The 230,686-nt window shown below is 41.8% G+C and carries 213 protein-coding genes, 1 tRNA gene and 1 other annotated feature (2 of these 215 running past the window's edge); of the genes, 53 read left to right on the plus strand and 161 right to left on the minus strand.

Annotation, left to right across the window (positions count from 1 at the left end):
- The 7 genes from gpmI to MHB67_RS15610 form a co-directional block, all read right to left on the minus strand.
- Positions 1-593: the start of a 2,3-bisphosphoglycerate-independent phosphoglycerate mutase gene (gene gpmI, locus MHB67_RS15580; RefSeq protein ID WP_024423499.1), read on the minus strand. It extends 943 nt beyond the left edge of the window; the window shows 593 of its 1,536 coding nt (coding positions 1-593); its start codon is at positions 591-593; its stop codon lies off the left edge, out of view.
- On the minus strand, positions 586-1,347 hold the full coding sequence (tpiA, locus tag MHB67_RS15585; RefSeq protein WP_017359213.1) for a triose-phosphate isomerase: 762 nt from the start codon (positions 1,345-1,347) through the stop codon (positions 586-588). Before tpiA ends, gpmI begins: the two co-directional genes overlap by 8 nt.
- A 30-nt stretch (positions 1,348-1,377) precedes the next feature.
- The gene (locus tag MHB67_RS15590; protein ID WP_024426073.1) at positions 1,378-2,562 is read right to left on the minus strand and encodes a phosphoglycerate kinase; all 1,185 of its coding nucleotides are present in this window, start codon (positions 2,560-2,562) and stop codon (positions 1,378-1,380) included.
- Between the two features lie 213 nt (positions 2,563-2,775).
- A complete protein-coding gene (gene gap, locus MHB67_RS15595; protein WP_024423501.1) occupies positions 2,776-3,783 on the minus strand; it encodes a type I glyceraldehyde-3-phosphate dehydrogenase in 1,008 nt (335 codons plus the stop codon).
- A 31-nt stretch (positions 3,784-3,814) separates the two neighbouring features.
- A complete protein-coding gene (locus tag MHB67_RS15600; RefSeq protein WP_024423502.1) occupies positions 3,815-4,852 on the minus strand; it encodes a sugar-binding transcriptional regulator in 1,038 nt (345 codons plus the stop codon).
- Positions 4,853-5,161: 309 nt separating this feature from the next.
- Entirely contained in the window at positions 5,162-6,535 is a 1,374-nt protein-coding gene (locus MHB67_RS15605; protein WP_056766848.1) for an amino acid permease, read from the minus strand.
- 139 nt (positions 6,536-6,674) lie between these two features.
- Entirely contained in the window at positions 6,675-7,868 is a 1,194-nt protein-coding gene (locus MHB67_RS15610; protein ID WP_034280960.1) for an ornithine--oxo-acid transaminase, read from the minus strand.
- A gap of 199 nt (positions 7,869-8,067) precedes the next feature.
- On the opposite strand from MHB67_RS15610, the gene MHB67_RS15615 reads away from it, so the two are divergent.
- Positions 8,068-9,504: a sigma 54-interacting transcriptional regulator gene (locus MHB67_RS15615; RefSeq protein ID WP_151039883.1), complete on the plus strand. Its 1,437-nt coding sequence runs from the start codon at positions 8,068-8,070 to the stop codon at positions 9,502-9,504.
- Between the two features lie 30 nt (positions 9,505-9,534).
- Here the strand turns inward: MHB67_RS15615 and MHB67_RS15620 are convergent, their stop codons facing one another.
- Positions 9,535-10,272 carry a FadR/GntR family transcriptional regulator gene (locus MHB67_RS15620; protein WP_144496387.1) on the minus strand — a complete coding sequence of 246 codons (738 nt, stop codon included), beginning with the start codon at positions 10,270-10,272 and terminating at the stop codon, positions 9,535-9,537.
- A 171-nt stretch (positions 10,273-10,443) separates the two neighbouring features.
- Complete coding sequence (gene rpoN / locus MHB67_RS15625) at positions 10,444-11,742, minus strand: RNA polymerase factor sigma-54 (protein ID WP_341082448.1); 1,299 nt, start codon at positions 11,740-11,742, stop codon at positions 10,444-10,446.
- A gap of 70 nt (positions 11,743-11,812) precedes the next feature.
- Between rpoN and yvfG the strand changes: the two genes are divergently transcribed.
- Complete coding sequence (yvfG, locus tag MHB67_RS15630) at positions 11,813-12,028, plus strand: protein YvfG (protein WP_024423509.1); 216 nt, start codon at positions 11,813-11,815, stop codon at positions 12,026-12,028.
- A gap of 21 nt (positions 12,029-12,049) precedes the next feature.
- Here yvfG and MHB67_RS15635 read toward each other — a convergent pair whose 3' ends face one another.
- The 19 genes from MHB67_RS15635 to MHB67_RS15725 form a co-directional block, all read right to left on the minus strand.
- Positions 12,050-13,375: an MATE family efflux transporter gene (locus MHB67_RS15635; protein ID WP_342492625.1), complete on the minus strand. Its 1,326-nt coding sequence runs from the start codon at positions 13,373-13,375 to the stop codon at positions 12,050-12,052.
- Between the two features lie 152 nt (positions 13,376-13,527).
- Entirely contained in the window at positions 13,528-14,343 is an 816-nt protein-coding gene (nikE, locus tag MHB67_RS15640; protein ID WP_103131635.1) for a nickel import ATP-binding protein NikE, read from the minus strand.
- A 13-nt stretch (positions 14,344-14,356) separates the two neighbouring features.
- Positions 14,357-15,172 carry an ABC transporter ATP-binding protein gene (locus tag MHB67_RS15645; protein WP_180992569.1) on the minus strand — a complete coding sequence of 272 codons (816 nt, stop codon included), beginning with the start codon at positions 15,170-15,172 and terminating at the stop codon, positions 14,357-14,359.
- A 4-nt stretch (positions 15,173-15,176) separates the two neighbouring features.
- Positions 15,177-16,010, minus strand: a complete 834-nt coding sequence (nikC, locus tag MHB67_RS15650; RefSeq protein ID WP_024423513.1) for a nickel ABC transporter permease subunit NikC — start codon at positions 16,008-16,010, stop codon at positions 15,177-15,179.
- On the minus strand, positions 16,007-16,951 hold the full coding sequence (gene nikB / locus MHB67_RS15655) for a nickel ABC transporter permease subunit NikB (RefSeq protein WP_024423514.1): 945 nt from the start codon (positions 16,949-16,951) through the stop codon (positions 16,007-16,009). Before nikB ends, nikC begins: the two co-directional genes overlap by 4 nt.
- Before the next feature lie 18 nt (positions 16,952-16,969).
- Positions 16,970-18,592 carry a nickel ABC transporter substrate-binding protein gene (gene nikA / locus MHB67_RS15660; RefSeq protein ID WP_103131636.1) on the minus strand — a complete coding sequence of 541 codons (1,623 nt, stop codon included), beginning with the start codon at positions 18,590-18,592 and terminating at the stop codon, positions 16,970-16,972.
- Between the two features lie 149 nt (positions 18,593-18,741).
- Entirely contained in the window at positions 18,742-19,920 is a 1,179-nt protein-coding gene (locus tag MHB67_RS15665; protein ID WP_342492626.1) for an aminotransferase class I/II-fold pyridoxal phosphate-dependent enzyme, read from the minus strand.
- A complete protein-coding gene (locus MHB67_RS15670) occupies positions 19,920-20,606 on the minus strand; it encodes an acetyltransferase (RefSeq protein WP_268479070.1) in 687 nt (228 codons plus the stop codon). The genes MHB67_RS15665 and MHB67_RS15670 overlap by 1 nt, the downstream gene beginning before the upstream one ends.
- Positions 20,569-21,162, minus strand: a complete 594-nt coding sequence (locus tag MHB67_RS15675; protein ID WP_029707401.1) for a sugar transferase — start codon at positions 21,160-21,162, stop codon at positions 20,569-20,571. The genes MHB67_RS15670 and MHB67_RS15675 overlap by 38 nt, the downstream gene beginning before the upstream one ends.
- A 20-nt stretch (positions 21,163-21,182) precedes the next feature.
- Positions 21,183-22,697, minus strand: coding sequence for an MATE family efflux transporter (locus tag MHB67_RS15680; RefSeq protein WP_342492627.1), 1,515 nt, complete (start codon positions 22,695-22,697; stop codon positions 21,183-21,185).
- A gap of 28 nt (positions 22,698-22,725) precedes the next feature.
- Entirely contained in the window at positions 22,726-23,748 is a 1,023-nt protein-coding gene (locus tag MHB67_RS15685; protein ID WP_342492933.1) for a polysaccharide pyruvyl transferase family protein, read from the minus strand.
- A gap of 11 nt (positions 23,749-23,759) precedes the next feature.
- Positions 23,760-24,782 (minus strand): glycosyltransferase, encoded by a 1,023-nt coding sequence (locus tag MHB67_RS15690; protein WP_342492628.1) that lies wholly within the window; start codon positions 24,780-24,782, stop codon positions 23,760-23,762.
- A gap of 27 nt (positions 24,783-24,809) precedes the next feature.
- Positions 24,810-25,913, minus strand: coding sequence for an EpsG family protein (locus MHB67_RS15695; RefSeq protein WP_172880883.1), 1,104 nt, complete (start codon positions 25,911-25,913; stop codon positions 24,810-24,812).
- Between the two features lie 14 nt (positions 25,914-25,927).
- A complete protein-coding gene (locus MHB67_RS15700; protein WP_342492629.1) occupies positions 25,928-27,058 on the minus strand; it encodes a glycosyltransferase family 1 protein in 1,131 nt (376 codons plus the stop codon).
- Positions 27,051-27,890, minus strand: coding sequence for a glycosyltransferase (locus tag MHB67_RS15705; protein ID WP_342492630.1), 840 nt, complete (start codon positions 27,888-27,890; stop codon positions 27,051-27,053). Before MHB67_RS15705 ends, MHB67_RS15700 begins: the two co-directional genes overlap by 8 nt.
- The gene (locus tag MHB67_RS15710) at positions 27,883-29,031 is read right to left on the minus strand and encodes a glycosyltransferase family 4 protein (protein WP_151039877.1); all 1,149 of its coding nucleotides are present in this window, start codon (positions 29,029-29,031) and stop codon (positions 27,883-27,885) included. The genes MHB67_RS15705 and MHB67_RS15710 overlap by 8 nt, the downstream gene beginning before the upstream one ends.
- A complete protein-coding gene (locus MHB67_RS15715; protein WP_149126268.1) occupies positions 28,997-30,871 on the minus strand; it encodes a nucleoside-diphosphate sugar epimerase/dehydratase in 1,875 nt (624 codons plus the stop codon). The genes MHB67_RS15710 and MHB67_RS15715 overlap by 35 nt, the downstream gene beginning before the upstream one ends.
- Positions 30,872-31,035: 164 nt before the next feature.
- A complete protein-coding gene (locus MHB67_RS15720) occupies positions 31,036-31,719 on the minus strand; it encodes a CpsD/CapB family tyrosine-protein kinase (RefSeq protein WP_024423527.1) in 684 nt (227 codons plus the stop codon).
- On the minus strand, positions 31,709-32,440 hold the full coding sequence (locus MHB67_RS15725; protein WP_024423528.1) for a Wzz/FepE/Etk N-terminal domain-containing protein: 732 nt from the start codon (positions 32,438-32,440) through the stop codon (positions 31,709-31,711). The genes MHB67_RS15720 and MHB67_RS15725 overlap by 11 nt, the downstream gene beginning before the upstream one ends.
- Positions 32,441-32,697: 257 nt before the next feature.
- Here MHB67_RS15725 and MHB67_RS15730 point away from each other — a divergent pair, with 257 nt between their 5' ends.
- A complete protein-coding gene (locus MHB67_RS15730; protein ID WP_024423529.1) occupies positions 32,698-33,168 on the plus strand; it encodes a helix-turn-helix domain-containing protein in 471 nt (156 codons plus the stop codon).
- Positions 33,169-33,461: 293 nt separating this feature from the next.
- Here MHB67_RS15730 and MHB67_RS15735 read toward each other — a convergent pair whose 3' ends face one another.
- The 4 genes from MHB67_RS15735 to MHB67_RS15750 all read right to left on the minus strand — a co-directional run bounded on the left by MHB67_RS15735 (position 33,462) and on the right by MHB67_RS15750 (position 36,774).
- Positions 33,462-33,686: a phage holin gene (locus MHB67_RS15735; protein ID WP_024423530.1), complete on the minus strand. Its 225-nt coding sequence runs from the start codon at positions 33,684-33,686 to the stop codon at positions 33,462-33,464.
- A gap of 144 nt (positions 33,687-33,830) precedes the next feature.
- Positions 33,831-34,727: an iron-hydroxamate ABC transporter substrate-binding protein gene (locus MHB67_RS15740; RefSeq protein ID WP_257802429.1), complete on the minus strand. Its 897-nt coding sequence runs from the start codon at positions 34,725-34,727 to the stop codon at positions 33,831-33,833.
- A gap of 20 nt (positions 34,728-34,747) precedes the next feature.
- A complete protein-coding gene (locus MHB67_RS15745) occupies positions 34,748-35,749 on the minus strand; it encodes an iron ABC transporter permease (protein WP_044333952.1) in 1,002 nt (333 codons plus the stop codon).
- On the minus strand, positions 35,746-36,774 hold the full coding sequence (locus MHB67_RS15750) for an iron ABC transporter permease (protein WP_342492631.1): 1,029 nt from the start codon (positions 36,772-36,774) through the stop codon (positions 35,746-35,748). Before MHB67_RS15750 ends, MHB67_RS15745 begins: the two co-directional genes overlap by 4 nt.
- A 322-nt stretch (positions 36,775-37,096) precedes the next feature.
- Here MHB67_RS15750 and MHB67_RS15755 point away from each other — a divergent pair, with 322 nt between their 5' ends.
- On the plus strand, positions 37,097-38,506 hold the full coding sequence (locus tag MHB67_RS15755; protein ID WP_034624494.1) for a polysaccharide deacetylase family protein: 1,410 nt from the start codon (positions 37,097-37,099) through the stop codon (positions 38,504-38,506).
- A 216-nt stretch (positions 38,507-38,722) separates the two neighbouring features.
- Here the strand turns inward: MHB67_RS15755 and abc-f are convergent, their stop codons facing one another.
- The 12 genes from abc-f to MHB67_RS15815 form a co-directional block, all read right to left on the minus strand.
- Positions 38,723-40,282 carry an ABC-F type ribosomal protection protein gene (abc-f, locus tag MHB67_RS15760; RefSeq protein ID WP_220396322.1) on the minus strand — a complete coding sequence of 520 codons (1,560 nt, stop codon included), beginning with the start codon at positions 40,280-40,282 and terminating at the stop codon, positions 38,723-38,725.
- A gap of 332 nt (positions 40,283-40,614) precedes the next feature.
- A complete protein-coding gene (locus MHB67_RS15765) occupies positions 40,615-41,385 on the minus strand; it encodes a dipeptide/oligopeptide/nickel ABC transporter ATP-binding protein (protein WP_342492632.1) in 771 nt (256 codons plus the stop codon).
- Positions 41,379-42,197 carry an ABC transporter ATP-binding protein gene (locus MHB67_RS15770; RefSeq protein WP_122631947.1) on the minus strand — a complete coding sequence of 273 codons (819 nt, stop codon included), beginning with the start codon at positions 42,195-42,197 and terminating at the stop codon, positions 41,379-41,381. Before MHB67_RS15770 ends, MHB67_RS15765 begins: the two co-directional genes overlap by 7 nt.
- Entirely contained in the window at positions 42,160-43,047 is an 888-nt protein-coding gene (opp1C, locus tag MHB67_RS15775) for a nickel/cobalt ABC transporter permease (RefSeq protein ID WP_024423538.1), read from the minus strand. Before opp1C ends, MHB67_RS15770 begins: the two co-directional genes overlap by 38 nt.
- A 5-nt stretch (positions 43,048-43,052) precedes the next feature.
- Positions 43,053-43,982, minus strand: coding sequence for a nickel/cobalt ABC transporter permease (gene opp1B / locus MHB67_RS15780; RefSeq protein ID WP_073207513.1), 930 nt, complete (start codon positions 43,980-43,982; stop codon positions 43,053-43,055).
- 15 nt (positions 43,983-43,997) lie between these two features.
- Positions 43,998-45,638, minus strand: coding sequence for a nickel ABC transporter substrate-binding protein (gene nikA / locus MHB67_RS15785; RefSeq protein ID WP_197172955.1), 1,641 nt, complete (start codon positions 45,636-45,638; stop codon positions 43,998-44,000).
- A 120-nt stretch (positions 45,639-45,758) separates the two neighbouring features.
- Positions 45,759-46,928: a macrolide family glycosyltransferase gene (locus tag MHB67_RS15790; RefSeq protein ID WP_342492633.1), complete on the minus strand. Its 1,170-nt coding sequence runs from the start codon at positions 46,926-46,928 to the stop codon at positions 45,759-45,761.
- Positions 46,929-47,702: 774 nt separating this feature from the next.
- Entirely contained in the window at positions 47,703-49,385 is a 1,683-nt protein-coding gene (locus MHB67_RS15795) for a DUF2326 domain-containing protein (protein ID WP_122631950.1), read from the minus strand.
- Between the two features lie 219 nt (positions 49,386-49,604).
- Positions 49,605-50,162 carry a hypothetical protein gene (locus tag MHB67_RS15800; protein WP_122631952.1) on the minus strand — a complete coding sequence of 186 codons (558 nt, stop codon included), beginning with the start codon at positions 50,160-50,162 and terminating at the stop codon, positions 49,605-49,607.
- The gene (locus MHB67_RS15805) at positions 50,162-50,398 is read right to left on the minus strand and encodes a hypothetical protein (protein WP_122631953.1); all 237 of its coding nucleotides are present in this window, start codon (positions 50,396-50,398) and stop codon (positions 50,162-50,164) included. The genes MHB67_RS15800 and MHB67_RS15805 overlap by 1 nt, the downstream gene beginning before the upstream one ends.
- A gap of 555 nt (positions 50,399-50,953) precedes the next feature.
- On the minus strand, positions 50,954-51,436 hold the full coding sequence (locus MHB67_RS15810) for a hypothetical protein (protein ID WP_122631955.1): 483 nt from the start codon (positions 51,434-51,436) through the stop codon (positions 50,954-50,956).
- A gap of 283 nt (positions 51,437-51,719) precedes the next feature.
- Positions 51,720-51,795: transfer RNA gene (locus MHB67_RS15815), tRNA-Arg, on the minus strand.
- Between the two features lie 253 nt (positions 51,796-52,048).
- On the opposite strand from MHB67_RS15815, the gene clpP reads away from it, so the two are divergent.
- Complete coding sequence (gene clpP, locus MHB67_RS15820) at positions 52,049-52,645, plus strand: ATP-dependent Clp endopeptidase proteolytic subunit ClpP (RefSeq protein WP_024427684.1); 597 nt, start codon at positions 52,049-52,051, stop codon at positions 52,643-52,645.
- A gap of 60 nt (positions 52,646-52,705) precedes the next feature.
- On the opposite strand, the gene MHB67_RS15825 is transcribed toward clpP, so the two are convergent.
- Positions 52,706-53,284 (minus strand): TIGR00730 family Rossman fold protein, encoded by a 579-nt coding sequence (locus tag MHB67_RS15825; RefSeq protein ID WP_257802425.1) that lies wholly within the window; start codon positions 53,282-53,284, stop codon positions 52,706-52,708.
- A gap of 137 nt (positions 53,285-53,421) precedes the next feature.
- Between MHB67_RS15825 and MHB67_RS15830 the strand changes: the two genes are divergently transcribed.
- Positions 53,422-53,763: a MazG-like family protein gene (locus tag MHB67_RS15830; protein WP_024427682.1), complete on the plus strand. Its 342-nt coding sequence runs from the start codon at positions 53,422-53,424 to the stop codon at positions 53,761-53,763.
- Between the two features lie 27 nt (positions 53,764-53,790).
- On the opposite strand, the gene MHB67_RS15835 is transcribed toward MHB67_RS15830, so the two are convergent.
- Complete coding sequence (locus MHB67_RS15835) at positions 53,791-55,413, minus strand: SulP family inorganic anion transporter (protein WP_216099894.1); 1,623 nt, start codon at positions 55,411-55,413, stop codon at positions 53,791-53,793.
- Between the two features lie 37 nt (positions 55,414-55,450).
- Positions 55,451-56,032 (minus strand): carbonic anhydrase, encoded by a 582-nt coding sequence (locus tag MHB67_RS15840; RefSeq protein ID WP_342492634.1) that lies wholly within the window; start codon positions 56,030-56,032, stop codon positions 55,451-55,453.
- A 553-nt stretch (positions 56,033-56,585) separates the two neighbouring features.
- Between MHB67_RS15840 and MHB67_RS15845 the strand changes: the two genes are divergently transcribed.
- Positions 56,586-57,563 (plus strand): D-glycerate dehydrogenase, encoded by a 978-nt coding sequence (locus MHB67_RS15845; protein WP_151862869.1) that lies wholly within the window; start codon positions 56,586-56,588, stop codon positions 57,561-57,563.
- Between the two features lie 177 nt (positions 57,564-57,740).
- Entirely contained in the window at positions 57,741-58,229 is a 489-nt protein-coding gene (locus MHB67_RS15850) for a ribonuclease (protein WP_281237556.1), read from the plus strand.
- Positions 58,230-58,282: 53 nt separating this feature from the next.
- Here MHB67_RS15850 and MHB67_RS15855 read toward each other — a convergent pair whose 3' ends face one another.
- From MHB67_RS15855 to MHB67_RS15935, 17 genes are all read right to left on the minus strand, one after another.
- A complete protein-coding gene (locus MHB67_RS15855; protein ID WP_281237555.1) occupies positions 58,283-59,026 on the minus strand; it encodes an arylamine N-acetyltransferase in 744 nt (247 codons plus the stop codon).
- A gap of 38 nt (positions 59,027-59,064) precedes the next feature.
- Positions 59,065-59,322 (minus strand): HPr family phosphocarrier protein, encoded by a 258-nt coding sequence (locus MHB67_RS15860; protein ID WP_024423549.1) that lies wholly within the window; start codon positions 59,320-59,322, stop codon positions 59,065-59,067.
- A gap of 26 nt (positions 59,323-59,348) precedes the next feature.
- Complete coding sequence (gene whiA, locus MHB67_RS15865) at positions 59,349-60,299, minus strand: DNA-binding protein WhiA (protein ID WP_024423550.1); 951 nt, start codon at positions 60,297-60,299, stop codon at positions 59,349-59,351.
- A 17-nt stretch (positions 60,300-60,316) separates the two neighbouring features.
- Positions 60,317-61,276 carry a YvcK family protein gene (locus MHB67_RS15870; RefSeq protein ID WP_024423551.1) on the minus strand — a complete coding sequence of 320 codons (960 nt, stop codon included), beginning with the start codon at positions 61,274-61,276 and terminating at the stop codon, positions 60,317-60,319.
- Positions 61,277-62,164 (minus strand): RNase adapter RapZ, encoded by an 888-nt coding sequence (gene rapZ, locus MHB67_RS15875; protein WP_024423552.1) that lies wholly within the window; start codon positions 62,162-62,164, stop codon positions 61,277-61,279.
- A gap of 39 nt (positions 62,165-62,203) precedes the next feature.
- Positions 62,204-62,668 (minus strand): 8-oxo-dGTP diphosphatase, encoded by a 465-nt coding sequence (locus MHB67_RS15880; protein WP_024423553.1) that lies wholly within the window; start codon positions 62,666-62,668, stop codon positions 62,204-62,206.
- Between the two features lie 357 nt (positions 62,669-63,025).
- Entirely contained in the window at positions 63,026-63,976 is a 951-nt protein-coding gene (trxB, locus tag MHB67_RS15885; protein ID WP_145925736.1) for a thioredoxin-disulfide reductase, read from the minus strand.
- 234 nt (positions 63,977-64,210) lie between these two features.
- A complete protein-coding gene (locus MHB67_RS15890) occupies positions 64,211-65,599 on the minus strand; it encodes a C40 family peptidase (RefSeq protein ID WP_024423554.1) in 1,389 nt (462 codons plus the stop codon).
- 364 nt (positions 65,600-65,963) lie between these two features.
- Positions 65,964-67,421, minus strand: a complete 1,458-nt coding sequence (locus MHB67_RS15895) for a tetratricopeptide repeat protein (RefSeq protein WP_342492635.1) — start codon at positions 67,419-67,421, stop codon at positions 65,964-65,966.
- Positions 67,422-67,552: 131 nt separating this feature from the next.
- Positions 67,553-68,182: a bifunctional phosphoribosyl-AMP cyclohydrolase/phosphoribosyl-ATP diphosphatase HisIE gene (gene hisIE, locus MHB67_RS15900; RefSeq protein ID WP_024423556.1), complete on the minus strand. Its 630-nt coding sequence runs from the start codon at positions 68,180-68,182 to the stop codon at positions 67,553-67,555.
- On the minus strand, positions 68,179-68,937 hold the full coding sequence (gene hisF, locus MHB67_RS15905) for an imidazole glycerol phosphate synthase subunit HisF (protein ID WP_122631963.1): 759 nt from the start codon (positions 68,935-68,937) through the stop codon (positions 68,179-68,181). The genes hisIE and hisF overlap by 4 nt, the downstream gene beginning before the upstream one ends.
- Positions 68,934-69,671: a 1-(5-phosphoribosyl)-5-[(5-phosphoribosylamino)methylideneamino]imidazole-4-carboxamide isomerase gene (hisA, locus tag MHB67_RS15910; protein WP_172880213.1), complete on the minus strand. Its 738-nt coding sequence runs from the start codon at positions 69,669-69,671 to the stop codon at positions 68,934-68,936. Before hisA ends, hisF begins: the two co-directional genes overlap by 4 nt.
- Complete coding sequence (gene hisH, locus MHB67_RS15915) at positions 69,668-70,306, minus strand: imidazole glycerol phosphate synthase subunit HisH (RefSeq protein WP_122631965.1); 639 nt, start codon at positions 70,304-70,306, stop codon at positions 69,668-69,670. The genes hisA and hisH overlap by 4 nt, the downstream gene beginning before the upstream one ends.
- Positions 70,306-70,890, minus strand: a complete 585-nt coding sequence (hisB, locus tag MHB67_RS15920; protein WP_088001131.1) for an imidazoleglycerol-phosphate dehydratase HisB — start codon at positions 70,888-70,890, stop codon at positions 70,306-70,308. The genes hisH and hisB overlap by 1 nt, the downstream gene beginning before the upstream one ends.
- On the minus strand, positions 70,890-72,176 hold the full coding sequence (gene hisD, locus MHB67_RS15925) for a histidinol dehydrogenase (RefSeq protein ID WP_198456579.1): 1,287 nt from the start codon (positions 72,174-72,176) through the stop codon (positions 70,890-70,892). Before hisD ends, hisB begins: the two co-directional genes overlap by 1 nt.
- On the minus strand, positions 72,173-72,817 hold the full coding sequence (gene hisG / locus MHB67_RS15930) for an ATP phosphoribosyltransferase (RefSeq protein ID WP_095409635.1): 645 nt from the start codon (positions 72,815-72,817) through the stop codon (positions 72,173-72,175). Before hisG ends, hisD begins: the two co-directional genes overlap by 4 nt.
- On the minus strand, positions 72,810-73,985 hold the full coding sequence (locus tag MHB67_RS15935; protein WP_268415729.1) for an ATP phosphoribosyltransferase regulatory subunit: 1,176 nt from the start codon (positions 73,983-73,985) through the stop codon (positions 72,810-72,812). Before MHB67_RS15935 ends, hisG begins: the two co-directional genes overlap by 8 nt.
- A gap of 234 nt (positions 73,986-74,219) precedes the next feature.
- Between MHB67_RS15935 and MHB67_RS15940 the strand changes: the two genes are divergently transcribed.
- The gene (locus tag MHB67_RS15940; protein ID WP_254965397.1) at positions 74,220-75,008 is read left to right on the plus strand and encodes a C39 family peptidase; all 789 of its coding nucleotides are present in this window, start codon (positions 74,220-74,222) and stop codon (positions 75,006-75,008) included.
- A gap of 40 nt (positions 75,009-75,048) precedes the next feature.
- Here the strand turns inward: MHB67_RS15940 and MHB67_RS15945 are convergent, their stop codons facing one another.
- From MHB67_RS15945 to hprK, 8 genes are all read right to left on the minus strand, one after another.
- Positions 75,049-75,681, minus strand: a complete 633-nt coding sequence (locus MHB67_RS15945) for a DsbA family protein (RefSeq protein WP_206534293.1) — start codon at positions 75,679-75,681, stop codon at positions 75,049-75,051.
- Positions 75,682-75,726: 45 nt separating this feature from the next.
- Entirely contained in the window at positions 75,727-76,368 is a 642-nt protein-coding gene (locus MHB67_RS15950) for an NAD(P)-dependent oxidoreductase (RefSeq protein WP_206534292.1), read from the minus strand.
- Positions 76,369-76,455: 87 nt separating this feature from the next.
- Positions 76,456-76,884, minus strand: a complete 429-nt coding sequence (locus MHB67_RS15955) for an Rrf2 family transcriptional regulator (RefSeq protein WP_024423567.1) — start codon at positions 76,882-76,884, stop codon at positions 76,456-76,458.
- Between the two features lie 69 nt (positions 76,885-76,953).
- Positions 76,954-77,472, minus strand: coding sequence for an acyltransferase (locus MHB67_RS15960; protein ID WP_024423568.1), 519 nt, complete (start codon positions 77,470-77,472; stop codon positions 76,954-76,956).
- 1 nt (position 77,473) lies between these two features.
- Complete coding sequence (gene ppaX / locus MHB67_RS15965) at positions 77,474-78,124, minus strand: pyrophosphatase PpaX (RefSeq protein WP_024423569.1); 651 nt, start codon at positions 78,122-78,124, stop codon at positions 77,474-77,476.
- A complete protein-coding gene (locus MHB67_RS15970) occupies positions 78,121-79,065 on the minus strand; it encodes a nucleoside recognition domain-containing protein (protein ID WP_024423570.1) in 945 nt (314 codons plus the stop codon). Before MHB67_RS15970 ends, ppaX begins: the two co-directional genes overlap by 4 nt.
- Positions 79,066-79,085: 20 nt before the next feature.
- Positions 79,086-79,910 (minus strand): prolipoprotein diacylglyceryl transferase, encoded by an 825-nt coding sequence (lgt, locus tag MHB67_RS15975; protein ID WP_103131662.1) that lies wholly within the window; start codon positions 79,908-79,910, stop codon positions 79,086-79,088.
- Between the two features lie 11 nt (positions 79,911-79,921).
- Positions 79,922-80,854 carry an HPr(Ser) kinase/phosphatase gene (hprK, locus tag MHB67_RS15980; RefSeq protein ID WP_024423572.1) on the minus strand — a complete coding sequence of 311 codons (933 nt, stop codon included), beginning with the start codon at positions 80,852-80,854 and terminating at the stop codon, positions 79,922-79,924.
- Between the two features lie 177 nt (positions 80,855-81,031).
- On the opposite strand from hprK, the gene nagA reads away from it, so the two are divergent.
- The 3 genes from nagA to MHB67_RS15995 are packed head-to-tail and all read left to right on the plus strand — an operon-like array spanning position 81,032 to position 83,691.
- On the plus strand, positions 81,032-82,222 hold the full coding sequence (nagA, locus tag MHB67_RS15985) for an N-acetylglucosamine-6-phosphate deacetylase (protein ID WP_025093993.1): 1,191 nt from the start codon (positions 81,032-81,034) through the stop codon (positions 82,220-82,222).
- Positions 82,222-82,947 carry a glucosamine-6-phosphate deaminase gene (gene nagB / locus MHB67_RS15990; RefSeq protein ID WP_024423574.1) on the plus strand — a complete coding sequence of 242 codons (726 nt, stop codon included), beginning with the start codon at positions 82,222-82,224 and terminating at the stop codon, positions 82,945-82,947. The genes nagA and nagB overlap by 1 nt, the downstream gene beginning before the upstream one ends.
- A gap of 18 nt (positions 82,948-82,965) precedes the next feature.
- Positions 82,966-83,691, plus strand: coding sequence for a GntR family transcriptional regulator (locus MHB67_RS15995; RefSeq protein WP_103131663.1), 726 nt, complete (start codon positions 82,966-82,968; stop codon positions 83,689-83,691).
- A gap of 30 nt (positions 83,692-83,721) precedes the next feature.
- On the opposite strand, the gene MHB67_RS16000 is transcribed toward MHB67_RS15995, so the two are convergent.
- The 5 genes from MHB67_RS16000 to MHB67_RS16020 form a co-directional block, all read right to left on the minus strand.
- Positions 83,722-87,576, minus strand: coding sequence for a metallophosphoesterase (locus MHB67_RS16000; protein WP_103131664.1), 3,855 nt, complete (start codon positions 87,574-87,576; stop codon positions 83,722-83,724).
- A gap of 94 nt (positions 87,577-87,670) precedes the next feature.
- Complete coding sequence (locus tag MHB67_RS16005; RefSeq protein ID WP_024423577.1) at positions 87,671-88,057, minus strand: phage holin family protein; 387 nt, start codon at positions 88,055-88,057, stop codon at positions 87,671-87,673.
- Positions 88,058-88,252 (minus strand): PspC domain-containing protein, encoded by a 195-nt coding sequence (locus MHB67_RS16010; RefSeq protein WP_024423578.1) that lies wholly within the window; start codon positions 88,250-88,252, stop codon positions 88,058-88,060.
- 6 nt (positions 88,253-88,258) lie between these two features.
- Positions 88,259-89,350: a DUF4097 domain-containing protein gene (locus MHB67_RS16015; RefSeq protein ID WP_024423579.1), complete on the minus strand. Its 1,092-nt coding sequence runs from the start codon at positions 89,348-89,350 to the stop codon at positions 88,259-88,261.
- Between the two features lie 11 nt (positions 89,351-89,361).
- Positions 89,362-89,697, minus strand: a complete 336-nt coding sequence (locus MHB67_RS16020; RefSeq protein WP_024423580.1) for a hypothetical protein — start codon at positions 89,695-89,697, stop codon at positions 89,362-89,364.
- 197 nt (positions 89,698-89,894) lie between these two features.
- On the opposite strand from MHB67_RS16020, the gene MHB67_RS16025 reads away from it, so the two are divergent.
- Complete coding sequence (locus MHB67_RS16025) at positions 89,895-90,125, plus strand: hypothetical protein (protein ID WP_024423581.1); 231 nt, start codon at positions 89,895-89,897, stop codon at positions 90,123-90,125.
- Between the two features lie 230 nt (positions 90,126-90,355).
- On the opposite strand, the gene uvrA is transcribed toward MHB67_RS16025, so the two are convergent.
- From uvrA to MHB67_RS16040, 3 genes are all read right to left on the minus strand, one after another.
- Entirely contained in the window at positions 90,356-93,232 is a 2,877-nt protein-coding gene (gene uvrA / locus MHB67_RS16030; RefSeq protein ID WP_025093988.1) for an excinuclease ABC subunit UvrA, read from the minus strand.
- 7 nt (positions 93,233-93,239) lie between these two features.
- Entirely contained in the window at positions 93,240-95,225 is a 1,986-nt protein-coding gene (uvrB, locus tag MHB67_RS16035) for an excinuclease ABC subunit UvrB (RefSeq protein ID WP_247721637.1), read from the minus strand.
- A gap of 293 nt (positions 95,226-95,518) precedes the next feature.
- The gene (locus MHB67_RS16040) at positions 95,519-95,764 is read right to left on the minus strand and encodes a CsbA family protein (RefSeq protein WP_024426229.1); all 246 of its coding nucleotides are present in this window, start codon (positions 95,762-95,764) and stop codon (positions 95,519-95,521) included.
- A gap of 278 nt (positions 95,765-96,042) precedes the next feature.
- Between MHB67_RS16040 and MHB67_RS16045 the strand changes: the two genes are divergently transcribed.
- The 8 genes from MHB67_RS16045 to MHB67_RS16080 all read left to right on the plus strand — a co-directional run bounded on the left by MHB67_RS16045 (position 96,043) and on the right by MHB67_RS16080 (position 107,308).
- Positions 96,043-98,574: a PEP/pyruvate-binding domain-containing protein gene (locus MHB67_RS16045; protein ID WP_247721638.1), complete on the plus strand. Its 2,532-nt coding sequence runs from the start codon at positions 96,043-96,045 to the stop codon at positions 98,572-98,574.
- 90 nt (positions 98,575-98,664) lie between these two features.
- A complete protein-coding gene (locus MHB67_RS16050; protein ID WP_151039854.1) occupies positions 98,665-99,237 on the plus strand; it encodes a TetR/AcrR family transcriptional regulator in 573 nt (190 codons plus the stop codon).
- A 40-nt stretch (positions 99,238-99,277) separates the two neighbouring features.
- On the plus strand, positions 99,278-100,612 hold the full coding sequence (locus tag MHB67_RS16055) for an MFS transporter (protein ID WP_151039853.1): 1,335 nt from the start codon (positions 99,278-99,280) through the stop codon (positions 100,610-100,612).
- Between the two features lie 272 nt (positions 100,613-100,884).
- Positions 100,885-101,868 (plus strand): YncE family protein, encoded by a 984-nt coding sequence (locus MHB67_RS16060; protein ID WP_247721639.1) that lies wholly within the window; start codon positions 100,885-100,887, stop codon positions 101,866-101,868.
- Entirely contained in the window at positions 101,865-102,551 is a 687-nt protein-coding gene (locus tag MHB67_RS16065) for a response regulator transcription factor (protein ID WP_247721640.1), read from the plus strand. Before MHB67_RS16060 ends, MHB67_RS16065 begins: the two co-directional genes overlap by 4 nt.
- The gene (locus MHB67_RS16070; protein WP_247721641.1) at positions 102,548-103,963 is read left to right on the plus strand and encodes a HAMP domain-containing sensor histidine kinase; all 1,416 of its coding nucleotides are present in this window, start codon (positions 102,548-102,550) and stop codon (positions 103,961-103,963) included. Before MHB67_RS16065 ends, MHB67_RS16070 begins: the two co-directional genes overlap by 4 nt.
- 206 nt (positions 103,964-104,169) lie before the next feature.
- Complete coding sequence (locus tag MHB67_RS16075; RefSeq protein WP_342492636.1) at positions 104,170-106,284, plus strand: glycosyltransferase family 39 protein; 2,115 nt, start codon at positions 104,170-104,172, stop codon at positions 106,282-106,284.
- A 31-nt stretch (positions 106,285-106,315) separates the two neighbouring features.
- Positions 106,316-107,308 (plus strand): glycosyltransferase family 2 protein, encoded by a 993-nt coding sequence (locus MHB67_RS16080; protein ID WP_197202578.1) that lies wholly within the window; start codon positions 106,316-106,318, stop codon positions 107,306-107,308.
- Between the two features lie 45 nt (positions 107,309-107,353).
- Here MHB67_RS16080 and MHB67_RS16085 read toward each other — a convergent pair whose 3' ends face one another.
- Positions 107,354-108,703: an amino acid permease gene (locus MHB67_RS16085; RefSeq protein ID WP_306654468.1), complete on the minus strand. Its 1,350-nt coding sequence runs from the start codon at positions 108,701-108,703 to the stop codon at positions 107,354-107,356.
- 75 nt (positions 108,704-108,778) lie between these two features.
- Positions 108,779-109,004 (minus strand) — a binding site (T-box leader).
- A gap of 89 nt (positions 109,005-109,093) precedes the next feature.
- On the minus strand, positions 109,094-109,768 hold the full coding sequence (locus tag MHB67_RS16090) for an NAD(P)H-dependent oxidoreductase (protein WP_197202576.1): 675 nt from the start codon (positions 109,766-109,768) through the stop codon (positions 109,094-109,096).
- Between the two features lie 227 nt (positions 109,769-109,995).
- On the opposite strand from MHB67_RS16090, the gene MHB67_RS16095 reads away from it, so the two are divergent.
- Entirely contained in the window at positions 109,996-110,361 is a 366-nt protein-coding gene (locus MHB67_RS16095) for a winged helix-turn-helix transcriptional regulator (protein ID WP_024426240.1), read from the plus strand.
- Between the two features lie 11 nt (positions 110,362-110,372).
- On the opposite strand, the gene MHB67_RS16100 is transcribed toward MHB67_RS16095, so the two are convergent.
- The 3 genes from MHB67_RS16100 to MHB67_RS16110 all read right to left on the minus strand — a co-directional run bounded on the left by MHB67_RS16100 (position 110,373) and on the right by MHB67_RS16110 (position 113,775).
- Positions 110,373-111,560 (minus strand): PDZ domain-containing protein, encoded by a 1,188-nt coding sequence (locus MHB67_RS16100; protein ID WP_034623768.1) that lies wholly within the window; start codon positions 111,558-111,560, stop codon positions 110,373-110,375.
- Positions 111,561-111,628: 68 nt separating this feature from the next.
- Entirely contained in the window at positions 111,629-111,982 is a 354-nt protein-coding gene (locus MHB67_RS16105) for a swarming motility protein SwrAA (protein ID WP_007500014.1), read from the minus strand.
- 344 nt (positions 111,983-112,326) lie between these two features.
- Complete coding sequence (locus MHB67_RS16110) at positions 112,327-113,775, minus strand: S41 family peptidase (protein WP_039181746.1); 1,449 nt, start codon at positions 113,773-113,775, stop codon at positions 112,327-112,329.
- Positions 113,776-113,928: 153 nt separating this feature from the next.
- Here MHB67_RS16110 and MHB67_RS16115 point away from each other — a divergent pair, with 153 nt between their 5' ends.
- The gene (locus tag MHB67_RS16115; RefSeq protein WP_024423598.1) at positions 113,929-114,669 is read left to right on the plus strand and encodes a sulfite exporter TauE/SafE family protein; all 741 of its coding nucleotides are present in this window, start codon (positions 113,929-113,931) and stop codon (positions 114,667-114,669) included.
- Between the two features lie 50 nt (positions 114,670-114,719).
- Here MHB67_RS16115 and MHB67_RS16120 read toward each other — a convergent pair whose 3' ends face one another.
- From MHB67_RS16120 to MHB67_RS16140, 5 genes are all read right to left on the minus strand, one after another.
- Positions 114,720-115,982: a M23 family metallopeptidase gene (locus MHB67_RS16120; RefSeq protein ID WP_197202575.1), complete on the minus strand. Its 1,263-nt coding sequence runs from the start codon at positions 115,980-115,982 to the stop codon at positions 114,720-114,722.
- A 111-nt stretch (positions 115,983-116,093) separates the two neighbouring features.
- Positions 116,094-116,984, minus strand: a complete 891-nt coding sequence (gene ftsX / locus MHB67_RS16125; protein ID WP_024423600.1) for a permease-like cell division protein FtsX — start codon at positions 116,982-116,984, stop codon at positions 116,094-116,096.
- Entirely contained in the window at positions 116,977-117,663 is a 687-nt protein-coding gene (ftsE, locus tag MHB67_RS16130; RefSeq protein WP_024423601.1) for a cell division ATP-binding protein FtsE, read from the minus strand. Before ftsE ends, ftsX begins: the two co-directional genes overlap by 8 nt.
- Positions 117,664-118,046: 383 nt before the next feature.
- A complete protein-coding gene (cccB, locus tag MHB67_RS16135; RefSeq protein WP_206534286.1) occupies positions 118,047-118,376 on the minus strand; it encodes a cytochrome c551 in 330 nt (109 codons plus the stop codon).
- Between the two features lie 48 nt (positions 118,377-118,424).
- Complete coding sequence (locus MHB67_RS16140) at positions 118,425-119,273, minus strand: YitT family protein (RefSeq protein ID WP_024426245.1); 849 nt, start codon at positions 119,271-119,273, stop codon at positions 118,425-118,427.
- Positions 119,274-119,462: 189 nt separating this feature from the next.
- Between MHB67_RS16140 and MHB67_RS16145 the strand changes: the two genes are divergently transcribed.
- Positions 119,463-120,197: an alpha/beta family hydrolase gene (locus MHB67_RS16145; RefSeq protein WP_206534285.1), complete on the plus strand. Its 735-nt coding sequence runs from the start codon at positions 119,463-119,465 to the stop codon at positions 120,195-120,197.
- Positions 120,198-120,410: 213 nt separating this feature from the next.
- Here MHB67_RS16145 and MHB67_RS16150 read toward each other — a convergent pair whose 3' ends face one another.
- The 24 genes from MHB67_RS16150 to MHB67_RS16265 all read right to left on the minus strand — a co-directional run bounded on the left by MHB67_RS16150 (position 120,411) and on the right by MHB67_RS16265 (position 142,510).
- Positions 120,411-122,204 carry a M3 family oligoendopeptidase gene (locus tag MHB67_RS16150; RefSeq protein ID WP_206534284.1) on the minus strand — a complete coding sequence of 598 codons (1,794 nt, stop codon included), beginning with the start codon at positions 122,202-122,204 and terminating at the stop codon, positions 120,411-120,413.
- Positions 122,205-122,328: 124 nt separating this feature from the next.
- A protein-coding gene (gene prfB / locus MHB67_RS16155) for a peptide chain release factor 2 (protein WP_098677688.1) occupies positions 122,329-123,430 on the minus strand; the annotation gives its coding sequence in 2 pieces (ribosomal slippage) (positions 122,329-123,357 and positions 123,359-123,430; 1,101 coding nt in all).
- A 67-nt stretch (positions 123,431-123,497) separates the two neighbouring features.
- Entirely contained in the window at positions 123,498-126,023 is a 2,526-nt protein-coding gene (secA, locus tag MHB67_RS16160) for a preprotein translocase subunit SecA (RefSeq protein WP_024423607.1), read from the minus strand.
- A 198-nt stretch (positions 126,024-126,221) separates the two neighbouring features.
- Positions 126,222-126,785 (minus strand): ribosome-associated translation inhibitor RaiA, encoded by a 564-nt coding sequence (raiA, locus tag MHB67_RS16165; protein WP_024423608.1) that lies wholly within the window; start codon positions 126,783-126,785, stop codon positions 126,222-126,224.
- 188 nt (positions 126,786-126,973) lie between these two features.
- Complete coding sequence (locus MHB67_RS16170) at positions 126,974-128,659, minus strand: methyl-accepting chemotaxis protein (protein WP_056765672.1); 1,686 nt, start codon at positions 128,657-128,659, stop codon at positions 126,974-126,976.
- A gap of 33 nt (positions 128,660-128,692) precedes the next feature.
- Positions 128,693-129,073 (minus strand): hypothetical protein, encoded by a 381-nt coding sequence (locus MHB67_RS16175; protein ID WP_024426250.1) that lies wholly within the window; start codon positions 129,071-129,073, stop codon positions 128,693-128,695.
- Positions 129,074-129,086: 13 nt separating this feature from the next.
- On the minus strand, positions 129,087-129,428 hold the full coding sequence (gene fliT / locus MHB67_RS16180) for a flagella biosynthesis regulatory protein FliT (protein WP_024423611.1): 342 nt from the start codon (positions 129,426-129,428) through the stop codon (positions 129,087-129,089).
- Positions 129,425-129,829, minus strand: coding sequence for a flagellar export chaperone FliS (fliS, locus tag MHB67_RS16185; protein ID WP_024423612.1), 405 nt, complete (start codon positions 129,827-129,829; stop codon positions 129,425-129,427). Before fliS ends, fliT begins: the two co-directional genes overlap by 4 nt.
- Before the next feature lie 17 nt (positions 129,830-129,846).
- Positions 129,847-131,376 (minus strand): flagellar hook-associated protein 2, encoded by a 1,530-nt coding sequence (locus tag MHB67_RS16190; RefSeq protein WP_024423613.1) that lies wholly within the window; start codon positions 131,374-131,376, stop codon positions 129,847-129,849.
- 20 nt (positions 131,377-131,396) lie between these two features.
- Complete coding sequence (flaG, locus tag MHB67_RS16195; protein ID WP_024423614.1) at positions 131,397-131,738, minus strand: flagellar protein FlaG; 342 nt, start codon at positions 131,736-131,738, stop codon at positions 131,397-131,399.
- A gap of 161 nt (positions 131,739-131,899) precedes the next feature.
- Positions 131,900-132,124 carry a carbon storage regulator CsrA gene (gene csrA, locus MHB67_RS16200; protein ID WP_008360181.1) on the minus strand — a complete coding sequence of 75 codons (225 nt, stop codon included), beginning with the start codon at positions 132,122-132,124 and terminating at the stop codon, positions 131,900-131,902.
- The gene (gene fliW / locus MHB67_RS16205) at positions 132,118-132,552 is read right to left on the minus strand and encodes a flagellar assembly protein FliW (RefSeq protein ID WP_024423615.1); all 435 of its coding nucleotides are present in this window, start codon (positions 132,550-132,552) and stop codon (positions 132,118-132,120) included. Before fliW ends, csrA begins: the two co-directional genes overlap by 7 nt.
- Before the next feature lie 28 nt (positions 132,553-132,580).
- Positions 132,581-133,159 carry a DUF6470 family protein gene (locus MHB67_RS16210; protein ID WP_024423616.1) on the minus strand — a complete coding sequence of 193 codons (579 nt, stop codon included), beginning with the start codon at positions 133,157-133,159 and terminating at the stop codon, positions 132,581-132,583.
- A 46-nt stretch (positions 133,160-133,205) separates the two neighbouring features.
- The gene (gene flgL / locus MHB67_RS16215; protein WP_024423617.1) at positions 133,206-134,114 is read right to left on the minus strand and encodes a flagellar hook-associated protein FlgL; all 909 of its coding nucleotides are present in this window, start codon (positions 134,112-134,114) and stop codon (positions 133,206-133,208) included.
- A gap of 9 nt (positions 134,115-134,123) precedes the next feature.
- Positions 134,124-135,644, minus strand: a complete 1,521-nt coding sequence (gene flgK / locus MHB67_RS16220) for a flagellar hook-associated protein FlgK (protein WP_024423618.1) — start codon at positions 135,642-135,644, stop codon at positions 134,124-134,126.
- Positions 135,645-135,659: 15 nt separating this feature from the next.
- Positions 135,660-136,142 (minus strand): flagellar protein FlgN, encoded by a 483-nt coding sequence (locus tag MHB67_RS16225; protein WP_024423619.1) that lies wholly within the window; start codon positions 136,140-136,142, stop codon positions 135,660-135,662.
- 18 nt (positions 136,143-136,160) lie between these two features.
- Positions 136,161-136,424, minus strand: a complete 264-nt coding sequence (gene flgM, locus MHB67_RS16230; protein WP_024423620.1) for a flagellar biosynthesis anti-sigma factor FlgM — start codon at positions 136,422-136,424, stop codon at positions 136,161-136,163.
- A gap of 79 nt (positions 136,425-136,503) precedes the next feature.
- Positions 136,504-136,923, minus strand: a complete 420-nt coding sequence (locus tag MHB67_RS16235; protein ID WP_024423621.1) for a TIGR03826 family flagellar region protein — start codon at positions 136,921-136,923, stop codon at positions 136,504-136,506.
- Positions 136,924-136,979: 56 nt separating this feature from the next.
- Complete coding sequence (locus tag MHB67_RS16240; protein ID WP_243837412.1) at positions 136,980-137,636, minus strand: ComF family protein; 657 nt, start codon at positions 137,634-137,636, stop codon at positions 136,980-136,982.
- A 26-nt stretch (positions 137,637-137,662) separates the two neighbouring features.
- A complete protein-coding gene (locus MHB67_RS16245) occupies positions 137,663-137,956 on the minus strand; it encodes a competence protein ComFB (protein ID WP_024423623.1) in 294 nt (97 codons plus the stop codon).
- Between the two features lie 48 nt (positions 137,957-138,004).
- Complete coding sequence (locus tag MHB67_RS16250) at positions 138,005-139,402, minus strand: DEAD/DEAH box helicase (protein WP_279586125.1); 1,398 nt, start codon at positions 139,400-139,402, stop codon at positions 138,005-138,007.
- Positions 139,403-139,522: 120 nt separating this feature from the next.
- Entirely contained in the window at positions 139,523-140,365 is an 843-nt protein-coding gene (locus tag MHB67_RS16255; protein ID WP_024423625.1) for a DegV family protein, read from the minus strand.
- A 215-nt stretch (positions 140,366-140,580) separates the two neighbouring features.
- Positions 140,581-141,270, minus strand: a complete 690-nt coding sequence (gene degU / locus MHB67_RS16260; protein WP_008348273.1) for a two-component system response regulator DegU — start codon at positions 141,268-141,270, stop codon at positions 140,581-140,583.
- A 64-nt stretch (positions 141,271-141,334) separates the two neighbouring features.
- Positions 141,335-142,510, minus strand: coding sequence for a sensor histidine kinase (locus MHB67_RS16265; protein ID WP_003213166.1), 1,176 nt, complete (start codon positions 142,508-142,510; stop codon positions 141,335-141,337).
- A 221-nt stretch (positions 142,511-142,731) separates the two neighbouring features.
- On the opposite strand from MHB67_RS16265, the gene MHB67_RS16270 reads away from it, so the two are divergent.
- Entirely contained in the window at positions 142,732-143,400 is a 669-nt protein-coding gene (locus tag MHB67_RS16270) for a YigZ family protein (RefSeq protein ID WP_012011434.1), read from the plus strand.
- Positions 143,385-144,476: an LCP family protein gene (locus MHB67_RS16275; RefSeq protein ID WP_151039834.1), complete on the plus strand. Its 1,092-nt coding sequence runs from the start codon at positions 143,385-143,387 to the stop codon at positions 144,474-144,476. The genes MHB67_RS16270 and MHB67_RS16275 overlap by 16 nt, the downstream gene beginning before the upstream one ends.
- Positions 144,477-144,511: 35 nt before the next feature.
- Here the strand turns inward: MHB67_RS16275 and MHB67_RS16280 are convergent, their stop codons facing one another.
- The 15 genes from MHB67_RS16280 to MHB67_RS16350 form a co-directional block, all read right to left on the minus strand.
- The gene (locus MHB67_RS16280) at positions 144,512-145,579 is read right to left on the minus strand and encodes an MraY family glycosyltransferase (RefSeq protein WP_024423627.1); all 1,068 of its coding nucleotides are present in this window, start codon (positions 145,577-145,579) and stop codon (positions 144,512-144,514) included.
- Between the two features lie 134 nt (positions 145,580-145,713).
- Positions 145,714-146,910, minus strand: a complete 1,197-nt coding sequence (locus tag MHB67_RS16285; protein WP_241258047.1) for a glycosyltransferase — start codon at positions 146,908-146,910, stop codon at positions 145,714-145,716.
- Between the two features lie 19 nt (positions 146,911-146,929).
- On the minus strand, positions 146,930-147,685 hold the full coding sequence (locus MHB67_RS16290; protein WP_044335403.1) for a glycosyltransferase family 2 protein: 756 nt from the start codon (positions 147,683-147,685) through the stop codon (positions 146,930-146,932).
- 24 nt (positions 147,686-147,709) lie between these two features.
- Positions 147,710-148,387, minus strand: coding sequence for a hypothetical protein (locus tag MHB67_RS16295; protein WP_024426261.1), 678 nt, complete (start codon positions 148,385-148,387; stop codon positions 147,710-147,712).
- A 61-nt stretch (positions 148,388-148,448) separates the two neighbouring features.
- Positions 148,449-149,909, minus strand: a complete 1,461-nt coding sequence (locus MHB67_RS16300) for an O-antigen ligase family protein (RefSeq protein WP_342492637.1) — start codon at positions 149,907-149,909, stop codon at positions 148,449-148,451.
- A 39-nt stretch (positions 149,910-149,948) separates the two neighbouring features.
- Complete coding sequence (locus MHB67_RS16305) at positions 149,949-150,878, minus strand: NAD-dependent epimerase/dehydratase family protein (RefSeq protein ID WP_044335398.1); 930 nt, start codon at positions 150,876-150,878, stop codon at positions 149,949-149,951.
- 14 nt (positions 150,879-150,892) lie between these two features.
- On the minus strand, positions 150,893-152,230 hold the full coding sequence (locus tag MHB67_RS16310; RefSeq protein WP_213404749.1) for a UDP-glucose/GDP-mannose dehydrogenase family protein: 1,338 nt from the start codon (positions 152,228-152,230) through the stop codon (positions 150,893-150,895).
- Positions 152,231-152,309: 79 nt separating this feature from the next.
- Complete coding sequence (locus MHB67_RS16315; protein WP_342492638.1) at positions 152,310-153,494, minus strand: glycosyltransferase family 4 protein; 1,185 nt, start codon at positions 153,492-153,494, stop codon at positions 152,310-152,312.
- Complete coding sequence (locus MHB67_RS16320; protein WP_342492639.1) at positions 153,491-154,942, minus strand: MOP flippase family protein; 1,452 nt, start codon at positions 154,940-154,942, stop codon at positions 153,491-153,493. The genes MHB67_RS16315 and MHB67_RS16320 overlap by 4 nt, the downstream gene beginning before the upstream one ends.
- 18 nt (positions 154,943-154,960) lie before the next feature.
- A complete protein-coding gene (locus MHB67_RS16325; RefSeq protein WP_024423636.1) occupies positions 154,961-155,620 on the minus strand; it encodes an exopolysaccharide biosynthesis polyprenyl glycosylphosphotransferase in 660 nt (219 codons plus the stop codon).
- Between the two features lie 199 nt (positions 155,621-155,819).
- Positions 155,820-156,416, minus strand: a complete 597-nt coding sequence (locus MHB67_RS16330) for a hypothetical protein (RefSeq protein ID WP_243837411.1) — start codon at positions 156,414-156,416, stop codon at positions 155,820-155,822.
- 129 nt (positions 156,417-156,545) lie between these two features.
- Positions 156,546-158,042 carry a cell wall-binding repeat-containing protein gene (locus tag MHB67_RS16335; RefSeq protein ID WP_133744502.1) on the minus strand — a complete coding sequence of 499 codons (1,497 nt, stop codon included), beginning with the start codon at positions 158,040-158,042 and terminating at the stop codon, positions 156,546-156,548.
- A gap of 127 nt (positions 158,043-158,169) precedes the next feature.
- Positions 158,170-159,660, minus strand: coding sequence for an N-acetylmuramoyl-L-alanine amidase (locus MHB67_RS16340; protein ID WP_065214836.1), 1,491 nt, complete (start codon positions 159,658-159,660; stop codon positions 158,170-158,172).
- Positions 159,661-159,683: 23 nt separating this feature from the next.
- Entirely contained in the window at positions 159,684-161,792 is a 2,109-nt protein-coding gene (locus MHB67_RS16345) for a SpoIID/LytB domain-containing protein (RefSeq protein WP_044335385.1), read from the minus strand.
- Between the two features lie 24 nt (positions 161,793-161,816).
- Positions 161,817-162,140: a hypothetical protein gene (locus MHB67_RS16350; protein WP_024423640.1), complete on the minus strand. Its 324-nt coding sequence runs from the start codon at positions 162,138-162,140 to the stop codon at positions 161,817-161,819.
- 182 nt (positions 162,141-162,322) lie between these two features.
- On the opposite strand from MHB67_RS16350, the gene MHB67_RS16355 reads away from it, so the two are divergent.
- Positions 162,323-163,243: a LytR family transcriptional regulator gene (locus tag MHB67_RS16355; RefSeq protein WP_041108045.1), complete on the plus strand. Its 921-nt coding sequence runs from the start codon at positions 162,323-162,325 to the stop codon at positions 163,241-163,243.
- 33 nt (positions 163,244-163,276) lie between these two features.
- On the opposite strand, the gene wecB is transcribed toward MHB67_RS16355, so the two are convergent.
- Entirely contained in the window at positions 163,277-164,416 is a 1,140-nt protein-coding gene (gene wecB, locus MHB67_RS16360) for a UDP-N-acetylglucosamine 2-epimerase (non-hydrolyzing) (protein WP_342492640.1), read from the minus strand.
- Between the two features lie 269 nt (positions 164,417-164,685).
- Between wecB and galU the strand changes: the two genes are divergently transcribed.
- Positions 164,686-165,567: a UTP--glucose-1-phosphate uridylyltransferase GalU gene (gene galU, locus MHB67_RS16365; RefSeq protein WP_008343198.1), complete on the plus strand. Its 882-nt coding sequence runs from the start codon at positions 164,686-164,688 to the stop codon at positions 165,565-165,567.
- A 27-nt stretch (positions 165,568-165,594) separates the two neighbouring features.
- On the opposite strand, the gene tagH is transcribed toward galU, so the two are convergent.
- The 6 genes from tagH to tagD form a co-directional block, all read right to left on the minus strand.
- Entirely contained in the window at positions 165,595-167,196 is a 1,602-nt protein-coding gene (gene tagH / locus MHB67_RS16370; RefSeq protein ID WP_342492641.1) for a teichoic acids export ABC transporter ATP-binding subunit TagH, read from the minus strand.
- A 19-nt stretch (positions 167,197-167,215) separates the two neighbouring features.
- Positions 167,216-168,043: an ABC transporter permease gene (locus tag MHB67_RS16375; protein ID WP_024423644.1), complete on the minus strand. Its 828-nt coding sequence runs from the start codon at positions 168,041-168,043 to the stop codon at positions 167,216-167,218.
- 171 nt (positions 168,044-168,214) lie between these two features.
- The gene (locus MHB67_RS16380; protein ID WP_133744499.1) at positions 168,215-170,581 is read right to left on the minus strand and encodes a CDP-glycerol glycerophosphotransferase family protein; all 2,367 of its coding nucleotides are present in this window, start codon (positions 170,579-170,581) and stop codon (positions 168,215-168,217) included.
- A gap of 183 nt (positions 170,582-170,764) precedes the next feature.
- The gene (locus tag MHB67_RS16385; RefSeq protein ID WP_073207615.1) at positions 170,765-173,035 is read right to left on the minus strand and encodes a CDP-glycerol glycerophosphotransferase family protein; all 2,271 of its coding nucleotides are present in this window, start codon (positions 173,033-173,035) and stop codon (positions 170,765-170,767) included.
- 48 nt (positions 173,036-173,083) lie between these two features.
- On the minus strand, positions 173,084-174,550 hold the full coding sequence (locus tag MHB67_RS16390; protein WP_342492642.1) for an alpha-glucosyltransferase N-terminal domain-containing protein: 1,467 nt from the start codon (positions 174,548-174,550) through the stop codon (positions 173,084-173,086).
- A 97-nt stretch (positions 174,551-174,647) separates the two neighbouring features.
- Positions 174,648-175,037 (minus strand): glycerol-3-phosphate cytidylyltransferase, encoded by a 390-nt coding sequence (tagD, locus tag MHB67_RS16395; RefSeq protein ID WP_008343212.1) that lies wholly within the window; start codon positions 175,035-175,037, stop codon positions 174,648-174,650.
- Between the two features lie 359 nt (positions 175,038-175,396).
- On the opposite strand from tagD, the gene MHB67_RS16400 reads away from it, so the two are divergent.
- Both MHB67_RS16400 and MHB67_RS16405 read left to right on the plus strand, forming a co-directional pair.
- A complete protein-coding gene (locus MHB67_RS16400; protein WP_024426277.1) occupies positions 175,397-176,167 on the plus strand; it encodes a WecB/TagA/CpsF family glycosyltransferase in 771 nt (256 codons plus the stop codon).
- Between the two features lie 11 nt (positions 176,168-176,178).
- On the plus strand, positions 176,179-177,369 hold the full coding sequence (locus MHB67_RS16405) for a CDP-glycerol glycerophosphotransferase family protein (RefSeq protein ID WP_308280965.1): 1,191 nt from the start codon (positions 176,179-176,181) through the stop codon (positions 177,367-177,369).
- A 17-nt stretch (positions 177,370-177,386) separates the two neighbouring features.
- On the opposite strand, the gene MHB67_RS16410 is transcribed toward MHB67_RS16405, so the two are convergent.
- From MHB67_RS16410 to MHB67_RS16465, 12 genes are all read right to left on the minus strand, one after another.
- Positions 177,387-180,017, minus strand: coding sequence for a glucosaminidase domain-containing protein (locus tag MHB67_RS16410; protein ID WP_342492643.1), 2,631 nt, complete (start codon positions 180,015-180,017; stop codon positions 177,387-177,389).
- Positions 180,018-180,141: 124 nt separating this feature from the next.
- A complete protein-coding gene (manA, locus tag MHB67_RS16415) occupies positions 180,142-181,092 on the minus strand; it encodes a mannose-6-phosphate isomerase, class I (protein WP_044333314.1) in 951 nt (316 codons plus the stop codon).
- Between the two features lie 147 nt (positions 181,093-181,239).
- The gene (locus MHB67_RS16420; protein WP_024426281.1) at positions 181,240-182,061 is read right to left on the minus strand and encodes a carbohydrate ABC transporter permease; all 822 of its coding nucleotides are present in this window, start codon (positions 182,059-182,061) and stop codon (positions 181,240-181,242) included.
- Complete coding sequence (locus MHB67_RS16425; RefSeq protein WP_133744493.1) at positions 182,058-183,029, minus strand: sugar ABC transporter permease; 972 nt, start codon at positions 183,027-183,029, stop codon at positions 182,058-182,060. The genes MHB67_RS16420 and MHB67_RS16425 overlap by 4 nt, the downstream gene beginning before the upstream one ends.
- A gap of 57 nt (positions 183,030-183,086) precedes the next feature.
- Positions 183,087-184,352, minus strand: coding sequence for an ABC transporter substrate-binding protein (locus tag MHB67_RS16430; protein ID WP_342492644.1), 1,266 nt, complete (start codon positions 184,350-184,352; stop codon positions 183,087-183,089).
- A gap of 102 nt (positions 184,353-184,454) precedes the next feature.
- A complete protein-coding gene (locus MHB67_RS16435) occupies positions 184,455-185,873 on the minus strand; it encodes a response regulator (RefSeq protein WP_198456608.1) in 1,419 nt (472 codons plus the stop codon).
- Positions 185,867-187,309 (minus strand): sensor histidine kinase, encoded by a 1,443-nt coding sequence (locus tag MHB67_RS16440; protein ID WP_342492645.1) that lies wholly within the window; start codon positions 187,307-187,309, stop codon positions 185,867-185,869. Before MHB67_RS16440 ends, MHB67_RS16435 begins: the two co-directional genes overlap by 7 nt.
- On the minus strand, positions 187,306-188,307 hold the full coding sequence (locus tag MHB67_RS16445; RefSeq protein WP_283859678.1) for a sugar-binding protein: 1,002 nt from the start codon (positions 188,305-188,307) through the stop codon (positions 187,306-187,308). Before MHB67_RS16445 ends, MHB67_RS16440 begins: the two co-directional genes overlap by 4 nt.
- 69 nt (positions 188,308-188,376) lie before the next feature.
- A complete protein-coding gene (locus tag MHB67_RS16450) occupies positions 188,377-188,832 on the minus strand; it encodes a GNAT family N-acetyltransferase (RefSeq protein ID WP_044333324.1) in 456 nt (151 codons plus the stop codon).
- Positions 188,833-188,951: 119 nt separating this feature from the next.
- On the minus strand, positions 188,952-189,551 hold the full coding sequence (locus MHB67_RS16455; protein ID WP_342492646.1) for a bifunctional 4-hydroxy-2-oxoglutarate aldolase/2-dehydro-3-deoxy-phosphogluconate aldolase: 600 nt from the start codon (positions 189,549-189,551) through the stop codon (positions 188,952-188,954).
- Complete coding sequence (locus MHB67_RS16460; RefSeq protein WP_341082496.1) at positions 189,523-190,539, minus strand: sugar kinase; 1,017 nt, start codon at positions 190,537-190,539, stop codon at positions 189,523-189,525. Before MHB67_RS16460 ends, MHB67_RS16455 begins: the two co-directional genes overlap by 29 nt.
- Before the next feature lie 86 nt (positions 190,540-190,625).
- The gene (locus MHB67_RS16465; protein ID WP_024423658.1) at positions 190,626-191,636 is read right to left on the minus strand and encodes a LacI family DNA-binding transcriptional regulator; all 1,011 of its coding nucleotides are present in this window, start codon (positions 191,634-191,636) and stop codon (positions 190,626-190,628) included.
- A 260-nt stretch (positions 191,637-191,896) separates the two neighbouring features.
- Between MHB67_RS16465 and kduI the strand changes: the two genes are divergently transcribed.
- The 5 genes from kduI (at position 191,897) to MHB67_RS16490 (ending at position 197,318) form a co-directional block, all read left to right on the plus strand.
- Positions 191,897-192,724 carry a 5-dehydro-4-deoxy-D-glucuronate isomerase gene (gene kduI, locus MHB67_RS16470; protein WP_024423659.1) on the plus strand — a complete coding sequence of 276 codons (828 nt, stop codon included), beginning with the start codon at positions 191,897-191,899 and terminating at the stop codon, positions 192,722-192,724.
- Between the two features lie 5 nt (positions 192,725-192,729).
- Positions 192,730-193,503, plus strand: a complete 774-nt coding sequence (gene kduD, locus MHB67_RS16475; protein ID WP_024426292.1) for a 2-dehydro-3-deoxy-D-gluconate 5-dehydrogenase KduD — start codon at positions 192,730-192,732, stop codon at positions 193,501-193,503.
- 102 nt (positions 193,504-193,605) lie between these two features.
- Positions 193,606-195,072 (plus strand): spore germination protein, encoded by a 1,467-nt coding sequence (locus MHB67_RS16480; RefSeq protein ID WP_133744486.1) that lies wholly within the window; start codon positions 193,606-193,608, stop codon positions 195,070-195,072.
- A gap of 3 nt (positions 195,073-195,075) precedes the next feature.
- On the plus strand, positions 195,076-196,176 hold the full coding sequence (locus MHB67_RS16485; RefSeq protein ID WP_024426294.1) for a GerAB/ArcD/ProY family transporter: 1,101 nt from the start codon (positions 195,076-195,078) through the stop codon (positions 196,174-196,176).
- Entirely contained in the window at positions 196,173-197,318 is a 1,146-nt protein-coding gene (locus tag MHB67_RS16490; RefSeq protein ID WP_341082497.1) for a Ger(x)C family spore germination protein, read from the plus strand. Before MHB67_RS16485 ends, MHB67_RS16490 begins: the two co-directional genes overlap by 4 nt.
- A gap of 13 nt (positions 197,319-197,331) precedes the next feature.
- Here MHB67_RS16490 and MHB67_RS16495 read toward each other — a convergent pair whose 3' ends face one another.
- Both MHB67_RS16495 and MHB67_RS16500 read right to left on the minus strand, forming a co-directional pair.
- Entirely contained in the window at positions 197,332-198,729 is a 1,398-nt protein-coding gene (locus tag MHB67_RS16495; protein ID WP_224426769.1) for a bifunctional glycosyltransferase family 2 protein/class I SAM-dependent methyltransferase, read from the minus strand.
- Between the two features lie 136 nt (positions 198,730-198,865).
- Positions 198,866-200,230, minus strand: a complete 1,365-nt coding sequence (locus MHB67_RS16500) for a sugar porter family MFS transporter (RefSeq protein ID WP_116344276.1) — start codon at positions 200,228-200,230, stop codon at positions 198,866-198,868.
- 258 nt (positions 200,231-200,488) lie between these two features.
- Between MHB67_RS16500 and MHB67_RS16505 the strand changes: the two genes are divergently transcribed.
- Together MHB67_RS16505 and MHB67_RS16510 are read left to right on the plus strand one after the other, a co-directional pair.
- Positions 200,489-201,454, plus strand: coding sequence for an LCP family protein (locus MHB67_RS16505; RefSeq protein ID WP_025093927.1), 966 nt, complete (start codon positions 200,489-200,491; stop codon positions 201,452-201,454).
- 163 nt (positions 201,455-201,617) lie between these two features.
- Positions 201,618-202,499 (plus strand): Cof-type HAD-IIB family hydrolase, encoded by an 882-nt coding sequence (locus MHB67_RS16510; RefSeq protein ID WP_181950615.1) that lies wholly within the window; start codon positions 201,618-201,620, stop codon positions 202,497-202,499.
- Between the two features lie 56 nt (positions 202,500-202,555).
- Here MHB67_RS16510 and MHB67_RS16515 read toward each other — a convergent pair whose 3' ends face one another.
- The 5 genes from MHB67_RS16515 to pgsB all read right to left on the minus strand — a co-directional run bounded on the left by MHB67_RS16515 (position 202,556) and on the right by pgsB (position 206,886).
- Complete coding sequence (locus tag MHB67_RS16515; RefSeq protein ID WP_122631657.1) at positions 202,556-203,779, minus strand: C40 family peptidase; 1,224 nt, start codon at positions 203,777-203,779, stop codon at positions 202,556-202,558.
- Between the two features lie 108 nt (positions 203,780-203,887).
- A complete protein-coding gene (locus tag MHB67_RS16520) occupies positions 203,888-204,058 on the minus strand; it encodes a hypothetical protein (RefSeq protein ID WP_087976066.1) in 171 nt (56 codons plus the stop codon).
- Positions 204,055-205,221: a CapA family protein gene (locus tag MHB67_RS16525; RefSeq protein WP_024423669.1), complete on the minus strand. Its 1,167-nt coding sequence runs from the start codon at positions 205,219-205,221 to the stop codon at positions 204,055-204,057. Before MHB67_RS16525 ends, MHB67_RS16520 begins: the two co-directional genes overlap by 4 nt.
- Before the next feature lie 18 nt (positions 205,222-205,239).
- Positions 205,240-205,689 (minus strand): poly-gamma-glutamate biosynthesis protein PgsC, encoded by a 450-nt coding sequence (gene pgsC / locus MHB67_RS16530; RefSeq protein ID WP_007497520.1) that lies wholly within the window; start codon positions 205,687-205,689, stop codon positions 205,240-205,242.
- Positions 205,690-205,704: 15 nt separating this feature from the next.
- Positions 205,705-206,886 (minus strand): poly-gamma-glutamate synthase PgsB, encoded by a 1,182-nt coding sequence (gene pgsB, locus MHB67_RS16535; RefSeq protein WP_024423670.1) that lies wholly within the window; start codon positions 206,884-206,886, stop codon positions 205,705-205,707.
- A gap of 746 nt (positions 206,887-207,632) precedes the next feature.
- Between pgsB and MHB67_RS16540 the strand changes: the two genes are divergently transcribed.
- The 9 genes from MHB67_RS16540 to rbsB all read left to right on the plus strand — a co-directional run bounded on the left by MHB67_RS16540 (position 207,633) and on the right by rbsB (position 217,084).
- Complete coding sequence (locus tag MHB67_RS16540) at positions 207,633-209,114, plus strand: spore germination protein (RefSeq protein WP_122631656.1); 1,482 nt, start codon at positions 207,633-207,635, stop codon at positions 209,112-209,114.
- Entirely contained in the window at positions 209,104-210,201 is a 1,098-nt protein-coding gene (locus MHB67_RS16545; RefSeq protein ID WP_342492647.1) for a GerAB/ArcD/ProY family transporter, read from the plus strand. The genes MHB67_RS16540 and MHB67_RS16545 overlap by 11 nt, the downstream gene beginning before the upstream one ends.
- Positions 210,191-211,333, plus strand: coding sequence for a Ger(x)C family spore germination protein (locus MHB67_RS16550; RefSeq protein WP_342492648.1), 1,143 nt, complete (start codon positions 210,191-210,193; stop codon positions 211,331-211,333). The genes MHB67_RS16545 and MHB67_RS16550 overlap by 11 nt, the downstream gene beginning before the upstream one ends.
- A gap of 117 nt (positions 211,334-211,450) precedes the next feature.
- Positions 211,451-212,437: a LacI family DNA-binding transcriptional regulator gene (locus tag MHB67_RS16555; protein WP_024423674.1), complete on the plus strand. Its 987-nt coding sequence runs from the start codon at positions 211,451-211,453 to the stop codon at positions 212,435-212,437.
- Positions 212,434-213,312, plus strand: a complete 879-nt coding sequence (gene rbsK / locus MHB67_RS16560; protein ID WP_056765606.1) for a ribokinase — start codon at positions 212,434-212,436, stop codon at positions 213,310-213,312. The genes MHB67_RS16555 and rbsK overlap by 4 nt, the downstream gene beginning before the upstream one ends.
- Positions 213,309-213,701, plus strand: a complete 393-nt coding sequence (gene rbsD, locus MHB67_RS16565; protein ID WP_025093920.1) for a D-ribose pyranase — start codon at positions 213,309-213,311, stop codon at positions 213,699-213,701. The genes rbsK and rbsD overlap by 4 nt, the downstream gene beginning before the upstream one ends.
- 15 nt (positions 213,702-213,716) lie before the next feature.
- Positions 213,717-215,198 carry a sugar ABC transporter ATP-binding protein gene (locus tag MHB67_RS16570; protein WP_342492649.1) on the plus strand — a complete coding sequence of 494 codons (1,482 nt, stop codon included), beginning with the start codon at positions 213,717-213,719 and terminating at the stop codon, positions 215,196-215,198.
- Between the two features lies 1 nt (position 215,199).
- The gene (gene rbsC, locus MHB67_RS16575; RefSeq protein WP_024423678.1) at positions 215,200-216,153 is read left to right on the plus strand and encodes a ribose ABC transporter permease RbsC; all 954 of its coding nucleotides are present in this window, start codon (positions 215,200-215,202) and stop codon (positions 216,151-216,153) included.
- 13 nt (positions 216,154-216,166) lie between these two features.
- Positions 216,167-217,084 (plus strand): ribose ABC transporter substrate-binding protein RbsB, encoded by a 918-nt coding sequence (gene rbsB, locus MHB67_RS16580; RefSeq protein ID WP_024423679.1) that lies wholly within the window; start codon positions 216,167-216,169, stop codon positions 217,082-217,084.
- A gap of 36 nt (positions 217,085-217,120) precedes the next feature.
- Here rbsB and MHB67_RS16585 read toward each other — a convergent pair whose 3' ends face one another.
- Together MHB67_RS16585 and alsR are read right to left on the minus strand one after the other, a co-directional pair.
- Positions 217,121-217,738 carry a flavin reductase family protein gene (locus tag MHB67_RS16585; RefSeq protein WP_024423680.1) on the minus strand — a complete coding sequence of 206 codons (618 nt, stop codon included), beginning with the start codon at positions 217,736-217,738 and terminating at the stop codon, positions 217,121-217,123.
- A gap of 59 nt (positions 217,739-217,797) precedes the next feature.
- Positions 217,798-218,685 (minus strand): acetoin biosynthesis transcriptional regulator AlsR, encoded by an 888-nt coding sequence (gene alsR, locus MHB67_RS16590; RefSeq protein ID WP_024423681.1) that lies wholly within the window; start codon positions 218,683-218,685, stop codon positions 217,798-217,800.
- A gap of 150 nt (positions 218,686-218,835) precedes the next feature.
- On the opposite strand from alsR, the gene alsS reads away from it, so the two are divergent.
- From alsS to MHB67_RS16615, 5 genes are all read left to right on the plus strand, one after another.
- Positions 218,836-220,536 (plus strand): acetolactate synthase AlsS, encoded by a 1,701-nt coding sequence (gene alsS / locus MHB67_RS16595; protein WP_342492650.1) that lies wholly within the window; start codon positions 218,836-218,838, stop codon positions 220,534-220,536.
- 35 nt (positions 220,537-220,571) lie between these two features.
- A complete protein-coding gene (budA, locus tag MHB67_RS16600; RefSeq protein WP_024423683.1) occupies positions 220,572-221,342 on the plus strand; it encodes an acetolactate decarboxylase in 771 nt (256 codons plus the stop codon).
- Positions 221,343-221,493: 151 nt separating this feature from the next.
- Positions 221,494-221,970 (plus strand): Lrp/AsnC family transcriptional regulator, encoded by a 477-nt coding sequence (locus MHB67_RS16605; protein WP_024423684.1) that lies wholly within the window; start codon positions 221,494-221,496, stop codon positions 221,968-221,970.
- Between the two features lie 16 nt (positions 221,971-221,986).
- Positions 221,987-222,568 (plus strand): chromate transporter, encoded by a 582-nt coding sequence (locus MHB67_RS16610; RefSeq protein WP_029706345.1) that lies wholly within the window; start codon positions 221,987-221,989, stop codon positions 222,566-222,568.
- Entirely contained in the window at positions 222,568-223,104 is a 537-nt protein-coding gene (locus MHB67_RS16615; protein ID WP_024423686.1) for a chromate transporter, read from the plus strand. The genes MHB67_RS16610 and MHB67_RS16615 overlap by 1 nt, the downstream gene beginning before the upstream one ends.
- A gap of 33 nt (positions 223,105-223,137) precedes the next feature.
- Here MHB67_RS16615 and MHB67_RS16620 read toward each other — a convergent pair whose 3' ends face one another.
- Together MHB67_RS16620 and MHB67_RS16625 are read right to left on the minus strand one after the other, a co-directional pair.
- A complete protein-coding gene (locus MHB67_RS16620; protein ID WP_342492651.1) occupies positions 223,138-224,457 on the minus strand; it encodes a UDP-glucose/GDP-mannose dehydrogenase family protein in 1,320 nt (439 codons plus the stop codon).
- Positions 224,458-224,573: 116 nt separating this feature from the next.
- Positions 224,574-224,717: a hypothetical protein gene (locus MHB67_RS16625; protein ID WP_003214884.1), complete on the minus strand. Its 144-nt coding sequence runs from the start codon at positions 224,715-224,717 to the stop codon at positions 224,574-224,576.
- A gap of 186 nt (positions 224,718-224,903) precedes the next feature.
- On the opposite strand from MHB67_RS16625, the gene MHB67_RS16630 reads away from it, so the two are divergent.
- Both MHB67_RS16630 and MHB67_RS16635 read left to right on the plus strand, forming a co-directional pair.
- A complete protein-coding gene (locus MHB67_RS16630) occupies positions 224,904-226,511 on the plus strand; it encodes an SWIM zinc finger family protein (protein ID WP_342492652.1) in 1,608 nt (535 codons plus the stop codon).
- Positions 226,498-229,275: a DEAD/DEAH box helicase gene (locus MHB67_RS16635; RefSeq protein WP_342492653.1), complete on the plus strand. Its 2,778-nt coding sequence runs from the start codon at positions 226,498-226,500 to the stop codon at positions 229,273-229,275. Before MHB67_RS16630 ends, MHB67_RS16635 begins: the two co-directional genes overlap by 14 nt.
- Before the next feature lie 70 nt (positions 229,276-229,345).
- Here the strand turns inward: MHB67_RS16635 and MHB67_RS16640 are convergent, their stop codons facing one another.
- Entirely contained in the window at positions 229,346-230,134 is a 789-nt protein-coding gene (locus MHB67_RS16640; protein ID WP_048237614.1) for an STAS domain-containing protein, read from the minus strand.
- 153 nt (positions 230,135-230,287) lie between these two features.
- Positions 230,288-230,686, minus strand: the 3' end of a protein-coding gene (locus tag MHB67_RS16645) for a Cof-type HAD-IIB family hydrolase (RefSeq protein WP_342492934.1). 462 nt of this gene lie beyond the right edge of the window; the window shows 399 of its 861 coding nt (coding positions 463-861); the start codon falls outside the window, past its right edge; its stop codon occupies positions 230,288-230,290.

Here is a 230,686-nt window from a genome sequence, read left to right on the forward strand (position 1 = left end):
ACACGATCCCAGCGTTTGTCACGGTCCATTGAGTAATAGCGTCCTGAAAGTGTTGCCACTTCACCGACACCGATTTCTTTGATTTGTTCTTCCAGCTGTTTTAAGTACACTTTGGCTGTCTTCTGACCAACATCACGTCCGTCCAAGAAACCATGAATGTATACCTTTGTTAAGCCTTCTTTTTTCGCCAGCTTCAGCAGGGCAAAAAGATGCTGGATGTGACTGTGCACACCACCGTCTGACAAGAGTCCAAATAAATGAAGCGCCTTGTCATTCTCTTTTGCATACGTCATTGCATCTAGGAACGTTTCGTTTTTCTCAAATTCCCCTTCACGAATGGCAACATTCACCCTTGTTAAGCTTTGATACACAATGCGTCCTGCACCGATGTTCAAATGCCCAACTTCAGAGTTCCCCATTTGACCTTCCGGTAGACCTACTGCCTCACCTGAAGCCGTTAAGGTTTGATGCGGAAATTCGTTCCAGTAGCGGTCAAAGTTCGGCTTTTTTGCTTGTGCGACAGCGTTACCGACTGTTTCGCCTCTTAAACCGAACCCGTCTAAGATGATTAATGCAGCTGGTTTCTTACTCATATTGACCTTCCTCCAATAATTGAACGAAAGACTGAGGTTCTAAGCTTGCGCCGCCTACCAAAGCACCGTCAATATCGGATTCTGCCATATATTCTTTAATATTTGCCGGCTTCACGCTTCCGCCATATTGAATGCGAAGGCTGTCTGCCGCTTCTTGACCAAATTCGCTTGCAACGGTTTGGCGGATGTGTGCGCAAACGTCGTTTGCATCTTTCGCTGTAGAAGATTTTCCTGTACCGATAGCCCAGATTGGCTCATATGCAATCACAGATTCAGCAACTTGCTGCTTCGTTAAACCAGCTAGTGCTTTCTTCACTTGATCAGCGACAAGTTCATTTGTTTTGCCAGCTTCACGCTCTTCAAGCGTTTCACCTACACAAATGATTGGAACGATGCCATGCTTGAATGCAGCATGTGCTTTTTTGTTCACTGTTTCATCTGTTTCAGCAAAGAATTCACGGCGCTCTGAATGCCCAATCACTGAATAGCCGATGCCTAAATCTTTTAAAGCAGCAGGGCTGATTTCACCAGTGAATGCACCATTTTCTTCAAAGTGCATGTTTTGTGCACCAATTTTAAGGTCTGTTCCGTTTGATAGGCTGTTTAGCTTTTCGAGGAAAAGAGCTGGCGCACAGACAATGGATTCCACTTTGTCAGGAGATGGAATAGATGACTTGACTTCTTCAACGAAGCTGACTGCTTCGCCAAGTGTTTTGTTCATTTTCCAGTTCCCAGCTATAATTGGTTTTCTCATGATTGACACTTCCTTATAGCAGTTTTGGTCTTATTTATCGTTTAATGCAGTAACACCAGGAAGTTCTTTGCCTTCCATAAATTCAAGTGAAGCGCCGCCGCCTGTAGAAATATGGCTCATCTGATCGGCAAGACCAAATTTCTCAACAGCTGCTGCTGAATCTCCACCACCAATGACAGAATATGTATCTTTTGCTTCTGCCAGTGCTTCTGCGATAGCTTTTGTTCCTTTAGCGAATGCATCGATTTCAAATACACCCATTGGTCCGTTCCAGACAACAAGTTTGCTGTTTTTAATAACGTCAGCATACTTTTCTCTTGTCTCTGTTCCAATATCAAGTGCTTCTAGATCACTTGGAATTTCAGAGATTGGCACAATGCTTGTATTCGCATCATTTGAAAAGTCGTCGGCTACCAGAACATCTGTTGGAATCAGGAAGTTCACGCCTTTTTCTTTTGCACGGTCCATAAAGGATTTCGCTAAATCGACTTTATCTTCTTCTAGTAGAGATTTCCCTACCTCGTGGCCAAGTGCTTTCACAAATGTGTAAGCAAGTCCGCCGCCGATGATGAGGTTGTCCACTTTATCAAGAAGACTTTCAATCACACCGATTTTATCCTTTACCTTTGCGCCGCCGATAATCGCTGTAAATGGGCGATCAGGATTTGAAATGGCTTTCCCTAAAACCTCAAGCTCTTTTTGCATGAGGAAGCCTGAAACAGCCGGAAGATAAGCTGCAATACCAGCTGTCGATGCATGTGCACGGTGTGCAGCACCGAACGCATCATTGACATACACATCGGCTAAATCAGCAAATGCTTTTGATAATTCAGGATCGTTCTTTTCTTCACCAGGATAGAAACGAACGTTTTCAAGCACTAGCACATCTCCTTCTTTTAAGTCAGAGATTTGCTTTTTCACGTTGTCGCCGTAAGCTTCATCTGCTTTTTTCACTTCTTTTCCAAGAAGCTCTTGCAGACGTTTTGCCACAGGTGTCAGACGCAGTTCTTCAGTAACTTGACCCTTCGGACGACCCAAATGACTAGCTAGCAGTACCTTTGCGCCTTGTCCTGTTAAATACTCAATTGTTGGTAATGCTGCGCGGATACGAGTATCATCCGTCACTTCTCCGTCCTTCATCGGAACGTTAAAATCTACGCGGCAGAACACAACTTTACCTTTTACGTCAATGTCTTTTACTGATTTCTTATTCATGCTCGTCAGGAGATCCTCCTTTATTCTGGTTTCCTTACGCATTGGACAAGACTCTCTTTATCCTTTTCCCATTTTGCCCTCATCAAAACGAGAAATCGTGCAGAACGGATAAAAACAGAGAAAAAGGGAAAGGGATGCTTCCCCTTCCCTTGTCCGTCTTCATTATATCGTGTCTCTAGGAAAGAACCAAGTGAGTTCCTTCAGTGTGAGAAATTAAAGACCTTGTTTTGCAATGTAAGCTGCAAGGTCAACAACGCGGTGAGAATATCCGCTCTCGTTATCGTACCAAGAGATTACTTTCACCATGCTGCCTTCCATTACCATTGTAGAAAGAGCATCGATTGTTGAAGAGTTTGGATTACCATTGTAGTCACCAGATACTAACGGCTCTTCGCTGTAGCCAAGGATTCCTTTTAGTTCTCCTTCAGCTGCTTCTTTAAGTGCTGCATTTACGTCTTCAGCTGTTACATCTTGGTTTAATTCAGCAACAAGGTCAACTAAAGAAACGTTAGGTGTTGGAACACGCATAGCGCCACCGTTTAATTTACCTTTAAGTTCAGGCAATACAAGTGAAACAGCTTTCGCAGCACCTGTAGAAGTTGGGATGATGTTTTCCGCAGCTGCACGAGCACGACGGTAGTCTTTGTGCGGAAGATCAAGAATTTGCTGGTCATTTGTGTATGAGTGAACAGTTGTCATCATACCGCGTTTGATACCAAATTTATCGTTAAGTACTTTTGCAAATGGAGCTAAGCAGTTTGTCGTACAAGATGCATTAGAGATGACATCGTGGCTAGCTGCATCGTATTTGTCTTCGTTTACACCCATAACGATTGTGATATCTTCTTCGTTAGCAGGAGCAGAGATGATGACTTTTTTAGCGCCAGCTTCTAAGTGTTTCGCAGCGTCTGCACGTTTTGTGAAGAATCCAGTAGATTCAACAACGATTTCTACGCCTTGTTTACCCCAGCTTAATTTCGCAGGGTCACGCTCAGCTGATACTTCGATTGTTTTACCGTTCACTACTAAGTTTGTACCGTCTACAGAAACCTCTGCATCTAGTTTTCCGTGAACAGAGTCATATTGTAAAAGGTGTGCAAGCATGTTAGCATCTGTTAGATCGTTAACCGCTACTACCTCAACTTCAGGATTATTTAATGCTGCACGAAATACGTTACGTCCAATACGTCCAAATCCGTTAATACCGACTTTTACTGCCATGATGTTTCCTCCTTTTATAGGTCACAATGTTTTATATTGAGGGATCAATTGACTCCCTTAATAACTCTTTTGCGGCTCCTTCGTCTGTGACGAGAACCGTTCGGCGCGGTTTTTTGAAATAAGCTTCAATCGCCCCCGCCTTTGATGATCCACCTGCAACAGCAATGATGTGTGGAATGCTTTCTAGATCATCTAGCTGCATGCCGACGGAGTGCACTTTGTGTACGACCTCACCATCACGATTAAAGTAATAGCCAAAGGCCTCTGTCACTGCGTCATGCTCATCAATCTTCTTTAAATCTTCAGCTGGTGTATTTCGTCTCATCGCCATTGTTTTTGCTTCACCAATACCATGAATAAGCATTGTGGACGATTTAATCGTTTGAAGCACTTCTTTGACGGACGGCTCTTCAATAATGGAAGAGTAAGCACCTTCTGACAGCTGCCCTGGAACAAACAGCAGTTTGTAAGTACCGGAAGCTTTTTCAGCCATGTGGGCACAAATGGTGTTTGCCTGATTTTTTACATTCTCCCCAAGACCGCCTCTCGCAGGGACAAACATCGTATCGCGGTTTTTGGCATCAGGGGTCATCATTTCGGCAACGGCTTCCATCGTCGTTCCGCCAGTGACGGCGACGATATTATTTCCAGTAAACCTTTTTTTCATGCATTGGACAGCAGCTCTTCCCATTTCTTGCTTCACCCACGGGGATTCGTCACTGTCTCCAGAAACGATCATGACTTCTTCCAGGCCTAACTTTCTCTTTAATGTATTTTCCAAAAAGGTTAAACCTAAAACGTCCTTCATCATTCCTTCAAGCATTTCAAGCAAAGCGTGACCCTCACTCGTCAGCATCATACCGCTCGTTTTCACATCCAGCAGATTTTGTTCTTTTAAAAACTGAACTTCAGCACGTAAGATGCGCTCACTGAGACCAAGACTTGTCGCAAGACTTCTGCGGCCAATCGGTTCAGCTAATCTGATGTACTGCAAAATGTCGTAGCGTTTTTGCATAACAATGAGAAGATCTGGCAATAATTTTTTTTGAGCTTCCAATAAACGATTCATGGCTAACGACCCTTCCTTTTCACGTTGGACTAAAAACGTCCCACTGTGACAAAAAACGTCCCGCCACAGCCAAAAAAAATCAATCCCTGCTTTCTTTAATTATTTTAACAGGATAATCTTGCATTTTCAACTCTTACAAACACATTTAGACAAAAAATAGACACATTTTCACCGATAGCCTGCTTGTCATCAAGGTTCTTGCGATGATATTTCTTTTCAAAATATTTATTTTCTTTTATATAGAATGTATTCACGATGGAAAATGTGCATGCTGGTGATATGAGCATGCACATTTTTTTCAGGACCTGCTTATGTTTTTGTGATGGTTCCAAACTGTTTTGCCTCTTCCTTCGGTTTGATTTTGAGATAATAAATAATGTAGCAGGCAGCCATGAACGGGATTCCGCAATAAAGGCCGATCCGCTGATCCTCGATAAAAAATAAGCTGATGAGGACGATGCCAAATGCGATAAAGCCTGCTAGTGGAACAAATGGATAGAGCGGTGTTCGAAAGACAAGATCCTTTACATCTCCGCCCGCCTTTATGAATTGTTTTCTAAAGAAATACTGAGACAAGCAAATAGACATCCATACCACAACAAGAACCATACCAGAAATAGAAATGAGCCACACATACACCGTTTTTGGTGCCACAACACTTGTCAGCAGAGATAGTGCGGATACGCCCATTGTCACCAATAGTGCATTGATCGGAATTTTACGCTTGGACAGCTTTTTCGTAAAGTCAGGTCCTTTCCCGTCTTTCGAAAGCGACCAAAGCATACGTGATGATGCATATAATCCAGAGTTTGCTACAGATAAGACGGCTGTGATGATGATAAAATTCATGATATCTGCCGCATATGGTATACCGACCTTGTCCAGCACGACGACAAACGGGCTGTCGACAGTGCCTGCTGTCTGCCACGGAAGAAGCGCGGCCAGAACCGCAATAGATAAAACGAAAAAGACCATCGTTCTCCAAATAATATTTCGTATAGAACGAGGCAATGTTTTTTCAGGGCTTTCACTCTCTCCTGCTGCAATCCCTACAAGTTCTGTTCCTTGAAAGGAGAAATTGACCGTGACCATGGTTAATAAAATAGCAAAAACGCCGTTAGGAAATAGTCCGCCATGATCCGTCAAATGACGAAATAGAGGGGCTGGTTCTCCATCTTTCAGATGAATCATTCCGAAAATTGCGCCAATTCCAATGATAATAAATAATAGGATGGCAGCGACCTTAATGGCTGAAAACCAAAACTCGGTTTCAGCAAAGCTGCGAGCTGAGATGGCATTCACGGCAAATAAAATCACGCTAAATGCAAGACACCAAAGCCAAACAGGGATATCTGGGAACCACCTTTGGAGCAAAATTCCTGCTGACGTAAACTCCAGTCCTATTGTACATGCCCAGCTAAACCAATAAAGCCAGCCGATCATAAAGCCTGTGGACGGACCTATATATTTGGTTGCATACTCCTGAAAGGAACCCGCTGTAGGCATCGCCACCGCTAATTCTCCAAGACAGAGCATCACCAAATACATTAACAATCCGCCAATGATAAAGGATAGAATGGCTCCCCCGGGTCCAGCCTGATGGATAATGAGTCCTGACCCAAGGAAAAGACCAGTACCAATGACGCCGCCTAAGGCAATCATAAAGAGATGCCTGCTTTTCATGGAACGTTCTAGTTCGTTATGCTGTTCTTGGTTCAAATCCGCTTCCCCACTTTCACTCTTCTATTCATCATCCTTTGACAAAATTCGCTGTTCGTTGAAAGAGAAAGGGAGAAAGTGAAGGTTTCTCCCCCTTTGACATTTATGCTTGAAATAATGCTTCAATATGACCAATCGCCCAGTCTAAATCTTCTTTAGATATCGTGAGAGGCGGTGCAAAGCGGATGACGGTCTCATGGGTTTCCTTACATAACAGCCCTGCTTGTTTCAGCTTCTCACAATAAGGTCTCGCTGCCTCTGTCAGCTCCATGCCGATAAATAATCCGCGGCCGCGCACTTCCTTGATGACAGGACTTTGAATGCGCGTGAGTTTGTCTTTTAAGTATTCGCCAAGCTCCATAGAACGCGCTGCAAGGTTTTCGTCGATTAAGACATCCAGTGCAGCCAGCGACACCGCACACGCAAGAGGATTTCCGCCGAAGGTAGAGCCGTGAGATCCAGGGTTAAACACACCTAATATATCGCGGTTTGCGACCACACACGAGATTGGGAATACACCGCCGCCTAAAGCTTTTCCAAGAATCAGCATATCTGGCTCAATGTCTTCCCAGTCACATGCAAACATCTTGCCTGTTCGCGCTAATCCGACCTGAATTTCATCCGCAATGAACAGCACATGTTCTTTTTCACAAAGCGCTTTCGCTTCCTTCAAGAAGCCTTCTGGCGGCATGACAATTCCCGCTTCTCCTTGAATAGGTTCGATCAGAAAAGCCGCTGTTTGTGGTGTGATGGCTTCACGTAACGCTTCAATATCTCCGTAAGGAATCAGTTTAATGCCTGGAAGCATTGGACCGAAACCTCTTTGATATTCTGCTTCAGAAGAAAGGGAAACAGCTGTCATCGTTCTGCCATGGAAGTTACCGACGCACGCAATGATTTCTGCGCGATTGTCTTCGATTCCCTTGACGTCATAGCCCCAGCGTCTTGCTGCTTTTACAGCTGTTTCTACAGCCTCAGCGCCAGTATTCATCGGGAGTGCCATCTCTTTATTCGTCAGTTGACAAATTTTCTCATACCAAGGGCCAAGCTGATCATTGTGAAAAGCTCTTGAAGTCAATGTCACACGGTCTGCCTGTTTTTTGAGCGCCTCAATAATGCGGGGATGGCGATGGCCTTGGTTCACCGCGGAATACGCACTCAGCATATCCATATATCGATTGCCTTCAGGGTCTGTCACCCAAACTCCTTCAGCCTCTGAAATCACAATTGGCAGCGGATGATAGTTTGCCGCACCGTATTGTTCGGTTTGTTGAATCAATTCATTTGTCTGTGTCATCGTCTATTCCTCCTTCTATAAGCTACCCTCTTTTATCTACACACATATGATATGCAAGGATCGTGCCAACTTTCTGCCCGCATTGTGGCGGTGATTGATCTGGTTCATTTATGCAAAATATCTTTGCACCTGCCAAATTTTTTAGAGGAAACCGCAAAATTTTTCATGTAAAATAGAGGTAACGTCTGGAGGTGCTTCAATGAAAGAAGATCAGTATACTGCAAAGCTGGAAAATGAGATTGATCTGTATAAACAAATGCTTGATTTAATAGATGTCGGGGTTCATGCAATTGACGAGAATGGCAATACTGTTGTTTATAATAAAAAAATGATGGAGATTGAGTCTTTGAAACGCTCTGATGTTCTCCATAAAAATGTATTAGACCTCTTCGTCTTCCAAGACGAAATGCACAGTACGCTTGTCCAAGCGCTGCGTACCGGGAAACAAACCGTTCATGCAAAGCAGACGTATCATAATTACAATGGAAAAGAAATCACAACGATTAATCATACATACCCGCTCGTTCGAGACGGCCTCATCCAAGGAGCGGTTGAAATTTCGAATGATGTGACCAAGCTGGAACGGCTGATTCATCACAATATGAAGAAAAAAGGAAGCACGCGCTTTACCTTTGATTCCATTATTGGACAAAGCCCTGCGTTTTTAGAGGTGATTGAGCATGCAAAACGAGCGACACGCACCTCTTCCTATGTGCTCATTGTTGGAGAAACAGGGACAGGAAAAGAACTATTTGCACAAAGTATTCATAACGGCAGCAGCCGGTCATCTGGACCATTTATTACCCAAAATTGCGCGGCACTGCCTGATAATCTCATTGAAAGTCTGCTCTTTGGTACACAAAAAGGGGCTTTTACAGGCGCAACTGATCAGCCCGGCTTATTTGAACAGGCGCAGGGAGGTACACTGCTGCTTGATGAGATCAACTCATTAAATCCTAGTCTTCAAGCAAAACTGCTGCGTGTATTACAGGAGAAACGTGTGAGAAGACTTGGCAGCACAAAAGAAATCGCTGTTGATGTAAGAGTCATTGCCAATATGAATGAGGATCCTGTAGATGCAATCGCAGGCGGACGCATGCGCAAGGATTTATTTTACCGGCTGGGTATTGTCACCTTATTTATTCCGCCGCTTTCTGAGCGAAAAGAAGACATTCCTACATTTGTCAGTCATTTTATTCAAAAATATAATGAGCTGTTTCAAATGAAGGTGAAGGCGGCTGACGAAGAGGTACTAGCCCTTTTTCAAGCGTATGATTGGCCGGGTAATGTACGAGAACTGGAGCATGTGATTGAAGCGGGGATGAATATGATGATGGATGAGGATTACTTATGCATGCATCACCTTCCATATCATTTTAGATTTAAACATAGGGAAGGCCGTCCTGCAGCGCAATTACAGACGAACCCTTTGCAGCATACCGCAGCTGACACGTTTATTTATACAAGCCCAGAACATACGACTGATTTTCAAACCCAAATGGAACGATTCGAAAAACAATACATCGTCCATTACTTAGAAAAAATGGACGATAATATTTCACAGACTGCAAAGTTATTGGGCATGAGCAGGCAAAGTCTGCAATATCGCATGAAAAAACTGCATATTTCTCGTTAATAATAGAGCTGTGCCCTCATTCGGCACAGCTTACTGTGGTTCTGACTGTCCTGCCGGTTCTTGACTCACATCACTCAGCAGTCTTTCTACATTTTTTAAATGCGTGAGCATCGCTCTTTCTGCTTCTTCTGGCTGTCTTGCCATGACGGCTTTGTAAATATGTTCATGTTCTTTGTAAAGCTGCCGAATGGAGGCTTTTCTTGAAAATAAGACGACTTTTCTCGTCTCCCGCATCGTTTCTACCAGCAAGGTGGAGACCTGATTCATTAACGCTTTTAATAAATCATTCTTTGAGGCTTTGGCTAAAGCGAGATGGAATGCGAGGTCTGCCTCTTCACCAGTTTCTTTATGTGCTTCTGCGAGTTTCATTTGTTCAAGTGCCTCACGCAGCTGATGAAGGTCATCGTCCGTTCGCATGAGCGCTGCCTTTTTGACAGCACCCGTCTCAATTATGGTTCTTAATTCAAGGAGCTGTGTGACATCATGCTGCTTCATCAAAAATGCAGGAGACAGGCTAAATGTGAGCTGCTCAGGATCAAACTGCTTCACATATGTGCCTTCCCCTTGCTTCATCTCTATTAATCCGATCGCTTTGAGAGCAGACAGTGCCTCTCTTACAGCGGAACGACTGACTTGAAAGCTTTCTGAAAGCGCTTGAACCGAATCTAATTTTTCCCCTGGAAGAAGCTCACCTGTACGAATGGATTCAATTAATGCATCCGCAATTTCTTCATATATTTTTTTCGTTTTAATTTGTTTATATTTCAATTGGTCTCACCTCATCACTGTTGTCTATCCCTATCGGCTCATGCCCTATCTTATACTTTACCCCAAAATTTCCGATCACACGTCTCCCCTCTTTAATTTTCAAGAAATCTTCGAGCTGCCTTGCTTTCAACAAAAAAGAAGCACGTGCCATGTTCTGGCAAGTACTTCTTTTTAATCGTATCGCTTCCGAAGCGTAGAGGACGGAAGATTCATTTGTTCGCGATATTTTGCAATGGTTCTGCGCGACGCGCGGATACCAAAGGTTTGCTGAAGCAGTGTCATGATTTGCTGATCTGAATACGGTTTTTTCTTATTTTCCGTTTGGATGAGCTCTGCAATGTGCGTTTTGACTGTGTAGCTGGACGCCTCTTCTAGCGAATGCCCTTCTAATTTGGCTTGGAAAAATTGTTTCATTTCCATAAGACCATAAGGGGTTTGCACCATTTTCCCTTTTACAGTCCGGCTGACTGTTGACTCATGGACTTGCAGTATATCTGCGATCCGCTTCATCGTAAGCGGTTTCATTTTATGTTTCCCTGTTAGAAAAAAATCGGTCTGATGTGAGATAATCTCACGAACGACATGAGTCATCGTTTGCTTTCTTTGCTTCAGCGCTTGGACAAGCCAATTGTACTGCTGCTCTTTTTCCTTTAAATACGCATATGCTTCATGCCGCTTTTGGTCTTGAATCATGGCGAAGTAGCCTTCATTCATTTCTACGTCTGGAAAAGCACGCTGATTCAGCTCAAAAGTGATGTGATCCTGCACCACAGTAATTGTTACATCAGGCTCTATATACACATGCTCTTCATCATATGAGAAATGAAAACCTGGTCTTGGTTCAAGCTGAGACACTTCATCTTGTACCGCCTGGAGTGTTTTCATTGAAACACCTGTTTTGGCCGCAATTTCCTTCCAAGCCTTTCTCGCAAAAAGAAAGAAATGCTCTTCGATGATCAGCTCGGCTTCATACCAGCGCTTCTTTTTCCTTCTCAGCTGAAGGAGGATGCATTCCTGCAATGATCTTGCGCCAATCCCGGCAGGCTCCAGCGATTGCAGCTGATGAAGGACAGCTTCTACTTCTTCAGCTGGCACCTCTAAGACAGCTGCCATTGCGTCAATCGGTTCATTTAGATAGCCATTGGAATCAATGGACTCAATCATAAAGTGAAAGATTCTTTGATTCTTTTCACTTAAATTCAAATCAATCGCCTGTCTTTTTAAAAACATTTGCAGGCTTTCTTTTTGATACGTTCGATACGGCTCTGTCATTCGATCTTGTGATTTTTTATGATAAACTGGTTGGTAGCTGTCCGTGTCTTTCCGCTCAATCAGAGGGTTCTCAAGCGCTAACTGGTCAAGATACTCGCCGAGCTCTGCGCAATTCAGCTGCAGCAACGTAATGGCCTGCCTAAGTTCTTGTGTGAGCACCTGCTTTAATACCTGTTCTTGTTGCAGTTTAAGGCTCATTGTCTCCCCTCCCTCTCATCATTTTACATGAAGATTGACGGACCGTATATACGAAATAGGAGTGATTTCTATGTCTGAACTTTTTTCCGTTCCATACTTTGTCGACAACTTGAAGCAGCACATCGCCATGAACCAAAATGAAGACAAGGTTCATGCCATGAATGCCTATTACCGCTCAGTAGTGTCAACGCTTGTTCAAGACCAGCTGACCAAAAATGCGGTTGTATTGAAGCGAATTCAGCATCTTGATGAAGCCTATCAAAAGGTGAAAAAAGAAAGCGAATGAACGAAAAAGAACACCCTTTTGTCAAGATGGCAAAGGGTGTTTATCATATGCAAAAAGCTTCTGATCCAGCCTCGATTTATACATCATTAAAAAGCCAGACCGCCCCACAGTATAGATGATAAAGGCAAACCATAGGCCATGATTGTGCCAAATGGGCGTGACTGCGGTTTGAACGACGATAAACAAAATCATCGCAAACAGCATCGAATTTCTAACAGGGGCAATTTCTGTCGCACCTGTAAATACGCCGTAAATGACCAAACCGAAGCAAGCCGCAAACGGATAAAGAACAAGCCAGTCTGCATAGCGTAATGTCACATCTAGCAGCTGAGGGAGATTTGTAAACAAGCTCAATATCGGCTCTTTTAATAGAAAATAAACCGCCGCAATGACACATGCCATGACAAGTGCCCACTGCCTCGAAAGGGTTAAGGTTCTTTCATAGAGGGTGCGATCATTTGCACCAACTGACCTGCCAACAAGGATGCTGGACGCATTGGCAAAACCATCGAACAAATAAGCCATGATGTAGTGAATTTGAAATAAGATGGCATTGGCTGCCAGCAGCTCTGTACCAAAAGAAGCACCTTTTGCCGTAAACATGTTGATGACCACTAGCAGACAGATCGTCCTGATAAACAAATCTTTATTCACATGAAACATTTTCTTCACTGCCTGAGTATCCATGATTTTCTTGATGGAAGGCATCTGGAATCCGTTTGACGAATGCTTCAGAATAATCCATGCCCCCAACACAAAAGCGGTTAGTTCAGATATCAATGTCGCCGCCGCAACTCCTTTGACCGCAAACGAAAACACATGAACAAGCAGAAATGCGAGCGCCATATTCATAACATTGATCAAGATTTGCAATGAAAGAGCTTCTTTCATTTTAGCCATCCCCATCAGCCAGCCCAATATAACATAATTCATTAAAGTAAATGGCGCTCCCCAAATGCGAATATGAAAATAGTCTGCGGCAAATTGACGGACATCAGCATCGGGAGAGATCACTAGAAAAGCAGATTGAATGATCGGCCATTGCATGGCAATAAAACAAAGTCCGACGATGATGGCGACGAAAAAAGGTCTTAGAAAAGCAAGAACGCCCTGTTCCTCATTCTGCGCACCGTTTGCCTGGGCGGCAAAAGCAGATGTACTTACCCGCAAAAAACCAAACAGCCAATATAATGTACTGAAAATGAGACTGCCGACCGCAACGCCTCCAATATAAGCGGGATTTGCGAGCTGACCGACAACCGCTGTATCAACAGCTCCCAGTAATGGAGTGGTCATCGTAGAAATTGTTAAAGGAATGGCCAAAGCTAAATACGCTCGATGGTTCACGATGCCACCTGCCTTTCATGAAAAATAGCCTCTTTTCTAAAAGAGGCGCAGATTGCCCGCAAAGGGACTAAACTGGGGCTTTATTTTCGCCCTATGCTTTTTACCGAATGCGACGCTTTGGCTGCACGCTGAGGCATTGATAAAATGAAGAATTACCGAACCGGTCTGCCAATCGTTCGTGACAAAGGATGGTCTGCGAGCATTGCATCTCTCATTTTCCGCACCGCTTCCTCTTCTGATGAAAAGAAGTCATCCTTTGATTGAAATTGGGCAGCAAGCTCTCCTTGATCAAGAATCGCCAATTGATCACATAAGTGATAGGCTGCTGTTATATCATGTGTAATAAATAAGTAAGCCACACCCAGCTCCTTCTTTAATTCTACTAATAAATCTAAAATGACAGCCTGCGTCACCATGTCTAAGCTGCTGACAGATTCATCAAGCACAATGAGCTTTGGCTGAAGCAATAAAGCTCTAGCGATGTTGATCCTTTGCAGCTGGCCGCCGCTGAATTGGTGCGGATATTTACACAAATCCTTTTCACCGAGCCCGACTCTTTCCAGCCAGTGAATCAGTACGTTTTTACGTTCCTTTCGGCTTATGGATTCATAGTTTTCAAGCGGCTCAGATAAAATTTGTTCGACTGTCCACCTTGGATTTACCGCGGAATAGGAATCCTGAAACACCGCTTGCACATGCCGGCGAAAATGCTTACGTGTTTGCTGATCTGCACGATAGACATCCTGACCTTCAAAAAGAACCTGTCCAGCTCTTGGCTTCTCTAGACCAAGTATGATGCGGCCAAGTGTACTTTTCCCTGCGCCGCTTTGCCCTAGCAGCCCAAGGCAGGTGCCTTCTTCAATAGTTAAATCGACGCTTTTCAGGACAGGGGCTGCTCCTTTTTTTCTCATTAGAAACGACCGGTTCGTGTATGCATGACTGACTGCTTTCACTTCTAATAAATGCAAGGGCCTTCTCACCTCAAATCGGGCAAACAGCTGGAATCGATGGACGAGCTGCTAATAGTTTTTTTGTATAATCATGTTTTGGTTGTTCAAAAATCTCAAGAACTCCTGCCTTTTCAACAATTTCTCCTTGTTTCATGACGACAACTTGATCTGCCATTTCAGCAATGACACCAAGATCGTGGGTAATCAGTAAAATGGCCGTTCCATAGTCATGACGAATTTGGTTCAGATGCTGAAGCACCCGTTTCTGATTGTGTACATCTAATGCGGTTGTCGGCTCATCTGCAATGATGAGGGGCGGGTGCATACAGGCAGCCATGGCGATCATGACACGCTGCAGCATCCCTCCGCTTAATTCAAAAGGATACTTATTGAACAGCTGGTCTGGCTGCGGCAGATTCATTTGCGCTAACGCATCTATTGCCTGTGATCGTGCGTGCCTTTTACTGACAGCCGTATGCCGGCGGATCGTTTCAACCAGCTGATGGCCGATTGTCCATACCGGCGTAAAGCTGTTCATTGGATTTTGCCTAATATACGAGATGTCTTTGCCCCGAATGGAACGCATATCCTTTTCACTTATACCGATCAATTCTCGTCCCTGTAATGTGATACTGCCAGTGACTTCCGTTGTTTTTCGATCAAGCATACGCAAGATCGACATACTTGTCACTGTTTTCCCGCAGCCGCTCTCACCAATTAATCCAAGGATTTGTCCGCGCCCTACTTCAAACGAGACTTCTTGAATAAGAGGGGTTGTCCCTTGAGGTGTTTTCGTCTGCACATGCAGGTTCTCTACTTGTAAAATGGACTCTTGCACATTGATCATTCCTTTACACACGGCGTTTGATGCCATATTTCTCTGAAAGGGCTTCTCCTAGTAAATTAAACAGAACCACCACAGCCATGATCACAAGACCTGGGTACAGCATTAACTGAGGATTCGTTTGAATGTAAGATTTCCCTTCATGAATCATCGCTCCCCATTCAGGCATAGGAGGCTGAACCCCTAATCCGAGGAAAGACATCGCAGAAATGTCCATAATCGCCCAGCCCATTTCAAGTGTTCCAATGACTGCTAATGGCGGCAGGACATTGGGAATCATATGCTTTCTCATAATGTTCCAATGCGAGGTCCCACTGATTTTTGCAGCTGCAATAAAGTTCTGTTCTTTTAAACTGAGCACCATTCCTCGGAAGACGCGGGCATAATATACCCATTGCACAAGCATCAAGGCAAGTACGACTTGAGGAAGTCCCGGACCGAAGATGCCGACTAATCCAAGGATCAGCACCAGGTTGGGGAATGCCATGACGCCGTCACAGATTCTCATCAAAACATGATCGATCCAGCCGCCTTTGTATCCTGAAAAGAGGCCGACAATTAAACCAATGAATAACGAAGAAAGAAAGATTAATAACGCACAGCCGAGCGAAACACGCGCACCATATAAAATACGAGATAAATTGCATCGTCCTAATTGATCCGTTCCAAGAGGATACTCCCATGAAGATCCCTTTAGCTTCATTGCTAGATTGACAGCAGCCGGATCATGCGGAGCGATCCATGGTGCACATATTGTGACAATGAGCAAGAGACCGAGCAGCAGGGCGCAGATCGAGATCATCTTTTGATGAACGAAGAGGTGTTTTACTTTTGTCATCATTGCTGGCGGCCTTCCTTTCTAGAAATACGGGGGTCTATGATCAGCTGAACTAAGTCAACGATCAAGCTGCTCAAGATAAAAATACAGGCCGACATGAGGACATAAAATTGAATCACTGGCAGATCTCTGTTAAAGATCGCTTCAATAAAAAAGCGGCCAAACCCTGGCCATGAGAAAACGGCCTCTACAATAATGGTTCCGGTTAACAGCTTGCCAAGGTTCACCCCTAGTCCGGTCAGCATCGGCGATATCGCAATTCTGAACACATGCTTGAACATGATCGATTGTTCCTTCAAACCTCTGATTCTCGCATATTGAACGAAAGGCTCTTGAAGCGCCTCACTCACACTTGACCGTAACAGCCTTGTATACGTAGCAATTAAAGGGACTGCAAGTGTGATCGAGGGCAGAATGAGATGCTCCCATGTTCCAATCCCTTCAACTGGTAAGAGGTCAAGTTTCACTGAAAAAAAGAAGATGAGCAAATACCCCAAGACAAACGTCGGGATAGATGCTCCTAAGAAAGAAATGAGCCGGCTCACATGATCAACGGCACCATTTTTCCTCATGCCGCTGAAAAAGCCGAGCGGAATGCTGACACAAATAGCGATCAGCAGACTGGTAAGCGCCAATTGAATTGTCGCCGGTATTCGATAAATCACCTCATCAACGACAGGCTGATTGGACATATACGACCGGCCGAAATCAAGGTGAATGACTTTTTCAATAGTATGAAGATACTGCATATAAAACGGCTCGTCTAAGCCGAATTCACTTCGTTTTTGCGCTAATATTTCATCTGTAGGCTGGATATGAGCCGCTGCTAAATATGCCTCAGCCGGGTCAACTGGCGAGAGGTGAATCATACCAGTTGTGAGCAGTGTGGCTAATAAAAATACAGGAATAATTGATAGCACTCGTTTGACGATATAGCGGCCCATTTCCTTACCTTCCTTCTGTTACTTCAGCTTAATGCCTGTGAAAGGATGTTCATCACGATTTGCAGGGAATTCAAAGTCCTTCACAGCTTTTTGATAAACGGCTGTCTTTTTAAAATAAGAGATTGACACAATTGCCCCTTGATCCTGTAAAGAGGATAAGACAGACGAATACAGTGCTTTGCGTTTCTTTTCATTTGTTGTGGATGGAATTTCCGTCATTTCTTTGATCAGCTTTTCCTTATTTGGATAGGCTGAAATGGCTTCTTTGAATCCAAAACCATCTGATGAAAGAACGTTCATAAATGTATGCGGATCATACGGCGCTCCGTAGTTGCTAAAGAAGTTCATATCAAACTTATTGGCTTTAAAGCGTTGAACCTGTGTGGCCAAATCCACACCCTCAAGCTTGACGCCGACACCAACGGCTGCCCATTCTGCTTGCAGCGTTTCCGCCATCGCTTTTTGAATCGATTCTGCTGAGTCATACATCATACTAAACTCAAGCTTTTTCCCATCTTTTTCACGAACGGATTTTCCTTTTGGAAGTGTCCAGCCCGCTTCATCCAGCAATGCTTTGGCTTTGTCCACATCATATTTGAAAGACTTCACTTGAATGTGTGACGTATACGGCATGTTAGTCGGCAGGATGTGATCTGCTTCATCCTCTAAACCTGAGGTGACTCCTTCTACCATTGATTTTTTATTGAAGGCATATTGAAGGGCATGACGCACTTTCTCATCTGACAGCTGATCCACTTTTGTGTTCATAACAAGCTGTCTCGTTGCAACAGGCTCTGACATTTTCGTTTCATACTTACCGCTTGCTTCCAGCTGTTTGTAGGAATCAAGGCTAATCGTTCCTTCTCCGTAAAGTAAATCCACATCACCTTTTTCAAATGCCATGACTCTCGTTTCCGCATCTGGGATGACCTTTACCTTGATTTCTTTTACCTTTGGTTTTTCTCCCCAATAATGATCGTTTCGTTCGAAAATGGCATAATCATCTTTCTTATATGTTTTTAAAACCCAAGGGCCTGTCCCCACTGGTTTTTCAATTCCTTTTGACGTATCTCCGTTTTTAGGGAAACCTGCTTCACCTAAGAAACGAACTGGACGAACAACGGCTAATTCTTGCACAGTTGGATAGTATGGTGCTGTTAATGTGAGTTTAAATGTCTTTTTATCAACGGCTTCTGTCTTTTTGATTTTCTTAATGACACCTAACCAGCTATGTAAATCTTTATTTTTTAAAATTGTATCGAAGTTCTTTTTGACAATGTCCGCATTAAATTCAGAGCCGTCTGAGAAAGTCACTCCGTCTCTTAAATGGAACGTATACACCTTGCCATCCTTTGAAACATCCCATGATTTCGCTAATTCAGGTTTCAGCTTACCATTCTTTTGATAGCTGACCAATGGCTCATAAATCATTGATTGCGCAAATAATTGTGATGGGTTGTATACGTGTGGATTCATTTCACCAATATCTCTTGGCCACGCCATTGTGATCATATCAGGATGATCCTTATTGCCTTCTGCTCCATTGTTTGTTTGAGAGCATCCTACTAGTAAAAAGAAAATAAGCAGGAATGGTAATACTGAATTTATTTTAATTTTCGGAAAATTTCTCCAAATAGACATAAGTTGCTCCTCCTAATTGATGCTGATAATCATTTTCATTTTAAGGAGGAAGGAAGCCGTTGTCAATATCATATTTGAAACGAAATGACAATACTTTTTCCGATTTATTCCATAAATTGAGGAATTTGATAGAAAGAGAGGCAGGCTGCTTACGAATGAGCAGCCTGTGAAGAGGTAAATGTTTTTTCTCGCAGCATGTCATGGAGTATATGGATGATACGTTCCTGATCTGCATCTGTCATGCTCGTTCCAGACGGAAGACAAAGCCCCCGCTCAAATAACAACTCAGATACAGGAGTGCCTTTTTCCGCAGTATAAAAAGGGCAATGGCGAAAGAGCGGCTGCTGGTGCAGCGGCTTCCATACATGCCTTGCTTCGATTTGTTCTTTTTCTAAAGCACCAATGATATCTGCTGGAGACAATTGTGTGTCACGATCAATGGTCAATGCCGTCAGCCAGCGGTTGGATTTCGTTTCTTGATATTCTGGCATCAAATGAACACCCTCTACTTCTGATAAAGCGTCCTGATAACGCTGGAAAATGCGGCGCTTTTGTTCAACACGCTCGTCCAGCACTTCCATTTGAGCAATCCCGACCCCTGCTAAGAGGTTGCTCATGCGATAGTTGTATCCCATCTCTTGATGCTCATAGTGCACCGCTTGTTCTCTAGCCTGTGAAGCAAGAAAGCGGCATCGTTCAATCGCAGCTTCATCATCACTCACAAGCATTCCGCCCCCTGATGTTGTAATGATTTTATTTCCATTAAAAGAATAGATACCGAACCTGCCCATAGAGCCGCTTTTTCTTCCTTTATAAAGCGCACCTAACGATTCAGCGGCATCCTCAATGACTGGTACATCATATGCTTCACACAGAGCCATGATCTCGTCCATTTTTGCACTTTGCCCATATAAATGGACAACGATGACCGCACGAGGTTTTTTCCCAAGACGTTTTGATTCAACTAAGGCTTTCTCTAAAGCAAGCGGGCACATATTCCATGTCTCCCTTTCAGAATCAATAAAAACGGGCTCTGCTTGTTCATATAAAATCGGATTTGCCGTTGCAACAAACGTGAGGGTGGAACAAAAGACAATGTCTCCTTTTTGCACATCTATCAGCTTTAAAGCAAGGTGAATCGCTGCTGTTCCTGAGGATAAAGCCGCTCCTGTCTTCACTCCTGCATAGTCCGCCACTGCCTGTTCAAATTCATTCACAAGCGGTCCAAGCGGCGCAATCCAGTTGCTCTTGAAGGCTTCCTCTATTTTGAAAGACTCTTTTCCGCTCATATGCGGAGGAGATAAGTAAATTCGCTTCCTTTCTTTCATCACTTCCCACCTTCTCTCCGATCTTTGATTTCTATTGCAGGAATTCCTACAGCGACCTTCTGATCATGTATATCTCTTGTCACTGCCGCTCCAGCGCCAATGACCGTCCAGCTTCCGATCGTTATACCCGGTGTCACCACGGCACCAGCCCCAATATGGGCACCTTCCCGCACGGATACACCGCCAGTCAGCACCGCGCCTGGTGACAGGTGCACAAACGATTCGAGTATACAGTCATGCTCGGCGATAGACCCTGTATTTATAATCGTATGCTCACCGATGGCTGCATCTGCTTGAACCACTGCCCTTGCCATCACAACAGTCCCCCTTCCAATGACAGATGACGGACTCATGACCGCCTCTGGGTGAATGAGTGTGGCATATGCTGTGTCTTCAAATGAGAGGCGTTCCTTCATGAGCTGTCTGATCTCATTTTGTCCGATCGCAATCAACCATTTCATATGAGGCATTGTCTCTCTCAGCTGCTCACTCATGGAGATCGGTCCATACAAAATCCCGCTTTGAGTGACCGCCTCTTCAAAATGATCATCTAATACCGCATATAATGAGAAATCGGCATGTGCAAAAATGAGATCTTGAATGACTTTGCTATGTCCTCCGGCCCCAATTAAACCAATGGTTTGCTTCTTACATATCGGTTCCTTTAAATTTTTCAGCTGTGGCATGATCCGGCTGCTGCACCCCCTCTGTTTTCATGACTTTCAGCAAGGTCATCCATAAAATTTTCATATCGAGCCAAAACGATTGATGCTCGACATACCAAAGGTCATAGGTGAATTTCTCCTCCCAGGAAAGCGTGTTCCGGCCGTTCACCTGTGCCCATCCTGTTATGCCGGGCTTCACAAGATGACGCCTTGCTTGTTCTTCTGTATACATAGGCAAATACTCCATTAAAAGCGGTCTTGGCCCGACAAGACTAAGCTCTCCTTTGAGTACATTGACTAGCTGCGGCAATTCATCAAGACTAAGCTTTCGAATCAAGGCACCGGTTTTTGTTAATCGCAAATGATCTGGCAGCAGCACCCCATGTTCATCGCGTTCATCTGTCATCGTCCGAAATTTATATAGCATAAAAGGCCGGCCATACAGACCAGGCCGCTTCTGCCGAAACACCACAGGCGTTCCAATTTTCCATCTAATCAGTCCATAGATGAGAAGAAAAAGAAGACTGCCTGCGATGAGCAGCGTCAATGCCACCATCACATCTATCATTCTTTTCATCATTGCATCTCCTTTTCATATTAGCGGGAGACCGCATGTTTTACCTTACGCATCAGCTGAATCCGCTCTCGTTTCGTTCCTGCAAACACATACAAGTAGCCCATATAGAGAATGAAACAAAGCCCTCCAATACAAAACAGCTCCCACCATGAAGTCACGTTATATACCGCCTGAATCCCCGCACAGATGCCCCAAATAAATAGCCCTCCAGCAAGTGGAACCAGTGTATGTTTATAAAAGATAGTGCGTTTCTGATTCGTGATCCTGGCCGTATAAAACGGCAGAAACACAATATTTTTAATCAATAAAACCATTGCCCCCGCTGATGCAATGCCATATAGACCAAGCTGCAGCAGATGAGTCAATCCATAGGCAAAAAGCACATTAGACACACCTAATATAAGGGTGACAACTGCAGGAACTTTCAATCGATTAAACACGGTTGGCACATATGTGAGCGGTAAAAACATCAAGGTCAAACATAAATAAGCCGCATGAATCATAAGAAGCCATTTCAGCTCCTCAAAGGCTGGCCCAAGCCATAAAAGCATGAGCGGACCAGCGAGACCTCCTAGAAGTGCGGCTGGGAACGCAACAAATAAGCCGCTCCACTTAATGGCGTTTGCAGCATATTGAATGAGTCCCTCTTTGTCCTGATTCGAATAAAATTTCGTGATCGTTGGTGCAAACACAACGGCCAATGTCCCTGCCAGTGTGCGTAATAATAATGGAAACTGTAAAATCGCCGCATACTGGCCCGTCGCTTCAGCTCCAATGAGTAAGTTGGTCATCAATAAATCAATTTGTAAAAACAACAATATCCCCATTTGCTCAAATGAATGCCAGACCCCTGATCGAACAAGAGTGAGACTAGACGATAATGAGACGTGCCTCCACTTAAACGAAAACCAAGGGATGAGTTTCTTAAAATAATAGATACCGATTCCCATAGCTGCTAAGCTTCCAATGACGGCCGCAAGCGGGATATGCCAAATGGCTGGTGTCGTCCATGTAAACAGGATGACAATCATCAGCGCCCTCAAAAACATTTGAATCGCCTGTCCAATACTTGATACATAGAGCTTATTCGCATAAAACGGTGCAGCCCCAATGCCAGACATGACGAAATTGAGCATAAATAAAAGACCCCCTAAAATAAAGGCGGTCTGTGTGTCTTTTGCGAGATGAACAGGTACATGAAGCCATTCAACCAGCTGATGAGACACGAAAAGACAAAGCAAAAAGAGACTAATAGATAGTAAAAACGAACTGACGAAATAGGAAGCGAGATAGCGCTGCGCCTTCTCCATCTCTCCTTTATGAGCCGCCACAGAAAAAAATCGCACAACAACCGCACTTAACGAAGCCGTAATGACCGATAAATAGTTGATCATATTTTGCGTCAGATGGATTAAGCCGAATGCTTCCACTCCAAGCGTATGAACAATATAAGGTGTTAAACAAACAGACATAAGCATCATTAGGACAAACGTGATTAAGTTCGCACTGGCATTATAAAGAAACGCTCGATTCATTGTGCTTTCACGCAGCGTTTAAGAGCCCTCATCCAGCTTCCTCTCCCTTTTGACCGCTTGTTTTCATCAGCTGATGAACGGCCTCTTTCACAGCGGCCTCATTTGGTTCTTTTAAAAGGGTCATAAACGGAAGATGAGCCACCCACTCAAAACCCTCCATCACCTTATGATCAAAAGATCTAAGGACAACACACGGTGTATGAGTGATCGCACAAAAGATCATACCATGCAGACGATCTGTCACGACGACTTGCGCTTGTTTCAACTCCGTCCACAAAGACGTTAACTCCTCTAAGCGAGTTGTTCGATCGACTCGTCTGCCAATTGTCGTTGTGATCAAACCGACTTGATCATATATCTCTTGGATATGCTGCTGCAGCTGCTGGCGCTCCTCCTTTGTGAGATATGCTTCTTGATCCTCACGCAGACAAAGCAGAACCCCTTCACGTGTTTCATCCTTTGATGATTCGTCTAATGACAGCACCATATCAGGCTGTTTCCACACATCTTGATCAGGAAAATGAAGCTTCATCCATTCATAGGTTGTTTGATCTCTTGCCATGAGGAGCAGTCTTGGATGCTGACTATACGTGTGAATGGCGCGGCGTTCCTCTCGTTTCCCTCTCTTTGTTTCTGTAAAATGTACAGTAGCAGGCAGCTGGATCATGGGATAGGACTTGAAGGTCTTGATGATAAATTGTCTCGTCCATTCTTCGTACCGGTATAAATCCCCCATATTGCCCCCACCGATCATACAGACGATGTCTTCTGGATGCCGGCTGCGCTTTAGCGGACGGGCAAGGCGATAGATCTCTTTCATGTCCACTTCTATGATGTCATAGGCTGGAAAGTGTTTCTTTAAAAAACAATAACTCGCATAGGCAATCGCATGATCCCCTAAATTATCATGGCCCGGCAGCAGCGTGAGAATGATTTTCTTCTGATGACTCAGCTCTGGCAGCCTTTGGCGGCTCAGTCTATACTCAAGCGGATATTTGACCTTTAAGAGCAGCCACTCTGCGGTTTTTGCCTTCAATTGCTGCACTGTCAATCCCATCACCCCTATTTCCTTGTCTGATATTCGATCCATTTTTGATAGCTAGAAGCCGCGGCAGAAAGCGGATAAACCAATCGGCACTTAGCAAGAAATAAAATCATTCGCTTTCGTACTGTGAGCTTCGATGGTTCCACTTGTTTGACGGCATGCTGAAAAGCATCATGTGTGACCATTTCACGCATGTGATCAAGCTTTTCCTGAAGAGAGAGATCATTTTGGCTCTTCCATTCGTTGAGCATACAATGAAGCGTATGATTGACGATAAAAAAGTCTAATGCTTTCTCATACAGAGAGATGTCATCATGCTCTTTTAAAAAAGAGCGCTGTGCATGATAAAAGGTCAGTCCATGATGAAAATACTGCTTCTGATATCGCTGTACAATAGATGACAGATGAACCCTGTAATAATAAAGAGGCTCATGAACAAAGGCGATGCTGCGTGCTAAAGAAAAACAGCGCAGCGTCACATATTGATCTTCAATGTTTTCAAGCTCACCCCGCAGCGGAAATCGAATGTGGTGTTTTTCCATAAAAGCACGCCGATACAGCTTATTCCATGAGAATCCAGTCAAGTCTCCGTGTAATAACGCTTTGATTACATCCGTTTTTTCGGCTGAGCGCTTGTCTAACAGCGTCGTTGGTATCGTTCGCTTTGACTGTTCAAATTGAATCCAATACTCGCTCACAACAAGATCTGCCCCGGTCATTTCGGCTTTTTCATACATAGCTTCACAGTAATGAGGAGCGAGAATATCATCTGAATCCACAAAGGCGAGATACGTCCCTTTCGCTTCCTCGATGCCCCGGTTTCTCACAGCGCCTAACCCTTGATTGGATTGATGGATTACCCGGAAACGCTCATCACGCTCAGCAAATGCTTCAAGCCATTCACCGCTGCGGTCGGTCGATCCATCATTGATAAGAATGACTTCTATATCGAAAAAACTTTGAGCTGCAATTGATTGAAGACATTGCTCCACATATTGACTCGTATTGTAAACTGCGACCAATAGACTGATAGCTGGCATTACAACATGCCCCACCTTTCTTCAAATCTACTTATTAAATATCGTTCTATACGGCAAAACCGAAGAATCGAACGGCATCAGCATGATGCTGTACAGAATATAGCAAACAGCAATCCCTACATACATAAACACATTAGACCGCTGATCAAAAATGCGTGTGAAATATGGCAGTAAAATGAGCTGATACAAGCCAAAATAAATATGAAATCTTGCATAAATGACATCCTTCGTTGCAAGGATGCCAAACAAGAAACCAAGCAAACAAAAATTCACAATGTAATCACTCTCAGGCGTCAGCTCACGAAGTCGTTTTCGATAAAAGAAAGCAAGCAGAAGCGGCAAAATCAAGACACCAATTTTTGTCACATTCATTCCATTCGTATTCGTTGTGAGCCATTCCTCGTAATGACCATATGAACTGCCTTGCAGCATCACGACAAACACCGAGACAAAACGGTCATAAAGAGCGGTTAAGCCTAAGAACACCAGGCATAAGACCAGCATCATCCAAGACCAAGCCTTTGTTCTCACAATAAAATACACAGGAATCATGATGAGGGCCGATGAATGAAACAATGAACATACAAGAACGAGCGGAAAATACAATTTCCACTGACCATTGATCACCAACTGGATGGCATAAAAAAGAATCGCTGCCACCATATACTGGCGCATGCCATTAAATGACGCATAATAATGAAAGGTCCCAAGAAAAAGCAGCATACTCAGCTCAAATGGACGGCCATATTGAATAAGCGTCTTGATGATAAAAAAATAAGTAATGGCTCCGACTGAGATATACATGATTTGCGGATCATGAGACAGTTGATTAAGCATCCATAAAATAAACGTAAACCCTGGATCCGTTGCGGCCTTCTCCACACCGAAGCCGAATATATGCCAAGGCTTTTCGTAGTTGATGGAGAACTCATACATCTGGCCATATGTGACAAAATCGGTTCCTACTTTATAGCGAATACCAGCTACGATACAAAGAAACAGAAACGGAAAAAACACCAGAAGCTTATTAGGCCGCCATCCGCTTTGAATGGTATCATCACGCCTGCCGTAAAATGCGGCAAAGCTCGACCATAAATAGACCATGATCATGTTCACCAAATAAACCGCCATCTGCCCTTCCTTCCTTACAGTCCATATAGATTCATCACACGTGTAATATTCTGTTTCACATCAAATCCTCTTTGTTCAAGCTGAGAGGTAATGGTCTCTTGAAGAGGAGGTTCTGCATGATATGCTTCAAGCACCGCCTTCATCCATTCATGCGCGGACTCTCGCAGGGACATCCTTTTCACAAGCCCGCAGCCTAAATCTACTTCCTCTGTAATATGATCTGAAATCACACAAGGCAGACCAGACGCCTGTGCTTCCACTAATACAAGCGGAAGACCTTCAAACAAGGAAGGCATCACAAATACATCAAATGCTTTCATATACTGTGGAACGTCTGATACGACGCCTGTAAAGACAATGTCCTCCATCAAGCCTGCCTTCTCTGCATACGATTCGACTACTTGCTTCAGCGGTCCATCTCCTACCAGGACAAGCTGAAATGAAACCCCTTGCTTCTTTAAGGTCTGTGCCAGCTCCATAAAAAAAACATGATTTTTTTGCTCATGGAACCGCCCAATATGACCGATGACCATGTTTTTTTCGCGAAGATGGAGCTGCTTTTTCATCTCTGCCTTTTCGTCTGGATCAGGCTGAAAAAAAAGGGATAAATCTATCCCATTTGGCAGCACCTCAACTTGCCCGTTCTGCATTTTTTTCTGTCCAAATAAAAAGACACCGGCATCCTCGCCGCATGCAACAAGCTGTGTAGAGAATGCAAAGATCAGCTGGCGAAATCCTTTGAGCATCATATGATCCAGCCAGTTTGGCGACTGCTTCCACGCTGTATTATGTGAATGGCAAATGCGCACCTTTACACCCGCTAGTTTGGCAGCAAGTGCGGAAAAACCCGTCTGAAAATCCGTATGTGCATGCACTGCCTGATAGGGCCCTGTTTGCCTAATTGTCTTGGTCAATGTTTTCACAAAAGCAACCGGAGAGGACGCCCCAATACTTGGGACGTAAAAGATGCGTCCCCCAAGCCGGCGAATTTCCTCATCATAATCACAGACGTCCTGCCGGTGGGTAATGAAATCAAATTGAAGGACATTTCTGTCGAGTGCACGATAGATGTTCATAATCATCGTTTCAGCTCCGCCGCGGTTCATCCCACCCACAATATGAAGCACGCGCTTTGGCTCACTCATCTTGAACCGCCCTCCTCTTCAGCATAGACGCCGCCAGCTTCCGGCGATGATAAAGCTTCATGATCTTCGGTGACAAGCAGGCACGGACCACTGGCTTTAGAGCAAATAAATAGTCAAGCGGCGACAGTTTTAATAGCCAGCATGCTTTCAAAACGAGCCAGGCATTATCCATCGAATATCGAAACTTCCGCCGCTGAAAGGCCGCTTCATCCTCTCTCACCAGATATAACGGCTCTTGTAAATTAAAACCTTTCCTCCCAGTAGCAAAAAAGCGGATCCAAAGATCGATATCTTCCATCCGCCTTGTTGTTTTTACAGAACGATAGCCTTGTAAAGCCTTGTAAGCAGAAGCCCTCATCATAATGGTCCCATGACAAAAAGGAGTCCCTCTTGCCAACACCTTCCGATCAGGCTCTGAAACAAGTGCCCGCACACCCTTTGTTCCCGTTTCATCAAAAACCGTCATTGCCGTACCGACCACATCATATTCAGGATATGTATCGAGGAAATGAACCTGTTTTTCTAAACGAACAGGCACTGATAGATCGTCGCCATCCTGCCTTGCAATCAACTCTCCCCTCGCTTCAGCCAGGCAGCGATTGAGACTGGCAGCGAGTCTTTGATTTTGTTGATTGCGGATCAGGCGAATTCTTTCAGGATGTCGTTTTGTATAAGACAGCACTTTCTCATAAGTGCCATCTGTTGATGCGTCATCACATATGATGAGCTCCCAGTTTTCATATGTTTGATGAAGAATAGATTCAATGCTTTCTTCTACTGTCTCTTGGCAATTGTAGACGCCCATGATCATAGACACCTTTGGTTTATGCATGCTGTATCACCTTCTCTGCTTGATCCATATAGATTGTATAAATTTCTTCCATTGCCCTGACCGTCTGCTCCTGTGCAAATGCATGAGCCATAGAGCGTCCCGCTTTTCCCATGAGGGGCAGCTGATCTTTTTTGTCGTAGAGCTGCTGCAAGTAATCAGCTAAACTATTCACATCTTGCGATTTAACTAAAAAACCATTGACGCCATGTTTGACAAGCTCACAATGTCCTCTATTCTCCGTTGCAACCACAGGTTTTTCTGCTGACATCGCTTCAAGCAGGTTCATGCCGAGCCCTTCTCTCAAGCTGGTGGAAACACATACATCGCTCATATGCATCCATTCCTCCATTTGTTTGCAAAACCCAGCAAAGTGGACATGATTTTCAAGATGGAGCTGGCGGGTAAGCTTTTCATAGTTTGGTCTCATTGTCCCTTCCCCGGCAAACACGATCGTTATATTTGGTATTTTCCTAGACAGCTGTGCACATGCTTTGATGAGCATCCCTTGATTTTTATTCGTATTTAATTCACCAGCACACAGCACGATAAAATCTTCCGAGGAAAAGCCATAGGCTGCGCGAAGGCTCTGCTTCTCTTTTTCATCGACAGGTGCGAACCGCTTCATATCCACACCCATACCGGGCACATAATAAACAGATGTCCGCTCTTTTGATAGACGGTCGGCTCTTTTAAAATCTTCTCCATTAATGGTGATCAGAGCGTCTGTATAGCGGGCGAGAAATCTCTCTATTGGATAATAGAGCAGCCAGTTTTGAAGCGGCGCCCCCTGCCAAAAGTGAAAGCCATGTGCCGTGTAAAGAACCTTCGTTCCTTTTTTGCGCGTACCTTTGGCTGCGAGCCTGCCAATGACACTTCCCATTGGTGTGTGGCAATGGATGAAATCATAGTGCTCTTTCGCTAACAGCTTCTTCAGTTCTACATACGCAAGCCGGTTGCGTACATGAAAAGGAGAGCGCTGAATCGGAATTGAGTGAGCTTGATTCACATAGGGCAGCTTCAGCTGGCCGTTTGCCGCTGTATGCACTTCCCATCCTTGTTCCTGAAACCACCGGAAATACGGAAGATGAAAGGCCTTAAAGTGATAATCAACCGTTGCGCAAAACAAGACTTTTTTCTTCATTGGCAAGCGCTTCCTCCTCTCGTGTCATCTGATCGGACAACATATCATGCGACTCAATGGCAGCAAATAATGCTTGTCTCATCTGCTCTTCACTCATCATGTCAAATTCATGGATAAAACGGTTCAGCACATATGGGTCACCATCCAGCGCATGGCCGATGTGAATTTTCGGGAAGATTTGCTCCTGTGCTTTTTCATGCTGGTTGAGTAATTCCTCGTACATTTTCTCTCCAGGACGAATGCCTGTGAAAGTGATTGGAATCTGGTCTGTGGTGTAGCCTGAGAGGTGAATGAGGTTTTCTGCGAGGTCCACGATTTTCACTGGCTCCCCCATATCTAAAACAAAAATCTGTCTTCCTTCTGCCAGTGCACCTGCCTGAATCACAAGCCTTGATGCTTCTGGGATGGTCATAAAATATCTTGTCATGGCTGGGTGTGTGACCGTCACCGGCCCGCCTTGCTCGATTTGTTTCTTAAAAATAGGGATGACGCTCCCTCTGCTTCCGAGCACATTTCCAAATCGTACAGCGACAAATTTTGTTTCGCTGCTTGCCCCCATTTGCATGATCAGCATTTCAGCAAACCGCTTTGTGGCTCCCATCACATTGGCAGGGTTGACCGCTTTGTCAGATGAGATGAGGACGAATGTTTCAATGCCGTGCTCGTGTGCGGCTTCTGCGACATTTTTTGTCCCGATAATATTGTTTTTCACAGCTTCTTTCGGACTGATCTCCATGAGCGGGACATGCTTATGTGCCGCAGCATGATAAATCATATCCGGCTGAAATTGACCAACGATTTCACTCATTTTCTGTTTATCTTGAATATCCGCAATTTGTGGATAGAGTCTGATGCTGCCTCCATATAATTCTTTCAGCTCTAGTAAAATAGAATGAATGCTAAATTCTCCATGTCCCACAAGTACAATCGCTTGAGGAGCAAACACACAAATTTGACGGCAGATTTCTGATCCAATTGATCCGCCTGCCCCTGTGACCATGATTGTTTTTCCCTTTAAATGAGCAGATAGACGGCTCGTATCTAATTGAATTGGTTCTCTCCCTAGTAAATCCTCTGGCTGTACATCCCGTAATTGATTCAGTGCATGGGTTCCTTTTAAAATCTGCTCCATTTCCGGCATGATCTGTGTTTTGACTCCGGTCGCGACACATTCCTTATACAGCCCTTTTAAGGTGTGGCTGCTTTTGGACGGAATGGCGATGATGATCTTCTGAATATCCATCATCACGACAGCTGTTTGAATTTGTTCTTTTCCTCCTATAACAGGCAGACCCATAATTTCAAGCCGATGTTTCGTCTTGTCATCATCGATGAAGGCGACTGGCTCAATATGTACATCACTCGATTGCTGAAGCTGACGAACGAGCATGGTTCCCGCTGATCCGGCACCAATAATTAATGCCCGCTCTTTTTCTGCCTGAAGCCGTTTGGCCCCGTCATGAAATAACCTAGAAGCCATACGAGAGGCACCGATGAATAAGATATGAAAAAGCCACACGATGAATAAAAACCGAAATGGCCATGTCTGCACGAAAAGGTACAGCATCGTCATCGAAAATAAAAAAGAACACACAAAGGTCTTCATTAAAGAAAATAACTCTCTTACTCCTGTATAAGCCCATACTTGCTTGTACACATGAAACATGCAGGCAAATATATGGTGCCCAATGAGCAGACTGAGTGAAGAAATGGCGAGCATTTCAAATGTATAAACGGTTAAAGCCGCCTCTTGGACAAATTGAAAACCAAAAAAGACGGAAACTAAGATGAGATATGAATCTAGTGCTACGATGATTGATAATCTTTGGGCGTAAGTCAACGCTCCTCCCCCTTTTTAAAGCATCACTATTCTTACGTAACATGGGCATCAAACCCGTCCTCACATCCCACTACTGATGACGAGCATCTAAGGCACGGTTATGCCCACAGCAGGATCGAGTGCCTCCATTGTTAAAGATTAGGAGACATCACCTATCAATCTTTTTAATACATATACAGCCTTCCCTTTTTCTCTTTCTTGCCATTTAGCATAGCTCCAAGCAGTTTACTTGTTGTTCCTTCTAATACTTCTTTTGATTTCTTCACAGCAGCAATCTTTGTTTTGCCGCTTAAGACAACGAGAATGCTCCCATCCGTCCGGTTCGCCAAGATCTTTGCATCTGCAACTGGCAGAAGCGGCGTGGAATCAACAATCACCATGTCATATTGCTGTTCAATCTCATAAAATAACTGCTTCATTACAGAAGAGGAGAGCAGCTCAGCTGGATTCGGCGGAATGGTTCCGCTCGGAAGCAGCTCTAAATGCTCAATCGGTGTCGGTAAAATGGCTTCTTCCAAGCTGCAATTATTTAATAGCACATTCGTCAAACCGGTATGATGACTCAAGTCAAAATATTCATGGACGGCCGGCTTTCGCAAATCAGCATCCATGAGCAGCACCCGCTTGTTCTGCTGTGCAAAAACAGCTGCTAAGTTTGCAGCCGTAAATGATTTCCCTTCCTTCGGTAAGGAGGAGGTCACTAATATCGATTTCAGCCTTGTTTGGATCGATGTGAATTCGATGTTTGTTCGGATCGTACGGAATTGTTCCGCAATGACAGAGTGAGGATTTAATACAGAAATACAGGATAAATCTCTCTTTTCTCTTTTCTTCCTCTTAAAGATCAATGTTCTGTCCTCCCGTTATGACGGACTGCTTGTCTTTTTTGGCCCTCCTGTCTGCCTGCATCTGATAGACACTGCCAAGCGACGGCAATCCGATCTCTTCTCTTATTTGATGTGTTCGTTTTACAGTATCATCGAGTAAATTCATTAAGAAAATGAGTGTCATGCCCCCTAATAAAGAGGCGCCTAGTGCCAGAACGATATGAACGAACTTCCTTGAATTCATCAGAATCGTGTTGGACAGCTTGGCTTCAGACAAAACATTAATGCGATCCATATTCATTGTTTTTTTGATTTCTTCTTGCAGCACCTCTGTTGCGGTATTCGCAATGGCGACTGCCTTCGCGCGATCCTCATCTTGTACAGAAATATTGATGACCTCAGACTCATTTTCTGTACTTGTGGCAATTTTGTGTTTTAGTCCTTCTGCTGATTCTGTGAGATGGAGTGTTTCTTTTACTTTTTCAATGACGATTGGGCTTTTTAATAAAACTTGAAAGGTACGTGTATATTGAAGGTTCATCTGAATATCGTTTAAATCTGCTTGTGCGTCATTGCTGCGTTTATGAACAAGAATTTGAGTGGTTGCCTGATATACAGGAGTCGAGACATAGAACTGATAATAGGCTGAAATGCCCGTTACGATCAGGACAATCAGGATCAGAAGGGCCATTTTCTCTTTAATGACAGAAAACAGCTGCTTAAAACCTATATTCTCATTCATAGATACCTCCCGATTTCATCATAAAAAGGTTATATATGGTTTCTTTTTGTTAATGATTGGATTATAAAAGATAATACCCGCAAAGAAAAATGTCATAATAGGTCTTATAGTTCTTTTTAAAGAACGAAATCGTTCGTTTTCTTTTGTTTACTTCCTGATTCTTACGTTTTTGAATTTTATAAAGAACAATTTATTTCTTATAATGAACGAAAAGGTCGCAGAACTATTCGCCGGTGAGAAGGGAGATCATTGATCGAATGATAGGCAAGGTGATACGCATTTACCGAAAGAGAAAAGGATACTCGATTCAGCAGCTGGCTGAGGATGCTCATGTCTCTAAGTCATATTTGAGCAAAATTGAGCGTGGTGTCCACAGAAATCCATCTGTCCAGTTCTTAAAAAAGGTATCTTCTTCACTAGAGATTGATTTACAAGAGCTGTTTGATGCAGAGACGATGATGTTTCATTACGCTGAGGGTGGTGAACACGAATGGCGGGAGCATATCGTAAGTGCCGTCCAATCAGGCATGCCTAAAGAAGAGCTCTATCAGCTGCTCCAAACGTACCGAAAGGAGCAGGAAGAGAAGTCGTTACATGTCACCCATAGAAAGCTGACCGATTCAAATATCACAGAGTGGAAGCGTCTAATGAGTGAAGCAAAGGCAATTGGCTTAAGCATTGAGGAAGTAAAAGCTTTCCTCAACAACATGGGAGAACGCCGGGCGTAAGCCTTTCAGGAAGAATGATTGCGGGGAGAGGCGTTTGACGCTTCGATGAAAAAGAGCCTTTGATTCATGAAAGGCTCTTTCAGATTGTTGACAAAGGGCTAAAATGATTTTTATTTTAGCCTTTTGTCTTCTTTTCAGCGTGATAGAAAACCTTTGCAGCCCTAGGAAGGGCGAGTACCGGAGCGGAGCGAATTGAAACATTCGTAAGCACCGGAGCGCAGACCTGCGGGCGAATGCGAGGGTTTGTCTGCACGCTGAAAGAGCCTTTGATTCATGAAAGGCTCTTTTTTCTGTTATTCTTCTTTTTTTGTTCGTGCTTTTTTCGTTATATCATTGTTTTTCCAATAGGCCCATAGTGATGTAATTCCCAGAAAGGCCAGTGTGATGAATTGTTGAACGCCTTCTTCATCAATAGGAATTGGGCTTTTTCCCGCAGCAGTTAGCGCACTATTAACAAGCGCCAGTAAAAGCAGCACAAGCCTTGCAATCGTACCTGCACTAATTTTTTGAACCTCCAACTGTAACCCCTCCCTTTCCTCTTCTCACGGGCGGTATTGCTCGTTCTCTCTCATATGTATGCATCAGCCGAATGAATAGAAGAACGAATCAAAAAAAGAGACATCATTCCTATATGCGGAATGATGCCTGATTTCATTTGCTATTTATTTAGAAAACATCTCTTTTGCTTCATCCAATGCCATTTTATTGCCTAGAGCTGAGTAATCGAGCCACGGCTGATCGGCAATCGGATAGACTTGGTTTTTCTTCACTGCTTTTAGACCTTTCCAAATCGGAGTCTTTTCTAATTGCTTGAATGCCTGCTGCGCTTTATCATCACGGTTGACAACGACAAAGATCGCATCAGCATCATAATCAGGAAGAACCTCTTGAGAAATCACTTCAAACGGGCGCTTGCTGTCCAGCTTTTTCACACCATCGACAGGTGTCAGGCCTAAATCCTCGTATAAAATAGGACCCATTGGGCGCTTCATGCTAAATACGCGAAGCTCCTTTGCTGTCACACGGATCGCCATGACTTTTCCGTTTCCAATCTTTTTCTTGATGAGCGATTTGACCTCTTTTGCTTCTTGATTGTAATTCTTAATATATTGATCCGCTTCTTTTTCTTTATTGACGTGTTTGGCGATTTTTTTCAAATGATCCCGCCATGTGCCATCATTTAAATTAAACACTTCTGTTTTGGCGATCTTCTTATATTTCGATAAGTCTTGTCCGGCTAATTCTTCATCAACATAAATGACATCTGGCTTTAACGCAAGCAGTGATTCCATATCTGGATCAGCTGCAATGCCGAGCTTTTTCGTCTGACTCAGCTGCTTTTTCGCATGTGGAAGGAAATCTTTTAAGTCTCCTCCTACAACAGAGCCCGCCGGTTTGATCCCGAGTGCTAACAAGTCATTTGTTAAATGAATAGACAAGGAAGCAATCTTTGGTGTGCCATTGGTCTTTTCATTTGTTGTATTCTTTGTTTCCTGTTGTCCACAAGCGGCAAGCAGCAAGAAACAGAGCGTTAATCCAAATACTAGTAGTTTTTTCATGATGAGTTCCTCTTTCATATTTATTTCGTTTTAGTTAATAAATAGAGAAAATACGGGGCACCGATAAAGGCCACGACCACACCCGCCGGTATGGCATTTGGAGCAAAGATGGAACGTCCGATTGTATCGGCACTGACTAAAATCAACAAGCCAAGCAGCGCACTAACTGGTAAAAAATACTGATGCAGTGAACCGACAAGCCTCCTGGCCAAATGCGGGGCGACGAGGCCAATAAAGCCAATACCGCCTGTCATTGAAACACTTGCACTAGCGAGGCCTACCGCTAAGGTCAAGAGGAGAAGACGTTTACGCTGGACACGTACACCTACACTTGAGGCGACAGCATCTCCTAATGTCAATGCATTGAGCGTGTTTGTCTGCATCAGCGTAAGCGGCACAAGGCATACAATCCAAGGCAGAAGCGCCAGCACATGAATCCAGTCTCTCCCCCATACATTGCCCACAAGCCACCTTGAAGCAAACGTGTATGTATCTTCATCCAGCTTCAATGACAAATATAAGGTGAGTGCACTAAATCCCGCAGCAACCGCAATGCCAACTAAGATCAGCCGGATAGGAACAAGCCCTTCATGCCGGTCATATGCAAGAAGCACGATGACAGCTGCCGCAAGCAGTCCGCCGCCAAACGTAAAGAGCGGAATAAGAAGAGACGGATTGCCTTCAAGTGCGTGAAAATATGTCACAAACACAATTAAGCCAAAGGCTGCCCCTGCATTCAATCCAATAATCCCAGGATCGGCCAGCGGGTTACGGGATAAGCTCTGCAAAATGCCGCCAGCAATGCCAAGACCAATACCAGCTAACATCGTCACCACAATTCGAGGCAGACGATAGTCAAACAGCACCGTTTCACTTTGGAAATCTCCAAAGCCAAATAACGTCTTGATGACCATGACAGGGCTTAGTTTCAGCGTACCGGTATTTAAACTATACAGCACAACAGCCGCACTCAGGCAAAGCAAAACGAGTGTCACGACAAGAGCACGCTGTTTCTCTCTCATGACAGGTTCCTCCCTTCTTTTCTGGCAATGTATAAGAAGAAAGGAACACCAACAAGTGCCACCATCACGCCAATGGCAAGTTCTCTTGGCGGATTGACTGTACGGCTGGCAAGGTCTGCAAAGACAAGCAGCATTGCGCCTAGTATCGCTGACATCGGAATGACGAAACGATAGTCTACACCAACAAGCTTTCGTGCAATATGAGGAATGACAAGACCGACAAACCCAATCGATCCGACTGCTGAAACAGAAACCCCTGCTAATAACACAGCAGCAGTCATTCCTAGTATTCGCACTTGCCGTGTTTTCACCCCTAAATTTGCCGCTGTATCTTCACCGAGCGATAGTAAGGAAAGTGACCGACCTAATAGCATTGCCCATACGATCACAATTAGAATAACCGGAGCGAGAATCGTCAGCTGCGGCCATTTCACACCAGCTACCCCGCCTGCATACCAAAAAGCCAGATCCTGACTCAGGTCAAAATAAATCGCAATCCCAGAGCTGAGCGCATGAAGCAATGCGGCTACAACCGCTCCTGCCACAGTGAGGCGCAGCGGTGTCAATACGCCGCCAGCCGCCCCAATCGCAAAGATCAGCAGCGTACTGAGCACAGCACCAATAAAGGAAAAAAACATCAATGCCGAATAAGGTATTCCTGGAAAAAAAGCAAAACAGAGAGCGACCACAAACATCGCACCTCCATTAATGCCCAAAATCCCCGCATCTGCCAGTGGATTTCTTGTGATGCCCTGCATAAGAGCACCCGCTACGGCAAACGCCGCTCCCACTAGAGCTGCCCCTAAAACACGAGGGAGTCTTAATTCATGGATGATCTGCTGCTCTGTAACATTTGACTGGTAGTCAAATACAGCTGTCCACACCGTTTGCAGAGACAATGTTTTTGCACCGTATGACACAGCAAAAAACATGGCAACCGCTAAACCAATAACGGCGAGAAAAAATATCAAAAAGAACAGAATATGTGATGATCGTTTTTGTTGAGATGTTCGCTTATCCTGCAAAATCGGTGTCATCCTTTTCTTCATTAAAAGTCAGTTTGAAAATGAGAATCATAATCAACAAAATTATAGCCGCCAGCCTCTAAAAAATCAATGTACACCCTATTTTTTAATTAATGAAGGTATGTGCGGAGCAGAGAAAGGAGATTTCTTTTTGCCGCTCAGAACGGCCTATCATTTTTTCTCATAGTTTAATAGGAAAATAGTTGACATTTCGCATGAATATCCCCTAAAATTACAAAAGTAAGTCAAATGTTATAAAAATATTACAAACAGATGTCAAACTAATAAAGAATGACCCGTCATGAGAGGAGATTTGAAAGTTGTGTCAGTAAAGGGAAAATGGAGTATCGTCCTATTTGCGCTTGCAGTCGTCATTGGAGCAGTTGCTTTCTTTCAAAATCAACAAGCAAGCGGTACAGAGAAGAAAAATGTAAAGCAGGATACGAACTATAAAAACGTAGAAATTGTCACTCTCGTAAATGACGGGAAATTTATGAGATATGCAGTCAACTATCCTCTTTTTCATCAAAAAGAGCTAGATGATAAGATTCAAAGCTATGCCAATTCGGCATTAGAGCATTTCAAAAAAACATTCAGTGAAGCAAAGGATATCGATGAACATAAACGCTATGAACTGAATATTGATTATGAAATGGTGCACTATGCAAAGCAGTCTGCTGCCATTCGTTTTACGACCTATACGTATACTGGCCAGCAAAATGGAACCACCAATCATCTCACGATTAACTTTGATTTTCAGAAAAAAACCTTTCTTGACACAAAAGATCTATTTCTGCCTAAAACCAATTATTTAAAGAAATTATCCTATATTACATATACAGAGCTTCGGAAGGACAAAACCTTATCTAAGGATCAGCCTCTTCTTCAGAAAGGAACAGCCCCTGATGCTCAAAACTTCAGTCAATTTGCCTTGAAAGACAAATATGTAGAATTTTATTTCCCTGCATCTCAAGTAGCCGCAGAGGATCTTGGTCCGCAAACACTCGCGATTAAAAAGACATTGCTGAAGGACATATTAAAGCCAGAATATATGGATAAACTGAAAAATAAAAATGAAATGAAAGAACCGAATCCAAAAAGAAAAGCCGTCAAACTGCCGCAAAAATCAAAGCTTGACCCGAATAAAAAAGCCATCGCACTCACATTTGATGATGGACCGAATCCAGCGACAACCTCAAAAATTTTAGATGCGCTGAAGGCAAATAAAGGACATGCCACCTTTTTCGTATTAGGCAGCAGGGTGCAATATTACCCTGGAATGCTTGCCGATATTTTAAAAGGCGGGAATGAGATCGGAAACCATTCCTACAATCACCCTTTATTAACAAGACTGCCTTTAGATGAAGCGGTGAAACAAGTGAAAGACACCCAGCAGCTGATTGAGAAAGCTAGCGGATATACACCTACGCACTTTAGACCGCCATATGGCGGTACAAATCAAGATATCAATCATGCAATTGGGATGAAGGTCACTTTGTGGGATGTTGATCCTGAGGATTGGAAAATCCGCAACAGCCAGCAAATCACAAACCGCGTTCTCTCACATGCAGCCGATGGCAGAACAGTGTTAATGCACGATATTTATGAAAGCTCAGCCCAAGCTGCCGTAAAGATCATCCATGAACTCACCAAACAAGGCTACCAGCTCGTCACAGTGAGTGAACTTGAACAATTAAAAAAAGAACGACATGAACAAACCCCTGTAGAGTAAACAGGGGTTTTAGATTGTTGACAAAGGGCTAAAATGATCTTTATTTTAGCTCTTTGTCTTCTTTTCAGCGTGATAGAAAACCTTTGAAGTCTAGGAAGGACGAGTACCGGAGCGGAGCGAATTGAGCATTCGTGAGCACCGGCACGCAGGACTGACACCGAATGCGAGGGTTTGTCTACACGCTGAAACCCCTGTAGAGTAAACAGGGGTTTTCTTTTATGACTCCAAAGACTTTTTTTGTTTCAATAATGCTTGAAATGTCTCTTCAAGCTCTTGCGACGGCTCAATACTTAAACGGCTGAGCACTTCAGACAGCTGCATATCAATTAACAGAAGCTCCTCTTCTCTATTTGTCACAGCTGGTTTTTCTTCCTTTTGTTTATAGGCTTCATATGTGCCTTCAAAAGCTTCAATACGTTCCTCGTGAATATGGAAAATACGAGTGGCAACCTCTTCAATCAGCCTGCGATCGTGGGAAACAAACACAACGGTACCTGGGTAATCCTTCAATAGACCTTCAAGTGCTTCAACTGCCGCTAGATCTAAAAAGTTCGTCGGTTCATCCAGCATGAGAACATTGGCATCACTGACGAGCAAGGACGCAAGCATCGTCTTCACCCGTTCTCCCCCGCTTAATACCTCAACAGGCTTGTGCACATCATCCCCTCTAAATCCTAGTCTCGCCAAAACCGTTCGAACCACTGTTTCATCTTGAACTGCCTCTTTCAGCGCATTTTGTAAAATCGATTCATCTACCTTCAATCCTGAAAGATCCTGACGAAAATAGGCTAGCTTGACAGCCTCTGAACGAGTAACTCCGGGATGTCCATTCACTAACATACGGAGAAATGTCGTTTTTCCGCTCCCGTTCTTTCCGATAATGGCAACCTTGTCTCCGCCCCTCACTTCCACATTCGCCTGCCTCCAAAGCACTTTATCGCCCGCCTTGCCATCTACATTTTCCACTCTCAAAATGGTACGGCTTGCAGTTTCCTTCATCGTATGCTGAGTCATGTGAATGGGCTGAATGTCCTTTACCTTCTCAACCTTTTCTAATTTCTCCATCCTTGTTTCAATGGATTTGGCTGTTTTTTGCAGCTTTTTTTGCTTATTTGCATAGTAGGGCTTTGCAATTTTAGGTCCTGAGGATTTCACCTTTTGGGAGGGCTTTGTCGCTTTGTCCGCCTTTTTCTTTTTCTTTTCCAGTGCATGCTCTAACTGTTTTTTCTTTTGTGTATAGGCTTCATACGCTTCCACCTGCTGACGATGTGCTAGCTCTTTTTGCTGTGCAAAATGTGTGTAATTGCCTTTGTAATGATGAAGCTTCCCATGATCCAGTTCCCAAATCTCCGTACATATTGCATCTAAAAAAGCACGATCATGTGAAACAACAATGAGAGCTCCTTGATAATGACGCAGCTTATCTTCCAGCCACTCAATATGCTCTGTATCCAAATGAGTGGTCGGTTCATCTGCTAATAAAAGGGCAGACGGCCGGCTTAATGCTCTTTCAATATAAGTTTGGGTCATTTCACCGCCACTCTGTCTGCCGTCTCCTTGTTTCAATTGAGGAAGCAGCGTACAGACCGCTGTGGCGGCAACCGTGCCGCTGTCTGGTGTTTCCTGTCCTGCCAGCACATGCAATAAAGTCGTTTTTCCGCTGCCATTTGTCCCTACAAGACCAATGCGATCACCTTGATGGATGGCTAGCTCCTCAATATCAAATAACAAGCGATCTTTTCGAAATACCTTTAACTGATTGGCTTTTAATAACATCCAATCCTCTCCTTTCATATCAGGAGACATAAAAAAGCCTCCCATTCTCAGAATAGGAGGCAAAATGGTGTACAAAAATAAGCGGATTGATCCAGTATGGTATGCCGTTCATATTTGAACACACACATCCCACGTATCAATCACTTCATTTTTTGATTCCCAAGCTGTACCATCCTATTCCGAAGCTAAAAAATGAAAACGCAGCAAACATGGCAAACTGATCGTTTGCTCACTGCCTTCGTTCGTTCATTTTGCTTACAGGTCATAGGATTAGTACTTCATTGCATTGGGTCACCCTTCCGTCGTTTGTTACGTATACGATAAAAGATTGGTTATTTTTTGTCAAGCTGAAATGGCATAAGTGAGTCGATTAATTGGAGTGTAAATGGATGGGACACTTCAAACAGTTCGTCCTTTTTGCATTCTTCCACTAGGCTTCCTTCATGTAAAAATAGAAGGCGGTCACATAGATACACCGCTGCTTCTACATCATGAGTAATGAGAAGCATGGTCATGTCTAGCTCTTGTTTTAATGTCTCAAGCAGCTCCAATATTTGTACTTGAACAGAGACATCCAGTGAGCTCAAGACTTCATCTAGTATAAGAATGGCTGGATGCGTTGATATGGCTCGTGCGATGCACACTCGCTGGAGCTGACCACCGCTTAGCTGATGAGCATATTGATTCAGCACAGACGAGGGCAGTCTGACTTGCTCAATTAATGACAAAACCTTCTGATCCATATTCTGATTCTGCTTTAACAAACGCATCGGTTCTGCTATGATCTCTTTCACCGTAAAGGAGGGATGAACAGAAGATAGATAATCTTGAAAGACAACACTCATTTTCCCCCGATTCACCCTCCGCCATTTGTCAGCTGTCATACCATCAATCTGTACCTCGCCTCCATCTATTTTTTCTAAACCGAGCAGGATACGTGCCAATGTACTTTTGCCACTGCCGCTCTCACCGACTAATCCGGCACATTGTCCTTTTTCGATTTGAAACGAAACATTTGATATGCGGTCTTTTGGTTTCTTTTGTTTTGAAAAAAGACCTTTCTTCTCACCGTGTTTGACTAGATCGAAAGCTGTGATCAACATGGAAACGCCTCCACTCTCTTCTGCTGTCGCAGTGTTTCAGTAGGGGCAGATAATCGAAGCCTCGTCTCAAGTAAATGCTTTGTTTGGGGATGCTCAGGTGATGTGAACACTTCCTTGGCTGACCCATGCTCAAGCATTACTCCTTGGTGCATAACCATCAATTCATCAGCGATTTCCTGAACGATGCCTAGATCATGCGTTATGACGATTAAGGTAACACCCGTTTCTTCCTTTAGGCTGTGTAATTGTCTGATGACTTCACGCCGATTAAAGGCATCAAGTGATGCAGTTGGCTCGTCTGCAATGATCATGTCTGGAGAAAGCATCATCGTGATGCCAATCATCACACGCTGAAGCATTCCGCCAGACAGTTCATACGGATATTTTTTCATCAAATCATATGGATTTTTTAAATGGACACGTGTAAGCCCAGCCATAGAATGTGCTTTCCCTTCTTTCCCTCGTAAGCCCAAATGCTGCTGAAATGTTTCCACCATTTGATGACCTATCGTTTCAATAGGGTTGAATGCATTCATGACATCCTGTGAGATGAAACCTATTCGTTTACCCCGCCATTGATGCGCTTCTTGATTTGTTAATGTTTTGCCGTCAAAAATGATCGTTCCTTCCACTTCTAGAGAAGGGGCGACAAGATCAATTAACGCTTTGGCGACAGTTGATTTTCCACTGCCACTTTCTCCAATGACGGCTAAACAGCGTTGTTGATGTAAAGAAAATGTGATATTCGTCACTATATTCTTTTGCTGCTGTGGATCATGTACGGACAGATTTTTTACGTCGATTAAAGGCAAATGGCCTCACCCCTTTCTTTCTGGTATGATGCATGGCAGGATTCGCGGCATGCTGAAGGCTGTCTCCTAAAAAGCTCAACGCCATGACCACAAACAAGATGGCAAGTCCAGGCGCAAGCATATGGGCTGGATGTGTCACCATGACATTCTTCGCCTCATTGAGCATCATGCCCCATTCTGGTGTAGGTGCACTCACCCCTAATCCAAGAAAAGACAGTGCTGATATATTTAAGATCACCCAGCCCGCATCAAGTGTCGCAAAAACAGCAATTTCTCCTGAGATGCGAGGAAATAGATGTCTCCTCAATATGTAAAAGGGTTTGCCGCCAGTCACCTTTGCAAATTGAACAGAAGGTTCATTCGCATATTGAAGGACAGACGAACGAATCATTCTTGTATACCAAGCCCATTTCGCTAGGACATTGGCCAAAATAATATTGAATAGTCCAGGTCCGAGTATTCCCACAACCGCAAGAATCATCACCTCTGCTGGAAAGGACAGCATGACATCACACAGCCTCATCAAAACCCCATCCACCTTTCCTCGAAAGAAGCCTGCCATGAGTCCAAGTGCGCTGCCAATGAGCATCGTGATACACATCGTCAGCATAGCTGCAAGCATTGTTGTCCGAATGCCATATAAAAGCCTCGATAATACACATCTCCCTAGATGATCCGTTCCGAGTGGGTAAGTAAGACTGATACCGGCATATTTTTGAAGAATGTTCGTATTTGTTGGGTCATGTGGTGCTAACATTGGAGCAAACAGTCCAGCTAATGCGACAAGCGCTAACAGCCAGATTGAAAGAATCGCCATACGGTCTTTTCTTAATTGATGCCACCCTATCATTGTTGTCATACCTCCTTTCGCAATTGCGGATTCATGGTCATTTGCAGCATATCAGCGATGAGATTGCACATAACAAACAGGAACCCCATCACAAACAAATAGGCTTGAATAATAGGGAAGTCAGCATGGAAAATAGCAGTTACACACAACCGGCCAACCCCTGGCCAAGCAAAAAGGTTCTCAATAATGACAGTTCCCGCAATGAGCTTTGGAATAGACATGCCAAGTGCTGTTACCGCTAATTGCAGGGCATGCCTCATGATTTTCAGTTGAACGGTTCGTTCTTTTAAACCACGTGCTCTTGCATAAAAAACAAAGGGCTCGTGCTGAAATTTTAGAATTTGATTACGTATGAGTCTCACATAAGTCGATAAGTAGCCAAATGATAATGTGACAGCTGGAAGAAGAATCGATTTGAATCCTTCCATTCCACTCGTATTAACCCAATTGAATTTGACAGAAAAAAGCCAAATCAACAAAATCCCCAGCCAAAAACTAGGCATTGAAGCGGCGATAAACACAAAGGCTCTCAATAAACGGTCCACCCAAGTGTGAGCAGCATATGCACAGATCACCCCGAACAATAAACTGAGCACTATGATAAAAAAGAGCGCTGCTCCTGCAAGCTGCAATGTCGCAGGCAGCGCCTCCATGATAAGATCAAAAACGGGCTCCTGAGTGACATAGCTCCTGCCAAAATCGCCTGTTAATCCATTTTTAAGCCATGTGACATAGCGGATGAAAAATGGCTGGTCTAAGCCTAACTCCTGCCGCATCGATTCAATCATTTCTTCTGTTGGAGTGACTTGATTCACCCGCAAAGCGACCTCTGCTGGATCACTTGCCCGCATCGTCAGCAGTACAAAAGCAAAGAAGGTGATGAAGATCATAAGCGGAAAAAGCATCAGTATTCGTTTTAAGAGATAGCGAGTCATGTCTCTGCCTCCGTTTTATGACGCAAAATACATACGGTCAAATGGGATTTCATACTGAGACACATGAAAACCTACGCCTTTCAGGCGCTTATTATAAACAGCCTTTGTCACAGAATAAGAGATTGGGAGGTAAACATTTTCATCATGGATATACGTCAATATTTCTTGATACATTTGTTTCCGCTTTTGCTCATCTGGTTCTACTAATACTTCCGTAATCGTCTCGTCCAGCCACTTTTTCTTTTTCAGTCCTAATTGAGCTTGATAATCAGCATGGGATGCTACACGGAATGAAGAGACATAAGTTTGTGGATCATAAGGAAGCCCCCAAGACAGCGAGTACATCAGATCGAACTTTCCTGTTTTTTGGCGATCTAAGAATGCCTGTTTTTCTTCTCCTCTAATATCCAGCTTGATCCCCACCTGCTTGAAATCTTGTTGAATCGATTCACTGATCGTTCTTTCCCCTGCATTATCGGAATTATAGTAAATAGCCACACTCAGCAGTTTGCCATTTTGATAGCGATACCCGTCTTCTTTCATCCTCCAGCCTGCCTCATCCAATATTGCCTCTGCTTTCTTCTTTTGATAAGTTTTCTTTTTCAGTGGAATATCTGCGTAAGGGACAGAAGGAGCAAGCAATGTGTGTGCCACCTTTTCCGTTCCATTTAAAATGCCTTCAGTGATCATGTCCTTTTGAATGGCGTATTGAAAAGCTTCTCTTATTTTCGGATCTTTTGTGATTGGCTGGTTTGAATTAATCACAATCGATCTTGAACCAACAGGAGGGCTAACGGTGACACCATATTGCCCTGCTTCTTTTAAAGCCTGGAATGAGTCTCCATCAATCATGTCACCATCTGCTCCAAATAAAAGATCAATCTCTCCTTTTTGAAGCGCAAGTAAGATGGTTTGGTGATCCGGCATGACTTTCCATTTCACAGTTGAAATTTTCGGCTTTTGCCCCCAATAGTGGTCATTCATTTCAAAAATGGCATATTGATTTTTCTTATGTTCCTTTAGCACATAAGGACCTGTACCTGCATAGCTTTTAACTCCTTTTGCAGTCGTTCCATCAATGAAGCTTTTTGGAGAAATAAAACGGAAGGGGCGTGTTAAGCCCAGCTCTTCTAACGTAGGATAATAAGGCTCTTTCAACGTGAGAACAAATGTATCGTCATCTACCGCCTTTGTGGATTTGATTTCAGATACGAGATTAAGCCAAGCGTTCTTTTCAATATTTTTGACGACAGCATCAATATTCAATTTCACTGCCTTTGCATTAAAAGGCTCACCATCTGAAAAAGTCACACCTTTTCGAAGATGAAAGGTATAGGTCCTTCCATCCTTTGATATGTCCCAGCTTTTCGCTAAGGCAGGCTGAACGCCCTTCTCTGTATTGACGACAAGCGATTCAAACACCATATTTTGAGCAGCCATCTCTCCACCGTATAGATGAGGATTGATGTCCCTGATATCTTTTGTACTTGCATACACGAGCTCATCTTCTTCTCTATCATTGCTGGAGGATGCTTTGTTTTCAGAGCATGAGGCCAATAAAAAACAAGCCATCACTGAAAACAGCATCAAGGTGTATGTCACGTAGGGATGCCTTTTCTCATATTTCTTCTTTATGTAAACAGGTTGATCACTCATATGTACTTCCCCCAATTCAACATTATCGTAATCATTACGATTATTAATCGAAATGATTACGAATTGAATATTAGCATACAGAAATGGGAAATACAACGTCTTTTCATAAAAAAAACAGACTCATGATTGAGTCTGTTTCACTTGTATAAATTGATCAATCACCTTTAATGCTTTTTCTGTTCCACCTGCTGCTTGGAAGCTTTCTTCAATTTTCTCAATCCCCGCACGGTACGTGTCACTGCCTAAAACCTTCTCAACAGTTTCTCTTAGCTGCTTTGGTGTCAGCTGATCTTTATCAAGTGTACAGGCAGCAGATAATTCGGTCAGTCTTTGTGCCACCATCGGCTGATCTTTGTCGACTGGAATGACGACCATCGGAACGTGGTAATGAATCCCTTCATTGACACTATTCATCCCGCCGTGCGTTATAAACACATCTGTCAGTTCGAGCACTTCAAGCTGCGGCACATAAGGCTCGATCAGAAAATGAGCAGGCGCCTCTTTTAAGAGAGAACGATCTACTTTTTCACCTGTTGCGATAATCACTTTTCCGTCAAAGTCTTCGAAAGCATCTATACACATATTAAAAAATGCTTCTGTATCCCCAAGAACGGTGCCCATGGAAATAAAAACGACTTTTTCTTGCTCAAGTGCTTCCAGCGGGAAATCATGCTGGTCGGCTCTTTTTAGAAAGCTCGGTCCAATGAAAACAAACGAATCGTTTAATGAATCAACAGACGGCTGGAAATATTCACTTGTATAGACGATATTCAGTTCTCCACGATTTTTCATAAATTGCATCAAACGCGTTGGCTGAACGCCAAAACGCTCTTGTATTTTTTCTAACAGATGATCGGCTTTCTCATCCTTTCTGTATAGCGGTGTATCAAAATGCGCCTCTTGCAGCACAAAAGATGGGTTGGACCCAATGCTCGGAATGTGCAAGTAATCTCGAACAAGCTCCCCTGCCCCAAACATATCAAAGTAAACCAAATCAAATGAATGCTTCTCGGAAAGTGTTTCCACCACCTCTAAAATATCATAGGATGTTTGCAGCATGGCATGAAAGAACGGCTGCATAGAATCTAAATCTCCTTCTTCCACATGTAATGTCCGAATATAGTCTGGATGTATATGTACGTGAGCGCCTAAGCGTTTAATCCGTTCCTCATAATGTACAGTTGTGACCGCATACACTTCATCGCCTCGATCCGCCCATGCTTTAATCATTCCTAACATAGGGTTCACATGTCCTTCAGCTGGAAACGTAATCAATAAAATCTTCGCCACAAGAAATTCCTCCTCATTGTCAATTCCCTTCCATGTTAATCATATACAGCAAGCCGGCTCAACAAATACGCCTGAAAAGGGAAGAAATGAGTCTTACGTCCAGTATTTCATGGAGGGACATGAACATAACGCCTTCTCACGAGCAAACATCCAATATAACCCTTTATTATTTATTTTTGTATAATTAGTCATAATATTATTTTCAGCTTCATATTGGAGGGGATATTTTGTGAAAGTCTTGGAGAAATACAGTTATTTAATTATCATTCTTTGTCTAGCGGCAATGATCGTGACAAACTTCACTGTGAATGACAATACAATAAAAAATACTGTATCCGTGATTGGATTTATTATTGTTCTTCTTACAATTATACCTGCGGCTATTTACAGGAAAGGCCAAAAAGGCAGGTAACCCCTTTATAGCAATAACCCCCATTCTTATGTTAAGAATGGGGGTTATTTTATTATATTCGGATAGATGTTGCTGGCTTACAACCAGATCATTTTTTCACTTCCCTCACCCTAGTGAACGATAAACCCGAATGAACACAAAAAACCTCTCTCCATTTGAAGAGGGGTTCATGAAAGACCTTTAACATCGTAAGCAAGGTCAGATACGCGCTCGGAGAACGTACAATTTATATCTATGGTTATTGTTGTAACAATATTTTAAGATGATTTGGTGCAAAATTTGTGCAAAGAATATTTCTGCGTTTGAGACAAAATGATGGATGTTAGTTGAATGCATGTTTCCTAAAAGTTTCTTTTTAAAGTTTAGATTCTAAAAGGTCTATTATTTTCAGAAAGTGTAACTGCAATATTTGTTTTTTGTAGATCATTATCTTGAATTTTCTCTTTTAGAACTGCAACAATGTATTGACATTCTATAGAGTTCACGATAGTGATAATGGCATTTAGAGCTACTTGGTCGATAGTTTCTATTACATCATGAACTATAAAATTGGGGACTTTTTTCTCCAAATCCTTAGCTAATTGTTGATAGGCTAAATCAAATGCAACAATAATGGATTTCCTCGTACCTGTACTTAATCCCCTTTTTACGTTATCAATACCAAAAGGGAAGCCTTTTTCTGTATTATATAGCATAAAGGGTTCTCCATTAGTCTTTTCACTGTATTGGGAAAAATATTTATTAAAGATAGACAAAGAATCTTCCTTAACAGCAGCTTCAGCTTCAGTTTCTTTTAATTGTTCAACAAGCTCCGCCACCCGACTCTCTAAAAGATTATAAATTGAACTAATGTTCTTATTGCTCCCCAGCTCTTCGTTATATTCCGCTAGCTTACTTTGCAATGAAGTATACTCATCAATTTTATTTTCTTCTATTAACATAATTACATTCTTATGTTTTTCAAACAGTCGATTCTTATCTTCTTCAAGAACAAAAATTTTTTCTTCTAATTTTTCTAACTGAAAATTAAAATACCTTATTTTATTGTGCATAAGTTCATCATTAAACTTTACTAAGTCTTCAAATTCCTTATGCAATTCACCCATTGCTTCCAGAGTTTCATTATATAAATTTCTTAGAACCTCTTTATCAATGGCATTTTTTATTTCCTGCTCAGCATCCTCAAGAATATCTATGATTCTCTTTCTTTTAAATAAAAGTTCATCAATCCGATCGCTATAATCAGCATACATAATTTTTATTTCAGATATTTTTTCTTCATTTTCTTTGAATTTCCTTGAATTCACTAATATGTTCATTTGATCATTTAATTCATCAATAGTCGACTTTAGTAGATTTATCTTTTGATTGACACTATCTATAGATTTAAAATTGTTTATAGACATAAAGTTTTTTATTTCTTTATTTTTCTCTGCAATTTCTTTTCTTAAATCTAAAATTTGGTTACTTATTTCCTGATCTTGCATCTCAAAAAGATACGAATAAATATTCTCATAGGTTGCATCATTAGTTCTTTCCAAAAATTTAAGGAACTTATTATTGTCTGCCCTTTGATCTATTCTAACAAACATATTAATTAACTGTCTAAATGTAGGAGAATTAGACCGATTAGAAAAGAAAATTTCATTAAGTTGTAGCCAGTAATCATTTTGATTCACTTCTATACCATTGATATATCTTTTACCTCGAGGATAAAGATCCACAGAAAGAATATGTACAGTTGAATCTTCCTCGTCGAAAGACTCAACAACCTTCAGTTCAACATTAATTTTGTTGTCATTAATATAGTTTTTTAGTGTCTCATTTGTTTGCTTTGTTTCATCATCAAAATAAATATATTTCCTGTGCTTTGCTCCCAAACATATATCTATCAACTTTAAAATAGTCGTTTTCCCAACACTATTTCCCTTTTCCTGATCTTTTCCAGCATCAACAATAAAATTCATTCCCTTAGCAAAACGAATTTCTCTAATGATTTTTTGAACAGGTTTTGTTTCTTTAATAATCAAACGCTTTATGAACAATTTATAAATCCCTCCTTACTAATTGAAATTTTATCAATAAGAAAAAGAAAATCCAATGAAAGCAAATAAACTGTGTATTCAAGAGAGTCATTGTATCGCTTCTTTAAAGTTTCGTATAAACCCTCAACGTTGTGCTTGTTTAGAGAAATAATTTCTAAAATACATGCTGAAATATAGTATACGGTATCTTTAGGATTTGAGTCTCTGTCAATTATCATATTATTCAACATCCTTAGGCACTGGCTTTAAAAGTTTACATTTAGTAAATGCATAAAACATAATCAGATAAATAGCTTCATCGACTTCTTCATCTATTAAGTCAGATTCATTGATTAGTGCATTATACCAAACTTCTTCTTTAATACGACGAAACACTTGGTTAATCACATAATCACCATCAAGCTTTTCATCTTCTCTTACCTTTTCAACTTCTAAATAAACTGTCCGAATTTTTTTGACCATTATTGACTTTTTTAAATAGCCGTGTAAAACCTTAGAAACTTCATCATAACCGTCTGAATAATTATCAAAAATCTCCACATAAGCTTTAACTTTATTGTGCTCAAACTTTTCCATCCAATCAGAATTGTTATGAATAGAATATTCATCATCATAGTCGATATCAAGCTCTGCTATTATTTTACAAACATCAAATATAACACTTCGCTTTAATATTTTAGGGGTTTGGCTGCCCAAATTAACAGTTGTAAGTTTATTCTCATTACCAACAATTGAAGTTCCATTATCTCCGCTTCTAGCACTATTACTGAACGCCATTATTTCCCTCCACGAATATTATTCCCGTTTCCTATTATGCTGTTCCCATTTTCACCCGAAATTGCCTTTTTACTAGACAATACATCTTTTTTCGATGAATCCAATGTAATATTTAATTCTTGGTTCAAATATTGTTCAATTTCTTTATTTTTAGCAGATACCTTTTTTGAGAAGACAATTGAACAAATAGATAGGATTGAAGCAATAATTCCTAACACGAGATTTATAGTTACCATTATTACACCCCATTACAATTTATTTACTATTTTATCACAATAGAGAAATTTATTTCATAAAGAACATCACAAATAAAACGAGATTTTTAATTAAACCTAACTCTTATTAAAGGGCTTGATTTTGTAACGTCAAAATCAAGCCCTTTAATAGATAAGAGGACGACAGTGGCGAAAGATAAAGACTGCCGGTTAAAGATAAGTCCACTTAGAACTTAATTTAACAACTGTGCCAAAAGGCTAGACAGAACGTTGCAATCCAACACGTACAAATTGTTCTTACTTCCCCAATAATTTAGCCGCTTTCTGCACAGGGATTTTCCCACTAATGCCGTTCGACTTATTTCATCAATATGATCTAAAGGATTCATCCCTAGAACTTCAAATATCTTAATTTTCCTATTTTGATTAGGTTCATTCCTACCTGATACATATTGACTTATTGAAGATTTCGCTATCCCCGTCAACTTTGACCATTCAGTCTGTGTGACTTATTTGTTTCTTACACAGCTTTTCTTAAAATTTCTGCAAAACTCAAACCCGCCTATCCCCTCTCTGTTATTTGGTTTTTATCCATTCTACGTCCTCTTTTGTCCATCCCTCTGGTAGACCATTCGGAAATGGATCATCTGCATACACTGGTTTCAAAAGAACCTCGTCATATTCTTTCGTTTCTGAATCCATATGGGTATACATATGAGCGTTTAGCTCTAGTTGCTGTTGCACATCCACCATAACGAGATTCACACCCATAGGCGGTGATTTCAGTTTCATGTCATACTTCCCAATGTAAGACCAAATAGGGCTATAAAACTTACGTCCCCCATTCACAAGATCATACGTGATTCTTTTGTCTTTTTTCTCGACCTGTTCATCATTAAAAAGGTGACCTGTGTGACGCTCAACGTTTATGCGCGGAAGCTCGTACGTAATGTCATACACTGATGTTTCACCCTTCATTTCAATGCTGTGCTTCGTTTCTTTTATTTCAACTAAAGAACGGTTTCCGTTTTTCTTGTATGTTAAATAACTATCGACCATATTCGTCGGAACTTCAAAATCAAATGCAGGCGCAATCTTTCCTCAGATGTCATTTTTATTTAGATATTATGATCATGTTATGAAGGAGTTTAGAGAAGAAGAGACTATGAGTACTTTTAGTACTCGAAAGTTACACAAGTGAAAAATTTGTGCAAAACCAACAGAATTAATAACGTTTAGTCACATATTTCAATTACATAAAAAACAAAGAAAAACCCTTTATTTAAAAGGGTTTTTCTCATCTTTCACAAATTATTAATCGAATCCTATCAGATACTAAGTACGCGCTCGGAGGGATTCGAACCCCCGGCAGACGTGGTACCGGAAACCACCGCTCTATCCAACTGAGCTACGAGCGCACGATATGTTTTTTGAACGTCAGCATATCAAATTATAAGGGAAATGCTGCAAGAAAGCAATGATTAATCATTCGTCTTGATGATGTATTTTCTTCTTTTGGATACATAGAATAATATGCTGGTTTGAAGTGGAATGATTTTGGGGAAAATAGATACGGGTATTTGAATTTAGGTCAGCGTTTTGTTTGACCTTTATTGACCAAAAATGTATCATTGAATTACATACTTACCTAAAAGGTGAAGGAGGAACATTATGAATTTAATACCTACAGTCATTGAGCAAACAAATCGTGGGGAAAGAGCTTACGACATTTATTCTCGTCTTTTAAAAGACCGTATTATCATGCTTGGTTCTGCGATCGATGACAATGTTGCCAACTCCATCGTGTCACAGCTGCTTTTCTTAGAAGCTGAAGATCCAGAAAAAGATATTTCTATCTACATTAACAGCCCTGGCGGTTCAATCACAGCTGGTATGGCCATTTACGATACGATGCAATTTATTAAACCAAAGGTATCAACTATTTGTATTGGTATGGCTGCATCTATGGGTGCGTTCCTGCTTGCTGCTGGTGAAAAAGGTAAGCGTTATGCTCTTCCAAACAGTGAAGTCATGATTCACCAACCACTCGGCGGTGCCCAAGGTCAAGCTACAGAAATTGAAATTGCGGCAAAACGAATCCTTTCTTTACGCGATAAACTGAACCAAGTACTTGCTGAACGTACTGGTCAGCCAATTGAAGTCATTGAGCGCGATACAGATCGTGACAACTTCAAAACAGCGGAAGAAGCACTTCAATACGGACTCATTGACAAAGTCTTGACCCGTAATACAGAAGACCAAAAATAATGATCACAACACAAACCGTCTGTTCCTTGAACAGACGGTTTTTTTTGATTGACATATACTTTAAGACAGCTCCGTCCATTTCTGCTGAAGAGACGGTGTTTGATAAGAAGCCATCTGCGTGATTAATTCCTCCGGTTCACCCGAAGCATGTAACAATTGAAGGTGTGATTCATTCGAAAAACCTTCCTGTACACTGAATTTCACCATGTCTATGAGCGGATTGAAGTAATCATTTACTTGATACAATCCAATCGGCTTTTGATGGATGCCGATTTGTGCCCAGCACAGCACCTCAAATAATTCTTCATATGTACCAAAGCCGCCTGGCATCGCAATAAACCCATCGGCCAGCTCGCTCATTTTTGCTTTTCGTTCATGCATGCCTGTTACCTCAATTAGCTCTGTCAGCTCTTGATGCACGACTTCTCCTCTAAAAAGCCCCTTAGGCATGACACCGATCACTTGCCCGCCATGTCTCATGACCTCATCGGCAATCGCGCCCATTAACCCAATACGCGACCCGCCATAAACAAGACGAATGCCCTGCTTCGCCATATAAGCACCCAGCTCTACAGCCTTTTGTTTGTAGACATCATTTACACCTGGATTCGAACCAGCAAACACACAAATCGTTTTCATCAAAACAGCCCCATCTCTCTCTATGATTTCTTCACCCACTCATTCTACTATAATGATTTGTAAAGAAACAGCCGTTTCTTCTATATATAGTGTAAAATCAAAAGAGTGAACACCATATAAGGAGCTGTATAGAGAGAATGCAAACAACTGAGATGGAGAAGTGGATCAAGGATTTTTATCAAACGAGAAACTGGACAGAATACGGACCGTTTATCCGGTTAGGCTTCTTAATGGAAGAAACGGGAGAACTCGCTCGCGCTGTTAGAGCAATAGAAATCGGACGAGACCGGCCTGATGAGCAGAGACAGGAATCATCTGAGCTGAAGAAAGAACTCATTGAAGAAATGGGAGATGTTTTAGCAAATCTCCTCATTTTAGCGGATCAATATGATGTCACAGTAGAAGAGATCTTCAGCGCTCATCAACAAAAACTCACAAAGCGTTTTTCTGGAGAAAAAGAGCCAGTAAAAAACACGTGACCAAGCTGTCACGTGTTTTTTTACGCCTTAAAGATGCTGTGGTGAGATGTCATCCGTTCGTTCAAAGAAATGCTGTTTTCCGATATGATGGAATAGACCTGTTCGATGCAAAAGCTCCTTAGGCTGTGATTGAAGTCCAACGATCATCAGCTTTCCATTATGATGCTTTAACCGATTGGAGATATTCATTAGAACCGCTTCTGCCGATGTGTCCATATAATTGACTTTATTCATAAGCAGAATGAGCGTTTTCGGTTTTGTTTGAACATGATCCAATATCGAATTTTCTAATGAATCTGTTGTTCCGAAAAAGAGCGGCCCTTCAATGGAATACATACTGATCCCTTTCTCCTCTGTCTGTTTTTCTAAAGCAGCTGCTGTTTCCATTTGAGGAACGGCGACATTTGTATGAATATTGGTCGTCTGGCTCATTTTTTTGATAAAGGCGATAAACGCTAAAATGAGACCAGCAGTGACGCCAATAATCAAATCACCGATCACTGTGAGCAGGAAGGTCACGACCAGTACAAGCGAATCAGCATTTTTCACTTTCAAAATATTGACAAACTCTTTTCTCTCACTCATATTCCAAGCAACAAACATTAAAATCGGTGCCATTGCAGCAAGTGGAATCATCGACGCATACGGCGCAAATACCATTAAGATCAGCAAGACGACAACGCCATGCACCACACCAGAAATCGGACTTGCCCCGCCATTTTTTATGTTCGTGGCCGTTCGGGCAATAGCTCCCGTCGCTGGAATTCCTCCGAAAAGCGGTGCCGCCATATTGGCAATTCCTTGCCCCACAAGCTCTTTATTGCTGTCATGCTTAGAGCCTTTCATATTATCAGCGACCATTGCGGATAAAATCGATTCCACGCCGCCTAAAAGCGCAATGACAATTGCTGGAGGCAGGAGGTATATCATTTTTTCAATCGTCAATTCAGGAAAAGCGAAGGTTGGCAGCTGACGAGGGATTTCACCATATGCAGAGCCAATCGTTTCAACTTGTCCTTGAAAAAAGAGAACGGCTAGAAACGTAGAAGCCAATAAACCTAATAGAGCACCAGGTATTTTGGGAATGTATTTTTGTGCCGCCAAAATCACGATGAGCCCGATGACGGCTGTGATAATGGCGAGACTGTTTGTGGTACCAAGATGGACCACAATTTCTCTCATATTGAGGAAAAAGCTTTCATGTTTTTCAACACCCTTTAATCCGAGGAAGTTGGCAATCTGTCCTGAAAAAATAATGACAGCAATGCCAGCAGTAAAACCGATGATAACCGGACGAGGAATAAATTTCATGAGCTTTCCTAGTTTGAATATTCCGAATAATACAAGCATACAGCCTGCCATAAAACCGGCAATGAGCAAGTTTTCAATACCGTACTGGCTGACGATCCCGAATAAAATTGGAACAAACGCCCCGGTCGGCCCGCCGATCTGATACTTTGAACCACCAAACAATGAAATCAAAATGCCGGCAACGATGACTGTGTATAATCCATATTCTGGTCCGACACCAGATGCAATGGCAAATGCCATGCCTAAAGGAATTGCCACAACGCCCACGACAAGCCCAGCGATTAAATCGCGTCTAAACTTTGATGAATTGTACCCTTCAAATCTTCCATAAAAACGCATGGTATGTGTTGGCCTCCTTCAAGTATGTGTAGATGATTTAGGTATACTGTGGGTCAATTTGTTTGTCTTTCACTACGACATCCAGCTTTCCTGTCGCTGGGTGAATCACCAGTCCATGAACTGCCACATCACTTGGCATCAGTGGATGCTCTTTCACTAATTTCACACTTTGGGCCACGCTTTCTTCAACTGAATCAAAGCCCGTCAGCCAGCCCTTTAAATCAACTCCTGAGTTTTTCACAATGCTTAAGCATTTCTCTTCGATTCCGCGTGCTTTCGCCTTTTCAAGTAAAGGGTCCGCCGCAAGACCTGCCATTCCGCATTCATGATGCCCTACAATGCATACTTCCTCTGCCTTTAGTTCATAGATAGCTAGCAGTATACTCCGCATCACACTGCCGAACGGATGTGTCACGATGGCGCCTGCATTCTTAATGATTTTTGCATCCCCATTGTGCAGACCCATAGATTGCGGCAATAATTCCAAAAGACGGGTATCCATGCACGTTAAAATAACCAGTTTTTTCTCAGGAAATTTTCCCGCTTTGTAAGCCTCATAATGTCTCTCATTCACAAACTCTGAATTGTGCTGAAGAATCTGTTCTAATTTTGACTCCATTTTGCCATCTCCCATCTTTTTTTAAGTAACGTAAGCTCGTGCCTGTCCTCCTTTTCTTTCTTGTGTTCTCAAGAATAGAGAAGAAAAATGATAGAAAAAAAAGAAAAAAATGAGAAAACGATGAGAAGAAATATCATCATTTTCTCTATTTTACGCTGCATCCCAACGGCTTCGCGGGTTTGTTTTCAATCTATTGTTCTCATCACACCAAAAGACAATAAAATGGTTTAGTAGAAAATGATCATCCCGTTTAATACATTTCAAATATAATAAATTTTCTATCAAAAAGTCTCGATCTATTTTCCAGTTTGTCAGATAATCTCTCGTAAATTTTTGCAATTTCACATGTCTCATCTACTATCAGCTTATTTTTATATAGATAAAAAATGCATCAGATGGCATAAGAATCTACTTTTTCACTAAGAAAATGTCTTTCTTTACCGTTATTTCAGTATATTAAATATTGAGCTGCTAACATTCAAACGTGTTCTGCCGAAATCGTTGCTTTATAATAAAAGGAGTAAGATGACCAAGTGAAAGGAGCGAATTGACTGTGACACCACACATTTTTGTCGCCAAACCCTTGCCTGCCTCTTTTGAGGAAATGCTAAAGGAACATTGTACATACGAGGTTTGGCAATCCAAAGACCCTATTCCAAGAGACATGTTGTTTGAGAAGCTGCAGCACGCTGATGGTCTTTTAACGTCTGGAACAAAAATCGATCAAGAGCTGTTAGATCACGCACCAAAACTCAAGGTGGTGAGCAATAACTCTGTCGGCTATGACAATTTTGATATAGAAGCGATGAGGCAAAGAGGCGTGATTGGTACGCATACTCCTTATACGCTCGATCATACCGTGGCTGACCTTGCCTTTTCGCTCATTCTCTCCTCTGCACGAAGAATCGCCGAGCTTGACCGTTTTATCCGTGAAGGAAAATGGACGAAATTCGTACAGGAAGAAGAGATCTTTGGCATCGACGTCCATCACCAAACGCTCGGTATTATTGGCATGGGACGTATCGGAGAACAAGTGGCCAAACGGGCAGCACATGGTTTTGATATGAACGTTCTTTATCATAACCGAAGCCGGAATGAAAAGGCTGAATCGGCGTATGGCGCTGTCTATTGTGCACTTGATGATCTTTTAAAACAAGCTGATATCATCGTGTTGATTACACCGCTGACCGAGGAAACATATCATATGATTGGGGAACGAGAATTGAAGTTAATGAAGCAAACGGCTTTATTTGTAAACATTTCCCGCGGGAAAACAGTGGATGAAAAAAGCCTCATTCAAGCACTTCAGGAGGGATGGATCAAAGGTGCTGGTCTTGATGTGTATGAGCAGGAACCGCTTCAAGAGGATCATCCTTTCAAAGAGATGAACAATGTCACCCTAGCTCCTCACATCGGTTCCGCTACTGAAACAACAAGGGATCTCATGCTGAAACGAGCCATTCATAATGTGATTCATGGAATAGATGGGAAGGCGCCTGTTGATGTTGTGAAGGAGCTTGCTTCATCTTGAACTGAAAAGACGCAGAAACTGCGTCTTTTTATTTATTTCTTCAGTAGACATCAGGAGAAAAGACTCATTTTAGCAAAGATCCTGATTCTTTACATTTCCTTCATGTTCGGGTGCTATAATATGAGCTAGACAAGCATCAAGAGGACGGCATCCGATTTCCTTAATAGGAGGATGAAGATGAAAAGATTGAGTTCTGTTTTTACTATGTTCGCTCTGATCGCTGCTATTCTGTTTTCTGGATTTGTCCCGCAGCAAGCTCATGCAGAAACACCTCTTATACCAACAGCCACAACTGAAACTGCTTCTACTCAGCTCACGCCAGATGTGCGTACCCTTGCCGTCATTAATACGTTTGATGGTGTAGCAGATTATTTAATTCGCTACAAACGACTGCCTGATAACTACATTACGAAATCACAAGCAAGTGCTCTTGGATGGGTGGCATCTAAGGGAAATCTAGCCGAGGTGGCGCCAGGTAAAAGCATTGGTGGAGATATTTTCTCAAACCGGGAGGGACGTCTTCCTTCAGCAAGCGGCCGAACATGGCGTGAGGCAGACATCAACTACGTTTCAGGCTTCCGCAATGCAGACCGTCTTGTGTATTCAAGCGACTGGCTCATTTACAAAACAACAGACCATTATGCGACTTTCACACGTATTCGATAATCAATAAAAAAGACAGCCCTATTTGATTTGGGGCTGTCTTTTCGTATGGTGGTTTACGGTATAAGCTTTTTTACGTAATCCTCAAAAGGAATCGGCAGCGGCTTTTTCGACACTTCTTCGTGTTCATGTGTGGTGACATGATCCTCAGTAACGATCACACGTCCTGTTGGCGTGAGCTTTGACGCAAGCGGTCTTTTGTTAAATGGAGAGGATTCATTTTCATAAATCTCGTGTCTCATTTGGGCTAATACAGACTCGTCCACCTCGTTCAATGTGAAAGCATAGCCTGTTTCAGCGCCATCTCCCTTATCTAATTGGAGCAGATGTGTCCCTTTTTCGGTTTCCTCAGCTTTGACGCGAAACCGCATTGACGCTCCTTTCACCCAATCTCCTGTAAAAGGCACAGGCTGAAGAGGTAAATTCACACCAAATCCCGCATCAATGAGGAAGCGTTCGTTGTGATGCTTCAACATGATGGCTACGTGCGTGCCATCAATTGCCCACGTATCCGCTTCTTTGTTATACACTGTGCCTTGAAGAAGCTGTACAGAGAGCCCTGCCTCTTTTAACACATAGTATAAGAGAGGATTGAGATCGTAACAAAGACCTCCTCTGTTTTCTTCAAGAAGATGCTGCTTCAATCCTTCTTGATTCAAAGCGTAGGATTGTTTGTTCAAAACAGATCTATTTTCGAATGGAAAGGTATAGGCCATTTTTTTTAATAATACAGACAAGTCTTTAAAGTTGATGGACCGGCCTTCATATCCGACCTTCTGTAAAAAGGCTGATTGAATCATGACATTCCCTCCTAAAAAAACTGAGCCTTTGAAGAGACTCAGTTTTCTTGATTGATAAAATCTGTTAACGCCTCAATGGCTTCTTGTTCATCTGCACCATCTGCAATCAGTGTGACAGTAACCCCAGAGCTGATCGCAAGACTCATGAGACCCATAATGCTTTTCGCATTGACTTTTTTCCCATCTTTCTCTAGAAAAATATCAGCACCAAAGCGATTGGCTTCTTGTACGAACAAAGCAGCTGGACGTGCCTGCAAGCCTGTTTTCAGCTGGATGGTGACCGTTTTTTCCACCATATGATCTGCCTCCCTTTTTCATTCTCCTATTTGAGTGTAACAGCTTGTCCGTTTCGTAATTGTTCTGCGATTTGATCTAGCTTTCTTAAACGGTGGTTAATCCCTGACTTGCTGATCTTGCCGCTTTCCACCATTTCTCCAAGTTCCTTCAGCGTGACCTCTTGATAGTCGACTCGCAGTTTGGCAATTTCACGAAGCTTTTCCGGCAGGGCATCAAGCCCAATTTTTTCATCAATGAATTGAATGTTCTCGACCTGACGCAGTGATGCACCAATCGTTTTATTCAAGTTTGCTGTTTCACAATTGACGAGCCGGTTGACGGAGTTCCTCATATCTCGGACGATCCGCACATCTTCAAAGCGGAGCAGTGAGTTATGAGCACCCACAACGCTTAAGAATTCCGTGATTTTTTCTGCTTCCTTCATGTACGTAATGTACCCTTTTTTGCGCTCAAGTGTTTTACTATTGAGATGAAATTGATTCATCAGCTCACAAAGGGCATCATTATGTTCTTTATATAGTGAAAAAATCTCAAGGTGATAGGAGGACGTTTCTGGGTTATTCACAGAACCGCCTGCTAAAAAAGCACCTCTCATATAGGAGCGCTTGCAGCATCTTTTCTTCACAAGTTCTTCTGAAATATTGCGCTCAAATACAAATTGCTCACCTAATATTTTCAAATCCTCTAAAATGGTTTTCGCTCGTTCTACCAGTCTGACAATATACACGTTATTCTTTTTCAATCTCATTTTTTTACGGACGAGCAGTTCGACTGTCACATCGTATTTCTTTTTGAGCAGCGTATAAATCCGTCTTGCAATGGCTGCGTTCTCTGTCTGTATATCTAAAATCAATTTTCGATTAGAGAAAGATAATGAACCGTTCATACGGATGAGGGCAGAAAGCTCTGCTTTTGTGCAGCAGTCCTTCACGTCCAGATTAGTCAGCTCTTTTTTTGTTTCGGATGCAAATGACATCCTTGCCACCCCCATTCCTATTTTTTCTGTTGCAGCAGATCGACAAGCAGCGAGGCTACTTTCAGCGTGTCATGACGAATGACATGCTGGTCATATGTAATGATTTCTCCTGGAATCACTTCTAGTCCCATTGCTTTCAGTGCATCTGTGTCGAATTGGACAGGCTGTGCCTGTTCTTCTGCATATTTTGCTTTGATTTCTTCTGGAATTTCTTTATTGTTCACAAAAATCGTATCGATAAATGGACGATCCATATGATCATTTAATGCCTGAACATGATCAGCTGCACTGTAGGAAAGCGTTTCCCCCGGCTGCGTCATGACATTGCATATATACACTTTTTTCGCCTTAGAGCGAATCACTTCTTCTCCAATATGCGGGACAAGCAAGTTTGGCAAAATACTCGTATACAGGCTGCCAGGCCCAATGACGATTAAATCCGCCTCACGAATGACTTGAATGGATTCTGGCAGCGGTTCAATCGTATCGGGTGTGAGGAACACTCGTTTAATTCGCTCACCATAGGTAGGAATTTTCGATTCTCCTGTCACCATTTGCCCATTTTCTAATTCCGCATGAAGAACAACACTTGAGTTCGCTGCTGGCAATACTTTTCCTCTCACATTTAAAACCTTGCTCATTTCAGTGACGGCATGAAAAAAATCACCGGTTATATTTGTCATGGCCGCAAGAATGAGGTTGCCAAGTGAGTGGCCTGTTAAGTCATTCCCTTTGTTAAAACGGTGCTGAAATAAATCTTCTACAAGCGGTTCAACATCAGAGAGAGCCGCAAGGACATTTCGAATATCACCTGGAGGGGGAATATTCAAATCATGCCGCAGTCTGCCTGAGCTGCCTCCGTCGTCAGCAACCGTTACTATAGCGGTAATGTCCACCGGCTTCGTTTTAAGCCCTCTGAGCAAAACAGATAAGCCAGTGCCGCCGCCAAGAATGACCACCTTTGGTAGTGTCGTCATCTATTTTCTGCTTCTCTTTTCAATGTCCCGGTGAGTGACATGTGTATAGTAATCGTTTTTAAAATACTCCGATAAATAGTTGGCCAGTGTCACAGATCGATGCTGTCCGCCTGTACAGCCGATGGCAATCACAAGCTGGCTTTTTCCTTCTCGTTTATAGGACGGAAGCATAAAGCTGAGGAGATCAATTAATTTCTCTGTGAATTTTTGTGTTTCAGTCCATTTCATCACATAGGAGCGCACTTCTTCATCGTTTCCAGTCTGTGGACGCATGCTCTCAATATAGTAAGGATTCGGCAGGAATCTCACGTCAAAGACAAGATCAGCATCAATCGGCAGACCGTATTTAAAGCCAAAGGACATCACGTTTACTGTAAACACCTGCCCCTGATTCGTGGCAAAGTGCGTGACAATTTTTTCTCGCAGCTGTTTTGGTTTTAAATCCGATGTATCAAAAATCATTTGAGACCGGCCTTTTAACTCCTCTAACAGCTCGCGCTCCATTGCAATTCCTTCAAGCGGCAAACCTGTTGTCGCAAGGGGATGCGAACGTCTCGTTTCTTTGTATCTTGAGACAAGAACCTTATCATTTGCATCTAAAAATAGAATCCTTGGCGTGATCCAGTCAAGATCACTCATTTCATCTAACGCGGCAATTAAGCTGTCAAAAAATTCGCGTCCGCGTAAATCCATCACAAGAGCGACCTTGCTCATCTTGGAATTCGATTCCTTCATGAGCTCTAAGAACTTCGGTAAAAGTGATGGCGGCAGGTTATCAACACAAAAGTAGCCTAAATCTTCAAAGCTTTGAATGGCGACGGTTTTCCCCGCACCTGACATTCCTGTAATAATCACAAGCTGAATATCTTCTTGTTTGTGTGTATTCATGCCTGCTTCCTCTCCTTCTTTATGAAAACGGTTCATGTATTATTCTCCCTGAGGATCTAACCGATAAGCAATCAGCTCAAAATCGGGTGTATACGTAAAAGTGCCGTGCAGAAGTCCTTTTCCTTTAAGCATGAAATCAAGAATATGGGAATCTCCTGGGGCCATCGGCAAATGAGGCACATCCTTTACGTCATGCCACTTTAAAATGCCTTCCTCTGACTCTGTTACGTTTTTTCCGGTAAATGAATCTGCCATAAAGGTGAACATCATCCACTCTTGAACGATTTGATCGCCTTCTTTTATGATAAAGGTAAAAACACCTTTTAGCTGCGGATTTAAAATATAAATACCTGTTTCTTCTCTATATTCTCGAACGACTGAATCCTTGACCGATTCTCCGCTTTCCATCTTGCCGCCCGGCGCTACCCACCAGCCCCGTCTTGGCTTTTGCAGCAAGAGAACTTGATCTTCGTGATGCAGCACACAATTGGTTACTCGTTGCATCAGCTGTCACCTACTCTTTTATGTCTTTAACTTATTATACAGGTTCAACCTGACTCCCACAATGAACATGCCCGTTGTTCCCCGAAAACAGACCGGTTTTCGTTTGAATCGTGTAATGGGCCATTTCTCTACTCTTTATTTTACAGCATCTAACGGTTCTCCATGCGTCATTTGTGAACATCTCGTGAATTTCTGATTTTAGGCAAAAAAAAGGACACGGATTCACATCCGTGCCAAACATGTATTCCTTATAAAAGGGGGTCAATTACTAGCTTTATCATAACGGAAAATTATTTCACCCGTGTTACATTCCAGTTAAAAGCCCATGACGCTATATTAAGGATTTACGACAGCCTTTTATTTCGTTGCTTTGAGTTTCTCAGCAAGCTCTTCTACATAATGCTGTGCGCTTTGTGCTGCAATACTTCCGTCACCTGTTGCTGTCACAATTTGACGAAGTGTTTTTTCTCGAATGTCACCAGCGGCGAAAATACCTTCCACTCTTGTTTCCATTCTTTCGTTTGTCTCGATGTAGCCTTCTTTATTTGTAATGCCGAGATTTTCAAATGGTTTAGACAGTGGCAGCATGCCGATATAGATAAAGGCGCCGTCTGTTTTAAAGACTTCTTCTTCACCAGTCACCGTATCAACCAATGTCACACTGCCGACTTTCCCGTTTTCTTCATTGATCTGTTTAACGGTTTTGTTCCACTTGAAGTCAATTTTTTCATTATCAAAGGCGCGTGCTTGTAAAATGCTTTGTGCACGAAGTTTATCGCGTCTATGGATAATCGTTACTTTAGAAGCGAAGCGTGTGAGATACACACCCTCTTCTACCGCAGAATCACCGCCGCCGATGACGACAAGCTCTTTGTTTTTAAAGAAAGCCCCGTCACATACTGCACAATATGATACGCCGCGGCCGCCAAGTTCTTTTTCACCTGGTGCACCGATTTTTTTGTATTCAGCCCCTGCCGCGATAATGACAGAGCGTCCTTTGTATTCTTTTGAGCCGGCTTTGACGATTTTATATTCTTCACCGTTCACGATTTCTTTAATATCGCCATATGCATACTCTGCACCGAATTTCTTCGCATGCTCAAACATTTTATTTGAAAGTTCCGGCCCTAAAATACTTTCAAAGCCAGGATAGTTCTCGACATCTTCCGTATTCGCCATTTGTCCGCCTGGAATTCCTCTTTCAATCATTAATGTTGAAAGATTTCCCCGTGATGTATAAACAGCGGCTGTCATTCCGGCAGGACCCGCTCCAATGATGATCGTATCGTAGATTTTTTCTTCTGACACAACTGTCACTCCCTCTTCAATTGCTGCTCGCATTTCTTATTAGAATGCCCTTGGGTGATGCTTCCATTCATGACAGAGAGCATCATTTCCACTCTTAGCTTTTATTCCTTACCCATATCCTATTAAATCTGCGGGGAATAAGCGAATCATTTGCTCATATCTTCAAAAAAAGAAAAAGCTTCCTTAAACTGCTGTTTAAGGAAGCCTGTTTACGGTTATATACAAAGTAATGATTTATTCAACGACTCTTCTTACAACGCCATTGAAAGCTTTTTTCCAGTATACGTTGTTCATTGAGTCAACTGAAACACCGCGAGAGCTGTTATCGTTCAAGAAGGAACCGTTTCCTAAGTAAATACCAACGTGTCCATTTACTTTATACGTATCAAAGAACACAAGGTCTCCGCGTTTCATGTCAGATGCACTTACAGCTCTTCCTTTACCTACAAGCGTATCTGTTGTTGTACCGCCAACTGGTCCAAGGTTGATGCCTGCTGATGCAAATGCCCAGCGAACGAATGAAGAACAGTCAAAACGACGTGCGTCAATATCGGCTTGTGATCTGCCGCCGCCCCATTTATATGGAGATTGTCCAACAATCGTAGAACCTGTGCTGATCGCACCTTCAATTCCGCCTACGTTACTGCTGACAGGTGATCCACCGCCAGAAGATGGCTTCTTGCTTGGTGCACTGCTGTTGCTGTTATTGTTGTCATTAGAAGATGATCCACTGTTACTTGAAGACGGGCTGCTATCGTTATTTGAGCTGTTGTCTTCCGCTTGGACACTAGCTTGACGCTGCTGCTGTTGTCTTTGCGCTTTTTCTTCTTTTGCTTTTTGAGCTGCTTCCCTTGCTTCTTTTTCAGCTTGTTTTTGTGCAGCGATTGTTGCGTCTTTTTCAGATGCAATGCTGTTAGCCTCACTGTTTAACTCGCTGATTTCAGAAAAAGCACTTCCTTTTTGCTTTTTCACTTGCTTGAATAGCTTGTCTTTTTCATCAAGCTGTTTATTCAAGTCTGATTGAAGCGTTTCAAGCTTTGCAAGTGTGTTTTGCACATTTTCAAGCTTTGTGTTTAATTCGTTTTCAGACTTTTGAAGTTCTGCTTTGTCTTTTTCCTGCTCTTTAATGATTTCACTGTCTGCGTTGATCAGTGTAGATACTGCACCTGCACGGCTGATGAAATCGCTAAAGCTTTTTGCTCCTAGTAATACATCTATGTATTTCGTAGAACCGCCGCTCTCTTGAAGGGCACGTACACGCTTTTTCAAGAACTCGTTTCTTTCTTCAATACGTTTTTCTGTATCAGCAATTTCTTTTTTCAGTGCTTTGATTTCTTTTTTTGTTTTTTCATTTTCTTTTTGTTTTTCTTCGATTTGATCACTTGTTTTTAAAGCTTTCTCATCAATATCTTTAAGCTTTTGTGCAAGTGCCTCTTGTTTTGCTTCAAGCTTTGAAAGCTCTTCTTTTTTCTTTTGAAGGTTCTTGTTTACCTCAGATTGCTTGCTGTCTAGTTCTTGTTTCTTTTGTTCAAAGTTCTGTGCGTTTGCTTCATGCGTAAATGGAATAAATAAACCGCTCGCTCCGATCACCGAAGCTAAACCAAAAGTAATAAACTTTTTCACGAATAGTTCCTCCTTTGACAATTTCCCAAGCGACATTAGAAAGCAGCAAATTCTCTGCGATCAATCTGTGCTCTCTATGTCTTTTTTCCTGATTGTTCAGTCAGATGTTGACCAGATTGTTTCTATCACTAGCTGTTTCATTATGTATAGTAAAATATTTAAATATCTATCTTTGTTTTAATCCACGAGTTTCATTATACATGAGACATCGACAAAATGAGCTAATATTTTTATTACATTTATGTTTCAAAAACATGTCGTGATTGTCATACTTCGCCAATTCCTTGCAAATCCCACCTTTTTATCCAAGAAAAAAGCATGACCTTTTCGGCCATGCTGGGATGTTCTGAATCTATTTACCTATTTAATCGATTAACGTACAGATCTCTCGTTCGTATTTAGACAGTGTTTGAACACTGATCTGAAACGCGGACGCAACATCTTTTTTGCTGACAGCTGCTTCTTGTTCATTCATCCATAGATAATAAGATGCTGCTGCCCAGGCAGGTGCATTTTTCTTATCAATACCAGAAGCACGTGCCTGCTGAATAATATGGAATAACCAAAAATAAGGCATATGGCTGTCAGGCTGAACCGCTTCCTCCAGACTGGATGCCGCCTGTTTTGCAAAAACTGCATCTTCTGAAAAAGACTTTTCTTTCATTTCATCTTCATATAAAAGCAGTTCTATGAATTGCTGTTCAAAGGCCGTTTTCGCTGCGCGTGCATCAAGGACAGACTGCAGAACGTCACGTTCCCCTTTTTGTTTACTGACATAGTACGCAGTCAGCCGTTCCTCAATCGAGACCATTGGCTCAGTCACCTCAGGTTTATCCTGCCACGGCTTGATTTCATCTGCATCGATATCTTCTTCGACCATCTTATCCCAAACCGTTTGGGCGAGCGTCTTGTGGCCTGTATGATAGGCTGCGCTTGCAAGCCAGTATAAAAATGTACTATCTCCTTGAAAACCTGTTTTGTATAAAGAATAAAGCCATTTAAAGGCCCATTCAAATTCTCCCACAAGGGCAAATGTTGCACCAAGCTTATAACGCTGTTCACTTAGTATTGGATACACGTGCGTTAATTGCTTTGCTAACACGTTGACCTTTTCTTCTTCTTTTTCATAATGGTAGAAGACTAGCTGATTGCAAAGGGCATGCAGATTACCGGGATTTTCATGAAGGACCCGGTTCAACATTTCTTTCGCCTGATGGATTCGGTCAGAATAAAAATAGGCCAAAGCGAGATTATTATACGCCGACCAAAATTCTGGATACTCAACAATCATCTGTTCCAGCATCTCAATGGCTTCATCGAGTCTGCCGCTTTCTAGCAAATGGTTTGCTTGATCCTGCTTCACAATCAGGTCATCCTGATCATAAGGAAAATCTTCGTCCTCTTCGTCGCTCATATCGAGCAGGTCAAGAAGGTCGTCATTTTCATCCGCAAATTCCCCGTTCTCTTCCAGCGCGGCATAAGCAGTAGCTGATTTATATGCCTCTTGAAACAGTCCGAGATTCGCATAATTATTGGCTTTAAAATAGTGGCACTCAGACATGTTTTCATCGATGTGTTCAAGAATAAAATCAAGCAGTTCGTTTGATTGCTGGTAATGACCCATTTCAGTATAAATAATGGCAAGCTGTGACAGCATTTCTACATTTTCAGGCTCAAGTACAATGGCCCGCTGTATCAGCTTACTTGCCCTAGACAGATTTCTTTCTCTATATGCTTTAAGACCTTTATGAAAAAAGTAATGCCCATCTTGAAATAGCTGGACGACTTGTGTGTGATTATTTTGAGAAGTGTATTTACTCACCGATACCCTCCATTTCGAACAGTGTACCGTGTGTAGTATAACATACTTCACCAGTCGTCACATAGAACAAAAGGAAAGGAAGGATTTGTTTTTCATTTAAAAATAAAAAGCCTGGGATATCCCCCGGCTTTTCATTCACCTTGATGACGTTTTTTTAATACCTTTAATACATCATCAAGCGGCAATTGCTGTTCACGTAATAATACAAGAAGATGATAGAGAAGGTCAGCAGTTTCCCATTTCAATTCTTCTTGATCCCGATTTTTCGCTGCAATGATCACCTCGGACGCCTCTTCCCCTACCTTTTTCAGGATTTTATCGACCCCTTTTTCAAATAGATAGGTTGTATAAGCCCCTTCTGGCATTTCCGCCTGACGCTTTGCAATGACCTGTTCAAGTTCATTTAATATCGCAAAACGTTCCTGCTCTTCGCTCAGGCGTTTTACGCCTTCTTCCGAAAAACAGCTATAGCTGCCAGTATGGCAGGCTGGGCCGCTTGGCGCGACAAGGACAAGCAGAGCGTCCTTGTCACAGTCATATCGAATAGAAATCACTTGCTGGGTATGTCCAGAGGTGGCGCCTTTATGCCAAAGCTCGTTTCTCGACCGGCTATAAAACCATGTTTCACCTGTCTCCAGCGTTTTTTCATAGGATTCTTGATTCATATATGCAAGCGTCAATACTTCCTTACTTTGAGCATCCTGTACAATCGCAGGAATCAGGCCTGCTTCATTAAAGGTTAATTCATTTGCCTGTTTCATCTGACCTTCACCCCGTGTTCTCTCAAATATGTCTTCACCTCATGAATGGAGGTTTCTTTATAATGGAAAATGGAGGCTGCTAATGCTGCATCAGCTTCTCCTTTTGTAAAGGCCTCGAGCATATGCTGAGCATTGCCAGCGCCGCCAGAAGCGATCACTGGCACATTGACCGCCTCTGATACAAGCTTTGTCAATCGATGATCAAAGCCTGTCTTTTCACCATCAGCATCCATACTTGTCAGCAAAATCTCTCCTGCCCCTCTTTGCACAGCTTCCTTCGCCCAGTCGCTGACCTCTAAATCAGTTTGACGGCGTCCTCCGTGTGTATAGACCATGTATGCTTTTTTCTCTTCATCGTATTTTGCATCAATTGCGACAACGATACACTGTGAGCCAAAAAAGTCAGCACCTTCTGAAATCAGTTCCGGTCTTAACACAGCTGCTGTGTTAACAGATACTTTGTCTGCACCCGCTCTTAATATACGCTTCATGTCATCAAGGTGGTTAACCCCGCCTCCCACCGTAAATGGTATCGCAAGCGTAGACGCGACTTGTTTGACCACATCCACCATCGTTTTCCGGCCTTCATGAGAAGCAGAAATATCAAGAAAGACGAGTTCATCCGCCCCTTCCTCATCATAGATCTGCGCCAATTCAACCGGATCACCAGCATCTTTTAAGCCAAGGAATTGCACCCCTTTGACAACACGCCCTTCCTTCACATCAAGACATGGGATAATTCGTTTTGTCATCATATGCGGTCAAGCCCTTCAAATGCTTCTGCTAAAGTAAACTGCTTTGTGTAAAGTGCCTTTCCAACGATCGCACCAGACACACCAGACTGTTTTTGCGCTGACAGCTTTTGAAGATCAGCTACTGCGCTGACACCACCTGAAGCAATCACTTGTTTGCCGGTTGCTTTCGCTAAGCGAACCGTGCTTTCTACATTGGGACCAGACAGCATGCCATCCATTTGAATATCGGTGAAAATAAAGACCTCAGCGCCTTCCTTTGCCAATTCCTTGCCGAGTTCCTCTGCCTTTACTTTAGATGTTTCAAGCCATCCTTCAGTCGATACAAAGCCATTTCGCGCATCAATCCCAATTGCGATTTTCTCTCCATATTGCGCCAGCATTTTTTTCACAAAGGCTGGGTTCGAAACAGCTGAGCTGCCGAGAATCACTCTATCTACGCCGCTCTTTAAATAAAAGGCAACGTCTTCTTCCGTCCGAATACCACCGCCGATTTGTACCTTCACATCTAAGGAAGAAGCAATCGCCAGCACATGCTCATGATTGACACGTTTCCCTGCTTTTGCACCATCTAAATCCACAAGATGAATCCATGCTGCTCCATCCTTCGCAAATTGCGCAGCCATGTCGAGCGGTGAATCTCCATAAATGGTTTCTTGATCATAATCTCCTTGCACAAGACGTACACATTTGCCATTTCTCATATCAATCGCCGGATATAATGTAAACTCACTCATTTGCTCACCCTCTGTTCGTTTGCTAATTGAATAAATTGTTTGAGCAGCGCCATTCCCGTTGTACTGCTTTTTTCAGGGTGAAACTGTGCTCCAAGCACATTCCCCTTGCCAACAACAGCTGGTACTTGAACACCATAGTCCGCGCTTGCTAATTGCTCATGTGGATTCATATCGCTCACATAATACGAGTGAACAAAGTACGCAAATCCTTCTGGTACACCGTCAAATAATGGGGAGGGCTGATGAAATGTGAGCTCATTCCAGCCCATATGAGGTACCTTCAGCCTTTGCCCGTCCTGATCACGATCCTTTAAAAGAACAACACGCCCTTTTAACAGCCCCAATCCTTTTGTGCGGCCTGCCTCTTCACTTTCTTCAAATAACAGCTGCATGCCAAGGCAAATGCCGAATAACAGCTTTCCTTCCTGCACAACTTGGTGAATAAACGCCTCAAGTCCTGTCTGTTTTAACAGCTGCATTGCATCACGAAACGAACCGACCCCGGGCAAAATATAAGCATCTGCTTTTTTCAGCTCCTCCACATCAGAGGAGACGATATAGCGGGCACCTGCTCGTTCCAGTGCTTTTGATACGCTGAACAAATTTCCCATTCCGTAATCAATGACTCCGATCATTAGAGCATCCCCTTTGTTGAAGGAATTCCTTTCACACGTGGATCAATGGTTGTTGCTTCATCTAAGGCACGTGCCATCGCTTTAAAAATGGCTTCAATCATATGGTGTGTATTGGTTCCGTAGTGAACAATGACATGAAGGTTGATCCGGGCTTCAAGTGCAAATTTCCACAGAAACTCATGTACTAGCTCTGTATCAAAGGTACCAACCTTTTGACTTGGAAAAGCCGCTCTCATTTCCAAATGAGGACGGTTGCTTAAATCGACCACGACCTGGGCAAGTGTTTCATCCATCGGAACAAAGCTGGAACCATACCGCTTAATCCCTTTTTTATCGCCTAACGCTTCCTTAAACATTTGCCCAAGTACAATGCCGATATCTTCTGTTGTGTGGTGATCATCAACATCCGTATCTCCTTTCGCATCGACGGTCAAATTAAAGTGTCCATGCTTCGTAAATAAATCAAGCATGTGCGTCATGAAAGGGACATCTGTTTGAATATCCGCTTTTCCTTCTCCATCAATTTCTAGCGCTAATGAAATGTTCGTTTCATTTGTTTTTCTCGCTGTTTCCGCCTGTCTCATTACGATTCCTCCCGCTTTCTCGCTTCAATTGACCTTGCATGTGCTTCAAGCCCTTCTAATCTGGCAAATGCCGCAATGCTTTCCCGGTGTGTTTCAAAGGCTTCTTGACTATATGAAATAATGCTCGTTTTCTTTTGAAAATCAGTCACACCAAGCGGGCTGGAGAATCGAGCTGTTCCGTTTGTTGGCAGCACGTGATTCGGCCCTGCAAAATAATCGCCCACCGGCTCTGGACTATAGCGTCCCAAGAAAATTGCGCCAGCATGCTTGATTTGACCAAGAAGTGATTCTGGGTATGCTGTCAGCACCTCTAAGTGCTCTGGTGCTAATTGATTGATGACGTCTACTGCACGATCGATTGATTCTGTCACGTAAATACGGCCATGATCTTGTATAGATTGTGCTGCGATTGATTTTCTCGGCAAAGTATCCAGCTGCTTTCGAACTTCAGCCTGCACACTTTCAGCAAGTGTCTTAGACGGTGTTACCAAAATACTAGATGCCAGCGCATCATGCTCTGCCTGTGAAAGTAAATCCGCCGCTACCTCATGCGCGACTGCTGTTTCGTCTGCTAGAACTGCAATTTCACTTGGACCTGCAATCATATCAATATCTACCTGACCAAATACTTCCCGCTTTGCCAGCGCGACATAAATGTTGCCTGGACCTGTGATTTTATCAACAGGCTTGATGCTTTCCGTCCCATAGGCAAGTGCAGCAACCGCCTGTGCTCCGCCCATTTTATACATTTCTGAAATACCAAGCTCCTTCGCCGCTGCCAAGACTGCGTCAGAGAGACGGCCATCTTTCCCAGGGGGTGTCACAAGTACAATTCGTTCAACGCCAGCGACTAGCGCAGGGATCACATTCATTAATACAGATGATGGATAGGCAGCTGTTCCACCGGGGACATACACACCTACTGCATCAAGCGGTGTTACCTTTTGTCCAAGCATTGAGCCGTCCTTTTGGTGATAAAACCAAGAGGACGTCAGCTGGCGCTCGTGGTATGTGCGAATATGCTTGATAGCCGTTTGAATAATTTGAACCATCTCTTTGTCCAAGCGGTCGCAGGCTTTTGCCATTTCATCCTCTGTGACAAGTGAATCTTCAATCAACACCCCGTCAAATTGCTTTGTAAAAGACCGTACAGCATCATCACCATTTGTTCTTACTTCTTGTATAATGCGCTGAATAGCCTGACGCTGCTCCTCTGTTCCTGTATCTAAGGACCGTTTGAGTGAGAGAGTATCTGTCTCACCTTCTTGTAGATAGGTGATGTTCATGATGATTCCTCCCCTTCTCCAATGATTTTTGCAAGACGCTGCGCCATTTCATCGATCACCGTATCCTTCATCCTATAGCTCACAGGATTAACAATAAAGCGTGACGTGATATCACAAATATGCTCCGTTTCCACAAGTCCATTTTCTTTTAATGTTTGACCTGTAGAGACAATGTCTACAATGCGATCGGCAAGCCCAATAAGCGGTGCTAATTCTATGGAACCATTCAGCTTAATGATCTCCACCTGCTCCCCTTGCTCTCTAAAATAGGATGATGCGACATTGGGGTACTTTGTTGCCACACGCGGTGCGACACCACCCCAGCTCGCTCCTGGCAAGCCAGCAACAGCTAAATGACATTTACTGATGTTTAAATCGAGCACTTCGTACACATCACGAGCTTCTTCGAGCATGACGTCCTTCCCTGCAATGCCAACATCCGCCACGCCGTGCTCTACGTAGGTGGTCACATCCATTGGCTTGGCTAAAATAAAGCGGAGGTTTTCTTCTGGTACATCAATGATTAATTTTCTTGAATCCTCGAATTCCTCTGGCAGCTGGTACCCCGCCTGTCTTAACAGCCCTGCTGCTTCTTCAAATATCCGGCCCTTTGGCATCGCCATCGTCAACACTTTACCCATTCCGCTCTTCCTTTCTAGCGCCGATAAAATAAGTCACCTGTTGAAATGCCTTGGTCATCGCGTCAATATTTTCAATCCCCGCTAAGTCTTGCAGGACGATCTTTTTCCCTTTTGACCGCTCCTTTTCTGCAAAAGCAAAGGCTTCCAGTCTTTGTTCTTTACTAAAAATCACAGCCTCCTGCGGCTCAATGATTTCTTTTGCATCGAGCGCTTCAAGAAGACGGTCTAGTCGAAGTCCGAACCCTGTAGCTGGTGCAGGTGCATCAAAGTGAGCAAGCAATTGATCATATCTCCCGCCGCTTCCGATGACCGACCCAACATGATCTGCAAATACTTCAAACAAAATACCCGTATAATAGCTCATATGACTCACCATGCTTAAATCTAAACGGATATATTCTGTACAACCGTAATCTTCAAGTGTCTCCCAAAGCGACTTTAACTGTGCGAGCACCTCTTTTCCTTCTTGTGAAACGACGATTTCCTCTGCCCGCTCTATAACCTCTTGGCCGCCTCTTAACTCTAAAAGCTGTAACAGCCTCGTTTTATCGATGGAGGAAAGCGGTAATTGTTTCACATGCTGACGGTATCCCACATAATTCTTTTCATATAAGAAGCGGCGAAGGACGTTTGCACGCTCTGTATTTCCGAGTACATCGACAAATAACGTCTCTGCTAAAGCGACATGCCCGATCGCGATTTTGAAGGACCTTAGCCCGGCATTTTTTAATGCAAATACGGCAAGCGCGATGACTTCAGCATCTGCGCTAATCGAGCCATCACCAATCAATTCAATTCCGACCTGCTCAAACTCTGACGGCCTTCCACCTTCTCTTTCCTGGGCACGGAACACATTGGCTGCATACCCAACACGAAGCGGATACGCCTGTTCATGAAGCTTGGAAGCCGCCACTCTTGCAATCGGACCTGTCATATCAGGTCTCAGCACTAGAGTTTGCCCGTTTTGATCAAGAAGCTTAAAAAGCTGTGTATCAGTAATCGCCGATTGAACACCGACTGTATCGTAAAATTCAAGCGTTGGTGTCTCCATCAAACGGAAACCCCAACCAGTCATGACCTCTGTTAAGGAATGCCTCACTTTTTTTTTCGTCTCATACAATCCAGGTAATGAATCCCGCATACCATATGGTTTCTCAAACATAAACATGTTTCTTCCGCACCTCCAACACATTAGAACAAAAAATTCCGAATCCTTTAGTTCGCTAATATGATAATATGCTAACAAAATAAAGTGATTAAATCAATCATTTTTATTTCTACCTATTTTCATCAACATATTCTGGAATTATTACATTCAAGTGACACCTGTGCCTTTTCTGTATGTTCGATGAAGGAACATGCTATAATACTTAAAAATATTGAATAACACAGGAGATTAACAGTGAAGTTCATCCAGACATTCATCTTAACTTTGTTGTGCGCATGTCTTGTTTATTTCGGCTTTATATACGTTTCACAAATCGATCAAGTCAAGAAAACAGCTTCGCCGCAAAAAGCAGCAAAAGAAAACGATACCGCACTTGCGGCTGAAGAAACTCGTTCAACGAAAAAAACAGAAACCACACATCATTCATTAAAAGGAAGCAAAAAAGCCATGGACGTCATTCTCTACAATCAAATGGATGCGCCAAGGCTTTATAACGGATGCGAAGTCACGAGCTTAGCGATGCTGCTTCATTACAGCGGCTATGAGCAAGTAACGAAAAACACATTGGCAAATGAAATCAAACGCGTTCCGCTCAATTATGAAAATGGCTTAAAAGGAGACCCTCATGACGGGTTTGTAGGCGATATGGAGAATGGACCGGGTCTTGGGGTTTACCACGAACCGATTTATCAGCTTGCGAAAAAATACGCGGGCGATCAAGTAGTCGACTTAACCGGAAAGCCTGTTAAAAAGGCCATCTATCAATCCCTTGAAAAAGGCTATCCTGTCTGGGTGATTACGACATCCACCTTTGACAAAACAGATAACATCGAAACATGGAATACACCAAATGGCAAAATCGATGTAAGCTTTAATATGCATAGCGTGGTCATCACAGGCTATGACAAGGAGCATGTCTACTTGAATAACCCCTATGGAGAAAAGAATCAAAAAGTCGACCGTGATCAATTTGAAGATTCTTGGGAACAGATGGGCAGTCAAGCGATTATCATTAAAGCGTAAAAAAACAACCTCTATTCACGTAGAGGTTGTTTTTATTGCTTCATTTTCCTAGTAATTCCTTCAGACGGTCTTCAAGCTTTTCAGCTGTCATCGCACCTCCGCCCAGGCTGAAGGATTCATCCCCTCTTTTTAATAAAAGTGTAGGATAGCCGTTCACATGAAGTTGATGAACCTTGGCAAAGTCGGCATACGCATCATTCATCGCTTCTTTTGTTTTCATGCGTTCTATGACTGCGTCAGGATCAAGATGATGTGCCAAAGCGATCTCCCGATACGTTTCTTCATCACTCAGGCTTTTTCCGTCTTGATAAAAAGCCTTTTGCATCGATGAAGCCAAGTACAATGCGCGCTCAGGTGCGATGGATCTTAATGCAGAAAAACCAATGGCCGCAGCCTCAGAGTCTAAAAGAAACATTCCGTTTGCTAACAGCTTCTGATAACGTTCACCAAACTCGACCCCAGTCAGCTGACTATTACGCTGATTTGCTTCTGGAATGTGTGGATAATCCTTTATTGGAAGACTTCTTTCTCCTACAAATAAACCACCCGACACAAGTGTTAATGATATCTCCGGATGATTTTCATGCAAAGTGCGGATACTGTTTGAAAATCCATAACACCAGCCACAATACGCATCCCATACATAGATGAAAGACAATTCTTGCTCATTCATACGTTAGACTCCCTATTTATCATTTTTAGGCGGCCATGAAACTGCTTATTCTGCTTCAGATACGACGGTAAAACGTTCTCCAACATGGGCTGCCTGCTCCACTTCATCAACAAGTGCAATGGCGTAGTCAGCATAGCTCACATAGCTGTCACCTTTAGAATTGACAATCAGATGGTCTTTCCCTTTCACGTAAGAACCTGTACGTTTGCCAGCTGGATTAAAGAATGCAGCTGGGCTGAGGAAGGTCCATTTTAATCCCTCTGTCTGTTGAAGATCTTTTAGGTTTTCTCCTTGCTGTGAAGCCGTAGCAGCATATTCTTTAGGAAACTCTGGTGTGTCCACTAGTCTTGTTGTTTTCGCCTCATCTACAAATAGACTTCCTGCTCCGCCCACAACGATCAAACGAGTCTCAGGTGCCTCTTTTAAAATATCGATCAGCTTTTTCCCAGCTTCTACGTGAAGATGCTCTTTTCCAGCAGGTGCGCCAAATGCATTTACAATCACATCAAAGCCTTTGATGTCTTCTGCTTGCAAGTGAAACACATCCTTCTCAAGAACAGATAGAGATGAATCTGTCACCTTTTGTGCATCACGGACGATTGCCGTTACTTCATGTCCTCTTGATCGAGCCTCTTTCACAATTTCTTGTCCTGCTTTACCTGTTGCGCCAATAATTCCAATTTTCATGTTAACTCCTCCTGCAATATGATTTTATGTTGATAAAGAAAGGTGTAACTAATACGGTTACAACAGAGGTAAAAAAAATTGAATTGATCATCCAATTTTTTTGATTAGCACATGCGTTAGTTCACTTAATTTGATCTCAGCAAGCACTTGCTCCATCGCACTTTGAGCGCGGCATAAAATTAATTCAAGCACCGCTTGAATATTTGCACCGATCGGACAGTCAGGATTTGGGCTTTCATGAATTTGAAACAATTCTCCCTCATCCACGACTTCAACCGCTTTATACACATCGAGCAGTGTGATGTCGTCTTCACTGCGGTTCAGCTGAGAACCACCTTTGCCAAGACTCGTTGAGATTAGACCTGCTTTTTTTAATTTACTCATAATGCGGCGGATGACCACTGGGTTTGTATTCACACTTCCCGCGATATCCTCCGATGTCTGTAATGATCCTTTTTCAAGTGATAGCAAGGCCAGAATATGGACAGCGACAGTAAATCTGCTGCTGATTTTCATGTTTTCTCACCTCTGTTGTAATCATTATAGTTACACCATGTCACATTGTCAACAAAAAAGTCTGCCGAGCTACTCAGCAGACGTAGATTGACGTGCTTCCATTTCTTCTTTCGTATAAATCATGCGCATTGGATTACCTCCAACAAATGAGCCTGCTGGGACATCCTTATGAACAAGTGTACCAGCCGATACGATCGCTCCATCCCCAATGGTCACACCAGGTAAAATAGTTGAATTAGCTCCAATTAAGACTTCATCACCAATATAGACTTCCCCAAGTCGGTACTCTTTAATCAAATACTCATGGGACAAGATGGTTGTGTTATAGCCGATCACACTATTTCGACCGACAGTGATTTTCTCAGGAAACATCAGATCAACCATCACCATTAAGGCGAACGCCGTATCCTCGCCGACCTTCATACGAAGAAAGGTTCGGTAAATCCAATTTTTCATTCCCATAAAAGGCGTGTACCTTGCCATTTGAATAAAAATGAAATTTTTCACCACTTTGAAAAAGGGAACTGTCCGATAGACTTGCCGCAGCGAATTGACCCCTTTTACAGGATAACGATCTGTTTTTCTCAACTTAATCAGCTCCAACAATCGCCAGGAGATCACTCATTTTCTTCAGCATGAAATCAGGGCGATGCTTTAAAAGGGCCTCTTCTCCCTTAATCGACCAAGCAACACCTGCCGTCTTTGTCCCTGCCGCTTGACCAGACAAAATGTCGTGATAATTATCACCGACCATCACCGCTTCATGCGGATCACTGCCGAGCTTTGATAATGCCAGCTGAACAGGCTCCGGATGCGGCTTCTCATTTTGGACATCATCGAGCGTCACAATGACCTCAAAGAACGGCTCTAAACCGGTCAGCTTCAATCCCATTAAAACCGTATCCCGTATCTTCGTTGTGACAATACCGAGCTTAAATCCTCGATCCTGCAGGACTTTCAATGTGTCGATAACGGTCTCATATTCAGTCACAAGCAGATCATGCTGCTTATGATTAAACGTGCGGTACATCTGAATCATGTCATCTGTCAAATCAGGGTCCATCGCAGAAAATGTATCAAACAAGGACGGACCAATGAAATGAAGAATATCCTCACGGCTGTACTGACCAGGATAATAATGGTCCAGCGTATGCTGAAATGAAGCAATAATTAATTCATTTGTATTGATTAATGTGCCATCTAAATCAAATAGCACTGTGTTGATCGTTGATTCGTTCATATGGCTTCCTTTCTAACAGCTGCATGTTCCCGCTTCCGCCAAATATAGCTAATGGCAGCTGTCAATAAAATTGCAGAAATCAGGCGGATCACAAGAAGCGGCCATACCGGAATACCAAGTGGAATAAAAACCAGCGTATCTTCGACCACCGCATGGCAGGCAACAAGGAAAATAAAAGCAAGGGTTAAGTCCTTTTTACTCACACCGTCCTCTTCCACTGCCTTCATCATCACACCGGCTCCATAAGCGAGACCAATCGTTAATCCAGCCACCATCGTCATAGACGTATTTTCTTTCATTCCAAGCATTCTAGTAAAAGGTGACAGCCACTTAGACAGTGTATGGAGCCACCCTAAATCTCTCATGAATTGAATGATGATCATGAGCGGGATAACGATACAGGCAAGCTGCAGCACACCGAGTACTGCTTTTTGTAAAGCAAGAAGGACGATCATGTACCAGCTGGAAGGCACATCAGCCGCCTGAGCTGCACTCAAAAGTCCATATTGCGCCGGCTCCTCGCCTCCCTGCCAAACGAGATGAATGACAATAGCAGAAATAACAGCAAGACTGATTCTGACCAGCAAAATCACAGATACTCTCAGTCCAACCTTTGCTGCCACTGTTGATTCGATGATCAAGTTATGGCAAAAGGACAGCATCACTGCCAAAATAAACACTTCCTTCACAGGAAGCTCTAATGTCAAAATGGCAGCAATCCCCGCATACAAATTCAGCATATTTCCTAATACAAGCGGAATAGCCGCTTCCCCCGAAAGACCAAACAGTCCCATAAATGGCTGAATGAATCGGATGATCCAATCCATGACAGGCGTATGCTGCAAGATACTGACGAGAATGGTCACTGGAAAGATGACTTTACCAAGTGTCCAAGTTGTCGACAGCCCTGCTTTCAAGCCGTTTTTCCATGTCTCTCCCATCTTCTTCTGATCCCCCCTGCTTAATTCGATGAGTTGTTCTCTTTATACGGAATCGATGCGTATCCTTTCATTCTTCTAAAGAAAATCAGTAGAACAGCCACTGCGAATATCGCAATCGAAATCATCTGTGCGATTCGAAGATGCTCTGTCAGCATTAAGCTGTCTGTTCTCATCCCTTCAATGAAGAAACGGCCGATTGAATACCAAATTAAATAAGACAAGAAGATTTCGCCTCTGCGCAGCGAAGTTCTGCGTAATAAAATCAAGATGACAACACCAACAAGATTCCATAATGATTCGTATAAGAACGTCGGGTGATAATAGGTACCATCAATATACATTTGATTAATGATAAACTCAGGCAGATGCAAATTTTCTAAAAAGGTTCTTGAAACCGCCTCACCGTGTGCTTCTTGGTTAATAAAGTTCCCCCAGCGTCCAATTGCCTGCCCTAGTAAAATACTAGGTGCTGCGACGTCAGCTATTTTCCAAAAGGATACCTTTCTCACTTTTGTAAAAATGATGGCTGTCAGCACGGCACCGATCAGCCCGCCGTGAATCGCAATTCCACCATTCCAAATCTTAATGATTTCGTTTGGGTGCTGCTGATAGTAATCCCATTCGAAGGATACATAATAAATTCGGGCACAAATAATCGCTATTGGAATGGCAAATAAGATTAAGTCAATAAACAGATCTTTATTGATTCCTCTTTTTTCACATTCTCTCAAGGCGAGCCAAAGTCCAAGCAAGGCCCCGACCCCAATAATCACACCATACCAATGAACCGAAATAGGTCCGAGGTGAAAAGCAATCGGATCAATTGGCTGAATTGCTTCGTTCATATAGTCAACTCCTATTCATCCTGGCCATTGTCTTCAATGACATCAGCAAGTTTACTTGTAAATTGTTCTGCTGCATTATGTCCCATACGTTTCAGCCTGAAGTTCATCGCAGCCACCTCAATGATGACCGCTAAGTTTCGTCCTGGCCGCACAGGGATCGTCAGCTTCGGCACATCTGTATCGATGATGCGCATTTTCTCTTCTTCAAGTCCTAAACGATCATACTGTTTGCCTTGTTCCCAAAGCTCAAGGTTCATTACAATCGTAATTCTCTTATAGCTTCTGACAGCGCCTGCTCCAAATAAGGTCATCACATTAATAATGCCTAACCCGCGGATTTCTAAAAGATGTTCAATCAGCTCAGGTGCGCTCCCGACTAACGTATCCTGATCCTCTTGACGGATTTCCACGCAATCGTCTGCAACCAGCCGATGTCCCCTCTTCACTAATTCTAATGCTGTTTCACTTTTCCCTACTCCGCTTTTCCCAATTAATAATACACCTACACCATATACATCTACGAGCACCCCATGAATGGCAGTCGTTGGTGCAAGCTTACTTTCTAAAAAGTTGGTCAATCGACTCGAAAGTCTTGTCGTTTTTAGGCTAGATCGTAAAACAGGCACGCCATTTTCATTTGATGCTTCGATTAATTCCTTCGGGACATCACGATCTCGTGACAAAATAATGGCAGGGGTAATATCTGTACAAAGAGACATCATTCTCTGCTTTCGTTCGCGTTCTGGGAGCTGTTCAAAAAAAGAAAGCTCTGTTTTCCCTAAAAGTTGAACTCTTTCTTTTGGATAATATGTAAAATAACCAGCCATTTCAATACCTGGCCTGGAAAGATCACTGATTGTAATGGGACGATTAATCCCTTCTTCCCCACTTACCAGTTCAAGATGAAATTGTTCCATTATGTCCTTCGTACGAACTTTCGGCACGCTTCTTCCTCCTTTTATCACAGGCGATTCAGAAATACAGCTCTATTTTATCACTTTCAATGATGAACCCAAAACAGTATTTTATCCTGTTCCTGTTTCACCGCCCTAACTGGTATAGACAACTATACTTAAAAAGAGTAAACTTAAATGAAAGATAACGAATAAGGGGGCTCAAACATGAGCGGTTCTTTATTGCTCTCCAACATTCATATTGTGACAAAGACAAAGGTCATTGAAAACGGTTTTGTCGGTTTACGCGATGGCAAGATTGACTATATTTCAACATCACCACCGACAGGAAATTATGAAAAAGTATATATTTCCCGGGAAAACTTTTATTTACTCCCTGGAATGATTGATATTCACATCCATGGCGGATATGGTGCAGACATGATGGATGCGACGGCAGAAGCGATGAATACACTCGCTGACAACCTACCGTCAGAAGGAACGACAAGTTTTTTAGCGACAACCATCACACAAAACCATCATGAAATTGAGCATGCACTTAAAAATGTCGCTCAGTGGAAACAAAGTAATGAAGCACAAGCAGGAAATCAGGCACAATGTATAGGAATCCACCTCGAAGGTCCATTTATTTCTAAAGATAAGGCAGGAGCACAGCCTGTTCAATGGATTAAACAGCCTGATATTCCGCTTTTTAAAAAATGGCTGGATGCTTCTGATCAGCTCATTCGAATTGTCACGTTTGCACCTGAGGAAGACACAGATTTTGCATTTCTTTCTCTATTACAGGAAAAGAACATTATCCCTTCTATTGGACATACGAATGCCCATCATGACATGATCAATTTAGCAGCTAAGCATGGTGCACGCCATGTAACGCATCTTTATAACGCAATAAGTTCGTTTCAGCACCGTGAACCGAACGCTGTAGGTGCTGCTCTTACGAACGAGAATCTTCATACTGAGCTGATCACAGATGGGATTCACTCCCATCCTCTTTCCATCAAGCTTGCGTATTTGGCAAAAGGAAGTGATCGTTTAATCATGATCACAGACTCGATGCGTGCAAAAGGGCTTGGGAATGGAACGTATGAATTTGGCGGTCAGACGGTCACAGTCAGCGGCGAAAAAGCATTGCTGGACGATGGTACACTTGCAGGATCGATTTTGCGAATGAAAGATGGCGTCAAACGGATGAAACAACTCACTGATTGTGATTGGACAGAGATTGCGAAGATGACCTCAACCAATGCGGCCGCTCAGCTGGGACTTGATCAACAGCTCGGTTCCATCGAAGTTGGAAAACTAGCAGATCTGGTGATTTGGGATGAATCTGGTGAACTGATGATGACGATCTGCCGTGGACAAATCGTCTTTGAAAAAAAGGAGGCCAACCACTAATGAACATCATCGAATTTGAAAGCAAAGATCAATTAGGAAAAGAAGCAGCTGCCATTATTGCAAGGACAATAGCTGCTAAACCCGATGCCGTACTCGGCCTAGCAACAGGCGGTACACCTATTGAAACTTACAAAGAGTTAATTCAACTTCATCAAGCGCGTCAATTGTCTTTCAAGCAAACAAAAACAATCAATTTAGATGAATATGCAGGACTCAATCCAGAACACGAAAATAGTTATATGACCTACATGAAACGTCATTTATTTGACCATATTGATCTCCCTCAGGATCAGTATTTTCTTCCAAATGGCAATGCAGCTCATTTAGAAAAGGAATGCTTAAGATATGACCAGCTCATTGAGGCTGTAGGCGGCATCGATCTTCAGCTCCTTGGAATCGGTCAAAATGGGCATATCGGTTTTAATGAACCAGGTACCCCTTTCAACTCAAAAACTCATGTTGTGCAGTTAGATGAAAACACGAGACAGGCTAACGCAAGATACTTTTCTTCTATTGATGAGGTACCTACACATGCCATCACAATGGGAATTGCGAGCATTCTTTCAAGTAAAAAGATTCTCCTTCTTGCTTCGGGAAAATCAAAAGCGAAAGTGATACAATATTTAGAACAGGCAGAGATTCATCCGGACTTCCCAGCGTCTGCACTGAAACTTCATGAAGATGTAACGGTCTTGATTGATCGAGATGCTGGATCACTACGCTAAAAACGAGAGGATTTTCACATGTTTATTGATAAGCAGTCACCTATTCCGATGTACCATCAGATTATGGAGAACCTGAAAAAACAGATTGAGGATGGAACATTAGCACCTGATACACTCATTCCTTCTGAAAGAGAATATGCCGAACGCTTTGGTATTAGTCGAATGACTGTCAGACAAGCCTTATCGAATCTTGTGAACGAAGGATATTTGTATCGACAAAAAGGAAAAGGCACCTTTGTTAGCCGGAAAAAATTTGAACAGCCGCTTCAAGGCTTAACAAGCTTTTCAGAGGATATGCGCCAGCGTGGACTCAAAGCATCAAGCCAGCTGATTGACTTCAAAAAAACTGCATGTCCAGAGCACTTGCTGCCAGTCTTACAGCTGTCTAATAGTGATGCTGTATTTGAGCTCAAACGGATACGCCTTGCAAATGATGAACCAATGGCGATTGAAACGAGCTATATACCTGAAAGATTTGCCGGAGATTTAACAAAGAAACATTTAACTGGCTCTTTATATGAATATATAGAAACTCACACTGGACATGTCATTGCTCATGCCAAACAGGAACTTGAAGCCAATGTTGCCTCAAAGGAAGAAGCAAACTTGCTGTCTATTTCAGCAGGAGACCCTGTGCTGTCCATAACAAGAACGACTTTTTTTCAACAAGACATTCCATTTGAGTATGTTGTTTCCGTTTATAGAGGGGATCGTTACAAGCTCATTCATACAATGGAAAGATAAACAGTGCCCCTGACACGGAGCACTGTTTTTTTATTTCCTAAGAAATTTTGTTTCGTCATCATCTTTTGTATGAATTTTCCATATTGGTGAAATGGCTTTTCCTTGAAAACGATCTTTTGCTACAGTGTACCAATAATAATCTTCATTTGGCTTTAAGCCCTTCCACTCAAAGCTTGCTTTTTTGCCGCTTTTTACGCCGCGCGCTTCTCCTAGAAGAACATTCGTATACACATTGAGTTCAAAATAATTGGTTTTGACAGATTTCATTTTCGGTGTCAAATCTACATCGATTGAAAATTCATCCTGATCTCCATACGTTTTAGGATCATAAAAATGCTCTTGATTCAAGTAAGGAGAGTATGTCGTAAAATGAAGTTGATTTTTTTCTTGATCGGCTGTTATGACCCTCATAAACCCTTGACCACCTTCAGGTCCTGACTGATAATCGGCGAGTATTTGATATACTTTCCTGTCGACTTTTCCATCATGGTCATCATCAAGCTCATCTACTTTCCTGCTTGCTCCATGGTAATGGCCGCTAAATACGGCCACAATATTAGGATGGCGTTTCACCACTTGGTGGAAGATGAGGTCGCCAATCGGGCTTCGGTTGCCGCTCACTAACAAATATTCATGGAAATTTAAAATGACGATACGATCTGGATGCTCAGAAATTACACGGTTTAACCAATCAATTTCATCTTGCTTAATCCCCCAGCCCATGTACACCATCATATAATCATTGCCGCCGGCAGAGATGAGATCATAATGACCTTTATTGTTTCGATAGGATTCACCATAGTAAGGCTTATCGGCAAAGCGCTTTTCCCCGAAATATTTCCCGTATTCCGCATATAAACCGTCCTTGTGTCTAACATCATGATTTCCTGCTAAAACCCCATAGGGAATGTGATTCTGATCCAATACACGCATAAATGTATCAGCACGGTGCCATTGCTTATCCTTTGAATCATCCACAATATCGCCTGTGTGGAACACATATTGAATGTTTAATTTTTCTCTTTGATCTCTGATCCATTCAACCATTTGTTTAAAGATATGAGGATAGCTCTTTGCATAATATTGAGTGTCAGACATCCATACCATCTTATATGGCTTTTGCGATTTGCTGATTTCATCCTGTACTAGCAAATCAAACGTTTGATTCTTCATGTACTGTCTCACTGACAGTAGCCCTTTCAGATAAAATTCCTTTTGATCCTTGGCAAAGTGATGAGTGATTTTATCCCACTTTTCCTGCTGGTGATTCCACGCGTACATTGTCACCTTTCTCCCTGACAATGAACTCCCTTTCCATACAGCTTCGACGACATCCTTTTCACGTACACTATGATGAACCTTAATTTGAAAACGATGATAAGGAAAACGCTGTAAATCCTTCGTTTCAACTGACTTTCCATCAACAAATGCAATGCGGTTCCTTTCTTGATCAGAAAAAATCATTTCTCCTTTTTGGAGATAACTCTTAGGCGGTTCTGTCTCTGCTGCATACTTAAAAATCTTCATTGAAGGATGCAGCGATGTATATTGATAGGCACGATAAAAAGAGTAATCTAACTTATCATTCGTTGGATCCTTGGTTAGCACAGTTTGTTTTGATGATTTCATATTCGTCTTATCTGCCACCCGCTCTGGTGTTTCTGGATGCTCATGTACCGTCTTGAACTCTTTTTTTAACGTCGACATGTTACCAGCTGCGTCTTTTGCTTTGATCGTAAACGTGTGCTTCCCAGGCTTTAATTCACTAGAGGACGTCTGATATGGCAAAGAAACTGGTTTGCCATCCACATATGCCTTCAACTCCTCTATGTCACTCCAGCGATCCGTAACTTTTGCTTTTAATGTAAAGGCGCCTTTATATTGATCCTTTACTTGTACGTTGGTCTTAATTCTCGGCCCAGTGTTATCAACTTTCACACGTACTGAAGCGTGCTCGTCTGAGGTTTTGGCCTCAATCAGGTGCGGCCCTTCTTTCAGCCTTTTTGTGTCCCACTTTATATAGGTTGAAACATACGCCTCTTTTGGAATCTCAAATTGAAACGTTCTCACCTTTTTTGCGTTCCCGCTGTCTCCCATTCTCCATTCTTTTAGCGGCTTCGCATTGATTGGCGGAATTTGTGTTCCATTTGATAAGATCATCCTGACGTTTTTCAATTCAAAATCATCATGATTCTCTCCAGGCAGCCGGTCCACCGGAGAAGACTTTGTGCCAGCGTGAAAAGAGATCGTTTGGAGACCTGCCTTTTTTATCTCTTCTTCGGGTATTGGCATTGTATAGGTACGGTACACTTTTGTCGAATCATCAAAAATAGAAAGTAAACGCCTACCTATAGACACACCATTTTTAAAATATAAATTTGTTCCTTTGACATCAAATGCGATATATGGATCTGCTTCAAGGGCAGAGGATACTTGCTGATTCCGTTTTCCATCTATCCGCAATTCGATGCTTTTTTTCTGATCAGACGTTGCCTTTAATGAAAATAAACCTGATACCGTATCTCCCTCTTCCACATTGAATCGTAGACCGTGGGCTTTGCTGACCTGCTCCACATCAATCGTTTTTTTCAACGTCTTGGCTTCATTTTCGCCGTCTGACGCTTCAAGCTGATATTCCAATTGTTCTTTCCCAATCAACTCAGGTGAATAAATAATATGATGAAATAACCGGTCATTATGGTCTTTTTGCAGCAGTATTTCCTTAAACGGATCTTTTCGATTCGTTCGATAGCGCAGCTTGACGGTTTTCACGGCCTGATCATCTTGGACATCTGCTTTAATCTCTACACTTTCAGTTGGTTTCACCGGCTTCCTTACCGTCATATCTTCAATCACAGGTTTATGGATATCTTGAGAAATTTCCTTTTTTTCAGATGGAATTTGTGCTTTTAGTACTTTACCTGGAGTGGGTTCTTCCTCAATTTTCGAAATCAGCTTCGTCTGCGTCGTACCATCCATTGGATACTTGAACAGCAAGGATTTATGCTCGCTAAACCATGATGGCTTCAAACGAAAAGCGGCAGAAGAAATTTCTTCACCTATATTTGTTGTGATCGAAACAAGACGAGATTTAGAGTTGGACAGCCCTTTGCTCTCAATAATGGACAAATGCTCGCCCTCTTTTAATTGGCTTTTATACATGGCATTAAAGTCCGCTGCCGTTAAATGCTCCTGCCCTTTTTTTCTCAGCCAGAATACATAAGGTTTTCCAGGTGAAATGGTGACTGGATTTGTGTGAAAGGAATATACATCATCCATTTCAATGCCCTGTGCAGGATTGCGGTAGCGGAGCTGATAATGTTTAAGAGAGATAGGCGCATGTGTCGTGTTATACACTTCGATAAACTCAAAAGCATCTTTGCCTTTTCGGTTTTTTGAATTGACGACAATTTCTGTGATGAATAAATCCGGAATATGTGAAAGATCTTCTTCAAATCCATTTAAATGAACCGATTTCTCTGCCGTTTTGATTACTGATTTTTGCGTAAGGAACTCTGTATAGTAACGAACGGTTGGATTCCATAATTGATCTGGCGGAATTTTCGCGGTAAATTCTGGCTTCATCCCTGGCAGCCTTTCCATTGGAATCAAGCGGTACCCCAGTTCATCACTTTGTTTATAATACAAGTTCGCAGACAAAATCTGTTCTTGGTCACTAATGGACGCACGAAACTGTAGATCATGGCTTTTTCCTAGAACCGGGCGGACGTCCACATGAAATTGGTCAAAGATAAAAGGCGAAAAAGGCTTGTCCGGTACATTCACTTCTGTTTGAAGAAAAGGTCCTGCTGAAGCAGGCTGACTGAAACAAAAAAGAATGATAAAAAAACATAAAAGCATGATTTGTCTGCTCACGTTCACCATCTTGCACCGCCTCCCTTCGGATATTGTGTCTCCTGAAGGTCGTTTTTATGTCAGATGGAACAGAGAAACGATGCAAATTTGCACAAAAAAACCGTTAGCTTTTTTTCGCTAACGGCTCTACAATTCCTTTTTGTATCAACAGATGGAAAATGGATAAAATGACAGCCATCCAAATGGCCGTTCCGAATCCATCAATGTTAAAGCTATCTCCCATAAAGCTCGATGTCATCATGAGTGTAATCGCATTGATGACAAATAAAAACAATCCTAGTGAAAGAACGGTCACTGGAAGCGTTAAAATGATCAAAAACGGCTTCACTAAAATATTGAGTAAGGACAAAATGATACTTGCCACAATGGCTGCACCAAAACCTTCAATATACACGCTCCCGAGCCCAGGCAGAATGCCCGAATCAAAATATCCAGCAATGACGATTAAAAGTAATGCATTTACTAAAATACTGACAATCCATCTAAGCATTTATTTAGTGCCTTCTTCCGGAACAACAAAATACCAGATGAAGTAGATCAGGAAGATCGGCATAAATGCTGTCAAAAATCCGATGATGACGGTTAAAATGCGAAGCAGCGATGCATCAACACTTAAATATTCCGCAAGTCCACCAACAACACCCGCTATTTTTTTATCTGTTGCTGAACGATAAAGCTTCTTCATGTAGAATCACTCCTTGTCTGATTGGTGCTTTACTTGTATTGAGCCTGTTTTTGTTTCTGCAAAAATGGATATACTGTGCACCGCTTGTTGATTGGCTTTGATCATTTTCTCTTTTTGTAATGTTTCATTTTTTTCTTTAATCATCTCTGCATCAAGTAAATCGTGAGAGATAGACCCAAGATTGCTTTTCAGCTCAGCGGTCACTGCACATGCACGCGGAATCTGAACGTCCACACTGCCTGTTGTCGTTTTCGCATAGATGGAACGGCACTTTTCATCTGACAGCTGAACAGCAATATTTCCATTAAAGCTTTGAGCATCAATTGATTCACTTTTCCCGCGCAGGTCTATGAGCCCATTGATGGTTTCTACTTCAATCATACCACACTCGTGATCTGCCAGTTTGATTTGTCCGTTTGCTGTTTCTATTCCGACTTTTTCTGCTTGTAACGAAGCAAAAGAGACAACACCATTTGTCGTTTTCGCGGCAAGTTCTTTTGTCTTTAGCTTTTCCCCGCGAATCGGTCCATTAAACAGCTTGACCTTGATCTTATCGTATTGGATACGCGGTACGTATAATGTAACATTGACTTTCATCGTCTTCTTTTCGGTTCGAATAAAAAATTTATCTCCTTCAAGCCCGCAGTCCAATTGATTGAGAAATTGCTGTCTTGCCTGCTCTCCATCCTCTGCACGGTAAATTTTTGCATGACACTCTGCTCGAATATCTCGATCGTCCCAAGGCATCACGTTGAGGCTGCCGTTCGCCAATTGAATATCTAAATGAGAAAGCGATGCGTCCTTGAACTGAAAAATGTGCTCAACATCAACGGACTGTCCAAAGTTCAAATCAAGATCCACGTCTTTTACCTTTTTCACCGCAGAGTCTAACCAGCCAAACAGCTTTGCCCCAAGATTTTCGGTGCCGTTTCCTTTGCTCTCTGCTCCAGCTTTTTCTTCATGAAAGGTGTGATCAGCCGTAGACTTTTCTAATGAAACTGACTGACCTTCTTCTAGTTTTTCCAGCAGCGTAATTGCTTCTTTTGCTGATAATACTCCGTCTTCTACTAATTTTAAAATTCGTTCTTTTTCATTCATACAAAGCCCTCCTAAGATTTGATGGATTGAAGTACTTTAATACCTTGAATGATATTCCAAATGACAGAGATCAAAAAGCCAATGACTACTAAAAAAGACAAGATGAACACCATCATGACTGGAATGAGCGAGTCACCTGCCTGTGTCGTCAATAAAAATGGGATAGACCCAAAAATCAACAGAATGCACGCTGCGACCGGCAAAAGATGTGACCATAATGCCCGCAATGCGTGCCGCTTCGTTTCCTTTTGATCTACTACAAAAAACGCCACGATCGGTACGATAAACGGCATAAATAATACACTAAAATAACAAATAGAAGCAATAATCGACTGATCTCTATTCATATATATTCGCTCCTTCATAACGAAAATTCCTTTCTAACTCATACGTTTATTGCGTATAAAAAGTTTCAAAATCATTCGATTTACATATGACCTTAGACACAAATTATTTCTTTTTGCACCTAAGAGTAGATTCTTCACAGATTACCCTTTAAAATATGTTGAAAAGATGGTGATTATCAATATAGGGGGTAATTATTTTGACAGATCATCATAATACAAAACAAACGGCTCAAACGCTTTTAGACCTTATACAAAAACAGAAAAGCATGAACAGCGATATGATCAAGGAGCTTGAGACCATTCATCCGTCTCATCCAAAGTATGGTGATATCCGTTATTTAAAGGTACTGCTCGACAGCAGCAGCACCCATATTTTAAAGGATTTAACGCACCTCAGTAATTTAATGCCGAAGGAAGATGTGCAATAAAAGAAAAACCCCTCTTATTGAGGGGTTTCAGACTGTTGACAAAGGGCTAAAATGATCTTGATTTTAGCCCTTTGTCTTCTTTTCAGCGTGATAGAAAACCTTTGCAGCCCTAGGAAGGACGAGTACCGGAGCGGAGCGAATTGAAACATTCGTGAGCACCGGAGCGCAGAACTGACAAAGAATGCGAGGGTTTGTCTACACGCTGACCCCCTCTTATCGAGGGGTTTTCTTTATGAAGAAGTCACACTTTCCGTTTCTTTAACCAACTGTTTCATGCGTTTACGGTCACGCTCTAAAATAGGCTTCAAGTATTTTCCTGTGTAAGATGCTTCTTCTTTTGCAATGTGCTCAGGAGTGCCAGAGGCAATGATCGTTCCGCCGCCTGCACCACCTTCTGGTCCGAGATCAACGAGATAATCAGCAGCCTTGATAATATCAAGGTTGTGCTCAATGACCAACACCGTATCTCCGTTTTCAACCAAACGCTGAAGCACTTTTAATAAACGGGCAATATCATCCACATGCAGTCCTGTTGTCGGCTCGTCCAAAATATAAAGGGACCTTCCGTTTGAACGGCGGTGAAGCTCAGATGCCAATTTCACGCGCTGCGCCTCTCCTCCGGACAATGTCGTTGCAGGCTGTCCAAGTGTAATGTATCCTAGCCCCACATCATAAATCGTTTGAAGCTTCCGCTTTATTTTCGGGATATTCTCGAAAAATTGGAGTGCGTCCTCCACAGTCATTTCAAGCACGTCAGCAATGTTTTTCCCTTTATATGTGACCTCGAGTGTTTCGCGGTTATAACGTTTCCCGTGACACACTTCACAAGGCACATACACATCTGGCAAAAAGTGCATTTCAATTTTAATGATGCCATCCCCGCGGCACGCCTCACAGCGGCCGCCTTTGACGTTAAAGCTGAATCTGCCTTTTTTATAGCCTCGTACCTTTGCTTCGTTTGTTTGTGCAAACACATCCCGCACATCATCAAAGACACCTGTATACGTGGCAGGGTTGGATCTTGGTGTACGGCCAATTGGAGATTGATCAATATCAATGACCTTATCCAAATGATCCATTCCTTTGATTTCTTTGTGCTGCCCTGGCTTCGCCTTCGCTCTGTGCAATTTTTGTGAAAGTGATTTTAATAGAATTTCATTCACAAGCGTACTTTTTCCTGAGCCGGATACTCCGGTCACAGCTGTAAAGACGCCCAGAGGGAACTTCGCATTCACGTTTTTCAGGTTGTTTTCTTTTGCACCTTTTATCTCAATATAGCGGCCGTCAGGCTTTCTTCTCTCAATTGGCAGCGGAATAAATTTCTCACCTGATAAATATTGGCCTGTTAAGGATTTCGGATCCTTCATGACTTCTTCTGGCGTTCCAGCTGAAATCACTTCTCCTCCATGAACTCCTGCTCCAGGTCCAATATCTATTAAATAGTCAGCGGCTAGCATGGTATCTTCATCATGCTCCACAACAATCAGTGTGTTCCCGATGTCGCGCATGTTTTTCAATGTCCCGATCAATCGGTCATTATCACGCTGATGCAGACCAATGGATGGTTCATCTAATATATAAAGAACACCTGTCAGCCTTGACCCGATTTGAGTTGCCAGGCGAATCCGCTGCGCCTCTCCGCCTGATAGTGTGCCAGCGGACCGGCTCAAATTCAGATAATCTAAGCCCACATTATTTAAGAAGGACAAACGCTCTTTGATTTCACGTAAAATGAGCTGGGCAATCTGCAAATCTTTCTCAGACAACTCGATTTTTTCATAGAAATCAAGGGCATCAGAGACAGACAAATCGGTGATTTCTCCGATATGCTTGCCATTGATGAGAACCGCCAGCGTTTCTTTTTTCAGACGATATCCTTTACATGTCGGACATGGCTGATTGGCCATATATTTTTCCATTTGCTCACGAATATAATCTGAGCTTGTTTCCTTATAACGTCGTTCAATATTACGAAGAACGCCTTCAAACTCAATTTCATTTTCACGTACCTGACCAAAATCATTTTCATATTTAAAATAAATCCGTTCAGATCCGCTTCCATATAAAATTTTATCAAATAAATGCGATGGGATATCTTTTACTGGAATGTCCATGTCGATGCCATAATGTGTACAAACAGCCTCAAGAAGCTGTGGATAGTATTGCGAGCTTTGCGGCTCCCATGGTGCAATGGCATGCTGCCGTAAAGTCAGATCCTTATTAGGAATGACAAGCTCAGGGTCGACTTCCAGTTTTGAACCGAGCCCATCACAGCTCGGGCAGGCACCAAAAGGACTATTAAATGAAAACATTCTCGGCTCAAGTTCACCAATAGAGAACCCGCAATGCGGACAAGCATGATGTTCGCTGAATAACAGCTCTTCTTGTCCAATCACATCAATCATCACTCGGCCTTCGCCTAGCCGCAGCGCCGTTTCAAGGGAGTCAGACAGCCGAGCAGCAACGCCTTCCTTCACGACAATTCGATCAATGACTACTTCAATGGAATGCTTCTTGTTCTTTTCAAGCTCGATATCTTCTGAAAGATCCTCCATCTCTCCATCGACTCTCACTCGTACATAGCCCTGCTTCCGAATTTGATCAAGCACTTTCACATGTGTTCCTTTGCGGCCGGATACAACTGGCGCAAGCACTTGCAATTTCGTTCTTTCAGGATACTCTAAAATACGATCTGTCATCTGCTCAATCGTTTGTGACGTAATTTCAATTCCATGTATAGGACAAATCGGTTTTCCGACTCGAGCATACAAGAGACGCAAGTAATCATAAATTTCAGTGACAGTACCAACTGTTGATCTAGGGTTTCGGCTCGTCGTTTTCTGGTCAATACTAATCGCCGGAGAAAGACCTTCAATGGCATCTACATCCGGTTTATCCATCTGCCCAAGAAATTGGCGTGCATACGCTGAAAGAGATTCAACGTACCTGCGCTGACCTTCTGCATAAATCGTATCAAAGGCAAGCGACGATTTTCCTGAACCAGATAATCCCGTAATGACCACTAGCTGGTCACGCGGGATATTGACATCAATATTTTTAAGGTTGTGGGCTCTAGCACCTTTCACCTCTATTCGTTCCATAGCCATCAGGCAATCATCCTTCCGCTTTTAGCTCTAGCAATAGATCTCTTAATTCTGCTGCTTTTTCAAAATCAAGCGCTTTTGCTGCATCTTTCATTTCCATCTCGACTTTTTCGATCACTTTTTCTCGTTCTTTTTTGCTCATTTTCGAAAGTTTTGGTGCTGCTTTTGTTTCGTATTCTTCTGAATCCTCATGTATCTTTGTTGCCTTAATGACATCTCGAATTTTCTTATGGATCGTTTGCGGTGTAATACCGAATTTCTCGTTGTATGCTTCTTGTTGTTCTCGTCTTCGCTTCGTTTCTTGAATCGCAATGTCCATCGATTTCGTCATATTGTCTGCATACATAATGACCCGGCCTTCTGCATTTCTCGCTGCACGGCCTATCGTCTGGATGAGGGATCTTTCAGAGCGCAAAAAGCCTTCTTTATCCGCATCTAAAATGGCCACGAGCGACACTTCTGGAATATCCAGTCCTTCACGAAGAAGGTTGATTCCAACAAGCACATCATATTTACCGAGACGCAGATCACGGATAATTTCAATCCGCTCAAGGGTCTTAATCTCTGAATGCAGGTAATTCACCTTGATACCGATTTCTTTTAAGTAATCTGTGAGATCCTCAGACATTTTCTTCGTCAGTGTGGTCACGAGCACACGCTCATTTTTCTCAACTCGTGCATGAATTTCTCCAATTAAGTCATCAATTTGTCCTTCAATCGGACGGACTTCAATGATTGGATCAAGTAATCCCGTTGGACGGATAATTTGTTCCACAACCTCTGGTGTTTTCTCAAGCTCATACGGACCAGGCGTTGCTGATACATGCACAATATGATTGATATGCTTTTCAAACTCATCAAAGGTGAGCGGTCTGTTATCAAGTGCTGATGGCAGGCGGAATCCGTGATCAACCAACACTTGCTTTCTTGCTTGGTCCCCGTTGTACATGGCGCGGATTTGCGGAATCGTCACATGCGACTCATCGACAACAATCATAAAATCATCTGGGAAATAATCAAGCAGTGTGTAAGGTGTTGAACCAGGCGGACGCAAGGTTAGATGTCTTGAATAGTTCTCAATTCCTGAACAAAAGCCCATCTCTCTCATCATCTCAAGGTCATATCTTGTCCGCTGCTCAAGGCGCTGCGCTTCAAGCAATTTTCCATTTTCACGAAGCTTTGCAAGCTGTTCTTCTAGCTCTTGTTCAATATTGATAATGGCTTTTTCCATTTTTTCTTCTCTTGTGACGAAGTGAGATGCTGGGAAAATCGCCACATGATCACGATCACCAAGTATTTCTCCAGTCAACGCATCCACTTCACGAATACGTTCAATTTCATCACCGAAAAACTCCACTCTGATACAATGCTCATCTCGTGAAGCGGGAAAAATCTCAACAACGTCTCCTCTGACTCGGAAGGTTCCGCGCTGAAAATCTATATCATTACGAGAATACTGAATATCCACCAGCTTACGAAGAAGCTGATTGCGTTCAATCTCCATTTCAGTACGCAAAGACAGCACAAGCTCTCTATATTCCTCTGGCGAACCTAAGCCATAAATACAGGACACACTGGCAATGATGATGACATCTCTTCTCTCAAATAACGAGGACGTAGCCGAGTGTCTCAGCTTATCAATCTCATCATTGATGCTGGCATCCTTCTCAATAAATGTATCGGTCTGAGGTACATATGCCTCTGGCTGATAATAATCATAGTAACTCACAAAATATTCAACAGCGTTATTCGGAAAAAATTCCTTAAATTCGCTGTATAACTGACCGGCAAGTGTCTTATTATGCGCAATGACAAGTGTCGGTTTGTTCACTTTTTTGATCAGGTTGGAGACAGTAAAGGTCTTTCCCGTACCTGTAGCACCTAACAGCGTTTGATGCTGTTTCCCCTGATGGATCCCCTCAACAAGCTTTTCAATCGCCTTTGGCTGATCTCCTTGGGGCTGATAGTTAGAAACTAATTCAAAGCGGTCACTCACATCAAAGCCTCCGTTTCGTATACGAAATCTATCTAATGAATATATTATCATAAAAGAACACAAAAATACGAACTAAAGTTCGGCTCTTACTTGATTTTTATTTCCAATACAGTCATACCCTCTCTCCCATGGCAAATAACCCTCTTAAGAAAACCTTCCTTTCAGTATGGAACATTTTGGAGTGAGATATTCTATGAGCAGAAAAAGAAAGCTGCGCTTACTAGAATTCGTAAGCACAGCTCTTGTTTAAAACATGTCAATTTTCAGCCATCATGCTCTTGATGGCGATGACATCATTGATTTTCTTCAGCTTTCTCTCTTTTTTCGATTTCTTTCTTAGCCATAAACAAAGCCCCAGCTACTAAAGAAATAATATCTAATCCCACAATAAAGTAGGTTTCTGTATAGCCTTTCATGTACGAAGCAAATAAAAGCGCTGCTGTTAACGCAATGCCCACATAATGATTATAAGTAACCTTTGAAAATAAAATAACGAGCAAGAAAGGAAAAACTAGTGCAAATATGGCTTTTGTAATCACAAAAACCCTCCCTCTTCATGGTCTACTTCCTTGATTATAGTAAAGATTGGCATATTGAACAATTCACAGTTTTCAATTTCGCCTTTTTTCTCCATGTTCGGAGACTTTTGTTTTAGAAATAGCAGGAAATTAGTGAGATTGTCCCCTTTGTAAAGATAGGTCTTTCCGTCTTTGACAATAACATCCAATCAATCCTATGATTAAAATGATAGTGCGCACTATCATTTTAAAAATAGAGACATACAAACCATTGGCTATTTGGATAAGGGGGCATTCCCATGTATTCAGTTTTATTTCATGCGGCTGAAGAATCCGCATCACTCGCAGGGGCAAAAGGCCTGAATTTAATCAAATTAAACAATCACGGCCTGCCAGTCCCAGATGGATTTATTATCAAAACCAACAGCTTTGCAAGCTTTCTTTCATATCACAATCTGCAGCCAGCAGAACAAAACCTTTCTCAAAAAATCAAAGAAGCATCGTTTCCTTTACAAATGGAAGCAGAGCTGCTTTCGTCCTTTCAATCCTTGCGGAAGACTTACCCCTCAGTTGCAGTCAGGTCCTCTTCTGTTGCTGAAGATCTCGAAGGCGCCTCATTTGCAGGACAGTACGAGACTTATTTAAATATCAAAACAAATGAAGAGTTTTTACAGGCAGTCAAAGAATGCTGGTCTTCTTATTTTGCAGCGAGAGTCACAGAATATAAGGAAGAGATGAATGAAAATGAGGAAGAGATGCCGCTCATGGCCGTTGTCGTTCAAGGATTGATCCATTCTGACGTCTCCGGTGTCATCTTTAGTGAGAATCCCGTATCGGGGAAAACAAATGAAATGATGCTGACCGCAAGCTACGGATTGGGAGAAGCAATTGTCTCCGGCCTTGTGACACCAGACACGTTTATTGTAGATAAAGAGAACTTTTCGATTGAAAAAACACTTGGGGCGAAAGAGCTACAAATTGTTCCTTTGCAAGAGGGTGTCATCGAGGAGCCAGTATCGGAGGAAATGGCTGGTCAGTTTTGCCTGAACGATGATCAATTGAAGGAAATCACACAAATCACGAAACAAGTAGAAGAACTTTACGGACATGGAGTCGATATCGAATTTGGAATTGCAGATGGGTCGTTTTATCTACTTCAAGCAAGGCCGATTACTACAGCTCTTCCAAAAGCAGTAAATGAAACAGCAGGTGCTTCTTTTCAAATGAAGCCAGAAGAGCTGCAGGATTTCTGGATTTCAATGGATGATCATATGCCTGGTCCAACGAGCCCTCTTTTCTCAAGCCTGATCATACCAGCCTTAAAAAGCGGGATGAAGAAAAATGGAGAAAAGTATCAAGTACCTGATATGAACATCAAAGATATTAAGCTTTACAGAGGCCACCTATACTCAGCACCGGATCTGCCAGAAGCGCAAGAAGGAGCTGCACCCGTTTTTGATGAAAGCATATTTGAGTTATTTCCTCATTTAAGTGAACGGATGTATGAGATTCTAGAGAAAAATTTCTTTCCATTTTACGAAAAACTCGATCGCCAAATGAATGAACCTATAACCATTGAAAAAGCCATCATTGGTTTTGAAGAATTAAAGAATTTTTATATCCAAGCATATGATGATCATTTTGATATCGTCATACCACAAGTCATTCTATCAGCCATCATTGAAGACATGCTTGTAACGTATACTGGTGATCAAACCCAAGTCGTCTTGCTGCACGAAATGATGATAGGCGTGATGAACAAATCTCTTGAAACAGACAAGGTGCTATCTGATATCGCAAAGGATGTCCTTCAAGATCCAGAACTTCATCAAGCATTTATTCAACATGAAAAGAACTCGGAGCTGTTACATGCACTCAATCACTCGGAAAAAGGAAGGCATTTCATTTCGAAATTGGAGGATTTTCTCCAAGTTTACGGCTGGCGATCTGTTAAAAGTCATGACCTTACAGATGAGACTTGGGCAGAAAACCCGGAGTTTATATTAGATATCATCAGAAATAACATCCAGTCTCAATGTGATTTTGATGAAGAATTTGCAAAGGCAGTGATCAAAAGACAAGAGACATATAAACATTTTATGAGTCAAGTGAAGGATGAATCGTTTAAAACGAAATTTGAGACGCTGTATCAATTTGCCCTTCAAGCAGCGAATATCCGAGATGACCACCACTTCTATATTGATGCCATGTTAGATGCAAAAGCCCGGATATATCTATTAAAAATTGGTGAACTTCTAGTACAAAAAGGATCTATTCCTCATCAGGAAGATCTTTGGTATCTCTACGATGAAGAGGTACAAAAAGCGCTCACAACGTCTATCTCATTTGATTCGGTTATCCAGCAAAGAAAGATAGAAATGAAGGAAAATGAAGATATTCAACCACCGGCTTACATTGGTACACCAACTGAAGCGGAACTGCAGCAAGTAGAAAGAATGCTTGGTTCATTAAGAGAAAATGAAAACAACACACACGATGTGATCCATGGAATTGGCGCATCCAGCGGTATTGTTTCTGGAAGAGTAAAAGTCATTACATGTGCTGACGAATTCTCACAATTTCAAAAGGATGATATTTTAGTTTGTAAAACGACCACACCTTTATGGACGAGCTTATTTAGAGATGCGAAAGCAGTCATCACCGATGCTGGAGGCATTTTATCTCATTCAGCTATTATCGCAAGAGAGTATATGATGCCAGCTGTCTTAGGTACTAGAATAGCAACTGAAACACTTCAATCCGGTGACCTTGTGACAGTAGATGGTAGCAATGGACGCATTCAGATTTTAAAGCAGCATTCGCGTGCATAAACTTATCATTTTGGATGATATTGGCGGTCATAGGTTTTATCGGTATACTTACTTTGTTGCAAACACATTCATAACCTGAGGTGAGTATGCTTGTTAAAATCTACAAATCAACGAATCATTCGCGCAACAATGGATTTATTAACTGAAAAAGGCTATCAAAAAACAACAACCAAAGAAATAGCGACAAAAGCGAATGTGAGTGAAGCAACTATTTTTCGCAACTTTAAAAACAAACGCGGCGTGATTGCTGCCATTATGAAAATGAAATCAACACCGACAAAAACCCTAGAAGCAGAATTCAAAGGCGATTTATACACCGATTTGAAGTTTCTCGGTACCTATTTCCTTGAAGATTTGACTTCCAAAAAAGAATTTATTTATATCAGTATGCGAGAACCGGCTATGTATAAGGATTTAACCAGTCACGAAAAGATTTATCCTCAAGAATTGAGAGAAATGCTCATACAATATTTCAAAAAGATGGGTGCCCAGCATCATGTATTAAAAGGAAATGAAGACATTTATGCAGACATTTTCATTAGTACGTATTTCGGATTTTTCATTCAGCAGCTAGAGCAAGATTTTCAACTCGTTCTCACACAAAAAGAAGATTTTATTGAAACATGCACACACATTTTCATGAGAGGAATTTCTCCCGCTTAAAGGGTGGAATTCTTCTTTTTTACAAAAGGTGGTATACACATTGAGGTTAAAAAAAGAGAGTTTCGTCATCTATTCTTTGTTACTTGGAGCTATACTAGTTCCAGTCAATTCAACGATGATCGCTGTCGCTCTATCATCCATATCAATTTATTATGATCAATCCCTTGCAAACATCACTTGGGTTGTCACAATTTATCTTATTGTCATGGCAGTCACTCAGCCTATCGCTGGTAAGTTAGGAGATATATACGGACACAGGCGAATGTATTTAATTGGGGTCATGCTCTTTTTAATTGGCTCAATTGGATGTGCTTTAGCTCCTAATCTAGCTTTTCTCATCACTTTTCGTTCCATTCAAGCAGCTGGCGGTGCTATTTTAACACCGAATAGCATTGCATTAATTCGTGCAACAGTATCCCCCGAAAAACTGTCTAAAACAATGGGGTATTTTGGGTTTGGAGCCGGTATTGGTGCCGCACTTGGACCTTTTATTGGTTCGATTCTTATTCAGAGTTTTGATTGGCATTCTATATTCTTTGTCAATATCCCATTCTTGTTCCTTACACTTGTTACCGGCGTATTACTCATTCCAAAAACAAAGCATACACGCTTACAAGCAAATGTAGACATCACTGGTTCACTATACTTAACCATCGGGATTGCCACACTCATTCTATGCACTAAAAGCCAATTGCTAAATGAATACTTGATCTATGGAATTCTAGCATTGATCGTCATTCCTTTATTCTTTAAACATGTACGAAAAGTAAAGAATCCGATTATCGATTTGTCGCTTTTTAAAAACAGTTCATTTACAAACGCAAACCTGTCGATCATGCTAAGTAATTTTGTGATGTATGCCATTCTTCTAATTATGCCGCTGTTTATGGAACAACAACTTGCACTTTCTCATACACAAAGCGGTATTATTCTATCAGTATTTTCTCTTTGCATGTCTATTAGCGGCTTGTTAGGGGCAAGACTCCATCCGAAAAAAGGCGCGAAAAAAATGATTGGCTTTTCATTTCTCTGTCTCACTTTATCAGGCATCATGTTAATCACACTCAGTCAGTTCCCTACCTTACCACTGCTTATCGTGACACTTGTCGCAGGCGGAATTTCATCAGGTATTGGAATGACCAGTATGCAGATGGCTTCTTTAACGTCTGTTGATCAAAGCTTATCTGGTTCAGCATCTGGTATTTTCTCTACCTTTCGATATTTTGGCAGTATCATTTCGTCTACATTGATTGGGATCATGAGTGGTTTTCAATCTTTATTTATTGTATTAATGGGTGCAGGCATTCTTGGTTTCCTTTTATCTCAACGTGTAAAAACCAAATCAACCTCCCCATCATCTGAACATTCCGCCTAATGACTCCCTTGCTCTATGTTTAGTTAGAGCGGGGAGTTTTCATCATTTGTATCACTGTAAACTATAGCGAGTGCATCCATCAAATCCTGAAAATCATCTTTTAAAGAAGAAAAAATGGCATATGTCCAGACAAATAAGGAACTTCAGGTACAAATGGTCTCCCTCACTTACCTAAAAGCTTCTTTCCATTCTTTCAGCATGGATAACTTCAATTTTTTTTCACAATTTTTGTGGTATGATTTTGAAAATAGAGAACGCAAAGGAGCGGAAGAATGGAACGTGTGAAATATGTTTTGATCTGTTTATCAGCTCTACTTTTATTCCTGACAGGCTGTGGAAAAGAACAGCAATTTACGCCGCCAGGCAGCTCTCAATCCATCGCTGTCATCTCTCAATTAAAAAAAGCCTCCTTTTCAATAGTTGATATACAAAAAAATAAAATGCTCTCTTCTGTGGATTTAAAACACCCACTCACTGATCTTATTCAAATCAATAAAGACGTCATCATCGCTACAAGTAAAGAGGGAGAATCCCTTATCGAAATTAATCTAAAACAAGGTACAGCGACAGATTATATGAATGTGGATAAAGGACTGACTTCCCTTACATATGATGCAGCTTCTCATACATTAATCGCTGCCAACTCACAGAAAAATGTCGTTTATTTTATTGATACGGAGCGCAAAAAAATAAAATCGACTGTGAAAACTGGAACATTACCTTCTTCTATGACTCTTTCTTCATCAGGTATTTTATTTGTTTTAAATGCAGAAAGTCATACTGTCTCCGTCATAGATATTGAAAAGGAAAAAAATATACGTACGTTTTCTGTACTTGAACGGCCTTCTGGGATTCATTTTGATGGACAGTCTATTTGGATCGGCGGCCACGGTAAACCAGGCACCTTAAATAAGAGTATTTTTGCTTATGACCCTAAAACTGGAAAAAAACAGCGAGAAATAAAGCTAGGCGTTATGCCTGTTGCATTTTTTCCAGAGAAAAATTCTTCTACTTTATATGTACTATGTCATGGAGATCATACGCTATACAAAGTAGATACCAAAACAAATAAACAGCTTGCTTCTGTTGAAACTGGTCAAAATCCGAATTATATCACCGCTGATACGACATCAATTTATGTGAGTAACTTGGATGACAACTCAGTATCCATCATCGATAAACACTCACTTATCATGAAAAATCAACTGAATGTCCCATCAGGACCTTATGCTATCGTGTTGGAGGAAAAGAAATGAAGGAACAAATGCGTATTTTAATCGTAGATGATGAGCTTGATATGCTTGAGTTAATCGGGTCTTTTTTAAAGAGACATGGCTTTCACATTATCACTGCGAATAATGGAAAAGATGCCTTGCATCAGCTTGAAAAGGAATCTGTTGATCTTGTTGTATTAGATATCATGATGCCTGACATGGATGGATTTGAAGTCTGTCAGCGTATTCGACAAACATCTCAAATACCGATTTTATTTTTAACAGCGAGGAGTTATGAAGAGGACCGAATTAGAGGACTTGAAATTGGAGCGGATGACTACATCATGAAGCCTTTCAGTCTGCGTGAGCTTGCAGCAAGAATCGAAACCACTCTGAGACGAATTAGAGGTCTTTCGCTAAAGCGCAGCCGAATACAGATTGGTGACATGGAGATTGATCAAGATGGCAGACAAGTTTACCTCCATCAACAGCCCGTTAATTTAACAAGAAGAGAATTTGATTTACTCATATTTCTTTTGCTCAACCAAGGACAAGTGTTTTCACGAGAACACCTTTATCAAAAATTGTGGGAATCACATTCAACGAGCGGCTCTTTAAGAACTGTCGATACACATATTAAAACGCTGCGACTGAAATTAAAGGAAGCAGAACGATATATTAAAACCGTTTGGGGTGTCGGCTATAAGTTTGAGGAGGAAGAATGAAGCCATTATCGATTAAAAAGAAAGTACTCTTCTTAATCCTTGCAGTGATCGGAATCGTTGCAGCCTCAGCGCTTGCCCTTACCTTTTACTTATACCAGCATTTATATATTGATAAACAGATCGATTCCTTAAGTTTGCAAGGTAAGAAGCTGGCAGAAATCTATCACACACATGGGAAAGACAAGTATTTTACCGACAGAATGAAATGGGCAAATGACTCAAGTCAGGCAAACATTATTTTTACAGATGATCCAATGGAGCTTTCAAGTGGACTTCCTTTTGATATGGACACAAATGATAATCTCATTACGTTCAAGGAACGCCAAAAGCTCCTTCAAGGTGAAACCGTCGTGTTAATTAGAGAACACCCAAAGTTTCACCAAGATATTCTTGGCATCGCCATCCCTGTTTTCTCAAGCAATGATGATCTATCGGGAACTATTTTCCTCTCCATGCCCTTATCAGATGTATATGAACCCTTTGTCCAAATTAGATTGACGCTTGGCATATCCATCTTAATGATTCTGCTCCTGATATTCGTGATCGGATATAAGAGCTCCAATAAAGTAGTGCAGACAATTAATAAAATGAAAGAAATTGCAATGGAAATGGAATCTGGTGATTTCTCAAAACGAATGGCCGTAACCAAAAAAGGAGATGAGTTAAACCAGCTTAGCCGCTCCTTTAATAAACTGTCTTCAACCCTCGAAAAAGTTGAACAGCACCGCAAGGAATTTCTTGCGAATGTCTCTCACGAACTTAGAACGCCTTTAAGTTATATGAAAGGCTATGCAGAAGGAATTGAAGAAGGGATCATTGATCAAAAAAAAGGAATGCAAATCATTCAAGATGAGGCCACACGTTTAAGCCGGCTAGTGCACGATCTTTTAGATCTTGCACAGTTAGAAGGTGACTCTTATCCACTTACGATGGAGCCAATCGTTTTTGCACAGCTGATCCACGATGTTCTTGATCAAATGGCATTCATCGCTGACAAAAAAAGCATTACTTTCAAACGAACGCTTGAAGAGGATTGTATTGTTTATGGTGATAGCGACCGTCTCCAACAAGTGATACGTAATTTACTGGACAATGCCATTCATTACACACCATCTGGAAAATCAATATCGATTGATTTACAAGTTCACCAAGGTGTTGCTGAATTGAAAGTGACCGACGAAGGCAGCGGTATTCCAAAAGAAGATCTCCCACATGTTTCTGAGCGATTTTATCGTGTAAATAAAGCACGAACAAGAAAGGATGGCGGCTCTGGCCTTGGGCTAGCCATTGTCTATCAAATCATCAAAAAACATCATGGAACATTCGACATTCAATCTGAGCCTGGCTTTGGTACAACAGCCATCATTCAACTTCCCAATGCTTCGTTCAATGAGAGCTCACCTACTCTATAACTACTCACATATTTTAAAATATCATTTGGAATTACTATTTTATCAATAAATTCAGCATCCATAGGATTTTCTACAACTTGAACAGCTCTTTTCACCAAGAGCTGTTTTTATTTCTAAAAAATAAAAAAAAGGTCTTTTTTTATTAACATTTTATTCATATTTGCTTGTTACACTTTTTTCAAGTGAAAAAAAGGAGTGACTTGCTTTTGATCAGACGTTTTCAGAAATTTGATATTTATTTATTTTTCATATTGATCTTATCTGCCATTTTAAACATTTATAATATTTGGGAAGATGACACGGTGAATGCGTATTATACTGCGGCTGTCACAAGTATGATGCAAAGCTGGCATAATTTCTTCTTTGCTTCATTTGATCCAGCAGGATATGTCACGGTGGATAAACCTCCGCTCACCTTCTGGCTGCAAACGATCAGTGCCAAAATTTTTGGTCTCCATGGATGGAGCGTCATCTTGCCTCAAGCTTTAGCAGGCATTGGATCTGTTTATCTAATCTACCGTCTTGTCAAACCAACTTTTGGTCAAGCAGCGGCGAGATTAGCGGCACTTATCATGGCGTGTACACCTATTGCGGTGGCTGTATCCCGCACAAATAATATTGACAGCTTACTTGTCTTTATACTTTTACTAGCAACAGGAATGATGTTCAAGGCTGTAAAACAGCAAAAGGTGCTTTGGGCGATTGCTTCGTTTGCAATGATTGGCGTCGGCTTTAATACAAAAATGCTGCAAGCCTATATGATCGTACCAGCACTCATTCTTTTTTACATCATTGCCTACCGAACGACATGGAAGAAAAAATTGTTATCACTGATGATTTCAATGATTGTTCTTTTAGGTGTATCTGTTTCTTGGTCTATAGCGGTTGATCTCACTTCCAAAGACAATCGTCCTTATATGGGATCTAGTCAATCGAACTCAGCACTAGAATTAGCCTTTGGTTACAACGGTCTTCAGCGGTTGACTGGTCAACAGTCTGGCGGGGGAGGCGGCACAAATCAGGGTGAGGGACAGCCGCCTTCACAGCAGGGTGATCAGCAAAATGACAATGATTCATCCACCATGCCTCAGCCGCCATCTCATGGAAATCAAAACAACTCAGACAATTCAAACCAATCATCCAGTCAGGAACAGCCTTCAATGCAAGGACCACCAAGCAATGCAAACGGCACAACACCACCTGATATGCCTTCAGGCGGTAATGGTGATGGACCGCCAAATGGCGGGGGCGGAAAAATGGGAAATGGCTCCGGCATGTTTGGTACAGGAACCAAGGGACCGTTACGTCTGTTCCAATCTGAACTGTCCGATCAAATCAGCTGGCTGCTTCCATTTGCGATCTTCGGTGCGATTGGTATCTTCTTCTCGACTGCCTTTGAAAGAAGACGTCTCAATACAAAACAAAAAGAAACACTATTTTGGTTAGCTTGGCTTATACCTGTTGCTGCATTTTTCAGTGTAGCAGGATTTTTCCATCATTATTATTTGATCATGCTGGCACCGCCAATTGCTGTATTAGCAGGAGCCGGATGGGTTTCTATGACACAATTGTTCCAAACAGGAACTGGGTTTAAAAAATGGCTGCTTCCAATTGCGATATTCGTCACAACAGCATTTGAAATCTTTATCCTATCTACTTTTACAAGCACGATCGGTCTTGGACTAAGCATTGCAGTCGGTATCATTGGTGTTGGAACAATCCTTTCTCTGCTTTTGATAAAAGGAAAAGAAAAACTAAAACAATTCGTGTCTCTCATCGCCATCCTTGGCATGCTGATTGCACCACTTTACTGGGCAAGCACACCTCTTCTTTATGGGGGAAACAGTATGCTTCCAGAGGCTGGTCCTCAGCTTGCAACTTCAAGTGGCAGCATGAGTTCACAAGTCAATGAAAAGTTGATCAGCTATCTTGAGAAAAACAATACGGGAGAAGAATTCCTATTCGGAACAACAGATGCAACCACTGCTTCACCTTACATTATTAAAACAGGAAAAGCTGTTATGGCATTAGGTGGATTTAGTGGATCTGATAACATTCTCACGCTTAGTGAATTCAAACAGCTCGTCAAAGACGGCAAAATCAAGTACTTCTATCTTTCTGGTATGAGAGGCGGCAGCTCTGACATTCTCACTTGGATTCAAAAAAATGGCAAAGAAGTATCTGCTTCTAAATGGCAGAACAGCTCTACATCCAAAACGAACCAGCAAACAGACAGCCAACAATCAGAACAAAATGATCGGTCAAATGGAAGAATGGGCGGAATGGAGAGCGGCACTCTTTATGAACTATCCGTTGATTAATTCATCTATTAAAAGGGAGGAAGGATGACTGATGGAAAACAACATACGATATTCTATTGTAGTCCCAGTCTATAATGAAGAACTTGTGATCCATGAATCCTATCAGCGACTGAAAACAGTCATGGATTCGACGGGAGAAGCATACGAGCTTCTCTTCGTCAATGACGGTAGTATGGATCGAACAGCTGAACTAATTAAAGGGTATTCCCAAAACGATCCGAAGGTAAGACTCATTGATTTCTCACGTAACTTCGGACACCAAATTGCCATTACAGCTGGGATGGATTATGCAAAGGGAGAAGCGGTCATCGTGATAGATGCAGACCTGCAAGATCCGCCTGAATTGATATTAGAGATGATCGCAAAATGGAAAGAAGGCTATGAAGTCGTATACGCCGTGCGCACCAAACGAAAAGGCGAAACTTTTTTCAAAAAGCAAACCGCTTCCCTTTTCTATCGCGTTTTACGTCAAATCACCGAAGTAGATATCCCAATCGACACCGGTGACTTCAGGTTAATGGATCGTAGAGTGTGCCATGAAATGAGAAAAATACGAGAAAAAAATCCATTTGTTCGCGGCCTAGTCAGCTGGGTAGGTTTCAAACAAATTGCAGTAGAGTACGTTCGAGATGAACGTCTAGCAGGAGAAACAAAATACCCGCTCAAAAAGATGCTCAAGCTCTCGATGGATGGAATCACTTCCTTTTCCTATAAACCTTTGAAGCTAGCGAGTATAGCAGGAATTGCCCTTTCCGCTATCGGATTCATTTCAATGTTTCTTGTACTTTACTTAAAGCTTTTTACAAACAGCACCATTACAGGATGGAGTTCATTAATTGTCATACAGCTGTTCTTTAGCGGCATCATCCTCTTTATGCTAGGAATGATTGGGGAATACATCGGCCGAATCTACGACGAGGCAAAAGATCGACCACTTTACATCGTAAGAGAGAGTTACGGGCTTCAGTCAAAGCCACATCCTGTTCAACCCCCAGTTCATTTCAAGCAATACAAACAGCATTAAAAAAAGCGTGTGAGACCTCTTTAAAGGTCCCGCACGCTTTTTGTATTAAGCGGCTGTGTCAAACCGCTTTTTGTTGATGAAGAAAGAAAGAGTAATCATCAGATAAATGCCCATTGTGACCATCGTTTGGACAATTGGAGTTGTTGACACAACGCCGATGAAAATGGCCATGATCGCAATCACAGAAAACCATGTTGTGAAAGGATACAGCTTCACGCGATATCCTCCTGGTTCTGCTACACTTCGAGATTTTAAATGACCGACAGCAATAATAAACCAGATGAATAAGACCGTATAGCTTAAAGATCCCATTAAATAATTAAATGTTTGACTTCCTACAAAAAGAGAAATCAATACAGCGGCATACAATGTAGATGTACACACTAGGATCGCTCTAACAGGCACCTGCTGTTTTGATAGCTTTGAGAAGCCCTTCCATACACGCCCATCCATCGCTTGCGTATAAAGTACCCTTGAGGATGCGTACAGCCCAGAGTTCATAGAAGACAAGATCGCTAGTAAAATGATACCGTTCATGATGTCACTTGCATATGGCACGCCTATCGTTGCAAACACGGTGACGAATGGACTCACTTGCTCATTGTTTACTTGATTCCAAGGAATCAAGCTGACGATGATGAAGAACGGCAGTACATAGAAGCCGATGATTCGTACAAATGTACTTTGAATGGCCTTTGGGATGACTTTTTCAGGGTTTTTTGTTTCTGCTAATGTGACCCCGATCATTTCAGTCCCGCCATATGAATACACCACAACAAGCATGGCCGCAATTAAGCCGCCTGTTCCATTCGGGAAAAATCCTCCGTGGTCGGTTAAGTTGGATAATCCCGGTGCTGCATGCTGACCAAATGAGACAAACAACATGGTTAACCCAATGATAATAAATAAAAGAATGACAGCAATTTTAATAGAAGCTAACCAGTACTCTGTCTCAGCAAACATTTTAACAGAACAAACATTGATCAATGTCACAACAAGTGAAATGATTAACACTAGTATCCAAATCGGCACTTGTGGGAACCAGTACTGAATAAAGATCGCAGATACGATTGCTTCTGCTGCAATGTTCAGCACCCACATTTTCCAGTATATCCAGTCTAAGAAATAAGCCGGATATTTGCCTAACACCGGTTCAATTAAATCACGGAATGTTCTTGCGCCAGGTCGTGCAACCGTCATTTCGGCAAGTCCTTGCATAATAAATAATAAAATAAGACCACCAATCATATATGCCAAAATGACAGCAGGACCTGCGATATCAATAGCAGAGCTGCTTCCTTTAAACAGACCAGCACCAATTGCTCCGCCAAGTGCGAGCATCATAATATGCCTTGACGTCATTGTTCGTTTTAACTGCACATGTTCCTTTTCCATTTTCTATAGCTCCTTTAAATTTGAATCTTCAGACAAATATAGGATAAAAGCATATAAAAAGGCCAGTCATCTCCTTGAAGAGACGACTGACCTTGCAACCGCGTTACCACTCTAATTGATTCAGCCATAGCTAAATCCAACTTAAAACCCGTTAACGGAGGTCACACGTAAAGACTTACTATTCATTCAGTCTTACCGCTCTTTGAGCGAGTTCAATGATTCGTTTTACTGCGTTGCACCAACCCGCAGCTCTCTAAAAAAAACGGATGTTCATCTACTATTCTCAAGTCAAAGCGTTTATAGTCCATTTGTATATTCATCAAAGATTTTATTTTTTAAATATACTGACTAACCACGCAATTGTCAACATCCTTTTTCAGACATTCTCTTTTAACGAATCCAAACAGCGACTTCATCCATCGGACGGCGCGTTTTGCCGCGCTTCGGCTCAGTCACACGATAACCAAAGGCTGCCATGACAGAAATATCATACTGACCATCCTCAAGCAGCCCTTCTTCATCTAGAATGCGATGAATCTCATCGTAGCTGAATCCTTCAACTGGGCATGAATCAATGCCAATTTGTGCAGCGGCTGTCATCATGTTTCCAAGGGCAATATACGTTTGTTTTGAAGCCCAATCAAAGAGCGTGCGTTCATTATCTAACAAATGAAGATCATTCTCTTGGAATTCTTGATAGCGTCCCTTCACCATCTCGAACGTTTCGTCTGACATTCCTTTGATTTGCTTGTTGATATATTCTGCATATGCTGAATCATAACGGGCGTCTGTTCTTGCCAAGATGATCACAAAATGGCTGGCAGTAGGAAGCTGCTTTTGCGCTCCCCATGTATACTCTTTTAATTTTTCTCTAAATGCTTCATTTTGAACAACGAGGAACTTCCAAGGCTCAAACCCTACAGAGCTTGGGGAAAGTCTTCCTGTTTCTAAAATAAATGCAAAATCATCCTCTGGTATTTTTTTCGTTGGATCAAACTCTTTTGTCGCATGGCGGAACTCATACGCCTCAATGATTTCTTTTTTTAATTGCTCTTTGTCTCGCATTGTCTTCATCCTTTCTATTAACCAATTAGGGCGTTAGTTTCATCAATCCAATTTCTTTCCATTCCCATATAGAAATTGTTATGATAAAAAAACAACAGCCCGAATGTGTGATGTGATATCTCTATGGTATAAGAAAAGCTTCGAGTGATTCAAGTACGCACATTTTTGTTCGTTAGTTACCATCTTGTTCGTGTATCACCAAATTTATCTTAGAAAGGCGTGTTAAGATGAGTGCACCATCCAACCCAGTCAGTATTGTCAATCATGGCTGTCCCGTTTCAGTGACGACAAGTGTCATCGGAGGGAAATGGAAAGGAGTGATCCTTTATCATTTGACTTGCGGACCAAAACGCTACAATGAATTGCGCCGGCTGCTGCCAAGAATTTCTCAGCGTGTCCTCACACTGCAATTGCGTGAGCTTGAACAAGACGGCGTTGTCCATAGAGAAGTCTATGAGGAGGTCCCCCCTCGTGTCGAATATTCCCTCACTTCTCTCGGAAATACATTAAAGCCTATCATCTTCGCCATGCGTGATTGGGGCGAATCCTACGGGAAAGAAGCGCGCCCAAAAGAAAAAAGCTGCCATCTCTAGCAGCTTTTTTTTTAAGATGAAATTGCCGTTGGTTCTTGCTGTGGATCATCCTTCACAAACAGGATGCCAAGCTGATGATGCTCCCCTTCGTAAGAAGCACGTTTCTCAAATCTTGTCTGACCATTTAAGCCAATAATCTCGAGCTTTGTTAGAGCACGATTGGTTTGAAGGGCTTCATAAAATTCCGAAACGGTTTTGACTTCAATTCCATTCACTTTTGTGATGACTTCTCCGATCTCAAGCTTTAAATCAGCCGCTGGTGTATTCGGAATAATCCCCAGCACCATCAGCCCTTGATTACGCTTAGAGAAGTAGAACGGGGCAGCATTGTCATTAACCCTCTGCTTCCATGAGAGAAAGACTCTTCCTATCACCGCAATCAATACAGCTCCCCAAGCAATCGGTTCAAACCAAATACTTGCAGCACCTAATAAGGCGACAGCGAGTCCGAGCATAAGAATACGCCGCGCTGTAATTTGAATACTAACAATTGGCAGTGAGCCTTGAATTCTCTGACCGAATCCGATGATATATGGAATCAAAATAAATGAAAAGCTTTGATCATGCACTTGAAGCACCGGCCACCATGGCAGAGAAGAAGTGAATTCACCTGCCGGCATCAGCAAAACAAGCGGTAAAAGCCACAGACGGTTTGCCCGCTGCTGACCAATTAAAAGTCCTCTCGCACTCATCACCATAGCAGGCGATGTACGTAAATGCGCCGTTCGATAGGCTAGAATTCCCTCGGTCATTAATAGAAGTCCTAGCAGAATGACAACGGCTGATGCATTCATCATTGAGAGCTGCGGCAGCCAAGAATGACTCACTTGGAAATGCATCAGTCCAAGTGCCGCAATAAAACTGAAACCGAGTGTGTATGCAGACGAAAGCGCACTCGCCTTAAAGAATAAAGAGAAAACGATGGTCATCGCTGCAATCAGCACGATGAATCCAGGGGGGAGGGCAATCCCTAAGCCTACTGAAATAACGGATAGGCAAATCCCTAGAATCCAACCCTTTGAATATGTAAATTTAAGTTCATCGTATACATCTTCTATTCTTGTTTGAAACGCTTTTCTCTCCCGCTTTACGCGGATGTAGCCATGCAATAGGCTGATTAATATCATGAAATAAAAAAGAGGATGGATTAAAAACAGACCGACCGCTTTTAATCCGGCTCCCATCCACTCCGAGCTCATTATCGTTCACCGCCCAAGTCAAGCATTTTCTCTTATTCTATCAAATAAATCGATGCTTGACATCAGGTTTATTTCTCCTGATTCATCCAAAGTGTGACATTCGACAGTGAAAAATCTTTTAAGTAGTGATTGACATCTACATCTAGTATGCCGCCGAGCAGCTGCATCGACCTCTTGATGTCGGTTAAGTTTATACCAAGTCTCTTATGATTATCCATTAAATAATTGAAGTATATCTCAGCACAGTCTTCATCGATTTCGTCGACTGATTCTACCGTTGTGTAATTGACCAAGTACCTGCTTAACAGCATGAGCAGACTTAATGCCTTTGTAGCGGAAAACGTCACATCTTTCGTACGACTCTTAAGTTCCTCTACCAACTCGTAATATTTTTTCTCTCTCACAATACTTGCCCTTTTCAATTGTGTACCCCCATTTACTAGTTCTTTTAAGAAAAGCGCAAACCTCGGTACAGCTTAATGCTCAAGCTGAATATCCGCAAAAAATAAAATATTTAAAATGAGTGCTACTTTTTATTGTAAGAATTATTTATGTAACATACAACTTTCAAAAGTTTCATTTTCATGACATGTTTAAATCAACAGAAAGTCTCTTATATACTTATGTTATCGGGTAAAATTGAAGGAATGTTATGTTTTTTGTAAAATAAATGAATATATTTCTCGATATAATTTATTTTTAATCATAAATTATTACATGTTCATGACACTTATGAACCAAAAAAAAGAGGCTATTATTCGCCTCTTTATTTTTTAAGATATAGTGCTTTTAGTGCAGTCTGTAATTGAAGGTCATTTTTTTCGTAAGATTTCACTTCATCCACCATTTTGTTCATCATTTCTGCTGTTTTTAAATCAATGACACCTGATTTATCGAGATTGTATGTGCTTTGGAAGGCAAGTACGGCCTTTTTCGTTTCTTCATCAAAGTATCCATCTACTCTGCCAGGGTCAAATGACAATCCCTTTAACAGCGTCTGCGCTTGTCTTACTTCTTCATTGTTCATATCAAGCTGAAGTGGTTCTTTCAGCTGAAGCGGACCTGCGGTAAAGTAATCCGGCTGATGAATCGCAATTGTCGGTACGACGCCTTTTTTGTGAATCCAATTGCCTTTTGGCGTGAGCCATTTATACAGCGTTAATTTAATATTACTTCCATCTCCCATCGGAACCGCCTGCTGCACAGTTCCTTTTCCAAAGGAGACATCACCGACAACTTCATACTTTCCAGCTTCTTTCATGGCTCCAGCAAGTATTTCCGAAGCGGAAGCACTGCCTTTATCAATTAAGACGTTGACTGGGTAAGGCTTTTGTTCTTTCAGTTTTGAAAAATATCGTTTCCGATCGCCATTCCGTTCTGCGATTTGAATATAGGGCTGATCCTTCGTAATAAAATGTTTCAAAATATCTTCCACACTTTGCAGATAGCCGCCAGGGTTTCCTCTCACATCCAGTACAAGGCCTTCTATGCCCTTTTTCTCGAGCTGTTTCAGGCTTGACGTGAAATCCTTCGCCGTATCTTCAGAGAAGCTGGAGATCGCAATATAGCCTGTTTTATGACCATTGACCTCTTTTACAGAGGAAGTCACTGTTTCAAGCGGGATTTCTTCTCGTTTGATATGGAACGTCAGCTCTTTTTCAATCCCGTTTCGTTTGATTGTTAAGGCGACAGACGTACCTTTTTTTCCTCTTATTTTCAGTACAGCATCGTTTAAGCTTTTTTCTTTCATCGGCTCACCGTCAATGCTGATGACCTCATCTTTTGGCTTTAGACCTGCTTTTGCCGCAGGGGATTTTTTAAAGGCGGAGACGATAATGATCTTTCCTTCATCCATCCCCACTTCTGCCCCAATTCCCTCAAAGGAAGAATCAAGCGAATCAGAAAATTGCTTTGCGGTCTGCTTGTCCATGTATACTGAATACGGATCGTTTAACGTCGAAAGCATTCCTTGGATCGCGCCTTCAAGCAGCTTTTGCCGATCCACTTCCTCTACATATTCATTTGAAATAAGGTCATAGGCTTTCTCGATCTTTTCCATCCCATTCTCTTTCGCCTTATCACTTGATTGAGCTTGTCCAGCCATTGCAGCGGCTGCTTGCGGTGACTCCGCATGAGTTCCCTCTTTATGCGTCATCACACCTGCACTTATTAAGAGAACGACACTTGCCATAATAGATGCGATTTGTTTTTTCATATTTGGCCTCCTTCTTCAACTCTTCCTGATGACCTGAGTTATTATATGCCAGAAGAAGGGATTTCATGTAAAGACATTCTCCCGTGAAGGCTTGACGAATCATTTTATTAGGTGTAATTTTTATTTTGTTATGATTGAGAAGGAGTCTTCGCTATGTATATTATCTTGACGATGCTTTTATTAGGAATTTTATTAGGTTTTGTAGGAGCAGGCGGGGCGGGATTTGTCATCGCATTGCTTACATTAATTTTTGATATCCCTATCCATACCGCACTCGGGACGTCATTAGCCGCTATGGCATTTACGACACTATCAGGTGCATACAGCCACTACCGGGAAGGGAACATTCAGCTGAAATCTGGTTTGATTGTCGGGGCTCTTGCTTGTATCGCTTCTTTTGCTGGGGCTAAGGTTGCTCCTTTTATTCCAGAAGAGAGTCTGCACTATTTAACAGCAGGAATGCTTTTTTTATCGGCTGTTTTTATGATGATCAAACTATTTGTTCTTAATGAAGAGGCTGAACAGCAGCCGCTTTCTTCACGTCAGCTGATGACAAGAGGCATTATTTTAGGCCTTGTGTCTGGTATGCTGTCAGGCATGTTTGGTATCGGGTCTGCACCATTTATTCAAGTAGGGCTTTTGATTTTACTGAAGCTGTCGATTAGGCAAGCCGTTGGCACGACCATGCTTGTCATTATTCCGATTTCCATCGGCGGTGGAATTGGGTATATTTCAGAGGGCTATGTTGATTTCATCTTGCTGATCCAAATATTAATTGGAACCGTATTAGGCGCATTTATCGGCGCGAAATTTACACGCCTTGCACCGAAGCTCTTATTGAAATCAGCTGTTCTGTTAACACCTATTATTGCCGGATTACTGTTGCTGTTTTAATTCTATCTAGACCAAAAAAAGCCGATAACATCATGTTATCGGCTTTTTGATTAGCGGATATATTGCGCTGGATTGACTGCATTTGATTTTGCGCCATTCCATAATCCTTTATGAATTTCAAAATGAAGGTGCTGACCATGCGATTGGCCGGTATTTCCCATATAGCCAAGGAATTGTCCTTGTTCGACTCTCTGTCCTGTTGACACACTTCTTGTAGACAGATGGGCATATACAGTTTGATACGTCTGTCCATTGATATTGTGCGTAATGAACACAACATTTCCATAGCTCGATGAGTAGCTTGAGTTTGTGACGGTTCCAGATGCTGCTGCATAGACAGGAACTGTGCCCTTTGCTGCAATATCTAATCCGAAGTGGTTTCCGCCAGAACGTCCGCCAAAACCAGATGAGAAACGCCCTGCAGCTGGTTTAATAAAGCCTGAGCTGCTTGCTGGTTTATCAGATACTTGATCTGAGCCGCCGCTGTGAGGTGCAGGTGCATTTTTTTCAGCTGCTTGTTTTGCTTTCTCCGCTTCTTCCTTTTGTCGGTGTGCTTCCTCAGATTTCACTGCCGCTTTTTGATTCGCAAGGATTTCTTGTTCATTCTCAAGCTTGCCTAGTTCATCATGTGCATGATTTTTTTTATCTGTCACATCACCTAAAATGTGTTCTTTTTCTTTGTGCTTCTTAGATAAATCTTTTTTCAGTGCTTCTAGCTCTTTCAGAGATGTTTCAAGTCCGCTTAGCTGATTATTTAGCTCTGCTTCTTTTTGCTCCACCAGCTTTAAATCATTTTCATGTTCTGTAATCATGTCTTTGTCTGCTTCGACAATCGTTGTGACAGCCCCAACACGACCGACAAAATCACTAAAGCTGCGAGCACCTAGCAGCACATCTAAATAGTTGATCGTACCGCCGCTTTTTTGCATTGAACGAATTCGGTCTTTGAAAATGGCTTTTCTTTTTTCAATTCGCTCATTGATGACTTGAATGTCTTTTTTTAGCTTCTTGATCTCTTGCTTCGTTTTTTTAACTTCTTTCTCTTTTTCAGCGACTTTTTCAGTTGCAGTACTTACCTTTTGGTCAATTTGTTCAATTTCTTTCTTGAGCTTTGATTCTTTCTTTTCAAGCTTTGCCAGCTCTGACTTCTTCTTCTTCAAGCTTGATTCAGTCTTCGATGTTTTCTCTTCGATTTGTTGACGTTTTTGATCTAGGTCTTCGTATGCGAATGCACGATTCTCGTTCCCTGGAATGTATAGCCACGTTGTTCCAATAAACGCTGCCATTCCAGCCATCATCAGCTTTCTTTTCAAAACGATATTCCCCTCCCATGACAACTTGTCGACATGAAGAGCCGACCGGATGAATCAGATCAACCGGTCACATCTTCTATAGAAATCTCGAATGCTGCCATCAAAATATATTTATACTTTTAAGAATTTACGGATAGACGTTAAGCTTCCCCATACCCCAATGATTGCACCGATCACTAGCAGGATCAGTGATACTTGATAGACAAACGGGTTGTATGGAAGCATTGAAATAAATGAGCCTTGTACTCTCGGTGCGACCCAGCCCACTGCATATTGATACGTGCCAAGCAATAGAGCAATAGGTATAATGGAGCCAAATACACCAAGTAATAATCCTTCAATGAAGAATGGCCAGCGGATAAACCAGTTCGTTGCACCTACCAGCTTCATAATCTCAATTTCTTTACGTCTAGCAAAAATCGTAATTTTGATCGTATTGGAGATTAAGAACATAGCTGTAAATAACAGCCCAATAATGAGCACAATACCGACATTACGCGCCACTCCGACTACATTAAAGAGTCGGCTGACCTCTTCTTTTCCATAGGTTACTTTATATGTACCCTTTAGTTTTTCTAATTTCTTCGCTACTTTTGGTGTATCGTGAGGATCTGTTGTTTTCACAATAAACGCATCGTTTAATGGATTTTCTTGATCAACAAGCCCCATGGATTGTCCATTTTCTCCAAAGCTTTTAATCAGTGCTTTCAGTTCGTCATCCTTAGATGAGTACTTCACATCACTGATTTCAGGAATCTTTTCAATTTCTGCTTTTAATTCATCCTGCTGCTTTTGATTCGCCGTTAATTCGATTAATACTTTTACTTCTACTTCTTTTTCAGCGTTCGATGCCATGTTATTCAAGTTGAGCATAATCACAAGGAAAACCCCAACTAAAATCAATGTGACAGTCACCGCACTAATTGATGCAAATGTCATCCACGTGTTTCTTCCAAGTGAACGGAAGCTCTCACGTAAATGTCGCGAGAGAGTTTTAATCATAAATTCCGTACTCCCCTCTTGCTTCGTCACGCACAATCATTCCATCTTCGATTGCGATGACGCGTTTCTTCATGGTGTTTACAATTTCTTTGTTGTGTGTCGCCATAACCACTGTTGTTCCGCGGTTATTAATCTCTTCGAGCGTCTTCATGATTTCCCAAGAAGTGTCTGGATCAAGGTTTCCTGTCGGCTCATCTGCAATGACGACCTCAGGGCTATTGACAATCGAGCGGGCAATAGACACACGCTGCTGTTCACCGCCGGACAGCTGGTCAGGAAATTGACGCGCTCTGTGCTTTAGCTGAACCAGATCGAGAACATCAAGCACTTTTTTCTTAATGATATGAGGCTGTTCACCAATCACTTCAAGAGCAAATGCTACGTTCTCAAACACAGTAAGAGTTGGAAGCAGCTTGAAATCTTGGAATACTACGCCAATTTCTCTTCTTACGTAAGGAATTTCTTTTTCCTTCATTGATCCTAAATCTTTGTTATTAATTAAGATTTGCCCTTTGGTTGGCTTCTCTTCACGATACATCATTTTGATGAAAGTGGATTTACCAGCACCACTGGGACCAACAACATACACAAACTCTCCTGGATGGATAGAGACATTGATTCCATTGATCGCCTTTACGCCATTAGGATAGATCTTGTAGACTTCCTTCATTTGAATCATGTAATCACCTAATCTTTTCTTATTCGCTGACTAACAGCTTATCATGATGTTTTGACACTTCTCGTCAAAAAACGTTATGTATGGTCACGCACATACCCTTCGATACTTACTAACAATTTATGTCCTTTTCATCCAAAAAGATGAAAAAATTGAATCGTCTCATTTTCAACAACTCCAATTATACGTCATGAATCGACGCAATGGTATTACATTTATATTTCAAAACTTATAAATAAAAGGTAAATAGAATAATCAAAACCGAAAAACGTGCCTTTATACCCTTATTTTTTAAATAAAATTTAATATAATGCGTTTTCATACTATCTAAAAGTCTTTTTCTACATATAAAAAAACAAAAAAACCTTGTCGATTAGACAAAGGTTTTATTTTTTCTCTGCAAGCCATTTTGCTACTTCTTTTGCTTGCTTCTCATCTACCATACCGCTTGGCATAGAGCCTTTACCGTTTTGCGCAATATCTGCGATTTGGCTTTCATTATATTTCTTCCCTACTTCTTTCAGGCTTGGTCCGCCTCCGCCAGATAGGTCTTTCCCATGACAGCCAATACAGTTTTGCTGATAGATCTCCTCACCACTGCTCACAGATGAAGCACTTTTGCTGCCTTCTTTATCACTGTTGCTTGAATTTCCTCCACAAGCCGCGAGAACAAGAAGCATCGCTGCAAACAGCATCGTTAATCCGCTTTTTTTCATCTATTTCCCTCCCTTACAATCATTTGGTCAACGCTATTATATCCTTGTTTATGCCCTTTTAAAACCCTCACCAAGCACCTCTTTTGCATCCATCACGATGACAAATGCTGATGCATCGATTGCTTTCACCACTTGTTTCAACTTTGTGAATTGTGACTGCCCAACGACACACATCAAAATTGGGCGGTCATGATCGGTATATCCTCCGACTGCTGAGATCTTCGTCACACCACGGTCAATTTGATCAAAAACCGCCTGTCTGACCTCATCTTCATGCCCTGTAATGATCATTGCCATTTTTGAATGACTGAAGCCAGCCTGTACCACATCAATCGTTTTACTAGAAATAAACACACCAATGACAGCGTATAGCCCCTCTTCAATTCCAAAGACCGTCATCGCAGCCAGAACAATCAAGCCATCCATCATCGCTAAACAGGTGCCTAGCGTGAGTCCTGTGTACTTATTGATGATTTTGGCAGCGAGTGCCGTTCCACCCGTTGATCCATTCCCAAGGAACACGAGCCCTATTCCGATCCCAATGACCACACCGCCAAAAATAGCCGCCAGCAGTGCTTCATGTGTGACAGGTGCAATATGTCTTGTGACAAACACCATGAAAGGTAAAAAAATCGAGCCAACGAGTGTTTTCACTCCAAATGTACCGCCTAATAAATAAAAGCCAGCGATAAACAGTGGAATATTGAGCCCCCATTGCACATAAGCCGCTTCAAAGCCGAATGACTGCATAATGGTACTAATGCCGCTCACACCGCCTGCTGCGATCTGATTCGGTAATAATAACGTATTAAATCCAATCGCCACGATGGCTGATCCGATTAAAATGAACAAATAATTTTTCACTTCGATCCAAAATTGTGAATGTCCCTGCTTCATGTCTTTCTTCCTCCGTTACTTCTGAATGCACACCTATTTTAAGCCCTCTTAAAACGATTGTAAATAACAGCCAAATGCAGTGCTAATGGATTAATACTTTATCACACAGACGGATCAGCGCACTTGCCGGTTGGCATAGGAGTAAATGATGGTATATTTAATATGTACATGAGAAAGAAGGGGCATGCGATGAAGAAAATACTGAAGATAACAGGTATGACATTACTTGCACTGATCATCTTAGCTTTTGGTGCTTTCTATACATGGAGCCGCTTTACATATGGACCATCAGAAGCATTAAAAAAACAGGTCAACATTGAGCAAGTGGAACATAAAAACAATGTTTATACATTTGAAGCACCAAAAAGTGATACTGGCATCATTCTCTATCCTGGGGCAAAGGTGGAACCACTTGCGTATGCCTATATCGGGGATACGCTGATGAAAAAAGGCTACTCTGTCTTTATCCCTGACATGCCATTTTCCTTTGCGATTTTCAATCCAAACAAAGCGCAGGACATTATCAAAGATCACCAAACAATCAAACACTGGTATATTGGCGGACATTCACTTGGCGGGGCAGCTGCCGCTATGTTTGCAGAAAAAAATCAGAGCAAGCTCGATGGACTCTTTTTCCTAGCATCTTATCCAGCATCAGACGACCTAAAACAATCGTCACTAAAAGTCCTCTCTATTTCAGGTGAAAAGGATGGGCTGGCAACACAAGAGAAAATCAAGAAATCGAAAGCAAATCTGCCGTCTCAAACCGTTTATCATGAAATAAAAGGCGGGAATCATGCGCAATTTGGCATGTATGGCAAACAAAAAGGGGATCAGCCAGCGGACATTCCAGCCCTGTCGCAGCAAAATGATCTCATTCAGACAATGCTTGACTGGCTGAAGCCAGCAAAAAAGCTCCCGTAATGGGAGCTTCAGCGTGTAGACAAACCCTCGCATTCTTTGTCAGTCCTGCGCGTTGGTGCTCACGAATGTTCAATTCGCTCCGCGCCAATGCTCGTCCTTCCTAGACTTCAAAGGTTTTCTATCACGCTGAAAAGAAGACAAAGAGCTAAAATAAAGATCATTTTAGCCCTTTGTCAACAGTCTGAAAGCTCCCGTAATGGGAGCTTTTCATTATTATTTTTTTGTCACTTCTAAAAATTCTTCAGCATCTGCTACAGCCAAACGAATGGCTTCTTCCCAAAATGCTTTTTGGGTAAGGTCAACGCCTAGATGCTTTTTGGCTAAATCTTCTACTGTCATTGAAGCAGTATCCTTTAATAATGCAATGTATTTCTCTTCAAACGATGTACCAGCCTGCAATGCTTTTGCATAAATTCCTAACGAGAACATGTATCCAAAGGTGTATGGGAAATTATAAAATGGAACATTCGTGATATGGAAATGCAGCTTAGACGCCCAGAAATGCGGATGGTATTCATCTAATGAGTCACCGAACGCTTCCTTCTGCGCTTCGACCATCAATTCATTCAACCGATCAGCCGGCACTTCTCCTTTTTTACGCTCTTCATAAAAGCGCTGTTCAAATAAGAAACGAGATTGAATGTTCATGAAGAATGCTACACTGCGCTGCAGCTTATCCTCTAACAGGCTGAGACGCTCCTCTTCATTTGCCGCTTCTTTTAATGAAGCATCAGCTACAATCATTTCTGCAAAGGTCGACGCTGTTTCAGCTACATTCATTGCGTATTTGCGATTCAGAATGCGAACATCCTGCATCACTTCCTGATGGAACGAATGACCAAGTTCATGCGCTAGTGTCGCCACATTGGATGGACTTCCTGAGAAAGTCATAAAAATACGTGATTCTCCGCTGTCAGGGAAATTTGTACAAAAGCCGCCTACCCGTTTGTTTGGACGGTCCTCAGCTTCTACCCAGCGTTCATTAAAGGCTTTTTCTGTAAAAGCAGCGAGCTCTTCTCCAAATCCAGCGAAATGTTTCACAATAAAAGCAGCTGCTTCTTGATAAGGATAGATTTTGGTCTCACTGCCGATAGGAGCCCCAACATCGAACCAGCTCAGCTTATCCACTCCAAGCATGTCAGCTTTTCGGTGTAAATAATCAATGAATGGCTGCTTATGTTCATCAATCACAGACCACATGGCATCAAGGGTTTCTTGTTTCATACGGCAAATTTCAAGCGGCTCTTTTAAAATGTGCTCCCAGCCTCTTGCTTCATACACTTGCAAACGAAAACCAGCAAGGTGATTGAGCGTACTAGCAAATAAATGTTCATCCTGCGTCCATGCATGCTCTAGGTTGTGGTAAACGGCCTTTCTGACTTCACGATCTGAATCATCCATCGCATTTTCTGCTTGGCCTACAGAGATCATCTGTGTTTCTCCATGCTGTTCAAACGGAATTGTAATTTTATTCACTAAGCTGGAATAAAGCTCATCCCACGCATGGTACCCATCTACAGCCAGCTTTTGAATCAGCGTTTCTTGTTCAACAGGTAATTGATCCTTCACACGGTCTCTCCGCTCATTTAATATGTAGCGGACATCTGAAAAGGCTGTTGAATTCATCAGTTCTTCCCACTTGTTTGCTGGGATAGCAGCAAGCGCTTGATCAAACAGTGCAAGGATTGTTCCTAAATCAGCTTCCAGCTTGGCAATCGTACCTCGAAGGCTGCCTGCTTTCATATCCTTCGTATTTTGGGCTTGGAGGCAGGTTACAAATGAACCTGCTTGAGATAATTTTTTATATGTAGTTTCATACGTGTCAAGGACAGACGTTAATTTGCTTTCAATGTGTGTATCTTCTTTTGAAAAGGCATTCACCTTTTGTCGTAATTCAGCTAATAGCTGCTGAATATGTTGCAGGTATGTCTTAAATTCTGGTGAAGAACTGCCTCCTTTAAAAAAGGTATCTAAATCCCACGTTTCTTGCAATGGTGTTAATCCCAAAATATTTCCCCCTTTATTTGCTAATTTCATCATACAAAGGATATAGAATCAGTATGTCGTATGTATTCCTTTATATTCATTATATTTTCTCACAATTAAAAAAACCCGGCAAGAAGCCGAGTTTTTATGATAATTTCGAACGCAGGTACGCATCGATAAATGAATCTAAATCTCCATCCATCACCGCTTGAACATTTCCCATCTCCGTATTGGTTCGATGGTCTTTCACAAGAGAATAAGGGTGGAATACATAAGAGCGGATTTGGCTTCCCCAGCCAATTTCTTTCTGCTCTCCTCTGATTTCATCCAATTCTGCCTGCTGTTCTTCGATCCGTTTTTGATAAAGTTTCGATTTCAGCATTTTCATCGCACGTTCTCTGTTTTTAATTTGTGATCTTTCTGTTTGGCACGTCACGACGACATTCGTTGGAATATGTGTGATACGAACGGCAGAGTCCGTCGTATTCACGTGCTGCCCACCTGCTCCGCTTGCACGATACGTATCTACCTTGATATCCTCTGTCCGAATATCAATATCAATTTCTTCATTGAATTCCGGCATGACATCACAGGAAACGAAGGATGTATGTCTGCGGCCAGAAGAATCAAAAGGAGAAATACGAACCAAACGATGGACACCTTTTTCAGCTTTTAAGTAACCGTACGCGTTATGCCCTTTGATGAGCAAAGTCACAGACTTAATTCCTGCCTCATCACCTGGAAGGTAATCAAGCGTTTCGACCTTAAAGCCTCTGCGCTCTGCCCAGCGAGTGTACATTCGCAGAAGCATAGAACCCCAGTCCTGTGATTCAGTACCGCCTGCACCTGGGTGAAGCTCCAGAATGGCATTGTTTTTATCATAAGGTTCGCTTAAAAGAAGCTGCAGCTCAAATTCGTTAAACTGCTTCGTTAAGTTCTTCAGCTCTTTTTCAAGCTCTGCATGAAGCTCCTCGTCATAATCTTCCTTTAATAAGTCATGCGTCATTTGCAGCTCTTCATGTGATTCACTGAGCTCATGGTAGGAATTCACAGAATCCTTCAGTGCATTGGCTTCATTAATAACGCCTTGAGCCTTTTGCTGATCATTCCAAAAATCAGCCTCTGACATCGTCGCTTCAAGCTCTGCGATTTTGGCCTCTTTTGTTTCTAAGTCAAAGAGACCCCCTAAAATCAGCTAGCCTGCTAGCCATATTTTCAAGCTCTTGTCTAATTTCTACTAATTCCATATCCTTCACCTCATAGATGTATGGGGGCTGACATGAATAGAAAGAGGTTTTCACCTCTTTCCATTACTTATTCTGTCTTCCCATGACAATTTTTATATTTCTTGCCGCTTCCGCAGTGACATGGGGAGTTTCGTCCAATGTCTACGACTTTACGTACCGGCTTCTTCTTCACTGTCTTCTCCTCATCGCCCTCTTGCGGCTGATGAGCCGTTGTTTGACCTTGAACCACTTCTTCACGTTCTAGGTTGTTTTGGATTTCTGATTTCAAGACATACTTGGCCACGTCATCTTCAATTGAAGCAACCATATGCTCAAACATCGCAAATCCTTCCATTTGGTATTCACGAAGCGGATTCGTTTGTGCGTACGCACGTAAATGAATACCTTGACGCAGCTGATCCATTGCATCGATATGGTCCATCCACTTCGAATCCACCGCACGAAGAACGATGACTTTTTCAAATTCACGCATTTGTTCTTCGCCAAATGTTTCTTCTTTTGCATCGTATTTTTCTTTAATACGATCCATGATGAAGCTTGTGATTTCATCTGCTTCTTTACCGAAGATATCTTTGACCGTAATGGCACCTTCGTCTAAATAGTTCGTGTTGATTAATTCAACAAGACCATCTAGTTTCCATTCTTCAGGCAGCTCTTCTTTTGGTGTATAAGATCCCACAGCACGCTCAATTGAAGATTGGATCATATTGATGACAATTGATTTTAAGTTGTCAGAATCGATGACTTCAAAACGCTGTTTGTAGATTACTTCACGCTGTTGACGAAGCACATCGTCGTATTGCAGAAGCTGCTTACGGGAATCAAAGTTGTTCCCCTCTACACGTTTTTGAGATGATTCAACGGCTTTAGACACCATTTTACTTTGGATTGGTGTAGAGTCATCCATGCCAAAGCGGTCAAGCATCGCCATCGTCCGCTCTGCACCAAATCGGCGCATCAATTCATCTTCCATGGAGAGATAGAATTGGGTAATCCCTGGGTCTCCTTGACGTCCAGAACGTCCGCGAAGCTGGTTATCAATACGACGGGATTCATGACGCTCTGTCCCGATAACAGCCAGACCACCAAGTTCTTTTACACCTTCGCCAAGCTTGATGTCTGTACCACGTCCTGCCATGTTTGTTGCAATGGTCACAGCACCTTTTTGACCAGCCTCTTCAATAATTTGTGCTTCACGCTCATGGTTTTTTGCGTTTAACACTTGATGAGGAATGCCTTTATTTTTAAGCAGCTTAGAAATAAGCTCAGATGTCTCAACTGCTACTGTTCCGACAAGAACTGGCTGCCCTGTCATATAGCGCTGCGCAACATCCTCAGCCACTGCTTTAAATTTACCATCCATTGTGCGGTAAATTAAATCAGGTCTGTCATCACGAACCACTGGTTGGTTGGTCGGGATTGACACAACCTGCATGTTGTAAATGTTACGGAATTCTTCTTCTTCTGTTTTTGCTGTACCAGTCATACCAGATAATTTTTCATACATACGGAAGTAGTTCTGGAACGTAATTGTTGCTAGTGTCATGCTTTCGTTCTGCACTTCAAGACCTTCTTTTGCCTCGATGGCTTGATGCAGACCTTCACTATAACGGCGTCCTTTCATTAAACGTCCTGTGAAGGAGTCAACGATGACTACTTGGCCTTCTTCTACCACATAATCCACGTCTTTTTGCATCGCAACATGTGCCTTCAGCGCCTGAGCGATGTGATGGTTCAGCGCGACATGTTTGACATCAAACAGGTTTTCAATGCCGAATGCTTTTTCCGCCTTCGTCATTCCGCTTTCAGTCAGCTGCACACTTTTTGTTTTAATATCATACGTGAAATCATCTTCGATTTTTAATGTGCGGACAAATGCATTGGCTTGAACATAAAGCTTTGTTGATTTCGCAGCTTGTCCTGAAATAATAAGAGGTGTTCTCGCTTCATCAATTAAAATGGAGTCAACCTCATCGATCACGGCATAATGAAGCGGTCTCTGAACCATTTGCTCTTTGTAAAGCACCATGTTATCTCGTAAATAGTCAAAGCCGAGTTCATTGTTTGTTGAATACGTGATATCAGCGGCGTACGCTTCTCTTTTTTCATCTTTGTCTAAGCTGTTTAAGTTTAAGCCGACTGTTAAACCAAGAAACTCAAAAATTTTGCCCATTTCCTGCGCATCACGGCTTGCCAAATATTCGTTGACTGTCACGATGTGGACGCCTTTTCCAGAAAGAGCATTTAAATAAACAGGCATTGTTGATGTCAATGTTTTACCTTCACCTGTTTTCATTTCAGCGATGTTACCTTCGTGAAGCGCGATGCCCCCCATGAGCTGCACCTTAAACGGGAACATTCCTGTTACGCGGCGGGATGCCTCGCGAACCGTTGCAAATGCTTCAACCAGCAGGTCATCCACGGATTGTCCTTTTTCAAGTTTTTCTTTAAATTCAATCGTTTTATTTCGTAAAGCCTCGTCAGATAATTTTTCAAAATCTTGAGCGAGAGCTTCGATTTCATTTGCCTTTTTTTCATATCGGCTGATCGTACGTTTCGTAGGATCAAACACTTTGTTTAAGATTCCAAGCATATAATAACGCTCCTCTATTTCATGCAATTTTTCGGCATGTCCAAAAGTTTGACAGGTCCATATTTACCTGCATTTATCATACCATACCTTCTTTCATTTCCAAAGAATTTGCCATAATTTCGCACAAAAAACCCGCCCCTAATGAAGGGAACGGGTTTACTTTATTTAGGTTGTTTTTAAATCAGCATCAACTGATATTTAAGCGTTTGGCTCAATGAGTCCATATTTACCGTCATTTCGGCGATAAACCACATTGGTCAAATTTGTCTCAGCATTTGTGAAAACGAAGAAACTATGACCTAACATGTTCATTTGGAGAATGGCCTCTTCACTATCCATCGGCTTTAAGTTGAAACGTTTTTGTCTGACGATTTCTGTTTCATCAATCTCTTCGTCATCTTGAACTGCTACTTCAGCCGTACCATTTCCTCCAGCAAATAAGTGTTTTTTGGCACCTTGCTCGCGGAATTTACGGTTTACTTTTGTTTTGTGCTTTCTAATTTGACGTTCTAATTTACTGGCTGCTAGGTCTACTGCATTGTACATATCCTCATTATGCACCTCAGCTCGAAGTGCTAGATCAGTCATTGGAATGGTAACCTCAACTTTAGATTCTTGATCGTTGTAAAACTTCAAGTTCACGTTGACTGAAGCATCTACATCTGTCTCAAAATAACGCTCCAGCTTTCCAATTTTTTTCTCGACATGATCTCTTAGTGCAGGTGTTACGTCGATGTTTTCTCCTCTGACATTGTAATTCATGTAAAGAACGCCTCCTTTAAAATTAAGGATATGTAAACCTATTTCTACTTTTCCCTCCTTTTCTCCTGCTCAAACGTAAAAAAAATGTGAATATTTATTGAAATTTGTCGAATTTTGCGGTGCTTCAACTGTTGCTTGATAGGTGATGAATATATATTCGGCTGATTCTTGAAAAAGACCAGCGCACATTAAATGGTAAAAGATGAAATCGATGTTTTCAGCGATTGAGATAAGGATTTTAAATCCTCCGCAGCGGCTTTCATCTCTTCATTGGCCGCTAATGATTCTTCAACAGCAGCAGACATGTACTCTGTTTCTTCTGAGTTTCGTTTCGCACCTTCTTCAATGACACCAACTGTTTGAGAAATTTCCTCTGTACTAGCAGAAATTTGTTCTGCAGTGGCTGACAGCTCTTCTGCTTTCATTGAAATATCACGAATAGATTCCAAGATTTCATGGAAGCTCTGTTCAGATAATTGTGATACTTTTACACCCTCTGCTACATCTCGCTCGACCTTCGTCATCGATTGTGATGACTTTTCTGTATCTTTGTTCACGTTTTCGAGTAATTGACTAATTTGATCTGTCAGCTGACTAGATTCTTCTGCCAGTTTCCTCACTTCATCTGCTACAACTGCAAAGCCTCTTCCATGCTCTCCCGCTCTTGCTGCTTCTATAGCTGCGTTTAAAGCAAGCAAATTCGTCTGGTCAGCAATGGCATGGATATGACCTAACAGATCTTGAATGCCTGTAAACTGCGCTTGCACATGGGTCATTGTAGAATGGTGTTCATTCACAGACTCTTTAATAGAACTCATTTGTTTCACAAACTGTTGAATAAGGGCGGCACCCTCTTCAGCCTTTTCAGTCACTGAAATTGAGTGACCCGAAACATCGGATGTGTGTACAGCTGCATTTTGCATGCCAGTCGACACTTCCTGAATGGCGGATGCTACTTTTCCGACCGCATCTGATTGTTCACGTGAAGCTTCACTGACCTGTTCAATCGAGCTAGATGTCTGCTCACTAGCCGATATCGTTTGACTGATGGTTTCCTCAAATTGAGCAGCAGAATCAGCAAGCTGTCTTGATCCGCTTTGCACCTGCAAAATAAGCTGACGCAAATGAGCCGTCATTTGATTAAAGGCTGTGCCGAGTTGACCAATCTCATTTTTAGAGGTCACTTCAATCTCTTCAAGGGTAAGATCACCATCTGCCATCCTTTTTGCGGCATTTGTGACAGAAACAATTGGTTTTGTCATGCGATGAACAAATCTGATCCCAATCACCAAAAGGCCAACAATAATCGCTGCACTGACCAAAATGAGTGTAAGCAATAATTGATTACTATCTTGATTGAGCTGATTGATTTTTTGATCACGTTGTTTTAGCTGATTTTGAGCGAACTCTTTTGTAAAGGTATGTATTTCTTGTTCGATAGGTTGTAATTCTTGACTGAGGCGGGTGTTGAATTCTTTTTGATTTTGCATATTTAATGAATTAAATAATCGATTTGTTGAGGTGTAGTAGAGATAATTTTTTTCTGAGATTTGATCTAATAGATTTTTTGCTTGTTTGACCGTACTCATTTTCGAAGCTTCTGCTGTTTTCTTATTAATATCTTCATATGTTTGCTCAATTTTCTGCAAATTTTCAGCATCTTGCACGACGACATATGTTTTAATCTGTGCTTCCTGCTTTTGAAGAAGCGCTTCTAATTCCAGCGAGGTCTGATAAAGCTTCACTTCCTTGCTTAATAGCGCTTTATAGGATTGATCTGTTTTGTAATAGAGAAAGCTTGAGAATCCTAACATACTGACAAACAATACACATATGACAATAAGCCCAAATAAAAATTGATTTTTTAGTCTCATAAATTCCTCCGAATGGTCTGAATTGGACAAAAATTAATGAATGACATACGGCCTCATACAGGCATGTATTTCATCCATCCACTTTCTATATTCAGGTATAAAGTATGTTTTCAGGAATGATTGGAAGTGATTTGAAGGGAATGTATAGAAAGCTAGTATATCAAAACTTAAAAATATTTGATCAAACGAACGAATCGTTTTGGCAAAGTGTTCATTTTCAATAATTGAAAGCAGAAGAGGATGTGTTGTGTCTAAATGAAAGAAGGCATGGATCAGATCATTAAAGATCCGATCCCCTTCTGTTTTGTCAAAATCCTTCTCAATTTCATCTAAATAGTTTAGACTCTCTTCTATCGTGTATAGAAGTTCATAATATGTGGTTAATAAAATATAGTCATTTGAACGATACGCCACAGGTCTCACCTATTTATTTCCGTTTATCGTAGTATACGCCGTCACTCGTTATGGGCTGGTATGGATTTTGATAATTCAGCTGTTTTGTTTTCTTTTTTTGAATGGCTTGAATATCTGCTTTTATCCCATTTTGGATAACCGTTAATTGTTGCGCCATCTGTTGATCTGTTTGAATGATTTCTCGGATTTTCTCTTTTTCTTGATCCGTCAATTCATGCTGTATATCTCTCATTAATTCGTCTCTCTCAATTAAAAAGGCATCAAAGTCTTCAACAAGTGTCTCACTTTGCGGATTTTCCGCTATTTCGGCTGCCATTTTTAATGTTTGATCATGCAGCTGGTCCACAATACTCATAGAGAACCCCCGATAGAGTGGTGACGGCCTTTACGATCGGTTTGAATGACTTCCTTCCACGCATCACGGAAATCAGTTACGTACTCTTCTACTTCATTCAATATCTCTTCGTCATTTTGAAGATTGGCTTCTATCAGTCTGCGATAAATGTAATCATACATACTTGCCATACTCTTTGATACGTCATAGGAACGATTTAAGGTGACATTTAATTCTTGAATGATGTTTTGAGCCTTTTTTAGGTTCAAGTTTCTCGTTTCTGCATCCTCTTTTTGAATGGCATGCTTCGCTATTCTGATGAACTTTAAGCAGCCTTCATAAAGCATAAGCGTCAACTCGGCAGGTGTTGCGGTCTCAATAGAATTTTTCTGATAGGCGGCATAAGGGTTCTGTATTGCCATATGTTATAAACCTCCAATTATTGTCCAAGCAGTTGAGAAAGGTAGCCAGATTGGTTGTTTAGCTTTTGAATTGCACTATCCATGGCGTTAAACTTCGTATAGTAACGGGCTTCAACCATCTTCAAACGGTCTTGGAACGTACTCATTCGTTTGGTCAAAGAGTCAAGGTCCTTACCAAGTCCGTATTCCTTTAATTCCATAGTTGTGCTGCCAGCCTTTTTTTGAATGCTCTTCGAAAAGTCTGATAAGGAATTTTTGACACGATAGATAATTCCTTGTTCTTGATATTGCTGCTGCGCTTTGTCTTTATCCTTTGAATCCACATTTAAACTACCCGATATAAACATTTGTCTGACCTTCTCCGGGTCTTCTTCAATGGCTTTCTTTAATTTCTCTACTCCATTACTATCCTTACTAAATTCAAGCTTCCCGCCATCTTTATAGCTGGATGATGTCGAAATACCGATTTGTGTGAGTTGAATTTTATTCCCATCACTTGTCGTAATATTAGCATACAAATCACTTCTTATTTTAGAGGCACCAGATCGTAAAATGGAATCACTTCTCAGCAAGCCAGACTTCGCAGTCGTTTCCCATAGCTCTATTTCTTTTTCAGACATCGCTTTTTTCTCTTCAGCCGTTAATGGATGATAGTCTCTGTTTTTCTTTTCATTGACTTTACCATTAATCTGCTCAACGAGCTCATTGTATTTATCAACAAATTGCTTAATTTTATCATAGATTGCATCCACATCTGTTGAAACGTTTAAGCTGACGGGCTGATCCGTGGTTGCTTTAAGCTCGTACGTAATATCAGCCTGTGTGAATGTATTGTTGTTATTTTCCATTTTCAGACCATTAATCTCGTATTGCGCCTTCTGTCCTTGAGTAGTCGCAACTAATTTGTTATCTCCATCTACTTGGAAGCCTAATTGCGTTAAAAACGAAGCCGAATTGCCATCAGCTGCTTTAATACTGACGCCTTCACCCGTTGTCCGAGAAGTAAGAGCGATGGTATCCACGTAGTTAGTGCCATCAGAGATTTGGCCTTTGTAAGCCGTCACACCTAATTGAGCGTTGTTTAGCTTTTTCACGATGTCATCGATTGTATCGGAATCAGAGGTATTGATCGTCACCATTTTCGGTTTTGTTGAATCTGGTGTCGTCACTTCAAACGTAAACGTGCCATTTGCTGGTGTAAATCCAGATGTACCAGAGGATTTGAAGACAGAAGCTGTCGCTAGTTGAGTGACATGAATAGAGCCAGAGGTCGCATTTGTTGATCCAGTTGCTGTGACAGCAGATTCATTAGAGCTTGTCACCTTTTTGGCGCCATATGTACTTGGACGCGTTAAGTTTAAACTGTTGATCAAATCATCTAATTCTTTAATTTTCGAGTTAACCTCGCGATAGCTGTCTCTTTGCCATTCAAGTGTTTGTTTCTGACGCGTCATTGTATCAAGTGGTGCTTGCTCCGTTTTCATCAGCTTTGATACGATTTCATCAATATCGAACACATTTGAAAATCCAGTAATACGATTGACCATTATTTATGTTCTCCCTTCATTTACATTCTTTTATCTACAAATAGACCGACAATTTCTGTCATTGCTGCATAGAAATCAAGCCATTCCTTAGACGGAATTTCTCTTATGACTTCTTCTGTTTGGTTATCTACGACTTTGACATAATATTCATTGAGTTTTTCATGTAATTCGAATTGAAGATGAAATTGAGTAGGCTCAATGAGCTGGTTTGCCCCTTGAAGCGTTTTTTCAATTTCTTCTTTTGAAACAACCTTGCCATTTGCTTGTGAGTCAGAGTACACATTGTCATTTTGGTTATTAGAAACACGGGTTTGAAATGCATCGATAATTGGCTCTAGCGATGTCAACTTACCAACAGACATAGTTATTCAGCTCCTGTGCTTTAATCTATCTTTTATATCGGCTTTGAATTTGCAAATTAAATATAGATGGACCGATTTGTTAAAGTTTCCTATAGATCATGCACCTCCGTATCGAAACGCTTTTACACGGAGAAGGATAACTGAATGCGATAAAAAAATCCTCACTTTTTTTGTGAGGATAATTGAGAGAGGAGATCTAAGGATAAACTCGCAGCACGATTGTTCTCTTCTTGAATAGACAGGTACACTTCTTTCCTGTGAATATCGATGTGCTTAGGAGCCTCAATCCCGACTTTCACTTGATCGCCTTCGATTGAAATAATCTTGACTTCAATATCATCGCCTATTTGAATCGACTGGTTTAATTTACGAGACAGCACTAACATGAGGATGCCACCTCTAACAAATGTTTTGTATGATAGGCTGAATCATGCAAAATCACCTGCTTGGCTTTCATGTTTTTCCGGTTCACAATAATAGGCGCTCTTAAATTGGCTGTCGTTTTTTCAATAGATGATTCCATTGTTAAAATAACCATTACTTCCACATCATTGGCATCTTCTACTTCCAGAATGTCTACAACCGTTTCGTCTAAATCAAATTCGTATTGATTGAAGAATAAAAACGGGCTGCTGACGATAAAACCTAATGCCGAGTTATTTAATGATTGAAGAACTAAAAATGGAGACTCTTCTGATAAAGGCAAAATGACAAACTGTTTTTGATCCAGAAATCCTGGTATCCCGTTAGAGAAGTGAATGATTTGCTCCTCTTTGATTGTCACTTCACCATGGTATTTTGTTTGAATGATCATAATTCACGACCTTTTTCGTTTTTCTTAACTATACCTTATCACCATTTTGGCCCGTTTCGTCAACTTCTATCTTTAATTCTGGATATTGTAACATATCAATATTGACCTTACCTGGCTGGTAGTTAACGATTGGTTTATGAGGTGTGGCCTCTATGATAGCTTTTTGCGGCTCCACATCAATTTGAAGCTCAGAAGGCTGATAGTGAATTTTCACACTAAAGAATGAAGGTATCACACCAATGGTGAATTGTTTTGCTGGGGGACTGCCATTGATTTTGGCAAACTCAGCAATCGCATTCCCACCATTCTCGATCTTGATGAGTTCACTTCCTTCTTCCGCTCTGCGACCCATTCCTTCTCCAACAGCACGCTTCCCCTCAGCTGCCCATTCCTCAGAACGTCTAAAAATCGACTTAATGTCCATATCGGCAAATGCCTCGGTTTGATCAATGGTTAATTTCGACGGTGTCCTTTTGATATTCATGACAGCTCGTGGCTGCTGAATCTCAAGGTCCGCTCGTGGCTGCTCTACTTCTTGCCGAGAAGGAGTTGTCGACATTTGAAGTTTTGCATAGGTTTGCTGCATTAACAATCTAGGGATTTGCATATGTTCACCTCCATGATGCAAAAAAGCACCCATCGGATGCTTTTTATTATCTTAAGAAATCTACAAGAGATGGCTGAATGACTTTAGCTGTTGTCGCTAAAGCAGCTCTATTCACTGTCTCTTGTTGAAGAAGATCAAGAATTGCCTTTTCACTTTCAACATCTTCATTATCTGATTTAGCATTTTTCAGTACTTGGTATTGTGAAGTCAAACGACTTCCTACTAAGTCAACACGATTCGAACGCGCTCCTAGGTCGGATCGCTCAGCACTCATCACTTCTTTGAACTGATCGATACTTCCTAGTGCATCATCAGAATTCGCAAACGTTCCATTTTTCAATGAGTTTTCTAAATCAGTCAACATTTCAATGACATTTTGACCGTTAGCCTGTCCGCCAAACGCTGAGATTGGATTTGAGTTTACATTTAAAGTGATACCATCAGAAATATTCGCTTGAACAGCATTCGCATCTGTATAATTTTCGAAGTTAAATGTATACGTTCCGTCTGCATTCTCAACAACTGGTTTAACATTTGTATTTGTCCCATTAAATACGAACTTACCTAGCATTTGAGTGTTCATTGCATCAATGATTTGATTCTTCATCTGACCAATTTCCACTCCGATAGCTGCTAAATCTTCGGGCTGCTTTGTTCCATTTGCCGCATCAAGCACTTTATCTCGTATATTTGACATAATATCAATGATTTCAGTGACACTTGTTTCAGATGTATCAATCCAGTTTTGTGCTTCATTTAAGTTATTTTTATATTGTTCATTTCGAAACAAGGCAGTACTATATTGAAGACTTTTTACGGCTGCAACAGGATCATCAGACGTTTTTGTAAAACGTTTGCCTGTTTGTGCCTGCTCATTAATTTTAGAAAGTTTTTCATAACTTTTACTAATATTTCGAAGTGAGTTTTGAGAAATCATACCTTGTGTGACTCGCATCCGTTATCCCTACCTTCCTACGACACCCATGCCGTTTATGACCTTATCCAATACTTCATCTTGTAATGTCATAATTCTTGCAGCCGCATTATATGCATGCTGGAATTGGATCATATTCGTCATTTCTTCATCAATGGAGACAGCGCTAGTCGACATTCTACGTTCATTGGCTGAATTGACAAGAGCAGCTGAACTGCTTTCAAGCGTCATGTTCTTTTTCCCTTGTACCCCCATCTCAGCAATAACATTTTGGTAATAATCCTGGATTGTCGTTGTATTGCCGCCGATTGGTAACTTTAAGTCTTGTATATTAGCTAATTTCGTAGCATTCGATCCGTCACCTTGTGTTTGATTGAGAGATGCAGCAATATTATCTGTTGATGCTAAAATGACATCGCTCACTTTAATACGAGCTGCCAAACCTTTATTCAACTCATTGTTATTTTCGATATCAAAAAAGTCTTGTCCACTTGCACCATTTAACGTGTACCCCTGCTTATGTACATCGTTAAATGTATCCATGAATACTTTTGCTACTTCATCCAGCTCTGCAAGCATATCTGGATACATGCCTTTTTCAGCACCGTTTGACATGTAGCCATAAGCCTCAACAAGTGCTTTTACTTTACCATTCACTTGTAATTGATCCGCTGCAATGGTTGTTGTTCCGAATTGAAGTGAGTTAACAAGTCCCGTTGTATTATCATAAGAGATTTGCAGTTCAGACTTTTCGTTCGTAATACCATTCAAAATGTTTCCAGCAGATTGTCCATTTGCACCGATAATGTCGATGTTGACAGTTCCTTCAGCAATTTTGAGTGCATTACCGCCAGGTGGATTGTAGCTGACCTTAATATCAACAAGTGAGGATAATTGATCGACCAAAGTATCACGTGTATCATAAAGATCATTTGGAAGATATCCATTTGGCTCAACTGCTGCAATCTGTTTGTTCACTTCATCTATTTGAGATAAAAGAGTGTTTACATCTTTGGCTGTTGAATCGAGTTCCGTTTTTAAATTCTTTTGTATCGTTGTTAAAGAGGAATTGAGCAGACGGAATTGGTCTACTAAAGCCTGTGCACTTGTTTTAACAACTGTACGTGCAGAAGCTGTATCAGCATTTTTTGATTCCGATAAGACCTGTAATGATTTCCATAGATTATCAAAAGCTCTGTTCAAGCCTTCATCCGTCAAATCATTCATAACCCCTTCCATCTGTGAAAGGGCATCTGACTTCGTTGAGTAGTAAGATAAGTTATTATTATGATCTCTGTATTGTAGATCTAAAAAGCTGTCTCGAATTCTTTCAACCGTTCCAACTTGTACGCCAGTCCCCATTTGGCCATACGTCTTGCCGTCATAAACCGAAATGACTGGATAAGGATTTTCTGCTTTAAAGGTCACTCTTTGTCTTGAGTAGCCCTCCGTATTTGCATTGGAGACGTTGTTTGATGTGACATAAAGCCCTGCACGCTGGGCTGTGATTCCTCTTTTTGCCGTTTCTAGTCCCATGAATGTAGAACCCATTGGTATCCTCCTTGTTTACGCCTTTGAATCAAACAAAGCCCTTTGCTGTTTAGGCTTTGAACTCTCAAGACCATTTTGTCCGTAATTCATATTTTCTTTATTAGGGTTAACGAGATCGAATGTCAGTGAAATAAATTGAAGTGACTGCTGAATAAGCTGCTTGTTCAGTTCATTTACATCTTTTAGTTCCACCATGATGTCATTTAGTTTCTCATATAATGAAATGAGCTCTTCTTGATCTGTACCTTCAGCCTTTTCGATACATGCAGTGATGGTTGGTGATTGATCACTTTGTAAAAATTGAACGGTCGCTTCAATTCGTTTTTCTTCTAATTGAGAAATGGCCTGAATATACTTTTGCTCTAAATTCAGGACCTCTGAAAGTGCATCAATCTCATTGCTTTTCAGCATTTCTGTTTTATCCTTAGACAACTTTAAAAGCTGTTCATGCAATCCATAGAGACGATGCAGTTCTTCAATAATTATTTTAACTGACATTCACGCTGCTCCCTTTTGTTATTGTTGTTTATAGAAATTCAGCATTTTATCTGCAATGCCTTTTGTATCTACTTGATATGTTCCGGCTTCAATGCTTTTTTTAATTTGGTCAATTTTATCTTGGCGTTCTCTCATAATATTCGGCACCTTTTGCATTTCGATTGCCTTTTTAGAAATTTCGACTTTATCAGTTGATTTAGCTTGATTCGATTGCAACGTTTGTTTCTCATATGTTTTCTTGTAAGGATTTACTGGTTGTGTTCCATATCGATTAATTTTCACGGGATTCCTCTCGCTTTCCGTTACAGTCTGTCTTGATTCTATCCATTTTATCGACCAAACTGCAACTTAGTTTAGGGAATCAGTCGTTTTTAGGATTAATGGCATAATAGGTGTCTTTTTTCCTAGATTCAATCTCCCTTTTACGCTCCTCTTCTTGGTTCATTTGGCTGATTTGCGAATGAATATCCTGTTCACATTGGCTGCATAGCTTGTTTTTCCTGATCGCTTTGCCACATCTTTCACAAGGATAATTAATATTTGGAAATTGACTAATTTGCAGTCTTTTCAAACGAATAAATTTCAAGATTAATTCTTCATCAACTTCTGTTGCTTCTACTATTTCAGCGATGGTTGATTGTCTATTACTTTGTTTTCTCAAGAATTTATATACGATATCAAAAGAACGTTCTTCTTCTTCAAAGCATTTGTTACAAACCGTTTGGATGGTGGTTTTTAAAAATAGCTGATTACATTGTGGACAGTTTGCCAATTGATTCATAACCAAAACCCCTTACGTTATTTTCTTTTCTTATTATCGGTTAATTATCATGATTTTTAACTACGTATCAACGTAAAAGAAGAAACACTTTTAGCACCTGCGTCTTTCAAAATTCTTGCCGCATCATAGATGGTTGCTCCCGTTGTATAGATATCATCAACTAATATAATATCCCTTTGAACAATCGCATCTGTTTGCTTTATTTGAAACAATCCTTTTTGATCTAGGCGTTCATTTTTCTTTTTTTTAGACTGCTTACTTTGATGTATTTTCACGAGTGGCTGCAATATTGGCTTATCTAGCAAAGAAGCGATTATCACGGACTGATTAAATCCTCTTTCTTTTAGTCTTTCATGACTTAAAGGAATCGGTATCAGCAATGGGTCTTTTATGCAGAAGGAATGTTTAAATGCTGCTTGTACATCTTTTTTAAACAGCTCAGCTAAAGCCGTATCACCCCGAAATTTAAAGCGGGCAAGGACATCTTTCATCAACTCGTTGTAAGTATAAACTGACCTATTTTTCACAAGGATTTTAATAGAATCAGAGCGTTCATTCCATCTGTTACAGTCCTGGCACAATTGGTCATTTGACTGCTCCCTTCCGCATGTTGGACAAATAGGACGCTCAATCTTTACTAAGTGATTCTTACATGCTACACAAAGGCGATCATCATTTAATAGTAGGAATGATTTCCATGTAAAAGCAGGCACAAAATGTCCCTCGCAAATTTGGCAAATCAATTGGTTTCCTTGTTCAGCAGCAGACGATTTTCACATCTTGGAAATGCAGAGACCTTGGAAGCTGCTTCTGTCAGAATGACCAGCATCGCAGTATTCTTCTGTTTATCCACCATCTCAGATTTACTGTAAGATATTTTATCGATATCTGTTATATATTGTGGTTTCACTTGATTCAGTGAAATCGCTAATACATCTTCCATACACTTTTCACAATGACAAATCATGTTTAATTGGTTGAGATATTGATTGAGAATTTCCTTGAGTAGTATTTCTTTTGCATTGAGTAGCATATTTGTCTCTCCTGCCATTTGTGTATTGTGAATATAATGTACCATGATTTAGTTGAACCCACACTGTTTTTCAGAAAACTCTTTTGCAGCCGTATCATTCATTTTTGCGATATGCTTCTTTGCTTGTTTCATACTTCTCGTTAAACCAAAATGAAAAAGGAAAACATCTCCTGTACAATAATCCGGGTGTCTGCCTACCCGCCCAGAAATCTGAACAAGTGCACTCTCTGTAAAAATAGTAGATTCCGAACCTAGTACCCCCACTTGAACATTCGGAATCGTTACGCCTCTTTCTAGAATAGTGGTTGTAACTAGTACATCGTATACGTAATCTCTAAAGTGCTGAACCTTTTGTTTTCTATCCGGATCATCGGCAGATACCCCCTCCACGTTCAAGGATTGTTCTCGAAGAATCTTCGTTACCTTCTTCATGGTAGCAATTGAAGGAACAAAAAGTAATATTCTTCTCTTATTTGCAATATGTCTCTGCATCCAATTCATCACTTTAGGGGGCAGCTGGTTCTTTTTTAATTTCTTTTTCCAATGACCGATCCAATGAAAGGTCGGTACGGGTAATGGTTGCTCGTGAAAACGCAAAGGAATTTTTATCGCTTCCAGTTTTCCACGAGAAACCTCTCTCGTCATTTTTTTAGAGGGTGTCGCACTTAAATAAATCCTGACCCCTCTGTTCTTTCTCATCGCCTTTAGAACAGCAAATTGGAGACGCTCATCCATTGAATAAGGGAAGGCATCGACTTCATCTACAATGAGCACATCAAAAGCATTTTTGTATCTCATCAGCTGGTGGGTTGTGGTGATCACAAGCGGTGTTATTTGAAACCTTTGAGAACTACCTCCGTAAAGTACGGTAATTGTCACCCCTTGAAATGCTTTTCTAAGCCGTGGTTCGAGTTCAAGCACTACATCTGTTCTAGGTGTCGCAATACAGACATTCATTCCTTGATTTAACGCATATTCGATTCCGTGAAAAAGTACTTCCGTTTTCCCTGCTCCGCAAACCGCCCAAACAAGTAGATCAAATTTGTTTTTAATAGCTTCAATCATTCTTTCTGACGCTCTTTTTTGTCCTTTAGACAGCTCTCCCTGCCATGTTAATTCGGCTCGACATGTTTCTACCATTTGTGGACCTGTCCATTCATAAAGAAACCCACATTCTGCTACTTTTCCCATCATGATGCATGATCTACAGTACACACAATCCTTTTGACACACTTCACATGGAGAATGAGCGAAATACCGCTTGTGTGATACACCGCACCGGCAGCATGTAAAACCATTTACTTTCCTCTCAATGGCTGGAGACCGATTGACTAAGCCCTTCTCCTCCAGCCAATCTAAATTGGACTGTGGGCACTTTGTTTCAACGGTGAGCAGATGGCGTGAATGCAGCTGCCGCATTAGTTCCATTGCTTTGTCCATATTCAACATTACCAAACACCTTTCAATTGATGTTTGGCTATTATGCGCAAAGACATGACATTTCGTCCAACAGGTAAAATAGAAAAACAAAACCCCTTTTCCATAAGAAAAGAGGTTTTTTAGGAATTATCTAATCACCCAGCCAAGGGCTAAAGAGCCTTCACCTAGATGGGTGCCGATTACGGCACCAAAGTAGCTTTTATAAAATTCAACATGAGGATATTTTTCTGATAAGTGCGCAATTAATTCTTCTGCTTCTTCTTCTCTATTACCATGTATCAGTGTTGCTCTCATCGGAACACCACGTGATGCATCTTCATCAAATAATTCAAAAATACGTGAAATGGCTTTTTTACGTGTGCGGATCTTCTCAAAAGGAACAATTAGCTTGTTGTCAAAATGCAAAATAGGCTTTACCTTTAAGAGGCTTCCAATAAAAGCCTGAGCACCATTTAATCTGCCGCCTCTTTGCAAATGAGTTAAATCGTCTACCATAAAATACGCCCGCTGACTTTCTTTCAGGTAATTTAGATGTGCTAACACTTCTTCTAAAGAAGCACCTTCTTGGATTTTTTCAGCAGCTTCTAACACATAAAAACCTTGTGCCATACAGCTTGTTTCTGTATCAAACGGGTAAATATCAATCCCGTCAACTAGATCATTCGCTGAGACCGCACTATTATACGTTCCACTAATTCCACTTGAAAGGTGGATACTAATCACGGCGTCGTATGTTTCACTTAGTTTTTCATATAAGGCTATTAATTCACCGAAAGCAGGCTGAGAGGTTGTTGGAAGATCTTTGTGTTTTTTGATTTCTTCATAATATGTCTTCCAGTCCATTTCTATTTCTTCACGGTATGATTCACTGCCAAAGATGACGTTAAGGGGGATCATATGAATATTATGTTTATCACGCAGCTCTTGTGGTAGATAAGCAGTACTGTCTGTTACAACGGCTATTTTCATTCTTAAATACCTTCCTTATTCGTTAAGTTACTCTTTTTTATTTTAAAAGAATGATCATTTTTTCATTAGATTTATAATAGTAATCAAAAAAGCCTGCCTAATCAATAGGCAAGCCCGCTATATCCGAAAAAGACTCCTTACCCTGTCTATCATTTCCCTCCACCTAAAATGTGAGAGAATAAAAACAGGCGAAAAAGGAGTACTTGTCCGGAACATTATCTCATTTCTACCCAGCCGTTTTTAATAGCTACAACAACAGCTTGTGTACGATCGTTTACATTCATTTTTTGCAAAATGTTACTCACGTGGTTTTTAACTGTTTTCTCACTAATAAAGAGCGATTCACCGATTCCTCTGTTGCTCTTTCCGTCAGCTAACATTTGAAGAACTTCACATTCACGTCTAGTTAAGATATGAAGTGGTCTGCGAATTTCAGGATATACCTCATGCTGTGGATGTGCTGAAACGCCGCTAGTTGCCAAGCGTCGGAATTCATTTACTAAATTATGAGTGACTTTCGGATGTAAATAAGAGCCTCCGTCAGCTACAACTTTCACTGCTTCGATGAGTGTGTCTGCATCCATTTCTTTTAGCAGGTAGCCTCTCGCCCCTGTTTTCAATGCATGTGTTACATAGTTTTCATCGTCATGAATAGATAGAATAATGACTTTTGATTCGGGATAAAGCTCAACAAGCTGCTTTGTAGCCTCAACACCATTTACATTCGGCATATTAATGTCCATAATGACAACATCCGGATGATAGTGTTCTACGATACGTGCAGCTTCGTCACCGTCGTCTCCTTCTGCAACTACTTCAAAAGTAGGTTCAAAATCTAAAATCCGTTTGACACCTTCACGGAATAATTGGTGGTCATCAATAATTACAATATTTACTTTAGTCACAAGCTACGCCTCCCCATGTTTATTGTTCTACACCTGAACTTTATGGTCAATATGTCTTTTGACTCTATTTTACAATTTTATTTTGCAATGTTAGTGGCACGCGAATCATGATGAATGTCCCTAGACCTATTTTTGAGTCTATGGTCATTTTACCTTCCAGTAAGTCTACGCGTTCTTTCATGCCAAGTAAACCGAAGGATTTGTTTTTGTTTGTTTTCACATCTTTCATATCAAAGCCTTTTCCATCGTCTTTAATAATTAAGGTCACAAAGTCTTTCGTTACTTCTACTTTGACAGAGATTTCTTCAGCTTCAGAATGTTTTAATGAATTTGTGACAGCTTCTTGGGCTAGTCTAAACAGTGCTACTTCAAATTGAGAAGCAATTCTTTCGCTTTCTGTATCACCTAGGCATTGGAACGTAATTTTGGTTTTCCCATCATATTCTTCAATTGTGTTTAAGTATTTTCTCAGTGTCGGAATCAGACCCAAATCATCTAAAGCCATCGGTCTTAAATCATAAATGATTCTTCTCACTTCGTACAGTGCATTTCGCACATTCTGTCTGAGACTTCTAATTTCTTTAAAACCTTCTTCTGTACCGCGGTCTCTAAAAATCCGTTCAATTAATTCGGAACGCATCATCACGTTTGCCAGCATTTGAGCAGGGCCGTCATGAATTTCCCGAGACACTCTTTTGCGTTCTTCTTCTTGGGCTTCAATAATTCTCAGCCCAAAATCTTGTTTTGCCTGAGCATCTTCAAGTAAAACGCCAACCTGGCGTAAATCCTGGTTGAGATAGTTGAGAACAACTGTAATCTGACTCACAAGCGTTTCAGAACGTTCAATGACGTCTTGTAAGCTTAATAATCTTCTTTCCAGATCGTCTCTTCTTTCTCTCAGCTGCTTCTCGCGCTGCTGAATCATGGTGAGTTCCACTTGCAAGTTATGTGCTTTTTCGTAGGCCTCACGTATTTCTTCTTCGCTGAATTTGTTGAAGTTTCTGCTGACCTCAGATAAGCGGTTTCTAGCATGTCTTGTATGGACTTCCAGCTTATCCCCAAAATCAATTACTTCGTTTACTTGCTGTTTGATTTGCTTCAGCTCTTCTACTAGGCTTTCATATTGTTGACGGGACTGTTCGCCTATTCTAAATACTTCGTCCTTGCTGCCATCAACTGTACTTAGCATTTTCATGATGATTGAATCCAATAATTTCGGATCCATTTTGGGTGTTGTCATGGCTTTTCCCTCCCGTAACAGTGATGTCATCTTTTTTTATTATAAATGTCATTGATCTGCATTTTATGTCGAATTATAATGAAAGAATGCGTATAATCATGAAGTTTTTTATGACGACCCTTTTTCCGCTCCTATCATCATAACAAAATACGCTGTAAAATTCTAAAACCAATGCAAATTTTCACTAGTCTTACAATTTGCTTGTCAGGAGGGTATGTCTTTTGCTGAATCGCTATCTTACAGTAAAAAGTCGTGGCGAGCATGAGATCGTCATTGAAAAATCACGTTTTATTTGTCATATACAGCGTGCTGTCTCAGAAGAAGAAGCACAAGCATTTATACAATCCATTAAAAAACAACATTGGAATGCCACACATAATTGTTCAGCCTATCTCATTGGTGAACATGACCTGATTCAAAAAGCGAATGATGATGGTGAACCAAGCGGTACAGCAGGTGTGCCAATGCTTGAAGTGCTAAAAAAACGGAAGCTGAAAGATACAGTCGTTGTGGTCACTCGTTATTTCGGCGGTATCAAGCTAGGTGCCGGTGGGTTGATTCGTGCCTACGGAAAATCTGTATCAGAAGCTATTAACCATGTTGGAATGGTAGAGCGCTGTTTAATGCGTACAATGCACACAACAATAGATTATACATGGCTTGGAAAGGTAGAGAATGAGCTTAGAGCCTCATCTTTTCAGCTAAAAGAAATCCACTATGCAGAAGATGTTATTTTTGAGACATATGTCGAAGAAACACAAACAGAGCAGTTCATTGAGTGGATGACTGAGCTGACAAATGGAAAGAGTGTTACAAAAGAAGGCGAACTGATTTATTTAGAAAAGGACATTGGTCCGATAAAGGAGACAGATGAATGGCACAACGAGTAAAAGTGCGTGTACGAAAGAAAAAGAGTAAGAAGAAGAGAATTATCAAACGTATTCTGGTCTTATTTTTGCTTCTTATCATCTGCATGGGCGGATTTGCAGTATATAAAATCGTCAATACTCTTCAAGCTGCTGACAAAACATATGATGAACTAAACCGTGGAGAGAAATCGAATCTTCGTGATGCTGTCATTGATATTAAGAAAAAACCTTTCTCTGTATTATTTGTCGGAATTGAGGATTATGCCACAAAGGGTGATCATGGCCGTTCAGATTCACTCATTGTCGCAACGATTAACCCTCAAGACAAAACGATGAAAATGGTTAGTATTCCTCGTGACACACGCGTACAGCTTGCAAGTGATACAACAGGAAGTAAAGAAAAGATCAATGCAGCATTTGCTAAAGGTGGTAAAGATGAAACGATTGAAACTGTCGAACAATTCTTGCATATTCCGATTGATAAGTATGCAACCGTTGATTTTGACGGATTCAAGGATGTCATTGATGAAGTCGGCGGAATTGATATCGATGTTCCATTTGACTTCAATGAAAAAAGTGATGTTAAAAAATCGAAAAAGATTTACTTCAAAAAAGGAAATATGCATTTAAACGGGGAAGAAGCACTTGCATACGCACGGATGAGAAAACAAGATCCACGCGGTGATTTCGGACGTAACGATCGTCAGAAACAAATTTTACGTGCAATGATTGATCAAATGGCGAAGCCAAATAACATTGCGAACGTCGATAACATTGCTAAAGAAGTCAGTGATCACATTACGACCAATTTCCGTATCACAGAAGGTCTTGCGCTTCAGCAAATCTACAGCGGATTTAAAGGAGACGACACAGAAACTCTTTCTATTAAGGGATCAGACCTTTATTTAGGGCCAAATCGCACGTATTACTTTGAGCCAGACCCGACCAATTTAGCTAACGTACAAAATGAATTACGGACGCATTTAAAGCTTCCTACTGAATCTTCAACTGAAACAGATTCACAAACCAGTCCGTCCTCTGGTGAAACAGGGTCAACTGATACAACTAACTCATCGACCAGCACACCTGGACAATAATAAAAACAGCCCAGTTCCTAGGAACGGGCTGTTTTTTATTGTCTTTTGACCATTCGTTTATAAAATTTCGTAAATGGTTTAAACTCTTCATTCACCAAGCCTGTGACTTCTGCAATCACTTGCATGAACATGACCAGTAAAAAGATAATAATCAGTGATAACCAAATGGTGGCACTTGTCAGCAAAATTGCACTTAAGCTAAAGACTAAGCCAATCATATAAATCACGATGACAGCCATGCGATGAGACAAGCCAAAGGCCATCAGTCTATGATGAATATGGGACTTGTCAGGTGCTGAGATCGGCTGTTTGTTTAATATTCGTCTAATGATGGCAAAGGTGGTATCGAAAATTGGGACACCTAAGATGATCACTGGGACAACAACACTAAACAAAGTGACACTTTTGTACAGCCCTAATAGTGACAACACCGAAATCATATAGCCTAAAAAAAGCGAACCGGTGTCACCCATAAAAATCTTCGCTGGATGAAAGTTGTAAAAGAGAAAGCCGATGGTACTGCCAATGACAACAAGTGATAATGAAAGAATCAAAATTTTATCAGCTGAAAATGCCATCACGGCAATGGTTGATAAACCGATGACAGAAATACCGGCAGCCAGTCCATCAAGGCCGTCAATTAAATTAATGGCATTTGTGATTCCGACAATCCATAACACGGTTAGGGGATATGCCATCCAGCCTAACTCAATTCGATCTGTTAAGAAAGGAACAGAGAAAAAGTCCATTTTTAAGCCCGTGCTTACAATCAGGCAAGCAACAAGAACTTGGACGAGAAATTTAAATCTTGCACTTAAATTATATTTATCATCAAATATACCTAGAATGACGATAAGTACGGCACCAACTGAAATTGCTGTAATTTTATTATGTAGAAACAGCCCGCCTGCTAATGCTCCAGCCGCTACCCCAATAAAAATTGCCAAACCGCCCATTCGAGGCATTACTTTATCATGAACTTTTCGTTTATTCGGCTGGTCCACTGCACCAATCTTAATTGCAAACTTTTTGACGATTGGTGTCACAATTAAAACTGTAGCCAGAGAGACAAAAAACGCTAATAAGGCGCGTTCGTAATCCATAGGTCAGTCTCCTTCTAAATTGAAATCTGTATTTTGTATATTGGCCGCTCTTTCCATTATACAATTGAATAGAGGATGATCACAAGCTCCCCCTGTGAAGAAGAAACAAATAAAAACGCACAATCCCTGATGAATTATGCGTTTTCTTTAATATTCGTTAGTTCCACCATATTTGTGAACAGCGCGTGCCAATCTTTTTTCTTCGCTCGGCTTTGTCTTAGATGTCTATAGGTCATGTCGTCTTTTTTGCTGATCACTTTTTGGCAGGCTTCTACGAAGAGCGCAGGATCCTCGCCTTCTAAATATTCATACACATCATTCTCTTTTAGCCTTTCCGTTGACGGAAGATTTAAACCAACAACCGGTATTCCTGCGGCTAAAAATTCATATAGCTTGAGCGGAAACACGGCTTGATTGTAAGGAGATTGTTTGTATGGCATCATGCCTACATCAATCAGCTTCATATACGCAGGCACTTCTTCTGGTGCAACAGCACCTGTCCAAATCACATTCGGCAGTTTAAGTGCATGCTGAAAAGATGGATCACCATTTGTTCCATCCGGACCGACAAATAAAAATGTCCAATCAGGCTGCATACGGGCAGCTTCTGCTATCATGTCAAAATCCAGCTTCGGCTTGATGCCTCCAATAAAACCAAGAACAGTTCCTTCTCTACCTTGCAGCACATCCTCCTTACATGGAAGATTGCTTTTTGCAAACACATCGTACTCAACGCCATTTTCCACTGTAAACACATCTTTTGGTTCGCCCATAAGACGCTTTTTGATTTGATCGTGTAAGTATTGAGAAGAGCATGTAATGCTGTGTGCGTATTTGATGATTCGATTTTCTGCTTTCACAATGACACGCTGCCTCATATAAGAAAGCAAATTATTTTTGCCGCTTATCGGCTCTCCCCACAGGTCACTGCAGTCATAAACAATATGTTTCCATTCAAATAAAGAAGATAAGAGCGGAAAGCCCGGAAACGTATACCATAAGCAAACAGCGATTCCCTTCTTTTCTTCCTGCCGCAAATGCTCAAGAAGAGGGGTCAATTTATGAATATAGAACATGTCTTGATATCGGCCAAAGCGGAAAAATTTGCTCTTGAGCACATCAGGAATGGTCAATTGCTTCATTCGATCGGTTATGGGCTGAAAGGGAGCTGTATGACGGGATGCAGATGGGCATACCCAGATGACCTCTTTCGTTTCTGGATCAGATGCTAGAAATTCCGCCAGTCGATGCCGTCTGTACCTCAAGCCGTCCTGTCCCCATTCTCCCGTCGCTACGATAACATGTATGATCGAGTCTGCTTTCACCTTTATCACCTTTTTTCCCTTCTGTTTATAAGCGCTTCTTCACAGCATTTGTCGCATAGTGCATAAAACACCAAGATGCTTTGACAAAATGAAGCTGCTCAATTTCTCTGTAGACGAACCACGTTTTTTTCGCTGCTTTCCACTTGTTACTAGAGATCGAGTTTCCAACGATGCGGTATTCACTGAGCGGTTCACTCATTCCATAGGCTGTAAATCCTCTTTTTAATATGGACAGCCACGTAGCTAAATCCTGTCTTGTGCGGATGTTCGGCATTTCTACATGTCCTATCTTCTCTACATCAAGCATCACCGTTAAACAGCCGATAATGGTATTTTTCAAAGCTTCATCATAAGTTAATCTTGCTGGTGCAGTGACAGTTTTTTCCAAAGGTTCTCCATTTTCTGCAATGATGTCATACGCCGTGAATGTAAAGGCATAATCGTTTGTCAGCATAAAGTCTACCTGCTGTTCAAGCTTCGTCTCTTTCCACTTATCATCGCTATCTAAAAAAGCAATAAAGCGGCCTTTTGCCTGTTTGATGGCTGCGTTTCTAGCGATGGCGGCTCCCCCATTTTGCTCTAAATAAATGACGTTGATTCTGTCGTCTGCTTCACTTAAGTCCCCAAGCAGCTTCCTTGTTCCATCTGTTGAACAATCATCTGCGATGATCAGTTCCCAATTAGAATAGGTTTGGGCAAGGACGGAATGAACTGTATCCGTTAAATAACGTTCCGCATTATAGGCCGGTGTAATGATTGATACTAACGGTTGATTGTTCACCTAAGACTCATCTCCAGTTCATCATTAAGATTCTTTGAACACTTCGGGTAAGACCACAAACATGAGCGAGATACTAAAGCCAATGACAAGTCCAAGCAGTGCCCGCTTTTTCGCTGACATGCCTTTATTGCCTTCATCAAGAACTTGAGCAGGATCAACAATCTTCGCCTGCTTCATTCCAAGCTTTGTAGACTCCAATTCATATAAAAATCGCTCTTTATCTACTTTGGAATCGTTGCTGACAGATTCGTCTTCTAGAGCAGATAATCTACTTTCAATCACCTGCTGCCTTTTTGTAAATAATGCTTTGTCTTGCTTCAGAAATGTATCCGACACCTGCTTCACGACAGCTAAAGCATGATCCTTATCAGCATCTGTGAAGGACAGCTGTAATTGTGTATCTGATTGATTGGTGAGGATGAGGCGGCTTTTCACATCCTGCCTTTCTTCTTCTTTCACATCACTGAGTGCTTCATTTAAAAATGCATCGCTTTTTAATAGAGATGTCACTTCTGCGATATTGTTATACACTCCGTCATCATATTTACCAAGTGTAAGCGTAACGGCAGCTGTGTAACTAGACTGCTGCACTGTTCCTTTGGCAAAAAAGAATCCAAAAGCGCCTAATACGACAGGCAGCAGCACAAGCCATACAATATACTTTTTGATTCGCTTCCCTATTCTAGATATGAAACCAGACATGTTCATTCTCCCAACATTGACGTATTTGCTTTTTCATTAGTGTAGCCATACCAGCGCCGCATCACACACGGTTTACCAAGCGCTGTTTGTTTTTCAACATATTCACCGCTGTGATCACGAGTCCTAAAAAGACCCAGTGGAAATATAAATTCGAGACAGAACTAGGACTGATACTTGAAACGAGAAAGCTCAGCATGGCAGCAAACAAACCTTCAATGATCATTTTTGCTGATCTTGTGTCAGCCCATTGGTATTGTTTATACAGCGTGAACATGAGATAAGCGTAGACGGAGATATAGCCCAGCATGACCGCAAATCCAAAGTTCGTCATCACTTCCAGCAGCCAATTGTGCACTTCAACGACTTGATCTGTATCAAAGATCGAAAAGTGGGCTAAGTAGTAAGATACATTCCCCGCTCCGACACCAAACCCGTATGAATCCGTAAAGAAATGCCATGCATTTTTGATCAAATTCGCTCTCGCAATGTTGGATGGGAGTGGTTCACTAAAAGAATGCGCGACCTGAGAAGCGAGAAACAAGTCATAAAAGACTGAATAAATCTTGGCTGAAAAAACAGCGATACAGATGACACCAAGTCCGCCGGCTGTGATGAGTGACCACTTTTTGAGAAAGCGCGGCATGAGAAGCCACACATAGATGGCCGCTCCTGCAAAGATGCCAAGTAGGCTGGCGCGGGATTCTGTTAACAAAATGAGATACAGTGCTGCGATGGCGCCAAATAATCCAAATGCTTTGATATAACCATTTTTCATTTGCCGCATACACGCTAAATACAAGAAAAAGCTAATCGATAAAAACGTCGCAAAGTCATTTTGGTTAAAAAAGACAGCTGTAGGATAGTGCTGTTTATACGCCGGCCCAAGATACAATGAAGTATTTGGTAAATGGGTCAAAGTAAAGTGATTATAAAACCCTATCCCCATGACAAATACAGTCATGATGAGCCAAATGCTATAAAAGGTGACCACTTGATCGATTCGCTGAATGTACATGACCACAAGAAAGACAAAACCCATCCCCATAGCAAGCAGGGACATATATTTAAGACCATCTGTCACCGAATGAGCCCACAGCAGTGAGATGAGCCCGTAAAGAAACCATGCAGCGAAAAAACCAAGAATGCCTTTTACACGAATCTGCTGCCACTGCGATATGTACGTCCCCTTATCTCTCATCCGCCAGATGAATAAAGCAAAGGCGGCAATGAGCATGATACGGTAGAGAAAAAGACTAAAGAATCCGGCACTAATTGAAAAGAAAGCGTTGTTGAGAAAGGTCAATGCAATTAAAAGATATATGGCTGACATGAACACTTGCTCACCGTTCATGTATAGCTTCATTAACAAGAGAAAAGCCGTCAGGACTAAAAGCAGGACCGGAATGGCGACGATCTTTTTTAACCCGGCGGGCTGCGCAGACGCCAATTGTACAAGTCCTAGCCCTGCTGCAAATAATATACAACCGATCATGATTTGCCATGCTGTTTGTTTCACACTCATACCCATTTTCCTCCTAAGCAACCCATCCGATTTGAGGGATTAAGCCTTGACTTCCTGTTTATAGTAGGAAATGGTACGAGCCAAACCTTCCTGTAAACTCACAACAGGCTCCCATGCTAAGACTTGTTTCGTTTCCTCATTTGCCAATGTACTATGCACGATATCTCCTGCACGCTGCGGCTTGTAAATCGGTTCAAGCTGTGATCTCGTTACCCGTTTCATCGTTTGAAACAGTTCATTCACAGTGATGGAATCACCACACGAAATATTTAAACAAACGTTTGATTGGGCTGTTAAAGCCGCAACATTTGCTGCCGCTAGATCACCCACATAGATAAAGTCTCTTGTTTGTTCCCCATCTCCAAAGATAAAAGGGGCCTCATCCTTTGCAAACTTATCAGAGAAAATAGAGACAACACCGCCTTCTCCAAGTGCATCTTGGCGCGGACCATATACATTGCTGTACCTGAGAATACAATAGTCCACATCATAGAGTGATTTTGCCATTTCTAAATACCGCTCTACTGTCAGTTTTGCTAAGCCATATGGTGAACCAGGTTTCAGCCGGTGAGCGGTGTCTACTGGCAGATACACCGGGTCTCCATAGACAGCTGCTGATGAGGCAAAGATGACTTTTTCCACTCCTGCTTCAGCCGCAGCTTTCATGACGTGCAGAGATCCTTTGATATTGACCTCTTCGTCATATACGAAATCCTGAACGGAAACGGCTACACTTACTTGTGCTGCAAGATGAATGATATAATCCGGTGCGATTTGTTTGATCAAATCAATCGTCGCTGGCTGTGTGACATCTGCCTCCATACATTGCACGGAAAGATGAGCAATATTTTCTCGTGATCCAGTTGAAAAGTTATCAAGGACGATGGGCTCATAGCCTTTTTCTAGTAAAGCCTCTACCGTATGTGATCCAATAAATCCGCTTCCCCCAGTAACCAATACTTTCTTCATCCAAGCTCCCCCTGTTATTGTGCCTTCGATACCAATTCTGCTTCCCATACACTTGGGCGGCCGATCGACTGGTAAATAAATCCTCTCTCTTTCATTTCTGCTGGATCAAACAAATTCCTTCCATCAATTACAATCGGCGAGCGAAGCAGCTGCTTGAGCTGGTCTTTATCCATCTTCTGTACGTCTTCCCATTCTGTTAGGATGAGACAAGCATCTGTATCTTTTACTGTTTCGTACAGGTCGTTGCTGAAAACCGCCTGCGGGCCAAGCTCACGTTCAGCTTCTACATAAGCAATCGGATCATAGGCTTTCACAAAAGCCCCCAGCTCTCTCAGCATTGGGATAATATCTAGTGCAGGCGCTGAACGCATATCATTCGTATTCGGTTTAAAGGCGAGGCCTAAGACAGAAATGGTTTTTCCTTTAATATCACCGAACACACTCATCAATTTGCTGACCAGGTGGGCTCTTTGGTTGTTGTTCGTTTCAATGACAGATTCGATCAGCTTGAACCGGTACCCAGATGTTTCGGCAATTTTGAGAAGAGCCATCGTGTCTTTCGGGAAACAAGAACCTCCAAATCCAATGCCTGCTTTTAAAAATTTATGCCCGATTCGGCTGTCTAACCCAACTCCTTCACTGACTTTTTCAACGTCAGCGCCTACCCTTTCGCAAATATTTGCAATGTCATTAATAAATGAGATTTTTGTGGCAAGCATGGCATTTGCAGCATACTTAATCATTTCTGCACTTTCTAAGTTGGTCTCTACAACCTCTGTTTGAAACGGATCATGCAGCCTTTTGATGATGGTGGAAGCATGAGTGCTTGTTGAACCAATGACCGCCCGCTCCATATTCATCGTGTCTTGAATTGCAGAGCCTTCTCGGAGAAACTCTGGATTGGATACGACGTCAAAGGGATATTTGCTGCGCGATGCCTTTTCCACAATGGCTTGAACGAGACGGCCTGTTCCAACGGGCACTGTGCTTTTATTGACGATGATTTTATAGCCATTCAGGTGTTCACCGATCGTTTGAGCGACGGCTTTCACATACGTTAAATCTGCTTCCCCTTGTGGTGTCATCGGTGTCCCTACAGCAATATAGATAATCTCTGATTCCCTAATAGCGGCAGGAATATTCGTTGTAAAAAACAGTCTTCCTTCTTCTGTATTCTTTTCAATCAATTCCTTTAAACCTGGTTCATAAATGGGAACGACACCACTTTTTAAGCTGTTGATTTTTGATTCATCGATGTCACAGCAGATGACACGATTTCCGATATCAGCAAAACAAGTACCCGATACTAACCCGACATACCCTGTTCCAATCACAGCAATTTTCTTCAACATTTTTCATCCTCTCAGTAAAAGCATATTGTCCGTTCCAAGCTGTTTATCTATCTATCATTCTTTGCACATTTCATCTTGTTTAAACGATGGATGTTGATTGATTGAGCACCTTCTCATATTGCTGAATGAGGTGCTTCGCATTATGTTCTGATGAATATTCTGTATGAACCATTTCATGAAGATCGCTTTTCACTTGCTCATTCCATCTGTTTTCATAAAGGCAGGCGTGAATCGCCTCTTTCAACTGACTCGCCGAACGTGGTTCAACGAGCAGGTGTTGATAGGTTGAAAATAAGGATGGGAGACCGCCAACCCGTGTTGCAATGACAGGTACTTTTAAAGCGAGCGCTTCTAGTACGACGGTTGGCATTCCTTCACTGTAGGACGGGAGTGCAAACAGATCAGCTGCCATTAAGTAGTCTCTCACCTGCTCATTCGGCACCTGCCCTGGGAGTATAATAGATGCTCCCGCCCGTTCCGTGAGCTCCTTTGCAAGGGGGCCTTTTCCGACAAAGACTGCTTTCACACCCTCCATGCTGCTGACAGCATCAGCTAATTCAAGCAAGCCCTTCTCTTTCACTAAACGCCCGACGAAAACAACGAGCTTATCTTGAAGCGGTAAACCTAAGTGCTTTCTGATGCCTTTTTGATCTTCATCCGTTCTGGAAAATGATTGGAGCGGAATACCAAGCGGAAGACATTTAGCTTCTACCTTCGTCATCTCATTTGTCTTTTTAGCCAGCTCCTCACTCACTGTCAGAACTACAGACGCCTGCTTCACCGCCGTTTCAAAGGCTGCCTGTGCCCCTTTGCTATAGCTCGGATATACGTTCACATCACTGCCGTGTAAGGTCAGAAGATAAGGGATTTGCGTTTCTTTCTGAATGACAGCCGCCGCTCCGCCAGACGGCATGGCAAAGTGCGCATGGATGAAATCTGGTGACAGCTGATGATGCTGCATTGCCCGGAGAACGGAAGCCGCTATTCGTTTACTCGGCTGTGCCCATTTCAGCTGTCCAGGGAGCGCTCGATAAGGCGGTCTGTAAACTGTCACTCCGTTCCGCACTTCCTGTTCAGGCAGCTCTTTTTTCTGCCGATAGGATGACTTGAGCATCCGTAAGACCGGCGGATTCACTGGATTAGGACAAATGACAGTCACTTCTATTCCTTGTTTGAGCAGCTCCTGCACTTGCGTTTCATGAAATACGCCCTCACTCGGATGTTTTTCACTAGGATATACACTTGTCAGCCATAGTACCTTCATGACGAACGACCTCTTCTCAATAATTTGCCTGCAGCCTGAGGATACATTTTGATGAGCAGCAAGCCATACAATGCAGCACTGACACAAACAGTCAGTAGTAATTGAAGTGAAATATCTGCTGATGTCAGCTTCATCCCTTGATGTAAAACTACCGCACAGACCGCCATGAGCAGCGTCATGACAGCAGGCCTTCCAAGTGATTTTAAATACACCTTCATATCAAGCTGAATGACATATGCCATAAGCCATCTGCCGACAATAAAGTTGAGCAGACTGACACCTGAGTAGATCCAAGCTACTGTGAGCAGACTGCCTGTAGTGACACCTGCATATAATGCGCAGCCATACACGATAAGCATCCCCGTATCCCAATAAAAGGCTAAGTCCGCTCTCCCTTTTGCAAGAAGGATTGAACCGTTTGGATTCATCAGCACACGCAGAAGGCCAACAATGCACAATATATTTAAAACCGGGACCGCTACTAGCCATTTCTCTCCAAACACGACTTCTATAAAGCTATCTGATACGGCAGCAAGGCCGATTAATAATGGAAAACTAACCAATGCGAGCATATTCGTCATACTTAGGAAGCCCTCTCGCAGCATGGAGTGATCCCGCTGACTTTTTGCGAAAACCGGGAAAGCCACTCTCGTCACAATCGGATTTATCTTCAGCACGGGTATTGTTACAATTTGATACGCCAAGCTGTAAATACCTAACGCTTCCGCTCCAAGAAACCGGCCGATTAAAATCATGTCGATGTTTGATCCTGCTCGGTTGACCAGTCTGGATGCGAGCTGGAATGCACCGAATGAGAAAAATTCCTTCACCTCTCCTAATGCAAAAACAGGTGCTGGACGCCACTTCTTCCAATAAGCCGCTGCATACATGAGACCTTTTCCTGATTGCAGCAGCACTTGAGAAATGACATAGGCGACAATCGGATTCATGAAGAAGGCGAAAACGAGTAAAACGAGCAGCGATATGATGGTCGCAATGGCTTCAATGGTGCTTAATGTTTTAAAGGCTAAGTCTTTTTGCATCATATACTGGTACTGCTGGCCAATCGGTGCGATCAGAAACATGATCGATAATAGCTTGAGCAGACCCTCTAGCTCTGGCCGGTTATAAAAAGCGGCTATCATTGGGCTTAGCAGGATGAGCAGACAAAACAAGATAATCCCTGTGAGCAGGTTGATCCAATATAATGTAGATAATTGACGTTCTGTCGTTTGTTCCTTTTGAATGATTGCTGCCCCAATTCCTAGATCTAGTAAAATCTGCGTAAATATTGTGACAGTTGTGATCATGCCAACGAGTCCAAACTCCTTGAGTGACATCACGTTCCCTAAAAAGGCGAACTGTGCAATTTGGATGATGGTGATGATCAATGCGGACAAGCTTGTCCATTTTGCCCCGCCTAGCATGCTTTTTTTCATACTTGCCATTTCTCTTCCCTACTTTACTTATCTGGCTCCGTCACCAGTCATGATGACTTTTAACGTTTTTACCATAATCTTCGTGTCGAGAGAAAATGTCAAGTTTTGAATATACTGTAAGTCATGTGTTAATTTTTCACTTGGACTCATTTCATATCCGCCATTTACTTGAGCAAGACCTGTCAGCCCCGGCTTTACCGCCAACCTTTTTGTGAAGCCTGGAATCGTCCGATTAAATTCTGCGGTAAACATCGGTCTTTCTGGACGAGGACCTACGATACTCATTTCTCCTTTTAACACGTTGATAAATTGCGGAAGTTCATCAATTCTTGTTTTACGGATGAATGCCCCCACTTTGGTGATACGCGGGTCATTTTTTTGCGCCCATTTCGCTCCTCCGCTTTCTGCGTCAATTCTCATCGATCTGAGCTTCCATAATTTAAAGTAAACACCGTCTTTCCCGACCCTTTCCTGCATATAAAAGGCTGGCCCTGGTGTTTCCAGCTTAATCAAAAGAGCAAACAGCAAAATGATTGGCGTACTCAACATCAATCCGATGAACGAGAACATTAAATCTATGAAACGTTTTGCAAATAAATAACGAACCATATGTTCTGTTAAGGCAAAAGAGTGATTTCGTCTCACTTCATATTCTCTGTAAAGATTCATCGCTTTCTCTGCACTCACTGACCTGCACCTCACCATTCAAAGTAGTTGTTGTGTAAAGAGATGTTCTATGAAAGTCAGTTTAGCAGAGCAACATTAAGCAAATGTAAATGCGCTGTTAAGTCTTGTAAAACTGTGTTAAGAATGTGCACTTATATCAAGTTATGCCCTTTTGAACGTAAAAAAGACCCGCAATTCTGCGGGTCTCCGGGTCTTTTCTTTATTTTGCTTTTACAGATTCGATCGTTTTTAATCGAAGTGTTCCGTTTGCATCTTTTGTATAGGTTACTTTTACTTTTGATTCTTCTTTTAAGCTGTTCACTTGTTTAGAAAATGTATTTCCGAATTGAATAGCTACTTCTTTTCCATCAATGTTGACAGCAATTGTATGTCCATCAGCCAAACCGACATATGTGCCTTCTTTGGTGACTTCATTTTTCTTATTAGTCGTTGATTCTTTCTTTGTTTTAGAGTCACCTTTAGAGTCAGCTTTTGATTGGTCTTTAGCAGGTTCTTCTTTTGTAATTTCTTTGCTTGAGCTGTCTTTTGCCTCTTCATCAGATTGACTTGCTGGCTCTTCTGTTTGAGCAGCTGTTTCTTTACTTTGATCATCTGATTTTTCATTTTTTGATGATTGATCTTCTGATTTTTTGTCCGCAGCCTTATCTTTGTTTTGATCGGCTGCTTCGGTTGTTTCTTTTTTGCTGTCATCCTTTTTGTTATCGCTTGATTGATTTGTTGTGCCGCACGCTGTGAGCAATACACCTAGAAGCAATACTAGAAACGGCATTGTGATTAATTTTTTCAAAATCGTCACCTCTTCATGATTTGTCGGTTTGCTGTCGTTTGAAGATTTATGTGTAAACCATTCACCTTCTATGTTTCAATTATAACAAACATAACCAAAAATGAAATGTATTTTTAACTTGACACTTCTTTTATCGGTTCATTTTGCGTCAAAGTAATTGGACACACCAGTTGTAATTCCAGAAGCCAGCCGATCCTTTGCAGTGGTAGATTTTAAAATACTCGCATCGATTGGACTTGTTACAAAGCCGGTTTCTAGCAAAATACTCGGCATTCTAGAATATTTGATGACGTAGAACCCTGCTGTTTTCACTCCGCGATCTTTTGTTCCAAGGGCACTGACCATTCGAGGCTGAACCTGTTGTGCCAGCTTGACACTATGAGCAGCCGCATATGTCGTATCATAATACGTCTCTGTTCCATTTGCACCGCTGTTATCATTTGCGTTGGCGTGGATACTGATGAAAATATCAGCATTGGCCTGCGCTCCTTTACTGACACGTGTCTGCAAGGAGTCAAATGTATCAGAAGTTCTCGACATGACAATAAGGGCACCTGCTTGGTGAAGCCTTGACCGCAGCTTTAATGCTACTTCTAAATTGATGTTCTTTTCAAGCAGCCCATTCCCTATCGCTCCCGCATCCTGCGCACCATGACCTGGATCAATAAAAATTGTTTCGCCTAACACCGCATTTTTCAACTGCGTGATGACATTCGTTTGAACGGTTGATGTTCCGCCTACCACAGAAAAAGCTGACATCTGTTTGGCTCCGATGACTTTTCTGATAGCATCCGGCACCGTTTGAGCGTCTGTAGGAAGAAGGGTTTGGCCCTGTTTCGCTGCTATACTTGCCGCAGCGGCTGCATCTGCATAGGCATACCCATAACTCATAAATGTTTGGCTTGTCTTCATTGGATACGTTTTAGCAATTTGGGCAGCCACCTCATACCGATTGGCTCCGCTTATTCTGACTGGTGATGGAAGCTTTTGAAAAGCCGTTTTATTGACACTTGCTTCTCCGCCGATCACAATGGTCCGCTTGACTGCTTTGTTTTTTAATAGATTGGCTGTTTCCTCTCGCAGTCCTTTCGCATCTGTTAATAAAATGGGATAGCCTTGTTTGGCAGCGTATGGAGCAATCGCGACAGCATCAGCATAAGCAGAACCATTCACGACGACTGCCGCACTAGCACTCTTCATGTGCTTCGCCACATTTGCTGCCAATTCATAGCGGTTCTTTCCTTGAATACGGGATACGGATAGATTCATCGCTTTTAACTGCTTCACGACTTTTTCAGAAATACTCGCAGTCCCGCCAAGTATCGTTACCCGCTTCGTTTTCAGCTGCTGCAACCCTGTCTTTACAGCACCTGAAAGACTGTCAGCATTCGTTAACAGGACTGGGGCCCCTTGCTGGTATGCATAAGGCACAGCACTCAGGGCATCTGCATAAGCATCACCGCCCACAAGAACAACGGCAGGCGCTTCCTGCCAGCCCCTTTTCGCGGCATTTACCGCCACCTCATACCGATTGCTTCCTTCTATCCTCGATACAGTGTGCTGGGCAAAAACGGATGGTGTATATAAACATAGTGAAATAGCAATCAGTAACATACATTTGTTATCAACACGCATGAAGTCAACCTCCTTGGTTTGAACCCTTCACCAAAGATGCTTCATGGACTTTTGAAAAAAGGCTGCCGAGTACGTTCTCGAGCAGCCTAAGAGGAGTATCTGAGGCACCCCTCAGGTTTGTGTTTTCTTATCTAAAATAACCTGACACACCGCTTGAAATGCCTGACGCTAATCGATCTTTATACGTAGCAGATTTCAAGATGTTTGAATCTACTGGACTGGAAACAAAACCAGTTTCCAAAAGAACGCTCGGCATCTTAGAATATTTAATGACGTAGAAGCCAGCTGTTTTCACACCACGGTCTCTTGTGCCTAGTGCACTGACCATTTTAGGCTGGATGTTTTGCGCCAGCTTCAGGCTGTTTGCAGCCGCATAGGTTTTGTCATAATACGTTTCTGTTCCATTTGCACTGCTGTTATCGTTTGAGTTTGCATGGACACTGATAAAGATATCTGCATTTGCTGACGCACCTTTGCTCACTCGTGTTTGAAGACTATCAAATGTGTCTGATGTTCTTGACATGGTCACAAGTGCACCAGCGTTGTTTAATTTCGTATTTAAACGCTTTGCTACATCTAAATTCAAATTCTTTTCATATAATCCGTATCCTACAGCTCCTGAATCATGCGCACCATGACCTGGATCAATGAATACTTTTTTCCCAACAGCCGGGTTTTTCAGCTGGTTCACAACAGTTGGTGTCACTGTATTGGTACTGCCTACGACAGTAAATTTGGTGATTTTCTTACTGCTCACTGTTGCTCTTGTTACTTTTGGCAGTGTCTTTTCATTCGTTAGAAGCAATGCTTTGTTTTGCTTCGCTGCAATGCCTGCAGCAGAAGATGAAGTGGCATAACCAAATCCTCTTCCTACATAGGTATTATTGACACTCATATTGTACTTTTTCACAATATTGGCCGCGACATCATAACGAGTCGAGCCTTTGATCCGTGTTGGTGATTTCAATTGGTTATAAGCTGCTTTTGTGACGTAATTCTCTCCGCCGACTACAATGGTTTGTTTCACATTGCTTGCTTTTGCAACAGAAGCGATTTCAGAACGAAGTCCCTTTTTATCTGTATATAGAATTGGGAATCCTTTTTGAGCTGCTACAGGTGCAATCGCAATCCCATGTGCATAGAAAGAACCCTCAACGACAACGACGCCTGCTGGCTTTTTCATTTTTTTCGCGATATTGGCAGATAGCTCATATCGGTTTTTTCCTGAAATACGCTGTGTGGAGATGCCCATTTTCTTCACTTGGTTGACCACGTTGTTTGACACACTTGATGTGCTGCCTAAAACGATCACCGTCTTTGTTTTTAATGAAGTTAAGGCTTTCTTTGTATCACCAGAAAGGCTTTTACTGTTAGTGTAAAGAACTGGTCCATTTTTTTGGTGTGCAAGTGGAATTCCTGCTGTTGCATCTGCATACGCAGTTTTCCCTACTAAAACGACTGTACTTGCAGTTCCCCATCCTTTTTTCGCTACGTTTGCCGCTACAGCATATCTGCTCCCGCCATCAATTCGTGAGACTGAATTGTCTGCCAAAGCTGTTGGAACGATAACGAAAATAGCGATGAGGCTGAGGATGGCTGTTTTCATCAATGAGCGCATCTTCTATGTCCTCCTTTTACCCTTTAATAGTTTGTTAGTTTTGTTCCTGGATAGTAGAACGAGAGTATGGAAGAATATGAGTTTCCAGATTCGGCTCTCGCTTTGGCTCCGTATTGGCTCATACCAATGCCGTGGCCATACCCTTTTCCTGAAATCGTGAAATCATTTGTATTGTTTTTGACTGACGCAAACGTGCTTTTCACCTTTGTTGCGCCCATAACTGATCGAAACTCGGTCATCTTCATACTTGCCGTTGTGCTTTTGTTTACCGAATATGTGCCTGTTTTGTTTTTCAGATGGTATGTCAGTTTGATCGATACCGTCTTCGCACGCTGGCCTTTTGTTTTCCCTGAGAACGTCAGGCTTGAGATCGATGCGATTTTCATATCAGATGCAGCAGTTTCTTTGTTTTTGAGCAGCCATGATTTCAGGCCGGCAAGGTCAGCTGCATTTGTCTCTTTTGCTTTAGACCATTGAGAAGCTGCTGTGCTAGCAGTCCATGTCGTGCCTAGTTGTTTTTTAGAGAGTTTCAGTGTCCATGGATTGACTGGATCTTTTGGATCCTTTTTGGCCACTAAGTATGGCAGTGCATTTCCCCATACTTCTTCACTTGCCTCTGTATAACCGCCATTGCTAGAGTAATAGGTTGCTGAAATGAGCTGATTGTTGTATTTCAGAACCTTTCCTTTTGTGGCATCGACCGCTTTTGTCGAATTTGTATACCAGTTATATCCTCCATATACTTGGAAGGCTGTTGTATCAGGGACGACTTTTCCAATACTTTTCACCGAATACGTTCTAGCAGCAACCGCCTGTGCTTTTAACGCTTCAACATTCCAGCTTGCAGGCATTTCATTTGGCACTACACCTTTTAAATAGTCTTCAAATGGAATATTTTCGAGAGTCGGCCTGATATACCCTGATTCAATTGCAAAGTTTACGCTGCCTAAATACGGCTTTCCTGCAATTTGAAGGACATTTTTTGTTGAATATTTCTCAGGAACAACTCTTACTGTGTTATACGTCTTTATGCCTTTTAATGAAATTTTTCCGTTAGAAATATTCAATTGGTAGTTTTGATTTTTTTTCAGATAGACTTGTTTGGCTAATGAGTTTTTCAAGCTATCTTTAATTGCACTTGTGCTGCCAGCAAGATGATAAGCATATGTACCTTTTTCCTTCAGCAGTGCTTTTAAAGACGCTGTGACAGAATCGGGCTTTACATACACAACCGTACTGTTAGATTTTGCAGCCAATTGAGACAGCGGCATCGCATAAATATAGCTAGAGGCTTTTGCCAAATAAACTTTATCTGCATTAATATTTAATTTCTTTATAATATTCACAGATAATTCATAGCGATTGGCACCGCTGATTCTTGTCACCTGTGAGGTTTTTTTGATTTGATTTTCAACTTTTTGTCCAGTACTTTTCGTACTGCCGATGATGATCACTTTACTTGGCATTCTATAAGACGGAATGGAATCTTTTTTTGTTAACAGGATAGGGTATCCCTTTCTCGATGCGTAGGATGCAATGGCAATCCCATTCATAAATGAGTTCCCGCCGACAACGACAGCTTGCTTATAGTTACCCATTTCTTTAGCGATTTTTTGGGAGATTTCAAACTTATCTTTTCCACTAATACGTCTGACTTTGCCATACTTTTTAATAGACTTCTCAGCAGCTGTTGAAATGCTTTTCGTATTTCCGACAATCAGAATATTATCCGGCTTCATTTTCTTGAGCTGGTTTTCTGTTGTTTTCGTCAGTTTTTCAATATTCGTATACAAAATAGGTGCGCCCAGTTTGTATGCTAACGGTGATACAGAAATTGCATGATCAAATGCATCACGACTGACAATGACAACAGTTGATGGGTTTTTCCAGCCAGCAGATGCGATGCTGTTGGCTACTTCGTATCTATTTTTGCCGTCATATCTTTTTGTCACAGCAACATTTGATCCTGATAGCTTGTATTCCCCAGTTGTTGAGATATCCATGCTTGTTTTGTTTCCGATATAATTAGACAATTTCACTGAAATTGCCGAGCTTGCCATGGCAGACTGAAAGGGTGCAACTAGTAGAGTCAGTATCATGAGAACGATTAGTGTAACGCCTGTTTTCTTCAATTTTGTTCATCCCGCCCATCTTTTTTACTTCTGTTTTTCAATCTTCTGGATTTCCTTTTGACCACTGTCATTAATAAAGTAAGAGATTTCTACTGTGTCTCCTGGTTTAAATTCATTTAACACATCTTTAAAATTATCCGTAAATTCATAGCTTAGGGTCGTATTCACTTTTTTCACTTCGACTGTATGTGCATCAGCCATTCCAATAAATTCAGCTTTCTCTTCCAGTACCTGAGGAGTTGAACTGCTTGTCTTGTTTTCTCCTGAGGACTGCTCAGCCGTTCCACATGCTGTGAGCACGATACCTAGTAGCAGTATTAAGAACGGTAAAACGACGATTTTCTTCATTTTTTTCACCTCATGTCTTTGTATCGTCTTATAAGTTATTATTTTAAGGTAAATTTAAGGTTTTTTGAAACCTTTTTTTTGTTACAACGTCTATATCTAGGTTCAGAGTAAAAAAATAACTTGTTTATCAAGATTCGTAAACCTATAATCATGGAAGAATCATAGAAAAGGTGAGGGACATTATGAGAGCTGAAAGAAAAAGAAAGAAGAAAAAGGTTCTTTGGATTGTTTTATCGATTATTGGCTTATTCGTATTAGCAACTGGCGGATACGCATATCATCTTTGGAACACAGCAGCATCGACCGTCGCAGGCATTCAGGAGAATTTAAAGAAGTCAGATAAGCGTGACAAAGATGTCGATTTAAGTAAGAAAGACCCGATTTCTATTTTAGTCATGGGTGTCGATGAACGAAAAAATGACCGAGGCCGTGCAGATACATTAATATACATGACAGTAAATCCAAAAACGAAAACGACCGAGATGGTGAGCATCCCGCGTGATACGTATACGAAGATTGTCGGAAAAGGCACAATGGATAAAATCAACCACTCCTATGCATTCGGCGGTACACAAATGGCAGCAGATACTGTAGAGGAACTGCTTGATGTACCTGTTGATTACTTTGTCAAAGTGAACATGGAAAGCTTCAAAGATATTGTTGATACACTTGGCGGTATTACAGTAAATAGCACGTTTGCATTTAGTTATGACGGCCATTCATTTGGTACAGGAGAAATTAACCTGAATGGGGATCAAGCCCTTGCCTATACGAGAATGAGAAAGCAAGATCCAAAAGGTGACTTCGGACGTCAGCAAAGACAGCGTCAGGTCATTGAAGGCATCATTGCAAAAGGTGCCAACATTTCATCTATTACGAAATTCGGCGATATGTTCAAAGTCGTGGAAAATAATATGAAGACAAACATGTCATTTGACGATATGTGGACGATGATGAATGATTATCGTGATGCAAGACAGCATGTGGAGCAGCACGAGTTGAAAGGATCAGGCACACGTATCAATAACATTTATTACTACCAGCTTGATGACAGCAGTCTTGCGAATGTGAAGAAGGAATTGAAGGAAAGTTTGGAGCAGTAAAAAAGAAGACTACAGAAATGTAGTCTTCTTTTTTTATGATTGAAATGGAATTGGTTTTTCTTCACTTAATCCAAAACGATGAAGAAGCTCTTCGACAATTCGTTTTGACGCTTGTCCATCACCATATGGATTAGACGCCTTCGACATGTTGTCGTACTCTTTCTGATCGACTAACAGCTGTTTTGCCATGTTGTAAATGGTCTCTTCATCTGTACCCGCGAGCTTCAGCGTGCCAGCTTTCACACCTTCAGGGCGTTCTGTTGTATCTCGCAGAACTAATACTGGCTTCCCAAGAGAAGGCGCCTCCTCTTGGACACCGCCAGAATCCGTTAATATAAAGTGTGAGGCAGCAGCGAAGTTATGGAAATCAACGACTTCAAGCGGCTCAATTAAGTGCACACGATCAAGATCACTGAATTCTGTTTGAGCCGCATCACGAACAGCAGGGTTTAAATGTACAGGATATACAACCTGAACATCTTCAAACTCTTCTACAATACGTCTAATCGCTCTAAACATGTTTTTCATCGGTTGGCCGAGATTCTCCCTGCGATGAGCCGTTAACAAAATCATTTTATCTGTGCCTATTTTCTCTAAAATAGGGTGTTGATACTGCTCTGTAACCGTTGTTTGTAACGCATCAATCGCAGTATTCCCCGTCACACAAATCGTCTCTTCTTTTTTATTTTCAATTAAAAGATTCTGCTTTGCCTCATTTGTAGGAGCAAAATGAATATCAGCAATAGTGCCTGTCATTTGTCGGTTCAATTCTTCAGGGAACGGCGAGTATTTATTGTGTGTTCTTAAACCCGCTTCAACGTGACCAACCGAAATTTGGTGGTAGAATGCGGCCAAGCTTCCTGCAAAGGTTGTTGTTGTGTCTCCATGAACAAGGACAATATCAGGTTTTTCCTCTTGGAATAGTTGATCTAGTTTCAAGAGTGCATTTGATGTGATTTCGGATAATGTCTGGCGCTGTTTCATGATGTTTAAATCATGATCAGGCGTAATAGAAAAAGCCTCAAGGACTTGATCAAGCATTTCTCTATGCTGAGCTGTTACAGTAACAATCGAATTTATCTGTGGATGTTTATTCAGTTCAAGGACAAGTGGTGCCATTTTGATTGCTTCAGGTCTAGTACCGAAAATAGTCATTACATTTAGTTTTTTCACTTGTTTATGCCTCTTTCCTAGTATAGTACTTTCAATTATACACAATTGGGAGGGTAAAATTAATGATATAAAAAAAGAAATTTACATTGAATTAACGTTAAATTTCTCTTTCCTTTACATTTTACATATAAAATATGAATTATCTAAAAGTCATTTTAGTGAAATCATTTGTCTTTCCTATGATTTGTAAGTTACACTTTAAACAGACGACCAAGAACAAACATCGAAATATGAAATCGGTTATCTATGTAAGGAAGGTGCAAAGTTCATTGAAAAAAGTACGTAAAGCCATTATACCAGCTGCAGGTCTTGGGACACGTTTCCTCCCTGCAACAAAAGCGATGCCTAAAGAAATGCTCCCAATCGTTGATAAACCAACCATTCAATATATTATTGAAGAAGCTGTTGAATCAGGAATCGAAGACATTATTATCGTCACTGGAAAAGGAAAAAGAGCCATTGAGGATCATTTTGATTTTGCACCAGAGCTAGAGCGTAATCTTGAGGAAAAGGGAAAGAGCGAGCTTTTAGAAAAAGTGAGAAAGTCCTCTAACATTGCTGACATTCATTACATACGTCAAAAAGAGCCGAAAGGACTTGGACACGCCGTTTGGTGCGCACGCAACTTTATCGGTGATGAGCCTTTTGCTGTTTTATTAGGTGATGACATTGTTCAAGCCGAAACGCCTGGGCTTCGCCAGCTGATGGACGAATACGAAAAAACCCTTTCATCTGTCATCGGTGTTCAGCAAGTAGCGGACAGCGATACACATCGCTATGGGATTATCGACCCTCTTACACAAGAAGGACGCCGCTATCAAGTCAAAAACTTTGTTGAAAAGCCGCCGCAAGGAACAGCACCATCGAACCTAGCCATCTTAGGGCGCTACATTTTCACGCCAGAGATCTTTATGTACCTCGATCAGCAAGAAATTGGTGCAGGCGGAGAAATTCAGCTAACAGATGCCATTCAAAAGCTGAATGACATTCAGCGCGTATTTGCCTATGATTTCGAAGGGAAACGATACGATGTCGGCGAGAAGCAAGGCTTCATCGAAACGACGCTTGAGTTTGCTCTTCAGGATGAAGAATTGAAAAAGAAACTCATTCCATTTATGAAACAGCTTCTCGAAAAAGAAGAAGTGAATTAAAAAAAGCTGCCGGCATCGGCAGCTTTTTTATTTAATGACTGAAATAGTCAGTGTATGCTGTTCATTATCAATGACAAACAGGTTGTTTTCACCCTTCACTGCGAACTTTGTTCGTTTCTCATTCATCCAGACATCTTGTTCTGTCAGCCCAAGTGTGGAAGGAGAAATTGGCATAATGTCGCGAAACATAATCGTGTTTGCCTGACCATTTTGAATGACATAGTCGGTTTTCTCTGTGGTCAATCGCTCAATCATATCTCCTTGATCATTTTTCACTGAACTCAGCGTTTGCATTCTCTGTTTCAGCACAGATTTTTCTTTTCCAAGGAAAGAAAGTAAATACTCATACGAACCTGCCGATGCAGGCGATACATAGGAATTAAACTGTCCTGGTCCAATGGATAATGACTTTAAAATCTCTGCATTTTGAAGCGCAGCAGGTTTAACAAAATACGTTTCTGACGCAGTTTTAATTTGAACGGTTTGTTTATTTTCAGCCACAGCCTGTACTTCTTGTCCAAATGTCAAAGTGACATCGGCCTTTTTTTTCATGGCTTGGTCTTTGTAAACCTTGAGGGGATCAGCCGTGACAATCGCCTGTTGATCCACCTTTTTCATATCAGGCGCTCCTTTGGTCTGCGTGTTCTTCGACTGAGGCGCTTCTGTCTTATCTGATGGGATTGCACCAAATGTCGCCAATGTACGAAGCGGGCGATCTGAAAACATCGATAAGGCTAGCAATATCGTTAAGACCGCTAAAACTGTCACTTGAAATGCGGGGCCAAACAATGAACGCCGTTTTCCATTCTCTTGATAACGAGACACCTTTTCTGTCTTCTGTACGCCTTTGCGGCCTTCTTTATGTTTCAATTGATATTCTTTTTTCTCTTTCTTGGAAAGCTTGTTAAACCACTCAACAAACTCCTTATATTCCTTCACGACCTTTTTCGTATCATCAAACATACGAAGCTCACCATAATGCATCCAAGCCACCCGATCACAGATTTTTTGGATTTGGCTAATAGAGTGACTGACAAAAAAGATCGTCTTTCCTTGTTCTTTGAATTCTGTAATGCGGTCCACACATTTTTGATAGAAGGTTTGGTCTCCAACAGACAGTGCTTCATCAATAATCAGGATATCTGGATCGATATGCGCTGAAATGGCAAAGCCAAGACGTGATTTCATTCCACTTGAATAGCTCTTAACTGGCTGGTCAATAAAGTCGCCAATATCCGCAAACTCTACGATTTTTTCATAAAGCTCATCTATCTCTTTATTCGTCAGTCCCATCATTAAGCACTTTAAACGAATGTTGTCTTTTCCGCTTAACTGGTTGTTCAGCCCTGCTGCAATGGCAATTAACGAAGGCTGGCCGTCCATATCAATTTCACCACTTGTCGGTGGAATGATTTTCGCTAGAAGGTTCGACATTGTCGATTTCCCCGATCCGTTAATTCCTACAAAACCAATTGTCTCGCCTTCATATACATCAAAGGACACATCACGAACAGCAAAAAAACCTTTTTCATTTTTATTAGGAAAAAACAGCCCTTTAATCTTATCTGACTGCTTTTTATATAGGACGTATTGCTTGGATACGTTTCGAAACGAAACCTTTAGTTTCATCGTATAATCTCCTTACTTTTTAAAGAAAATCGACAAATTTATCCCTAAATTTCATATGAAGCAATGAACCGACTGTTAAAAGAAGAAGCGTGATCAGCCAAAAATAAAGTGTGTATTTGACATCATGGAAGAACCATTCTCCCTTTAACAAACTATTTCTAAAACCATCAATAATGTAGAAAAGAGGATTCAATTTTAATATGTCCCCAATCCACGCTTTGTCTCCAGTGAGCTTCTCTGAGATATTCCAAAAAATCGGCAGCAAAAAGAAAAGTAATCGTGTCACAGATTGTAAAAGAAATTGATAGTCTCTCACGAGTACGCTAATCGTGGAATTAAACAAACTAAACGAAAACATAAAAGCGATCATACAAATAAGATAGTATATATATTGCAACCAATGTGCGTCAGGATAGATGCCATAGGAAATCAGCACAATCAGATAGACACCCATCATAACAAAGTAGCTGAACAAGTTGGACATAATCACCACAGACGGAAGCGCACTAATCGGAAAATTCATTTTCGATACCATATTAATGCGTTTAAACACACTGTTTGATCCATCAAGAATGGTCGGACTAATGAAAAACCACGGGATTAATCCGGCAAGCATCCAGATGATAAATGGAATCTCCACGCCGCCAATGACAATTGGCTGTCCTCCGCGAATGCCCATACCAAAAACAAACCAGTAAGCCAGCATTTGAATCAATGGATTTAAAAACTGCCATAAAACACCTAAATAATTCATCTGATATTTTGATTTTGTTTCATAAACAGCAAGTCGCATAATCAGCGGGAATGAGCTGATTTGCTCCTTTAGTATCGTCAACATTGCGTTCATTCTAATCTTCCTTAGATATAAGTTTTTGGGATTACTTTTTTAAAAAGCACCGCTCATAATTGTAACAGATAACGATACACATTTCATCTTATAACAAAAGTCATGCACGTCAAACTAGAAGACAAAAAACCCCTGAATCCTTTCAATCATAGATTCAGGGGGCATGAGACATTAGATAATTTGATGCTCTTTTAAGAAATCTGTAATTCTTTTCGTATTTTGATTATCGTTAAAGCTGTTAATTTTCAAGTATTTTTCTTTATATTCATCTTCCACGACATACTCATTCTCAATCGCATGTTTGACAATACGAATAAGCTCTTGAGTATTATATGCAATCGGTCCTGGTGCATTTTCTTCGTTTACAGGAGGAATCGCTTTATACTGTCTAATCAAGTAATCTTTTTCTTCCCAATAAAAAATAGGGTATGCTCCTCTATATTGTGCATCATAAATAGCAGAAGAGTAATCAGTGATAAACACCTTTGATACTTTTAGCGCTTCTGATGGATTATCAGAAATAATATGTTTATACTGAGGCAGGTTTTGATAAACGTACTGAGAAAATTTGTTATGCGGTACAATTAACAAACGATCAAGAAGACCTGCTTCTTCAAAGCTTTTAATGATTTTAATCAGAACTCTATAGTAAGATGTTTCTTCGATTCTATTTGTATATATTAGCCCCTCTTCCCAATAGCGGTAAGTTGGCATAAAGGCGATCTTATCTGCACCGTCTACTAATTTGGCATGATCAAAGGTTGCGAGGCCTGTCAAAATCAAATCCTCACGGTCATATTTCATTTTGTAAAATTCACCAGCCTCTAGTTCAGAACTGATGACTGATTTATAAATATTATATTGGTTCTTGTCTTTATGGAATCCAAAGGCCATTGGATTATCAACTGGTTTCGCAAACATTATTCCATGCTGCAAAAAGACAAGTGGTACGCTCATAATTCTCTCTCTAAGATGATCAATATATAATCTATCGTTCAGAACATGGTTAGATAACTCACTTGAAATAAAATAGCTGGCATTGAAGATACTTAAATAATGTCTCAGACTATATTTCGGAATGATTCCCTTTCCATACTTAGCTTTAAGTGCCGGATAAGCACTTGATTTCTTATTAAGAATAAAGTAATTTCTTGAGTCTGTTTGACAATTCTCTTGTACATAGTCATACACTCTAATAGCGGATTCATCTGCTTTATCACTCTTTTTCTCAAAAAACAAATTCACACGATAATTCTTGTCTTTATAGAATGATGATAAGATACTCGCTATTTTTATTTTTACTTTACTAAATAAAGAATATTCCTGTGAATAAGGAATAATGGTTGATGTCACATTTCCAAATAGATTTGTTCTTAGTACTTGAAGCTTGTCCCCATTCTTTTTCGTGATATATGTTTTCACCTTTTTATCTCTTTTTTTCAGCCTTAAACTATGGATAATTCGGTTATCATTGCCAACGAATAGGTTATTATGGATTCTGCTGTCTAAGTCAAGATCATTTAACGAAATTTTAAAGAAACCATACCTTTTTAAGAATTTGATTTTTCTAAATGGTCTTATAAATTTCGCCACTTGGTGATCAGAATTTCTAATGTACAGATATTCATACTTTTGGTCTGAATTATACGCGTAATGTGTCAGTCTTCCATAAACATAAAAGCTATTAAACAAACTAAAAATACGTAGTCTTGATGTATGTTTTGTAACAAGATAAGGGTTTCCTCTTACTAAGTAAACACCATTCGTTCTTACATATATGTAATACCTTTGTTTATTAATCACCAAAATATTGAGGATATTATCTTCTTTGAATTGCTCTAATGTATCTTTACCAAAAACTTTGAGCGGCTGATATCTAGGAACAAGTCTAAAGTTGACGATTTTCTTTTGCTCAGTCACCTTATTTAAAATTTTGATTTGATTACGATTATTCACAGTCACTTCAATATCTTTATGTTCCTGCATCACATCAAACAAAATTTTCCTTACATTTAGTTCTTTATTTTGGCAATCATACGTAACAACAAAGTTGAAGGGACTATATTGGATAAAGGAGATGTCTACAAATCTTTTTTCTGCCCCGTGAATTTTCAAATCCATTTTATAATTCCGATTGATCTCATCAACGTTCAGCAGCCCTGAGAATAATAACAGTTCCTCTTCGCCTCTAAATAAGCCATAGCGGTCTAACCCTAATTGTTTGACATATATATCTTCAAATTGATTGTTAATGTCAATAGGATGTATTTGATTTGATTGAAGGATGTCAGAGCTTTCTTTGACAATATACAAGTTCTGATCCTTAGAATAGAGATAGATCATTTCATTAGAATGATCTATTGAAGATTCAAAAATCATCTGATCCTTAACATTAATTTCACAAATCTTCTTTGATTCGTTTACAATTAGCTCTTTAAATTCAAAAGTACATAACTTCTCTATGTCATCAATATATAACACTAACTTTTGTTCATCTAAATTAAGAATTTCAATAAAATTATGATAAAGTTTGTACATTGAAGCACCTCTATATTATTTTCAGCATTTTTACAGTACCGGATAATCTTATCTAAATTTAGCATGTTTACTGTTAAATTTCTATGTTTTTTTATTTTTACCATTACATTTAAATATGTGTACAATGGAATAAAAAAAACAAAAAAGTACCGTTCTACTAAGCGAAGAACGGTACTTTTTAAACTATTTTTCAGAAAACACTACTTCAACGACCCGCTTCGAAGATTCTCCAGTCTCTAAGTAACAGAATTTCTCATAAAACGGTGCAAATGAAGCTGGTAGTGTAAAGTCTGGCTGTTCTGTTTCTCTCACCCAGTCAATGACACTTGCTGTCTCTTTCACAAGTGGTCCAGGTGCTTCTTGTTCAAAGTCGAAGTAGAAGCCTCTGAGCTTGTCACGATATGTTTCAATGTCTGGCACATAGAACAGCATCGGACGTTTGAGGTTTGCATAATCAAAGAACACCGACGAGTAATCTGTGATGAGCAGATCTGAAATCATATAAAGGTCTCTAATGTCTTCGTAATGAGAGAAGTCATAGGCAAAGCCTTCATACGGCCCTAAATCAAAGTTTTCAGCAACTAGATAGTGCATACGCAGAATGATGATATATTCATCTCCGATTGCAGCTCTGAGTTCATGCAGATCAAGGTCTAAATCAAATTTGTACTGCCCTTTTTTATAAAATTGGTCGTCTCTCCATGTCGGTGCGTATAAGATCAATTTTTTATCGAGCGGCAGGTTCATTTTTTGTTTCAGTGCTCTCATCGTTTCTTCATTGTTTTGATTGTGAAGGAAGTCATTTCTCGGATATCCTGACTCAATCATGGTCTTTTGGAATTGGAACGCACGTGTAAAGATTTCAGTCGAGTAGGCATTTGGAGAAATGAGATAATCCCAATTCGATGCTTCTTTTGTGAAATTCTTTTTGTATTTCTTCGTGTTTGTTCCAGGCATATGCACCTCGTCCATGTCCATTGCCAGCCGTTTTAACGGCGTACCGTGCCAAGTCTGCAAGTATGTTGTGTGATCTGGCTTTGGAACCCATAGCGGCAAACGGCTGTTTACGACCCAATACTCGGCTCTTGCCATCGCAAAGATCCATTTTAATGACAGACGATTGATATAGTAGATGCCTTTTTCCTTAAACGGTGCTTCATGACCCTTTTTAACGCTCCAGATCAGCGTATATTCAGGGTGATGTTCTTTCATATACTCATAAATCCCACGCGGGTTACAACTGAATTGTTTTCCGTTAAAACTTTCAAAAACAACCGTTTTCTTTTTCACAGACAGCTTACTCGCCAGTTTAAAGGTCGTTTTAAACGTTCTTGTCACAAGACGGTTACGGACTTTTTTGATTTTACTGATCTTCTTTTTGAATTTCTTCCACTTGCTTTTGACGTAATACTTGGCACGTGTTTTCATTGTGTAATCATTAATACGGATGCCAAGCGTTTGTCTTTTTTTCTTTCGGTACACTTCATATCGAATCGGTACATCGTTTCGTTTATGAATTTGAACAAGTCCTTTGAGTTTGTTCGAGCGGTCACCAAGCACTAAAGAAGTGGTTGTTAATGTTTCCTCTACACCGTTTACATCGCAGATAAATTCAAGATAGAAGCGATATACAAAGCGTTTGTTTAATGAATAGGTCAATTCCTCTAAAGGGACTTCTGCTAAAAATTGATAAAGCTGTGGTACATGTTGATCATCACGGTATTCGATCACTTCATCTTTTATATGGGTGATATTGACCGGAAAACGATGCTCGATTGGTTCTTCACCATTTTTCTTCAATAGAAGCTTTGCTTCTTTGATCTCATACGGATGTTCTGCACTTAGAACGCCTGCATAACCAGACAAAGCTAACATACATCCTTTGTTGAGCTCGATATGATTGAATTTCACAACCTTTAGCTCACGCTTGATTTTCAAAGAAGCATTCCCTTTGTCTGTACGGTATGGAATGATACACAGCATGGCGTCTTTATTTTCTAAAAAGGTCAGCTCAGGCTTTTCTATTTCCATTTTTAAACGGCGTTTATAGTTTGACGTTTTCTCTTCAGATTCAATATCTGTATTGATATCCGCTTCTTTTACTTCTTCTTCCTCTTCTTCGGAATCAGAATCATAAGCTGAGTCCTCAAGCTCGTCCTCATCCTCTTCTTTGTTTGTGCTCAAATAGTCCGTGACATACAAGTTATATGTCTGGCCTTGCTCTAACGCAAGCGGCAGCGATGCTTCATTCAATACCAATTTGAATAGATTCTCTTCTTGATGAACAAGCGGAAGGAAAAGTTCTTGTTTCGAAACTCTCTCCCTCATAAACAAATAAAATTCTCTATCTGTTAATGGCATGTCATCGTTGATGCGAATCAGCATTTCTAGTTTCTCATGATGATTTTTTAACCCTTCAACGACACTCTTCTTATGAATTCCCTCTTCAATCATTAATCGTTAATCTCCTCTGTTCAGAAATCTTACCGTTATGTTATATCACTATTTCACTTTCCAAGAATAGTTGCCTTGTTTCGTTTGATATGACCATCCATCGATGGACGATGGTTTATTCGTAAGCAGCTCACCTTCTATTTCTAGACGCTGCAAAACCTCTTGAAGTTCTTCTGTTTTAAAACGAATGTAAAAATCCACAAATTTCGTTTGGTTGATTTCAATGTTTTTCTTTGTTTGAAAATGGCCGATTGGGAAGCTGACTTGATGGTTCTCATCGATTGTTTGAGAGATGATTTCAGCTCCATTCACTCGATCATATCCTGCGAAATCAATTTGCACATGATCCGCATGAATCATTTCATCTTTTAACTCGAGCTGAAGGTGAAGAACATGATGCTCAGAGCTTAGATCACGCAAGACCCATTTCATGCTGTCAACGATCCCTCTCAGTTCATCTTTATGCTCACGATTTTCGAGCATATGATGAATCGCCGTATTCCAAACAGTCTCTTCGTCAGAAGGAACAAGATAAAAATAGGCTTGTTCTCCCAATAGTTTTTCGACATCTTCTTTATGTTTAGTATCCCCAAAAAAGACAGCATCCACTTGCTGTTTTCTTATTTGTTTAAATAATTCTCCATATTGAGAATTGACTTGATGCAGATCTTCCTCATAATGTGCGTGATGCACAAATGCAGCGTAATAGGTTGTTTCAGGCTGATCGATTTTAAACAGGTGGCGGTCTTGATCCCGGTCTTCTGTAATCATCAGTTTCAAACGGTCATTTTGTGATTGAATGCTGGATAGCCATAATTGTTTAATATCCGTCTTCTTTGTAAATGTTTGAATTCCTGTTTTTTTATACCAATTAATATGCCGGACTGGATTCTTTTTTGCATCACCAGGATAGATGAGCTCCATATAAATACTGCCATCTTCATTGATTAATTCCTCTAAGTATAGTGCACCTGTATGGGGAACAAAGCTTTGTACTCTGCATAAAACGCCCTGCCAATTGTATTCTTCCCTCTTCACCAGTTGCTGCTCTTCATTATATTGATCAATATAACAAATGGGGGAGGCAGGCAATTCATATCTCGTCACTTGAATCGTGGATTCATCTGCTGGAATCACTGCTTCATTGATCGAATGCGATGATTCACCAACAATAAATTCCGAGTAACGTCTTTTACTACCACTTTCCGGTAGAATATAGTGTTCATATACATTCAATATGTCAACCTCAGGAGAAAAGAACTCTCCCATGTGATGAATACGTTCCTTCACATTTGCATCGTAATTTAAAGTTAAAATTGCAGTACGTTTATGTTGATCAGCCAAAGGCTTAATCCTTTTCTGTAAAGACTTCGTTAAGCTCTCATCCTGTTTTGGCACATCACCCATAATAAAGTAATAGTCCATATCAGGAACGTCCATTGATGCCATTGTTTCATGTTGTTCAGATTGATCCAATGTGTCTTCAACTTTTTTCTTCATCCAATTTTGAAACAAAGGAAGCTCTCCTTAAAAATAATGATGACTTGCTCATTGTATTTTACATGAAAAAGTACTTCTCACCAAAAGATAAGAAGTACTTTTTTTCGATCTATTAAAGTCCCGCAATTTCTTCCTTAATTTGTGTTGTCGAGATGCCTTCTGTTCTCTTCAAGTATACGACTTCGCAATGTTCTTTTAAGAAATCGAATTTACCTTCCCAGTCATCTCCCATGACAAACACATCGATATCATGCTCTTGCACGTCACGGACTTTTTGATCCCAGCTGTTTTCTGGAATGACTTCGTCTACATAACGAATGGTTTCAAGAATCAGCTTTCTATGCTCGTAGCTGTGATAAGCTTTTTTTGATTTTTGTAAATTAAACTCGTCTGTAGAGATGGCCACCACTAAGTAATCTCCGAGCTGCTTTGCACGTTCTAGCAGCTTAATGTGCCCCCAGTGTAATAAATCAAATGTACCGTAAGTAATAACTTTCTTCATTGCAAACATAAACTCCTTTCTTCAATCCTTATTCGACTCCATTCGTGCAGTAATTTATCCGTAATTCTGTGATATTCGATTCGCTCTTCGGAACCTCATTATATCACAGCGCCCACCAAACGTTAAGCGGATGTAAAGACAAACTATTTCCAATTTATTGGGCGCAGGAGGAAAAGTCCGAAGAATCAATGTTTCACAAAGGATTGTCCAGATGAAATGATGAAAATGTCATGAAATTTAAAGGTTTGTAAAGTTATTGTTAATATTTCATGGAGCATCTGTGATAAAATGATGAGTAGGCGAAGAATGAATTTACAATGAACGTTCATAGATAACAAGTTAAAAAGGAGGTCTAAACAATGCAAACAGAAGTGGTCTCTAATCTTTCTTATGTAAACGGCGACTTAGATGAATTTATCAGCTATATGAACCAGCATCATATTTCTCAGAGAAGAGGCGCCATGATTGCGACTGTCAATCCAGAGATAGGCTATGCCGTCATGAAGGATCATGCGTACCATCAAGTCGTCTCATCTGCGGATTATGTACTGCCGGATGGCGTAGGCGTCGTATTGATGTCCCGCATGACCCAAAGTCCGCTTAAGTCTAGAATTGCCGGCTTTGATGTCTTCATGTCTATGCTTGACCTAGCAAACAAGCAGTCTAAAAGAATCTTTTTATATGGTGCGAAAAAAGAAGTGCTTGAGGCTGTGAAACAGCGAATTGATACGGAATATCCAAATGTGGTCCTTGCCGGAAGCTGTGACGGCTATCAAGCCGATAAACGTTTCGTAGCGAAGCAAATCGCGCGCTCGAAACCTGATATGGTGTTTGTTGCATTAGGTTATCCAAACCAAGAGAACTTTATTTACGAATACCGCCATTTATTCCCGCAGGCTGTTTGCATCGGTTTAGGCGGAAGCTTTGATGTATTTAGCGGAACGGTGAAGCGTGCACCACGCTGGATGATTAAGACAAATACAGAATGGCTGTACAGATTGATTGTGAATCCATGGAGATGGAAACGAATGCTCAATATTCCTAAGTACGCTTTTGCCGTCTTGAAGGAAAGCAAAGGAAAAAAACGTTATTATCCTGAGCAGGTAAAGGATCAGACGAAGCAGCTGTGAGAGACTGATAAATGATGAATATACGCTCAATGATGATTTCATGTTACGCAGCTTTTATTTCTTTCATTGGATGGCTGATGAGCGGCGTGAAGCCTCGTGAAAACCAGGTGACGCTGCTTGTTTCATTCCAAGAGAATGCGGCTGCTCTCATTCATACTTATCAACAACAGGCGAACATGACAATGAAGCTTACTGTCCTCTATACGAAGCATGCTTCTGCGATAGAAAAGGACGAGCCTCATCTGTCATTTCGCTATTTTCATGAAAAAAATCCTCTCCATCTCATTCAATGTCTGTATACGATGTTTAAAAGCAAGGTTGTCGTGACAGATAATTACTTTCTCATGACGAGTGTGCTCAGAAAACGGCCTTCTACCACCTGTATTCAAGTATGGCATGCCAATGGGGCTTTGAAAAAATTCGGGCTCGAAGATGCTTCAAATTCTGAACGAAGTCCCCGTGACATCGAACGCTTCAAACGTGTCTATGCGTCTTTCGATTACATTGTGACAGGCTCAGATCACATGCGTGAGATTTTCAAGACCTCGTTTGGGGTCAAAGATGATTGCTTTTTACCAACTGGTGTACCACTGACGGATGTGTACTACGAACAGCACCAGCCTTCCTTGAAGCTAAATGATATCCCAAAAGGGAAAAAGATCCTGCTCTATACACCAACTTATCGAGACTTTGCAATGGACGGTCTTGTCCTGCCTTTTTCAAAAGAGCAATTGCAAACTGAGCTGAATGGCGATTACATTCTGCTCGTCAAGCTTCATCCTGCGGTCAAACATTTAGCGAAAGCAGAAACAGACGGTGAATGGATATTTGATGTGTCCGATCAGCCGCTCTATCCATTGCTTTGTGCTTGTGATGTCCTGGTGACAGATTATTCGTCCATTGTGTTTGAATATGCACTGCTCGAAAAGCCTGTGTTGTTCTTCACTTATGACTTAGACACTTATCGAGAGAAACGCGGCTTAGTCGATCGGTATGAAGATATCATTCCTGGTAAGGCTTGCGTCACTCAAGACATACTCTTGCAGGAGCTTTTGCACCTAAACGGATCAACCAATAAAGAACGAATCAAAACCTTTGCTGAGGAATGGAACCAATATTCAAAGGGACAATCCAGTCAGCAGCTCCTCTCATTTATTGAACAGCAGCTGCTCTTACACAAAAAACGTCCGGCTTCTCATTAGGAAGCACGGACGTTTTTTTATTTGTTATACACCGGGATATCATAATACAGCGTATAGTCATCAAGCAGGTTATACAAACTATACATGCGAGTGACTTGCTTAGAAGCCCAGCCAATATCTGTTGCATATTGATGAGTCGCTGCAGCCGACCAGCGCATTTTATAAATTGTATCTTGCTTGTATGTGGCATTATTGATATAGCTGTTGCCAATGAATTTTGCTCCGCCAATAATGGCAGCCTCTGGCGTGAACCATTGTTGTTCATACGCATACTTTGCACCAAGATAATTCGGATTGCTGTCATATGCGCCAATGCCATACATGTTATAAACTTTCTTTCCATTATACATTGTACCATTCGCTAAAATGGAACTTCCGTTACCCGTTTCAAGCAGCGCATGAGAAATAAGATAAATTTCGTTGATATGATACGTTTTTGCTGCTGTAATAAAGGCTTGTCCTTTACCCGCAAGAATCCCTTTTCCTTCTAAAATTTTTGAATTGACCTCTGCTGGATTGAGATTCGCAGCTTCAGAGAGTTTCAGAAATTGAAAATAAGATTGCGTGCCTTCGGCAATATTAGCTGGATCTACATATTTTTGCACCTCTGCTGCACTTGCATTTCTCCAGCCGAGGTTGATCCTGATCCAGTTCCCTTCTTTCCCAAGCTGTTTCACTTTTGCTCCTTTATTGAGCTGTGCCACAATGTTGCTTGCAGAGCTAGAATCAGGTGTTGAACGGACATTTAAGCCATCCGTATTCACTGTCGATGTGGCTTGGTCTACATATGCTGCATAAACATAGGCCGCACCATCTGTCTGTGGTGATACCTTCATTTGTTTGTTGACCATCTCATTGATAGTAAGGTTGTAGTTCGTTTGCATGACCATTGGGCCATTTTTAATTTTTACGGCTGTGGCAGTCCAGCCATATTGGCTTTTCACAAATGCAATGGCTTCATTTACAGTTGGTAATCCTGTAAATTGCTGCGTAATGTTAATTTTGTAAGTTGGTTTCGTTGTTGTTGTATACACAGCGGTTTCATTCCGTTTTTTGAAAAATGCCAAGCCTTGGTCACGCAGTGCAGCGGTTGAGATGACACCTGTTTTGATCTGATATTGAGCATAATCGGCTGCGCCTGTTTTTTGAGCAGCGGCCTTCATTTTTTGTTTCGTCAAATAGCTGAGTGCTTGATTCAGTTTTGTCTGATTCACTGTCGGCTCTGTCATGATACGGTATTGCTTGACCGCTTCTGTCAGCGTTTTTGTACTGCTGGGAACGCCATTTTTCTTGATAATCTCTTGAGCCTGCTTCACTTTAGTTTGTTCATATACAGGTGTTGTCTTAAGACTATATGTTTTGCTGACAGCTTGTCCCTTACTTGTCTTGATGCTGCTTGTCAGCTTCTGCGTTTTTAAGTAGGCGGCACCTTTATTCACTTTCGCTTGGTCCACTGCTTGATTGACGACGAGTCGATATGTGCTGTCTGATACCTTGCCTGTTTTTTTCGTTGTCGCAGATACTTTTTTCTTTTGGAAGAAAGCCGCTGCTTTTTTCGCTTGGTCATCTCCTAAAAGGTTTCCCGTCACGACTTGATATGGCTGTGTGGAAGAAATCTTTTTGGAGGTGTAGCGCCATTTCTTTTTCTTGAAAAAGGCTACCGTTTTGCCGTAAGCTGTATCGTTCAATTGATTGAGCTTCACGATATAATTTTTTGTTTTTCCCACTCGCTGGACAGCACCTGCAGCACCGGTTTGTTTCTTAATCTGAGCTGCAGCTGAAGCTGCTTGTTTGTTGTCTTTAAAATAGCCTGATTCCAAGCTGTAGACATTTTTTAAGGCACCAGTCTTTTGAATCTTCCCGCTGATCTTTGCTTCTTTTTGCAGCTGAGTAAGGAGCGTCTGTGCTTTCGACTCGTTCGCTTGTGCAGCGGATGTGACGATGTAATACGGCTTACCCGCTGTCACCGTTTGAAGCACTGCTGTTAAGCCAGATGCCTTTTGAAAGCCTTGTAGAATGGTATTCGCCTTACTTTGTCCAACAATACCGCTTGAAATCAGCTGATACACAGTGCCAGCTTTCGTTTCGGTTTGGTATGTACTGGTGACACCTGCCTGCTTTTGCAGCTCAGTTTGAATATTTTTCACTTTCGTTTCAGAATCAATGGTTCCTGATATGACCTGATAAGAAGGTTTGCTTTGATTGATGACTTCATAGGAGCTATTGAGCCCTGATGTTTTTGTTAGCTCAAGTGAGAGCTTTTTCGCCTGACTTTCATCATTGACTGGGTCAGATACGACCTTTTGTAAAGGAAGGCGGTCACCTACTGGAGACACCGTACCACTCATGCCCACTTCTTTTTTTAATGCAGCTGCACTTGCATTCGCTGCTGCTTGCGACTCATATCCTGAAGCAGTGAGCTGATAGGTCGACGTAGTTCCTGAGGTTTGATAAGTGGCTGTCCACTTTTTGTCTTTCTTTAGTGTTTCCACTGCTTTTTTCACTTCTGCTTCTGTTGTAAATACCTTTGAGGTGTTCATCGTATAAATGGATTGATCGACATAGGAGGCTGCTTGCGCTTCTTTACCCGTGTGTAATGTCATACCAAAGGCAGCTGCGAGTAACATAATCTTGATGGTTTTTTTCACGTTCCCTGTCCCTCTCTTAACTTTGCATAATAGTCTACTAATCTCTTTATCGACAAAAACAAGTACTCTTTCAAGTCATTTATGCAATAGAAAAATAGAGGACCCCCTCGAAGTCCTCTTTTCCTTATATGTGCGACACAATCAGTTCACAAGATCCTTCAATTGAGAAGCTTCCTGTTTCAGCCGGCAGAATAAAATGAGCGCCCTTTGGCAGTGGATATGTGTGTCCGTCATGCTCTAAAGACCCTTCTCCATGAATCACACTGCATAGCAAAAACGGATAATCCTGCGTAAGCTCTACTTTTTGATCAATTTCCCATTTATACACAGAGAAATATTCTGCTTCGACAAATGTACGAATGGTCACTCCCCGGCGTGTTTCAACTGATTCATCTGCATACCCGTCTACATGAGGAACTGTTGTGACATCAATCGCTTGCGCAAAATGAAGTTCACGTTCGTTGCCATCCTGGTCTTTTCGTTCATAATCATATACGCGATAGGTTGTATCTGAGCTTTGCTGCGTTTCAAGGACAAGCGTTCCTTCGCAAAGCGCATGAATGGTACCGCTTGGCACATAATAAAAATCACCAGGCTTAATCTTCACCCGCCGCAAAAGACCTTCCCAATCTCCACTATTCATCATGGTGACTAGCTCAGTTCTTGTTCTTGCATTGTGCCCATAGATCATTTCTGCTCCTTCTTTGCAGTCAATGATATACCAGCACTCTGTTTTTCCAAGCTCGCCATTTTCATGTCTTTCCGCATAATCATCATCTGGATGAACTTGAACAGACAAGTCTTGGTTTGCATCTAATATTTTAGTTAACAGCGGGAAGCGGTCGCCTTCTATCCCCCCGAACAATTCTCTATGATTGTCCCAAAGTTCGATCAGCGTTTTCCCTTTATATGGACCGTCTTGCACGACACTTGGTCCGTTTGGATGAGCAGAAATTGCCCAGCATTCTCCCGTTTGATCAGAAGGAATATCATAGCCAAATTGATCCCTTAAGGCTGTGCCTCCCCATATTCTCTCCTTCAATTCAGGCAGTAAAAAAATTGGTGACTGCTTCATTCAAGATGACTCCTCCCTTTGCTACCCTTTGATAATCCTTACCTAGCTTGATGAAAACTAGTAAGTCTCAACTTTTATTATGACGCTATCTAAAGAGAAGTCAATCCTTTCAGTACACCGAATGAAAACGATAACACAAAAAATATTTCACCCTTTGACAGAGCCTGCGAGAAGCCCTTTGACAAAGTATTTTCCAAGAAGAATATAGACGAGTAGTGTCGGCAGCGCAGCCAATATCGCTCCTGCCATTTGGACGTTCCATTGCACAATTTGACTGCCTGATAGATTTTGCAAGGCAACCATCACCGGCTGATGCTCCGCAGTGGTCATTGTGACCGCAAATAAGAATTCATTCCACACATTTGTGAACTGCCAAATGGCCACCACAACAAATCCTGTGATCGAAAGCGGAAGAATCATATGTCTGAAAATCCCGATAAACCCTGCACCATCCATTTTCGCCGATTCAATCATTTCATCTGGGATGCTCACATAGAAATTTCGGAACATGAGTGTTGTGATCGGAAGTCCGTATACGACATGGACAAGCACAAGCCCTGGAATTGAATTATACAATCCGACTTCACGCAAAAATTGAATGAGTGGGATCAGGATACTTTGATATGGAATAAACATCCCAAACAGCATCAGCGTAAAGACGACTTCTGATCCTTTGAAACGCCATTTTGATAGGACATAGCCATTCATTGCACCTAATACAGCTGACAGTAAAGTAGCAGGAATGACAAGATAAAGAGAATTCATTAAATTGGGCGCCAGCTTTTCAAACGCGATTTGATAGCTTGAAAAATCGATAGTAGATGGCAGTGACCACATTCGCTCAAGGGTGACTTCACCTAATGGCTTCAAGCTTGTGACGAGCATGACATAAACAGGCATCAGAAAAAAGAGACTGCACAAAATCAATAAAGCATAAAGAACTGGACGGACAAACCATCTGGCTGTCATGATGAAGCCCCCTTCCGGCTCGACAGGAGATATGGCACGATAAAGACCGCAACAGAGATCAGCATGACAACCGCAATGGCGGCACCGCCTGCATAATGGTTTCCTCTAAAGGTCATTTCAAACATATACACGCCCGGAACATCTGTGACAAAGTTCGCACCCGGCCCTGTCATCGAGTAAATCAAATCGAAGATCTTTAAAGAAATGTGAGCCATGATGATAACAACACTTGCAGTAATCGGTTTTAAAAGAGGAAAAATGATTTTCCAGTAAATCTGCCACTCCGTTGCGCCATCCATTCTAGCAGCCTCTCTTACTTCCTCTGGAATTCCTCGCAGACCCGCCAAATACATCGCCAGAGAGAAGCCTGTCATTTGCCAAACAGCTGCAATCACAACAGCAATCATGGCCGCAGGTACACCAAACTCAATTTTCCCCCAGACAAATCCGGCCAATATGTTCGTATCCGTATACCACTTAGGCTGGATACCAAGCGTTTTCAAAAATAAATTCACCCCAGTTGACGGGTTTAAAATCCATTGCCATACGACTCCTGTGACAACGAAGGAAAGGGCCATCGGAAAGAAGAATAAATTCCGAAAAAGAGATTCCCCCTTGATCTTCTGATCTAGTAAAATCGCAAGTGCGAGACCAGAGACAATGACCGCTCCAATAAAAAATAAAGTGAAAAAGACCGTGTTTCGAAGATCTGATTGAAAGCGGAAATCTTGAAACAGCATGACATAATTGCGAAGACCTGCGAAAGAGAAATCAGGAACAAGCGTGGTCCAGTTTGATAATGACACATATCCTGTCCAGCCAATAAAACCGTAAACAAAGATGAATAATAAAACCGCTGACGGGGCTAAAAAGAGCAGCGCCAGCAGCTGGTCTCCATTCCATTTTTTCCGCATACGTTTAACTTTGGGCACAGGTGTTTTTGTCATCGGCGATGTGTCCATGCGCATGAAGCTACACTCCTTTTTAAAAAAAGAGGCGGTGCCTAGCCGCCGCCTCCTTCGTCTTTATTTCATTGCATCTTTTAATGATGAAACAAACTGACTGCTGTCTTTTTGTGTCACGAAGATATTGACGGCTTGATTTGCTTTTGTCACAAACCCTTCTTCAGCAGCTGAGCCATGAGCAAGAGACGGCGCCAGTTTTGACTCTTTAAATGCCTTCATCGCCGATTTTCCGTATTCATCATATTTTGATACATCTGCATCCACACGTGCTGGAATCGATCCTTTTAGCGGATTAAACGCATCCTGTCCTTCCACAGATCCTAAAACGGATAAGAATTTCTTCACGTTTTCTGGCTGTTTCACACCCTTTGGCAGTCCAAATGTATCGGTGATCACCATAAAGCTTCCTTCCGTTCCAGGAGTCGCCGTGTATCCAAAGTCTTGATTCACCTTCAAATCAAGATCATTCACAAAGTACCCCTTCGCCCAGTCGCCCATGACATTCATTGCCGCTTCTCCTTTTGCCACAAGCTGTGAGGCATCCTGCCAGTTACGTGAACTGTGATCGTCATTGACGTATTCGAGCATACGTCCAAAGATGTCTGCCGCTTCCTTCACTTTCGAGTCATCCATTTTCATGTCGCCAGCCCAAAGTTTTTGATAACCATCTGCCCCTAATACACCCAGCAAAACACCTTCAAACAAATGAGTCGCTGCCCAAGGCTCCTTATCTCCAAGTGCAAGTGGTGTGATTCCTTTTTTCTTTAATGCATCTGCTGTTTTGAAAAATTCATCAAATGTCGTTGGCGGCTCTAAGCCTGCATCATCAAATACCTTCTTGTTATACCAAAGCACATTGCCCCTGTGAATGTTCACTGGCACGGAATAAATTTTCCCATCTTTGCTGACAAGGTCAATCAGTGATTCTGGAAATTTGTCTTTCCAGCCTTCTTTTTCATATAAATCATCCAGAGGCTCCATTTTGCCTGCCGCGACCCAGCTCTCATTCAGCTCCGCCCCGCCATGCACTTGAAACGTAGCAGGCGGATCATTTCCCTGCATACGGCTAGTCAGGACAGCCTTTGCATTCGTACCAGCACCACCTGCGACGGCTGCATTTTCAATTGGAATGTCTTTATTCTTCTCTTCAAACAATTGGATGAGTGCCTTCAGCCCGTCTTCCTCACCTGCTCCTGTCCACCAAGAGAAAATTTCGATTTTTTCCGCTCCGCCTTCTTTTTTTGCCTCTGAGTTCGTCGATGAGCTGCAGGCAGTGACGATAAGCATACAGAGTGCCAGCAGCGTAAAGCCTAATTTGAACTTCATAATTGATCCCCCATCCCTATTTTGTAAGCGTTATCAAAATAAGTATAATGGCAGATCCTTGCTTTTTTTCAGGCAAACTTCTTCACTTTTTTATGAAATTCTTCATTTTTTTACGGCCTGTTTTCGATATTCCTTCGGTGAACAGCCGACCATCTTCTTAAACACACGGCTGACGTAATTAGGATCTGTATATCCTGCCTGAAAGGTAATTTCTTTTAAGCTAAGCGTGCTGTCTTTGAGGAGCTTTTTGATTTTATCCAGCCGGCAGGCTGTCACATACTCTTTAAATGTCAGACCCGTCTCGTCTTTAAATCGTTTTGTGAAATAGGTGGGACTTAAATCAACATAAGCGGCCGTTTGCTCAAGCGTGATCTGTTCACAATAATATGTTTTGATGTAACGTTTTGCCCGCTCGATGTCATTGATGGTCTGGGTTCTCGCTTCATACACATCAAATAGGTGTTCACAGCACTGGCGGCATTCAGCTGCGGTGCTGATTGTCAATATCGATAGGTCTGTACGGAGGCGTGATTTGAAGAGAATCAGCAGTTCTTTTACCTGCGAAATCGTCGCCCCCTCTAATTGAAAGGCATCAAATAAAGCCAGCGCATCCTCTCTTCTCCCTTCCTCGAGCGCCTGCATCATGCTGTCTGCAAGCTCCGGCAGATGAATCAATGGACCGGGCTTCACCTCTGTTTGGTAAAAGCCATAACGAACAACGCCGCCACTCTTTTTTCGCTGATAATAGGAAAGCTTCGCCTCTGCTGCACTTTTCTGAAGATGAAGCGGGTTTGAGACTGGGTGCCCTATGCCAACGACAGGTGAAGGCTGACCGTTTGTCATGGCAGCTCGAATGGCTTGCAGCACCTCTGCCTTTAGCTGACCTGGTCCCTGCTGACTATAAATGAGGCATGTAAACAGTTCTCCCCCCCTCTGAATCGGCACCGTATGAAATCGTGCTGATTTCTGTAAATCGATCAATAGCTGGTCTCCTTCTGTCCGCTGAACAGCAATGATAAGACCTGCTTCATATTCGGAGAATAGTTGTTGAAACTCCATGGATGTATAGGATTGACCGTTCATGACATGCGCTTCAAGCCACTTTGACTGCTGATCGGCCGCTGCCGCCTGCCGCAGAGACGCCTCCTGCTGAATCTCTGCTGCTACAAATCGAATGGCTGCGATGGTTTCATCTTTGTCAGCTGGTTTGACGAGGTATTGTTTCACCCCCTCCTGCATCGCTTGCTTGGCATAATCGAATGTATCGTAGGCTGTCAGCATAATGAATTTTGTATGAGGACTGATTGCTTTGATCTGTTTGATCGCTGTCAGTCCATCCATGCCAGGCATCTGAATATCCATGAGCACAAGATGAATGGACTCAGATCGCACGAATTCAACCGCCTTCTTTCCATTTTCCGCTTCTCCTGCTATATGACACTCTGGAACCCATTCGGTTAAGAACTTCCGCATCGCTAGCCGTTCTATTTTTTCATCATCGACAATCAGCACGTTCAGCATGCCGGTCCCTCCTTCATCGGAATAGCCAATTGTATGGTGGTGCCTTCGTTTGGCTTTGAATCAATTTGAAGGGCATCTTGCACCCCGTAAAACAAGCGCAGTCTTGACATTACATTCCGAAGACCGATTCCTGTCGAGTGGCCTTTACTCAGTATGTTCGGATCTTCCTCTTCTTTTTCTGACAGCAATCTTCTTTTCTCCTGTTCATTGATGCCCATCCCATTGTCCCGAATCCGAATCATCACATAGCCGCCTTCTTCATAGATCGAGAGCTCGACAAGTCCCTTTTCCTCCTTTGGCTCGACGCCATGAATAAAGGCATTTTCAACAAGCGGCTGTAAGGTAAGACTTGGGATATGCACAGATAAACATGATTCATCGATGGACGTTTTGCACGTAATACGATCGGCAAATCTCGTTTCTTGTATATGAAAATATTCTTTCACCACTTTCACTTCTTGTTCCAATGTAACGGATGTACTAAGAGCAGACAGCGAATACCGCATCAGCGTGGAAACGGATTGAATCAGCCTCGATGTGGCTTCTGCTGATTCTAAGTAAGCCATACGTGAAACGATGTTTAATGTGTTAAATAAAAAATGCGGGTTCATTTGGTTTTGCAGCGTTTTTAGCTTCATATCTTTGATTTTTTGATCCAATGCTGCCTTTTGTTTGATCTCTTCAATCATCATTTTCATCTCTTGCCGCATTCGCTGAAAGGCTTCATTTAAAACAGAGATTTCATCCTTTGAGGTGACATGCAAATTCGCTCCATCAAAATTTCCTTCTGATACTTCTTTTACGCTTCGGGACAGATGAACGATGGGTCTTGAGATCCCGCCAGCAATCATATACGCCATCCATAAGGCGACCCCGATTGATAACGTAAACAGGCATAAGGTAAAGAGCGCATAGGTTTGATGCCTTTTTTGAAGAGTTTGATAGAGTATCTGATACTCAGATAATTCATCATCAAGCAGGGTCATCGTCTGCTCTTGTATATAGGAGGAGACGGTTCTCACTTCCTTCACACTTGCAGCATATTCTTCGATTTTCCCTTCTTTTACATGTGTCATGGTCGCATCACTTTCATTGATGAGCGTCCGCATCATATATTGATATTTTTCAATAGAAGGAATCGCCGCATGAAGCCCGGCATCCTTTCGCAGCGCTTGATCGTATGATTTCATTTTCTGCTTTGACGTAAGATATTCTTTGGCAAACTTCCGATCCTTTTCAATGGAATAGGCATTGACCTTTTCATACATCGTTTTCGCCTCTGTCGAGATATCATTGAGCAGGAGAAAAGAACGAAAGCTCCGGCTATATTCTGATGTGATTTTTGAACTGCTCCAGTAGACAAAAAAAGCGGCTACGTTGCCAAGAAGCACAAGGATTAAAAATGCCAATAACAGCTTACTTCGAATCCTTCTCATGGCTGCATCCCCTGCTTTCTGTCTGTTTGCTGAAGAGGCAGATCCCCGCGCCGGATCACACTCGTTCCCGTGTACTGAAGCGGTTCTTCTTTTTCACCTTTCTGCAAACGAACAAGCGATTCAACCGCTTGATAGCCCATTTCATAAGGATGCTGCACGACCACAGCATCAATTGTCCCATCATCAAGCGCCTGAATCGTATCAGGCAATGTGTCAAATGCAAGCACATAAAAATCAGTGGATGATCGATACTGTGCGATTGCTTGAATGATGCCTGCACCATCTAACGCACTTGTACCATAAAATGCGGTGAGCTTCGCATGATCGTTTAATAGTTTATAAGCCGCACCTGAGGCGCCTGACTTCGTAATGGCTGATTCTTCTATTCCAGCAATATGAATGCGTTTTTCAGCAGCAACGGCATCTCGAAAACCCTTGACACGCAGCTTTTGATGAATGGCATCCAGCCTGCCTGTGACAATTCCTACATACTGTTCCCCTTTTGTATCTGCGATGAGTGCCTGCCCTGCGATAAAGCCTGAATAGTAATTGTCCGTTCCTACATACACTTGACGTTTGCTCCCTTCTGCATCCGTATCGACGGTAACGACATCAATTCCTTTTTCCCTTGCCTTCTGAAAAAGCGGTTTGTATTTTTTCGCATCAAGTCCCTGCGTCATAATGCCGTCAACATGTCCAGCGATCGCCATATCAATGGTTTTCAGATGATCGTCCACATCCGCTTGCTTTGGGCCCAAATATTCTAGATACACGTGATGAACGTCTGCCGCATCCGCAGCTCCCTTTTGTACAAGCTGCCAATATTCATTATCAAGTTCCTCCGGTACAAGGACAAAATGATATTGATACGTTGACTCCGATCTATCGGAAGCGCTTTCAATTTTAAATAAATCTTGACCTAATAACGTTAAGAAGATGACAGATACCACACAAAATGTGAGAAATGCGCTCATTCCAATCCACTTAGATAATTTCACCGAGTCCTCCTCCTTTCCACTATTTCCGCATAAAAAAAAGAGCTGCTTATAAGCATACTCTCTCGACCTCTATAATTCCTTTGTCATAAATAAACTGTTTGGATCTTCTTGATATGTACCAAAAGGCGGACAATACTGAAACCCAGCGCTCTCATATAGTTTTCTTGCTGGTTCAAAGAAAGCCATTGCCCCTGTCTCTAAGCTGACACGTGTGTAGCCGCGCCGTTTTGCCTCTTGGAGAAGATGATTCAGCATATATCTCGCTACACCTTTTCGCATATGGAGGGCTGCGGTTCTCATCGATTTGATTTCCCCATGTTCACTTGACAGTTGCCTTAACGCTCCGCAGCCAAGAAGCTCCTCTCCATCTCGCACACTCCACACGGTGACATCTTGCTTTTTTAAATCAGTTAATGGAAGGGCATGAATGCTTTCTGGCGGCGAATGCTCCTTCATCTCTTCTATATGTGCGGTAATCAGCTGGTCAATTCGTCCATCCGTGAGTTCATCTTGTAGAATGTACATTCAATCACTCCTTCATGATCATTGTACGTGAAGAGTTAAATGTTTACCTGCTGTTATGTCAGATAAACGAACAAACAACCGGCATCAACGAGCCAGTTGTTTGTTCGTTTGACAAGTATTTATGAAGAAAGAACGGCTTGTAATTCCTCTGCTGTACTGCTTTCAAGCTGACTTCCGACACCGACAGCCACCGCGCCTGCTTTGAGCCACTTTGGAATATCAGCTGGATGAATGCCGCCCGTAGGAATAAATTCAATCTCTGGAAATGGGCCTTGCAGGTTTTTCATATAGGATAAACCGAAGGAGCCGCTTGGAAAAAGCTTGAGCAAGCAGTAGCCATCCGCTTTTGCCTGCATGATTTCACTCGGGGTGAGAACCCCTGGTACATAGAGTGTGTCGTAAAATGAAAGATGTTCTCCAACCATAGAAAGGTATCCTGGACTAACGATAAACTGCGAACCTGCCTCAATGGCTGATTGCGCCTGCTCCAGCGTTGTAATTGTTCCCGCTCCTACTATGAGGTCCTGCTGCTCTTGGAAGGATGCGATGATGCGTTCAGCATTTGGCGTGGTATATGTCACTTCAATGGCACGGACCCCTTTTTTCTTTAAACGCTCAATCATTTCAATGCCTTCTGCTTCACTACCCGCTCTTACCACTGCAATTAATTTACAAGACGCTAGCTGCTTTTTAACTCTCAAACTTGCTGACTTTTCCATATCTCTCATCCCCTTTCATATACTCCCGCCTTTGAAATCGCTTGGCTTCTTTCATAAAAGCCTGAAGCTCCTCCCGGGTAGGCAGTCCGTCCTTATCGCCAGGTGACATCACTGCAAGTGCCCCGACCGCATTGCCTCTTGTCACGGATTTTTCATGTGATAAGCCGTCAAGCAAGCCGCTGATGACCCCCACTGCAAATCCATCACCAGCTCCAACTGTGTCTACGACATCCTGCACATAAAACCCATTCACAATTCCCTGACCGGCTGCACTTTTATAAAAGGCACCTTCTGCCCCTAGCTTAATGACCACTAGCTTGACACCTTTTTGCAAATAAACATCTGCAATCTCTTCTGGCTCGTGATAACCTGTGAGCCTTTGCCCTTCTGCAAGCCCTGGAAAAAACCAATCCGATTGTGAGGCGATATGATTCACCGTCTGAATCATATCTTTCTCCTCTTTCCATAGCTGAAGCCTTAGGTTTGGATCAAATGAAATGGTTTTGCCCGCTTCCTTCATTTCTTGAAGGGCATGAAAAGAAAACGCTCTCATTTCACTGGATAGGGCAGGCGGAATACCAGTCATATGAAGATGGCCTGCCTGTTTAAAATAGGCGGCGGGAAAGTCGCTTGGACTCATTGTGCTCGCAGCAGAGCCTTTCCGATAATACGTGACGTCAGGGTCTCCTTCCTTCACTTTTGATTTAAGTAAGATTCCTGTTTGAGACCCATCATTTGAACGGAGCACTGCACTTGTATCGACCCCTTCTTTTTGAAGCTCTTCTAAAATGAATGTGCCAAGTGAATCTGCTCCGACTTTGCTCATCCATCCCACATGAAAGCCCAGCCTCGCCAAGCCGACAGCCACGTTACTCTCTGCACCAGCAAGCGCCTTTTGAAATGTATGCACTTGATGAAGCTCTCCAACTTCTTTTGCATAAAACATCGCCATTGATTCCCCAAATGTGACCGCATCCAACGCTTTCACTCATTTCTCCCCTTTCTTGGTACCGGTTTCAAATCAGTTGAAAAAGAGAGAGCATGCACGTATGTATACTCTTCTCTGCCTATCATTTATAAAGATTTCCTTACTATGATTTCTCCATCAAGCTGAATCGTTTGGGGCGCACTTTCATCCCCTTCTAGCCGCGACTTGATTTTTTGCATGGCTGCTTTCCCCATTTCATGAGATGGCTGGGCAACCGTTGTGATTCCAGGTCCAATCAGCTTATACCATTCTGTATCATCAAACCCTGCAATGCCTATCTCTTTAGGTATCTTCACCCCAAGCTCTACAAGTTCACTAATCAGCTTCAGCATGAGTAATCCATTACCGGCTAAAATCGCTTTTTTCTGTTCGTTTGATTGTAAAAAACGGACAATCTCTTCACGCATTTGTTCCTTTTGCTTTAAATCAATTTCTGCAATGATCGGCTTCTTATGTTTACTCAAAGCTGTCTGTTCATATGCTTCCTTTCGTTCTTCACGAGGGCTGATTCCATCGACAGGCTCAGTAAAGAAAGCGATGTGATCATAGCCTTTCTCATACATTTTTTGAAGCAGCCGGATGGTGATATCACGGTTGTTCGTGGTCACTGTGTCTACTTTCAGTTCAGGCAGCTTCCGGTCCACAAGAACAATCGGTACACCGTTTTTCTTAAAATCCTCCAGAATGTCATTGTTCTGTCCTGTCGTATTGATGATGAGCCCTTCAATATAATGTGCATTCAGCTTTAGGAGCATTTCCCGTTCTTTTTCTGGACGATTATCTGTGTTGCACACCATGATGCTGTATCCATTTTCATCACAAATCTCTTCGACCCCGCGAAGTGTTGCCACAGAGAATGGATTCGTAATGTCGGCTACAATAAACCCAATGACCTTGCTTTTTCTGACCTTCAATCCTTGAGCAAGCTGACTCGGACGATAATGGAGTTCTTCAATGGCTTTCTTGATTTTTTTTACCTTTTCTGAAGAAATTTCATTTGTTCTGCCATTGATATATCTGGATACAGTTGATTTTGAGACCCCTGCATATGCTGCAACTTCATTTATGGTGACTTTCGTTTGCTTTTTCTCTTTCATTCAAAAAAACTCCCACAATTGATCTTCTCATTTGGTTCGAAACCGATTTCAAATAAACTTAAAAAGAGCATATCATAATTGAACGCATTTCAGAAGGTTTTTTTGCATGATGATAGAAAGAATTTGTCTAATCAGAGTAAAAGAAAGCGATTTCAAAATAACAGTTGACGGCGCTCTCTTTTTCCTCTAAAATTTTCCTTGAAACCGATACCAAATAAAATATCAATATTTGTTTCAGATGGAAAGGGAGGCTTATCCAAATGGAAAATCGTTATGCTGTACATCCTGAGCAGGTCAAACGTTTTACAACAGAGGAACTTCGTCGTCATTTTCATATTCCTACGCTGTTTGTCAGTGGTGAATTAAAGCTCTATTACTCGCATGAGGACCGCGTGGTGATTGGCGGAGCGATGCCGGCAGCTGAGCCGATCACACTAGATGCCGGAGACTTTTTACGGACGGAGTATTTTCTTGAAAGACGAGAAATCGGGATTGTGAATGTCGGCGGCCAAGGAACGGTCACTGTTGATGGTGAGGCCTTTGTGCTGGAGCATAAAGATTTCTTATATATTGGCCTTGGTCACGAAGATGTACAGTTTACTAGTTCATCAGGCGAGCAGGCCAAGTTCTATTTAGTATCAGCCACGGCTCACAGGGCGTACCCTACGCAAAAAGCAGCCATCGCTGAATTAACACCAAACCACTTAGGGGAAGCAGCTGCTTCCAACGTACGAAACCTGTATCAAGTCATCCATGCAGACGGCATCCAAAGCTGTCAGCTCATGATGGGCATCACTCAGCTTGAAACCAATAACACATGGAATACGATGCCTGCTCATATTCATGATCGCCGGATGGAAGTGTACTTATATCTTGATATCGAAGAGGATGCACGGGTCTTTCATTTTATGGGGGAGCCATCTGAAACGAGACATCTTGTGGTGGCAAATGAGGAAGCAGTCATTTCACCTGCCTGGTCCATTCATTCAGGCTCAGGAACAGCGAATTATTCATTTATTTGGGCAATGGCGGGCGAAAACTATACGTTCAAAGATATGGACTTTGTCCCAATGGATCAGCTGAGGTAACGAGGATGATGACAACTTCATATGCAGCGTCCCTCTTTTCCCTTGAAGGAAAAACAGCCCTTGTGACAGGCCCCGGAACCGGTATTGGGCAAGGCATTGCCGTGGCGCTTGCCAAATCAGGTGCAGATATCATCGGTACGTACCATCACACACCGCTTGAAGAAACAAAGGCGCTAGTCGAACAGGCAGGCCGATCATTTCATGCGGTTCAGGTTGATTTTTCTAATCCTCAGTCTGCAAAGCAGGCTGTCGATGCCATATTAAAGAAGCATACGATTGATATTTTAATCAATAATGCTGGAACCATTAAAAGAGAGCAGGCGGCTCACTATTCAGAGGAAGATTGGCATACGGTCATGGATGTGAATATCAACAGTCTCTTTTTCCTCACGCAAAAGGTTGGACAGCAGATGCTGAAAAATGGGCAAGGGAAAATCGTTAATATCGCCTCCCTTCTATCGTTTCAAGGCGGCGTCTTTGTCCCTGCTTATACAGCAAGTAAGCATGCTGTCGCTGGGCTGACGAAAGCTTTTGCCAACGAATGGGCAAGCCAGCATATTCAAGTGAATGCGATTGCGCCTGGGTATATTGCGACTAATAACACACAAGCCATTCGTGACGATGAAAATCGAAATGAAGAGATTCTGAAACGAATTCCCGCCGGGCGCTGGGGAAAGCCTGAGGATCTAGCCGGTGCTGCTGTTTTCCTTAGCTCACCAGCTTCTGATTATATGAACGGCCACATTTTAGCTGTTGATGGCGGATGGCTTGCAAGATAAACAAACGAGAGAATTCCTATCCGGGATTCTCTTTTTTCTATTTGTATAATTCTCCACCTTCCGAGTCACTCTATAAAAAACATGTGATGAGGGTGAGGTATTATGAAAAGTCGTATTGAACAAGATATAGCGTCCGTCATTAAGCGTGTCAAAAGCTTTGCCGGAAGAAGTGATGATATCGTGTTCCACTCTTTTTCATTTGGTCCTTCCACTATTTCTGCATGTCTCGTGTACGTTGAAGGACTCACAGAATTTGAGATGCTTTCTAAGCAAATCATTTCACCAATGCAAAAGGAACTCGACATCACTGAGGTTGGTTCTACTACACTTGCCTCCCTTTCAAAAACGTTCTTTGGCATTCAAAATGATGTGCTGGATGATATGAACCTTGCCATCGAGCAGTTATATAGCGGCAAGGCTATTTTATTTGTAGATGGAGCGGATCAAGCACTTGCACTCCATACAAATCTTTTTCAATTTAGAGAAGTAGAAGAGCCGCAATCTGAAGTTCTTGTGAGAGGACCACGAATCGGATTTATTGAGAATCTTGAAAAAAACACGGCTTTACTCCGTGAACGGGCAAACGACCCAAATCTTGTGATTCAAAAGGTGAGTATCGGTACTCGCAATAAAAAATCCGCTGCTCTTGTGTATGTTCGCGATATTGCTGATCCTAAACTAGTAGAAGATGTTCTATCACGCATGACCGAAATCAAAATGGATGACATCCCTGAAACCGGCTATATTGAACAGTTGATTGAGGACAGTCACATCTCCATTTTTCCACAAATTCAAAACACAGAACGTCCTGACCGGGTGATTGCATCTGTGCTTGAAGGAAAAGTCTCCATTTTGCTCGATGGGACTCCTTTTGCCCTTATTTTACCTATGACACTTACAGCTTTGATGCAATCTCCGGAAGATTATTATCAGAGGTGGACAAGCGCGACTCTTTTGCGTTTACTTCGTTATATTGCCGTGCTCCTCACGATTTTTTTACCCGGGCTTTACATTGCACTTGTCTCTTATCATCCCGGTTTATTACCGACAAGAATGGCACTCACCATCGCAGGCAGCAGGCAGAATGTTCCCTTTCCTCCTGTTGTCGAAGCCATTCTCATGTCTTTTACGATAGAGCTGCTGCGTGAAGCTGGACTACGGCTTCCAAGAGCCATCGGACAGACAATTGGGCTCATTGGCGGCGTAATTATTGGTCAGGCAGCTGTCCAAGCCAATATTGTCAGTGCCTTAATGGTGATTATTGTGTCACTGACTGCATTGGCTGACTTCACGGCACCGTCATATGACTTTAGTTTCCCACTGCGTATTTTGCGGTTTATGGCGATATTTAGTTCAGCATTGTTTGGATTATACGGCTTAATCATGTGTTATTTATTTGTGCTTTGTCACTTGATGCAATTAAAGACATTTGGTTTTGACTATTTCACACCAGTGTTGTCTTCACCGTTTTCAGATCTAAAGGATACGTACGTTCGTTTACCAATCGGGCTATTTAAATCCAGACCAAAAACAGCAAAAATAAAAAATCTCAAAAGACAAGGAGATTAAACGATGTACAGACCTGAAAGGCTATCATTGTTACAAGTCACCATCCTCTGCAGCTCTACAATGATAGGCGCTGGAATTTTAACCATTCCACGCAGTTCTGCCAATTCAGGATACCCTGATGGCTGGATCATTGTATTAATACAGGGCGTCATCTTTGCTTTCGTTGCTTTTTTGTTGGGGTGGATTGCCGAAAAAAATGCACCAGACACCATTTTTGAGTCAAATACAAAAGGAGCAGGGGCATTCTTCGGGACGATCTTTAATTTAATGCTGGTCGCCTATTTACTAGGCATTGTCGGCTTTGAGGCACGTGTTCTCGGCGAAGTGGTCCAGTTTTTCCTCCTGCAATCGACTCCCATGGCAGTGATTGTAATGATTTTTCTACTTGTGGCGATCTATCATTTGAAAAGCGGTATCTTTCCAGTTGTCAAAATGGTGACCTATATTTATCCGATCACCATGGTCATTTACATAGCGCTCATGCTGTTTTGTTTGAAAATATTTGATTTTGATTATTTGCGTCCTGTGATGGCGCATGGTTTTAAAGATTTTAGTAAGCTGTTCTCTCAAACCTTTATTCAATTTACAGGCTTTGAAGTGATTTTGTTTGTCGTGCCACTCATTTATAAAGACAAATGGTCGAAGGCAAAATGGGCAGCTGCCATCGGCGTTGGCATTACGTCTCTCGTGTACTCCCTCACACTCTTTATAGTGATTGGCTCCATGACCGTGGGTGAAACGAAATCTCTCACTTGGCCAACCGTGTCCCTCATTCAAGCGCTTGAAATTGAAGGGGTGTTTATCGAACGATTTGATATTTTCTTACTGACGATCTGGACGTGTCAGCAGTTCATTTGTATGCTGGGCTTTTTCCAGTTTGCAATTAAAGGCTGTTTCACCGTTTTTAAAACAACCAATTTAACGAGACTGTTATGGCTGCTATTTTTGATTACATCAGCCCTCTCACTTTTCCCTAAAAATATTAATGAAGTCTTTTACTATTCTACTTTACTCGGCTACGCATTGTTCGCGGTTTTAGCCATTCCTTTTATTACTGCTATCCTGCTGATGATACGCAAAAAATGGGGAGGTCGTTCTGCATGAAAAGAAGGCGTATACTGTTATTCTTTTTTTCCTGCTGTCTTATCCTTTTATCAGCAGGCTGCTGGGACTTAAAGGATATTGAAAAACTATCGTTTGTACGCGGTGTTGGCATAGATGAGGAAGAAGAGAATGGAGTGAAGCTGACCTACCAAAACCTTGTACCGAAAACGGGTGGAACACAAGAAGCCGATTCTCCCGGCTATGTGAATGTCGTCTCGAAGGGAAAAAATGTACTGGAGGCTGTCAGCAATGTCGCCTTGAAGGATCCGCCAATCTATAGTGATCACCTGAAAATCTTTTTGTTCGGCAAAAACCAGGCTGAGCATCACGATATTCAAGGAACACTCAATCATTTTATTCGAGATGATGAGGTTCGGCGCAGCAGCTATCTCCTCGTGTCACGAGGAGATGCGTCAAAAGTCATCAATCAAAAATTGAAATCACAGCAAAAGGTTCCGGTTGAACATATCTTCGAAACATCCAAAAACCGAAGCTTTAACGGAAAAATCGCACTGCCAACACGTATTGGCCGGGCGTCTGATTACTTTCAGATGGGCGTTAGCTTCCTTGTGCAAAGTGTAGATGTGATCGACAGTGAAATTATTTATGATGGGGCAGGAATTATTCATGGGAAAACACGGAAGCTAATCGGTTTTATCCCGGCAAAAGATGTCCAATCTTTAAACTGGGTAATGGGCCGTATCACTGGCGGCGTTGTACCTGCCACCTACAAAGGTTATCCGATAACGTATGAAATAAAAAAAGCTAAAACGAAGGTCGAACCCTATCTGAAAGATGGAAAGGTTTCCTTTAAAATTAACGTACAAACAAATGGAAAATTATCAGAGGATCAATATCCTCCAGAAAACTCATACGATGAGCAGTACATCAAACGATTTGAGCGGCTCTTTGCTCATAAAATTAAAGAACGCATTCAAAAAGCAGTAAATCATGTGCAAAAAGAAGTGGGCGTTGATCCTATTTTTTTAAACCAGCAGTTTCGTATGAAATATCCTGATTATTGGGATAAGCATGGTACCGAGTGGGATAGGCTATTCCAAGAAGCAGACATCGATTACAATATCAAAGTGAACATCTTGAACTTTGGCGCAGAAGGCGCAACAAAAAGCTTCAAATGGTAATACCAAAAGGCGGTTATCCCGAAGGGGAACCGCCTTTTTTACGTACAACGATTAGAAGCTGGTATAGCGTCACTTGATCAGACAACGCGTTTGTTTGAAATCCAAGTGACGCGCCTATTCTTGCCACCTCGTCAAAAAACAATTGGACGTTTTGATCAATCTGTACATTGATCCGCTGCTCGATCACGCGTTCAAACAATTGGTCTGGGAAAAGTGCACGCATTGTGTTTGGTGTGAAGAACCGTATATGGGTTCGGTCTAAAATTCCTACATCTTGATACGTAAAATCCCCTGTCATCAAAGGAAGAAGTACCTCTGCATGCATCATGTTAGGCAAACAGCAAATGATAACACCGCCTGGCTTTAAAGATGCGTGGGCTTGCTCAATGATGTGCCAAGGATCTGACACATGCTCTAAAACATCTGAAAAAATGACCGCATCAAAAGAGGCCTCTTTCTCTGACCATGGGTATTCATCTGCATTTGCCTCGATGACTTCTTCATAATACGCCTTTGCGACCGCTGCTTTTAACGTATCCGCCTCTACCCCGTACATGTATACAGACTGACGATTCATTAGCTCAAGCCCGGTAGCCCCTGCGCCGCACCCAACATCCAGCACGCGAGCAGCGTCCTCAGGGAGTAATTCCGCAAAATACGGATGAGGGGTGATCAAATTTAGATCTATGCCCCACTTATCTAAAAACCGAAGTCTATTCTCAGTAAACAGTGTAGAGATGTTCGTTTCTTGATTGGCATTGAAGGTAGCATGACCATGATGATGCACAAAGGAATCATGCACAATTTGCAGCTGATATCCTTTTAGTAATGACCGCAAACATAGATCGTCATCCTCAAATGATCCATATACGAACCGCTCATCAAATAATCCCACATCCTCGATCAGCTTTCTTTTCACGAGCAAGCAAAACCCTACAAGCCGGTGCACATAAGTTCTCTGACCTTTTCTCTTAGACGTATACTCTTTAGCAAAGTCTGGGAGCTCCTTCACATCTGTATACGATGGCTGGACCATCTGAGGGCCGCTCACATAATTAGAGACGGGCCCCACCATCCCAATCCGCTCTGATGCAAATAACGCCTCTTTTAATGGAGGCAGCCAATTTTCCGTCACGATCGTGTCATTATTTAAAAAGAGAATGCTGTCTCCTGAAGCTTTTTTTGCCCCTTGATTACATCCCTTTGCAAAACCTTCATTCTCTTCATTATCAATGAATATCACATCATTCAGCTCTCTTACATATTCCTTCGTGCCGTCAGTTGACGCATTATCGACAATGATGAGTTCATATTGGTCGCTATCCGTATGCTGTTTCATGCTATCGATACATTTTTTCGTCAAATGCAGTTCATTGTACGTCAGCATGACAATGCTTGTTTTCCCTTTCATCTCATTTCCACCTTTCTCCCGCCTGTTCCATATGTATGTGATAGGCAGCACGTTCAGAAGATGAGGGAATGTCCTTTCTTGATTAAACGTTTGTTTAACATAGGAAAACCAGCTGCACACGGCAGCTGGCCATTGTTCATACCGTTTTTCCTTCGCCACTTGCGACGGCACGATTTCTCTTTTTTAAATCTTCTTCAATTTCTTCAAGACTTTTCCCTTTCGTTTCGGTCACCAAGTATTTCACAAATAAGAAGGCGCCTACGCCAATGACCGCATAGATGAGGAAAAGATTACTGATACCAATCGCGCTTAATAAAGCTGGGAATGTCAGCGAGATGATTAAATTTCCTGTATGAAGAAGGAAGGTCGAGACACCTGTACCGATTCCCCTGACATGTACTGGGAACAGCTCTGGGAGCATCACCCAAACGACTGGCCCCCAGCTGACAGCAAAGATGACGATAAAGAGACCTAAACAAATAACGGTTGTCCATCCTGCAGCTGTTGAACCTTCAAAAAATCGGTTGACCACTGACAGGACAATTAAACTAAGGACCATTCCTGCATTCCCAAATAGGAGCAGCGCTTTACGCCCTACACGGTCAATGATTTTAATGGCAACAAACGTCATAATGACATTCACTGCACCAATTCCAACAGTTCCTAAAATCGCTGCTGAATTCCCAAAGCCAACACTTGTGAATGTTTTTGGTGCATAGTAAATGATCGTATTTGTACCGATAAACTGCTGCAGAAAGGCTAGGCCGACACCGGCAATCAATGCTGGGCGTACCCACGGCTCAAATAATTCCTTAAAACCGCCTTTCTCTTCACTTTCCGCCTTTTGAATATCTGAAATTTCTTCTTCCACTTCTTGCTGGCTTTTTCTGAGTTTCGATAATATCTCCTTCGCACGGTCAGCCTGTCCGTGGACAAACAGCCAGCGGGGACTTTCCGGCATAAACAAAATCCCGAATAATAATAGAACAGAAGGAACAACCGCAATTCCAAGCATCAAGCGCCATGCCTCTGCATCCGCTAAAGCGTAGTTCACAATATAGGCAAGAAGAATACCAAATGTGATCATGAGCTGGTTTAAAGAGGACAGTGCCCCTCGTGATTCCTTTGGCGCAAGTTCAGATAAATATAATGGAACAATCGTTGTCGAGCACCCGACAGCGAGCCCTAGCACAATTCGGAATAAGACCATCACTTCTGTATTCGGTGCAAGAGCTGTACCAAATCCGCCGATAATAAACAAAATAGCTGCGGCGATGATGGCTTTTTTCCGCCCAAATTGGTCTGTCAGCTTTCCAGAAAGAGAGGAACCGAGCATCGCCCCGATTAAAATCGAGCTGACGACAAGCCCCTCTGTAAACGCATTTAAACCTAAATCCTCTTTCATAAATAAGATGGCGCCAGAGATGACACCTGTATCATAGCCATATAAAGCACCGCCAAGGGCGCCGAAGAAATAAAGCCATCCATTCCGATTTTTCATATACATAACCCCACTTTTGTCTCTGTACTCTTATGAAAAGTCATTTTCCTCACTTCCTGTCATTTCAAACATTTCGATGTTTTATGACAAATATATTTCATTTGTGTATCTTTGAAACTTTTTAAGAGAAGAAAACGTCAATTAAGCGTTAGTGAAAAAAATGTCGCACTATATCCCGTTTTAAGGTATATTTGTTTTAGTTTGTAAGCAGAAAGAAGGACATCTTTACTATAAAATCATAGCGAGGGTTTAAAATATATGGATCAATCACGAAGTAAACGCAAAGGAAAAAAGCGTTTAAAACCATGGGTGAAAGTCACTCTTTTTATTATTAGTATTCTTTTACTGACAACTGCTTCAGTCACAGGCTATGCCTACTATAAAATAACAAATGCCGCCAAAAAGGCTCAAGTATCTCTTGATCGCGGCGCACAATCTGTGAAACGGATTGAAGCATTCGATCCAGGAAAAGACAGCTTTTCTGTCTTGCTGCTTGGAATTGACAGCAGACCGGGCGAAACAGTGAAACAAGCACGAAGTGACGCAATGGTTTTGGCAACCATTAACCGCACTAATAAAACCGTTAAATTATTAAGCATTCCTAGGGACTCATACGTTAATATTCCAGGCCACGGTTTTGATAAAATTACTCACGCACACGCATTTGGCGGTGCAGATTTAACAGTGAGCACAGTTGAAGATTTACTAGATATTCCGGTCGATTTTGTCATCCAAAGTAATTTCGTAGCGTTTAAAGAAATCGTCAACGAATTAAACGGTGTTCCTATTAACATCAAGGATGAGTATCTTGTGAAACAGATTAAAAAGGATACAAAAGGCAAGGTTGTGCTTCAAACTGGAACTCATACACTAGATGGTGATCAAGCGCTCGCATATGTGAGAACGAGAAAAGCAGATAGTGACTTAATGCGTGGGCAGCGACAAATGGAAGTGTTAAAAGCCATTTTTGATAAATCAAAATCATTAACGTCTATTCCGTCATACGACAATATCATTGATACACTCGGTGATAATGTGTCAACCACCCTTTCTATGAAGGAGTTAGTCGGTCTTTTCCCGCTTCTGACTTCATTGAAATCGGTTGATACCATTCAGCTTAAAGGATCCGATTACCAGCCAAACGGCGTTTATTATTTCCAATTGGATCAAAACCAGCTGAACGAAGTAAAAACAGAATTGAAGAAGCAGCTTGAATTATCATAAATAAAAGCGTCCCTATGGGGCGCTTTTTCTTATTTCCTTGATCATTCACTCATTTTTGTTTAGCCTTGATAGAGAGGAATCAACCTTCCTTTTTTATGAGAATGAAGAAACTCGTACATACTTTGAAGAGGCTATTGCATGAATGAAGGAGGATTTGACAGCGATGAAAAAAATGATTGCGATTGATTTAGACGGTACACTCTTAAATACAAAAAGTGAAATATCCGCTCAAAACCGAGAGGCATTGATTCGTGCGAAGGAAGCTGGATATATTGTGACGATCTGTACAGGGCGGGCAACTTTTGATGTAAAGGAGCTGCTTGGCGATTTGGACATCCCCATTATTGCGGCAAACGGCGGGACTGTCCATACAGAAGGATACGAGCTCTTCAGCCGAATCACACTGGATCAAGAAGCAGGCAAGCGGGCTGCAAAGGCATTAGTGGAACGAAACATTTACTTTGAAGTCTATACAGATGATGCTCTCCTCTCTCCTTTTGATGGAAAAGAGAAGCTGAAAGCAGAATTTGATCTGATCAAAAGCGCAAACCCAAATGAGGATCGCGCTGATCTATGGGAAGGAGCCATGACGCAATTTAAACAATTTGGCATCAAACCAGTAGAGGATATCCGTGAGATTTTTGAGTCGAACGAACCGACCTATAAATTACTCTGCTTCTCTTTTGATATGAACAAACTGAACGAAGCACGAAATCTTCTGGCAGACATGCCCGAGCTTTCATTGACCTCGTCTGGAAAACATATTATTGAGGTGCTGCCAAAAGAGTCTGGAAAAGGACATGCCCTGAAAAAGCTCGCAGCCCATTATGGTGTAGACCGCTCACATATTTATGCAATTGGTGACAGCCCAAACGACCTTTCTATGTTTGAAGAAGCAGGCCACCGCATTGCAATGGGGAATGCTGTTGATGTCATTAAAGAAAAGAGCACCTTCATCACAAAAGGAAATCATGAAGACGGTGTCGCTTATTTTATTGATCTTCTTTTACAAAATCAATTCCATGAAAAAAAGACGCTTGTCTGATCAGCGCCTAGAGAGAAGTCCAGAAGTCCGATACAAGTATTGATCGGGCTTTTTCTTTATTTTTTGATTCTAACAGCCGTTTCATATTTGTCCTTCCAGTACGTACTTGTTTTCATATTGGTTAAGACAACACCGTTTGAGACAGTCACATGAATGACTTGATTGGATCCTGCATATATCGCCGGCATCAATGATGTTCCGCTGAAGAAGACAAGATCTCCCGGCTGAAGCTCAGAACGTTTCACAGGTGTACCTGCTTTAACTTGACCTGATGCGTAGCGGGGCAGCTCAATGCCAAGCACTTTTTGATACACGTACTGCGTGAACCCTGCTGTATCAAATCCTTCCTTTGGGTTCGTACCGCCTTTGACATAAAGGACTTCACCAATATACGTAGCGGCTTTTGATACGATAGGGTCCTCTTTCGCAAGCTCCAGATCTGTTAACCGTTTCGCACCTGTCCATTTTTCGCGCCAATACGATTCAGACAAATAAGAAATTGTCACGCTTTCAGAACGGCTCGCATGAATAAAGCGGTCGCCTCCAATATACATACCTACATGAGAAATTCCGGGCTTATATGTGTTGCTAAAAAAGACAAAATCCCCAGGGCGGATATCGTCTAATGCCACTTTTTCTCCAACGATCCACTGCTGTTCAGCACTTCGAGGTAAATAAATCCCAAGCGATTTTTCAAATAAATACTGTAAAAATCCTGAGCAGTCGAATCCAGTCTTTGGATCTGCTCCTCCAAATTCATAAGGAATTCCTAAATAGGTCAGCGCATCTTTCACAAGAGGGTCATCAGAAATTTCTTGCGTGCCGGGCAGGCGTTTGACCGCATAAAATCGGTCTGTCCAATATTTGCTTTTGCTGACATCCGTTTTCACCACACCTTGACTAAGCGTGATGTGGATGACCTGATTGTTCCCAGCGTACAACGCCACATGTGTTGGGATATCCTTTGTTTCTTCAAGGCTTCGGAAATACACAAGGTCACCGGGCTGCGCTTTATCCCATGATACCTTTTTTCCAATCTGATATTGGTCGATTACCTTCCGCGGCAAATCAAATGTTTCGGATGTCTTGTACACATATTGAATAAACCCAGATGCATCAAAGCCCGTTTTTGGATCGGTTCCTCCTTTATGATAAGGTGTTCCAATCAGCTTTTCCGCTTGCTCCAAAAGAGATGGTGTTTGAGCAGATACCGCTGATTGAGACATGAACATCAGCCCTACAAGCGCACACCCTCCTATCAATATTCCTTTCCATTTCATGATCTTTTCCCTCCAATCTTCTATAGTTTCGGCATGACACCTTTCATTTTACACCCTTTTTCGACAAAAAAAGAGCACGCGATGTGCGTGCCCTTTATCCTTTTTAGGTTATTTACCTGCTTCCGCTTTTGACTGCTTTTGCTGTTCAATTTTCTGCATTTCAACCGAAATCTTTTGTTTTTCGTGATCTGTCAGACTGTCACTAAATTTAAAAGCAGACATAAAGACAAAGACTAAAATTAACGCAACAAACGGCCAGCTTGCTTTTAGGAATTTCATTTCTTCTCTTTCCCTCCGTTTTCTTTTAAGTTTTTAACTTTATCAGCGTGATCTACTTCAAAGAAAATGTGTCCGTCTTTTTCTTTCCAATCCGCATTCGTTCCATTGGTCAGCATACGGATAATGGCTTTTGATTCTAGAGATCCTGCTTTTACCGGAGCAGGTGTTGCTTCTTTGATGTACATTGGGACAACTTCAAATGTCGCTTTTCCATCTTCATTCAGATGATACTGAACAAGTGCAGAATCACGTGTTCTTGACCAGCCTTGGTCAAAAATAAAGTTGCCTAGGCTATAGAAAATCGCTGTTCCGTTATAGACTTCCATTGGTTCAAGGACGTGCGGATGAGCACCGATAATGATATCAGCTCCGGCCTTAGACATCGCTCTTGCCAATTCTCTTTGTCTGTCGTTTACTTCATTGTTGTACTCCTGTCCCCAGTGAGCATGAACAACGACGAGATCTGCCTTTTCAGCAGCCTGCGAAATCATCGGAATAAAGATAGATGGATCGGCTGGCAGAATACCCGCCTGGCGATTCGTTGCTTTGAAATCTTTCCCATACACATCTGTAAAACCAAGTGTAGCAATTTTGACACCATTTACTTCTTTGTACGAAATGTTCTGCTTTGCATCTTGGAGGTTACGGCCTGCACCTGTATAATCCATGCCATTTTGTTCAAAGGCATTGATCGTGTTGTTCAGCCCTTTTTCACCATAGTCTGCCGCATGGTTATTCGCAAAGTTTAAGACAGAGAAATTTAAATCCTTCAACGCTTGGACAGAATCTTCATCTGTTTTTAAATGAATATTCTTTTGGGCTGCCTGTTCCTTATCTGATGCGACAGGATGCTCAAAGTTACCTGTCACATAATCTGACACATCAAAATATGGCTTGGCATAACGAAAGAGATGCTCTTTTCCATAGCGGTCTGTTACTTTCTCTACGTTTCTTCCAAACATAATGTCACCGACAAACGAAGCGGTCAGGATGTTTTCTGGATTCTTTTGTACAGTTGGCACTTGTGCTTTCCCGATAAACGTAAATAGAAATGTACAAGCAATGACGATCGGTAAAGCAATTAGTACGTGTTTATTCGTCTTTTTCTTTTGATTCTTTGTGATTTTCAGCAGCTTTTCCTGAAAGCTCAATTTTTTATTCATCATTGGACACACCTTATCTTAAAATAGATAGTAAACATACATGATGGCAAATGTTGCACCACTTAGAAGTAACGTGCTTCCAAGGGTAATTGTAAGACCTTGCTTTTGAATCGTATTTGCAATCAATCCAGGGACGATGATTCCGATTCCGCGGAATTCTGCTATTTCAAATGGGACCACTGGATAGAAGAAATCAAATATCAGCTTTAAGGCAATCCCTGTAATCAGCATCGCTGCAAACTTTCTGCGTCCGTATAAAATCATGAATTTTGATAAGCCAAAGCGAACGATCACATACGTAAGCAAGCTGACAGATAAGACGACTAAAATGAAGACTGGCTGGTTAAAGACGAGCGCCAGATAACCCGGGACAACAAGTCCAGCTGGTACGATTCCTGTTTTTTCTGCAAAGATTAAACTAAGTAGAACACCTAAAATTAACGAGATATAAAGATCTGATCCGAACATTTTCTATATTTCCTCCTAGCTGACAAGCTGCTTAATTTTGTATTCTTGAATTTTTTCGATTAACGGTTCAGCGGCACCATGGATATTGCCGACTCCATAAACCACTCGATTATGAAGCTTTTTCTCAAGCATATTCATAATTTCTTCTGTAGATTGATATTCAAGGTTGTGTAAGTGGTCAGCCGGAATTTTCCCTTCCTCATATGCCTTCACAATTGGATCAGTTGTTTCACCAATTAAGACAAGATCACTTGCTTCAATATATGGAAGTACATCTTCCGCAAACTGGATCGTTCTATCTACCCGATCCGCACGGCAGTTCATAATAATAATCGGTTCATCTGTTGGATATCCAATTTCTTTCACACGCTTCCAAATGTTCAATGTAGATGCTGCGTCATTTGCCGCAAATCCATTTACAAAGTGTCCAGGTGTTTTCGCGTCCATTAATGGGAGAATTCTCATCGCTCCTGGATCAGGCGGCGCATTTAACATTCCTCTGAATGCCGTATCTTCATCAATCCCTAATGCTTGGGCAACACCAAGTGCCAGTGAAGCATTATCTGGGAAAACCATGTACTCAAATTTCCGCAAAAACTCATCGGAAATCTTGGAATTATCCGCAACAATGACTTCTGTGTTGCGTTTTTTCGCAATCTCTTTAAAGAAATCTGTATATTCACTATCCGTAATAACCAAGTGTCCATTGTAAGGAATTGTCGCTGTAAAGGCTTCTGCTATTTCATCAAGTGTCGGCCCCATAACGTCCATATGGTCTTCAAGAACGTTTACGATCACGCCAATATTTGCTTGAAGTAGCTCTTCCTGAAAGATAATTTGGTAATCTGGATTTACCGCCATACATTCACTGACGATGGCATTTGCTCCTCTTTCAACTGTTTCTCTCATAACTTCTTTCTGCTCTCCGATATTCGGTCCTTGCGGTTTCCTTTTAATCGGTTTCTCCTCTGGCGTATCCCAATAAATCATTCTTGCATCCGTTCCCGTTGTTTTACCGACAGTTTTATAACCTGCCTCCATTAAGATACCGGTTGTCAATCTTGTGACGGTAGACTTTCCGCGAATACCATTAATATTGACGCGCACCGGCAGGGCATCGATATTTTTCTGATGACGCTTCTTTTCAATAAAGCCAATCCCTAACATGATGACACAGGCTATAACGATTAACCACATCGCTATCTACATCTCCTTTTTTTATGAGTGTGATATGTAAATTCAATCAACAGTATATCTGTTCAGCATAAAATCACAATCGGTATTATGTAACATAATCTTTCACTTCCTCGTATGCCAAATTCCTCTAATCAAAAGGCTTTTTTGCCTACCCATCCTTTAAATGAAAAGGCCAAAAGGCGGACAAAAATCAATCTGAATTTCTGCTGAATTAATGAGAAAGCGTTACCATCAATGATCCGAAAATCTTTTGTCCTTTTCTCCCTAAATTTTTTGACAATTATTAAGATGTATTTTGAATCAATGTTTTAAAGCCCGCTCTTCTCTATAACATCAGTCATATCAGCGCTTTAAATGAATAGTGCGTGTTTTGGAATGTTTTATATTTTTGAACGAACAGGTTAGAAAGTCATCCTCATTGGTCAGATTGCTATGTGTTGACCTATGACAAAGGTCACCTCTAAAAAAATCAAGTCATATGCTTATTTTTAGGTCACAAAAAATTGGGATAAGATGTAAATATTTGATCATTTCGGTGTACCTTCTCTTTACGATATTCGCACCTTATGACCTAAACAATGAAACATTATTCATTTGTTTTTATCAAGATTCATCATTTCTTAACATTTTTAATGTGAATTTAGTTGAAAGTTGTCAGCTTATGTCATGCTTTCCCCAAAGGAGACGAATAAAATCCGCTTCTCCGCTTACACTATGGGTAAAAAATCTGTGAGAGGAGGCTAAAGATGCCAAACACCAATGAGCAGACACGCCTGCATTTTTTATCAGGCAGCTTCGAGGAAAAAATCCGTATCCTAAAAAAAACATTTCAGCAAAGCGGCGATTTTGAATACCGAGAGTTAATGGTGAATGAAACAAAATCTGTGCTGTTCTTTATTAAAACAAGAATTGATGAAGGCAAATTAAATGATTTCATTATCGGTAACTTATTAGGCTCTCCTGGAAAGCAGAATTATATAAAGTCTCTTAGCACACTTGAAACAGGCGACTTGACGCTGATCACAGACAGTATTATTGCGGGAAGTATTGCCTTTCTTGATGAAAACTCCTCGCAAATCAAGCTGTTTGCTGTCGGACAGCCGCCGCTGCGCTCTATTACTGAACCGTCTTCTGAAAGTATTATCGCAGGTGCACATGACGGGTTTGTTGAAAGTCTTGATACCAATATCTACTTACTGCGTTCGCATTTAAATGATCGGAAACTCGCCATTCAATATCATAAGGTCGGTACAAAATCGGAAACAAAGCTTGCAACGGTTTATATATCTGATATTGCCAATCAAGAAAAGGTCGAAGAAGTCAACAGACGGATTTCTTCTATTAAAGTAGACACACTGATAAGTCCTGGCTCTATCGTTGAGGCAATTGAGGAAGATTCATATTCTATTTTCCCGCAGCTGATTGATACAGAACGTCCGGACAAGGTAAGATCTGCGATTCTTGAAGGCAGAATAGTCGTACTCATGGATGGCAGTCCAATGGCCATCATTCTGCCTATCACGTTCTTTAGTTTTTTTCAGTCGCCGGATGATTATAACAGCCGCTGGATTCCTGCTACGTTTATTCGTATTCTTCGTTATCTTGCCTGCATCATCGCAGTCATATTGCCATCTTTTTATATTGCGGTTATTGCGTTTCATTATGAGGTTGTCCCAGATGAACTAGCTATTACGATGAAGAACTCTATTATTGGCATCCCTTTTCCTCCATTGATTGAGGCTATGCTGATGGAGATCACAATTGAACTTATACGTGAGGCTGGGGTGCGTCTGCCTAAACCCATCGGGCAGACCATTGGCATCGTAGGAGGTTTGGTTATTGGGGATGCGGTTGTACAAGCAGGACTTATTTCGAATGTCCAAGTGATAGTAGTCGCTGTGACGGCTGTCGCTTCATTTGTACTTCCGTCGTTTGAAATGACGTCCACCATCAGGATGCTTCGTTTCCCGCTCATGTTTATGGCATCGATGTTTGGATTTATTGGCATTTCATTTGGGCTCGCCATTATTCTCATGAATTTATGCCGCCTAGAATCACTAGGGGTGCCATATTTATCACCTGTTGCTCCATTTAACTGGCAGGACTTAAAAGATACTGTGGTTCGACTCCCAATGTGGATGTACAAAAACCGCCCTGTTTATTTAAATCCGCAAAAGAACAAACAAATTGAACAACTGAGAGGGTGGAAAAAGAAAAATGAAGAATAAAATATCTCCACCTCAAGCTGTTTTTTTTATCATCCAATCTCAAATTGGTGTTGGTATTTTAGCGCTCCCCCATTTGCTAATGAAAGACATGGGACACGATGGCTGGATGGCAATAATTGTCGCGTGTTTTTTTATCCAAATCATCAATACCATTTTTCTTTATATCATCTACAAGTATCCAGAAACGTCATTTTTCCAAGCGCTGATTGAGGTCTTTGGAAAATGGATTGGACGCACCTTGGTCGTGCTCTATACGGTATACTTTGCCTCGGTCTGCATCGTAGTCCTATCTATATTCACAAGGATTCTTGGCATATGGGTGCTCCCGCTCACACCAAACTGGGTGATTAACCTATTACTGATGATATGCATTGTCTATATCTCAAAGGAGCAAATTACAGCCATTGTCAGGTTTAATTTTATCTTAACTCCCTTTTTGCTCATGCTCTCTCTATTGATGTTCTATTCATTGAAAGGAACCAATATTGATTACCTTCTGCCCTTTTTCCAAACAGATATTTCTCAATTTCAGCTTGGATTGAAGGACGTGGTGCTGTCAATGAATGGATTTGAGATGATTTTAATCATCTCTCCACTGATGAAGGGCACCATTAAGGAACGATATAAAGTGATGACCATTTCAAATATATGCACGACGCTTTACTACCTATTTATTACATTAATTTGTTTTATGTTTTTCAGCCCAGCTGAGCTTGATGTTATCCCGAATCCTGTTTTGTATCTATTAAAAACCATTACATTCGGTGTCATTGAGCGCACGGATTTAATTTTTCTAAGCTTTTGGGTCTTTGTCATTTTAGCCACACTGAGTAATTATCTGTACTTTTGTGCAAATGGTGTGTCCAGTATGCTGAAGAAAAAAAATCACAAAAAATATGTCTACTATTTTGCCATTTTGATTTATGCTGCAAGCTGTTTTCTTTCAACTGATAACTTTAGAATTCAGCGCTTCAATGACTTTACTACCGCTGCACAATATTCATTTATATACACACTTCCGATCATGATGGCCGTTATCATCTTTATCAAACACCGCAAAAAGAAGGTGAAATCACATGCATCATAGGTACATGTTGACACTGCTTATGTGTGTTTCCCTCATTTTCATGCCTGGCTGCTGGGATCAAAACCTATTAAAAGACATCTCTCTCGTATTAACTTCAGCTGTTGATCAAGGAGAGGATGACAATGCGAGATATTCGATTACCTATCGAAAGGTGCAGCAGTCTCAAAGTATGCAGCAAGGGAATTCAGGCAGCTATTTAACCACTGTTCTCACAACCGATGCGCCTACTTTAAGAAAAGCAAGAAGCAACTTTAGCCGGAGTGTAGACCAAAAAATTGATATGTCTAAAATGAGGGTGCTGCTGATCGGAGATGAATTTGCCCAAAACCGGCTGCTCCCTTACTTAGATATGTTTTATCGCGATCCCAAAAGCCCTTTGCTCGCAAACTTGGCAGTGGTGCAAGGCGGGAGTTGTGTGGACTTAATCAATTCTCTGCTCAAGGAAAAACTCATTGTGAGCGACTATTTAAACAACCTGATCACTTCTGCATCACGCTCCTCACAAGTTGCACCTAAGAACATTCAAAATATCCGGTCCAAAATGCTGCAAACCGGCGAGGATTTCACACTGCCATTACTCTACTACGATAAATCAAAAAAGTTAACGAGTGTAAGGGGGGTCGCCTTATTTGATAATGAGAAAATGAAAGGAGAACTTTATGCGCAAGATGCCATTCTGCTCACCATCATGGATGGAAAAATGGGCAGTTATGCAAACTTCACAAAAAAAGTAAGAAGTGATATGAAATCAAAAGAGAACAATTACATCAGCATTCAAGTTACCGATACAAAAAGAGACATTAAAATCGTCAATCCTGATCATCGAAACGTAACCTTCTCTCTTGAGTTTGAATTCAATACCTCTGTTATTGAATATCCGAAAGATAATTTAGATACAGACAAGAAAATTGAAATGCTAAATAAAAGGCTGTCAGCTATTTTGACTAAAGATGCCGAAAGAGTCATTGCGGCCCTGCAAGAAGCAAATTCTGACGTCCTAAGCCTTGGCAGAAAATATAGGGTAAAACACTATGATGAATATATGAAAATGAACTGGGTCACCGATTATCCGAAGGTGAAAATCATTCCAAAAGTGAAAGTGAACATTACACAAACAGGTATTATTAGTTAAGAAAAGGAAGAAGCCTTCTTTCTTTTCTTTTTTTATTTTTTTTAGATTGTCATTTCGATGCTTTCGTGATAATCTATGTGTGTAAACGGTTACACATTCATGAAGGGAGGCTCTCCATTGGCTACAATTAAAGATGTCGCAAAAGCTGCACAAGTGTCTGTTGCCACTGTTTCACGCGTGCTCAATGATACTGGATATGTTCATTCAGATACGAAAACCCGCGTGACGCAAGCGATGCAGGAGTTGAACTACTTTCCCAATGAAGTGGCTAGATCCCTTTTCAAAAGAGAATCACGCTTAATCGGCTTAATCTTGCCTGATATCACAAACCCCTTCTTTCCTCAGCTTGCTAGAGGCGTTGAGGATGAGATTCATGCGCACGGTTTTCGGTTATTATTCGGAAACAGTGATGAAGATCGAGAGAAAGAAATGGCATACTTGCAAACCTTTAAACAAAATCAAGTGGTCGGTGTCATCGCGGTCACAAATGAACCTGAGTCAGATATATACAATGATGATGATCTGCCTGTTGTGTTTTTAGATCGAACAGTTCCACATGCACCTTCTGTTTTTGCAGATGCTGCAGCTGGCGGGAAAATGGCGGCAATGGAATTAATCAGACGCGGTAGCCGGCAGATCACACTGTTAAAAGGACCTGCCCATCTGCAAACAGCGCGGCAGCGATTCAAAGGCGCACTCGATGTTCTCACGGAAACAGGTGTCGACTTTCATGTGATGTCTAATGCTTCCTTTTCCTTTCAAGAAGCTCGAAAAAGTGCCAAGGCCCTTTTCCAGCTGTACCCAGAAACAGATGGGATCATTGCCAGCAATGATATCGTCGCAACAGCGGTCATCCATGAAGCGCTTCGAATCGGAAAAGCGATTCCAGGAGACGTTCAAATCATTGGATTTGATGATATTCCGCAAAGTGAGCTGCTCTTCCCTTCCTTATCGACCATAAGGCAGCCCGCCTATGAGATGGGAAAAGAAGCGGCACAGCTGTTAATCAAAGCGATTCAGAAACAACCGATAGATCAACCAGTTATTCAAATGCCCGTCTCTTTTATTGAACGAGAGACCACAAGAAAGGTGGATTCACAATGAGTCATATTGTTGTAGTAGGAAGCTGTTCAATGGATTTAGTCGTCACTTCAGATAAACGGCCAAATGCCGGTGAAACGGTTTTAGGCGAATCGTTTAAAACGGTCCCAGGCGGGAAAGGTGCCAATCAGGCAGTCGCAAGCGCCAGACTCGGTGCCGATGTATATATGGTCGGCCGAGTTGGTGATGACGCTTATGGCCATGATATTCTCAGCAATTTACAAGCACAAGGTGTCCGTACCTCATATATGAAACCGGTTACCGAAATGGAGAGCGGCACAGCTCATATCATTTTAGCAGAAGGTGATAACAGCATTGTAGTGGTCAAAGGGGCAAATGACGAGGTTACTCCTGACTATGTAAGTACTGCTCTTTCTACAATTGATGATATTGGGATGGTTCTCATCCAGCAGGAAATACCTGAAGAAACGGTCGAAGCGGTCTGCGCCATTTGCAGTGAAAAAGAAATCCCTGTCATTTTAAACCCTGCACCAGCCCGTAAAGTATCGAAGCAGGTTTTAGATCAGGCTGCTTACATTACACCGAATGAACATGAAGCTGTTCTGATGTTTGATGGTCTGCCAATTGAAGATGTCTTGCGTCAATACCCCAACAAATTACTAGTCACAGAAGGAAAAAATGGGGTTCGATACTTTGATGGAACGAAAGACGTGTTGGTTCCAGGCGTTCCTGTCGAAGCAGTCGATACAACAGGAGCTGGCGATACTTTTAACGGAGCCTTGGCTGTCGCTCTAACAGAAGGCAAATCCCTCTATGACGCACTTGCCTTTGCCAACCTTGCAGCATCAATGTCCGTCACAAAGTTTGGCGCACAAGGCGGCATGCCAACAAGAGAAGAATTGGAGAAAAAGAAATGAAAAAAAACGGCATCCTAAACAGCCATATCGCCAAGGTGCTTGCTGACCTTGGCCACACAGATACAATCGTCATCGCAGACTGTGGTCTCCCTATCCCAGAAGGTCCAGTCAAAATCGACCTGGCGTTATCAATCGGCACACCATCCTTTCAAGAGGTCACCTCCCTCCTTCTTCAGGAAATGGCCGTTGAAAACATCACTGTAGCTAGTGAAATCAAAGAAGCCAATGAACGAGATCATTTATTTCTTAAGAAAGCGCTCTCAAAACCGTTACATGAAGTAGACCACGAGACGTTCAAAGACATGACCAAACAGGCAAAAGCAGTCATTCGAACGGGTGAAGCCACCCCATACGCAAACTGCATTCTTCATGCCGGTGTCATCTTTTAAAAGGAGGAGCCAGATATGAACATAGAGATGCATAACATCCATAAGGCTTTTGGAAAAAACACCGTTCTCTCCGGGGTCTCCTTTGACCTCGTCACAGGTGAAGTCCACGCACTCATGGGTGAAAATGGTGCGGGAAAATCAACTTTAATGAATCTGCTTACAGGTCTTTATTCTTTAGATAAAGGAACGATACAAATCGACGGAAAAGAAACCGCTTTCAAAAATCCGAAGGAAGCGGAGCAGCACGGCATCGCCTTCATTCATCAGGAGCTCAACATATGGCCGGATATGACCGTCTTGGAGAATCTATTCATCGGGAAAGAAATCTATACGAAACTCGGACTGCTAGATACTAAGAAAATGAAGACCCTCGCCCAAACGCAGCTGGACCGTTTGTCTGTGAATCTCTCACTTGAACAAGAGGCAGGCAGCTGTTCTGTTGGACAAAAACAGATGATTGAGATTGCAAAAGCATTAATGACCGATGCAAAGGTCATCATCATGGATGAGCCGACAGCAGCTCTTACGGAACGGGAAATCGAGAAGCTCTTCCAGGTCATTGAATCTCTCAAAAAAGAAGGCGTTTCCATTGTCTATATTTCTCACCGTATGGAGGAAATCTTCGCCATCTGTGACCGGATTACGATCATGCGTGATGGGAAAACGGTCGATACGAAGGCCATACCTGAAACGAATTTCCATGAAGTCGTCAAAAAAATGGTCGGCCGTGAATTGACAGATCGATATCCTGAGCGAACGCCTTCTACAGGAGACATTGTCCTTGAGGTGAAACAAGCAACGAGAAAAGGACAATTTCAAGATATCAGCTTCTCAGTTAAAGCTGGAGAAATCGTTGGTGTTGCAGGCTTAATGGGTGCTGGCCGAACCGAAATGATGCGGTCGCTGTTTGGTCTTGATCCTCTTGATCAAGGAGAAATATGGGTTCATGGAAAAAAGGCTGTTATTAAAAAACCAAGTGATGCCGTCAAGCTCGGCATCGGCTTTATCACAGAGGATCGCAAGGATGAAGGATTGATGCTTGATGCATCCATCCGAGAAAACATCGGTCTGCCAAACTTAAAAAGCTTCTCTCCAAAGGGATTGATTGATAAGAAAACAGAACAGGATTTTGTCGACCTTCTCATCAAACGACTGACGATTAAAACGGCTTCCTCTGACATCTCTGCCCGAAGCCTGTCTGGTGGAAATCAGCAAAAAGTCGTCATCGCCAAATGGATCGGCATACAGCCGAAGGTCTTGATTTTAGATGAACCGACACGAGGTGTCGACGTCGGAGCGAAACGAGAAATCTATCAGTTAATGAATGAGCTGACTGATCGAGGTGTTGCCATTTTAATGGTCTCCTCTGAACTCCCAGAGATACTCGGGATGAGCGACCGGGTGCTCGTCATTCATGAAGGAACCATCAGCGGAGAATTAGACAAAGCAGAAGCAACGCAGGAACGAATTATGACACTAGCTACAGGAGGGAAGTAACATGAAACCACTTACTTCAAATGGACGATTTGATCACATCATGCAAAAGCTTGGGCCATTCTTAGGACTCATCATCCTTGTCGCCATTGTTTCTATTTTAAACCCGGCCTTTTTAGAGCCATTAAACATCTTAAACTTACTGAGACAAATCTCCATTAATGCCCTCATTGCCTTTGGCATGACGTTTGTTATTTTAACTGGAGGTATTGATTTATCAGTCGGTGCTATTCTTGCACTGTCCAGTGCCCTGACTGCCGGCTTTATCGTTTCTGGCATGGATCCGATTTTAGCCATTATCGTCGGCTGTATCATCGGTGCCGTTCTTGGGATGATCAACGGTCTTTTAATTACAAAAGGAAAAATGGCTCCTTTTATCGCAACGCTTGCCACGATGACGATTTTCAGAGGTTTGACACTCGTTTATACAGACGGAAACCCGATTACTGGGCTTGGCTCTAACTATGCCTTTCAGTTATTCGGCCGCGGATATTTCTTAGGCATTCCTGTTCCAGCGATTACGATGCTTCTCACATTTATCGTACTTTGGGTACTGCTTCATAAAACACCTTTCGGCAGAAGAACATATGCCATCGGCGGGAATGAAAAAGCGGCTCTCATCTCAGGAATCAAAGTACCACGCGTGAAAATTATGATCTATTCATTAGCAGGCTTCATGTCTGCCTTAGCAGGTGCGATCTTAACATCTCGCCTAAATTCAGCGCAGCCAACAGCTGGTACGTCCTATGAGCTTGATGCCATTGCTGCCGTCGTACTTGGCGGAACAAGCCTGTCCGGTGGAAGAGGACGAATTGTCGGCACACTCATCGGGGTGCTCATTATCGGTGTCCTGAACAATGGTATGAACTTACTTGGCGTTTCATCATTCTATCAATCTGTTGTGAAAGGGATTGTCATCTTGATTGCAGTCCTATTAGACAGAAAGAAATCTGCTTAAGGAGGCAGCCGCTATGAAAAAATATCTTATTCTCATCCTGACTCTCTCATTGTTCATGCTTTCTGCCTGCTCACTTGAACCGCCGGAGTGGGCCAAGTCATCAAAGGATGGCAAGAAAAAAGACATCAAAATTGGGCTGTCGATCTCGACGTTAAATAACCCATTCTTCGTTTCTCTGAAAAACGGTGTGACAAAAGAAGCGAAAAAGCTAGGCATTGAAGTCGTGATTGCAGATGCACAAAATGATTCAGCTAAACAAACAAGTGATGTAGAAGACCTTATTCAGCAAGGCGTCGACGCATTGCTCATCAACCCAGCGGATTCATCTGCCATATCAACCGCTGTCGAATCAGCAAACGCTTCTGATATACCTGTCATCACATTAGACCGCTCAGCCGAAAGTGGAAAGGTAGAAGCACTTGTCGCCTCAGATAACGTCAAAGGCGGAGAAATGGCAGCTAAATTTATCATTGACAAGGTTGGCAAAGGAGCAAAAGTCGCTGAATTAGAAGGCGTACCAGGCGCTTCCGCTACACGTGAGCGTGGAAAAGGATTCCATCAAATAGCGGATAAAGATCTAAAAGTGACAGCAAAACAAGCTGCTGACTTCGACCGGACAAAAGGACTGAATGTCATGGAAAACCTCCTTCAAGGAAACCCTGACATCAAAGCCGTTTTTGCCCACAATGATGAAATGGCACTTGGCGCACTAGAAGCGATTCAAAGCTCTGGGAAAGACATTCTTGTCGTTGGCTTTGACGGCAACGAAGATGCACTCAGCTCAATTAAAGCAGGAAAGCTCTCTGCAACGGTTGCGCAGCAGCCAGAGCTGATCGGTCAACTGGCAGTCGGTGCTGCAAACGATGTATTAAAAGGGAAAAAGGTACAAAAGAACATCGCAGCTCCACTCAAACTAGAACAGAAGAAATAAACAGAAAACCCCCGATTTCCCTCGGGGGTTTTCCTATTACTGTGGTCTTTTCAGCACAAATGACGTGCCTAAATGGGCATAATCATTACCTGCTAGGCGAGCGACTGGTTTCAGTTCATTAGTAGAAACATAGCCTTTTTCTGCATCATAAACACCCTCATCTAAATGTGCACATACAACCCGGCCAATGATATGATCAACTGTGATCTCCCCTTCATCATTTTGAAAGGTCAGATGTTTTTCCAGCTGACATTCAAAACGAATGCGCGCTTCCTTGATTCCCGGCACTGAAATGACATGACTCTCTACTTGATGAAGTCCGGTGCGATCCAACTCACTCTCTTCCCGAGGCAATGTAGCAGCTGTTTCATTAATATCTTCTATCATGTCTTCATCACTCACATGGACGACAAACTCTTCCCTGTCAATGATATGCTGCGCAGTATCTTTCATCTGACCATCACGTCGTCCGATAGAAACCGCAATGAGCGGCGGGTGTCCGCTGATGACATTAAAGAAACTAAATGGTGCGGCATTGACAACATCTTCTTTAGACAGACTCGTAATAAACGCTATCGGTCTTGGAACGATAGAACCAGATAATAATTTATATGCCTCTTTTCGTGACAGCTGATCCATTTGCAATGTAATCAATTCAGGTACGCCTCCTTTTAATGTAACGACATCATACCATAACCCGTTCCCTATACCTCTTATTCCAGCTCGGTGCGATGCAGGATATGGTGAACAAGATGAAATAAAGCAGGATTATGATTTTCCCGTCTATAGGAAATCGTCCATTCCGCCAGAAGCTGTTCATCCTCAATGGCCCGATAGACAACATCCAGATTAAATAAACGCCGGGCTGATTTTGGAATCACTGCAATACCGATCCCTGCTGTGACGAGGCCAATGATCATTTGATATTCCGCCGCTTCCTGCACGATATTTGGAGAAAACCCGTACTTTTCACATAGCAGGACAAAGTGCTGATAAAGAGACGGCCATGATTCCTGTGATAAAGAAATAATCGGTTCATGACGAATATCTTCAATCGCGACCGTCTCTTTATTAGCCAATCGATGATTTTTTGGAATCGCAAAAATACATTCACTTTGCTTCATCAAACGACTCACTAATTCTTCATGCGGCGGTGTAGGATGTAAAAAACCGATATCAATCTCACCATTTAAAAGTGCCTCTAGCTGCTGCGGAACAGAAAGCTGCTGCAGCTCAATACTGACAGAGGGATACAGCTCCCTGAATTCACGTACAACAGGCGGCAGAATATCGTACGTCGCCGTTCCAACAAAACCTATGATGATTTTCCCCAGCTCTCCTCTTGCTGTATGACGGGCATGATCAACGGCTTTATCAAGCTGTTGTAGCACTCCCCGAACCTCATGTAAAAAGACCTTTCCAGCTGCTGTTAGCTCCACCACCCGCTTCGACCGGTGAAATAAAGGAAAACCTAATTCTTCCTCAAACTGCTTAATTTGCTGACTAAGTGGAGGCTGTGTCATATTCAAGCGCGCGGCTGCCCTGCCAAAATGCAGCTCCTCCGCTACTGTGACAAAATACTGCAAATGTCTCAGTTCCATCCTTTCACTCCTCACACACTTATTCGTGAAACATATCAAAACCACGTTAAACATATATTGGAAAATTTATTTTATGAAATGTATAGTAAATCATATCATGAAAATATATTTTCATAAAAAATTTTACTTGCCGAAAGGAGTGCGGGGTAAATGAAATCTCAAGCACAACCCCTAACAAGACGAGGAGCAGAGTTGATTGTTGATACGCTGATTGCTCAAGGTGTGACCCATGTTTTTGCGATTCCAGGTGCAAAAATTGACGCTGTATTTGATGTATTAAAAGACAGAGGTCCAGAGCTTGTCCTATGCAGACACGAACAAAATGCAGCCTTTATGGCAGCTGCTGTTGGACGTTTAACCGGCAAACCAGGTGTTTGTCTTGTCACATCAGGTCCTGGTGCATCTAATTTAGCAACAGGTCTATTAACAGCCAATACAGAAGGTGATCCTGTTGTCGCAATCGCCGGAAACGTCATTCGTGCAGATCGTCTGAAACGAACACATCAATCACTCGACAATGCGGCATTATTCAAACCAGTCACAAAATATAGCGTTGAAGTACAAGACGTTCATAATATACCAGAAGCATTAACGAATGCTTTTCGCGCGGCACAAAAAGGGCAGGCTGGAGCAGCATTTATCAGCTTTCCACAAGATGTCGTGACAGAACACACCACACAAACACCAGTGTCTGCTCACCCTTCTCCAGAATTAGGTCCTGCACCAGATGCTCTCATCAGTTCGGCTATCGCCAAAATTCAAAATGCACACTTACCTATTGCGATTGTGGGAATGAAAGCTAGTCGTCCAGCTGCTGCAAATGCCACAAGAGCATTATTAAAAACACTTGGTATCCCATTTGTTGAAACGTACCAAGGAGCCGGCGTTCTCTCAAGAGAGCTCGAGTCTCAATATGTAGGCAGAATCGGCTTATTCCGTAATCAGCCGGGTGACCTTCTCATTGAACATGCAGATGTCCTTTTGACCATTGGCTTTGATCCAATCGAATATGATCCAAAGCTTTGGAATCTTCAGCCGCAGCAGCGTCAGATCATCCATGTTGATGACATGCAGGCAGATATTGACCATTTTTATGAGCCAACGCTTGAACTTGTAGGCAATATTTCTGAAACCGTCAAACATCTAGCGCATGACAGTGTTCCCCTTTCTCTAAGTAAAGAGAACATAGAATTAGTCACTGAATTACAGGACCTATTAAGCGACATCGAAAAGACACCAGAAAGAGAAAGTCATCGATCTCACCCTCTGGATGTCATTCATACATTGAGACGTCTGATTCCTGATGACACGAAGGTCACGTGTGATATCGGATCTCACGCGATTTGGATGTCCCGTCACTTCCGCGTCTATGAACCGAACTCATTCCTAGTGAGTAACGGCATGCAAACATTAGGCGTCGCATTACCATGGGCAATTGCGGCTTCTATCATGAATCCAGATGAAAAGATTATCTCGGTCTCAGGTGATGGCGGTTTTCTCTTCTCCGCAATGGAGTTAGAAACAGCTGTCCGCAAGAAAACAAACCTCGTTCACCTTGTTTGGAACGACAGCACATACGACATGGTCGCGTTCCAGCAGGAAATGAAATATGACCGTACATCCTGCGTTGAATTCGGGCAGATCGATTTAGTGAAATATGCGGAAAGCTTTGGAGCGACTGGACTAAGGGTCAACTCACCTGAGGAGCTTTCAACCGTCCTTCAAAAGGGTATAAACATAGAAGGACCCGTGATTATTGATATTCCGATTGACTATCAAGACAACCCTGACCTCGCCAGTCAAAAATGGCCAGAAGTCTTTCGCAAAAAACATGCAATGAACGTCAGATAAGACTTCGATACATTACATTAAAGGAGTGAGCGGTTATGGGTATGATGCACCCAATGAATCAACAGAATGACACAAGACAGCATGACAAACAACAAGAGGTCTATCAAGTATCGACAATGACCTCCCTGCTGGAAGCCGTATATGATGGAGATTTCTCCCTCGCACATATTCCTGAACACGGTGATTTTGGCATCGGTACATTCAATCAATTAGATGGAGAGCTGATCGGCTTTGACGGCGCATTCTACCGGCTGCGCTCGGATGGAACAGCGACACCGGTCACCAATCAAGATTATTCACCTTTCTGCTCTCTAGCATTCTTTGAAACAGATATCGTTCATCGAATTGATGCACCTATGACGTCCAAAGAACTTGAAGAAGAAATCGACCGCATTTTACCAAGTAAAAATATCTTTTATGCGGTCCGCATTGATGGATCATTCAAAAAGGTTCAAACACGTACGGTTGAAAAACAGGAAAAACCTTACGTTCCGATGGTAGAAGCAGTCAAGTCTCAGCCTATTTTCGACTTTGAGGATATTCAAGGTACGATCGCAGGCTTCCGTACACCGCAGTACGCACACGGCATTGCGGTGAGTGGATATCATCTTCATTTTATTGATGAAGATCGAAGTGTTGGTGGACACGTATTTGATTACACCGTTGATCAAGTCACCATCCGCATTTCTCAAAAACGCCATATGAATTTACATCTGCCAAATACGCAGGAATTCTTCCAAGCAGACATTGATCGAGCTGACCTTGCACAGCAAATTGCCAGTGCAGAAAGCAGCCCGGATCAATAAATGAAAACACCCCGATGAGATCGGGGTGTTTTTTTATGCATAAAGATAATTTCTTACATGCAATGTTTTCGTTTCGATAGCAAATGATAAATCATTCATTCTATTCGTAATAAATATGATAGAATATCAACAGAAGAAAGGTGGTTATACGGTGTCAAAAGACTATAGCATTCCAAACCTAACATTAGACGAAAGAGATAAACAAATTTTATCTCTATTACACGAGGACGGGCGCATGTCTTATACAGATCTCGGCAAACAGGTCGGTCTGTCACGTGTTGCCGTACAAGCCCGCATTCAGCAGCTCGTTGAAGCAGGGGTCATTGAACGATTCACTGCTGTAATTAACCCCGCGAAGGTCGGCATTCATGTCTCTGTCTTCTTTAATGTAGAGGTAGAGCCGAAATTTTTAGAAGCGGTTGCCCTTCAGCTTGAAAAGGAAACGGCTGTCACAAGCCTTTATCACATGACAGGACCAAGCAAGCTGCATATGCATGGCATTTTTCAACATGAACAGGAAATGGAGACTTTTCTGACAAAAAAGCTATACCCGCTAGAAGGCGTTGTCAGTGTGGACTGCCAAATGCTCATTAAACGATACAAAAGCCGCATGGGCATGAAATTGTAGACAGGAGTTGAACCACTTGCAATCATATATCGAACTCATTATCGCTATGGTGCGAACCGGTATTCTCGGTTTTGGCGGAGGCCCTTCCGTGATACCGCTTATTCGCCATGAAGCGGTGGTGAAATACCAATGGATCAACGATGACGAATTCGGAGAAACACTCGCCATCGCCAATGCCTTACCAGGCCCGATCGCAACAAAAATGTCAGCATACCTCGGCTATCGATTAAAGGGCGTATCTGGCGCAATTGTCGCCACAGCTGCTCATATTTTACCAACATGTCTCGCCATGGTAGCCCTTGTCACACTTGTCAGCGTCTTAAGCTCCTCACAAATCATTCAAAATATGATTGGTGCTGTGACCCCTGTCATTGCCGTGCTTCTCGGGATCATGGCATATGAGTTTGGACAAAAAGCGCTGAAAGGCTTCGGCATGATCTTCGGGATCGCTCTATTCCTTCTTGCCTTTATTGGGCTACAAGTGCTGTCCATTCATCCAGGAATTATTGTCATGATCTTTTTACTTTATGGCGCCTTTCATTTTAAACTGAAAAATCGCTGGAATCGGCCAAATAAAGAGAAAGGAGTGTCTTCATGATACTGATTCTCTTTTTATTCTGGGCATTCTTTTTATCCAATCTATTAGGTTATGGCGGTGGTCCTGCATCCATCCCGCTCAATTATGAAGAAATCGTCAATCATTTTCATTGGATGACGAACGAAGGATTCTCCAATATGCTGGCTTTAGCCAATGCACTGCCGGGGCCAATCGCTACGAAGATTGCAGCATATGTCGGCTATGACGTCATGGGCTGGCCAGGCTTTATCGTGGCACTGCTTGCAACTGTCCTGCCGTCCGCTGTTGGGCTGATTTTATTGCTCAAGCTCATTGACCGCTTTCGTCAATCTCCCGTCGTAAAAGGCATGACCTTATCCGTTCAGCCTGTCATTGCGATGATGATGCTTTTATTAACATGGGAAATCGGCGGAGATGCTGTGAAAGCCATCGGCTGGACGCAATCGCTCGCCATTGCTGCGATCTCCTTTTTCCTGATGACCAAATTCAAGCTGCACCCTGCTTTTCTGATTGTTGCTGCATTTTTATATGGCGGATTCATTCTGCCGCATTCATAAAAACCGATAACATTCACTGTTATCGGTTTTCTTTTACATATAAATTGGAGAAACTGATCTGCGCCCAATCGAATGATACTCGACCCCCGCTTGTTCTGCCGCTTCAAGTGTATGACAGTTTCGTCCATCGAAAATAAGCGGCCGCTTCATCCATTTCTTATAGGAAGCGAGTGGAAACGACTGAATATCCGCCCACTCCGTTAATAGACAGACCGCATCGGCATCCTTGATCGCTTCCTCAATCGTTTGAGCAAATAAGACTTGATCCGGCAGCTTGCGAGCTGCATGCCGGGCAGCAACAGGATCATATGCCACAAGCTCCGCACCTAATTGATGGAGCTCATGAGCGATCGGAATAGATGGCGCCTCCCTCATATCATCTGTATTCGGTTTAAAGGAAAGACCAAGAAGCGCAATTCGCTTCCCTTCAAGAGCTGCCCCCAGCCGCTCCTCAATATTTCGGATAAAACCTGCACGCTGCTCATTATTTACTTTGATGACAGCCTTTAACAGCTCAAAATCATGGGACACATGCCCTGCAATTTGGACAAGTGCATTTGTATCCTTTGGAAAACAAGAACCTCCGTAGCCAATGCCCGCTCTGAGAAAGGAAGAACCAATCCGCTGATCAAGGCCCATTCCCTGCGCCACCCATTCAACATCAGCCCCTGTTTTTTCACAAATGGAGGCAATCTCATTCATAAAGCTGATTTTTGTCGCAAGAAATGCATTTGATGCGTACTTGATCATTTCAGCACTTTTACGGTCTGTTTTCACCAATGGAAGGTGGAAATCAGCATACATGTCCTCCAGCTGATCTAATACGGCTTTTGTTTCAGCTCCAATCACTAGCCGATCCGCCCTCAATGTATCTGAAATGGCAGAGCCTTCCCGTAAAAATTCTGGGTTAGATGCAATCGCTAGTGGCTCCTTCCGTCCTAATTCTTGATGGATCAACTGATCGATTTGATCCCCCGTTCCGACAGGCACTGTACTTTTCACCACAAGAATCGCACCTGACTTTGCTTTTATGCCCATCTCTTTCGCAGCCTGAAACACATACTGTAAATCAGCTTGGCCATCTGCCTGCTGCGGGGTGCCGACCGCAATCATTAACACATCTGCCCTCGGGTAGGCTTCCGCTCCATTTATGTGAAAATGAATTCGTCCCTGCTCAAGATTGCGTTTCAATAGCTCTTTTAACCCTGGCTCATACATTGGGGGATTTCCTTGTTTCAGCTGCATGACCTTTCGGCGGTCAATATCAATACACGCCACATCATGACCTGCCTCCGCTAAACACACACCTGTCACAAGCCCCACATACCCACAGCCTGCAATCGCAATATTCATGACACCATCAGCTCCCCATACTCCTTATGCTTGTAATGACATCGTATGCCGGGAGCATTCATTCCATTCTTAAAAGCATACAAAAACCCCCTGCCATCACTAGCAGGGGGTCACTTTTATGAAACAAGACCATTTCGAATATGAGCAATCAGATTTTCAAGCATTTCTTTTGTTGTGACATCATTTGAATTTTCACCAATATCATGAGCGTACATCAAAATCTTTAAAAATTCTTCTTGATTTAAACCCTTATTATCCATGTCTGTATCCTTTCGGTTCCACTAATTTCATTATTATATGCTGTAAGGTTGGTTTATGCAATACTCTATTACATCATTCGACAGCTTTTGAAATTTATGACCATTTTCATGAAAAACTTTTTTATAAATCCCCATTGAGCTATAATAAAAGAATTGGAATCTTTTACTTGGTTAGGAGCGGATCAAATGCTTCAGCACAACATCAACGAAGAAGAAATCAAACAAACAGCCGAACAGATCAAAGAACTTCTTCCTGCAACAGATGAAAACAAACAACTCATCAAAAAAGCATTGATTACTTATAGACAGGACAGCGTATATCGGCTCAAGCAAGAGTCTGATACCGAATGGTCAGCTTATGTACATGATGTCGTGGCAGCAAGAGTCCACCTTCATGTGCTGTTTCCTGTGAGAAGCAGCTGCTCATGTCCAGCAGATGGACTTTGTAAACACATTCTCGCTGTCTTCTTTTCGCTATACGCTCAAGTAGAGAGTGTGACCGGATTTACAGAAAATTGGTCAGAAAAGGATGAATTACAGCGCAGCAAAGAACTGATTCGCCAGCACTTCCAAGTGAAGCGCCCAGACGAACAATCACTCCAAAGCTGGCTGACTTTTTTTCAAGAGGAATTTAACCTCTGGCTGAAACGGACACCGAAGCACCAGCAAACACCGCAGCATTTATATTACGGCTATTTATCGATCCTAAAAAAACACGCACCTGCTTCACCTGAATTCAAGAGCTTGTATGCGATTCATACGTCGATCGATGTATGGCTGAGGCTTCATGAACTCGTCGACCTCGGCCGGCTTGATGCCGAAAAAGACTTTTATTCCATGAATCCCTATGTAGAACAGCTCATGAACACCATTTTCGATTCAGTGGATCATTTGAAGACATACGCCCTTTCCTTTTCCCTCGATCCGTTTCTTGAAAACACACCAACTGCCGTTCGCACACTTCTTCAAATCAATGGACCTTTCCAGCATGAACGAGTAGCGGTCTTTATGGAGATTTGGGGCACCATATTAAATAGAGGGAAATGGGTCAAAAAAGAAACAGAATTACTAAAGAACGCCCAGAAGAAAGAACAAACGGTTGAACGTACCATCGGGCTGATGCACATGGATTATTTACTGAAAGAAGACGACAGCCTCTTTCAGCAATTACAGCTGCTCAATGCGGATATGCTGCCAAATGTGCTCAATTGGCTGAAGGATCTCACAAACCGAAAGGACTGGAAGCGTCTCAAGCTCTGGTATCATGAAATCACCTATATATTAGAGGAATATTGCCAGCTCGACCTTTCCTACAGAGAACTGCGGGGAGCCGTCAGTGATTTCTTCTTTTATTTAGATGCATACTTTAAGCAGACGAAGGATCATCATTTATATGAACGTTATCTCCAAATCTGTATGCCCTATGCGTTTACAGAATACAGTCAGCTCTTGTATGCACAGCAGCGTTATGCGGAATGGATTGAGATTCACAGCCTTGTTGGTTTCTCCATTAGTGAACTGGAGAAGGATTTGATCAAACAGATTGCAAAAGAGGAGCCGGAAGCCCTCATTCCATCGTACCACCGTGAAATCTCACTGCTTCTCGATCAAAAGAATCGAAGTGCTTATCGTGAGTCTGTAAAAATGCTGAAAAAACTGCGTACGCTTTATCATAAAACGAAAAAAACCGCGATCTGGGAAAGGTATGTAAAGCAGCTGCAAGATTCAACAAAACGGCTGCGTGCGTTCCAAGAGGAAATGAAGAAAGGAAAATTGATTGATGACACGCCATAAACAAATTGTCATTCATGCAGAACAAACTGAAGATTTCTCTTTCACCATTTCAGCGCAAGCAGAGGACGGACACCCTGTTCCGCTTAATGAAATGAAGAGGCAGCTTTTCCAATGGCACGAATCTTCTTTCTACGGAACATTTTTAGAAGATGTGAGCTTTATTGGCACTCCTGCCTTTCTGTTAAGCCCTTGGATGACCGTTGAATTGCTAGGAAAAAATTCATTTAATACGTTTAGTCATGTGACATTAACGGATGAAACGGAACCACTGATGAAGACAGCCTCCACCATTTACGAATTCATCGAGGACGAAGATTACGTTCCCGATTACGAGGCGTGGACAAAAGGCGAACTTCGATTTAAAGACAAAGAAGGCCTATTAGATGGCTATACGGCTGATTGGTTCTCCTTTGCTGTACAGGATTACATTCAGTATGATGATGCCTTGCAGCACAAATGGAACCGTATGACTGCACAATCGCCTGCGCTCTCATCCTTCCAAGGACATTTTTTAGATGAGCAGGATTTCCTGGAGACGATTGGCTGGATTGATGACGAGACGCCGTTCACTGTCGGCTTGCGCTTAAACGAGCCTGATTTTGACGGTGATGATTGGAAAATCGAATTGTTTTTACGTGATAAGAAAAACAGCGACCTTCACTTTTTTGAAGGCATTCGTTCATTGAAAAGGTCTTGGCACCCGTATCAAGATAAAATTTCAAGAGAGCTGGAACGATTCAGTCAAATCGTCCCTTGGCTTTCTTTCACATCTGGCACCACACTTATGTCAGAAGAAGAAGCATGGCTCTTCCTATCTGAAGCAAGTGAAACACTTGTCAATATGGGCATTGAGATTCTGCTCCCATCATGGTGGCAAATTGTTAAAGATAGCACGATGATGTTAAAAGCAAGGATTTCTTCTACACCGCGAGGCGAATCGCATGTCGGAATGGACGCATTAATGGACTTTAATTGGCGCTTTGCTACAAACGGCATTGAACTGACAGAAGATGAGTTCAACGAGCTTGTCCAAAGCAAACGGCGCCTTGTCAACATTCGAGGACAATGGATCAAAATAGACCCGACCTTCATTCAGCAAATGAAAAAGTGGATGGAGCGTGCCGAAAATGAAGGGCTTCACATGTCTGATATTTTGTCACGCGAACTGGCAGATCAAGAAGCTTCCTCTGAATCGATTCCAGAACTACTAGACAGTTCAGCATTTGCCCATATTCAATTTGAACTTTCATCGCAATTAAGAGGGCTTGTCCACCAATTAAATGATACGCACGAGCTGCCTTCCTACGAAATGAGTGAGTCCTTCAAAGGCACACTGCGTCCGTATCAGCAGCATGGCGTGAATTGGCTTTTATTTTTAAGATCTCATGGATTTGGGGCTTGTTTAGCAGATGATATGGGCCTTGGAAAAACGATTCAAATGATCGCATATTTCACGTATTTGAAGGAGCAGGAGCAAAATGCCGCTCCGTCTCTCATCATTGCGCCGACCTCTGTTTTAGGAAACTGGCAACGAGAGCTCGAAACATTCGCTCCACATTTGAATGTTGCCCTGCATTACGGCCCAGCACGTCCACAGGGAGAGAACTTCACAAAAGCATACGAATCAACAGATATTGTCCTGACTTCTTACGGACTCTCACATTCTGATCGTGATGAATTAACGGCAGCAAAGTGGAATACCATTTGCTTAGACGAAGCCCAAAACATCAAGAACGCCCATACGAAACAATCGAGAGCGATTAGACAGCTCAAGGGACAGCATCACATTGCCCTCAGCGGGACTCCAATGGAAAACCGTTTGACAGAGCTTTGGTCCATATTCGACTTCGTCAACAAAGGATATCTCGGCAGCCTGACCAGCTTCCATAAAAAGTTCGTCCTTCCGATTGAAAAAGACCGTGAAGAAAAAAGAATTGAACAGCTGCAGCAGCTGATCAAACCATTTTTATTAAGACGAACAAAACAAGATGAAGAGGTTGCCCTAAACCTGCCTGAGAAACTCGAAGAAAAAGAATTCATTCCGCTCTCCGCTGAGCAGGCGTCTTTATATGAACAGCTCGTGAAGGATACATTTGAACACATGGCATCATTAACAGGGATGCAGCGAAAAGCCATTATTTTAAGTATGCTTGGCAGACTCAAACAGATTTGTGATCACCCTGCGCTCTATTTAAAAGAGAGCGGAACAGATGTGAAACTGCTGAAACGTTCGTTAAAAATGGATAAACTCGCAGAGCTGTTAAAAGCGATACATGAGCAAGGAGAAAGCTGTCTCATTTTTACGCAGTATATTGAAATGGGCAACATGATCAAGCAGCTGGCAGAAAAGATGTTTGGAGAACCAGTCCAATTTTTAAATGGCAGCCTCTCAAAACAAGAGCGGGACAAAATGGTGGACCGCTTCCAGAAGAAAGAATTCAACATCTTAATTCTCTCTTTAAAGGCAGGAGGAACAGGACTCAACCTAACCGCCGCAAACCATGTCATTCACTACGATAGATGGTGGAATCCTGCTGTGGAAAACCAAGCGACAGACCGAGCTTATCGGATTGGACAAAAACGATTTGTTCACGTCCATAAGATGATCACAACGGGCACAATCGAGGAAAAAATCGATCAAATGCTCGAAACAAAACAAACATTAAATGATCAAATTATCCAAAGCGAAAGCTGGATTACAGAGCTATCGACAAACGAACTAGAAGACTTATTTACCTTAAGTGCCGCCGCTCAATCATCTTAAACACAGCAAAAAGAGGACTTTTCTCAAGCTTAATGAAAAGTCCTCTTTTTTCATTTCATATAAACGTATGCTAAATGTTTAATTTTTTCAATGCAGATTTCACATTCATATACGTATTTAATTCACGGAAGTCCTCTCTCATTTCTCCCATTTTCATTGCAAGATTCGGTTTAATTCCTGTCACAATCAGCTCAGTACCCGTCATTAAAATCAAATCGTTCAGCTTAAAGATCGCATCTGCCACAAATGAATCCACTTCTAATAATCCGGACAGATCAACAATAAAATAATCATCCTTGGATTGAGAGATATAGGTGGAGACCGTTGAAATGATCTTATCAAATCTTGGCGCTGTTAACGTACCAATAATCGGTAACACAGAGATACCATCTTTCACCGGAACGATAGGGACAGAAATATTCAGCACTTCATCAATTGATTGCTCAAGAAGCTCCTGCTGTTCCTTCTCTTTCGTGACATCCTTTTGCAGACCAACGAAATAAAGACGTTTCCCTTCATTTTCATCAATCCAAAGAGGAGCGACACTTAACTCGTTCCAAAACATTTGTCCAGATTTTTTATAATTTTTCAGCTGAACCGTGACAGCCTCTTTGTTCTCAATGGCTGTTCTAATTTGCTTGAGAGCGATTTGCTCAGTTTCATCTCCTTGAAGGAAACGACAATTCTTCCCCAATACTTCGGGTTCTTGATAGCCTGTCATATCTAAAAAGCCCTTATTCACATATATTAAAGGATTATCAGGTAAAGACGGGTCCGTCACCGTCAGGCCAACCTGAGTATAGTCCAAGGCTTCCTTGATTAAATGCAGATTTTCGGACTTATAAGATTCCAGCGCCATTCGTTTAGTCTCCTTAATTTCCTTACAAGTGGGTTTTATTCATAATTAAATTATATGATGTTCCACATCATGTGTAAATAGAAGTGGTTCTGAATTCCTCTTTTGTAGAATGCGCTTCTTCCTATGTGATTTATACCACGACATCTGATTCATCTATTTCAAAAGGTGCCGGATCATATGCGCGACTCCGTGTTCATCATTTGATAACGTCACGTGATCAGCGATTTCTTTTATATCCTGTCTCGCATTCCCCATTGCAACCCCAACACCAGCAGCTCGAAGCATTGATTCATCATTTAAACTGTCTCCTACAGCCGCTGCCCTACTTAAAGGAATACCTAGTCTTTCTGCCAGCCTTGTTAATGCCTGCCCTTTAGAAGCGTCCTTTGAACCAATTTCAAAGTTATGATCAGCCGAACTGACCAATGTTAAATCTGAATCATCACCAAACTCATCCCATCCGGCTTTCAATCTGTCTTGAAAGAAAGAAAAACCTAAGATGTTGTAAAATGAAAGCTTTCGATCCTCACGAAACAATTCTTTATATGTATC

Origin of the sequence: Bacillus sp. FSL H8-0516 (assembly GCF_038635285.1) — a bacterium.
Classification (GTDB): domain Bacteria; phylum Bacillota; class Bacilli; order Bacillales; family Bacillaceae; genus Bacillus; species Bacillus safensis.

What these genes read in the sequence shown, in the direction of transcription:
- tpiA (WP_017359213.1), bottom strand. Translation starts at nt 1,347, where the DNA reads ATGAGAAAACCAATTATAGCTGGGAACTGGAAAATGAACAAAACACTT.
- MHB67_RS15590 (WP_024426073.1), bottom strand. Translation starts at nt 2,562, where the DNA reads ATGAATAAGAAATCAGTAAAAGACATTGACGTAAAAGGTAAAGTTGTG.
- gap (WP_024423501.1), bottom strand. Translation starts at nt 3,783, where the DNA reads ATGGCAGTAAAAGTCGGTATTAACGGATTTGGACGTATTGGACGTAAC.
- MHB67_RS15600 (WP_024423502.1), bottom strand. Translation starts at nt 4,852, where the DNA reads ATGAATCGTTTATTGGAAGCTCAAAAAAAATTATTGCCAGATCTTCTC.
- MHB67_RS15605 (WP_056766848.1), bottom strand. Translation starts at nt 6,535, where the DNA reads ATGAAAAGCAGGCATCTCTTTATGATTGCCTTAGGCGGCGTCATTGGT.
- MHB67_RS15610 (WP_034280960.1), bottom strand. Translation starts at nt 7,868, where the DNA reads ATGACACAGACAAATGAATTGATTCAACAAACCGAACAATACGGTGCG.
- MHB67_RS15615 (WP_151039883.1), top strand. Translation starts at nt 8,068, where the DNA reads ATGAAAGAAGATCAGTATACTGCAAAGCTGGAAAATGAGATTGATCTG.
- rpoN (WP_341082448.1), bottom strand. Translation starts at nt 11,742, where the DNA reads ATGAGCCTTAAACTGCAACAAGAACAGGTATTAAAGCAGGTGCTCACA.
- yvfG (WP_024423509.1), top strand. Translation starts at nt 11,813, where the DNA reads ATGTCTGAACTTTTTTCCGTTCCATACTTTGTCGACAACTTGAAGCAG.
- MHB67_RS15645 (WP_180992569.1), bottom strand. Translation starts at nt 15,172, where the DNA reads ATGATCAATGTGCAAGAGTCCATTTTACAAGTAGAGAACCTGCATGTG.
- nikC (WP_024423513.1), bottom strand. Translation starts at nt 16,010, where the DNA reads ATGATGACAAAAGTAAAACACCTCTTCGTTCATCAAAAGATGATCTCG.
- nikB (WP_024423514.1), bottom strand. Translation starts at nt 16,951, where the DNA reads ATGGGCCGCTATATCGTCAAACGAGTGCTATCAATTATTCCTGTATTT.
- nikA (WP_103131636.1), bottom strand. Translation starts at nt 18,592, where the DNA reads ATGTCTATTTGGAGAAATTTTCCGAAAATTAAAATAAATTCAGTATTA.
- MHB67_RS15665 (WP_342492626.1), bottom strand. Translation starts at nt 19,920, where the DNA reads ATGAAAGAAAGGAAGCGAATTTACTTATCTCCTCCGCATATGAGCGGA.
- MHB67_RS15670 (WP_268479070.1), bottom strand. Translation starts at nt 20,606, where the DNA reads ATGCCACAGCTGAAAAATTTAAAGGAACCGATATGTAAGAAGCAAACC.
- MHB67_RS15675 (WP_029707401.1), bottom strand. Translation starts at nt 21,162, where the DNA reads ATGAAAAGAATGATAGATGTGATGGTGGCATTGACGCTGCTCATCGCA.
- MHB67_RS15680 (WP_342492627.1), bottom strand. Translation starts at nt 22,697, where the DNA reads ATGAATCGAGCGTTTCTTTATAATGCCAGTGCGAACTTAATCACGTTT.
- MHB67_RS15690 (WP_342492628.1), bottom strand. Translation starts at nt 24,782, where the DNA reads ATGCCAGCTATCAGTCTATTGGTCGCAGTTTACAATACGAGTCAATAT.
- MHB67_RS15695 (WP_172880883.1), bottom strand. Translation starts at nt 25,913, where the DNA reads ATGGCGGTTTATTTGGTGAACATGATCATGGTCTATTTATGGTCGAGC.
- MHB67_RS15700 (WP_342492629.1), bottom strand. Translation starts at nt 27,058, where the DNA reads ATGAGTGAGCCAAAGCGCGTGCTTCATATTGTGGGTGGGATGAACCGC.
- MHB67_RS15705 (WP_342492630.1), bottom strand. Translation starts at nt 27,890, where the DNA reads ATGCATAAACCAAAGGTGTCTATGATCATGGGCGTCTACAATTGCCAA.
- MHB67_RS15710 (WP_151039877.1), bottom strand. Translation starts at nt 29,031, where the DNA reads ATGAAGAAAAAAGTCTTGTTTTGCGCAACGGTTGATTATCACTTTAAG.
- MHB67_RS15725 (WP_024423528.1), bottom strand. Translation starts at nt 32,440, where the DNA reads ATGAATGAGAATATAGGTTTTAAGCAGCTGTTTTCTGTCATTAAAGAG.
- MHB67_RS15730 (WP_024423529.1), top strand. Translation starts at nt 32,698, where the DNA reads ATGATAGGCAAGGTGATACGCATTTACCGAAAGAGAAAAGGATACTCG.
- MHB67_RS15740 (WP_257802429.1), bottom strand. Translation starts at nt 34,727, where the DNA reads ATGAAAAAACTACTAGTATTTGGATTAACGCTCTGTTTCTTGCTGCTT.
- MHB67_RS15745 (WP_044333952.1), bottom strand. Translation starts at nt 35,749, where the DNA reads ATGAGAGAGAAACAGCGTGCTCTTGTCGTGACACTCGTTTTGCTTTGC.
- abc-f (WP_220396322.1), bottom strand. Translation starts at nt 40,282, where the DNA reads ATGTTATTAAAAGCCAATCAGTTAAAGGTATTTCGAAAAGATCGCTTG.
- MHB67_RS15765 (WP_342492632.1), bottom strand. Translation starts at nt 41,385, where the DNA reads ATGTTGATCACAGCTTTCGATCTAGTCAAACACGGTGAGAAGAAAGGT.
- opp1C (WP_024423538.1), bottom strand. Translation starts at nt 43,047, where the DNA reads ATGATAGGGTGGCATCAATTAAGAAAAGACCGTATGGCGATTCTTTCA.
- opp1B (WP_073207513.1), bottom strand. Translation starts at nt 43,982, where the DNA reads ATGACTCGCTATCTCTTAAAACGAATACTGATGCTTTTTCCGCTTATG.
- nikA (WP_197172955.1), bottom strand. Translation starts at nt 45,638, where the DNA reads ATGAGTGATCAACCTGTTTACATAAAGAAGAAATATGAGAAAAGGCAT.
- MHB67_RS15800 (WP_122631952.1), bottom strand. Translation starts at nt 50,162, where the DNA reads ATGGCGTTCAGTAATAGTGCTAGAAGCGGAGATAATGGAACTTCAATT.
- MHB67_RS15805 (WP_122631953.1), bottom strand. Translation starts at nt 50,398, where the DNA reads ATGGTAACTATAAATCTCGTGTTAGGAATTATTGCTTCAATCCTATCT.
- MHB67_RS15810 (WP_122631955.1), bottom strand. Translation starts at nt 51,436, where the DNA reads ATGGTCGATAGTTATTTAACATACAAGAAAAACGGAAACCGTTCTTTA.
- clpP (WP_024427684.1), top strand. Translation starts at nt 52,049, where the DNA reads ATGAATTTAATACCTACAGTCATTGAGCAAACAAATCGTGGGGAAAGA.
- MHB67_RS15825 (WP_257802425.1), bottom strand. Translation starts at nt 53,284, where the DNA reads ATGAAAACGATTTGTGTGTTTGCTGGTTCGAATCCAGGTGTAAATGAT.
- MHB67_RS15830 (WP_024427682.1), top strand. Translation starts at nt 53,422, where the DNA reads ATGCAAACAACTGAGATGGAGAAGTGGATCAAGGATTTTTATCAAACG.
- MHB67_RS15835 (WP_216099894.1), bottom strand. Translation starts at nt 55,413, where the DNA reads ATGCGTTTTTATGGAAGATTTGAAGGGTACAATTCATCAAAGTTTAGA.
- MHB67_RS15840 (WP_342492634.1), bottom strand. Translation starts at nt 56,032, where the DNA reads ATGGAGTCAAAATTAGAACAGATTCTTCAGCACAATTCAGAGTTTGTG.
- MHB67_RS15850 (WP_281237556.1), top strand. Translation starts at nt 57,741, where the DNA reads ATGAAAAGATTGAGTTCTGTTTTTACTATGTTCGCTCTGATCGCTGCT.
- MHB67_RS15855 (WP_281237555.1), bottom strand. Translation starts at nt 59,026, where the DNA reads ATGATTCAATCAGCCTTTTTACAGAAGGTCGGATATGAAGGCCGGTCC.
- MHB67_RS15860 (WP_024423549.1), bottom strand. Translation starts at nt 59,322, where the DNA reads ATGGTGGAAAAAACGGTCACCATCCAGCTGAAAACAGGCTTGCAGGCA.
- whiA (WP_024423550.1), bottom strand. Translation starts at nt 60,299, where the DNA reads ATGTCATTTGCATCCGAAACAAAAAAAGAGCTGACTAATCTGGACGTG.
- MHB67_RS15870 (WP_024423551.1), bottom strand. Translation starts at nt 61,276, where the DNA reads ATGACGACACTACCAAAGGTGGTCATTCTTGGCGGCGGCACTGGCTTA.
- rapZ (WP_024423552.1), bottom strand. Translation starts at nt 62,164, where the DNA reads ATGAATACACACAAACAAGAAGATATTCAGCTTGTGATTATTACAGGA.
- MHB67_RS15880 (WP_024423553.1), bottom strand. Translation starts at nt 62,668, where the DNA reads ATGCAACGAGTAACCAATTGTGTGCTGCATCACGAAGATCAAGTTCTC.
- hisIE (WP_024423556.1), bottom strand. Translation starts at nt 68,182, where the DNA reads ATGAAACAGGCAAATGAATTAACCTTTAATGAAGCAGGCCTGATTCCT.
- hisF (WP_122631963.1), bottom strand. Translation starts at nt 68,937, where the DNA reads ATGATGACAAAACGAATTATCCCATGTCTTGATGTGAAGGAAGGGCGT.
- hisA (WP_172880213.1), bottom strand. Translation starts at nt 69,671, where the DNA reads ATGAGTGAGTTTACATTATATCCGGCGATTGATATGAGAAATGGCAAA.
- hisH (WP_122631965.1), bottom strand. Translation starts at nt 70,306, where the DNA reads ATGATCGGAGTCATTGATTACGGAATGGGAAATTTGTTCAGCGTATCA.
- hisB (WP_088001131.1), bottom strand. Translation starts at nt 70,890, where the DNA reads ATGAGACAGGCGGAAACAGCGAGAAAAACAAATGAAACGAACATTTCA.
- hisD (WP_198456579.1), bottom strand. Translation starts at nt 72,176, where the DNA reads ATGAACATCACCTATCTACAAGAAGGTGAGACAGATACTCTCTCACTC.
- hisG (WP_095409635.1), bottom strand. Translation starts at nt 72,817, where the DNA reads ATGGGTAAAGTGTTGACGATGGCGATGCCAAAGGGCCGGATATTTGAA.
- MHB67_RS15935 (WP_268415729.1), bottom strand. Translation starts at nt 73,985, where the DNA reads ATGTTTATGTTTGAGAAACCATATGGTATGCGGGATTCATTACCTGGA.
- MHB67_RS15945 (WP_206534293.1), bottom strand. Translation starts at nt 75,681, where the DNA reads ATGAATGAGCAAGAATTGTCTTTCATCTATGTATGGGATGCGTATTGT.
- MHB67_RS15950 (WP_206534292.1), bottom strand. Translation starts at nt 76,368, where the DNA reads ATGAAAATTGGAATTATTGGCGCAACAGGTAAAGCAGGACAAGAAATT.
- MHB67_RS15955 (WP_024423567.1), bottom strand. Translation starts at nt 76,884, where the DNA reads ATGAAAATCAGCAGCAGATTTACTGTCGCTGTCCATATTCTGGCCTTG.
- ppaX (WP_024423569.1), bottom strand. Translation starts at nt 78,124, where the DNA reads ATGAACGAATCAACGATCAACACAGTGCTATTTGATTTAGATGGCACA.
- MHB67_RS15970 (WP_024423570.1), bottom strand. Translation starts at nt 79,065, where the DNA reads ATGGGAGAGACATGGAAAAACGGCTTGAAAGCAGGGCTGTCGACAACT.
- lgt (WP_103131662.1), bottom strand. Translation starts at nt 79,910, where the DNA reads ATGAACGAAGCAATTCAGCCAATTGATCCGATTGCTTTTCACCTCGGA.
- nagA (WP_025093993.1), top strand. Translation starts at nt 81,032, where the DNA reads ATGAGCGGTTCTTTATTGCTCTCCAACATTCATATTGTGACAAAGACA.
- nagB (WP_024423574.1), top strand. Translation starts at nt 82,222, where the DNA reads ATGAACATCATCGAATTTGAAAGCAAAGATCAATTAGGAAAAGAAGCA.
- MHB67_RS15995 (WP_103131663.1), top strand. Translation starts at nt 82,966, where the DNA reads ATGTTTATTGATAAGCAGTCACCTATTCCGATGTACCATCAGATTATG.
- MHB67_RS16000 (WP_103131664.1), bottom strand. Translation starts at nt 87,576, where the DNA reads ATGGTGAACGTGAGCAGACAAATCATGCTTTTATGTTTTTTTATCATT.
- MHB67_RS16005 (WP_024423577.1), bottom strand. Translation starts at nt 88,057, where the DNA reads ATGCTTAGATGGATTGTCAGTATTTTAGTAAATGCATTACTTTTAATC.
- MHB67_RS16010 (WP_024423578.1), bottom strand. Translation starts at nt 88,252, where the DNA reads ATGAAGAAGCTTTATCGTTCAGCAACAGATAAAAAAATAGCGGGTGTT.
- MHB67_RS16015 (WP_024423579.1), bottom strand. Translation starts at nt 89,350, where the DNA reads ATGAATGAAAAAGAACGAATTTTAAAATTAGTAGAAGACGGAGTATTA.
- MHB67_RS16020 (WP_024423580.1), bottom strand. Translation starts at nt 89,697, where the DNA reads ATGAATAGAGATCAGTCGATTATTGCTTCTATTTGTTATTTTAGTGTA.
- uvrA (WP_025093988.1), bottom strand. Translation starts at nt 93,232, where the DNA reads ATGGCTATGGAACGAATAGAGGTGAAAGGTGCTAGAGCCCACAACCTT.
- MHB67_RS16045 (WP_247721638.1), top strand. Translation starts at nt 96,043, where the DNA reads ATGTATTCAGTTTTATTTCATGCGGCTGAAGAATCCGCATCACTCGCA.
- MHB67_RS16060 (WP_247721639.1), top strand. Translation starts at nt 100,885, where the DNA reads ATGGAACGTGTGAAATATGTTTTGATCTGTTTATCAGCTCTACTTTTA.
- MHB67_RS16065 (WP_247721640.1), top strand. Translation starts at nt 101,865, where the DNA reads ATGAAGGAACAAATGCGTATTTTAATCGTAGATGATGAGCTTGATATG.
- MHB67_RS16070 (WP_247721641.1), top strand. Translation starts at nt 102,548, where the DNA reads ATGAAGCCATTATCGATTAAAAAGAAAGTACTCTTCTTAATCCTTGCA.
- MHB67_RS16080 (WP_197202578.1), top strand. Translation starts at nt 106,316, where the DNA reads ATGGAAAACAACATACGATATTCTATTGTAGTCCCAGTCTATAATGAA.
- MHB67_RS16085 (WP_306654468.1), bottom strand. Translation starts at nt 108,703, where the DNA reads ATGGAAAAGGAACATGTGCAGTTAAAACGAACAATGACGTCAAGGCAT.
- MHB67_RS16090 (WP_197202576.1), bottom strand. Translation starts at nt 109,768, where the DNA reads ATGCGAGACAAAGAGCAATTAAAAAAAGAAATCATTGAGGCGTATGAG.
- MHB67_RS16095 (WP_024426240.1), top strand. Translation starts at nt 109,996, where the DNA reads ATGAGTGCACCATCCAACCCAGTCAGTATTGTCAATCATGGCTGTCCC.
- MHB67_RS16100 (WP_034623768.1), bottom strand. Translation starts at nt 111,560, where the DNA reads ATGAGCTCGGAGTGGATGGGAGCCGGATTAAAAGCGGTCGGTCTGTTT.
- MHB67_RS16110 (WP_039181746.1), bottom strand. Translation starts at nt 113,775, where the DNA reads ATGAAAAAACAAATCGCATCTATTATGGCAAGTGTCGTTCTCTTAATA.
- MHB67_RS16115 (WP_024423598.1), top strand. Translation starts at nt 113,929, where the DNA reads ATGTATATTATCTTGACGATGCTTTTATTAGGAATTTTATTAGGTTTT.
- ftsX (WP_024423600.1), bottom strand. Translation starts at nt 116,984, where the DNA reads ATGATTAAAACTCTCTCGCGACATTTACGTGAGAGCTTCCGTTCACTT.
- ftsE (WP_024423601.1), bottom strand. Translation starts at nt 117,663, where the DNA reads ATGATTCAAATGAAGGAAGTCTACAAGATCTATCCTAATGGCGTAAAG.
- cccB (WP_206534286.1), bottom strand. Translation starts at nt 118,376, where the DNA reads ATGAAAAAAAGCGGATTAACGATGCTGTTTGCAGCGATGCTTCTTGTT.
- MHB67_RS16140 (WP_024426245.1), bottom strand. Translation starts at nt 119,273, where the DNA reads ATGAAGCAGGGACATTCACAATTTTGGATCGAAGTGAAAAATTATTTG.
- MHB67_RS16145 (WP_206534285.1), top strand. Translation starts at nt 119,463, where the DNA reads ATGAAGAAAATACTGAAGATAACAGGTATGACATTACTTGCACTGATC.
- secA (WP_024423607.1), bottom strand. Translation starts at nt 126,023, where the DNA reads ATGCTTGGAATCTTAAACAAAGTGTTTGATCCTACGAAACGTACGATC.
- raiA (WP_024423608.1), bottom strand. Translation starts at nt 126,785, where the DNA reads ATGAATTACAATGTCAGAGGAGAAAACATCGACGTAACACCTGCACTA.
- MHB67_RS16170 (WP_056765672.1), bottom strand. Translation starts at nt 128,659, where the DNA reads ATGAGACTAAAAAATCAATTTTTATTTGGGCTTATTGTCATATGTGTA.
- fliT (WP_024423611.1), bottom strand. Translation starts at nt 129,428, where the DNA reads ATGAGTATTGTGGACCAGCTGCATGATCAAACATTAAAAATGGCAGCC.
- fliS (WP_024423612.1), bottom strand. Translation starts at nt 129,829, where the DNA reads ATGGCAATACAGAACCCTTATGCCGCCTATCAGAAAAATTCTATTGAG.
- MHB67_RS16190 (WP_024423613.1), bottom strand. Translation starts at nt 131,376, where the DNA reads ATGGTCAATCGTATTACTGGATTTTCAAATGTGTTCGATATTGATGAA.
- flaG (WP_024423614.1), bottom strand. Translation starts at nt 131,738, where the DNA reads ATGTCTGTTGGTAAGTTGACATCGCTAGAGCCAATTATCGATGCATTT.
- csrA (WP_008360181.1), bottom strand. Translation starts at nt 132,124, where the DNA reads ATGTTAGTGCTGTCTCGTAAATTAAACCAGTCGATTCAAATAGGCGAT.
- fliW (WP_024423615.1), bottom strand. Translation starts at nt 132,552, where the DNA reads ATGATCATTCAAACAAAATACCATGGTGAAGTGACAATCAAAGAGGAG.
- MHB67_RS16210 (WP_024423616.1), bottom strand. Translation starts at nt 133,159, where the DNA reads ATGCAAATCCCTAGATTGTTAATGCAGCAAACCTATGCAAAACTTCAA.
- flgL (WP_024423617.1), bottom strand. Translation starts at nt 134,114, where the DNA reads ATGCGAGTCACACAAGGTATGATTTCTCAAAACTCACTTCGAAATATT.
- flgK (WP_024423618.1), bottom strand. Translation starts at nt 135,644, where the DNA reads ATGGGTTCTACATTCATGGGACTAGAAACGGCAAAAAGAGGAATCACA.
- MHB67_RS16225 (WP_024423619.1), bottom strand. Translation starts at nt 136,142, where the DNA reads ATGTCAGTTAAAATAATTATTGAAGAACTGCATCGTCTCTATGGATTG.
- MHB67_RS16235 (WP_024423621.1), bottom strand. Translation starts at nt 136,923, where the DNA reads ATGAATCAATTGGCAAACTGTCCACAATGTAATCAGCTATTTTTAAAA.
- MHB67_RS16245 (WP_024423623.1), bottom strand. Translation starts at nt 137,956, where the DNA reads ATGCTACTCAATGCAAAAGAAATACTACTCAAGGAAATTCTCAATCAA.
- MHB67_RS16255 (WP_024423625.1), bottom strand. Translation starts at nt 140,365, where the DNA reads ATGAAAATAGCCGTTGTAACAGACAGTACTGCTTATCTACCACAAGAG.
- MHB67_RS16265 (WP_003213166.1), bottom strand. Translation starts at nt 142,510, where the DNA reads ATGACAACACCCAAAATGGATCCGAAATTATTGGATTCAATCATCATG.
- MHB67_RS16275 (WP_151039834.1), top strand. Translation starts at nt 143,385, where the DNA reads ATGGCACAACGAGTAAAAGTGCGTGTACGAAAGAAAAAGAGTAAGAAG.
- MHB67_RS16280 (WP_024423627.1), bottom strand. Translation starts at nt 145,579, where the DNA reads ATGGATTACGAACGCGCCTTATTAGCGTTTTTTGTCTCTCTGGCTACA.
- MHB67_RS16295 (WP_024426261.1), bottom strand. Translation starts at nt 148,387, where the DNA reads ATGTCTGGTTTCATATCTAGAATAGGGAAGCGAATCAAAAAGTATATT.
- MHB67_RS16300 (WP_342492637.1), bottom strand. Translation starts at nt 149,909, where the DNA reads ATGAGTGTGAAACAAACAGCATGGCAAATCATGATCGGTTGTATATTA.
- MHB67_RS16305 (WP_044335398.1), bottom strand. Translation starts at nt 150,878, where the DNA reads ATGAAGAAAGTATTGGTTACTGGGGGAAGCGGATTTATTGGATCACAT.
- MHB67_RS16310 (WP_213404749.1), bottom strand. Translation starts at nt 152,230, where the DNA reads ATGTTGAAGAAAATTGCTGTGATTGGAACAGGGTATGTCGGGTTAGTA.
- MHB67_RS16315 (WP_342492638.1), bottom strand. Translation starts at nt 153,494, where the DNA reads ATGAAGGTACTATGGCTGACAAGTGTATATCCTAGTGAAAAACATCCG.
- MHB67_RS16320 (WP_342492639.1), bottom strand. Translation starts at nt 154,942, where the DNA reads ATGGCAAGTATGAAAAAAAGCATGCTAGGCGGGGCAAAATGGACAAGC.
- MHB67_RS16335 (WP_133744502.1), bottom strand. Translation starts at nt 158,042, where the DNA reads ATGCGTGTTGATAACAAATGTATGTTACTGATTGCTATTTCACTATGT.
- MHB67_RS16340 (WP_065214836.1), bottom strand. Translation starts at nt 159,660, where the DNA reads ATGCGCTCATTGATGAAAACAGCCATCCTCAGCCTCATCGCTATTTTC.
- MHB67_RS16350 (WP_024423640.1), bottom strand. Translation starts at nt 162,140, where the DNA reads ATGAAGAAAATCGTCGTTTTACCGTTCTTAATACTGCTACTAGGTATC.
- MHB67_RS16355 (WP_041108045.1), top strand. Translation starts at nt 162,323, where the DNA reads ATGAGAGCTGAAAGAAAAAGAAAGAAGAAAAAGGTTCTTTGGATTGTT.
- tagH (WP_342492641.1), bottom strand. Translation starts at nt 167,196, where the DNA reads ATGAAACTAAAGGTTTCGTTTCGAAACGTATCCAAGCAATACGTCCTA.
- MHB67_RS16375 (WP_024423644.1), bottom strand. Translation starts at nt 168,043, where the DNA reads ATGAACGCAATGTTGACGATACTAAAGGAGCAAATCAGCTCATTCCCG.
- MHB67_RS16380 (WP_133744499.1), bottom strand. Translation starts at nt 170,581, where the DNA reads ATGTACAAACTTTATCATAATTTTATTGAAATTCTTAATTTAGATGAA.
- MHB67_RS16385 (WP_073207615.1), bottom strand. Translation starts at nt 173,035, where the DNA reads ATGATTGAAGAGGGAATTCATAAGAAGAGTGTCGTTGAAGGGTTAAAA.
- tagD (WP_008343212.1), bottom strand. Translation starts at nt 175,037, where the DNA reads ATGAAGAAAGTTATTACTTACGGTACATTTGATTTATTACACTGGGGG.
- MHB67_RS16400 (WP_024426277.1), top strand. Translation starts at nt 175,397, where the DNA reads ATGCAAACAGAAGTGGTCTCTAATCTTTCTTATGTAAACGGCGACTTA.
- MHB67_RS16405 (WP_308280965.1), top strand. Translation starts at nt 176,179, where the DNA reads ATGATGAATATACGCTCAATGATGATTTCATGTTACGCAGCTTTTATT.
- manA (WP_044333314.1), bottom strand. Translation starts at nt 181,092, where the DNA reads ATGAAGCAGTCACCAATTTTTTTACTGCCTGAATTGAAGGAGAGAATA.
- MHB67_RS16420 (WP_024426281.1), bottom strand. Translation starts at nt 182,061, where the DNA reads ATGACAGCCAGATGGTTTGTCCGTCCAGTTCTTTATGCTTTATTGATT.
- MHB67_RS16425 (WP_133744493.1), bottom strand. Translation starts at nt 183,029, where the DNA reads ATGCGCATGGACACATCGCCGATGACAAAAACACCTGTGCCCAAAGTT.
- MHB67_RS16430 (WP_342492644.1), bottom strand. Translation starts at nt 184,352, where the DNA reads ATGAAGTTCAAATTAGGCTTTACGCTGCTGGCACTCTGTATGCTTATC.
- MHB67_RS16435 (WP_198456608.1), bottom strand. Translation starts at nt 185,873, where the DNA reads ATGCTGAACGTGCTGATTGTCGATGATGAAAAAATAGAACGGCTAGCG.
- MHB67_RS16440 (WP_342492645.1), bottom strand. Translation starts at nt 187,309, where the DNA reads ATGAGAAGGATTCGAAGTAAGCTGTTATTGGCATTTTTAATCCTTGTG.
- MHB67_RS16450 (WP_044333324.1), bottom strand. Translation starts at nt 188,832, where the DNA reads ATGTACATTCTACAAGATGAACTCACGGATGGACGAATTGACCAGCTG.
- MHB67_RS16455 (WP_342492646.1), bottom strand. Translation starts at nt 189,551, where the DNA reads ATGGAAAAGTCAGCAAGTTTGAGAGTTAAAAAGCAGCTAGCGTCTTGT.
- MHB67_RS16465 (WP_024423658.1), bottom strand. Translation starts at nt 191,636, where the DNA reads ATGAAAGAGAAAAAGCAAACGAAAGTCACCATAAATGAAGTTGCAGCA.
- kduI (WP_024423659.1), top strand. Translation starts at nt 191,897, where the DNA reads ATGGAAAATCGTTATGCTGTACATCCTGAGCAGGTCAAACGTTTTACA.
- kduD (WP_024426292.1), top strand. Translation starts at nt 192,730, where the DNA reads ATGATGACAACTTCATATGCAGCGTCCCTCTTTTCCCTTGAAGGAAAA.
- MHB67_RS16480 (WP_133744486.1), top strand. Translation starts at nt 193,606, where the DNA reads ATGAAAAGTCGTATTGAACAAGATATAGCGTCCGTCATTAAGCGTGTC.
- MHB67_RS16485 (WP_024426294.1), top strand. Translation starts at nt 195,076, where the DNA reads ATGTACAGACCTGAAAGGCTATCATTGTTACAAGTCACCATCCTCTGC.
- MHB67_RS16490 (WP_341082497.1), top strand. Translation starts at nt 196,173, where the DNA reads ATGAAAAGAAGGCGTATACTGTTATTCTTTTTTTCCTGCTGTCTTATC.
- MHB67_RS16495 (WP_224426769.1), bottom strand. Translation starts at nt 198,729, where the DNA reads ATGAAAGGGAAAACAAGCATTGTCATGCTGACGTACAATGAACTGCAT.
- MHB67_RS16500 (WP_116344276.1), bottom strand. Translation starts at nt 200,230, where the DNA reads ATGAAAAATCGGAATGGATGGCTTTATTTCTTCGGCGCCCTTGGCGGT.
- MHB67_RS16505 (WP_025093927.1), top strand. Translation starts at nt 200,489, where the DNA reads ATGGATCAATCACGAAGTAAACGCAAAGGAAAAAAGCGTTTAAAACCA.
- MHB67_RS16510 (WP_181950615.1), top strand. Translation starts at nt 201,618, where the DNA reads ATGAAAAAAATGATTGCGATTGATTTAGACGGTACACTCTTAAATACA.
- MHB67_RS16515 (WP_122631657.1), bottom strand. Translation starts at nt 203,779, where the DNA reads ATGAAATGGAAAGGAATATTGATAGGAGGGTGTGCGCTTGTAGGGCTG.
- MHB67_RS16520 (WP_087976066.1), bottom strand. Translation starts at nt 204,058, where the DNA reads ATGAAATTCCTAAAAGCAAGCTGGCCGTTTGTTGCGTTAATTTTAGTC.
- MHB67_RS16525 (WP_024423669.1), bottom strand. Translation starts at nt 205,221, where the DNA reads ATGAATAAAAAATTGAGCTTTCAGGAAAAGCTGCTGAAAATCACAAAG.
- pgsC (WP_007497520.1), bottom strand. Translation starts at nt 205,689, where the DNA reads ATGTTCGGATCAGATCTTTATATCTCGTTAATTTTAGGTGTTCTACTT.
- pgsB (WP_024423670.1), bottom strand. Translation starts at nt 206,886, where the DNA reads ATGTGGTTAATCGTTATAGCCTGTGTCATCATGTTAGGGATTGGCTTT.
- MHB67_RS16540 (WP_122631656.1), top strand. Translation starts at nt 207,633, where the DNA reads ATGCCAAACACCAATGAGCAGACACGCCTGCATTTTTTATCAGGCAGC.
- MHB67_RS16545 (WP_342492647.1), top strand. Translation starts at nt 209,104, where the DNA reads ATGAAGAATAAAATATCTCCACCTCAAGCTGTTTTTTTTATCATCCAA.
- MHB67_RS16550 (WP_342492648.1), top strand. Translation starts at nt 210,191, where the DNA reads ATGCATCATAGGTACATGTTGACACTGCTTATGTGTGTTTCCCTCATT.
- rbsK (WP_056765606.1), top strand. Translation starts at nt 212,434, where the DNA reads ATGAGTCATATTGTTGTAGTAGGAAGCTGTTCAATGGATTTAGTCGTC.
- rbsD (WP_025093920.1), top strand. Translation starts at nt 213,309, where the DNA reads ATGAAAAAAAACGGCATCCTAAACAGCCATATCGCCAAGGTGCTTGCT.
- MHB67_RS16570 (WP_342492649.1), top strand. Translation starts at nt 213,717, where the DNA reads ATGAACATAGAGATGCATAACATCCATAAGGCTTTTGGAAAAAACACC.
- rbsC (WP_024423678.1), top strand. Translation starts at nt 215,200, where the DNA reads ATGAAACCACTTACTTCAAATGGACGATTTGATCACATCATGCAAAAG.
- rbsB (WP_024423679.1), top strand. Translation starts at nt 216,167, where the DNA reads ATGAAAAAATATCTTATTCTCATCCTGACTCTCTCATTGTTCATGCTT.
- alsR (WP_024423681.1), bottom strand. Translation starts at nt 218,685, where the DNA reads ATGGAACTGAGACATTTGCAGTATTTTGTCACAGTAGCGGAGGAGCTG.
- alsS (WP_342492650.1), top strand. Translation starts at nt 218,836, where the DNA reads ATGAAATCTCAAGCACAACCCCTAACAAGACGAGGAGCAGAGTTGATT.
- budA (WP_024423683.1), top strand. Translation starts at nt 220,572, where the DNA reads ATGGGTATGATGCACCCAATGAATCAACAGAATGACACAAGACAGCAT.
- MHB67_RS16620 (WP_342492651.1), bottom strand. Translation starts at nt 224,457, where the DNA reads ATGAATATTGCGATTGCAGGCTGTGGGTATGTGGGGCTTGTGACAGGT.
- MHB67_RS16625 (WP_003214884.1), bottom strand. Translation starts at nt 224,717, where the DNA reads ATGGATAATAAGGGTTTAAATCAAGAAGAATTTTTAAAGATTTTGATG.
- MHB67_RS16630 (WP_342492652.1), top strand. Translation starts at nt 224,904, where the DNA reads ATGCTTCAGCACAACATCAACGAAGAAGAAATCAAACAAACAGCCGAA.
- MHB67_RS16635 (WP_342492653.1), top strand. Translation starts at nt 226,498, where the DNA reads ATGACACGCCATAAACAAATTGTCATTCATGCAGAACAAACTGAAGAT.
- MHB67_RS16640 (WP_048237614.1), bottom strand. Translation starts at nt 230,134, where the DNA reads ATGGCGCTGGAATCTTATAAGTCCGAAAATCTGCATTTAATCAAGGAA.